Consider the following 230,686-nt stretch of genomic DNA (forward strand, 5'->3'; position numbering starts at 1 on the left):
TGTTGGGCAAGGCGGCGCGTTTGCCGTGTTCAACAGGTCCTGCCACGGCAAGGACAATGGCGTCTGCCGTGTGCGGTGAGCAGGGCAGAGAGGAGGCCGCAAGCTGTTCCAGCAGTTGTTCAAAGCTGGCTGCCTGCGTTGTGGAAAGCCACACGCTTGCCTCGCGCCTGAGTTCGCCGTCGCTGTGCGTAAAGGCGGCAAAGCGGCTGTTGGTGCCGCCGATATCGGCAACAAGTATGCGTTTCACGGAAGGCTCCTGCAAGCCGGATAATTCGCCATCCGGCCAAGATGCTCAGTCGTTATTCGGCTCTGGTCAGAATGACTTCCCACGTGGAGAGCAGTTGTCCCTCCATGAACAGGGCTCCCCTGTTTTCATAGGTGCCTTCATCCAGTTGGCGCAGGGTTTCTATGTTGGCTCCCTGCGGTGTGTTTGCGCTGGAAAGAATGGTGTTGCCCACAATGGCGAAGTTGCCGGAGATCCTTCCCATGGGCAGGGTTTCCGCAGTCCATGTGGTGGAATAGGTTTCCGGGTCAAGCGGGGTAATTTCATAGACGCATTCAATGTCCGTGACCGGCTGGGTATGAATCAGCATGGCCGACCTGTTATACCAGATCTTCCGTTCGTGCGTGATGATGCTTGAGCCGGTGACGGGATAGGCATTACCGTTGCTATCCTTGAAGAAACCCTTGGCCTGCCATGTTCCAGGTGAGACGAGGTACGTGTGTTTCATGCGCGTTCCGGAAAATGTGTTTGTGTGAAGACGGGGGCGTGTTCGTGTGCCCCCGTCCTGTGAAAACGTTATCTGCAGGATGTCATTTGGTTTCCCACAGCTTTTTCAGGCGCTGGTCGCGCCCGCAGTTATAGCGGTAGAATTTGTAGCGGACCGGATTCTTCTTGTAATAATCCTGATGATAGTCTTCTGCGGGCCAGAAGGTTGAAGCCTTGATGATCCGCGTATCCACAGGTCTGTCAAACCTGCCGGATTTGTTCAGGGCCTCCTTCGAGGCTTCCGCTGCCACCCGTTGTTCTTCGGAGTGGTAGAAAATGGCTGTACGATACTGTTCCCCCTTGTCGCAGAATTGGCCGTAGGGGTCCAGCGGATCAACGTTTTTCCAGAAGACGTCGAGCAGGGTTTCGTAGCTGACTTTTGCAGGGTCATACGTCACCTGCAGGGCTTCAAGATGACCGGTGATGCCGGAAGAGACTTCCTTGTATGCAGGATTATCCTTGTATCCGCCCGTATAACCGGAGGTTGTTTCCAGCACGCCGTCAAGGTTGTCGAAGGGCGGTTCCATGCACCAGAAGCAGCCGCCCGCGAAGGTGGCCACGGCCGTTTGGGCGGGCGAGTCTGCCGCGTGTGCAGGGGCGGGATTGCCAATGACGAGCAGGCTGCCTGCAATGAATGCTGCGCCAATGAGGGTCAGGGGTATGTTCATGCCTACCTCCCGTTTGAGATCATTCATGGAGATGACGCTGTTGCGCGTTTCCAGTGAATATAAGCCTTTCTTTCGGAAAAGGGGAGGGGGCAGAGTTTTTCTTCGTTACCCATAAGTGGCAGGGACAGACTGCACTATCTCAGGCGTTGGCCTCGCATGCCTCGCGCCAGCGTTGCTCAATGGTCTGTCCATGGCGGAGCAGGATGTGCATGTAGTCCAGTTCCATCTGGATCATTTCCTGATCGTCGCGGCGCAGCCATTCGGAGAGCCATGCAAAGCGCAGGGCGCATGTGAAGGGGAGCAGCCACGGCAGCGTTTTTTCATTGAGGATATGCTCTGCGCGGAGTTCGGTGACAAGGGCGGGTACAAGGCCCCTCACAAGCCAGTCGGGATGCTCGAAGCCAACACAACCTATGCAGTTTGCCGCATCATAGAGAACGGGTTTGCGTCCGGCGAACTCCCAGTCGATGACGCCGCGAATCTCGTTCGCCCCCCAGATGATGTTCAGCGGATGGCAGTCGCCGTGCGCGGCGGCTGTGGGCAGATGTGGCAGCATGGTGAACAGCGGCGTGAAGTGGGGCAGTATGTCCGCAATGCGGGCATGAATGCCGGGTTCGCGCTGCCTGATGGTTTCCGCCAGCGAGGCCACATAGGCGGGCAGGGCGGGCGTGTTGGCCTCCGGTATGTCGGGCAGGGCGGTTCCGGCCTTTTGCAGGCCCGCGATGAAGCGTCCGATGAGGCGGCCTCGCCATGCGTCATCGATGTATTCAGGGCGGGGCAGTTCTTCGCCGATGATGAACGGGCTGCATTGCCAGAAGCTTTTGTCGGCTTCAAGAATATGATGCCCTTCAGCCGTCTTTCTGGGGGCATGAATAAAGGGGGCGTTTTCGTGCGCCAGTCCGTCGAGCAGACCCGCCACGGTGGCGCGGCTGGCCGCCTGATTTCCGCCGAGTCGTTCCAGAAGCCACAGGCTGCCGTCGTCCGTTTCGATAACCGTGCGTGTTATGCAGCGTTCAGGGCTGCCGGGAATGGCCAGATCATGCCGGATATGCGAGAGTGTGAGGCCGAAACGGGAAAGAATTGTCTGCATGCGTGCTTCCTGTGGATTTTGGGAGTGGAGTGGCACTGTTTCACAGCGGCAACAGGATGTCCATACTTGGGTTGTTCTGTCGGATGAGGGATGTATTCAAGCGCCGGACATATTTCGGAGATTGCGTAAAAAGGCAGCAACGCATAGAATATGCGCTTCTGTGGAAGGTGGTGAATGGAGCGTGAAGAAGGGCTGCGTCATGATTGCAGCTTTGCACGGTCGCTCCGGAAGCAGGCTTGCATGCCGCCCTCCGCAGTGTGTTGCGGCGTCCTGTTCCCGAGAGACATGAATTCCGTCATGGAGTTGCGCAGGTGAGTTTCGCCCGGTTGTCTTTGCATCAGTCCCTGCTTGAGGCAGTGGAAGAGCAGGGGTTCATTGCCCCCACGCCCATTCAGGAACGAGCCATTCCTCCGGCCAAGGAAGGCAGAGATGTGCTCGGGCTGGCCCAGACCGGCACGGGAAAGACTGCAGCATTTGTCCTGCCCTTGCTGGACAGGCTGGTGGAAGGGCCGCGCAATGTTGTCCGTGCGCTCATCGTTGCCCCGACACGGGAGCTGGCCGGACAGATTCACGACGATATCCGCATGCTCGGCCGCAGGGCGCGGTTGCGCAGTGTGCCTGTTTTCGGCGGTGTGGGATTCCACGGACAGGTCATGCAGATGCGGGGGGGCGCGGAGATTCTGGTCGCCTGTCCCGGGCGTCTGCTCGACCATGTACGACAGGGGACGGTTGATCTTTCCGCCGTGGAAGTGCTGGTGCTCGATGAAGCGGACATGATGTTTGACATGGGCTTTCTGGATGATGTGCGCGAGATTCTGCGCCTGACATCCGGCAGGAATCAGACGCTGTTGTTTTCCGCCACCATGCCTGAGCCTGTGCGCGTGCTTGCGGATGAGTGTATGCGTGATCCCGTGCTGGTGGAAGTGGATATTTCCACTCCTGCCGAGACCGTTTCACATTCCCTGTATCCGGTGGCGCCGCATCTGAAGACTCCGTTGCTCAAGGCCATGCTGCGGACGCTGGGGTATGAATCCATGCTCGTGTTCACAAGAACCCGTCATGGCGCGCGGCGGCTCTGGCAGCAGTTGGGTAAGGTGGGGTTCAATGTCACCTGCCTGCAGGGTAATCTTTCCCAGCGCAGGCGGCAGGCGGCTCTGGATGGCTTCAAACGCGGCAAGTTCGCCATCATGGTCGCAACGGATATTGCGGCAAGAGGGCTTGATATTTCCTCCATTTCCCATGTCATCAACTACGATTTTCCCCCGTCAGTCGATACCTACATCCATCGCATCGGGCGCACCGGCAGGGCAAGCCGTACGGGTATGGCGTTGACCTTTGTCACGCCTGAGGATGAGGCTCTGGTGCGCACGTTGGAACGCGCCATGGAAGAAACGCTGGAACGCTGCTACTTGCCCCGTTTTGAATACAGCGAACAGCAGCGAAGCGCGGAAGCACGTCCGGCCAAACTCAGGCGCGTGCCGCGTCCCCGTCGTATGGCCCGTGCCTTCATGCCCACGCAGGTGGAAAAGGAACCGGCCGAACCGCTCAGAAACCAGCGCCCGCCGAGGCAGCCGGCTCCCAACCCCGCACAGGTGCGCGTCATATCGCGGCCGCAACCCAAGCCGCCGGTGCAGCCGGAAAAGCCGGAAATGCGTCCGGCATCGCGTGCCGTGGCCAAGCAGGCCCCGACTCCCCGCGGCCCTCGTCATACTGTGCAGGAAACCCGCGAAGCGCAGGAACAGGACGACTAGTCTTTCCGGAAGCTCCATTTCACTGCTCTTGCTGGCACGCGGGCTGTCTGGTACAACGCCGCGAACAATGACGATAACCGACATCCAATGGAGGAAGACATATGCCGTCCTTTGACGTCGTGAACAAAGTGGATTTGCAGGAAATGGACAACGCCGTGAACAACGTGAAGAAGGAAGTGGAAACCCGCTACGACTTCCGTGGTTCCAATACTGAGATTTCTCTGGATAAGGGAAACAAGCGCGTCAGCATTATCGCGGCTGACGAAATGAAGATGCGTGCCGTGGCAGAAATGCTGCAAGCTCACTGCATCAAGCGCAAACTTGATCCCAAGGTGCTGGAATTCAAGGATCCCGAGCCCACTTCCAAGGGGGCCGTGAAGCGTGATGTGTGCATCCGTGAAGGCATTAGCAAGGAGCAGGCCCAGAAGATCGTGAAGGACATCAAGGCCAGCAAGATCAAGGTACAGGCTGCCATTCAGGATGACCAGGTGCGTGTGACCGGTAAGAAGATCGACGATCTTCAGGAAGTCATTGCCTTGCTCAAGGGCGGCAACTATGACGTACCCTTCCAGTTCGTGAACATGAAGTCCTGATTTTTTCCTGCGATTCGAAATGATAAAGCCGGAAGGGGTGTCCCTTCCGGCTTTTCTATTGTCTTGCGGTGTTGGTTATTCGCCTTCTGCCAGCACCTTGACCGAGTCTATGAACGTTTCGAGGTCGTTCTTTTCTCCGGGCTTGTGGTCTTCCGGATACAGCAGGGCTGACATGTAGAAAACCGAGCCGATGCGTTTCGCTACGGAGGCACTCTGTGAAAAGCGCGACAGCCTGTCGCTTACGGTTCCCCGTTCGTGTTCCGGCAGGTGCGAGACGAGAGGGGCTGCTTCTTCGGCCAGATTGGCGAGCAGGGTGGCTTTTTCCAGCATGATCTGCCGGTATTTGTTCTGGTCCTGATCGTCATGCAGGACTTTTTCGGCTTTCGATTCAAGCGTGCGGATGGCCTGTGCGCGGCCCTCCAGCCAGTCTTTCAATGTGATGAACGCCTTGGTACCCATGGCGCGGCTCCTTGGTTTGTGCATACCATAGCGATTCTGGTTCGCAGACGCAACTGTCGTCCATTATTAACGTAAGGGACGGAGCGGGGAGAGAGTGGCCTTTGTTTCAAAGGCATTGTGGATGCTCTCTCTGTCATAATGGGTGCTCTTGAAGTAGTCGCACTTGGCGCAGTTGGCTATCTTCTTGGCAAAGGTTTCCTGAACCACGCCGCCACAGTATGTGCCGGTGACCGAGGCGCAACTGTAGCCGTGGTTTGGCCATGCGGGACATACGCCCATTTCCTTTTCCTTCTTGCCACCCTTTTCGCGGCCGCAATTCTTGTAGACCCAGCATGGAACAGTCTTGCCTTCTTCATCCGCTCCACAGCTGCCGGACTGCATGCGGGTGAGAAGGAGCTTCAGGTCACTGGCGCGTCCTGTCAGGCTGAATACGTCTGTTGCCGCCTTGTTCATGGTCTCCATTGTGTCGGTGGCAATATGGGTAATCTCGTCAACAGCGCCGTTGATCTGTTCTGACGTGGCGGACTGCTCTTCGGCTGCCGTTGCGATGGACTGCACCTGAGAGCTGGTCTCGTCCGCAAGGGAGACGATGGTATTGAGCGCCTCTCTCGATACATGGGCGCTGGAGGTTACCCGTTCCACTGCGGAAAGGGCCTGCTGCATCTCGCCGGATGCTGCTTTGGAGCTATCCTGAATGGAGCGGATGACGCCACCGACTTCGTTGGTGGCCTGCATGGTTTTTTCCGCCAGTTTACGCACTTCATCCGCTACCACGGCAAACCCGCGGCCAGCTTCGCCAGCTCGGGCGGCTTCAATGGCGGCGTTCAGGGCCAGCAGGTTGGTCTGGTCGGCAATGTCGTTGATCACGTTCATGACCTGACCGATGTCGACAGCCCGGGTGCCCAGGTCGGTAATGCGGTCACCCAGAGCGGCAATTACATTGCCGACGCTGGAAATTTCCTGTTCAAGGGTGGACATGCGTCCGGCCCCTTCCGAGGAATGCTCACGGGTGCGCGCGGCAAGTTCTGCGGCATCGCTTGCGCTGCGGGCCACTTCCATGACCGTGGCATTCATCTGTTCCATGGCTGTTGCCGTTTCCATGGTGCGGTTTTGCTGTCGGGTTGCGCCGGAGTTGGCGCTTTGAATACGTTCAGCAAGATGCTCGGATGCGTCATTCACCTGCTGTGCGGAGCTAAGCACTTTTTGGGTCAGGTCTGCGATGCGTACCTTCTCCTCCACAAGTTCCTTTTCCTGCATGCGGGATTCGGTAATGTCCTTCACTGCGAGGCAGATGCCGAGGAGGTTTTGCGTGCCTACATCCTGCATGGGCGTGACGGTAAAGATGAGAGTTCGCGGGGTGGAATCTCTGGTGATGACAATATCTTCCGATACACGGCTCCTGCTTTTCAGAGCGCGTTCAACAAGCGTAATCGCGTTGCTGTTTGTTTCAAGCAGGTTGCGAAGGTCGTTGCCAAGGTAGTCTTGGTGGCTTCCCTTCTGTCCAAGAGTTGGGAGGGCTGCTTCGTCAAGATATGTCACATTGCCGGAGTCGTCCGTAATAATGATGGAGCAGGCTTCAGCCAGGGCATCCAGAGCTTGATCGAAAACCTGACAGTGGTTGGCACGGTCTTTTCGTAGAACCATGATGGCTTCGGCTATTGCTTTCATGGAGCCGTGCAAGTTTTGTGAAGCACATCCGCCAGCTGCAACATTTGAAAGTTGTTCAAGGGGGGTGCCTATGAATATACGGCAGAGGAAAGCAATGGTGAGGCCAGTGGCTGCAACAGTGGCGATGGAGATGGAAATCATACTTGCAAGGTTTGATATGTTGTTCAGGTAGAGTCCTAAAGCGCTTGCAAGTCCCGCAATCAGAGCCGGAAAAATAATAATGGGATACTGAAAATGTGAATGTCTAGCCATGATTGTCCCTCAAATTGCCATATCTGATGGTGAAAGTAGGCACGTTATTGATTTGATGCAGTGTCTATAGGTATATCTTGCGTAGAAATGCAATGAGAATGTTGCGGCACTGTAAAAAAGTGTAGTCGTGTTGTGTGTGTAAGTGCTTGCTTGCGTTGTCTATCAGTGGAGCTCTGCACGCTCTATGCGCCCTTGCCGTTTCGGGTGGGTGCGGCTACAAGGGGACCCACATTCATGACGTATTCATTCAAGGACAGCATATATGGCAATGATTAGCATCCAAAACGCGAGTTTGACCTTGGGCGGCCCTCTGCTGCTTGATGACGTGACCCTGCAGATAGAGGAAGGGCAGCGCGTCTGTCTGCTCGGACGAAACGGCGCGGGCAAGTCTACCTTCTTGCGGGTAATGCATGGCGACGTTCCGCTGGACAAGGGCATTGTTGCCCGCCAGCAGGGGCTTCGCGTATCCATGCTGCCGCAGGATGTTCCTCAGGGCATCAGCGGACAGGTTTATGGGGTTATTGCCGAGGGGATGGGCGAGGCTGGCAAGGCTCTTGCCGAATATCATGCCGTGAGCGTTCTGCTGGAGGCGGGGGAGTCTTCACCGGAATTGTCGGCGCGATTGCAGAAAGCTCAGCAGGGCCTTGATATCGGCGACGGCTGGACTGCTCATCAGACCGTTCAGAGCGTCATCAATCACCTGAAGCTGGATGCCGAGGCAGAGTTTGCAAGCCTTTCCGGAGGGATGAAGCGTCGCGTGATGCTGGCCCGGGCCCTTGCCGCGGAACCCGATGTGCTGCTCCTTGACGAGCCCACCAACCATCTGGATGTGGATTCCATAGACTGGCTTGAAGAGTTTCTGCTCCGGCGGGTGCGCACGCTGGTGCTCATCACCCATGACCGTATGTTTCTGCGCAAGGTGGCAAACCGGATTATCGAACTGGACCGGGGGCATCTTGCAGACTGGTCCTGCGATTATGATACGTTTCTGGAGCGTAAGGACGGGCAGTTGCACGCGGAACAGCAGGAATGGGCCCGTCTCGACCAGAAGCTTGCCGAAGAGGAAGTCTGGATACGCAAGGGGATCAAGGCGCGCCGCACCCGTAACATGGGGCGCGTACGGGATCTCTACGCCTTGCGTGAGGAGCGCGCCAAACGTCGCGAACGGCTCGGCACCGTATCCATGCAGGTGCAGGAGGCGGAGCGCTCCGGCCAGCTCGTGGTGGAAGCCCGGAATCTGACCTACACCTATCCGGATGCCGATAAGCCCGTCATCAGCGATGCTTCCCTTGTCATCAGCCGTGGTGACAAGGTCGGCCTGCTCGGGCCAAACGGTGTGGGCAAGACCACCATGCTCAAACTGCTGCTAGGTCGTTTGCAACCGCAGTCCGGTACGGTGCGTCATGGCACGAGGCTGGAGATTGCCTATTTTGACCAGCTTCGGGCTGAGCTGGATGACAGCAAGTCCGTTCGGGACAACGTTGCAAACGGGAACGATACCGTGGAGATCAACGGAGCCAGAAAGCATGTCGTCGGCTATCTCAAGGAGTTCCTGTTTGATCCTCAGCGCATTCACATGCCTGTCAGCTGTCTTTCCGGCGGGGAGCGGAACCGTCTGCTGCTCGCCCGTCTCTTCACCAAGCCGTCCAACGTGCTTGTTTTCGACGAACCTACCAACGATCTGGATATGGAGACGCTGGATCTGCTGGAGGAACTGATTGCAGGCTATTCCGGTACGGTGCTTGTGGTCAGCCATGACAGGGCGTTTCTTAATAATGTGGTGACCTCCACCCTTGCTTTTGAGGGCAACGGCCGTGTCTGCGAATATGTGGGCGGCTATGATGACTGGTTGCGCCAGCGTCCGGAACCTGTTGCGCAGGCGGTTCCCCGTGAATCTGCGAAAAAGGCTGCGTCCAAGAGTGCCGAGGAGGGGGGAGCAGGACGCCAGAAGAAGCTCTCCTTTAATGAGCAGCGCGAACTGAGCGCTCTTCGAGAGGAGCTGGAGGCGTTGCCGGCCCGGGTCGCGGCTTTGGAAGAAGAGCAGCATACGTTGGAGGCGGATATGGCAGATCCCGGTTTCTACACGCGCGATCCGCAGGGCTTTGCTGCGGCAACGGACCGTCTTCAGGAGCTGGAGATGGAGCAGCTTGATTTGCTCGAACGCTGGGAGGCAGCCGAGCAGCGTGTGGCAGAGCTTGAGCAATTCAGGGAGTAGCGGGGCTTAGACTGGTTATTGTTGTAATATAGATGTTTCTGTAATTGTCGTACCATCTCATGAACCCTTTTATATAAGGAGTATGGTATGTGGCACGACAAGAATGGAAATCCTATCCTTACGAATGGTTATCAGTCTGGCCTTTCTTTGGGCTCTTCGTTTGCAGTCCCTTCGGCAGCGGAAGAGCGGTATGTTGCCAAGTTCAGGAACCTTCAGTTCGAAAGGGAATCCCTGCACAACAACCTCTGCTTCGTTCCCATCAGTCTTGGGCAGGATTACCACGAGGGCAACAAGCTCGACTCAATTATGCGGCTTGTGGAAAAGACCTTCCGCGAGTGCGTCATCATCGTTTCGGATATGCTGCACAGGCATACGTTGCGTATTGCCGATCCGGAACTTTCTGTGGAGCGGGCCTTCGTCAAGTCCGTCAATGTGGGCAAGCGGTGGGTTGAGGAAAATGCCGGAGCGTGGGCCGGCCTTTCCATTCCCTATCGCCTTGTCTATTGGAGCGACCTGCTCGGCATGGAAGCCTATCCGGACCACCGGAAGCAGCTTGATGCCTTTTGTGGGCGTGACAGTGCGGCAAGCAACCTCGTGGATACCATGGTGAGTCACTTTGTTGACTCCGCCTGCCGGGAAGAAACGCCTGAAGAGGAGCGCGCACGGGTTGCGGTATTGAGCAGGGAATACCTGCTTGAAGAACATGCCATCCAGTTGCGAATGCTTCCTGAGATGTTCCCTGATCATCATTTCATCTATCCGCACACCAATCGGCTTGATCCTCTCATGGATTTCTATGAGCGGATGACAGGCAATGTCTGCCGGTGGCTTCGCGTGCGTATTAGCAGAAAGGGGAAGAGCGTATAGCGGGAGAGATGTGGCTTTTTTTTGACTCGGACCTGACAATCTAACTGATTGCCCATCTTTCATGAAGTGTTGTACGTTGTAACATCTGAATGAAAGGTGGGCTTTTTTATGCGAAGACTGCTTCTGCTGTTGGCATTGGTGGTATTCTTCCCCGGGGGGGGATCTGCTGCCGGCATTGATAAGGTGATAGTCGTGGGACCTTCGTGGGACCGTTTCACCAATATGGACGGAACAGGGCTGTATCATGAGATATTGAACGAGGTGTTTGCCCTGCACGGCATAACTGTCGTTCGCGAATATGTACCTTCCGAGCGGGCCTACGATCTTGTCAGAGCTGGCAGGGCAGACATGATGACCTGTCATGACGTGGCGAAAGCCCCCTTGCAACTGGCAAAATATCCTATGTTTGCCGGGCCTTACCATGTATTTTACAATAAGGAACGCGTTGGGGAGTGGAAAGGGGAGGAAAGCCTTCGTGACAAGGTCGTAGCCTGGCGAATCGGCTATTACACGGTAAAGAATTTTCCTGTTCCCATACAGCCAAAGGAAGTGAAGACGGGGACTTCTGCCCTCGGCATGGTGCTTCTCGGCAGAGCAGATTTTTATGTGGATGATCTGTCTTTTATAGATACGTCCATTAAGGAAAACAAACTTCCGTTCGATAGGGCAGACTATGATGTCCGCATGGCCGGATACCGCACCTACCATCCGGTGTTGTTGGAGTCTGAGCGGGGAGAGCGGATCAAGACATTGTATGATCAGGGCATGGAGCAGCTCATCCATAACGGAAAGCTGCGTGAGATCTTTGCCAAGTGGGGGTTTGAGTACCCGCCTTATACCATTGAGTAGGGCTTGGGGTGTGGACCCAGGGGCTTTAATCGCTTGGTGATAGGGTGCGACTGTGTTTGATCATGCCGTGGTGGTTGCTTGGCAGAAATGATTATATGGATTTATTGCCTCCGGGGGATTCATGAAGCGGTACGTGCTTTCTTTACTTCTTGTCCTGCTTGTTTCTTCGTGGGGACATGCTGCCGACTTGGGTGAAATAGTTGTTGTAGGTCCTTCATGGAACAAATTCACCAATCATGACGGCACGGGTCTGTATCATGAGATCCTCAACAAGATTTTTACGGAGCAGGGGGTGCCTGTCCGCCGCATTTATGTCTCTTCTCAGCGGGGAAACGACCTTGTTGCCGCCGGCAAAGCGGATATGATGACGTGCAGGGACCGCGCCCCTTCTCCATTGTTTCTGGCTCGCTATGCCATGTATGAAGGTGAGTTTCATTGCTTCTTCAATCTCAAACGGCAGGGCGTCTGGCAGGGGCCGGAGAGCATGGCAGGCAAGTCTGTTGTCTTCCGGCTCGGTTACTATGCCCCGAAGAATTTTCCTGAAGGTACAATCCTCAAGGAAGTAAAAACGGCAGATGCCGCTCTGGGCATGGTTGTTCTGGGGCGGGCAGACTTCTACATTGACGATCTGAATTTTATCAATGAGTCCGTCAAAGCGAGTACTGTTCCGTTCAGCAAGGACGATTACGATATTCAGGTGGCCGGGAGACGTCAGTATTTTCCAGTTCTTAGAGACTCGCTTCGCGGCAGACAGATAGAAGAGATGTATGCAAAGGGAATTGAGAGGCTTCATGCTTCCGGAGAGTTACAATCGATTTTTGAAAAGTGGGGATTCCCCTATCCTCACTACGAGTTTTCTGAATAGTTCCGGAGCGCTGCATGGCCGAAGCTAAACGCAGTCCTTTTTTCGTACCTATCAAGAACTCGGTGGCAACCTTGCTGTTACGCAAGGTGTTTTTGCTGTACGTGCTGGTCACGTGCCTGCTTACGGCAGGGCAACTGATCAATGAATACATCTCCACCCATGACAAAGTGACCCGGTCGATTGCCTCTCTGGAAACTGTTGTTTCCGAGGGGTTGGCTGCGGCCATTTATAATGTGGATGACTTGCAGATCCGTACCATCGTGAACGGCATGCTTGAGACGCCGGAACTGGTGGGAGTGCGCGTTGAAACGGAGTTTCAGGGGGCATTTGAAGCCAATTCGCTTGAGAGGCCCCTGCCGTTTGCCGCTCCTGCATTCGGCGAGAATGGCATGTTGCTTAATGTCGAAGGAACAGGAGAACGGGACAGCCTTTTCTGGAACACCTTCCCGATCATGTACATGGAATCGGGCGGGCAGCCCTATGTAATTGGGGCGTTAACGCTGTTTTCCAGTGAGAATATTGTTCTCAGCGAAGTGTGGGAAGATCTCATCATCATTCTCGTCAATGCCCTTATCAAGGCTGTTGCCTTGTGGGTTATCTTCCTCTGGTTTGCCCGCAAGATACTTTCCCGTCCGCTCGAAAAATTGACCAGCGCCACAGCCATGGTCAGCATGGATAATCTTGAGAGTATTCAGGTTGCCATGGAGTCGGATAGCCGCAACGAACTGACGGTTCTTGCGGAAGCCTTCAATGCGATGCTGGCCAATCTGCTCGTCATGCGTAAGGAGTCGGAGCGGCTTGCCGTAAGCTTGCAGGATGCCAGCCGCCAGATTGAGGAGTACAGCTGGTCGCTTGAAGACAAGGTTGAAGAACGGACCCGTCAATTGGATGAGAAGAATGCCGAGCTGCAGGTTGCCATCGACAAATTGCAGAAGGCCAAGGAGCAGGCGGAGTCCGCCACGCGTTCCAAAAGCCAGTTCCTCGCCACTATGAGCCACGAAATCCGCACCCCCATGAATGTCATTCTCGGAATGGCGGAGGTGTTGACCGAGGCAGAGCTTTCAAGAGAGCAACAGGAAAATGTGAAGGTGCTGCGCCAGGCTGGTGAGGGACTTATGGAACTCATCAACGACATTCTGGATCTCTCCAAGGTCGAGTCCGGCCAGTTCATGCTGGAGCATATTGAATTCGATCTGCAGAAGGTGGTGGACAAGACGCTCAGATCTCTGGCTGTGCGGGCGCATGAGAAAGGACTGGAAATTGGATGGCGTCTGGCTCCACACGTGCCGCATCGGTTGAAGGGAGATCCCACGAGGCTGCGTCAGGTTCTGATCAATCTGATCGGCAACGCGGTCAAATTCACAGAGCGGGGCGAGGTCATTCTTGAGGTGAATGCCAATCCGGACAGTATGGATCCGGGCAACCTTCTTTTCACGGTCCGGGACTCGGGGATTGGTGTGCCTCCTTCCCTGCATGGCAGAATATTCGAGACCTTTTCGCAGGCTGATTCCTCGACGACGCGAAAGTTCGGTGGAACCGGACTTGGTCTGGCTATCTGCCGCCATCTTGTCAGTCTTATGGGCGGGCATATCGGGGTGGAAAGCGATGGGTTTTCCGGCTCCATTTTTTCTTTCACGGCCAACTTTGAAGTCTGCAGCAGGCAGCTTGCAAAGACCAAAGGGGCGAAGACCGTGGCCGGCAAACGTGTGCTTGTGGTAGAGCCCCACGTCTTTACCCGCAGCTTGCTGCATGAATATCTGGAAGATTTTGGTGCAGCCGTGGAAGTGCTGGGCAGTCTGGAGGGGGCGGCCGTATGCATTCGGGAACTTGCGGCACAAGGGCGCCCCGTCGAACTGGTTGTGACGGTTCTGCCAAATGAACGGGCAGAGGTGGGAGGGCAGAGCGTCGCTTCGTATCTGGGAGCACTGGTGGATGAAGGCGTACGGCGATCCGTGTTGCTTTGTACGCTTGGATGCGGGGTCGGAGCAGTTCCTGGCGGGCTTTACTATACTTCTTTGGTAAAGCCGATTGCTCCGCATTCGCTTGCCGAGGCGCTGGATGAGGTGCTGGCTTCAAAAGCGGAACCGGAAGAGCCTGCTTCGCATGCAATGGGGGATGGCCGCGCTCTGCGCATTCTGCTCGTGGACGATTCTCCCAATAACCGCATGGTGGTGGAACTGTTCCTGCGCCGAACTCCTCACGAGCTTGTCATGGCGGAGAATGGTCAGGATGGGGTGGACCGCTTTGCGAATGAATTCTTTGACGTGGTGCTCATGGATATTGAAATGCCGGTCATGGATGGTCTGACAGCAACATCACGTATCCGTGAATTGGAGCGGCAACGGGGAGGGGGGCAGGTGCCCGTCATCGCGCTTACTGCCCATGCCCTTGAGGAAGAGAAGAAAAGGGCTTTTGATGCCGGCTGTACCGGATTCTTGACCAAGCCAGTGCATAAGAATGTTTTGCTTACAGAATTGTCGCAGCTGTAACGGTTTGATATTTTTATTTTTTACAAAAAAAATGAAAAAAAATGCACTTGCCCCCTTTTCAAGGCGGAAAAGTGATTTATTATCCCGTCAGCGTTCGGGAAGCTTATTCCCGACGTTGATTTCTCCCGCTTTTTCAGCGGGTATTTTATGTACATAACTTGCGGTGCCCGTTCCGCTGTATGCGGAACCTGCCTTTGAAAAGACCATGTGTTGCAAGCGGGGGCAGGAAGGGGTATATATCCGCGCGGTATTGGCACTCGACTCGTTTGAGTGCTAACAGAAAAGTCGAATATGAAAAAATGTTGGAGGGTTATAGTATGAATCTGAAGCCTTTGAGCGATCGCGTTCTGGTTAAGCGTCTTGAAGCCGAAGAAAAGACCGCCGGTGGTCTTTACATTCCTGATACCGCCAAGGAAAAGCCCTCTCGTGGCGAAGTCGTTGCGGTAGGCCCCGGTAAGGTTGAAAACGGCAACACCATTGCCATGACCGTTGCTGTCGGCAATGTTGTTCTCTTCAACAAGTACGCTGGTACCGAGATCAAGATCGACGGTAACGACTTCCTCGTAATGCGCGAAGACGACATTCTCGCCATCATCGCCTAACTTACCTCATTTCGCTTATATTTCAGGAGGATTATACTCATGGCTAAAGAGATTCTTTTTGACGCAAAGGCACGTGAGCGCCTTTCCCGCGGTGTAGATAAGCTTGCCAACGCCGTTAAGGTTACCCTTGGACCCAAGGGCCGTAACGTTGTTATCGAAAAGTCCTTCGGCTCCCCCGTTATCACCAAGGACGGCGTTTCCGTAGCCAAGGAAATCGAACTGGAAGACAAGTTCGAAAACATGGGCGCCCAGATGGTTAAGGAAGTTGCCTCCAAGACTTCCGACATCGCTGGCGACGGTACCACCACCGCTACCATTCTTGCTCAGGCTGTTTACAAGGAAGGCGTGAAGCTCGTTGCTGCCGGCCGTAACCCAATGGCCATCAAGCGCGGCATCGACAAGGCTGTTGAAGCCCTCGTTGTCGAACTGAACGCTCTTGCTAAGCCCACCCGCGACCAGAAGGAAATCGCTCAGGTTGGCACCATTTCCGCCAACTCCGACACCACCATCGGCAACATCATTGCCGAAGCCATGAACAAGGTGGGCAAGGAAGGCGTTATCACCGTTGAAGAAGCCAAGGGCCTCGAGACCACTCTCGAAGTTGTTGAAGGTATGCAGTTTGACCGCGGCTACCTGTCCCCCTACTTCGTAACCAACGCTGACAAGATGATCGTGGAAATGGATTCTCCCCTGATCCTCATCTGCGAAAAGAAGATTTCCAACATGAAGGACATGCTCCCCGTTCTGGAGCAGGTCGCCAAGATGAGCAAGCCCCTCGTCATCATCGCTGAAGACGTAGACGGCGAAGCTCTTGCCGCTCTGGTTGTGAACAAGCTGCGCGGCACCCTGCAGGTTGCAGCCGTAAAGGCTCCCGGTTTCGGCGAACGCCGCAAGGCCATGCTGCAGGACATCGCCATCCTCACCGGTGGTCAGGTTGTTTCCGAAGAAATGGGCGTCAAGCTCGAGAACATCACCGTGGCTGACCTCGGTTCCGCCAAGCGCGTGGTTGTTGACAAGGAAAACACCACCATCGTTGACGGCGCCGGCAAGGGCGAGGACATCAAGGCTCGCGTGAAGATGATCCGCGCTCAGGTCGAAGAAACTTCTTCCGACTACGATCGTGAAAAGCTGCAGGAACGTCTGGCCAAGCTGGTTGGCGGCGTTGCCGTGATCAACGTTGGTGCAGCTACCGAAACCGAAATGAAGGAAAAGAAGGACCGCGTTGAAGACGCCCTGAACGCTACCCGCGCTGCCGTTGAAGAAGGCATCGTGCCTGGCGGCGGTACCGCTCTGGTTCGCGTGGCCGCAATCCTCGACGACATCAAGCCCGCTGACGACGACGAAGCTTCCGGCGTTGCCATCCTGCGTCGCGCCATCGAAGAGCCCCTGCGTCAGATCGCTGCCAACGCTGGTTTCGAAGGCTCCATCGTTGTGGAAAAGGTTCGCGACGGCAAGGACGGCTTCGGCTTCAACGCTGCTACCGGCGAATACGAAGACCTTATCAAGGCCGGCGTTATCGATCCCAAGAAGGTTACCCGCATTGCACTGCAGAATGCTGCTTCCGTAGCTTCCCTGCTGCTCACCACCGAGTGCGCCATTGCCGAGAAGCCTTCCGATAAGCCCGCTGCTCCGGCTATGCCCGGTGGCATGGGCGGCATGGGCGGCATGTACTAAATCGCCGTCTGGCAAATCTGCCTCTTTGGGCCGGAGTTTTCTCCGGCCCTTTTTTTTATCCAAAAACTGAGCTATGCATTGTTCTGTGTAAGGTGATTTGATGAAGACACACGTTTTTGGGGAATGGCAAAGGAGTCCTGAATGGTTTTGAACAGGCAGGGGGCGATGCGCATGTTGGGTATCGACCCGGAATCGTATGATGAGTTGCTAGCCATTATGCGCAGCGAGTTGTGCAATTGGTTGGACTATTTCAGTGAAACTGGGGGAAATGGGCTGGATGTCATGCGTTCGCGTGCGCATCGGCTCAAGAGTGATGCCGCCAATATCGGTGCGGAGAGGGTGCGGCATACTGCGCGGGCTTTGGAGCAATCCATCCGTGAAGGACAGGATGAGGGTTCGGTGGAACACTTCCGGCGCGTTCTGGTGCAGGATCTGCGCGACCTTCAGCGTGAGATCGGTCCATAGAAAGCGTCTCGGTTCAGCATAATACCGTCACCCCCTAAAGGGATGGGGGCATTTTGACGATGAGGGAGTGTAGGACTGCAGAAGACTGTCTTCTGCCGCGCCTTCCCGATAATCAGAATGGACCATGAGCAGGGGAACGGGCCATGAAATATATGCACTTCCGGCATAAGGCGCTTGCTGCCGCACGGCTGGCGGTGGTGCTTGCACTGGCTGTGTCGCTTTCGGCGTGCGCGCTGTATCGTTCGCAGCTGCCGGTCGCGACGACATATGAGGCGGAATCGCAATACAAGATGCAGTCGGCGGGGCACTGGCAGGTGCTTGCTTCAGACGTGGCAGACAGGATATTCAAGGCAATTGAGGATCGTGACGATCTGCTCATGAAACCCCTGTATATGGAGCCGCCCAACAGCAGGCCTTTCTCTCTGGGCTTTTACAAGCTGCTGACTTCCGAGCTTGTTTCGCGCGGCATACAGGTTTCTCTGGAACGTGAAAGCGATGTGGTGGATGTGGAGTACGACGTTCTTGCGGTTCTGCACAATGATCGCATGCAGCGTCCGCCCATTGGCACCTTCACGGCCATCAGTACGGGAGTGAGCGCTGCGCGTGCGCTGAACTCCATGGCGGAATGGATTCCTGCCGCCATAGGCGCTGGCGTACTTGCCGACTTTGCCAGCGGCGCCGTCACCTCCACTTCCAATCGCGAAGTTCTTATCTCCGTGTCCATGTCCTACAACAACAGGTATGTGGTGCACACCTCCTCAGTCTATTACATCAACGATCCTGACTATGAGCAGTTTGTGGACCCCATGGCCCGCGGGCACTACGTGCAGGAATTCAAGCCCCGCCCCGTGCGGGTTACGGCCCAGTAGGAGGAGAGCATGAAACGTCTTTCTCTGTTGTTGGTGCTGATTCTGCTCCTGCTGAGTGTTGTTGCCGCAATGGCCGGACCGGGCGCCATACCGAGACAGCCCGCGCAGATTGAAGCTTCGCTGGCGGCGTTTCCTCAGGGTTCGCTGTTGACCGGCACCAGTCAGATGGCTGCGGATGCGCTGCATCAGGTCATGGCGGGGCGTGTAAGCAAGGATAGTCCCGTTCTCGTTACTGCCATGGTGGAGCTTGATGATTTGCAGAAAAGCTCCACCTTTGGTCGTGTGGTGATGCAGCAGGTGGGGTCCCGGCTGAGTCAGTACGGGTATCGTCTTGTCGAATCCCGTTTGGGTCAGAATATGATCATCCGTCCCCGTGAAGGGGAGTTCATGCTGACCCGTGAGGTTGCCCGTCTGATGCAGACCCAGTATGCCGCACAGGCCGTACTGGTGGGCAGCTATGTTGAGACGCCTGTGACCGTGTACTGTTCGTTGCGCCTTATCCGGCTCGATGACGGAGCGGTTGTGGGAGCGTATGAGTATCAGCTGTCAAACAGCGGCGAGGTACGCAGTATGCTGCGTAAGGAGAAGAAGTCTCCTGTGGATGTGGATCCGGCGTGGAACGAGTTCTCGCGCAGGCAGGCAGCCTACACGCCCAACGGCGCGGCCTTGCCGCCCGTGCAGAACTTTGCGCCACAGCGTGCGGATGTCCCCGTTTTTCAGGGGAACACCTTCCAGGGGGGGGGAGCAGGGCGGCAGCCTGCCGGGCCGATGAATGCTCCGGTTATTACGCCGCCTCAGCGGGTGATCACGCCTACGCCTCCTTTAGGGGCAGCGGATGCTCCGACGCCGCTTGGTCCACCTGAGCCAGCCATTCGATGATACAGCCTCATGGTAAGCACCCCTTAAGGGGTGCTTTTTTATTTTGTTGCGCCGACCTGCTGTGCTAGAGGGATGTGAGCTTTTACTTTTACTATGGATTCAGTTTCATTTAGCTGGATGCTAACAACTAGGGGGTAGCCCATGTCTTTTATCCATTTCTTTTCTCGGCAGGCCCGCAGGCCCTCCGGGCTGTTCGGGAGGTTTGTCATGTCCCGCGTGTTCGACAGGGGGAATGCCGAGTTGAACGCCTTTGTCAGAGAACTGGTAGATCCGCAAGCCAATGATCATATTCTCGAGATTGGTTTCGGAACCGGCAGGCTGCTGCATGAGCTTGCAGCTACTGTAAAGGACGGGATAGTTGAGGGGGTGGATTTCTCGGAGGCCATGGTGCTGCAGGCGCAGAAGAACAATGCCCGCCTCATGTCAGATGGTCGTGTGTCCTTTAGACAGGGGGCTTTTGAAGACATGGTATGGACTGACAGTTCGTTTGATACCGTATGCAGTGTGAATACCGTATATTTCTGGAAGAATCCGCTGGATACGGCGCAAAAGATCAGACGTCTGCTCAAAGCGGGCGGCAAGCTGGTTCTGGGCTTCGGCGATAAGGCTGAACTAGGAAGAAAGCCCCTCAGCGCAGATGTCTTCAACCTGTATACGCCGGAGGAAGTGGTTTTCTTTTTGCGGCAGAGCGGCTTTTCGGGAGCTATTTATAATAGGAAGCGGCAGGGTAGCGCGCATATTCTTCACTGCGTAGTCGCGGAAAAGTAGAATGTCGTGCGTATGTTGCAGGCGCATCGCTACCGTAACATATGCTATGGCAGGCGTTCTTGCCATGGTGCTTTTCGGGAGGATAGCCGTCATGTTGAGGAAAAAACTGGCCTGCGCCATCTTTCCGCTTGTAATTATGGGTGAAACAGCCTATGGATTTTCCCGCGATACCGTTAGGCGGTCGGCTGTGACCGGCTTTATGCTGAGCTTTCCGGTGAATCGCGAGAACATTCCCCTTGTCATGCTTGACGCGGGCCGTTTTACACTGTAAAAAGGTCCGTTCATTTTTTTAAAGGAGTAACCCCATGAAGAGAACGTATCAGCCGAGCAAAGTCAGACGTGCCAGAGCTTGTGGCTTCCGCGCCCGCCTTAAGTCCGCTAGCGGCCGCGCAGTACTGAGCCGTCGTCGTGCGAAGGGGCGTAAGAGATTATCCGCTTAACGCATTCACGCGAGCATCGCTTGATCCGGCGGCCTGATTTTGTCAGCTGTTACAATGAAGGCCGCCGTTACTTTTCCAAGAATTTCATCCTGTTTGTGCTGCCTCGTTCCTCGGCTCTGCTGAGTTGGCGTATGGGCATGGCAGTGACGAAAAAAACAGGAACGGCAGTCGTGCGTAATCGCGTCAAGCGCGTGATTCGCGAGTTTTTCCGACTCAACCAGCGCGAGGTCTGCGACGGATTCGATGTCGTGGTAGTGCCCAAGCGCAGTCTCAACCCCGAGCGGGTAAGTCTCGAAATGGTTTCGCAGGAATTATCGCCGATAATTCATAACGTCTGCGGCCAGCTTGCCCAAGAGGCGGGAAACGAAGCGCCATGAAGTCATTTGCCCGAACCATACTGGTGCTGCCTATCCGCTTTTACCAGTTGTGCATTTCACCGCTTACGCCCCCTGCCTGCCGTTTCGTCCCCACGTGTTCGGAGTATGCGGCCGAGGCTATCTCTCGTCACGGCGTCCTGAAAGGCTCCGGCCTTGCCGTTTGGCGAATTCTCAGGTGTCATCCCTTCAGCCGCGGCGGCTACGATCCCGTTCCACCTTCCCGGCATCAATCCCCCCTCGGACAGGAGTAATTGAGGTCCAATCATGATGGATAATAAGCGTTTATTGATCGCTGTAGCGCTCTGTTTGGCAGTTACCGTAGGCTGGAATTTTCTGGCGCAGCATATGGGCTGGTTGCCCGAGCCGGTTGAGCAGCAGCAGGTAGCGGCAGCTCCCGAGGCCAATTCCGGAAACGCGCAGGCTCAGACCGCCCTTGGTGTGGATCAGCCTGCCGTTCCTGTTTTCCAGCCCTCCGAAGGGCGTGAAGTGACCGTTTCCACCCCCCTGTACAAGGCAGTTCTGCATAGTCAGGGTGGCGTAATGAAGAGCTTTTTCCTGAATGACTACAAGGTGAGCATCAATGCCGGTTCTCCTGCCGTTGACATGGTGGGTGGTGAAGCTTCTCAGCTTGGCGCTCTCGGTATCATGCTGGACGGCAAGCGTTCCTGGATTGACGGGCAATGGAGCTTTGCCGGAGACAATCTTTCCCTTGATGGCAACGCCAGCGGCTTGCTGGTGTTCACTGGTGAAGTGGATGGCATCCGCGTTGTTCGCGAAATGCACTTCTTTGCCGATACATATGTGGTGAAAGAGAAGGTTCGCCTTCTGAATTCTGGCGACGCTCCCCGCAGTGTACGTCTTGATTTCACCCTTGGTGCAGGCCACCTTGAATCTGCCGATAACCGTTACAATCCCACCAAGATTGCATGGTTCTCCGATTCCGAAGGTCTGGATTACGAAGCCGATCTGGAAGAGCTGGAAAAGGGCTTTGCCAAGAGCCTGCCCCTGCGTTGGGCCGGTGTAGAGAGCAACTACTTCCTCGCCGCTGTTGCGCCTGAAGGAACCGACGTTGCCCTCAAAGCAAAATTCCAGCATGGCGTCTATCGTGTTGCCATCGAGCGTGACGCCATCGGCCTTGCTCCCGGAGCCGAATTTGAAGTCGGCACCAATTACTACCTTGGCCCCAAGCTTGCCAAAGCTCTGGAAAACGCTCCCAACATGCTCGGAGCCTCCATTGACTTCGGCATGTTCAGCATTCTGGCCAAGCCCTTGTTGAAGATGATCAACTTCTTCCACGAGTATGTGGGGAACTACGGTGTAGCCATCATCATCTTGACCATTCTGATCAAGCTGCTGTTCTGGCCTCTTTCCCACAAGAGCTACAAGTCCATGGAGCAGATGAAGAAGCTGCAGCCCATGATGCAGAAGATTCGCGAAAAGTATGCTGACGACCGCGAACGGCAGAACCAGGAGGTCATGAACCTCTACAAGACCTACAAGGTCAACCCTGCCGGCGGCTGTCTGCCCATGCTCGTTCAGATTCCCGTGTTCTTCGGCCTGTATCAGGCTCTGCTGAACTCGATTGAACTGCGTCACGCTTCTTTTATCACACATCTGCCTTTTACGGACATGATCTGGCTGGCGGACCTTTCCGCCTCCGACCCCTTCTACATTACCCCCATTGTCATGGGGCTGACCATGCTGTTGCAGCAAATGATGACGCCCAGCACCGGCGACCCGGTACAGAAGAAGATGATGATGTTCATGCCCCTGGTGTTCACCTTCATGTTCCTGAACTTCCCCGCGGGCCTCGTCGTTTACTGGCTGGTTAACAACGTACTCTCCATCGCCCAGCAGTGGTTCATGCTCCGCAAGGCGTAATGCCTTGCCTTTTAATCGCGAGTACCTCTTGAGGTGAATGCATGGATGCATACAAGGAGTTCCAGGGTAAGACTCTGGACAGCGCGATCGAAGCAGCTTGCAGCTACTTCAATAGCGCACGGGAAAAACTTGAAATTGAGATAGTCAATGACGCCAAGACCGGTATTTTCGGTCTTGTCGGTGCCAAAAAGGCGAAGGTTCGCGCCCGCCGTATGCAGGTTGCGTTCGATAGCAATGTGTTGAACGGCAGCGCTCCTGCTGCTGAAACCTCCGGCCGTGACCGTAAGAAGGCTGCGGAAGGAAGGGAAGACAAGGGCCAGCGCGAAGAGCGCAGACAGCGCGATGACCGTAAGCCCAGAGAAAAGGGTGCCAAGGCCGAAGACGCACAGCGTCAGGCCGATGCAGCCCCTGCGCAGAAGGAACGCAAGGAAGGTCCCCGTTCCGGCCAGCGCGACCAGAAGCCTGCCCGTCGTGAAGCGCGCCGTGATGAGCGCACGGAAGAGGGCAAGGAAGAACGTAGCGAAGCCGGTGAACGTCGTCAGGAACGTCGCGGCGGTGAAAAAAGCCGCTCCGAAGGACGCTCTGACGCTCGACCCGAAGGCCGTGCAGAAAAGGGCAGAGGCAATCGCCAGCCCAAGCGGCCTAAGGATGCCGAAGCTTCTGCGGCATCTGCAGCGGAAGAGACCGAAACTGCTGAACGCCAGAGCTCTTCCTCCGAAGAAGGCCGTTCTTCCAGCCGTCGCAGCCGAGGCGGTCGCCGTCGCAGTCGTGGCGGTCGTGGACGCGGTCGCAAGGAAGAGGGCGCTGCTGCCGAGGGCCTGCCGGCAAAGGCAGACGCAGTGGTGGATCTGCCTGAAGGTGCCCAGGGTGATTTCGATACTTCGTTCGATGACGACATGATGGACGACATCTCCGCCGAGCCCATGCCCGAAGCGAATCTTGCCGAATTGGATCAGGATAAGCTTATCGAGGTTGTGAACGGCGTTGTAGGCAAGCTCATCACTCCTGTCATCGGTGAAACGCCTGTGGCTTCCGCCATTGAAGATAACCGCGTTAAGGTGACCATCTCCAGTGGCGACAACTCCGGCCTGCTGATCGGACGCGAAGGACAGACGCTGGCAGCATTCCAGTATCTTACCAACCGTATCGTGGCCAAGGAGATGGGCGTTGCCGTTCGTGTCCAGCTGGATACCGGCGACTACCGTGAACGTCAGGACGATAAGCTGCGTGAAATTGCTCTGCATCTTGCCGATAAGGCCAAGACCCTCGGCAAGCCCCAGTCCACGCGTCCTCTCAGTTCCTACCATCGCCGCATCGTGCATCTTGCACTGCAGGGTGATGAAGATATTCAGACCCGCAGCAAGGGCGATGGCCCGCTGAAGCGGGTTATTATCGGACGCAAGCGCAAGAGCGCCTAGCATCCAACCGGAAATGCATGCAAAAGGAGGCTCACCGAGCCTCCTTTTTTCTTGAATGCCACAGCAAACACCTTGCCCGTCTGCAGGGCCGGGGCTACATACTATCTATGCATCATTCAGATACCATCGCCGCCATCGCCACTCCTCTGGGACAGGGGGGTATAGGGATTATCAGAATCAGCGGACCAGACGCCGCCGCCATCCTGCAGCGCCTGTTCCGTTCTTCATCCGCATCCTTTGCAGGCTTCCGGCCGCGGGTGCTGCATCATGGACGCATTACGGATGCGATCGGCGAGCCCCTTGATGATGTGCTGGCTGTGCACATGCCCGGCCCTCGTACCTTTACCGGCGAAGATGTGGCTGAGGTCCACTGCCATGGCGGACCTGCCATTGTTTCTTCCGTGCTTGAGGCCGTGTTTGCCTGCGGAGCCCGTCCTGCCGATGCAGGCGAGTTCACCAAGCGCGCTTTCCTGAACGGAAGAATGGACCTGACGCAGGCCGAGGCCGTGGCCGAGATGATTGCCGCGCCGGTTAAAAGCGGCGTGCGTTTGGCTCAGGCCAAGCTTGACGGCATGTTGGGGCGTCGCATTGCCGAACTGCGAGGCCAGCTCGAGCTCGTGCGCATGAAGCTGTGCGTTGCTGTGGATTTTCCTGAGGAAGACATTGAATGCCTGAGCCCTGAGGAATTTCTGGATGATATTTCTTCCGTCCGTGAAGCCATAGGTGAACTGCTCCGCAACTATGAGCGGGCCCGTTGCTGGCGTGAAGGCGTGCTGGTGGTGCTGGCGGGACAGGTTAATGCGGGCAAGTCCAGCCTCATGAACGGCCTTCTGGGCCGTACCCGCGCCATCGTGACGGACATTCCCGGTACCACCCGTGATTTTCTGGAGGAGCAGCTCAGTTTTGAAGGGCTGCCCGTCAGGCTGGTGGATACCGCCGGTCTGCGCGAAACCGGCGATATCGTTGAGCAGGAAGGGGTACGGATCAGCCGCGACCTGGCCTCTCAGGCAGACCTTGTGTTGCTGGTTGTGGATGCCCGCAATGGCGTTGGGCATGCCGAAGAAGAACTCATTACCTCTGTGGGAGCAGACAGGGTTCTGGTGGTCTTGAACAAGGTGGACCTTGTTGAGACGTTGCCTATCGTGCCTGCAGGCTGTGCCCACGTGGCGGTTTCCGCCAAGCGGGGAGAGGGGCTTGATTCCCTTGTAGCCATGGCTCGCGGTCACGTGCTGTCCCGAAGAGACGGTGGGGAACCGCAGGCTGGCGACCTTGTTCCCAATCTGCGGCAGAGCAGGGCGCTGCGCGATGCTCTTGAAGAGCTTGATCTTCTGCAGCAGGATATCAGCCTGCAATTGCCTTATGATATCCTCGGAGTCAGGCTGGAAGCTGCGTGCACCATTCTTTCCGAGATTACCGGCGAGACTACGCCGGACGATATCCTGAACAGAATTTTCGAAAGCTTCTGTATCGGCAAGTGATGCGAATCCGGCTTTCGCAGGCCGTCTCATGAGATTGTTACGGACGGCCTTTTGGTATGCTCTACGTCAGTCTTTGAATCCTTTCGGCGGATGTGACATATGTCACGGACGCCGTTTTTTCTATTGGCTAGTTTGAAACCAACAAGGAGTTCCCATGTCCTCACCTGCAATCGCTCCCTACGAAATAACTGTCTGCCGCGGCATGCAGGCGCAGACGAACTGTCGCTTTGCCATGGAAGTGGGAGAGGGATTCGCCACACGGCTTGAACAGTGCGTGCAGGATAGCGGCTGGCCTGTATTTTTGCGAAATGCCATAACCGGCCCGTTGCTGCATCATCATGCCTTCCGAATTGCCGCCTCCGCTTGTCCCAACGGCTGCTCCCGCCCGCATGTGGCGGATATAGGCATTATCAGGGCTTGCGTGCCGTTGCTCGACCCGGAACCCTGTTCCTGCTGCGCCCTCTGTTACAAGGTATGTCCCGACAGAGCCATCGCCATGGACAGGCAGGGGCCGATGTTCGACTACGGCAAGTGCATGCAGTGCGGGATGTGTGTGGCCAAATGTCCGGAGCGGGCCTTGAGCTGCATGGAGAATGGGTATCGTGTGGTTCTCGGCGGCAAGTTGGGCAGGCATCCCCGCCTTGCCACGGAGCTTCGGGGAATTCATGACGAAGACGTTGTTCTCTCGATTGTATCGGGCTGTCTGGATATCTACATGCGTGAATACCGGAAGGGCCTGCGTTTCGGAGCTCTTGTTGATGAACTGGGTGACGCTCTGGACGAAGAACTGGAACTGCTGACAGGGAAGTAACAAGATGCATCAAGCCTCGGAATTGGAAGCGCGTAGCAATGGAGCCTGCGGGAAGCCGGCAGGACCTGTAATGGGTTGGGCTTTGTTGAGCGTGCCTATGCTGGGGCTGATTTTGCTTGGGGCTCATTCCCTGCGGGCCGGAACAATGTGGGATCTGTTTGCCGTGCTTGTGGTGGCAGGCCTCTGCCTGACAAGGCAGTCATGGGGGCGGCTCATAGCTGCGCTTGTTCTTCTGGGGGGATGCTTTGTCTGGGTGAGGACCGGCATGGGGTTTGTGCAGATGCGCATGATGCTGGGACAGGACTGGATGCGCCTTGCCTGCATCATGGGCGGGGTGACGGTGTTTTCCTTCGCCGGAGCGCTGGTTCTGCTCTCCGGCCGTGCAGACAGACGGTTTCATGCGCGAAAGAGTACAGCGCTGCCGCAGGCCTTCAGCTTTGCGCTGACGGCCGTGCTCCTATGGGTTTGCAGGGAGAAGGCGGCCCGTATCAATCTGCTTCTGGCGGATCGTTTCATTCCGGATAGCGGGGTGCTGGAAATAGCGCTTGTCGCGGTTTACGGGGCTGTTGTCTGCGGTCTTTTGCTGGACCGCAAGAAGGCCCGTAAGGTACGTCCATTTATCTGGGCCATGTTTTCGGCCGTGTTTTTCGGGCAATTGGCGCTGGGGCTGGCAGGCGTGGAACGTCTGCTCATGACCGGTGATCTGCATCTCCCCGTACCGGCTCTGATCGTTGCCGGTCCGCTTTTTCGCGGCGGCGGGTTCTTCATGCTCATTCTCTTTGCCGTTTCTGTATTGTTGGTCGGTCCGGCGTGGTGCAGCCATCTCTGTTACATCGGAGCATGGGATGACAGGCTGAGTCGTATGCAGCATGGCGCCCCCAAGCCGTTGCCCCGGTGGGCCACGTATTTTCGATGGGGGCTTGCCGCGGTCGTTCTCGGGGCCGCTTTGGCTATGAGGCTGGCCGGTGTGTCGGTTCTGGTTGCGGTGTGGCTTGCAGCACTGCTTGGATTGGCCGGCGTGACAGTCATGGTTGTTGTCAGCTCCCGTACAGGAACCATGGCGCATTGTTCCGCATACTGCCCCCTGGGGCTTGTAGGGAACGTGCTTGGCCGCATTTCCCTTTGGCGCTTACGGATTACAGATCGCTGTACGCGATGCGGTGCCTGTCAGCGTGTCTGCCGTTACAATGCGTTGCCGGATGATGCACTTGAACTGGGCAGGCCGTCCCTGAGCTGTTCTCTGTGTCGGGATTGTACGACGGTTTGCACCCATGGTGCCATGGAACTGCGATTTCCCGGCCTTTCGTCTGCCACATCCGAGCGGCTGTTTGTTACGATTGCGGCAACGCTGCATGCTGTATTTGTTGCCGTGGCCCGAATGTAGCCTGTATCAGGCAACCGGATTTACATCTGCAAAAAGCCTTTACGGTACTGGATGCTTGTTGTATTAATGGCGACCGTCCTTGGTGCCCTTTGTGGCATGTTAGTATGAACGCCAAAAAATGAATATGAGAAACATTCCAGAGCGATACAAACGAAAGATTACCAAGGATGAGATAAACGAGTTGCCCCTTCACAGATATGAGGGGCAGGTGGAACTGGTACGGACGGAAGAAGAACTTGCTGCAGCAGTGCAGCGTATGCGGCAGGAAGACCTGCTGGGCTTTGATACCGAAACGCGCCCCACTTTTCGGAAGGGCAAAATAAACCTGCCTTCGCTGGTGCAGTTTGCCTGTAGCGATATTGTCTATCTCATTCAGCTGAATTGGCTCCCCTTGACTGATTCAATCAAAGACCTGCTTGCCGATGCTTCGATAGTGAAAACGGGCGTGGCTGTGCGGGACGACATTAAGGACCTTCAAAAACTGTCCTATTTTGATGATGCCGGGGTGTTGGATTTGGGAGAGGTCGCCCGTTCCATCGGATTGGAAACACACGGGCTTCGCAATCTTGCAGCAAACCTTTTAGGGGTCCGGATTTCAAAAGGAGCACAATGCTCCAACTGGGCCAGCCGGGAACTGACCACGCAGCAGATACAATACGCTGCAACGGATGCGTGGATCAGCAGGGAGATTCATCTTTGCATGGTGTCTCTGGGATTTCTCGGCAACGAGTAGTACGTGTAACCTGCTTGTCACGTAACCTTTTCAAGGTGACAAAAAAGGCCGGAACAGTTTTGTTCCGGCCTTTTTTGTTTCCTTGTCACGCCATTTTGCTTTTTAACAACAAGAGGTAGTAATTAAAGGAAGTGTTGTGTATTTTGCAGAAAGGCTCTGCCAAATGTCACACATATGTAACGCAGTTTGCATATTTCCGTCACGGGTTACTGGTTTATCTGCTCTCGTACTACCGGAGGAAATTGAATGACCAAGGAAAAGATTCTCGTTGTCGAGGATGATGAAGATATTCTTCAGCTCCTGACGTTCACCTTCGAATCAGCCGGATTCGATGTGCGCACAGCCTCAACCGGACGCGATGGCGTGACCAAGGCCGTGAGCTTTCGTCCTGATCTTGTCCTGCTGGATCTTATGCTACCCGGCATGAGTGGTCTGGATGTCTGCAAGGAGCTGCGCAGGAATCCCGATCTGGCCTCGGTTCCGGTCATCATGCTTACCGCCCGTGGCGAAGAGGTGGACAGGATCGTCGGTCTCGAGCTTGGAGCTGACGACTACATCGTCAAGCCTTTCAGCCCCCGCGAGCTTGTCTTGCGTATCAATGCGGTGCTCAGAAGAACCAGGGGGCCGGAAGAGCCGGTGGTCCGTACGCATCTTGGGATAGACGGACTATCCATAGATATGGATGCCCACCGTGTCGAGATTGACGGCGAGGAAGCGCAACTCACCGCAACCGAATTCAAGCTGCTCACCGAGCTTCTGAAGAACAAGGGGCGGGTGCGTACCCGTGACCAGCTGCTGAATACGGTATGGGGGTACGAGTTCGAAGGGTATGCGCGTACGGTTGATACCCATGTGCGCAGACTGCGCCAGAAAATCGGATCGTATGCAGATTACATAGAAACCATTCGAGGAGTCGGCTACCGTTTCAAGGACTAGCCGCCTGTTTGTCAGAGCCTCACTCAATTGGACCAACGCATGAAAATGTATTCCAAAGACCTGAACTTCTACTACGGTGATTTTCAGGCGCTTCATGGCGTTAATCTGGAATTCGAGAAGAACCAGGTTACCGCCCTTATCGGGCCTTCCGGTTGTGGTAAATCCACCTACCTGCGCTGTCTTAACCGCATGAACGACCTTATTCCCATTTCGCGGGTGGAAGGCGAGATCATGCTGGAAGGCATGAATATTTACGATCCCAAGGTGGATGTAGTAGAGTTGCGCCGTCGTGTGGGCATGGTGTTCCAGAAGCCCAACCCCTTTCCGAAGACCATTTTCGAGAACGTGGCCTACGGCCTTCGCGTAAACGGCGTAAAGGACAAAACGTATCTTGCCGATAAAGTGGAAGAAAGCTTGCGGCACGCCGCGTTGTGGGAAGAAGTGAAGGACCGCCTGAATTCATCGGCGCTGGGGCTTTCCGGTGGGCAGCAGCAGCGTTTGTGCATTGCCCGCGCTCTTGCCGTTGAGCCGGAGGTGCTGCTTATGGACGAGCCTGCTTCGGCGCTTGACCCCATCGCCACTCAGAAGATTGAAGAACTGATTCATACGCTGAAGAAGAATTACACGATCATCATCGTGACACACAGTATGCAGCAGGCTGCGCGCGTTTCCGACGTGACGGCATTCTTCTACATGGGACGCCTCATTGAAGTGGGCGATACCGAGAAGATGTTCACGAGACCCGGTAACAAGCAGACGGAAGACTATATTACGGGCCGGTTCGGCTAGGAGATACAGTTATGGAAACGCATTTTCATGGCCAGCTTGAAAAGATGCGCATCAAAGCGCTCGAAATGGCGGCCCATGCACAGATAGCCATTGAAGACGCCTGCAAGGCGCTGTTGACCCGTGACGGCGATCTGGCGCAGAAAGTCATTGATGGCGACCTGCTCATCAACCAGCTTGAGTGTGAAATTGACGACATGAGCCTTCGTCTGCTTGCGCTTGATCAGCCCATGGCGGTTGACCTGCGTTCCATTGTCGGCATCATGCGGGTTTCCGTTAACCTTGAGCGTGTTGGCGACGAAGCCGTGAACATTGCCGAGAAGGCCATGTTCTTGTCTTCCCGGCCGCCCCTGCCGTTTCACGATCAGCTCAAGGCTCTGAGCGACACGGCGCTTGAAATGTTCCGTGCGGCCATCACCGCCTTTCGTGAAGGCAATCCGGACCTCGGCCGGGACATCTGCCGCTGGGACAGCCACTGTAATGCTCAGGATGTGCAGGTCATCAAGGATCTGGTGAACTACATGGGGACGGAGGCTCCCGCTGTGGAGCGTGCCGTGAACACTGTTCTCACCTCCCGTAGCCTTGAGCGCGTGGGCGATCTTTCCACGAACATTGCGGAGGCCGTGGTATTCATTGTGGAAGGCGTGAGCATAAAACACCGCATTTGCCGCTAGAAAGTAAGTTGATTGTTCTCATACGGCGCCCTCGCATGGGGGCGCCGTTTTTTTATTTTCGTCTCCCTCTATGCAAGCGGGGAGTGCTCGCGTATATTTGGGTACATTCATGAGAAGACCGTGCTTTGCGGTATGAAGGAGATGACAATGACCAAGACTGGTAAACGTAAAGTCGAGCTGCCCATCAAGCCTGAAGAAGTTCCCGCCATGCTGAAGCAGCTGGGCGAACAGGCTGAACAGGGTAAGCTTGTCCTTGGCAACAAGGAAATTGAAGTGGACGAGTATGACACCTTCTCCGTGTCGTTCCGTCAGACCAAGGCCGGTATGCGCCTTCGTGTGAAGGTGAAGTACGGCAAGGCCGAACAGGATGATGATTCCGACGATTAGTCGTCGCAGGATATATTCCTTTGAGAGAAGCGCCCCGCAAAAGCGGGGCGCTTTGTTTTGTGGTGCAGTAATTTGTGCAGGTTCCAACTGGCTAATTTATTTCTTTATAATAGACAGGTTAGGACTTTGTGATACGTTGTGTCAGATATAGAGGGCATTATTTGTTGAAAGGACTCTGGCCGTGAAGAAATGGTTGTATCTCTTTATTGCTGTATTCGTGGCAGCAGGATGTGTCTGCAGGACGGCATCTCCAGTATTGGCGATGCAGGTCTGTATTTCAGGGCGTGTGCCCTACGAGTATGTCACGGAATCAGGATATGCCGGTGTAAGCATGGAGATATTTGCAGAGATTCATCAGAGGATGGGGGAAGAAGAGCTTTGCCTTTCCCAGGTTCCGTGGAACAGGGGGCTTCGGTCAGTGGAAGAGGGACTCTGCGAGGTCTTGCTTTCCGGTGTATGGGATGAGGAGCGGGAAAAACGATGGAGCTTTCCGAAACAGCCCATTGGTAGCATAGCGTGGCAGTTCTTTGCCAGAGAGCCAGGGGTTGCGTTAAAAGGTTCGTGGGGAGGTGTGCGCGGTTTCTCTTACCCTTCTGCGTTATACTTGCAGGTGGAAGGTTTACGGCGTGATGTGGATGCCCCGACACAGGAGAGTTTGGTAGAGAAGCTGATCAACGGACGGACTGATCTTGTTGCCATTGAATTGGGGAGTGCACAGATCCTTGCAAAGGAGTTGGGAGTTACACTATACCCCGTCGGCAAGCGGATTTATGTGCCGCTGTTTGCTTTTTTCAATAAGAATGTGCCCCAGAGCGTGATTGATCATTTTGACGAAGTGACCAGCAGGTTGTGGGATGAAGGTTTTATTGCGCGGGTGTATGAGAAATACGGGTTGATCCGGCCCCATTTGGCATCTCGTGATATATTGATAATGGATGAGGAGTATCCTCCTGTTACTCCATAGAATCATAGTGCTTCCCAGAGTGTTGTTCATAAAAAAACGCCCCGCAATGCGGGGCGTTTCTATTTATCACCAGAGGCACGGGCTAGGCGTTGAGCAGTTCCTTCAGTTTGGCGAAGGCGGCATCAATGCCGGCAGGGTTATTGCCGCCAGCCTGGGCCATATCGGGGCGTCCGCCGCCCTTGCCGCCCACTTCGGCTGCAATGGCGCCGACGATGGCACCAGCCTTGAAGCGGTCGGTCAGGTCCTTGGTCACGGCCACGAGCAGGGTCACCTTGTTGTCTTCCTCAACGGAGGCAAGGCAGGCAATGCCGGAACCGATCTTGGAACGGACATCGTCCATCAGCGTGCGCAGGGCGTTCACGTTGGGGGCGTCCACCTTGGCAGCCAGCACCTTCACGCCGTTCACTTCTGCTACGTTGTCCATCAGGTCGCCGCCCTGACCGGAAGCCGCCTTGGCAGCCATGCGTTCCATCTCCTTGCGCTGGGTGCGCAGCTCCTGCTGCAGCGCCTGCACACGGGGAGCAACCTGACCGGGCTTGCCCTTGACGAGGCCTGCCACTTCCTGCAGTTCCGCGCGCTGATCCATGACCAGCTTGAGAGCGTTCCAGCCGGTGACGGCTTCGATACGACGGATACCTGCGGCAACGCCGCCTTCGGAGACGATGAAGAAGGAACCTGCCTGACCGGTGGCGCGCAGGTGCGTACCGCCACACAGTTCCACGGATTCGTTTTCCACGGATACGACGCGGACGTCTGCGGCATACTTCTCGCCGAAGAGAGCCATGGCACCCTTGGCGACAGCATCGTTGTAAGACATCTCTGCGGTGGCGAGCGGGACGTCGGCCATGATGGCGCGGTTCACGTCATTTTCGATGGCAACCAACTCTTCGGGCGTCAGCGCGGAAATGTGGGTAAAGTCGAAACGCAGGCGGTCGGGACCCACGAGGGAGCCGGACTGCTTGACGTGATCGCCCAGAATGCGGCGCAGGGAGGCGTGGAGCAGGTGTGTGCAGGTATGGTTGCGGGCGGAGGCGATGCGGTCGCCTTCAGCCACTTCCATGCTGACAGCCTGGTTTTCGAAGATTTCACCTTCTGCAATTTCAACTTCATGCACGGTGAGCTCGGCATTGGGCTTGAGCGTGTTGAGCACGTTGGCCTTGCCGGTTTCGCCGATGATGACGCCAAGGTCGCCCATCTGACCGCCGGATTCGCCGTAGAAAGGCGTGCGGTTGGTGACGATGTAACCCTTGGTGCCCTTGGGCAGCGTATCCACGGCTTCGGCTTCTGCATTCATGAGCACGGCAATGCGAGCCTCGCCCTTGAGGAAGTCGTAACCGATGAATTCGCTGCGCAGACCTTCTTCAAGCAGAGACTGGAAGCGGGCGGCGAGGGTTTCCTTGCCACCGGCCTTCCATGCGGCCTTGGCGCGCTGCTTCTGTTCCTGCATGCAGGCCTTGAAGCCATCTTCGTCCACGGTAAAGCCGCGCTTTTCAGCAACGTCGTTCACGATGTCGAGGGGGAAGCCAAAGGTGTCATACAGCTTGAAGGCGGTTTCGCCCTGCACTTCGGACTTGCCGGCAGCCTTGAGGGCGGCCAGTTCGTCTTCCAGCATGGCAAGGCCCTTGTCGAGGGTCTTGTTGAAGCGTTCTTCTTCTTCCGTCACCACGCGGGCCATGAAGTCGGCGTTTTCGCGCAGTTCGGGATAGTGCTCGCCCATGATGTCCACGATCTTGAGGGCGGTCTTGTAAAGATAGGTGCCGGTAAGGCCGATCATGCGGCCGAAGCGGTAGGCGCGGCGGATGAGGCGGCGCAGCACGTAGCCGCGGCCTTCGTTGGAGGGCAGAATGCCGTCTGCGATCATGAAGGCGATGGCACGGCTGTGGTCGGCGATAACGCGCAGGGCGGTATCCACGTCGTCATTCTGCTTGCGGTACTGCACACCGGCCAGTTCGGCGGTGTAGCCGATGATGGCCTGGAACAGGTCGGTATCATAGTTGGAGTTCACGCCCTGACATACGGCGGCAATGCGCTCAAGACCCATACCCGTGTCGATGGAGGGGTTGGGCAGGGGGGTGCGGGTGCCGTCTGCGGCCTGATCGAACTGCATGAACACGAGGTTCCAGATTTCGAGGAAGCGGTCGCAGTCGCAGGAGCCGATGCCGCAGTTGGGACCGCAGGTCATGTGCTCGCCCTGATCCACGTGGATTTCGGTGCAGGGACCGCAGGGGCCGGTATCGCCCATGGACCAGAAGTTGTCCTTCTCGCCGAGACGGAAGATGCGCTCTGCGGGCACTCCGGCTTCGGACTGCCACAGGGCGTGCGCTTCATCGTCATCATTGTAGATGGTGATGTAGAGATTTTCCTTGGGCAGCTTCAGGTCTTCGGTGATGAATTCCCATGCGAAGCGGATGGCGTCCTTCTTGAAATAGTCGCCGAAGCTGAAGTTGCCCAGCATTTCGAAGAAGGTGTGGTGGCGTGCGGTACGGCCCACGTTTTCAAGGTCGTTGTGCTTGCCGCCTACGCGCAGACACTTCTGGGACGTGGTGGCGCGAACATAGCCGCGCTTTTCCTGGCCGAGGAAGGTCTTCTTGAACTGCACCATGCCCGCGTTGGTAAAGAGCAGGGTGGGGTCGTCGTTGGGGATGAGTGCGGAAGAGGCGACGACTTCGTGTCCCTTCGACTTGAAATAGTTGAGGAATCTGGTGCGAATTTCGTTTGCGGTAATCACTGTTGGCTCCCTTGAAAAAACTCTATCTGGCATCGTCCCGGCATTTGGCGGAGTAGACGAACGCCGCCCATGGGCGGCGTTCGGTTTTTTCGTCTTGTGCCGGCGTGTTATTGCTATTCGGCAATTGCTTCTTCGGCGATCGGTTCCTTCACGCCGAAGTGGGTGAGTAGCTTGTCTTCAATCTGTTTGGCAAGCGCTTCATTCTCCTGCAGCAGCAGGCGAACGTTTTCCTTGCCCTGACCCAGACGTTCGGACCCGAAGGCGTACCACGCGCCGCTCTTGTCGATGATGTTGTTTTCAACACCAAGGTCGATCAGTTCGCCCAGCCGTGAGATGCCCTGACCGTACAGGATGTCGAAGTTGGCTTCGCGGAAAGGCGGTGCCACCTTGTTTTTCACGATCTTGGCGCGCACGCGGTTGCCGTATACCTCTTCCTTGTCCTTCAGGGACTGGATGCGGCGTACGTCTATGCGGATGGAGCAGTAGAACTTGAGCGCGTTACCACCGGTGGTGGTTTCGGGGTTGCCGTAACCCATCGTGCCGATCTTCATGCGGATCTGGTTGATGAAGATAACGCTGGCGCGGGACTTGTGGATGGTGCCGGTGAGCTTACGCATGGCGTGCGACATGAGGCGCGCCTGACTGCCTACCTGCGTTTCACCCATGTTGCCTTCCAGTTCCGACTGGGGAATCAGTGCGGCTACGGAGTCCACGACAATGACGTCAACGGCGCCTGAACGGACGAGCATGTCGGCCACGTCCAGAGCCTGTTCGCCGTAGTCGGGCTGCGAGATGAGCAGCTCTTCGGTGTTGACGCCGAGACGCTTGGCATAGGAAGGGTCAAGGGCGTGTTCTGCGTCGATGAAGGCTGCGGTGCCACCCTGCTTTTGGCATTCGGCAATGATGTGCAAGGCAAGGGTTGTCTTACCGGAAGATTCAGGGCCGAAGATCTCCGTAACACGGCCGCGCGGAATGCCGCCGACGCCCAGGGCAAGGTCCAGTCCGATGGAACCTGACGGGATGACGGGGATGCTGACATGCGCGCTGTCGTCAAGGCGCATGACCGAGCCTTGTCCGTATTTGCGTTCAATGGAGCTGAGTGCGGTATTCAGCGCGTCGCGGCGCAGGTCTTCGGGATTCTGAGCGGGTTTTTTTGCCATTGGCTATGGTCTCCGGTGCGGATGGATGTTCATTCTGAGCCCTGTTTCCATACCAGAAGGCAGCGCGCTGGGCAACTTCTCTTCCGCATGCCGTAGTGCGGGATTCCGCAAAATCATGTTTATAATTACCGTGTAAGTATGGCATGGTATGCTATGATTGAAAACGCAGCATAATCAATACGGGGAGAGATAATATGCGTAAGCTGATTGTGGCGTGCGTCTTGCTGCTAGTGACGAGCATCGGCGTGCAGGCTTCGGAAGAGGCGGCATCGTTGCGCTTTGTCACACAGGATTTCCCGCCCTTCAGCTATGCGGAAAACGGTAAGGCGGCTGGCCCTTTCAAGGATATAGCGGACGCCGTGTGCAAGGAAGCCGGACTGGAATGCCCTGTTGTCGTGCTGCCGTGGGGCAGGGCACAGGATCTTGTGAGAAAGGGGGGGGCTGATGTCCTGTTTCCCATAGGCTGGAACAAGGACAGGGGGGAATGGCTGCGTCCTTCTTCGGCTGTCGTCCGGACGGAATACGGCTTCTTTGCCAACGCGGGATCAGGGTACACCTACGCTGCCGAGGAGGATCTGATGGGCCGGAAAATCGGCGTGTATGGTCCTTCCAACACCTCGCATCTCCTGCATACTTTATGGAAGCGCTTGAAGTGGTTTACAATAGATATGCGGCCGGACAGCGAATCGGGCTTTTTCAAGCTTGGCAAACGTCGAGTCGACCTCGTATTTTCCAATGTTGATGTAGGCAAGGCAATTATTCGTCAAAACGGCATTCAGGACGTTGTTTACGCAGGAACCTACCAATCGGTTGAATATGTCTTTGGCTTCACGCTTGTCGATTCGAAGCAGGAATATATAAATAAGTTCCTTGTCGCCTTCGAGACGCTCAAGAAGCGGGGGGTGGTGAGCAAGGTTCTCCTGGGCTATGGCTTGCATCCGGCTCCCTGAGGTTGTTTGGGGGCTGGGAGGGATACGGCTTGCAACATCCGTCTTCGGGCCTTGGCGGTTGACCGGAGACAGGCTGGCGGCCTGCAGTCCGGTCTGCTGTCCCTGACGGGAATATGCGGTCCCGTGCATGTCAGTTCTTGCTTTTTGGCGTGATGCGCCTTATCTGCCTCGCATGCATTCGGATACCAACAACACCACAGCTGACTCCCGCTACGATGCGGTCGCCCTGCTTTCCGGCGGGCTGGACTCCATTTTGGCGGTCAAGGTCATTCAGGATCAGGGCTTGCGGGTCAAGTGCCTGCACTTTGTTGCGCCTTTTTTCGGCAAGCCTCATAAGCGCAAGCATTGGGAAGCCCTGTACGGCATAGATATCGAGAACGTCGATATCTCCGAAGAGTATGTCCGCCTGCTGACCGAGCGCCCTGTGTACGGGTTCGGAAAGGTGCTCAACCCTTGCGTTGACTGCAAGATTCTCATGATGCGTAAGGCCAGTGAGCTTATGCATCACTATGGCGCAAAGTTCATCATTTCCGGAGAAGTGCTGGGGCAGCGTCCCATGTCGCAACGTCAGGATACCCTGAACGTCATTCGTCGCGATGCGGAAGTGAAGGAAGTGCTCCTGCGTCCTTTGTGTGCCAAGCATCTTGATCCTACCGAGGTGGAGCTGAGCGGCCTTGTGGACCGCGAGCGCCTGCTCGGCATTAAGGGCAGGGGACGTTCTGAACAGCTGGCGCTGGCCAAACATTACGGTTTTGCAGAGATCCCCACTCCCGGTGGCGGCTGCAAGCTGGCTGAGAAGGAGAATGCCCGCCGGTATTGGCCCATTCTCAAGTTCTCGCCAAAGCCTTCCGTTCGCGACTTCAAGCTCTCCAATATCGGCCGCCAGTACTGGGCGGAAGATCGCTGGATGATTGTCGGTCGCAACCATATGGATAATTCGGCACTGCTCAAAGTTTGCGGGGATGCAGATCTTGTTTTCCGTTTGCGCGGGTTCCCCGGCCCCATTGCCGTGGGACGTCAGTTTGACGGAAAGCCGTGGACGCAGGATGAGATCGCCGATGCCGCTGCGCTTGCAGCATCGTTTTCTCCCAAGGCCGTACAGTCAGGCAAGCCTGTCATGGTGCGTGTTGTCGCTGCGGCCAATCTGCGCAGGCTGGCTGAACAGGGTGGCGAGCATGCTCCCGTGGAAGGTGAAGTGGTGTTTACGGTTGAGCCGAAGCGTGTGACCGACAAGGGCTGGAGCGAATCTGACTGGCCCACTGTGCGTGAGGAAATACGGGCCGACATGCGTGACAAACGCGCGTGAGAGCTTATATATATTATGCCTGGTAGACGCGTGAGACGCTGGCACGGAGGCAGAATCAATACGTTATAAGCCGGGCGACTCGCCGTCGTCACTATGGGGGATTGAGTTACTCCCGACGGCGGCTGCCTGAAACTTTGCAAAAGAGATTTTGCATGTGACTTCGCCCACGATCTCACCGGGTTATTAACAAGCCCTCCCGCTTCGGCGGGAGGGCTTGTTTTGTACTGACTGGCAAATAAGAAATTGGCGGTTATCTGTCTTGCGCATGTCCGACTTAAGGAGAGCAGGGCTTGCCGCTCGATCAGATCGGTAGAAAGTGGTTTGTGATGAATCGTTTGCGGTATTTGCGTTGAGCTTGCTAATGGTTTGCTGATTTTGTCAAATTCGGACAGTTTGTTGATTGATCTTGAAATCGTGAGGATAACAGTCTACAGGTGGCGCGGTGCTCTCGTTAAAGAGCAGGTGGCGTGTCCGGGATTTCAACAGAAATCATGGTCAGGGGGGGATTCTTCCTGCTGAATACAGGCATGCCGCTGGTGTGGGACCGCTTTGGCGTGAGCCCCATTGAGGAGGATCGGGAATGCGCGTTTTCGGGGAAAAGAAGCGCGCAAGAGGGATTGTTGCATCCCGCAAAGCCGCTTAAACCAAGGATGAATTCATGTCCGGTATCATTAACAAGCAGGAAGGGTTTGCCACGCGTCTCGGCGTGCTGACCGCTACGCTGGGTTCCGCCGTCGGACTCGGCAATATCTGGAAATTTCCTTACATGACGGGTGACGGCGGCGGCGCTGCCTTCCTTGTCGTTTACCTGCTGGCCACCTTCCTGGTGGGGCTGCCCGTCATGATCGGCGAGATCATGCTCGGTCGTGAAGCCAAGGCCAACGCCGTGGGTACGTGGAAGAAGCTTGCCCCCGGTACCCCCTGGTTCCTCGTGGGCGCAGCCGGCGTTCTGGCTGCTTTCCTCATCATGGCATTCTATACCGACGTCGTGGGCTGGGTGTTCTCCTTCATCGTCCGTGCGGCAACGGGAGAACTGAATGCTGTGGATCCCAAGGTCGGCGAAGCTGCTTTCGGGGCCATGGTTTCCAACCCCTGGCATTCCCTGTATTGGCAGTGGGGCGTGTTGGCTCTGGTGGGCCTGATTCTTGTGGGCGGCGTTTCCAAGGGTATTGAAAAGACCACCAAGGTTCTCATGCCCGTGCTCTTCATCATGCTTGTCGGCGTGTGCATTCGTTCTCTCATGCTGCCCAAGGCGCCTGAAGGTCTTGCCTTTCTGTTCCGTCCCGACTTTTCCAAAGTGACCGTGGACGTGGTGCTGAATGCCATGGGCCTTGCTTTCTTCAAGCTCTCCATCGGCATGGGCACCATGATGACCTATGGAAGCTACTTCCGTGATGATGCCGATATTCCGCTGACCACCATGCGCGTCATGCTGGCAGACCTGGTAGTATCCCTGCTGGCCGGTATCGCCATCTTCCCCGCCGTGTTCAACTACGGCTTCGAGCCCACTGCCGGCCCCGGCCTGCTTTTCATGACCATGCCTGCGGTCTTCAGTTCGCTTCCCTTCGGTCAGTTCTTCATGACTGTCTTCTTTGTTCTTACGGGTATTGCTACCATCGGCGCCATGATGTCCCTGTTTGAAGTGCCCGTGGCCCTGCTTTCCGGCAGCGGCTGGATGGGCCGCAAGCAGGCGGTTATCGCCACTGCGATCGGTCTTGCCCTGTTCGGTATTCCCGCAACCCTGTCCTTCAGCACCCTTGCCGATGTGACCATCTTCGGGAAGAACTTCTTTGACCTGTACGATTTCCTCAGCTCCAACATTATCCTGCCTCTCGGCGGCATTTGCATCTGCCTCTACTGCGGCTGGGTGTGGGGCATATCCCAGTCCCGCAAGGCGCTCAGCAACAGCGGTTCGCTTTCCAACAGCGGCCTGATCGACCTCTGGTTCATGCTGGTGCGTTACCTGACGCCCGTGCTGGTGGTGCTGGTGCTGCTCAAGGGCCTCAAGGTCTTCTAGCGCTCCATCCGGACTGGCTATCAATGCACATGGAAGGCTCCCGCAAGGGAGCCTTTTTTATGCGCTGGTATCGATAGCAAGGGGTATTGATAAGGGGAGTGAGGGCATGGCGCTAAAGCAGGGGACGAAGCAAAGGCTGCTCTGCTTTGACGAACACCACACTGAAGCTTGTCGTGCGTTGCGGCTGTGGGAGTTAACATGGCGAATGTCAGCCGCTCTGCGGGGGGCAGAGCGAGGTAGGCAGCCTGATGGTTTTACAGGGGGCTAAGCGGGTAGAGCTTGTCTCTTGGAGGGGGGCCTTTTGCTACTGGATATGTTTGCCAAAAAAAGAGGCTCCCACAGGGGAGCCTCTTTTGATGTTCGTCGTGCAGCGAAAGGCTAGCGCGCTTCCAGCGCCAACTCGTCAATGAGTTCCTTGAGCTGCTGGGCGAGAGCGGCGAGTTCGTTGACCGCGTCGGAGGACTGCTCCATGGCCTGTGCGGTTTCTCGGCTCAGGTTGTTGATCTCGTCTGTTGTGCGGGTGATCTCTTCAGAGGTGGCGGACTGTTCTTCGGCAGCCGTCGCAATGGAACGGACGCGGTCGGAAGTACCCAGAACCGTCTCTACGATGCTCTTGAGGGAATCGCCTGCCTTGTGGGTTTGTCCGGCGCTCTGGGAGACGAGCTTGGCCACATCCTTCATGTGCCCGAGGGTGCCCGTTGTGCTGGACTGGATGGCCTTGACTACGCCTTCCACTTCCTTGGTGGCGGTCATGGTCTTTTCGGCCAGCTTGCGTACTTCGTCGGCGACAACGGCAAAGCCGCGGCCGGCCTCACCGGCGCGGGCGGCCTCAATGGCGGCGTTCAGTGCCAGCAGGTTGGTCTGGTCCGCAATGTCGTTGATGACGCCGATGATCTGACCTATGCCTTCTGCCTGTGATCCCAGCTCCTTCAGTGTGCTTTCCATCTGTTGGGTATGCTTGTGCACCTCATCCGTGGAGCGGATGACGTCCTGCACAACCTGAGCGCCCTGATCGGCAATCTGCTGGGCTTCTTCCGCCTTTTCAGCAGCTTCGCCTGCGTTTTGTGCCACCTCAAGGGTGGTTGCGTTCATCTCTTCGATGGCTGCGGCCGATTCGCCGATGCGGTCGCTTTGCAGCGAGGAGGCCTGCGTTGCTTCGGATATCTGTTCTGCAAGTTGCCCTGCGGCATCGGATACCTGGTCGGCAATGTTGTTGGCGGTGGCTGCCGTCTGGGCGATCCGTTCATTCTGAGCCTTGATGCGCTGTTCGCTTTCCTTGACAGCGGTCAGATCGTACCAGAACGAGATGGAGCCGAGGATGTTTCCGTCGGGGTCATAGAAGGGGGTCGTACTGATATCAACGTGATATTTCTTGCCTGAAGGCGCAGTGTATTCGACTTCGCGGTTATATGCGGTTCGTTCTTTGATCGCCTTGTCGGAAAGGGTTTCCCGGTTGCGGTCATTCCAGAAGAATTCGCCGGACTGCATGCCTACATAGTCTTCGGGGGATTTGGTTTTTTCAAGCATGGTGCAGACCTGCTTGTTGGTCCAGAGCATCTTGAAATCCGGACCGACTATGCCGCAGGGAGTGGGAATACCGTTCAGAACCCCTTGAGCAAAGCCAAGCCTGTTCTTCAGTTCCCCCACCATGGCGGTGACGGAATGCACCGTTTCGCCGATGGCGTCATTGGCCGTGTACTCGCTGCGGGCGTTGAGATCGCCTTCGGCAATGCGCTTGGTAACGACGGAAAGGTCGTTCAGGGGGCGCAGCAACAGGCGGATAATGAAGGAGAACAGTACGATTGCGGCAAGGGCTCCGCCGATGATGATGGCAGACGAGGCAAACATCGCTTTGTCGTCGGCACCGAGGTACATCTTCTTTTCAGGCAGCGCAAAGCCGATGTGCCAGTCCCAGGGCTCGTAGTAGCGTTTGTAGGCGATGTGGTCGACGCCGTCCTTCATGAAATGCAGGAACCCTTCCTTGGAGTCGAGAAAAGCCTTGCCGTGATCCAGTTCGGTGATTGCGGCGTCTGTTTCAAGGTTCTTTCCGTAGACGTATTTGCCGTTGGAAAGGGTGATGACGGTTTCGCCTTCACCGTCATAGGAAAGCTTTTCAATGACGGACTTGAGTTCCGGAGTCATCATGTTACGTCCAACGTAAATGACGGCCACGATCTTGCCATCTTCATCCTTGATGGGCTTGTACGCCGTAACATACCAGTCGTTTACCACAAAGGCTTTGCCACGGAAGGTTTCGCCCTTCATGATGGTTTTGTAGACAGGGCTGTCTGCAGGGATATAGGTGCCCACTGCACGGGAGCCGTCCAGTTTCTTCACGTTGGTGGAAACGCGGAGCAGTTTGCCGGGAAGAACCTGGAAAATGGTGGCCGTGCCGCCAAGGGTCTTCTGAACCTGATCCACCAGCATGAAGTTGTTATTCATGGTGATGCCGGTAAGACCGTCCCCGATTTGCAGGGTGGGAATGGTGACCTCTTCTTTTTCCTTGGTCACCTGATTCACGATTGTCGTCGTTATGGTTTCATCTTCCGATATGAACAGGGAGCCGAGGGACTTGATGTCCCGCTCCATGACGACGAGGTCGGAATCAAGCTTTTCCTGCGTGATCTTGTTCTGCAATTCGATGGTGTCTTCCAGTTCTATGAGCAGGGAAGAGATGAAGCGTTGGCCGAGGATGTGAAGGGTGCTTTTGGAGGTCGCATAGAAGTACACGCCGGAAATCAGGAGCATGGCAACCACAGTCGCAACAATGCTGAGGAGGAGTTTTCTGTTGAAGTTGAGTTGCACGGAGACCTCCAGTATCGAATGTGTTTCGGCAAAGGTGAACGGACTGGGCTGGTGTAGCTCCTGTCCCGATTGACGCAATACGCAATGAACCCATCAGGCAATATGCAGCAAGAAATGGTTTGCCTGTTGCTACAACATGTTGTCAAGGCAGAGATTTTTTCCTTCGGCTCCACTGCGGAAGGGCCGATGAAAATACTACCATCCTTTTTTGCCGCCGAAATAGGGCTTGGCGTACCCCTCGTCGATAAGCAGGGTGGAAAGACTGATCTGCTGTATTACCACATCGGCGATCAGGCGGAAATATTTACCCCTTTTTACATCTTTGAGGCGAACTTTCTTTCCCTGCAGCAGAGTGGTTACGAAGGATTTAGCCTGTTGCGCGAGAGCCCGTTTTTCAGGGCGCTTGTCGTGAAGCTCCGGTGTATCGCATCCGGAAATGCGAATGCCGATATTCTTTCCGATCACTGGAGGAAGATCGGGAATATCCACAATGATGGTGTCACCATCCACCACCCGTACAACGACTGCCTCCATGTCCCCGTAGTTTGTCTCATGCGCCTTTGCAGCTGTAGGATAGACAAGCAGGCAGACCAGCAGGACGAGGGCAGGCAATCCGTTGGCTGAGGTGGTGGATTTGAGAAACATAAATATAGATAATTATATATTCACAACCATGTCAACGGACAGCGGGCAAGTTCTCTTTTCTTTCATAAGATGAATAAGGAATGCTATTTGCAAAAAGTCCTGAGTGCAGGCAAAAAAATGGCGCTGCCAATGATGACAGCGCCATTTGGGTCGCAGATTTTTGCAGGATGGGGTTACCCGAAGACTTCTTCCTTGGTGACGGCTTCGGCTTTGACGCGATCCAGCAGTTCAGCGAAGACTTCCTTGACGTTCTCGCGGATGTCGCCGGCAACAATGAGGAAGAGTAGATCGTCACCGGGTTGGAGTTCGCCTTCGTTGGCCTCGGCAACGATGCGGAAGATGCCTTCGCGTTGCTGCATCTCCTTGCATATGGCGGCGATTCTGTCATGATCGGGCTTAACACGCACTGCCACGACGTTGTTCTTGTCTTTGCGGGACCAGCTGCGGACAACCCCGTTGTGAATGAGCATCATGCCTACATGGTCTGCAAAGCCTGGCTCACGTTTCAGGTCTGCAAGGGCCTTGTTGATATCCATAAAACCTCCGCGATCGTAAGAATGGGATAGATAATGGCCAGATTGTCCTCACTGCTTAGCAAACTCCCGCAGTTCAAGGAAGCCCGAATGGTGGCGGCCGGTTATGGCCTTTGGACAAGCTGGGATGGTGATCTGAACCTTTCCATTACCCAGACTCTTCAGGATTACGGTGGGTTGCTACTTGCTAACGAACGCGATCAGGCCGTCTGGTTTTTCTTTTCCACAGATGTTTTTCTTGCGCTTGCCCGTCTGGAAATATGGGGGAAGTTCAATAAACTGCCCGTATTTGCACAGATATTTCCTGCCAAACTGCTTTTCAGCAGTAAGCGTGAAATTAATCTTTCCGTTGATACGGTGATATCGGCCCAGACCTCCATCGTACCGGAGGATCTGGAAATATGGGTTCATCCCAAGGCTCGAGAAGATGGCAAAGGTCTTCCCGGCTTTTCATTTGTGGAGACCAAGCCCTATACCGGCCTTGCTTCCCTTCACTGGTTCCTCTTCCACGCGGACCCGCGGTTGCCGTATCAGTCTCAACTGGGTTGGTATGGGGTGCTGAAGCCGCTGGGCAATCCTCTGGAAAAGGGATTTCAAGCTGGTTGGCGAGAATTCTTCAAGGAAATTGAAGAGATATTTCAGCGACTCAAGATCAAGTTCATGCTGTTTGAGAACTATGTGTTCTTTCAGCTTGAAAATTTGCGCACGCTCCGCTTGTGGTGCAAGGATTATCTGACCGCCATCGCCTCGTTGAAGGAATCAAACCCTGAGCGTTACTGGCCCTGTGTACAGGCATTGGTGGACCGCAAGGGGCTCAACTTCAATAACGAGCTGCACAAGAAAGTACGCCTTGACTGGGATCAGCTGGTGCCTGATTTCCCGCATATGAGTTACCGCAACGCCTATCTCATGGGCGAAGGTTTCGAGGTTCACGATACGCGTTTCAACGTGGAATCGAGCAGCGTGGACGACTGGTGCAATATCAACATGTCCACCCTGGGCGAGGATGCGGTGGGCATGCTGCCCGTTGTCATTTCCAACAGGCTTGTAGCCGGGGCGAACAACCACTGCTTCTACTGCGGCATGCGGACGCATGAACCTGCCGCCTGTCCCACGCGAAGGCTGGAAGAGTTGGACTTGGGGATTTGGCGGAAGGTTGCCGCCATGGATTTTGATACCTTCAATTCCGGCTTCAAGGGTATTGAAGATGCCCTTCAGGGCGACGTGCATGAAGGTATTGCAGCCATCATGGGACGGGATGGGTTGGATAGCCTGATTCTCAAGTCCGTTTTCGCTGTCACCGATACCTTTCAACTGCGTATGATGCGGCGCATGTGGCTTGCGCGCGGCAAGGATTATCCTGCCGGGATAGAAGATCAGGCCCCCCGCGACGAAAATCCTGTCTGGGGTGTGCTGAATACCCTGTTGGCGGGTGAGCATATCCATGCCGAAAAGGAACTGCAGCAGATTCAGATCCGCTATCCCAGAGACTTCCGGTCCCGTACCATCAACGGCTTCATCGCCATGGAGCGCGGTGACCTTGTCCGTGCCCAGCAGCTGTGGAAGGAGGCGGAATCCTTCTGCACTTCGCCGTTGCTGCAGGCCTATCACGTATTCCTGCAGGCGAGAAACCTCGAAATACAGGGGCGTTTTCAGCAGGCAAGCAACATGTACAAGCAGGTCATGCGTCTTTGTCCCATGTGGCTTGAGGCGTTGTATCGACAGGCCGTGTGTCAGGTGAAGATGGGCTTTGCCGATCAGGCTATGGGATTCCTGCTGGGGCTGATTGAAAAAGACCCCAACATGTTCAATCGCGTGTTACTGGATCCTGAAATGGAGCGTGGCCACATTCAGATTCTGTCTTCCCTTAATATTCCATGGACCGAAGCCGAAACACAGGCCGGAAGGATGCGTGAAGGGCTTGAGAAGCTGCGGCTGGATATTGCCATGTGGTTCCCTGAGGAGCACCCCTTTGCGGAGCAGGCATCGGCCCGTATAAGCCGTCTGCTGCAACTGGCGGAGGTGAAGAATTTTGTATCCTTCATGGGGCTGGTGCAGGGGCGTGAGCGCATTGATCGCGACTTGCAGATCCGCGTGAATCAGGAAGCCAGAGATCTGAAACAGAAGTTCAAATACTTCATGGACCGGCTTACGTACATACGCGACGAGGCCGCATGGTTCCCCTTCCCGAAGATCCTGATGGAATTCAACAAGCAGTACAACCTGTGCGCCGCCAACCTCAACTGGGCCCTGAAGACCCATTTTCAGGTGGCGGAAACCTTCAAGCGTGCGCAGAAGATGGCAGAGCAGGAGGAGGAACGGCTTGTTCTGCTCGAGGGCAGGCTGCGGTTCCTTCGTGTGGTGCGCGATGCCACGTTGTTCATGCTTATTTTGGGCAAGACGTTCTTCTGGCTGGAACTGGCCTTTCTGCTGCTCACTCTCGTTGGCTTGCCGCTGACCATTTACTACGGGCAGACCAGTGGCGCGGAATGGGCCACTGGCTTGCTTGTGAAGCAGAAATGGCAGATTCAGAAGGGGCTTATCATCATTCTTTCCGTGTTCGCTCTTGGCTTGGCCGCTTTGCGGACAGCCGTGGTGTTCGAGAAAACCCGTGAAAAGCTGTTCCGAAAGGCCAGAGGACAGGGCTAACGGTTCTGGCACCGATGGACGTACGGTTCAGGTGCCGCATCCTCTCCCTAATCTGCCCTTGTAATTGCCACTGCAGGTGAAGCCGTCTGGCTTTTCCCGTGGTCACTTATTCGGCGAACTCTGTCCGGCGTGTCCTGTTGTCAGGCTGCCGCCCAGATAGACCGTACTTCCTGAATAAGCGCGGCAATGAGAGGATCATCCTTTCTGGCCGTGAGGCAGGCTATGCTGAGCGGTACGCTGAGCGGTTCATCCCACGCCCCTGCCAGACCTTCCGTTTCCAGCAGTTCCGCCATGTCTCTCCGCAGGATGGACGCGCCTTTGCCATTGGCCACCATCTCCCTGACAATGGCTTCATCCAGAGCATCCGCAACGGGGTGGGGCTTTACACCGTGTTCGGCCATCCTGTCGGCAACAAGCTTGTGGAAAGGGCAGTCGCAGGTTGTCCAGAGCCACGGCAGTTCCGCCAGGGTTTTCCATGTGAAGTCGGACACCTTGTCCACCCGCTTGAGAAAGCGGGTGGGAATGACCACGGCCAGCGGCACGTCGGCCAGAAAGGTTTCCGAGATGCCTTCATCGCGGCTGATGCCGAAGCGGAAACCCGCATCCAGAACCCGTTCATGCAGCAGGCTGGTTGTAGCCAGCGTCTGCGAGGTGATGAACTCAAGCATGAGGGCGGGATAGAGCTTTTCCATCCGGGAATCGAGCGTTCGCATGCGCAGAAAGAGGGGGTCTGTGTTCAGCCCTATGGTTAGCGATCCGCTCAATTCCGTATTCAACCTGCCCGCCGCGACTTTCATGGAGTCTGCGGCATCCAGTATCATGCGTGCCTGACTGAGCAGTGTCTTGCCGTTTACGGTTAGCTGCATGCCCCGCGCCTTCCGTTCGAAAAGGATGACGCCGAGGGATTCTTCCAGTCCGCGAATCTGTGTGCTGAGCGCGGATTGGCTTATATGCAGCACCCGTGCCGCCTTTGTCAGATTCTGCTCCCGGGCGACACACACGAATGAACGAAGCTGATTGAGTTCCACGCAACCTCCCTTGGCGTTGCTTGAGCCCTCGGATCGGGGTTGGAGCTGAGTTGCATGCAGCGTTCTGCAGAACAGAATGCTGCCTTCGGATAATTCTGTTGGAAAGAATGCTCCTGACCGGGCCATACTGCAAAAACATCATGTATTGCAAGGAGTGGCGTTGTGAAGAATGGCAAACTGGGTCCTTTCATGCTGAGCGGATTGATGGTCGGTCCGGTGCTCGGTTCCGGCATATTCATTCTGCCGCCTCTGGTGCAGCAAGCGGCGGGAGAATGGGCCGTTCCCGCATGGCTGGTAACCGTGTTCCTGAACGCCGTGTTCGCCTTTGTATTCGGTTTTCTCTCCATTCAGTTTCCGGGCAACGGCGGGGTGGCAGATGCAATTGCCCATGTGTTCGGAGCCAGAGCCAAACGGCTTGCTTCGTATTATCTCATCTCCGCAGTCATATTCGGTCCTGCGGCGGTGTTGCTGACCATTGCGCAGTATCTGCCCCTGCCGTGGCTGGATACAGTTCCCGGAGGGCGCATGGGAGTGGCGCTTTGTCTGGTTCCTTTCGGCTTCATCCTGTTGCTGCAGCGTATCCGTGCCATAGGCACTATCGCACTTGTGGTTTCATCCGTATCGGCTGTGCTGCTCTTCGCAGGCAGTGTGCTGGTCGTGCTTACCTATGGAGAGGGCATGCCCCTTGTTCCGCGTCCGGCCAGCTTCGACGCGGGCGTTTTCGGTCACAGCTTGCTTATGCTGTTCTGGATCATCGTGGGGTGGGAGGTGGTGGGGAACTACAGCGGCGATGTTGATGGCCCGAAGCGGACCATCCCCCGTGCGGTCATGGGCAGCGTGGCGGCCGTTACAGCCGTTGAGCTGTGTGTTGCCTTTGCCATGCAGGCACAGGCGGTACCGCAGCAGGCGGGGTATGGCGTAGCGCGGATGCTGTATCCCATGTTCGGACCGTATGGTGGCCTTGTATGCTCTCTGCTTGTGACAGCCTTGTGCGTGACGACATACCTGATGTTTGTGGGTGGTGTGGCCCGTCTTATGGCCTCTCTTGCCGATGACGGTGCGCTGCCTGCGGCGTTCGGCAAAACAAGGGGCGGCGTGCCGGTTGTCTCTGTGGCCGCCCTGTGCCTGATGCAGGCAGGATCGCTGGTGGCTTGTCTGTCCGGTCTTGCCCGTCTGGAGTCGCTTGTGGCCATTGCCAGCGGCTTCTTTCTTGCCAATGCGCTGATAGGCATCGGCACTGGAATCGTCATGCTGTCACGCATGTGGAAGCGCGTCTGTGCAGCCTTGCTGGCAGTGGTGCTGCTTGTCGTGTTCGGGCAGTCGGAATGGTTTGTCCTGTTTGCAGTGGGCGTATTGGCCATCTGGTGTTTGAAGCCGGTTTCGCGTGTGGTTTCCGGTGAGGAATCCGTGACAGGCAGATAGATTTTTTCTGCAAGGAGAAGGACATTCCTCTCGTGAGGTTTACATCCTGACGGTGAGGTCTTACAGTGCCTTCGATCTGTGCCGGTTTGATCAAACGGTCAAATACGTGCGCAGTACAGCGCATGTTGAACAGGTTGCCCTCTGCGGTTGGTTTAGCAGCCGTATGCAGGGCAATGCTCCAAGTGAAAACGCCACTACCGACAGGAGTCACTGACAATGTCCAAGTCCATCAAGGGAACCCGTACGGAGCAGAACCTGCTGAAGTCCTTTGCAGGTGAATCTCAGGCCCGCAATCGTTACACCTACTTTGCCGCAATCGCCCGCAAGGAAGGCTATGTACAGATTTCTCATATCTTTGAAGAAACCGCTGACCACGAGAAGGAACACGCCAAGCGCATGTTCAAATTCCTTGAAGGCGGCGAGGTGGAGATTACCGCAACCTATCCCGCAGGCAAGCTCGGCACCACGCTGGAGTGCCTGAAGGCTGCTGCGGACGGTGAACACGAAGAGTTTGTTTCCCTGTATCCTGAATTTGCCCGCATTGCCGACGAAGAAGGCTTGCCCGACGTGGCGGAAATGTATCGCAGCATCTGCGTGGCAGAGGAATACCATGAAGAGCGCTACCGTGCGTTGATCAAGAATATCGAAACCGGTCACGTGTTCCGCAAGGACTCCGAAATCGTGTGGCGTTGCCGTAACTGCGGCTACAACCATAAGGGAAGCGAAGCACCTGTTCAGTGTCCGGCATGCGTGCATCCGCAGGCCCATTTTGAAGTCAAGGCGACCAACTGGTAGCAGCCTGTGTTGTGAAAAGGCGGAAACTCTGCCTATGGAATTGGAAAAGCCGGAAGCGTATGCTTCCGGCTTTTTGTTTCATGTAGCCTTGGGGATTGCTCGTCTTGCAGGATGAGGTTTCTGCCTGCCGAACTATTCTCCGCGCAGTTCGTTCAGATGCGTACGGGCGAATTCGATGGATGGATCGATGTCCAGTGCGGCCGTCAGGTATTCCTCGGCCTCGGCACGCTGGTCAAGGAACTTGCAGCACAGCCCGAGGTTGGCAAGGTCGATGGCCGAGCCCTTGTCCAGATCCTTGATGAGCGTGCGGAAGTCGTCCGCGGCTTCGGCGTACATGCCCAGTTTGAAGCGTGTGACGCCGCGGAAGTTGAAGTATTCCTTCATTTCGGGGCACAGCGCCACGGCGCGGTCCAGACCGGACAGGGCTGCTTGCCAGTCTTCTTTCAGCGTATGGCAATAGCCGCTGTAGAAGGCGGCCAGCCCCTGCGCATCGGCTTCGGGCTGCAGCGGTTCGGCCTGTTCGAAGAAGGTGCAGGCCTCGTCAAAGGCTTCTGCGCGCAGGGCGAGCATGCCCTTGAAGAAGGGCAGGAAGTGGGCGTTGGGATAGATGTCTTCCAGCGCAGACAGTCCTCGTGCTGCCGTGGGAGCGTCGCATTCTTCGCTGAGAATGCGGCCCACAAAGAGGCCGAGGCTGGCGTTCTTGTCGCGTTCGCGGAACTGGAAGCCGGGAACGATGTTGTAGTTGGCGGAAACGTTCAGTTCCGGATTGGTGGTCTGAATGGAGAAGAGGCTGTAGCCTTGCGTCTGCAGACCGCGAACGAGCGCCATGAGTTCTTCGTAGATGTCGCCGTTTTCCACCGTGGGCAGTTCATCAAGATTGACCTGCGGGCCATCCAGCAGCCAGCCCAGTTCCTCCGTGCGTGCGTACTTGGGCAGGCCGGAGGCTTCGTAGCAGGCTCCGGATTCAAAGTCGCCTGCAAGCTGGGCTACTTCTGTCAGGGCTCGTACGGCGGCCTTGACGGGGGAGGAGGCTGTGCCGGCGGTATAGACGATCTCCGACTGGTAGGGGAAGGTGGCCGGGTCCCATGCAATGGCAGCGACTGTGGGGACGGGCATGCCCTGCGAGAAGTCCTTGAGGATGACGACAATGCCGTTATCCGTGAACTTGCTGTAGAGATTCACCAGCACCGGATCGGTGAAGGAAGCGGGGCTGATGGTGGGCACGGGCTTGCCTGCGCGGTCTATGACGCAGCAGACATGGCGTTCCACCAGTTCGCAGGCTCCCTGAAAGATGGATTCCTCATCGGTGTTGCCCGCGGATGAGCCGTTGAATTCGCCCAGCTTGCGGAACCAGTCCAGCGGAATGATGCGCTCTTCGCCGGTGTGAACGTCCGTGGCGGGACAGAACCACCATTCGGTCAGATCCATCACGCGGGCGGCTTTATCATGAGGCAGCGATTCGGAGACGGACTGCAGAATAACGTCCATGCCGATCAGTTTGTCGCCAAAGCGCGTTGCCGCTTCCGTCCAGGTGCAGCGTACCATGTCTGGTTTGCGTTCCCAGAAGGTCCAGTAGCTGTAGCGCTCCATCAGCTCCATCAGGGCAGAGGCTTCGGCCTGCTCCACGGAAGCGCCTTTGCCCATCTGCTTGCGGGTGGGCATGAACTTGCGGGCGTCCGCACCGCATACGGAAAGAAAGACGGGGATATCAAGGCGACCCGTGTCGATACGGCGGGTTTCCGCCAGAATCTGTGTTTCCAGTTCGGCGAGGCGGGCTTTCACGCGGGCCACGGTCTCTCCGGGAGTCATGACCTTGTCCTGATCGGCGGTGTAGTGCTTGGGGCAACTTGAAAGTCGTATCATGCTATTTGGCTCGCAATCTGTGGATGGTAAACAGGGCGCGGTCTGCGCTGTCTTCGTTTCCTGCGGTGGTTTTGGCGCCTACGGTCTGTTCCTGCATGCGGAAATCACGCTCTGCAAGCTTGAAGAATTTCTTGGCCTTGCGGCGGTAGTCCTTAGCAAGGATCGCCTCCGCTTCGGGACGCTTTGCGAGGTGGTGGTTGATGAACTTGACCAGCGCACGGTGCAGGGGCTCAAGATACAGAATCTCGGCTCCCACGATGTAGTCGAAGCTGCGATCCATGCGGGTGGTCTGGATGTCTACCTTGCGGACGGAGACCCGGTCTTCCATGCCGTTCTGCAGTACGTTGATACGTGCAAAGAGCAGTGCGTCTTCGTTGATGTCCGAAATCACCACCTCGGAAAAGCCCTGTGTGGCGGCTATGAGGCCAGTTACGCCGCAGCCTGCGCCTATTTCCAGCAGGGATTTGTCTTTGGAGGGGGCATGGCGCAGAAAGTGGCCCAGCATGAAGGCGGCAGGCCATATCTTGGCCCAGAGTGGCAGAGCGCTCAAAGCGTCTTCCTTGATGGTGGGAACAAGGTTGTCGAGATATTCCTTCATGTTCTGCACCTGCAGAACCTCGATTTGGGCATCTCCCACGGCCAAAGGCTCGAACGCAACCTCAAAGCGTTGACGGGCCATATCAAGTAGTTCGTCCAGCGGTGCATCCAGACGGTATTGCATAGTGTTTCCTTGGCTATGTATAGGGGCCCGCAGCGGCAACCCCACGTCGCCGTTAGGCGGGCACACAGGGTTCATGCACTATGCGGAACGATTGTGCAAGGCACATGCTGGGAGAAGAAAGGGTAAACGGGTATGGGGTGCCTGGAGGGAGAACAGAATACTCTGGCAGGAGATGTTGCTGGCAGGGGGCTGACCTTGCTGCCTTTTTCTGATAGATGAAGTCATGGCGCCAGCCGCCGAAATGTAACAGCGAATTACGCAGGAGAACTCATGGAAAATCCGTACGTACTGCTCGAGACCACCTTGGGCGATATTCTCATAGAACTGCTGCCGGAAAGTGCGCCCAAGAGCGTAGCCAACTTCCTGCAGTATGTGGACGCCAAGCATTATGATTACACCATCTTTCACCGCGTTATCCGTGGTTTCATGATTCAGGGCGGAGGGTATGACAACCGCCTGCAGCGCAGAGAGGCACTGCCTCCTGTGGAGAACGAAGCCAAGGGCGGTCTTTCCAACCTGAAGGGTACCGTGGCTCTGGCCCGTGCCACGGAGAAGGACTCCGCCAGCGATGAATTTTTCATCAACGCGGAAGACAACCTCGACCTCGACCATATGGACGACACTGATGAGAACTACGGCTACACCGTGTTCGGTCGTGTTGTGGAAGGTATGGATGTCGTGAAGAAGATCAACTGGAAGGTTACCAAGCCCCGTAACGACTTTGACGACCTGCCGGTGGATGACATCGAGATCATTTCCGCACGTCGGTTCGAATAGAATCAAGAAGAATAAGTGATGTATTCAAGGCGGTCTTCGGGCCGCCTTTTTTTGTGCGTTGAGTGAGGCACCACCGCAGTTCGGGATAACGACGGGGGGCTGCAGCGTTCAGGCTAAAACGCAAAAGAAGAGGGCCGGTCATGGACCGGCCCTGAAATCTGGAGCGGGAAACGGGATTTGAACCCGCGACTTCAACCTTGGCAAGGTTGCACTCTACCACTGAGTTATTCCCGCTAAGGAATATATGTTTGCCTTTCGGCTGTCCGACGAGTGGAGCGGGAAACGGGACTTGAACCCGCGACCTTCAGCTTGGGAAGCTGACACTCTACCACTGAGTTACTCCCGCGCTCTATTAAGGTGCTCCAACCCCGTTCGGGGTAAAAGCTGGCGGGGTTACCGCCAGCCTTGATGTCTGGAGCGGGAAACGGGATTTGAACCCGCGACTTCAACCTTGGCAAGGTTGCACTCTACCACTGAGTTATTCCCGCGTTATGGAGGCGGCATCCAGATTTGAACTGGAGAATGGAGGTTTTGCAGACCTCTGCCTTACCACTTGGCTATGCCGCCTCATATTCGGCGATGTTTTGAACACAGTCCTTGCAGGCGCTGTATCCGTTTGGAATCAAGAGTGATTCCCTCTCGCCGGAGAGCCTTTTGCCTGAACCCGATTTGGATTGCAAGCTTTTTTTTCACTTTTTTTTCTCCGCCGATTTTCCTGCTCTGAAGAAGCGGTACTCGTCGTTGGGGAAGCAGGTAATTGCCATAGCTGGCGCAACTTGTCAATCGTTTGGGCCAGCTATTTCAGAAGTACCCGCAAGAGGTTCGGACCTTCTCATCTTATATGATGCAAAGGGGATGACACGTCGTTGCGAGGAGGGGGGGGCGTGTCATCCCCTTTGCCAGGGGCTGATGCATGCAGTGGACAGTTAGAACGAGTAGCTTACGCCCAGCGAAAATCCGGGAGCACCGTCAATGTCCAGTTTCTTGCGTTCATCGCCGTCGGAATCATAGACCTTCATGGTACGGGCGAAATGGTAATCCATTCCGCCGGAAAACGAGAGCTCGGGGGTTACGTCGTATTCGGCCCGCACTCCACCTTTCCAGCCGGAGAATTCAACAAATCCTTCGCGCTCAACCTTGCTGTCATCCGCAAGGCGATAGATGTCTCCTGTCCTGGTGACGTCGCCGACAAGACGGAACTCTTTGCTGAACGCGTAGCCGGCTTCCACGCCCTCCAGTCCGAGCGAGCCGAATGCCCCGAGGCCGTTTGTTCCTCTGCCGTCGTAGTCGATGGAAAGGACAGGGAAGAGGGCATTTTCGATCGAGTGGAAGGCGATGCCCGCACCAGCGGATATGCTGATGGTGTCAGTTATGGCATAGGTGAGTCCCCCTGTTGCCATGGCACCAAAGGAGTCGTTCATGTCCGATTCAAAGGCGCTGGAGATTCCGCCATGCACGAACCAGCCCCATGTATCGTTGATCCGGTCCGAATAGCCGCTCGAGAGGGCGAGCGTGTGCATTGTTTCCCACGGATCGTCTCCGTTCGTCCCCAGAGGCAGGCGAGAGGCTTTGCTCCAGTCGTATTTGTCCTGCGTGTAGCTGAAGTCCAGATAGGGAATGCTGAACCCGGTCGTGAATCCGGTAATTCCGAAAGAGCCCTCATTCGATTCCACATCGGCTTCGCCGATGTAGTGGCCTTCTGCGAATACAGAGTAGGGAGTGTCCTCGCCTGCAGCATAAGCCGGGGTGTACAGCGCGAGAACCATCAGAATGGAAAGTAGTCGTTTGGAAAAGAGCATGTGAACCTCGTTGGTGTTTATTTATGGCGGTGTAGCCGGCGGGGGGCATTGCATCCGGTTTTGAATGGGGGAGAAGGGATGCAGGTGATACCGGCTACACCGGGCAGACTTGCGAACCATATTGTCTATTCTGATAAAAAGTATGAGTGATGAGGTCAAAAACTGATAAATATCGTTAGAAATCGTAAAAATGTGTAAAAAAGAACTGAAGAAATAAACTCCCTTTTACTTGTGACCATTCATGTAGTAGGAGGTTTGACTATTGTAAGTCTTGCAGTGTTACTGCAAAAAAGGGGGCAGTAATGGAACCGCGGTATAAGGTTTTACTGTTTGATGACGATGTTAAGCTGCAGTCTTTGTTGACGGAATATCTGCAAGGGGCAGGCTTTGAGGTTCAGTGCAGGCAGAACGGCCTTGATGCCGTTGCCGCTCTTCGTTCTGTTCAGCCGTCCATAGTCATTCTGGATATCATGATGCCGGGCAAGGATGGCCTTGCCGTACTGCGCACCATTCGCGCCGAGTCACAGGTGCCCGTTATCATGCTTACTGCGCGTGGTGATGATGCCGACCGCATTGTCGGATTGGAACTGGGGGCGGATGATTATCTGGCCAAGCCCTTCAATCCCCGGGAGCTGCTGGCACGCATGCGCGCCGTGTTGCGGCGAGTGGATCTGGCCGTTCCCTGTGTCTCGACCAGTACGGTGGAATGCGCAGGCCTTGTGCTGAACACCGGTCGACAGGAACTTGTCATTGGTGAGACGGTTGCCGCTCTTTCTCCCACGGAGACCAAGCTTATGGCGGAGCTTATGCGCCAGCCCAATACCGAGTATTCCCGCGATGATCTCATGACCCGAGTGTGGGGCAGGGAGTTCAACGCCTATGACCGTTGTATAGACGTTCATATCTCCAAACTGCGTTCCGTGCTGAAGTCGCATCCCGAGCATTCCGAGCGGATTCGTACAGTATGGGGCAAGGGCTACATGTTTTTGGCATAAGAATGCGGATCAATAGTCTTTATACCAAGATTCTGCTGAGTTTCTTCACTGCGCTTGCGGTGGTTCTGGTATTCATTATCGTGCTGTTCATTGTCTTTGTGGAAGACAAGTTCGATGAGCATGTGGAGAATGAATTGCTTGCGGCTTTCCGGCTTACAAGCATGAGCATCAACTTGATAGCGAGCGATGACAGCTTGAGTGATGCCGATGCTCATGCCGATCTGCAGCGCTTTATTGATGATCTTGATGTCGCCTTTACAGGCATGGTCTGGCTTGAGAAGCCGGATGGCAGCCTGTTCATATCCTCCCGTCCTCAACCTGTCCCGAAATTTACCCTTGGTGAGACAAAGACCAAGGATAAGCTGCTGTATGCGCATGTCGACGATGTGCCCGGCGTCAATTTCTACTTTGCGTATCCCGTACGTTTTTTTGGCTACAACGGGACATTGGGCATGCTCTGCCGTGACGATATCTATAATAAGGACGCTGCTCCGGTTTTTCTGATGATCGTTGAAGTGGTGGGGGTAATAACCCTTCTTCTGGCTTTTCCCGTGGTTCGTCGCATAACCGTTCCCCTGCGTAAGCTGGAGGAGGGAGCGTTGCGCTGCGCCTCTGGCGACCTTTCATACCGCGTGGATATCAAACGGGGCGATGAGGTTGGCAGGGTAGCCCGTGCCTTCAATGTCATGGCGGACAGTGTGGAAAAGATGCTGCGTATGAAGCAGGAGCTTATGGCTAATGTTTCGCACGAAATGCGCAGTCCGCTGGCACGGATGCGCGTTGCGCTTGAGCTTGCCGAACTGCGCATGGGCGAGGGGCGGAATGATGAGGCAAGGCGTCATCTTCTGGCTATCAGCGATGAAGTGGAGGATCTTGATTCCGCTATCGGCGGTGTTATCGAGTTGAGCCGTTTTGACGCCGGTGCCGGCCAGAAGGTCTTTTCCAGATGCGACCTCGCAGAGATGATGCGCGGCATGCTGCAACGCTATGTTCCCGCAATCGAGATGAAGCAATTGGAGCTGGAGTGTGATTTGCCGGAGCAGATGGAGCTTGAGTGCCAGAAGGAGGCACTGAATGCTGTCATCAAGAACCTGCTGGAAAATGCCGTGAAGTTTACCGAGCAGAGCGGTTTCATACGGCTTGAGCTTTTTGAGGGATGGGGCGATGTGGTGTTCTCTGTGGCGAACAGCTACAGGCGCTTGTCGGAGAAGGAGCTGGGTATCATTTTTCAACCCTTCTCTCGTGCCGTGGGCGAAGATGTTCAAGGCACCGGACTAGGGTTGGCTCTTGTGGAACGGATTGTCACTGAACATGGGGGCAAGGTTGTGGCGCAGAACATTCGTGACGGCGTTCGGTTTGTTGTCCGTCTGCCCCGGGAGAGATGTAAGCATGAAGGGAGCTGTTGCACGGGCTAGTGTGCCGATTGGAGTGCGCCCTTTGATGTGTTGTGCTTTTCTGCTGATGCAGCAAAAGAAAAACCCCCGATAGAGGAATCGGGGGCTTTTTTGTATGTGTGCCATACACAGAGTCGTAAGGCCATGTATGGCTTAGTCGCATAAGTGGAGCGGGAAACGGGATTTGAACCCGCGACTTCAACCTTGGCAAGGTTGCACTCTACCACTGAGTTATTCCCGCTCGTTGTGGCCGGACTTGCCGTCCGACGAGGAGGGGTTATAGGCAAAGAGGGGCAGGTCGTCAAGAACATTTTGAGATTTTTTTGCTACGATAAAAACATTCATTGCTTTAATGTGTTATGCGTGTTTTGAGAATGAGTTTTATATGGCGATATCCAGGAAGAGACGGTATAACTAGCTGTAGATGCAGGAATCAGTCTGTACTTATATGCCTGAATGCTTATTCTAAGCATGATGCATAGGGCGGGATAGTCGCAATGTGTATACTCTTTTGTCTATCTTGTCGGTATGTTGGGGTTTTTGAGTCGAAATCAAGTAGTGCTTTACTTTTGTCCCAGCATTGGTATATGCCTGTGTGCTCAGTTATAAAAGGGCTGGCGACGTGGTTCTACCCAATTCTTTTTTTGCAGTTCACTGAGCCGTGAACCATGCCGAGGAGGATAGTATGGAACAGAAAGACCTGGATTATTTCCGTGAGCTCCTGCAAGACATGCTGGAAGAAGCCCAGCAGAAAGGGGATGCCACTCTCGATGAGCTGACCGACAGCAACGAAATGTTTGCTGATCCTGCTGATAGGGCTACTGCTGAATCCGATCGCGCGTTTACCCTGCGTATCCGTGACCGCGAGCGCAAGTTGATCAAGAAGATCCGTTCCGCCATCGGTCGTATGGAAGACGGAACCTTCGGCGTTTGCGACGAGTGTGGGGACGACATCGGTGTGCCGCGCCTCAAGGCCCGTCCTGTGACCAAGTTGTGTATCAACTGTAAGAGCAAGCAGGAAGAAGACGAACGCGAACGGGCTGACTAGCCTGCAGGCTTGAGTCTCCATGGATGCACACGTATTCCGACGCCTTGCCGCAGAATTGGCAATGGTGTTGACCGGGGCCAGAATAGAGCGCTTTTTCGCTCCGGCTCCGGATATAACGACATTAGTTCTTTATGCCGCCGGCCTGAAGCAGAACCTTTTGCTTCGGGCCGGTCGTCGTTTTCCCCTTCTTCTGCTTTCTGCGGAACGTCCTGAAAATCCGGATGCACCTCCGGCTCATGTCATGTGGCTACGCAAACATGCCGGTGGGCGGCGTGTGGGAACACCCGTTGTCGACTGGGTGAACCGTCGCATGGCCTTGCCTCTTTCCGGCACCCCTTTGCGCTGGCTCGTGCTGAGCCTGCGTGATGGCGTGACTGTAACGGATTCTCTGGAGGAGGGCTTTGGCGATGTGCCGGAATGGCCGGAACATGCGGATTTTGCTTCCATCCTTGAGCAGCGCGATGTCTGGGCAGCCTATCCGCAATATACACCTTTGCTTCGCGAGACACTTGCCCACCTGCTTACGGAAGACCCCATGGACGCCCGTGCGTTGCTTGCCGATCTTGAATACGGCCCCGGCGACTGTACCGGAGAAGTCTTTGTGTACAGCCGGGAGAGTGTGCCGGAGTTGGTTAGCGTGTGGCCTCTGCCCTCAGCCCAGCGAAAGGGACTGGAGGAGGTTGTTGCATCCTCGGCTTTGGAGGCAATGAATCTTCTTGGCGTGCAGTCTCTCTTCGGGGGGATGGTGCGTCAGAAGGCTGCTCAGGAAAAGGCGCCGGTCAATGCGGCTGTAAAGCGTCTTCGCAAGACGTTGAAGAAGCTTGATGCCGAAGAGCGGCGTTTGTCAGGCATGATCGCCGGACAAGCAGATGCCTTGGCCATTCAGGCCGAACTCTGGCGGTTGGGCGTGGACAGCAAGGCTGCCTCGGTGAACGTGTGCGGAGTTGACGGGACGGAACGGAGTATCGCCCTTGATCCTTTGCTGACGTTGCGGGAGAATATGGAGCGTATGTTCCATCAGGCCATGCGGGGTAAACGTGGCATCGGCATTCTTAACGAGCGCAGGGAGAAGCTGCGCCAGCAGATTGAAGAGTTTGAGCGGGGAGAGGGGGATCCTTCCTCCGTGTTGCCTGCCAAGGGAAGAACGACAGGGAAGAAAGGGCGCCCAGTGCCTGCGCCCCACCCGGACAGCAAGTTGTATCAGCGGTTCCGCAGCTCTGATGGGTTCCTCATGCTGCGTGGTCGAAATGCCAAGGGCAATCATGAGATACTGAACAAGGCCATGCCCCATGACCTGTGGTTTCATGCGGAAGATGGCCCCAGTGCCCATCTGGTACTGCGTCTTGAGTTTCCGGGACAGGAAGTTCCGGAGCGAAGCCTTGTGGAAGCTGCCCAGCTGGTCGGCGTGAAGAGCTGGCAGCGTGATGCCGGTCAGGCGCGGGTCATGTGTGCCATAGTCCGCCATGTTCGCAAGGTTAAAGGGGCTGCCGTTGGAGCCGTGCATGTGGGCAGGATGGAACGTTCTCTGCTGGTTGATCTTGTCGATGGTCTGGAAGATGGTCTGGCTCTGGATGCTGGGAAATCATGAAGGCGTATTGAGCGTGGGCTCAGGTCATAAAGTTGTTGTTGACTGAGGGGAGTGTGCGTGTATCCTGTATAGTATGGTAATATTGGTATCAGGCTAGCATTCGCGCGCGACAGAATTTCGTGGGCGCGGCGTTACGAGGGGTACATATGCTCAAACGGTTTCGCTCGCTATTCGACTTGCGGTCAAAAGACTCTTCCGGCGCGGACGAAGTTTCAGACTCGGCAGCGCAGGATACGCTTTCGCCGCAGGATTGCACGCATGCGACACTTGTTGCCCGGCAGCCCATATTTGACCGGGAGTCCCGCATCTGGGGATTTGAACTGCTGTTCCGTCGAGCTCCGGATACGAATCATTGTCCGGACGGTGTTGATTCCTCAATCGCTACCTCTTCCGTCATTTCAGACGGTTTTTCCATCGTTCAGCCTGTTCTGTTGCCGGATCAAAAGGTCTTAATCAACTTTTCAGAAGAGTTGCTTACCCAACAGATCCCCAAGGTACTGCCTGCCGCCCTGTGCGGTGTAGAAATTCTTGAAACAGTATTGCCGACCAGAGAGGTGCTGCAGTCTCTCATCCAACTCAAGAAGGACGGATACCTCCTTGCGGTTGACGACTATACGGGCCAGAAGGATTTACAGCTTTTCGTCAAGGTTGCAGATATTGTGAAGGTTGAGGTGCTCGGTCGCCCCTTGGCTGAAGTGTATGAGGATGTGAAGAAGTTGAAGGCCTTTCCCTGCAGGCTGCTGGCAGAGAAAGTTGAAGACAGAGATACCTTTCTGAAATGCCACAAGATGGGCTTTGACCTGTTTCAGGGGTTCTTTTTTGCGCGTCCTGAGATTATGCGGGGAAAAAAGCTTTCCGCTTCCCAGGCCGTGAAGATGCGTCTTCTGGCAAAACTGGCTGACGAAGATTTTCTGATTTCCGAGGTGAGCGAGATACTTCGCTCAGATGTTTCACTTGTCTACAAGTTCATGCGTTATCTGAACTCTGTGCATTTTGCCCTGCCCACCAAGATAAAGAGTGTGGAACACGGCATAACCCTTCTCGGTAGCCAGAAGCTTAAACAATGGCTTTGCGTGACCGTTCTTTCGGATCTTGAGTCCACTCCCATGTCCCGTCATATCGTTGCCCAGTCGGCAGAGCGTGGTAAGTTTCTTGAACTTTTGGGCAAGGATGCGCGCACTTCTGTGGACGTAAACAGCCTGTTCCTGTTGGGGCTGCTCTCTCTCATTGAGACGCTGTTGTCCATCTCTCTGGATTCGCTGCTTCAGGATATGCCTATCGATGAGGCTATGGTTGCGGCCTTGAAGGGGGAAGAAAGCGTTTATCTGCCGTGGATGCGCCTGGTGTCGCATTATGAACGTGCCGAATGGGACGAAGCCCTGCATGATATGACCATTCTTGGACTTGAAGAGGCACAGGTTGTTTCAGCCTATGAACAGTCCCTGTTGTGGGCAGCATCTTTTTTTGACTGATTTGGTTTGAGGCAGGGGGGCGGGGGCGCATGAGATTGGGCCCGCAAGGTTGCTTTGGGGAGCAGGGGGAATGGCTATTCCCAGTCCTCCATACCGTATTTTTTCAGAATGCTTGTCAGTCTGCCGCTTTTACGGAGCGCCGTGACGCCGTCATCCAGAGCCGTGGCAAATTTCCGTGAACGGGGGTCGACGGGGGAAAAGGCAATATACAGCCTGTCTTCTGCAGGGATTATCGGATCTTCACCCGCAAAACGGATGGTCTTTTCCAACCCCATTTCCTTTGCCTTGGCAAGAACGGCCGCTTTTTGGTCGACCACAACGTCTATCCTGCTGTACTGGAGTTTCAGCAGGTTCGTTTCAAGGGCGTTTTCACCCGGTGCCTCCTGCACGAGAGGGGTGTCCTTGTGCGCTTCTATCCAGGCATTCATTTTGGGGCCGTAATCATAGTCCCGTACAATACCCAAACGGACTTTGGATAGGGCGTCTTTGTCGGTGGGCTTCCAGCGAGAGGTCGTGAGCGTGAAGTAGGCGTTAGGCCCAAGGCCGAGCCACTTTTCAGGGAACACGAAATCCGGTACTTCTGCCATGGTGGCACCAACGAGTCCCTGTGCCCTGCCTTTCCTGACGCGATAGATTGCCCTGGTCCAGTTCATCTCTTCGTATGTTACGGAGTAGCCAGACAATGCAAATGCTTCTGTTGCAATCTCTATGAGGTAGCCCGGCGCACTGTTACCTTCATTGCAATTGTACGGGCACCATGAATCCGCCACCAGGATTATGGTTTCAGCGTTGCCCCGTAGAGGCAGGGCAAGGGTTGCAATGAGTAAAAGGGTAGATATGAGTGTGCGCATTTAAGCCTTCCTTGTTTCCTACTATATGCCACTTTTGCTGAATACCATAATGATTAATGCAATGGTACAGGTTGCATAAAAAAAGCCCTGCCGCAAGGCAGGGCTTTTGATTGCGGGAAGGAATGCTCCTACAGGGAGGCGCCGACCTTCTTGAGAAGACGAACGAGCTGGTGGGTGAAACCGGCTTCGTTATCGTACCAGATAATCAGCTTAACCATGGTGCCGTCAATGACGCTGGTGCACAGGCCGTCAACAACGCCGCCATGGGTGTCGCCGATGTAGTCCACGGAAACCAGGGGCACATCGCTGTAACCGAGGTTGCCCTTCATGGCGCCTTCAGAGGCTGCCTTGAGCGCCGCGTTCACTTCCTCAACCGTCGTGGGCTTTTCCACACGGCAGGTCAGGTCCACGATGGAACCGTCGGGAGTGGGAACACGGACAGCCATGCCGTCCAGCTTGCCCTTGAGTTCCGGGATAACCAGTCCCACGGCCTTGGCGGCACCGGTGGTGGTGGGAATCATGGACATGCAGGCAGCACGGGCGCGGCGCAGGTCCTTCTGGGAACCGTCCAGAATGCGCTGGCTCATGGTGTAGCTGTGAATGGTGGTCATCAGGCCGTGCATGATGCCAAAGGTGTCGTTCAGCACCTTGGCGGCGGGGGCCAGACAGTTGGTCGTGCATGAGGCGTTGGAGATGACATCGTGCTTTGCAGGATCGTAAATGCCATCGTTGACGCCCATGACTATGGTAGCGTCCACATCTTTGCCGGGGGCGGATATCACAGCCTTTTTCGCACCGCAGGCGATGTGTCCGGCAAGACCCTCGCGGTCCTTGATGGTGCCGGTGGTTTCGACGGCTATGTCAACTCCGTATTTAGCCCATTCCCATTCGTTCTGCTTGCAACGGGTTACGATAACCTGCTTGCCGTTGACCAGAAAACCCTGTTCATTGGCAACCACGTCACCCTTGAAGGTGCCGTGGACGGAATCGTACTTGAATAGGTGTGCAAGAGAGGCGTTATCCGCACGGGCATTGATAACGGCAATCTGCATATCGGCATCATCCGCGAGCAGTCTGAGCAAGTAGCGGCCGATACGGCCAAATCCATTGACACCGAGAGTTACAGCCATCGTTCGTCTCCTGACCTTCTAGATCTTGTTGGAACAGCCGAGCACGTTTTTGATTTTGTGCTGGACCATATTCTTAACAGCTTCGCGCGCGGGTTTCAGGTACTGGCGCGGATCGAAATGGGAGGGGTTCTCCGCAAGGTACTTGCGAATGACAGCAGTCATGGCAAGGCGGATGTCGGTGTCGATATTGATCTTGCAGACACCGAAGGTCGCAGCCTTGCGCAGCAGTTCTTCCGGCACGCCGGAAGCCGAACCGATATTGCCGCCGAACTCGTTGGCCATCTTCACGAACTCCTGCGGAACGGAGGAGGAGCCGTGCAGTACGATGGGGAAGTTGGGCAGCATGTTGGAAATCTTTTCAAGACGATCGAAGTCGAGTTTTGCTTCACCCGCGAACTTGTAAGCGCCGTGGCTGGTGCCGATGGCGATGGCAAGGGAGTCGCAGCCGGTGCGTTCGACGAATTCAACAGCCTGATCGGGGTCGGTGTAGATGGAGTGTTCGGAGGAAACATCGTCTTCCACACCGGCAAGGCGGCCCAGTTCGGCTTCAACATCCACGCCCTTGTCGTGGGCGTATTCGACAACACGCTTGGTCATGGCAATGTTTTCTTCGAAGCTGAGGTGGGAGCCGTCGATCATGACAGAGGAGAATCCGCCGTCGATGCAGGACTTGCAAATCTCGAAGTCCTGACCGTGATCAAGGTGCAGGGCGACCGGCAGGTCGTCTTCGATAAGTGCAGCCTCGATCAGCTTGCGGATGTATGCCTGACCGGCATACTTGCGGGCACCGGCGGAAACCTGAAGGATGAGCGGAGCACGTTCTTCCGTGGCAGCCGCCATGATTCCCTGAATGATTTCCATGTTGTTAACGTTGAACGCGCCAACAGCGTAGCCTTCCTTGTAGGCTCTCGCAAACATTTCCCTAGTGCCGGTAAGGGGCATACAAACCTCCAGAATGTGTAGGCGTTGCATTGCAGCGGGTGCGGCAATGTACCAAAAATAACGGCGCGTCCACTGTAATCGCGCCGGAAGTGGCTCTTGAGTGTGAGGGTGGGACTCTCTCCAAAGTATTGGGAGGCAGTCACCCTGTCAACAAAGGCACGAAGACTTTACACGGCAACGGGAAGAAAATCAAAGGGGATGAGGGTGGTTGAGGCGCTTTGCCACCAAGTTTATTAAGCAAGGGCGTGAATGCTGCATTGCAGGGGATGCAGTATTCCGACTTTGCGAATAGCAGGAGGCAGGCCGAGGCTGCTGCGGCAGGCCCGGGATACTGCGGCTATACCGGCTTGTACTTGGAATAGGCCCTCCTTCGTGCCGGGATTTGGTGCCTTGATGGTGCGCTGGTCGCGTCAGAGTCTTCTTAATGCATGGGCCTGCAGTTTCTGGCAGTATTCATCAATAGAGTGGTCGGCAGCGGCTGCTTTGCCTGATGTGGTGAGGATGCGTTGTAGGACGACATACGATCTCCATGCATAATTGGGGCTCTTTTTTACCTTCAGATCTTTGAAGGGAATGCCCTTATCATCGGTAAGGTTTTGCGGGGCATCCATGAAGATGAGGCTGCCCTCGTGCGTGTAGCCGGAGAATCGTCTCAGCCATTCCGACATTTCGAATCCCTTGATGGGGAATAGGCGTATGGCTGCCAGAGCAATGTTCAGTCCATAGCCAAATGGTACGCGGGGCACCGCATCTGCGGCGTTGACTACGCGATAGATGGGGGTCTTGATGGGAATGAAGAAATCGTCATCGGCGGCTCTGGGTGCTCCGAATGTGTATGTCGCTCCCGTACTGTCCGAGCCGAGATATCTGGTGGCGACTATGGCCAATGCTCCGCCCAATGAGTGGCCCGTAATGTAGAGCGGGAGGTCGGGGTGCTTCGCTAGTGTGTCCCTGATCTCCTTTTCCACAGACTGGAAGGCATTGAGAAAGCCTTTGTGCACCCGCCCGCCGCCGGGGGCCGGTACAAGCATGATCTGCATGTCTGTGGCCACGTCGCGGATGGAGGCTGTTCCTCTGAAGGCAAGAACGAGGAAGGAGTCAGTTCCGCCTTGGCTGAGTTTGGCCAGAAGGGCTTCCGTGTCATTTTGGACGAATGTGCCGAGCAGTTCGAAATTGGCATTACGCAGTTCCCGTTCCACCAGTTGGCAATCCTTGCCATTTAGTTCGTAGCATTTGGAGACCAGTCCTTCCAGCAGGTCTTCGTGCTTTCCCTCCCGTATTGCTTTGCGTAGCTCCTCTACATACTCCGCAACGGTTGTTTCACCGGGTAGCGGTTCGTATATCAACCGGGAAATTTCGGCCATCAGCCAAGCTGTCCTGTCTGAATAGGCTGCCCTGCGGATAGGGAGAGCCGAGAGCAATAGCGCATTGTCGAAATAGGTGTTCATGCTTTTTCTCCTTTGTACAAAAAAAAAATCGAACCTCCATTTAAATACATTGTCTTGCTATATATGTCAGCATGTTGATGGCGATAATTACCATAATCATAATAACTGGCTGTGCGGTAAAGAATGAACAGAGCCCCCATCCGGCGTGCGAATGGGGGCATGTATTTGAGAATGCTTCTGATTGGAGCAGGGTCGCGACAACTGCCTGAGACCCAAGGCCGGAGGCGCAATGTCTGTTCGGGGCTATTGATTGTCTGTATTCAGTACGGAAAGGGCTTGCAGGGCCGCATCGTCCGTGAATTCGAAACGCAGCGGGGTAAGGGTGATGTACCCTTCCGTAAGCAGGGCGCGGTCGGTGCCTCCGGCTACGGTTTCCGGCGGAATGACGCCGTTTAGCCACCAGTAGTCGGAGCCGCGCGGGTCTTTGCGGTGATCGTACCAGTCTTTCCAAACGGCGCTGGTCTGCGGGCAGACTCGAAGCCCTTTGGCATCCGGCATGGGGCAGGACGGAAAGTTGAGGTTAATTACGCAGCGGGGGGGCAGGCTCTTCCACGGCATGTTGCCGATGAGGTCGGCAGCGAAGGTCGCGTGGTCGCTGAGGTCGCCGGGACGAAAGTTGTCATAGGAGACGGCAATGGCGGGGAAGCCCATGTGCGCGCCTTCCGTGGCGGCGGAAACAGTGCCGGAATAGAGAATGTCCGGTCCTACATTGGCGCCTGCGTTGATGCCGGATACAACCACATCGGGCTTTACATCCATCAGGCAGGTGAGTCCGAGCTTCACGCAGTCTACGGGAGTGCCGTATACGCCCCTGCCTGTAAAACCGTGTTCCTTGAATTCCTTGACGCGCAGGGGCATGGCAAGGGTCACGGCGTGTCCCACGGCGCTTTGTTCGGTGACTGGTGCAATGCAATGCACGGTGTGGCCTGCCTGAATGAGGGCTGCGTACATGGCGCGCAGTCCCGGTGCCTGAATGCCGTCATCGTTGGTAAGGGCTATGATCATGGTTGGTCCCGAGGCAATAATACGTTATGCAAGTGTCCGGTTGCGTAGACAATCTAGGGATAGAAATTGACATCTCCGCCGAAAACATGGATCGGTAATGTGAAATTGACGGTCAGAGAAAGGGTGGTAGTGTTGCCCGTTTCCGACCGGCTTCAAAAGCATAAGACGGACATGCAGAAAACTCAATTCATTCGCGATATTTCGGCCAACGATGAGGTAGGGTCCATTTTTGCCGTCACCTTGGCGGCGCAGGGGCAGGCGCGTAACGGCCCGTTCTGGCGGCTTGAGCTGGCAGACGCCTCGGGTTCCGTAGGAGCCAAAGTGTGGAGCCCGCTTAGTCAGCAATTTGCAAATATTTCCGCCGGGATGATTGTTTCAGTGCGCGGGCGTGCTGCTACCTTCCGGGATCAACTCGATATCAATATCGATGCAATGCATATTCTGACGGACGAGGAATTGGCCACGCTTGATATGGCTGATTTCATGCCTGCTTCCGAGCGGCATCCTGATGATATGATGGCCGACCTGATGCAGTTGTGCCGCAGCACCTTCACGCATAAGCCGTGGCTGAAATTCATGAACGCCGTATTCAAGGATGAAGAGATCGTCCGGCGTTTCAAGACGGCCATCGGCGCAAAGAATGTGCACCATGCCTACGCCGGCGGTTTGCTGGAACATACGCTTTCGGTCAGCGAACTGTGCATGCGTCTGTGTGACCATTACCCCGAACTGGACCGGCAGGTACTGCTGGCTGGTGCCATTTTTCATGATATCGGCAAGGCATGGGAACTCTCTGGCGGCATTGCCAATGATTACACCGATGAAGGACGTCTTATAGGGCATATCAGCATCGGGTTGGAAAAGGCTGAACCCTATCTGCAGAAGTCCGGCCTGGAACCGGAGCTGGTCATGCACTTCAAGCATATCGTCCTGGGACACCATGGCACCAAGGAATGGGGGTCACCCGTGCTGCCTGCCACGCCGGAGGCAATGGTGCTGCACTATGCCGATAACATTGATGCAAAGCTGGCACAGGTACGGGGCTTGTTCGCCGATCTTTCCGATACCGCCACCGGTTGGACGCCTTATCAGACCACGTTGGGCAGGCATATGTACAAGCCCGCGCGCACGCCGGAGTCGGAACCCAAGCAGACCGTAAAACGCGAGGGGGCTCGCGAAATTCCCAAGGAAGACCAATGTTCATTACTTTAGAAGGAACCGAGGGCTCAGGTAAAAGCACCGTTCTCAATCGTCTCAGAGACTGGCTCATGGAAGAGGGGCACGGCGTGGTGCTCACCCGTGAACCCGGCGGCAGCCGTCTTGGCAGAACGTTGCGTTCCATCCTGCTGGACATTTCCAACACGGACCTGACAGGAGAGGCGGAACTGTTCCTCTATCTGGCAGACCGTGCCCAGCACGTGCGTCAGGTCATCAAACCTGCACTGGATGAGGGCATGGTGGTGCTGTGCGACCGCTATGCGGATTCCACCGTGGTGTATCAGGGGTATGGTCGTGGGCTGGACCCCAAGCTGCTGCATCAGTTCAACGAAGTTGCCGTGCAGGGGCTGTGGCCTGCGCTTACGTTGCTCTTGGATATCGATCCCGAAATCGGCCTCAAGCGTGCCATGTCGCGCAATCTGGCCGAAGGAATCTGTAATTCCGAAGGGCGGTTCGAGGCGGAATCCCTGCTGTTCCATCACCGCATCCGAGACGGATATCTGGCATGGGCCGCCGTCAACCGGCATCGTTTTGCCGTGATCGACGCATCCAAGTCGCCGGATGAGGTGTTCGAGCAGGTGAAGAACGCTGTGCTTGCGAAGATGAAGCCCGCCGCTTAAGGGGGCGAACTCACGCGAGCGGTGCAGGGGATGTGCCTGCGTGCGTCAGGCGAGTTGTGGTATTTGTTGCAGTCCGGAAATAAGGGGGCAGCATGTTGCAGGCCAAGAATTCATTGGGCGTCATCTTTTTTCCCGCGTTCGACTGGGCCATAAGCGCGACCCATCCCGAGCGGGAAGAGCGCCTTCTCTATACGCAGGATCAGCTGCGCGAAGAGGGGCTGTTCGATATCGAGGGCATCACCGAATACAAGCCGGAGATCGCCACCCGTGAGGACGTGGAACGCGTACACTTCTGCATCCCCGATGTCTCCACGGTATGCACCAAATCCCACCTCATTTCGGCGGGCGGTGCCATCAAGGCCGCTCAACTGGTGATGGAGAAGAAGAAGGACAAGGCCTTCGCGCTGGTTCGTCCTCCCGGGCACCACGCCATGAAGGTGGTTCACGGCAACCGTGGGTTCTGCAACATCAATATCGAAGCGGTGATGCTGGAACGCATCCGAGAGCAGTACGGGCCGTTGCGTGTCGCCATCATCGATACCGACTGCCACCACGGCGACGGTACGCAGGATATTTACTGGCACGACCGCAATACCCTGTTCATCTCCATCCATCAGGATGGCCGCACCCTGTATCCCGGCACCGGTTTCCCCATTGAACTTGGCGGGCCCAACGCGCTTGGCAAGACCCTGAACATTCCCCTGCCGCCCAATACGTCGGACAAGGGCTTCCTGCATGTCATAGACCATCTGGTGCTGCCCATTCTGGAAGACTTCAAGCCGGACCTGATCATCAATTCGGCAGGGCAGGACAATCATTTCTCCGACCCCATCACCAACATGAATTTCACGGCGCGCGGCTATGCGTTGCTGAACAAGAAGCTCAATCCCGACATTGCTGTGCTTGAAGGCGGCTACGCCATTCAGGGGGCGTTGCCCTATGTAAATCTGGGCATCTGCCTCGCCATGGCCGGGCTGGATTTCGATCATGTGATAGAGCCTGACCTTAATCCGGCAGCGATTGAACAGAGTCCGCAGGTCACCGAGTACATAGAGAAGCTGTCTGCAGAGCTGTTGAATCTCTATCGTAATCCGCCTGCTGTTCCCAAGCAGGGTGAGGTGAGCGGCGAGTTCTTTGTCCGGACCAAGGATATCTACTACGATACGGACGGCATCAGCGAGAGTCAGGTGGAATCCGTAGTCATGTGTCCGGATTGTTCCGGTACGCTCAAAATCGAAACCTGGTCCACGGTGAATCCGCTGAGCGTGGGGATTCAGATTCCCATAGACGCCTGCGACCGTTGCCTCGGACTTGGACAGCGAATGCTTGAAGAGGCCCATGTAAAGGGCAACTACCGTTATATTCAATGTATCAACCGTAAGGAAAAGCAGTACACGCATTATGGTTTTTAGCGCATCTGTTCCGCGCCCGAAGAGGTTTTTCGAGGGCTCTTCGGGAGTTGGCAATATCTTTTTGGGGTTACTGCTTCTTGTTGCTACGACTGTTTTTGCGACAGCCGCACAGGCGGAAGTACGACCCGATGTGAATCAGCTTGAGTCGCTTGCCGCAACAGCCCGGTGGGACAAGGTGAAGGCCGAAGCGCAAACAGCCATTCGTTCGGACATGCTGACTGATGCGGAGAAATCCGTTGCGCAGACCTATCTTGCTCTTGCCCATGTTCAGCAGGGGGAACCCGGTCCCGCTCTGGATGCCGCCGACAAGGCAGTGCAACTCGACGAGAGCAATGGCCGCAGCTGGCTCATGCGCGGTACGGCCTACATGATGCTGCGTCAGCTGGATGCCGCTGAAAAGGATTTCTCCAAGGCGTTGCAGAAGTCTCCCGGAATGTGGGAAGCCTGCCGCAACCTCGCCGAACTGGCGCAGGCACGGGGAGATTTTCCCACCGCGCTGGACTGGTTCGGCAAGGCAACGGCCCTTGCCCCGAAGAACATTGATCTCGGCATGGAATACGCTTTGCTGCTGCATTCCCTCGGCCTGCATGCAAAGGCCGATGATGCCATAACCAATGTGATTGTTGTGGCGCAGGATACGCCTGCGCTGTTCAATAACCGCGGGATGATCCGGCTGGCGCTGGACAGGTATGAGGAAGCCCTTTCTGATTTTTCCCGCGCCATCGCTATTGATCCCGCATTTGAGGAAGCTCTGGTAAATCGCGGCAACGTGTTGCGCGCCTTCAAACGCTATGATGAATCGTTGGCAGACTTCGCTTCGGGCATTGCGCTGCATCCCAAGTCCGTGAAATTGCTGGTTGGCAGGGCGTATACGCTTTCTGCCATGAGCCAGTACCACGCGGCAGCGGCGGATATGGCCGCCGCCTACAGTCAGGGCAATGTTGATCCATATATTCTTAATGAGTATGCATGGTTCCTTGCTACATGTCCTGATGCGGGCGTACGCGATGGAGCCCGCGCTGTGAAGATGGCAAAGGAAGCCATAGAGCTTTCCGCCGGTCCCATTCCGGGGTATTTTGATACGCTGGCGGCTGCCTTTGCCGAATCAGGCGAGTACATCAAGGCTGTTGAGGCGCAGAGACAGGCAATTTTCATCGGACAGCAGGCCGGATTGCCCAGGGCGCAGCTTGAAGAATGGGCGTCCCGTCTGGAAGGCTATTCTCAGGGCGTTCCCTACCGCAACAATCTGCCGTAATATTGCATTATTGATCAGTAAGACATAAGGATACTCTCATGGCTCGCAAAAAGACCCCCGCAGAAAATGTAGTAATAGACACCAAGGCCGTCACGCCTGCATCCAGGGAGCCCTGTTCTCCCATCGATACCTACTGGACCATGCGTCTTGAGGAATTGAAGGAGGCGTTGGAGGCCAATAATTTCGAGGTGTTCATTGCCGAGAACACCGAAGCGGCGGGCAAGGTGTTTCTGGAGACCATTCTTCCCACGCTGAAGGATGCCAAGACCGTTACCTTTGGCGGTTCCATGACACTCACGGCGACGGGCGTTGTGGATGCAGTTCGCGCCAACCCCGCCCTTGAGGTCATTGATACGTTTGACAAGTCCCTCACCCGGGAAGAGGTGCTGGCCCGCCGCAGGCTTTCTCTGCTTGCGGACGTGTTTCTCACCGGGACCAACGCCGTGACCGAATGCGGCAAGCTGGTGAATCTGGATATGATCGGAAACCGCGTGGGCGGCATCAACTACGGGCCCAACCACGTAGTGCTGTTCATCGGGCGCAACAAGATTGTTGATACCGTGCAGGATGCCATGACCCGCATCAAGGAATACGTTGCCCCCGTGAATGCCATGCGCCTGAACAAGAAGACCCCGTGCCGCCAGACATCGCGCTGCATGGACTGTTCAAGCCCTGATCGTATCTGCAATATATGGACGATAACGGAGAAGTCCTTCCCAAAGGGGCGCATCCGTATTGTACTGATAAATGAAGATGCTGGATTCTAGGAGCGTCTGAACGATCATACTGTAGCAAACATATCGGCAGTTCTTCTTACGGAGAGCTGCCGATTGTGTATGGTCTGTCGGGATGGTCCGGCGTGTGCTCTCAAGTACGCGACTGGACTCCAGGACGTCAGACGTTCAGCGGGAGAGAGACCTGCAGGCGCACCGGCTATGCCGCACCGCCCGCAGGAGAGTGTGCCCCGCCCTTTGCGTCCGTTTTCTCAGGGCGCAGGTTCGAGAATTGGAGGAAGAAACCGCACACAGCACACTGTAGCCAATCCAGCTCCGACGGCCCGGAACTTCGATGTAGCAACCATTCATCACCGGACGGAGAGATATGTTCCTGAACGAACACCTGAGCAAGATTTTGTTTGGCGAGGCTGGAATCAACGTACCCCAAGGGGTGCTCCTTACTCCTGACAGCGTGGAGGTGCCTGCCTCCATACCCGCGCCGTGGTACCTGAAGGCGCAGGTTCTTACTGGCGGGCGCGGCAAGGCGGGCGGCATTCTGCGTGCCGAAACGCCGGAAGCCTTCAAGGAATGCGCTGACAGGATATTCGGCATGACCATCAAGGGCCATCCCGTGCCTTTCATCCGTGTGGAACCTGCAACGGATATCCGCAAGGAATGCTATCTTTCCTTTGTTCTTTCCCGCGAGCGGAAGGATCTTCTGCTGACCACCAGCCGTGCAGGCGGCATGGAGGTCGAAAATGCCTCCGGGCAGGAAAAACCCCTCATTCAGCGTGTTTCCATCGACGCGGGCTTGCGCGATCATCATTTGCGGGCCGCGTTCTTTGAAATGGGTGTGGACAAGGCCTATTGGCCCGGCTTCCGCGATCTTGCCAACAAGCTCTACGCCGCGGTGCGCGACAACGGCCTGCTGCTGGCGGAAATCAATCCGCTGGTGCTGACCGGAGAAGGCGAATGGGTGGCGTTGGACGGCAAGGTGGAGCTTGATGACAACGTGGTGGAAATGCGCCCCGACACGCTGGAGCGCTTTTACACCCCCGAGCATTATTCCCGCGAGGAAACTCTCGCCCGTGAAGCAGGCCTCAGCTACGTGGAACTCAAAGGCTGGGTGGGCATTCTGGTGAACGGTGCAGGGCTTGCCATGGCCACCATGGACCTGCTCAATTTCAACGGCCTGACTGCCGCCAACTTCATGGACCTTGGGGGCGCCGCCAACCGCGAACGCATGCAACGGGCACTGGATCTTCTGTTCCAGAACACCAATGTGCGCTCCGTATTCATCAACCTGTTCGGCGGCATTGTTTCCTGTGCTGAAGTGGCCAGAGCGCTGCTTGCCGTGCTGGACGGGAATCGTTCGCCAAAGCCGCTTGTTGTCCGCATGGCCGGTTTCGAATCCGAGGAAGGCCGTCGCCTGCTCAAGGAAGCCGCGCATCCCGACATCTTTATCGCCACGGAAATGCATGAAGCCCTGGAGCACCTGCGTACCATCAAGCCGCAGGATGCCCCCACCTACGATTATCCGCTCATTGAAGAGGCTGCTCCCAAGCCGCCCGTGGGCCGCATTGAATCCGGTCGCAGCATCGGGCTTGGTCTTGGTGCCGGGTCCAACGTGCTGGTGCAGGGCATTACCGGCAAAGTTGCCCAGCGCCATGTGCAGCTGATGCAGGAGTTCGGCACCCGTATTGTTGCTGGCGTCACTCCCTTCAAGGGCGGTACCGAGGTACTCGGCGTGCCGGTGTATGACTCGGTGCACGAGGCATGCAGGCATCACAGGATTGATGCCTCCATTATCTTCGTACCCGCTCCCTTTGCGCCGGACGCCGTGCTGGAAGCAGCAGCGGAGGAGGTGCCGTGGGTGGTATGCATTACGGAAGGCATTGCCCAGTCGGCCATGCTTTCCGCACTCAAGAATATCCCCCCGTCCCGGACAAGGGTCATCGGGCCGAATACCCCCGGTGTCATTGTGCCCCGCCAGACCAAGATCGGCATCATGCCGGGATATGTGTTCGAACCCGGTCATGTGGCCGTATTCTCGCGTTCAGGCACGCTCACCTATGAGGCCTGTTCGCGCCTGTCTGCTGCAGGCATCGGCCAGTCCGTATCCGTGGGGATCGGCGGTGATTCTTTCATTGGTACCAACTTCATCGACCTGTGCGAAATCGTCCGCGATGACGACAATACGCATGCGGTGCTGGTGCTGGGTGAAGTGGGCGGCTCCGCGGAAGAAGAGCTGGCGCGTTATGTGCGTGAGACAGGATTCGAGAAGCCGATCATTTCCTTTATCGCTGCCCGCACTGCGCCTCCCGGCAAGCGTCTGGGGCATGCAGGAGCCATTCTGGATGAAAAGACCGGTGGTGTGGTAGGTAAGCTGCAGGCCATGCGTGATGCCGGATTCACCATCTGTCCCGACCTTGCCCGCCTGCCAGAACTGGTGAAGAAGGCCATGGGCTAGGGGGGGGAGACGGACGCAGGAGTCTCAGTTCTTTTAACCGCAAGACTCGGATGTTCGGCTGTCAGGTACAGGCCCTTTGACGTCCGCATTGATACTGTCGTTGCAGTCTCGGTAAGACTGAAGCGAGCAGAGCCCTGAATAGAAAAGAACAAGGGGCAACGCGAGCCCGGATTGCGTTGCCCCTTGTCTGCGTTCATCTGCTTTGTATGGGGTTTGGGTGGGGCTGTCGAGGAGCACAGTCCGATGCAAAGGCAGATGAAGCAAGGTGTCGGTTAGCCTGCGAATATGAAATCTGTTGCGCGAATCCTAGGCATGGTACCGGAGGTGGTGAGGGCATGTGGCGCGCGTTTGCGTGCACATGCTGCTGAGGCACAGATGCTGTTGCTGGTGGTACATGGGGCGGCATCTGTTTTTCCTGTCGCCGGTGCTGCACAGGGTGCGGCGGCGGAAGGAAAGCAGGTCTGAGGTGGCGCGCATGACCTTGACACAAGACGAGACAGCTAGCGCATAAAGAGCGGTTCCCACTACGATTTCCATAGTATTTCCCCCTACTGTTCTTGGTTGAAAGAACACTCAAAGATGCTCTGGAGTCGAATCTACGCTTATCATTCCTTTAATCAAGCATAATTTGATTGATCAATCTTATTGAAACAAGATGAAACGCTGCAACTATGAACTGCAAAATGCAATTTGCATGTTGTGAACTTCAGTTCTTGTAATGTTTGTGTTGTGCTGCTTGAGTGTCTTGCTGTGTTGCGACAGATTTTTTCCATAATTGTACTTTTCAGAAAGTGACGTATTGCATGTGTGCATGTCTGTAGGGAGATGGATTCTGGTGGGCGAAGCATATTGGGGACGTGGCTTGCGGGAAGAGAAGAACGTCTCGCGTTCGGAAATCAGTGCGGTAATGCGCCATGTAAGGGTGAGTCTTTACTGGGGAGCCAGCAAACAAATAAGGCCGGAAGCATGACGCTTCCGGCCTTGTTCAGGTTTTGGCAATGGGTATTATTCCATATCCGGCGGGGCTGCCAGCTCTGGTGTCGAGCGGCGGATGGCCAGCAGGTATTCGTTGCTGGGCTTGGGATCCACCAGCATCTGGCGATGCACTATCTGCATGCCTTCCGGCTTGTTGGGCCATTCTTCCCAGTGTTTCTGGCGTATGGCCACAACGACATCGGGGTGTTCTTGCACGAAGGTGTCCAGTTCAGCCCAGTCGTTCGTTTCGAAGATGTTTGACTTGGCATAGTAGGAGTACGTGCCGGAGTAAATGCGGTAGCTGGCCGGTGCAAAGCCGTTGAGCAGGTAGCTGCGCATGATCGTCGCCTGTGCCTTGGGACTCATGATGGCATCAAGCGAAGGTGCTGTTATGGTGCCGAGAGGCAGTATGAAGGCTGTGACGCAGGCTGCGAGCAGCAGCAGGCCGCCTTCGCCTCGGCGGGGGGCCGCAATCCACAGGGTGGCGGCACAGACACCGGCAATGGCGGCAAGGTAGTCCCAACCGGCAAGCTGCACATGGAAGGGGTTGTTGAAGAATTCAAGATAGACAAGGCCGCCGGCAACGCCTGCAAAAAGCAGGGCGAACAGGCGGAACATCATGCGGCAACGTCCGGGCGTGAGGCGCATCAAGCCGCGCGCGCTCAGAATGGCGAGCAGCGGGAAAAGGGGCATCAGGTACACCGGCAGCTTGATGCTGATGGCGGACAGCAGGCCAAAACCGGAAAGCAGGGAAATCCAGACATAGGCAAGGCCCATGCGTTCGGGTTGACGGGTGGCCCAGAGGTTCTTGTAGAACTGGACACCGAAGAGGCGCTCCCACGGTACGGTGATGAGCAGGAAGGTCCACGGCACCATTACGCCTGACAAGGTGGCGAAGTAGAACCACCAGGGCTGTCCGTGGTGCCAGGTGTCCGTGGCGCGCTTGATGATCTGCTGCTGGAAGATGTTGCGCAGGTAATCGGGATCTTCAGTGAAGTAGGCCGCGCTGACCCACGTAAGACATACGGCGGTCATGACGCCGAACCCGATGGCGACGTCCCAGCCGAGCAGGCGCTTGAAGCGGAATCGCCAGATGGTGAACAGAATGATGGAGATAATGGGGAAGGCAAGACCCAGCGGGCCCTTGGTAAGCGTTGCAATACCTGCGAAGAAGAAGCCGAGCACTATCCAGCCGAAGGCGCTTTCCTTCTGCCAGCCCTTGAAGAGGCAGAGATGGGAGAGCGTGATAAGCGTGGCAAAGAGCAGGTCCATGCGGGAGTAGTGCATCATGCCCACCGTGAAGAAGGTGGAGAGCAGTATCAGGCCGGCCGCAAAAGCGGTCTTCTTGTCTTCGCCGAGAGCCCGCGCAAAAAGGTAGGTAACCCACGTGAACAGCAGGCCGGAAACTGCAGCGCCAAGCATGAAGAGCTTGGGCGATGCTTCACCTACGAACGGGTAGAGTGCCTTGAGCAGCCAGAAGTAGACCGGCGGCTTGTCTGGATAGGGGATACCGTTCAGGTACAGTACGATCCATTTTTTGGCATTGATGACGTGTTCGAAGACGTTGGCATAGCGGATTTCATCCGAGAACCACAGGGCGCGGCTGTCCAGCGTGAACCATGTCTGCAGCGCCACGATGGCAAACAGGGTGAGCATGGGCAGATAGGACAGCGCGTCGAAGCAGTGATCCAGCAGGCCCTTGGGGACCGGCACAGGCTGGGGGGCTGGCTGCGTGTCTTCCTCTGCTGCGGCAGGGGCAGCTTTGGTATCGCCCTGCGACTCGGCATCGGCTTCGCCGCTGGCGGGGATATGTTCGGCGGATGCGGAATCCGTTTGCACAGATTCTATCCGGGGCGTCGTTTCTGCGCTTCCGGCTTCCGGGCTGCCTGCCTGTTCATTCTTTTCGGACGTGTCGGAAGAGTCGGGCATGGGCCAGTCGTTAGATTTGGGGCGCTCGGGGGAATCGGTCATCTCAATCCCTGTTCCAGATGGTGTGTATGACATAGGCAGAGAAACTGCCTAACAGTATGCCGAAGAAAATGTCGCTGGTGTGATGCATTTCAAGATATACGCGGGAAAAGCCGATGGCGGCTGCGTAGCATCCCAGCAGCAGAGGGACTATGTGGTTCTTGAAAAAGTAGGTCAGTGGTATGGTGCTGCCAATTATTTCCGCCGTATGGCCCGAAGGCAGTGAGTTGTGGGCGGAGTCGAAGGACCACGGAACATACAGGCCGTCCACACCGGGGCGGGGTCTGCCGATGGCGATCTTGAAGAAGCGCACCAGCAGGAAGGAGACGGCCAGCTGTACGAGTATGTAGGCGATGACAAAGCGGGTGAGCTTGGCGTCGCGATGTTTGCGGGCTGCGAGCAGTATGCCTGCGTAGATCACATAATAGGCAGGGTTGCCCAAGTCGGTCAGCAAGGTCATATAGTAGGTGACCTCAGGGTGTGCGGCGCGGAAGGTCCGGAAAAAAGGGATAACTTCGGCCGAGGTTCCGATGGTCACGGTAATGACGAGCAACAGCAGACAAAGCGGCAGAATGCTCAGAATATGTTGTGTAATGGGGTAGCTGTAACGCATGGGGCCTTATACGGCGAAACCGTCCGCAAGTGAAGGAAAAGCTGGGCGGTGTGGGAAATGCAAAAATATGTAACGGTCTATTGACGATAATATTTTCCGCGTGTAGGCCCTTCAGCTACTTTGAGTATTCCCCGTTCTTTTCACGTTCTAGCACATTCCCGTTCCGGGAGGATTACCTATGTTCAGCGCATTGCGAAAACGATGGCACGAACCCGCAGGATATAGAGATGTTCTGCAGGTCGGTCTGCCCCTTGTGGTCAGCCTTGGCTCGACCACGCTCATGGAATTCACCGACCGTGTGTTTCTCAGCCACTATTCCGCGGATGCCATAGCCGCTTCCATGCCTGCGGCCATGGCTAACCTGACTTTTCTGCTCTTCTTCATCGGGGTGGGCAGCTACTCCAATGTCTTTATCGCCCAGTACAGCGGTGCGGCGCAGCGTTCCCGCGTAGGTGCCGCTCTCTGGCAGGCCATATATTTTTCCATTTTCGGTGCTGTGGTGCTGGCTTCCATGTCCCTTATTGCAGAGCCTCTGTTCAGGCTTGCCGGGCATAGCGAATCCGTATTCCGGCAGGAGGTGACATACTTCCGCATTCTGTCCGTGGGCAGCGGCCTTGCGCTGGCGGCCAGTTGCGTAGGCTGTTTCTTTTCCGGCCGCGGCATCACCAAGCCGAACATGGTGGTCAACCTTATTGCCACGGCTATCAACATTCCGTTGGATTACATGCTGATTTTCGGGGTTGGTCCTTTTCCCGAGATGGGCATTGCCGGTGCAGGCATCGCCACGGCCTCTTCATGGGGCATGCAACTGGTCATGTACTGCTGGCTTGTATTCACCAAAGAGAACGATTGCGACTTCGCCGTATGGCGGGCGCGGGCCTTTGATCCGGTCCTGTTCCGACGCATGATGCGCTTCGGTCTGCCCAGTGGAGTGAACAGCTTTTTCGAGCTCTTTGCCGTGGGCTTCTTCATCTTCATCGTGGGCAGGCTCGGCAGGGCAGAGCTGGCCGCATCCAATATCGTGTTCTCGTTGGATACGGTGGCCTTTCTGCCCATGATCGGGCTCAACATCGCCATATCCACGCTGGTGGGGCAAGCGCTGGGAAGCGGCAGGCCAGATCATGCTGTGCGGGCTACCTCCAGCACGCTGCACATCGCCATGCTCTGGATGGGCGGTATGGCCGTACTCTTTGTTGTTGTGCCGGAGTGGCTGCTGGATGTGTTTCGTCCGCAGGATATGAGCGCGGCATGGTTTGCCGTGGTGCAGGACAAGGGCGTTGTCTTGTTGCGCTTTGTGGCCTGCTACAGCCTGCTCAGCTCCTCGGCCCTTATCTATTTCGGTGCAGTCAGAGGCGCAGGCGACACGCATTATGTCATGTGGGCCATGGCCTTCAGTGCCATTGTGCTGCTGGCGGTGCCGCTCTATTTCGTGCAGCAGGTCCTTAATGTGGGTCTGAACGGGCTGTGGGCCGTGTTCACGTTCTATGTGGTTGCCCTGTCCGCCATTGCCTACCGGCGTTTCCATTACGGACCGTGGAAGACCATGCTGGTCATCGAGACATCGCAGCAGGCGGCGGAACCGGTTCGTGAGGATCCGGAACGCAAGTGCGTATCTCTGGAGTAGGTATTACTCCACGGCGGCAACCTTGGAGAGCATGCCGTATTCACGCCCCTTGCGGGCGTCGATCTTGAGAGTCATGTAGATGCGGTCACAGTCTGTTTCCAGCGCCCTGTAGCAGTCGCTCACGGCAGCCATGACGCTGTCCCAGTCGCCTTCGATGACTGTGCCCATGGGGTTGAGCTGGTACATGAGGCCGCTGGACCGCAGCACATTGAGGGCCCTTTTGACATAGGGGCTGACACTGTCGCCCTTGTCCATGGGAAAGATGGAAAGCTCGGCAATGACGGACATGGAATTGCTCCTGAAAGATGCTGGTGTGAGCGAAGTTGCCCGGATACGTTCAGCGGGTTGTATCCTGTTCCCTGAAACATGAAAAGGCGGGAGTGAACAACAAGTTCGCTCCCGCCTGTTTTTTTGGCTGATCTGAGATTATGCCGCCCTGTGTGCTTTCAGCGACCGGCTTCCGAGCACGTAGTCCATGAATTCCACCTTCTCCATGACCTTCTTGGAAACGGCCTTGAAACGTTGGATTTCCTTGGCCGTATAACGGGTCACGCCGTCCCGCAGCCCTGCAATGTCCATGATCTCATTGTAGAGGTAGGGCAGGTAGATGGGGTCCTGCCGCAGGAACATATGAAGGCTGCCGAACAGGGAGCGGATTTCTTCATGGTTGCGGTCCGCTTTCTTGAAGAGCTTTTCCATGCGCTTGTGGGCATGGCGGAGCGACGTGCGCCAGCTCGGGCCACGCTCTTCAAAAACGGGCTGTTCACATGCGGTGCGGGCCTGCATCATGCGCAGGCGGTAAAGTTCCAGCGCAGGACCTTCCGAGGTCAGGAACCCTTCTTCCGCAGCCTGTTCAAGGGAACTGTTGGAGGCAGTTGTAATGACATAGCCGCCGCCGTAAATATTGCGCACATTGAGAGCAAGTTGCTTGATATCCTGTTCCATCTCGCGGGCGGAGGTCAGGTACTGCATACTGGTGCGGATGGGATTGCCTTCCAAGTCCTTGAGTTCGATGTACTGCGAAGTATTGCGCGAACTATGGTGGCCTGCCGCGTGGGTGGTTTCCCGCCAGGCGAAGTCCTGTCCTACGAGAGTGATATCCTTGACGCCCATCCAGTGCAGGAATCGCATAAGCGCCACGGAAACGTTGCCCGCCGCGTCCAGCACGAGATCGTCCGTTCCCGCGATGAAGGTGGCAAGGCCACCCACGGTCCACAGCGGAATGGTGGGGCCGGGGTACTGGTTCACCACTTCCTGCTTGGTCTTGGTGGAGTATATGAGCGGAATGTCACGGACGAACTCCGGATCGAGTTGCTTGAAGACATTCAACATGCTGTCACTGAAGTCGATGGACATGCAGAAGTGCGGTTTGATGCCGACTCGCTGGGCGGCTGTCAGGGTCTGCAGGGCCGTGACGATGAGCGCGGAATGCTGCATCTTCGCCAGCGCCGGACCATTTGCGGCCAGCGAAGGGCCCGCACCTACGATGACGGCCTTGAGGTTTTTACCCGCATCGCGAAGCGGGTTTACGGTGCCGTCGGAAAGCGCACGGCGGAAGTTGTTCAGTTCGTTCCCCACCATGATGTCCTGCGCACGACGCAGGGTGCCCATTTCCACACTCAGATGCTCCAGCATCTCCTTGCATTCCCGGGTCCAGTAGGCATAGTCCGGCCCGATTTGCTGGCTTGGCATGTCTGCCCGCATGTATATCTTGCCGAACAGGAACTGGGTGTCGCAGTTGCGCACGGTCTGCAGCAGCAGATTGCGGTCCGGCGGCAGGAAGACCAACTTGCCCATCTGTATGAAGGGGCGGTAGTCCGTCTGCCCTAGACATACGGCGAGGATCTCGGGGTCAGGCTCCAGTACATACACCTTGTGGGTGTCGCGGGTGTTGGAAAGCAACTGGTTGATGCCGTACCCAAGATTGCTGCCGATGACGAAGGTCGCATCCAGAGGCGTCTGCTCGCGTGGAATCCACCCCTGATAGAACGGGCCTGGAGGCATGGACTCGAAAATGGTTCGCCCGTCTTTCAGGCGGAAGTCCAGAATCTCCCAGCGGTTCAATCCGATGCGGGTGTCGATGTCCGCAAGATCGGGCTGTTGCGCTTTGAGCCACGCGGCAGCTGGCTGCTGCAGTGTGGCCATGGCCCCAAGGTTCAGTGTGTAGAATGGCGAGTACTTCATGCGCGCGATAATGCAAGAAGATTGCCAGAACGTTGGAGCTCCTGATCTGCAAGGAAATCAGGCTGCCGTGTATGCGGGAATAAGGCCATTCTGGGCTGTTGTGTCAGGTTGCCGACACACGGGGAGGGGCTTGCTGGAAGCCGGAAGGGGAAAAGAAAAGGAGGCAAGGAATGCTGTCTCCTTGCCTCCTGTATTTCGGACGGGATCAGTAGTTGTTCTTCGGGGGCAGGGGCAGTTCGTTGCCGATAAGAATGGCTCTGGTTTGCCATGGGGCAATGTCCAGTGTCACTTTTCTGCCTTCCAGCGACAAGGGGAGGGCGGAATCGTCCTCGACAAGCAGGTCGAGCGCCGTGGACTTGGAGTTGAGTTTGCCCCATGCCTTTTTGACGGAAAGCTTTTCCGTAACCGTCTCTTTGCCGAAGTTGGTGGCAACAAGCAGCAACGCGTCTTCTGCATCCTTTTGGGGGAGGCGGAAGAGTTGTACCAGGCTGCAGGTGTTTGCTGTCGGCAAAACGGCGAGTGGCGTTGCTGTCTGGATGCCGTAGTGTTCCCGGACCTGCAGGATGCGGTTCAGGTTCCAGACAAAGGAATAGGGCGTGAGTGACTGTTCCGGAATGGACCCGAACACGGTTTGCGCCTTGGGCATGCCGAGGGGCGTGATAAGCGTTTGCCGCGAACTGTTGAGCAGGTCATACGCGCCCATCATGTTCTGGCGCAGGGCCTCGTCTTCGTTGCGGGCGGGAACAAGCCCTTGTCGCAGCGGCAATGTGCCGGCCATTTCCTTGCCGGAGATCATGAATATTCCCGGCTGCATGGCGTGGTAGGCAGCCAGTGCCGTCATGCCCTTGTTCATCACGTCTGTCTGTTCAGCCGTCATGTGCTGCATGTCGCGTATGCCAGCCGCCATTCCGACGACTCCTGCCGGGGTGCTGTGCAGCACGCCGTTCTTGATCAGAATATCTCCTCCCGCGGCGGTGATGGTTTTCACCATTGTCTTTTCATACTGTTCCCGCATGGGGGGGATGCTGGTGTCGGCTGTGCCGTAGAGATGACAGAGGGAGAGGTCTACGCCTTCAGCAGGCTGAATTGCATGAACAAGGCGTTTGCGATCAATGCCCAGTGACTGCGTAAGTTCCAGCGTCTTGCGAAGGATGGTGGCATCGCCCGTGAGCAGCGCTGCCTGAGCGCTGACGGAACCGGCGTGGTCAATGGCTACGTCCGGTCCTTCCTGCATGAGCAGGCCCTGCATGGGAAGCGGCAGGGAATCCTGCAGGAAGCTCCAGCCCCCGTAGCGGCGCACTTCCTGCGCTATGGTGGCGGCAGCTTTGCGGGCACTTTCCGTGGCAATGGCAATGTCGCCCCGCCCGGCAGGGGTTGCCGGTTCAATGCCGACATAGGGGGCGACACTCACGCCGGAGAAGGCCACGCCGAGTGTACCGACCTGCTGGATGATGGAACCGGAGACAATGCGGCGGGCCGCTGCCGTGGGGTCCGTCCAGTTGAGAACAGGGCGGTCAGGCGACCCGTAGTAGAGATAGGCGTAGCGTCTGCTGGTGCCGTCCAGTCCCCGCACCTTGCCCGTGGCGGCCCAACCGTAGGGGATAAAAGGTATATCCAGAGTTTCGCGCAAGCGTACAGGAGGCAGAATGCGTTGTTCGCGGAGCGCCTTGAGTCCTTCGGCCGAAATCGGTTCCGCCTGCCATTGTTCAGGTACTTCGGGCAGCAGAGGCCAGCTTTCGGCGGGTAACTCGATCATGCTGTATATGCCCAGATACTCGGGCTTGGCGCGGGCGGAAAGAAAGAAGTCCGCTCCCATGCCGGTGGCGGCGGGCAGCAACGTGTCGCCCATGACGGCTCCGGCCATGTTGGCGGCGCGGGTCAGGCGGCGGTATTCATCCTGTGTGCCTGCGTACTTGCTGAATTCATACTGCACCGTGTCCGCACCGAGAAATTGTGTGCCGGAGATGTCGTATCCCCATATGCCGCCAGATTCGCGCAGGGGTGAAAGCAGCAGGCCGCGTATGCCCAGCTTCTGGGTTTGCCGCCAGAACTCCGGGTGCAACAGGGCCTTGAACAGGGATTCGTTGTCCGCAGTGAGGACTGAGGCCGGATGCAGCGACAGCCACACCGGAGCTTCCTTGATCAGAGTCTCCGGCCTTGGGGCGACGTAGGGTGAAAGCCACTGGATATTCGTGTTGGAGACGATGCGGGAAAGATCCTGCGAAGAGCGCAGCATGGCCTGCTTTTCGAGCCATTGCACATAGCCGGGGTCGGCCCGCAGCTCTGTTGGAGTGGGGGCCTTGGGCAGATTCTTGGTGCTTCGCTTGGCGTTGCAGCCTGTCAGGGCAATGGCAATGCACAGGGCGATAACTATATAATGCAGCCGGATGGCGTGCCGCATGTATGGTCCTCCATATCTTTCGTACGATCAATCTAGCAGGGTTCTATACTGCATGTTGCTTTGCATGAAAAGAAATGAGGTTGCCGTGAACCGGAAAAAGGACGGGACGCTCAAGGCAGATGTGCTCCTGTACGGCATTGACCCGAGCGCTGTGTCAGGATATTGGCAGCAGAAACAAGATAATAACCACGCCTGTGTCGTTGACCGAGCGGGCGATACGCAGCCGGAGTAACTATGTCCAAGTTTTCCACGGAATCGTTCATCAAGGAAAAGGTTGAAGTCGAAGACGCCAATAGGAATCTGGTGTTCGGCAAGTCCAAAAAACTGGACAGCTTCGACCCTGCCACAGGGCGCATCATCTTCATCGGCATGCCCGGAAGCGGGCGTCTCGAACTGGCACAGCGCGTTGCCGAGAGACTGAACATGCGGGTCGTCGCGCCCGAGGTCGTCGACTCCGTCGAAGCGTTGGACGCCGCCTGCGCCGATACGGGGATCATTTTCATCCTGCCCTGCGAGGCCTTGCGCGATGAGGCTATCCGCGCTGCCGTGCGCGAAAAGGGCAAGGTGTTCTACCTCATGGCAGAAGTGCTGCGCATGGCGTACCGCCTGAACCAGACCTCCATCCCCGAGCAGGAAGCCATCTCCGCATTGTTTGTGGAAATGGAGCCCCTGTGCATGATGACCCTGCACTACATTCTTCAGGCATGGAAGGAGCCTGAGGAAATTGTGGACAACGTGCTGGAAATGCTGGCGCTTCCCTGCTAGTCCACTAACGGAATTACCGTAAAAAGCCCTCCTTTCGGAGGGCTTTTTTTATGCGTATTGGTGCAGGTAGTTCGCGAACAGGCGCTGGCTGATCCGGCTGAAGGTATCAAAGTCCGCCGTCAGTTCCAGTCCGGGGATGAACGCCTTGACCACGGGGAATTGCAGATCCTTGCGCTGTAGCTCCACATAGACTGGGCGCCTGTTGTTGGCGATGAGGGTGCGTTCCATGAGCTGCAGATTGCGGATGGGGTCTTCCATGCTGAAGTCCGGCAGTTCATCGTGTCTGCGTATGGGCAGGTCTCTGAGCGGCGGAGCCGACTGCGGTCCCTGCGGATAGGGGTAAGGCGTTTCGGTGAGAGCGGAAATAACGGCGCGCTGGCCGTTGAGTCCTGCGCCCGTGCCGCGGATGACTTCGCCCTTGCGGGTCATGACAAAAGCCTTGTAGCAGGGAATGCCGAACTCCGTGGTGATGTCCTGTAACATTACGTGCACGCCGCGGGCTTCATAATCCGCCAGCAGCATCTTCACTTTTTCGTCTTCGCTGACAAGACGGAAGCAGTCTGCCTTGATGAAGGGTTTGGTGGCTTCCGCATCGCGTTCGATGATTTCAGTCAGTGCGGCCACCTTGGCTTCTTCAATGATGTTGCCCGAAGCAAGACCGGTGGAACCCTGAGCCGAGAAGAGGGCAATCTCGTCCAGATTGCAGAACATGTAGACCATCTGCACGGGCACCATGATGGGCTCCGGTCCATGTGCTCCAGGAGTGTGCCCCTGCATCCAGTGCAGAGGTTCGTCTTGATAGGGCACTTCCAGCGGGACGCTGTTGGGGTCCATGGCGGTAACGCCTTTGGCCGTGAGCTCTGAAAGGCGGGCAACCATGATGGGATGGTTCCTGGCCGTTTCGAGAACGGAAGAAGGGCCGATGGAAGCGAAGGATGAGCCGCGTTCCACCATCTCCATGGAGTAGCCTGCGCGGGTGTCGGCAAGAGAGAGTCCTCGGCCGTATGAAGTGGCGATTCCCTGCAGGGTCAGATTGTGCCTGCCGCATTCCACAGCAATATCAAGGTGCCAGCGGCGCAGGAGCGCGATGGGCGAGAGTGAGGCGATGTGGCGCATTTCCACGTCTGCGACAAAGCCGTACTCCACAAGGCGTTCCAGCGCGAGCATGGCGGTCTGTTCAGGAGCGGGGCGCTGCCAGGGCGCTCCGTAGGATTCCGCTGCAAGCTTTTCCCGCATTTCCGCCACGGAAACGGTCTTGGGCTGCTCCTCTTTATTGAAGAGCATGGGCAGATCAAAGTCGTCCATGTCTTCAGGCAGGGGGAGTATCCGGTGGTCCTGCATATTGGACTTGAATTTGGCGCTCCAGAGTTTGTGAGCCTCGCGATCATCCTGCATCCACCATTTCAGGTAGATGAGCGGGGTGTGATTGCGCAGTTCCGCCAGTGCGTTTTCGGGGAACCGGTTCAGAAGGCTGCCGTGAGCGGGGTGAAGAAGGCACGACTCCAGCAGCAATGCCGCCAGAACCGGACGAACGATGCTGCCGTCCTCCAGAGCGATGTCTAGCAGTTTTTCAATGCGTGCCGTGTCGAATTCCTTGGTCTGCTCAAGCAGGTATTTATGCATGAACTCGTCATAGGGATGCGCTTCCTGATAGGCCAGTGCATCGTCAAAGGAAATTGGATCTGACGGGTTGCAGGCAACGTAGCCGACGGTTCCTTTGGTGTCGGTGAGAGTAAATGAATAACGCATGATCTGGCTGTTCGGCATGAGCTCTCCGTGGCGGTTGAAAGTGATCTTGGGACCCTATAGCCCAGTCTGGCGGGTGATTCAATCTTGGGAATGGTATGTGAATGTTTACAGCGGAGTCGACGCCTCATCGCCTGCCGTATGCGTCGAAGCGAAAGGGGGATAGGTGGAGGGGGGATAGAAATAATCAACCTCCGGCATCGCGCGCAGAGTTAGCTGTGCGTAACGCCGGAGGTATCCGGGGGCGTGGGAGGAAGTGTAGCTATGGTGTTTAGAACGTTATCTTGACCGGCTGTGTAGAGGCTTCCGCATTGCGCTTCATGGCGGTGAAAGCCGTTGAAAATTTCTCTATGATCTTTCTGGTGAGGTTGGTCGGGGTCGTATACGTGCGCTTGCTTTCATAGATACAACCGTCGTTGCTGGTAATGACAAGCTGGAAATTTACCTGACCTTGGTCTGTAAAGGCAGCCTGCTTGGGGTAGCAGTTCAGGTACAACGTGCTCGACTTGAACATCTTGTGATATGATTTTAGATAGGTGTGTATGGTTTCAATATCCGATTCGGAAAGCGAATTGTCCGATTTGTCCTCCGGATAAATGACCTCTAGTGCAATATTGGGGGAAGAGTAGGCAACGGTTGGCTGTGTGGCGAACTGGAAATAACCGTAAATGAGTCCCATGGTGCTTCCCGCCGCGAGCACCGCCAATAATAGCCACTTCATGCATCTCTCCCCAAACCGGTTGTTTTTGCGAATTAGAAACTGACTATAGTATGCTTGCGGGGAAGATACATATGGGGGAAACCCCTTATTTTTAAGGTAGGGTTTGAATGCCTGACCAGAAATAAAAAAGGCCGCTCCATGGGGGCGGCCTTTTGATTATCTTTGGATGTGCGGCTATTGTGCGGCGGCAGCCTTGGCAGCTTCTTCGGCAGCCTTGGTTGCGGCTTCTGCAGCGGCAGCGGCGGCCTTGGCAGCTTCTGCAGCCTTGGCGGCGAGTTCCTTCAGTTCTTCAGCAGTCAGGGGCCTGGCAGCTTCAACCTGTTCTTCCTTGGCAGGTTCTGCAGTTGCTTCCGCCTGATGGCCCGCTTCATTTGCAGGCTCCTGATGCTCAGGGGCTACGGCTTCCTTGTGGTCTTCAGCAGCGGTTTCTTCGGCATGGCCGCCTGCCATGGCTTCCATGGCGCGGGCGGGGTTGGCTTCAACTTCAGCAAGGATGGCCATGGGCTTGTCTTCCTTCAGCCACTTCACGCGGCCGGTGGCAACGTCGTAAATGGCACCGACCACCTGCACCTTGCCGCTCTTGACCAGTTCGCGCGTGCTGGGGCTGACCATGAACAGGTCATGAACGGACTGCCATACGTTCTGTTCGATGGCCACGGGGATGACGTCTGCACCGTGCTTGCCGGTGTGCTTGATGGATTTTTCCACTGCAGGGGCAATGGGGGCCACCAGGCCGGGGATGTTGCGCTCAAGGGCATGTCCATGGCCTTCAATGGCGTTGGTGACGGCAGTCACGGCACCGCACTGGGTATGGCCGAGTACGACCAGCAGGGGGGTGTTCACATGAGCAAGGCCGTATTCGATGGAACCGGCTTCATCGCCCTGAACCACGTTGCCTGCAACGCGAATCACGAAGATGTCCATGACGCCTGCGTCAAAGATGCGTTCAACGGGCACGCGGGAGTCGGAGCAGCCGAGCACGGTGGCGAATGCATGGTCGCCCTGGCTTTCCATACCTGCCTGTTCAAGACGGAAGTTGTCCGTACGGGGATGCAGGGAATCGCCATTCACGAAACGTTCGTTGCCTTCCTGCAGCAGCTGCAGGGAAAGGGCGGGGGTGCGCTGGTCTTTGGTCTTCAGTTCCGAACCGTCGTCGTCGCCCATGGTCACGAAGAACAGGACAGCGAGGAACAGTGCCGCAATAATAATTATGTTCTTTTTGGAAACGGTGGACATGCGTAACTCCTCTTGAATCGTTTTCACCAGATAGACAATATGGCAACTGTAGCACGAAAACCCGACCGTAACCAGACGGACGGGTTATTATCATGAAGCGTTACGTGATATTATTCACAAGAAAGGACCAGTTAGCAATCACTAATTGGTGAGGGAGGTTGCCCTAGTCCTCTTCGGAAAAGATCTGCCTGTCTGTGCCCAGATAGGATTCCACGGCGTGGTAGAACGTTTCCATGAGGCGCGTGCGGTACTTGTCGCGGTGCATGACCGCGTAGAAGTGGCGGGTGAGCCGCAAGTCTTTCAAGGGCACTCTGAAGAGTTCGCCAAGCTCCAGTTCGCGTTGGATGGCAAAGGGCGAAAGGCAGCTCAGTGTATCCGGGTTCTGCAATACGCGTTTAATGGATACGGTGTGGTGCATTTCCATGACAATGCGCATGTTTTTCATGTGCTCTGCCATGTAATAGTTGAAGGTATCGCGTGATCCGGCGCCGGGTTCGCGCAGAACCCACTTTTTGTTCAGCAGCTCCTCAATGGAATACGGCCCATTCTTGGCGAAAGCCTCGTCGCTTGATACGACGAACAGTTCATCCCGGCACAGGCGGGTGAACTCCAGGTCTGAACTTTCAATATCGGTTTCAATGAGTCCGATGTCTATGCTGCCCTGTTCAAGACCTTCCGCAATGTCATGGGGGTTGGTGAAGACCGTCTCAATGGTGACATTGGGATATCTGTCCTCAAACTCAAACATGATCTGGGGCAGAATGTAGTCCGCAATGGTCGAAGATGCGCCTACCACTAGTACACCGGTCATGTTGTCCCCTTCAAACGTGCGCAGCACTTCGTTGAGGTTGTGCATGGCCGGTTCAAGGTTTCGCAGAAACGTGCGTCCATGGGGGTTCAGCGCCAGCCTACGGTTCAGGCGGTCGAAAAGCTGCACCCCGAGGTCCTGTTCAAGGCCTTTGAGTGCAACGGAAACAGCTGACTGGGTCAGGAAGCTTTCTTTGGCTACCTGTGAAATATTGGGATTTTTCGCAAGGGAGATGAATAGCTCCAGCTGGCGAAGGTTCATAAAGCCTCCGGCTCGGTTGTCTTCAGGGTTGTATCTATGGGCATATAAAACAAATTAATGAAGACGACAACGGGTAATGAATTTTGTGAATATAGTAACGAGATCGGGAAGCAAAAGCAGGACGCCGTTACGGGCAAGCGTAACGGCGTCCGGAAAGAAGGGAGGAGTTGTGACCCCTTCTGTGTGGCAGGAAAGACTAGTTGTGCATGAAGTAGTTGAAGAAGCCCTTGGAACGCTTTTCAGCAGTTTCCTGCTTGTATTCCTTGTACAGGAAGGCGATGCCGAGAAGAGCGGTTGCAAACACTACAGCACCAAAAACGAAACGCTGACCGAAGTCGTAGCTGCCGACGGCGAGATCCTGAACGGTGAAGGTGATGATCATCAGCAGCGGAATCAAAGCAAAAGACATGGTTCTTTCTCCAAAGAGTGTATGTTTTTTTCGGCGCAGCCTGCGGAGCAGGGGGCACTACGCCTTAATTTGAAAGCATATTGAATGCGGAATTGTTCAGCTACCGTATTGCTGCTTGTATCATTAAGAGTAACTTGCAGTTTACGGAGTGTTATTACTCGTGGTCAGATCTTCTTTCGAGATATTGTGAAATAATGATCAAGTTTCGAGTCTTTTGCATGTCGTATTGTGGACGTGCAGGGCAAGGAGTCTGTAGCGGCACTTCGTGAAATAAGGCACATTGCGAATTGTTCATGCAATGCGTTGGCCTTCACGAAAACATGTCGATAGCCAAGAAACAGGATATCGAGCGAAGAGTAACAGCACAACACGGTGCTGATGCATGCAGTCATTGCGTGAGATCAAAATACGCATGTTTAAGAATTGCGCAAACGAAAAAAATTTATGTCGATAAGAAGAAAAATTGATTAACTGACCAGTTCCCGGAAGGCGCGGGGGGAGGTGCTCGTGCGATCCGGAGCAGAGTCTGGCGTTGCTTTGTCTTGATTTTATTGACTGAATGCCCAGTTTGCGGAGTTTCCGAGCCGGTGGAGTATGAAAGCGGGAGGCCCGAATCGTTGCTCAGTCTGAACATGAGGTGAGGGAGGCTGGCCGGAAGGCGGTTGAACGCTTGACGCTTTTCCCCCTTGAGTCTAGTTTGGCGCAGCCTGAAAGGGGTGGCTTTGCGCTGGCTCCGCCTTCACGCAATCCCCTGCATCTCTGTAGATGTCGTATGCGGTTGCGAAAGGCTTTCAGGTTCAAATTTTGAACTATCCTGCAAATATTGATTGGGGGCACTATGTCCATAGAAGATGAAATTCTGGATCTGCGTGATGATCTTGCCGATGCCGTCATAGAAGCGTTGCTCGAGTCGGGGTATCGGGATCTGAAGGCGGAAGGGTATGAAGACTTTCCCATTCCCGCCCCGGTCGGCGGGCATATTCCGGACATCACCGCAAAGAACAAGAAGGGTATCACCTTCATATTTGAAGTGGTGACCAAGGAATTCTTTGCCGAGCAGGAAGTGGCGGACCGTATCAAGGCCTTTGCCGAATTCGGGAACGAGAAAGACGCCCAGTTTGTGGTTATTGTTCCCGAAGGTGAAGAAGGATTTGCCAGCGCGTTCATCGAGGATCTCGAAATCTCCGAAGACAGCGTGGAAATCTGGGAAGCCTGATAACATTCCCCATTTCATTCTTTCAGCACACGGCGTTGCAGCCGTGTGCCTTTTCTGTTGCAGTTGACGATCAGGAGTCTCAGGTACATGCCTACACGTATTGGAATTAACGGGTTTGGGCGCATTGGGCGTTATCTGGCCCGCCTGCTGGGAGATCCTGCCCTTGCCGGAACAGCAGGGGAAGGCTCTCTGCGCCTGACGACGGTCAACGACATCATGTCGATTGAAGAGGCTCGTCACCTGCTCCAGTACGATTCGGTGCACCGTCGATTCGATGGTGTTCAGCCCTGTGATGGTGGATTCCTGCTCAACGGGCAGCCGGTTCGTTATACCTCGGTCCAGCCTGCGGGGTGGAACTGGGAAGACGTGGATATTCTGGTGGAGGCCGCAGGCCCCTTTGCCGACAGAACCAGCACCGAGAAGCATCTTGCCGCAGGGGCAAAGCGTGTCGTGGTGGCCTGTCCGGCTCCGGATGCGGACATTACGGTTATTCCCGGAGTGAATGAAAAGGCTCTCGGGCTGGAGCACCGTATCGTGTCCTGCGCTTCCTGCACCACCAATTGTCTGGCGCTTCCCGTTCAGCACATCCAGCGGGAATTCGGCATCCGTAACGGGCACATGACGACCATTCATCCCTATACATTCCGTCAGCGTTTGCTGGACGGAACTCATTCCGACTGGCGCAGGGCAAGAGCCTGCGGGATGAACATGCTGCCGACGGCTGTAGGGGCCACGTGCACCGTGGCCAAGGTGCTTCCGGAGCTTGAGGGAAAACTGCAGGGGCTTGCCTTCCGTGTTCCCACGGCCAGCGTTTCGTTGATTGATCTTGTCTGCGAGCTTGAACGTCCGGTTACCGTCAGCGAGGTGAACGACCTGCTGCGCGGCCATGCTGACGAGCATATGGGCTACACGGAAGAGCCGCTGGTCTCGGTGGACTACACCGGCTGCACGTACGGCAGTGTCGTGGATGGCGCTCTCACTTCAGTCATGGACGGCACCATGCTGCGCATCGTGGCGTGGTACGACAACGAGGCCAGTTTTACGAACCAGCTGTTACGGCTGGTGCATCACGTTCGCAAGGTTGCCGGGCTGTAAGTTACGCCCCCGTGGCGTTACGGATGGCGTGAAGAAAGCGTGAGCGCAGAGCGTCGCTCATCAGTGCCTTCTTCACGGGAGAAAGCTTCAGGAATCCTCCCGCCAGTCCCCGCATGAATTCCTGTGTGCGGCTGTTGGGATTGTCGAAGATGAGATTCTGGAACGTGCCGCGTTCCAGACATTGCAGAATGACGCGTTCAAAGGTGTCTTCCGGATGGAAGACCTTTTGGGCGCGTTTTTTCAGTTGCAGCGCTTTCTGTTTGCATTTGAGGGCGCAGACGCCACAGCCCAGACAGATGGAGGTATCCACTACCGCCGTGCGAAGCTTGCGTGGTTTGCCGCCGGTTCCGAGGTCTCCCGTCAGTTCTTCACGGATATGTATGGCGTCAATGGGGCAGGCCTTGGCACACAGGCCGCAGCCGTTGCATCCTGATTTCTCGCACTCTGCAATAAAGCTTGAAGAGACCAGCACCCCCGCATAGCCGGATTGCTTGATGCCGTGCATGAGGTTGCAGCAGCAGCCGCAGCAATGGCAGATGAAGCCTGCTCCTTGGCGGACGTTGTCCGTGGAAAGGGTGAACCCCATGTCGCGGGAGCGGGCCAGAATATCCACCATCTCGGCCTTGTCGATACGGCGGGCAAAGTTGTTGCGAATGAGGAATTCCGCTCCATCTCCCATGGAGGTGCAGGTCTCCAGCGTTACGTCGCATCCCTGCGTTCCCAGATGGTGTTTCTCGTGGCGGCAGGAACAAAGTCCCACGGCGAAGATGCTGTTTTCCGCCACCAGTGCTGAGGCTTTCTCGTAATCCAGAATCTCCACATGGTCGGTGTCGGCCACGGTTTCCTCATAGGGCAGCGCCCGCATCACGGAAATGATCTGGCCATCGCCGAAATTGGCATCCAGAAAGTCCCTGTCGCCGAACATGTACCGCTGGAACAGTTCTGCCCAGAGCTTGGGGGACAATTCGCCCTTGGTGCGCATCATCGTGAATTCGAAAAAGCCGATCACGAAAGGGCTGATCATGTACAGATACTGCTCGTTTTCCCAGATGTCGCACACCAGTCCCTTGCTGCAGAGCGACTCCAGCCGCGGGCGCAGGGAAGCCGCAGGAAGGCCGGTAATCTGCGACACGCGCTCCAGCGTGGAGGGGCGGTAGGGCATTCTGATGATCAGTTCCGCATCTTCGGGCGTATACAGGCTGCAGAGGAGATCGCGGAAGGCAGGGGTCCATGGAGTACGGACCGAGGTCTGGTCAATCTTTTCACCCAGTTTGCGGTAAACGTCTTTGGCTGCGATGTGTCCCATGGCTGTTCCTGTTGTGCTTGGTATGGTGCGGGTAGGCGGCGGGAAAGCCCTCCTACCGGTCGCGCACCATACATGAAGGTGCTCGCATGGTACAGGAGGAACAGGAGGAACGGGGTGGACGGGGAATCAGTATGTGCCCAGTATTATGGTGCCCTGTCCGACGACTTTGTGGGTGCCGGAGTTAATGGCAAGGATGCGGGTCTGATAAGTGTTGCCCGTTCCGCCGGAGCAGGGGGGCAGATAGGCACCGTTTTCCACTCCTTCGATTTTGCCGCCGGAGATAGTTACCAGAGTGATGCCTTTTGGAAGCGCGGTCGTTTCGGCAGGAATGGACGGGACGGTATAAGACGTAGTGCCCTGAGGTATGTCCATGCGGAAGGCTCCGTGGCCTCCTCCCGAGGCAAGGGCTGAGCGGCTCAGGTTATTGAATGCGATGATGAGAATGTCTGTGTTCTGAGGGATGTGGCTGACGATGAAGCTCGGAGATGTTGGCGTACCGATTGTGTTGTATTTCGAACAGATTTGCGAAAGAGGGATGTTCTTTCCTGTCCATCTGCTGTCGGCAAAGGATATGAGCAGATTTGCGGTGTCAGAGGTGTCATAGCCGAACCGGGTGCTGCCGCAAGCCGTGAGGAGCATGGTCAGCAACAGTGCTATGGTTAGGGAAAGAAATCGTTTCACGGAACCCCTCCTGGCATTGGAATGGCGGTCAAGAGTGTTGCCTATGGATATACCCATGGTGGGAAGATTGCTACAGGAAAGTCTGCGGGTATTAGAGAGACAACAAAAAAGGCCGGAATGATCCGGCCTTTCAATCGTCTGAACGTGTTCTCGGTTACACGCCGAGCTGGTAGGTTACCGCAATCATCTGGGCTGCTGCGGCAAGCATGGCCAGCGGCAGGGCAGCGATCATGGATATCTTGTGGCGCATGGGGGTTTCGCTCCGCATTACGCGCAGCCAGAGGCCGCTTGCCAGCAGGGGCATTACAGCCGCGGTGAGCCAGCACCACATGGTGATGTTGTCTGTAGCGGGAGTGCCCAGCGTGGGCTGCAGCATGAAGAAGAGCCATGCGGCGGGCACAAGCTGCATCAGGGTGGGGATGAGTGCCCACTTGGCAGCGGAAGGTGCGGCAAACTTGTAGTAGTCGCGGCCGAAATCGTCACGGTTGCGGCGAAGCAGCAGATAGCACTGGGTAAACATGCCGGAAGCGCCCAAACCGCCGAGCAGGCTCTGTACGAACAGCGGCCACATGGCGGAAGCGGGAGATACCGTGTAGATAGTTGTGAAGATTTCCAGCTGTCCGGCACCGGCAGGCACTACATGGCCTTCACGCAGCATGCTGTTGGCGAGGCCGTAAATGAGGAACAGGGCGGAAATCATGGAAATGGCGGCAAAGAGGCCGATGAGCATGTGCAGGCTCTTGCTCTGGCGCATGGTCTTCCACAGCAGGGTGTATGCCATGAGCAGGGCGAAGGAGAAGGTGACAGCGCCAAGGCTGACCATCAGCGGCAGTCTGAACGGCCCCTGAAAAATCTCCGGATTCTGAACGGCAATATGCACGGAACCGGCAGCAATACCGGTGAAGAAAAGGCAGCCGAGGGTGGTTGCCATGGATGCGATCTGTTTGGCGAGCTTGTCGTGAAAGCTCTTCTTGTGCAGAACGGCAAGTTGCTGGTTGGCAACGGTGATAATCGGGCTTGCCGCGATGGCGAGCAATACCAGTCCGATGCAGCCTGCAATGAGAGCGGTTGCCGCTTGCGCCGGAGAGATGAGCATTGGGGTCATGCTGCTGGGCTCCTTTGATACTATTGGAGACAGGGCTGGATTCAGGCGTTATGAATGCCGGTTTTCCGCGCAAATGCGAATACCGGCCCCGTCCTGTCGGCAACGGTCTTGTGCCTGAAAAACGCCTGATGCGCAAGGCTGCGATACGCGGCCGGAGGAGAAACAAGGGAACTAACGCGCATTGTTCCTTGAAAAAAATCTGCGTCTCGCCTATTCATGTGAGGCATGGTGTAACTGGCGGGTATTGTGCGCAGGAAGGTTGTTGCGGCACGTCGGTTTCTATCATGAAGGGGTGGATTTCGTTTTCGCAAGATAGGGCCTGACCTGTTTCGGGGCGGTTACTGTGATGAAAACGCAGACATTGCCGGAGGCAAATATGGGTTGTCGTGTTGACCGGATGGTTGGTTGTATTCTGATTGCATTGTGCACTGCATGTGCGCCGCAGCAGGGGTCGCAGAACAAGGCGGCCAGTGACGAGTGGCGCTTGCAGAATATTGAAGCGCGTTTTCTGGAGTTTCAGGAAACCCAGAAGGAGCGCGAGGCGCAACTGCAGACCAGAGTGCAGGAGCTGGATGGTCAGCTTTCCACGGTGCGTCAGGAACTGGATGACACCAAGACCAAAGCCGGAGAGCTGCAGGCAGAGACTGCTGCTCTGAAGGAAGCCTTGCGCGCCCGTATGGTGGCAGCCGGAGAAGCTCCCCTTGCCGAAGCCCCAGTCTCACCCAAGTCTGAAAAGTCCGCCAAGACAGCAAAGAAAACAGCCGAGTCTTCCAAGCCGAAAGTGAAATCGGATGTAAAGTCGGACGTGAAGCCGGAAATGACGTCAGACGCGAGCGTCGGTGCCAAGCCTGCGCCCGCAACTCAAGCCCAGGCACAGGAAACTCCTGCCGGTGAAAAAGCCATGGTGGGCGATGCCTCCGGCGGTCCCGAGAAGCTGTATGAAGAGGGGCTTACGCTTGTCCGTGCCGGCGAAGTGGAAAAGGGCCGCAAACTGCTGGATCAGTTTATCGGCGATAACCCGAACCACAGCCTTGTCCCCAACGCTCTCTACTGGATGGGTGAGACCTACTATCATGAAAAGCGTTATGCGCAGGCTGTGCTTACCTTCAAGGAAGTTGTGCGTCGTTTCCCCAAGCATGACAAGGCTGCCGCTTCCATGCTGAAGACCGGTTTCTCCTACGAACAACTGGGCGACAAGAGCAACGCACGTTTCTACCTCCAGACCCTGATAGAAGATTATCCCTCCTCGTCGCCTGCGGAGATGGCCCGCAAGCGTTTAGCTTCGCTATAGGCCATCGGAGTTTCATGCAGCCGAAGGATTCCTCCGCCGCATTCAGTCTCGGTGGAATGAACGACGCACAACGTACCGAATTCTGGGCTTCGCTTGCCTTGCGGCACACGGCGCGTCTGGGCTCGCGTACGTGGAAGAAGCTACTCGACGTCTATCCCTCTCCGTATTCTGCGGTTCTTGATGTGGACAACTGGGTGGCCCGTGCCGGAGTTGCTGCCCGCATGGTTTCCGAATTTCGTTCCGAACGCTGGCGCGGACCTGCCAAAGAGGAATGGAGTGCCGCAGGCAAGGCGGGCTGGCGCATCCTGCTCTGGACCGATCCCCGGTATCCGCAGCGTCTCAAGGAAATAACCGATCCTCCCATATTCATGTATTACATGGGCGATGCCAGCCTGCTTTCCAATCCCGGAGTGGGGGTGGTGGGGTCGCGTTTGTGTTCGCGGGACGGCATTGCGACAACGCTTGAATTATGCCGCCGTCTTTCGGCATCCGGTGTGACGACCGTTTCGGGGCTTGCCCGGGGCATAGACAGCGAGGCGCATAAGGCCGCACTGGAAAGCTGGGGCAGCACCATTGCCGTGCTCGGTACCGGTCCGGACTGTATCTATCCGCCGGAAAATGCGGATTTGCATGCTCGCATTTGTGAAAAGGGACTGGTGCTTTCCGAATTTCCTCCCGGTACCATGCCTGAAGCCAAAAATTTTCCCATGCGTAACCGCATCATCAGCGGGCTTTCTCTCGGCGTGCTGGTTGTGGAGGCGGCCAAGCGCAGCGGCAGTCTGATTACCGCACGCCACGCCCTTGAACAGGGACGTGAAGTGTTTGCCGTGCCCGGAAGGGTGCAGGCGCGAACTTCGTCCGGATGTCACGATCTGATCCGGCAGGGAGCCAAGGCCGTGTTTTCCTGCGATGACGTGCTGGTCGAGATCGCGCCGCTCATCGGTATTCATGCCCATGAATGGAAGACGCCGGAAGAGGTGGCTCCCCGCCCGCGCGGGAGGGCTGAAGAGGCCTCCCGTAACGTGTCGGGCCGTACGACTGCCAGAAAGCCTTCGGGCTCTGCGCCGATCAGCCGCACTGGTATGCCCAGCGATGCGGAGCAACTCCGGGCCGATCAGGACGAAGCCGGAAGGGGTGGCGATGGAGATGTGCTGCCACTGTGTTCCGGTCTGCAACGCAACGGAGCCACTGTGCGCGCTGCTGTGGCTGCAGATCCCACAGACGGCATGACGCCTGATGAGCTTGAGTTGTACAAGGCCCTTGCCGGTCGGGAGTCGGTACAAATAGACGACTTATGCCGGGCTCTGGACTGGCAGGCATCCAGAACCAGTGCGGTACTCCTCATGCTGGAAGTGCAAGGGGCTGTTCGTCAGTTGCCAGGTATGCACTACAGCGCTATCGTGTAATCCGGCGTGTTCATGACAGCTTAACGAGATGGTTTTCATCATAAGATAGATCATGCAGAAGATACCCGTAAAATTGGCTGCCCCGGGCATGACGCTTGCCAAGGCCGTGGTCCGCGAAGACGGCATCACCCTTGTGGGTGAAGGCGTGGAGCTGTCGGAATCTCTAATTGCCCGCTTTGAACAGTCGGGTATCAGCAACATCACCGTGAAAGGGAATCCCGTGCAACTGGACGGGCTACCGGGGAGCACGGACTATGGCAAGCGCGCCGAGCGTATGGATCATTTGTTCCGCAAGCATTCCGACGACAACTTCATGATGACGCTTAAGAAGGTGCTGACACAGTATTTTCGCCTCAAGGCTGCCGCTCTGGCGGCTATTGCTGCTGAGGCCGCCGAAGCGGAAGCGGCACATGAGGGGAGGGAGGGCGCCGAAGCCGAAGGCGCGCCACAGGCAGACGGTGTTCACGACGTAGCCGGCAAGCCCAAACAGGGGAAGAACGGCATCAGTGCACTGCTTTCGAGGAAGGTGAAGCCATGACGCAGGACATGCGCACCCAGTACAAAGGTCGAGTGCTGGCGGTGAAAAATCTGCCCACCCTGCCCAAAGTGCTGGAAGAGGTGACGCGTCTCATGGAAGACCCCAACACCTCCACAGAACAGATTGCCAAGCTCATCACGTTCGATCAGGTGCTTTCCGCCAAGGTGCTAAAGATGGTCAATTCGCCCATCTACGGCTTCCCCGGGCGCATCAGCTCCATTCAGCATGCCCTAGTGTTGCTGGGCTTCAACGTCATACGTGGCCTTATCATCTCAACTTCCGTCTTTGACGACATGAACAAAGCCATGGTCGGGCTTTGGGAACACAGTGTGGGCTGCGCCCTTGCCTCCGGCGAGGTTGCCAAGACACTCGGCCTGAAGGATCCCGAGGAATATGCCGTTGCCGGTCTGCTGCATGACCTTGGCAAGGTGGTTTCCGCTGTGCAGCTGCCGGAGATCAAGCCAGAGCTGGAGAATCTGGTCAAGACGAAGGACATCACCTTCCTTCAGGCGGAGAAGGAGTTGCTCGGATTCGGGCATGACCGTGTGAATGCATGGCTTGCGGAACACTGGAACCTGCCGCCGAACATTTCCGAAGCCATTTCGTACCACCACAAGCCGTTGAGTGCGCAGCACTACACCAAGTATGCCTGCGTGGTACACATCGGCAACTTCCTGACCCGTGTGTTTGAATACGGGAACGGCGGTGATGACAACGTGCCCGTGTTGCAGCCCCACACCATGAAGCTGCTCGGTTTGAACCAGCGCATGCTGGAGTCCATTCTTGATAAACTTTCGGACGCCTTTCTTGAAGTCTCCGATCTCGGTTTCAGTTAGGGCGGCGTAGCGTTCATGCATCCATCCATGACGGAACAGGGCCCCCTGCAGGCTTTTCTCATATCTGCGGACGATTGTTTCGTGCGTCAGGTGCAGGGAATTTGGCCGACGCAGGAAATTCAGTGGACCATTTTTTCGCGTGCCGGGGCAGCGGTAGAACAGTTGCTGACCGATCCGCCCGCCCTGCTTGTTACAGACGCCGTTTTGCCGGACATGTCCGGAGAGACGCTGGTTACGCTGGTGAAGAGTGAGAATGTCTATCGTCAGGTGCCCACCGTGCTCTGCATGCCCCGCAAGGTTCTGTATGGCGAAACGGACTGGTCGCAGATGGAGGCGGACGATATCATCCTTGCCCCGTTCGAGGATCAGGAGTTCAAGGCCCGTGTCGAATTGACCCTGAACCGCATGTCCCGCTCCCTTGACGCCAATCCGCTTACCCGCCTGCCCGGGAACACCACCATCATCCAGTTCATCAAGGACAACATCGCAAGAAAGCGCGATTTTGCTCTCGGGTATGCTGATCTCGACAACTTCAAGGCCTTTAACGACAAGTACGGCTTTTCGCGGGGGGATGAGGCGCTCATGATGGCGGCGCGCATCATCGTGAATACTGTTCGTTCCTTCCCCGGCCCGTTGTCTTTTGTGGGACATGTGGGTGGTGATGATTTTGTGTTCGCCTTGCCGCTGGAAACGGTTGAACCCGCCTGCAAGCGGCTGGTGGCAGCCTTTGATGCCATTGTGCCCAGCTTCTACGATGAAGAAGACCGCGAGCGCGGCAGCATTGTTTCCAAGGACAGAAAGGGGCAGACCCAGACCTTTCCGCTTATGGCCATATCCATTGCCGTGGTCTGCAACCGCAATGGCAGTCTCAATCACTACGCCCAGGCATCGGCCATTGCCATGCAATTGAAGAAAAAAGCCAAGGAAGACCCGCGGAGCAATTATGTCATCGATCAAAGGAAGGCGTAGAGCCCGCGGGGGAGACGTTGATGTCTCCAGCTTTTCCGCCTTGTCACAGGCTGAAGGTGCCGGATCGGGCGGTCTTCCGGAATTGCCTGACATGGCTGAGATGTTCATAGGGCATCTTGCGGTGGAAAAGGGCTATTCCGATGCCACGGTAGCTGCCTACGCACGGGACCTGCACCAGTTTGAATCCTATGTGCAGCAGCATGGCGGCACCCTTGATGCGCCGCAGGCGATAACCCGCCAGACGGTGCAGGGATTCCTTGCAGACCTGCACCGCCAGCGCATGAACAAGACTTCCATGGGCCGCAAGCTCTCGGCCTTGCGGGGATTCTTTCGATATCTTGCCAAGAAGAAGTTCATTGCCGTCATTCCCACGGACGGCGTGCGCAACCCCAAGACCGATACCCGGCATCCCAAAGCCTTGAACGTGGACCAGACATTTGCCGTGCTGGATGAACGCAAACAGCAGACTGCCGAGGCAACGCGGCATCGGGGCAACGCCCGCGAGCAGTTGACGCGCGATCTCGCCCTGGCTGAATTGCTCTATGGTTCCGGCCTGCGTATTTCTGAGGCGCTCGGTCTGAATCTGTCAGACATTGATCCGTCCTCCGGCATTGTGCGTGTCATGGGTAAGGGCAGCAAGGAGCGCATGGTGCCGCTTTCTGATACGGCCAAGACAGCCCTGCAGACATGGCTGCGGCAACGGGAGGCGCTTGATGCTTCCGGCCGTGAGCCGGCCCTGTTTCTCGGTGCCCGTGGCGGCAGGCTGAACCGCCGGCAGGCGGCACGCATCATAGAAGACCTTTGCAAACGCGTGGGGCTTCCGCAGGCTGTTTCGCCGCACGGACTCCGTCATTCCTTCGCCACACATTTGTTGGAGGCCGGAGCAGACATGCGCAGTGTGCAGGAACTGCTTGGTCATGCGCGGCTTACCACCACGCAGCGATATACGCATCTCAACCTTGCCCGCCTTGTGGAAGTGTATGACAAGGCGCATCCCAAGTCCGGCAACACCGGGGCAAAGAAAAAGCCCTGATCGTTGTCAGGGCTTTTAGCATTCCGTCAGGGAATGGGTGATTCTTCTATGCCTACCTTGCACACTCCGTCCAAGCTTCGCAGCTTTTCATAAAGCTCCACCCATCCGGCATTCTCGCGACCTACGAGCCGGAATTTGTAGGTGGTGACTGAAGAGCAGGCATCCACTTCAAAGCCTACCGTGTGCGATGAGAACGATTTGCACTCTTCAATGATCTTGAGAAGCTCATTGTGCATCTGCACGTTCTTGCGGAAGACAACGGTCAGAATGACAAGGATGTTCTTGGGCGGCATGCGGCGCATGACCACGGGCAGCAGAAACAAGACGGCCATGATGATGGCCGTGGCCATGATGGCAGGCAGAATAAGCCCTGCACCTACCGCAAGGCCGATACCTGTAACAAGCCACAGACCGGCTGCCGTGGTTAATCCGCGGACACTGCCTTTACCTTTGATGATGGCACCGCCGCCCACAAAGCCGATACTCGCGATGGCGTAGGAGGCAATGCGGCCGGGGTCGAGCCGGACAACGGCCTGTGCGTCAAGGTGGCGGAACAGTTCTTCCATGTACAGCGAAAGCTGCATCATGAGGCAGGCGCCGATGGCGACCAGAATGTTGGTGCGGAATCCCGCTGCCTGCCCGCGGCGTTCGCGTTCAAAGCCTATGCAGCCGCCGAGGAAACCGGCGATGAGCAGTCTGGCGAGATGTTCCAGATGAATATGATGGGGTAGTGATTCAAACATGTGACCTCCGCGGCGCTTGCCGCTGTCACACGATTGTCACATTGGTTGGAAATGTCAATTGCTTGGTTCCGGCGATACGTAGAAATTCTGGCTGGTTGAGAGTGGTGCTTTAGTTTTGTGCATGCTTGAAGAACATTTCGTACAGCGTGAGCATAATCTCAACAGCAATGAGAAGCGTGATGTACCATTCAACCCTGTACGAACTCAGATAATCCAGAATGTCCGTATTGTAGCGGACCGTATCCGTGATGACTTTGAGTCTGCCTTCCAGCACCCGCTGGCGTTCCTTGATCTCGTATTCGCTGCTCATGAGCGAAAAGAGTTTTTCCAGTTCCGGCATATCCCAGAGTTGTTCCGGCTTGTCATCCACCATGATGCGGCTGACCATGGCGTTCTGGATGGCGAGTGAATTGCCCAGAGTTTTGATGAGTTTTTTGCGGCCGCCATGAATTTTGCCGTGCCGCATGTTTTCTGCAATGGGTTCTATGGTGTCCAGCATCTCCAGAATCATGTTTTCGTAACGGCTGAGCACCACGCTTTTGGAAAGCACATCCGCAATGATGTAGAGCTGGTCACGTGTCGGCGTCTCCAGTTTGATCTTGCCGTTGTATACGGAAAACGGAGTCTCGCCCGCAATGATCTCGACGGATTCGGTATCGGAAATACCGTCCAGCATGTCGGCGTGAGGGGCAATTTCTGCACGGATGAAAGGCAGGTCTTCCTCCCGTGCGCCGAAGTGGACCAGCGCGCCGTATTTGTAGACCAGAACAAAACAGCCCTCTCCCAAGTCCTTGATGGCGATGGAATGGGACAGGCGGGGATAGTCGAGCGTCCGCAGATTGATGCTCTTGGCAATGCATTCGGCGATGATGCGCATGATGGGCTCGTTTTCAGCTAGAGGTGCCATGCCGCGTGGAGCGGTGGACACCTGTCTCTTTGACAGGTGTCCATGATGAAAATGTAAGTGGATGCGGTGGGATATGGCAAGCGCTTTTTGCCGGAGGCTTTGCTAGCCTTCGGAAAGGGCTCTGTTCAGCGCAGCCTGGACATGCAGATGGGTGGTGTCGAGCAGGGGGAGAGGGGAACAGCCGGAATCGACCAGAATGCAGATTTCCGTGCAGCCCAGAATGACGGCTTGCGCGCCTTGCTGTTCCATGCCGTTGATGATGCGTATGTATTCTTCGCGGGAGTTGGTACAGACCTGGCCGCAGCAGAGCTCCTTGAAGATGACCTTATGCACGAGCGAACGGTCGGATGTGTCCGGTGTCAGCACCTTCAGGCCGTGCTTCTGCTCCAGTCGTCCCTTGTAGAAGTCCTGCTCCATGGTGAAGGCCGTGCCCAGCAGGCCAACCGTATGCATGCCCATTGCCTTGGCGTATTCCGCCGTGGCGTCGACAATGTGCAGTACGGGCACGCCGGTTTCCGCTTCCAGCCGTTCCGCGAACTTGTGCATGGTGTTGGTGGCTATGACCAGAAAGTCCGCTCCGCCTTTGCGGACAGAGTGGGCTCCGTCCACAAGATGGGACGCTACGGTCTCCCAGTCTCCGGCTGCCATGGCTTCTTCGACGGGATGAAAATTGACGCTGTGCATGACAATACGGGCGCTGTTCAACCCGCCAAGCCGTTCACGTACCCCTTCATTCAGCCATTTGTAGTAGAGCAGGGTCGATTCCCAGCTCATGCCGCCTAATATGCCTATGGTCTTCATCGGTTCCTCCTGTTGCGGCGCATTACAGCACAGAGCCTGAATGGTTGGCAGGCACAGAATATGGCAAAAACTACAGGCACAGTGGAAGACAGCCCGCTGTTGCAGCCGCCGGATCGTACGTCAGGCAGGGAAGGGGAGCAGGTTGTCATCCGGACCGAAGTGCATGGCTTCTGCCTGTGCAAAGTGTGTTGCGGAAAGAGGCAGCTCTTCGAACAAGGCAGGGGAGACGTATATGTTTTCCAGATGCAGCGTGTCGGCAATGCGGACAATTCTGACTGTCTCCGGCTGCCAGTCTCCCAGCGAATGCAGCGCAGCCTGCAGGGCCTGTCTGTCCGTTGGGTAGTGGATGGGAATGGCTGCCTTTTCGGGACTTATGCCCGTCAGGGCGTTGGTTACGGTCTTGCCGTAATCCATGGCATTCACAAGGCGATCCGTGGTGAAGTCGGCAAAGCCGATGCCGAGGGCGTTGCCTTCGGATTCCGGCGTAAGGTCGCGTACGAAGATGCGGCTGATTCTTGGGGTGGATGTGAAGTCGCCCAGAATATCGCGGTTTCGGCCTGTCACGTTCACGTCCATGCCGGTTCCGGAGATGTTCTTGCCGATGGCATCGACAATGAGGAGATCGACGGCGGCAAAGGGAAGCTTGGGGGAAAGCTGCTTGCAGAGCATGAGCAGCTTTTCTTCTTCCGCTTCAACATTACGAGCAGCAATGGCTTTGATGGTATGCAGCTTGCCGTGAGCGTTTTCCACCAGCCCGAGTCCGAACAGAATGGGAGCCTTGGCCAATGTCAATCGGCCGGCTTCCCTGATTACGCGGGCAAACCCGTGGCGGACGGCAAGCTTGTGATACAGGGCCGCTCCGGTGTGCTTGCCCAGCCCGATGCAGGCCATCTTGAACAGCCCGCTTTCTATGGGGGCTTTGAACTTGGTGTGGGATTTGATGCGGTTGGCAATAATGATGTGGTCTGCCTGCATGGCAAGAGAGTCCATGAACACGGGAATGCCGTCTTCTGTTTCCCCGAGCCGGACCACATCCATGGAAGAGCGGATGGGGGCTCCGATGCTGGCTTCGGTTATGCCCAGCGAAGCCAGAACCTTGACCTGTCCCTCTGCCGTGGCACCACCGTGGCTGCCCATGGAAGGAACGATGTAGGGATCAAGTCCCATGTCGCGGCAGATGGCGACCAACGCGGCGGTTACTTCCGCTATGCGGTCAATGCCTCGGCTGCCTGCGGTAATGGCTACGGTTTGGCCTGCCGTTACCGCTTTGAGCTTGCCGGAGGCGAACAGCTGCGCAACCGTATCACGTACGGCGGCTTCGACGTTCTGCACCGACTGCGCATCAAAACGTTGGCGGACGGGAGCCAGCATGGGCCAGCGGGTGATATCCGGCGTCCACATGCACGGTTACTCCGGCGAAAGCAGCTCAAGATTGAAGGCGGGATCAAGCTTGCGTACCATGCCGGAATCCACGATTTCCATAATAACCACTTCGGCGATCTTCCAGACGTCTATACCCTGACGGATGCAGCCCGTAAGGGTATCGTCTCCGCGCCCGAGGGTAGTATGCATGTGCAATTTGGGATTGCCCTTGGAGTCGGCAAACAGGGTGCCCAGCGCTGCGGCCTCGTGGGCGGCTTTGAAAACCCGGGTCACGGGGGTGATGATTTCTGCGTCGCCGTCTTCCGGTCCCACGACCAGCGTGCCGGAGCCTATGCCACCCACCAGTGAGACAAGACCGCCCTGAATGGCGTTCTCCGCCGCGAATTGTTCAATGCAGTCCGGCAGTCTGTCGCCGTCTTCAAGTCGCAGGACGAAAACGCGCCCCATGGATCCCTGTGCTGCTTTCATGGTAATGTCCTTTGCAGGTTATGATTCCGGTCGTGTGAAACCGGATACCTTATTCGTTGTTGGCGGGCAATGATGATTGCCTTTCCTTTTATGTTGTCCGCTCCCACCGAAATGGAGAACGCATGAAGCGAAAGCATGAACAATCAGCGGGGCGCAGGGAGCAGATGGCCGAGGCCGTGCTGAAGATTCTATGTTCGGAAGGCATGTCGGGGTTGACTGCCGCCAATGTGGCCCGTGCGGTAGGGGGGAGATCTTTGCCGTGTACAGGCATTATGGTGGCAAGCTGTCCATGCTGGAAGCTGGAGTGGACTTGAGGTAGGGGTTGGCCATTTGTGGATATGCCTCGCCAGACTGCAATGCGTATTGTCCGGCCGTTGCAGTGTTTATTTGCTGGACACTCTGCTGGTTAGTGTGCTTCTCTGGTTAATGTTGTAATGTTTCTACTGTCATGTTTGGTTTTAATAAAAGATGATGCGTCTTTTCATCCAACGCGGGGGGAGTGAATGGGTACTACTGAATCTCCTTCATCTTCCAGAGGCAAGGAAGCTCTCTGGGTGCGTTATTTCCTTTGCCTGTGCGTGGCCGTAGGCATTGTTCTTGCCTCCCTGCTTGCCACATTTCTTCATCACGACAAAGAGATCATGGCCCGTGAACTGGTTGTACGGGCTCGCATGCACTTTCACAGTATTCTCATCATGCGTCGATGGAACGCCGATTACGGCGGCGTTTTTGTTGAAAAAAAGCCTGGAGTAGAGTCCAACCCCTATCTCATCAATCCGGATATTGCGACCTCCAACGGGACTGTGCTTACCAAGCGTAATCCTGCTCTCATGACCCGTGAGATATCCCGTATTTTTGATGAAGCAGGACTGCTGCGTTTCAGGATCACAAGTCTTAATCCACTGAATCCCGATAACAAGGCCAACTCATTCGAGCAGCGTGCCCTGCGGAGCTTTGCGCTTGGTGAAACCATTGAACTCTTTGAGGAGTATGAGGAAAAGGGCAGGAAGCGTTTCCGGTATATGGCTCCATTGTACACAGAGGAATCATGTCTTACGTGCCACGGAAAGCAAGGATACTCGGTGGGAGATGTCCGTGGCGGCATAAGCGTTGCGTACGATATTACCGAGTTGCGACAGGAAGAAGCTGCAAAACATGTTCAGCTGCTGGTGATTGCCGCGGGAGTGCTGGCTTTGCTGCTTGGCACCCTTTATGCCATTACCCGCATCATGCAACTGAAACTGCAGAAGGCGCAGCAGGCCATTGAGACAATGGCCATAACGGACGAGCTGACCGGATTGTACAATCGTCGTTATGCCTTCCAGAAGCTTGCGAACGAGTTGAAGTTGGCAAGCAGGCATGGAACGCTATTTACTTGTCTGATGCTTGATATCGACTATTTCAAGGATGTGAATGATACGTATGGACATCCCTCCGGCGACAAGGTGTTGCAGGACCTTGCCGGTATCCTCCGCACCAATTCACGTGCGACGGATACAGTTGCCCGCTTCGGGGGCGAGGAGTTCATGATCATTCTGCCTCTTACGGACTCGGAGGGTGCTTGTTCTGCAGCAGAGAAGATTCGAAAAGCTGTTCTTGAGCATGTGTTTAAAATGGATACGGATATTGAACTGCACCTGACTGTGAGCGTGGGATGCTCAACGGTCCGTTTCGGAGGCGATGGCATCATTTCGGTAAAGGATGTTGTCGCCATGGCGGATAAGGCATTGTACAGGGCGAAGCGCGCAGGCAAAAACCGCGTGGAGAGTTTGCCGCTGGTGGCCGGAACAGTTGGAGACGTTTCCGTTGGAAACCCCGAAGGGGTGTAACAACAAGCTGGTCTTTCCCTGCCGTTGTTCATGAAAAAAAGCCGGAACACATATGTGTTCCGGCTTTTCCATTTCAGATTTGCGTAGTGTTACGCCTTGGCGTTCGCCGCGTCGTATTCTGCGGCAAGGGAGTTCATAAGCTCCTTCACCGACATGATGCGGTCAACACGGTGCACATTGGAGCCGGAGAAGGCAAAACCGCGATCAAGGTTGCCCTTCTTTGCGTTGAGCAGGGCAGAGGCGATGCAGTAAGGGCTGTCTTCCTTCTTGCAGTTGTGGATGCATTCGAAAATGCACTTGAAGGGCTTCTTGAGGCCCGCTCGGGCGTCTTCCACGAATTTGCCGATGATGGCACGGCCGGGCATGCCCACGGGGCTCTGGATGATGGTTACATCCTCTTCCCTGGCGTCGATGTAAGACTGCTTGAAACGGTCGTCGGCATCGCATTCGTGGGTGGCCACGAAACGGGTGCCCATCTGTACGCCGGAAGCGCCCATGTCGAGGAACTTCTTGATGTCCTCGCCGGTGTATACGCCGCCTGCGGCAATGACGGGAATCTTCTTGCCATGCTTTTCTTCAAAGACTTTCACGGCTTCAACGACCTGAGGAATGACCACTTCCAGCGAGTGGGCAGGATCATCCAGTTCTTCGCGGCTGAAGCCGAGGTGGCCACCGGCCTTGGGGCCTTCGACAACAAAGGCGTCGGGCAGGTAGTCGAACTTGGAGAGCCACTTTTTGCAGAGAATGGTGGCGGCACGGGCGGAAGACACGATGGGAACGAGCTTGGTGTGCGCCTGTTCCTTCTTCTCATCGTAGTATTCCTTGAGATACTTGGGCATATCCAGCGGCAGGCCTGCGCCGGAAAAAATGACGTCCACCTTCTCTTCGATGGATGTCTTTACGAGGTCGGCAAAGTTGGTCAGGGCGACCATGATGTTTACGCCGAGCACGCCGTCGCTCAGTTCACGGGCCTTGCGAATTTCCTTGCGCATGGCGCGGATGTTCGCTTCGTGGGGGTTCTTGCCCACGTCAGGCTCGCTCATGCCGATCATGGCACCTGCGATAACACCGATGCCACCCTCATTGGCAACAGCACTGGCAAGGCCGGACAGGGAAATTCCCACACCCATGCCGCCCTGCACGATGGGCATACGGGCGACGATGTCGCCTATTTTCAAAGACGGAAATGACATGATTCAGTCCTCCAAATTGCGGTGCTTCACGCCGCATTGGTAATGAAATGTCGTGTCAGTAAAAACACGACAGCGGGAGCAACGCGCCGGAATCCGGACGCACCACTCCCAATGGTCCCTCACGGGCGGTTCTTACACAGAACAGCAATTAGCGCAAGTGCACCATGCGCAGTGTTTTCCGCGGTTGGGACGGTAGAAGGGGACTGTTTCCATGTGCCGGAATAGGAATTCCATCAGAAGGGGAATCTGTTGCCCTATGACTGCCTCGCGCACGTCTTCTTCCGTGCCGGGGCCAAATAGCAATACTTCCTTGCCGTTGCTGCGCAATTCAACCCATCCGGCATCCCCTACGGGGAGCGGAGCCCCCTGCCGGACGCCTCTGGGATAAATGTACAGGTAGGCCGGAAGCTGCACGCTGGGCAGTTTTCCCGCAAGCAGGGCAAGGGTGTCGTCGTCTTCGCCCTGCCAGCAGCGCAGGCGGCTCCAGAGCATGTCGTCGCCCCAGATGTCGGGATTGGGACGGCTCACCTTGCCGGTCTTGTAGTCCAGAATGACGGTTTGGCCTTCGCGTTCATCCACGCGGTCCATGCGACCGGCAAGCCGTCTGGTCTTGCCGTCAACCGCAACTTCGGCCTCATAGCGTTGCTCCAGAGCCACGACCCAGGTTTCCGGCTGGTGATCGATGAAGCTTGCAAGCCGTTTGCGACCCGCCGCCTCAAGCATGAGGAAGGAATCGAAGGGCAGGCTGTCCTTGAGTTCGCTCTGGTGTAGCTTGTGTGAAAAGAGGTCCTGCAGGCGCAGGGCATCGTCTTCTTCAAAGCGGACCATCCGTTTGAGGTAGGGTGTGTAGAAGTCTTCCAGCACACTGTGGAGCAGGTCGCCGATACCGGCGTAGTCGTCTCCCTCGTTCACCTCATCAACGCTGCCCACGCCGCAGAGCCGTTCATGGAAGAAGCGGACCGGGCAGGTGAGATAGGTGTCCAGTGCGGACGGGGAGAGCGGCCGTTGCAAGTACTCGTTCAGACGCGCCGAGACTTCCGGCGTGCGTTCCACGGACTTGTCCATTCGCGTGATGGCAGGCATGGGATAGGATATGGCGTGCAGGGGCGGTGTGCCGGCGGTGATGAGCGTGCCGCGCTTCTTTTCTTCCTGCCACAGCAGCTCTTCCACAAAGCGGGAGCGCGCGCGTTTTTCTTCGAAAAGGCCGGAACGTTCCACGCCCGACTGGTAGTAGATGGTTATATTCTCGGCCCCCTGCAGCAGGCGGTGGAAGTTGTAGGCGGAAACCAGCTCCCGGTGGCGGGAATCCGGCAGTCCCAGCATGCCGCGCAAGGAGTCGGGCAGGAGCGGATCGTTGGCCGGTGCGCCCGGGAGCTTGTCTTCGGTCGCATCAATGACGTGCACGGTATTGAACCGCAGCAGACGCGTTTCCAGCATACCCATGACCTGCACGCCGGTGAGCGGGTCTGCCTCGAAGGGAACGCGCTCCTGCCGGATTGTTTCGCGGAGGATGGTGAACAGCACGTCCCTGGGGAAGGCCTGCGTTGCCAGCGAGCATTCGCGCAGCATGGGGATGACGCGGTGCATGAGACGGAAGATGGACTCCGCATCTATGGGGAAGCGGTCCCACAGGTCTCCGCCGTGGGTGAGCAGCAGAGTGCACAGATCGGCCAGCGTGTCCGCCATGTCCTGCGGCGTGGCAAGGTCTTCCCAGCGTGTCACGGTGAGGTCAAGAACGGCGGCAAGCAGGGTGCGGACATCGGCCTCCGGCAGGCGCCCCTGCTCATCAAGGTCCGGATGCAGTGCCCTCGGGTCCGTATAGCGTCTGCCCGTCCGCACGGATGCCTCCATGTGATGCAGGGGTACGCCGAGCGGGCGCTCTTCTGCGATGGTGAGCATTTTCAGATACGGGTGTCTCAGAAGGCCGATGACTTCCTTCCAGTGGTAAGATTTTGCGTTGGCGGTTTCCTGCAGGCGCATCACTGTTTCCAGCAGGCGAAACAGGGTGGAGCGGCCCAGCGGATAGCCCATGGAAATGTTCACGTCCTTGCGCGGCAAATGGTGCAGCACGGGCATGAGCAGGCCTGTGTCGGGCAGCACCACGGCGGAGTCTATGGTTGCCGGCGCATTGTCGGATGAGGCGTCTGTTTTGCTCTCCGGGGCGTATTCCGAGAGGGTGCGCTCCAGCACGTCGAGCTGGGAGTGCAGGTCGAATCCTTCGTGAAACACGGTTTCTCGTTTGCGGGATTCCGGTTCCTCGATGCAGACCGCCTTGGAATTCCAGCGGGAGAGCCAGCGCGTGTGTTCGCGGCAGGCCCAGTGCGCCCTGGAAGGGGCATCAGCAAGCCGGACATCGGAATGGAGCACGATATGCGCCCCGTGTTCTTCACTCAGATGGCGGAAGATCGCCTCTTCCACCCCGGTGAGACCGTAGAATCCGGCAACGAAGATGTGCTTGCCGCGCAGGCAGGCGAATTCCGGCGCAGCTCCCTCCCTCCGTTGTGCTTCGATGTATCGCAGCACGCGGAATGCGTCGTATCCGGGAGTGGTCCACCCCCGTGCATCCAGTTCTGCCGTATAGGCTCTGTGTATGCGGCCCAGCGAACCGAGCAGCCCGGCGGCAAAGTCCACCACCTGCCCTTCCATGTAGGTCACGTCTTCCGGTTCGATATTCTGGTTGTAGAAGTCCTCAAGCAGGTTGGCAAGGCGCACGCCCCACGGAAAAAAGCGGTTGGTGTCGCCCGTGGGCAGGGGCAGGGCGTCATGCGAGTCCTGTGTTTCTTGCTCAAGGCAGCGAAGCAGAAGGCCCACGCGGTCCAGCATTTCGATCTGGTCCGGCGGGTTGTTCTCAATCTCGGAGCGCAGGGTGCCGAAGAGCTCGCTCACGGTCAGCATCTGCGACAGCGCGAAGGGCTTGGGCAGTTCCGGCATGGCGTGGAGTGTGTCTGCAAAGTAACGGCGCGGGCGGCTGTGCGGTACGATGATGCAGGCCCGTGCGGGGTTGCCGTTCGTCTCGGTCAGCACAAGGCGCGCAAGGCCTGCGAGGAAGTCGTTTTCCCACGGAATGATGATGAAGGGGTGGGCGCGCATGCTACAGCTCCGTCGTTGTTTCGGAATAAGAGGTGATGCGGGGATGTTCCGTCATGATGCATTGGCGGGCATCCAGATAGACCAGCGCGCTGTGCAGGCTGTGCCCGCTGTATGCGGGAATGGCCGCCAGCAGGTTAACGTAACGAGAAACCTGCTGCTTGTGGGCGGAAGAGGGCTGGCCTGTCTTGTATTCCACAACAGTGAGCGTCGTGCCGTCATCCACCAGCAGGTCGGTGCGGTGCTGGTTGCCGTGGCTGTCCATGATGGACTGCTCCGGCGTGCCATGATGTTGCCAGTGCGGGAAGTCCGGCAGGGTAGCAAGCCAGTGCAGCATGTCCTGCAGTTCCGCCTGCGTGGTATCCCTGTCCGGTATGGGCAGCGGGGCGGTGCGCATGCCGTGGCGCACGGCGCGCTGCACGTCCTGCATGACGGATGCAGGCGTTGCGGGCAGGGTGAGTCGGAGGCGTTCCAGGCAGGCGTGCACCAGCGTGCCGCGTCTTCGTTCGTCGAACACCAGTTCCTTGAGCGGGTTACGGAAAATCTTGAGGCGCGGCAGCCATTGCATGGGCTTCCAGTCGCCTGTGGGCAGGCTTTCTTCGGAGGAATATGCCGTGGGCACCGCTGAAGCGGCAGTTTCATCGCCAGCTTCGTCACCAGTCTTGCCAGTTGCTATGGATTGTCCCATGGCTGCTTCCGCAGGAAGTGCATGTTCCTTCTGCATTGCCCGGGACTGGGCTGCAATTCGCGGAGCAGGCCGTTTTCCTGCCGGGGGCGTGCCGAACGAAGCCTCCGGCTCCCGATCCTCTCTGTTCACTCCCATGCCATGCTCGTCCAGAAGGAGGCGTAATGCCACAAGGGTCGGGGACTGCGACTCATGATGGGGCGTGGTGGTGATGAAGGCGTGCAGTTCGTCTACGGGACGGGTCCACGCCACGTAGAGCAGATGAAGCTGTTCGCGCGCTTCCGCCGCAAGGGCCGCATAATACGGCTCCCCCAGTTCCTTGCAGCGGGGGACCATGATTTCTTGCCCCAGCACATTTATCCGTTCAGGGGTATCGCTGCGGCGCATGGTGTGGTGGTGGAAGGGAATGACCGCCACGGGGAACTCCAGCCCCTTGGATTTGTGCATGGTCATGATGCGCACGGCGTCCACGTTTTCAGGCATGGGCACCTTCTCTTCACCGCCGCTTTCGGTCCACTGGTCAAGGAAGGACGACAGGGAGCGCATGCCGCGTTCTTCTGCCGCAAAGACCACCTCAAGGAAGCGTCGCAGGAAGATGCCTTCATCCTTGAATCGCTCGAAGGCGTTGGTGCGGGCATAGAGTTCGCGCACGGTGTCGTAGGCGCTCATCAGGCCCGCCTGCGAATAGAAGGGCGCTATCCACTTTCGCCACGCCTCGGGAAAGGCTTTTCGGAATGCCGAGAAAAGCCGTCCTTCGCGTGGGGCGGCCAGCCAGTTGTCCAGATCAGTGGCCGAGAGGCCCGCAAGGTCGGCAAAGAGTCCCCTGCCGGAGACAAATTCCCAGAAGGCCATGTCGTCCGGCGGGTAATCAAGAAAACGCATAAAGGCCACGGTCTGCGTGACAAGCGGATGGTCGGCCAGCTTCAGGCTGTTTTCCGTGATGACCGGCAGATTCAGGTTTACGAGCCATTCGGCCACCAGCGCTGCTTCATCATTGGTCCGCACCAGCACGGCAATGTCGCCGCAAGGTCTGCGCGGAATCAGCTCGTCGCGGAACAGGGTCGTCAGGCGTTCTTCGACCTGTGCGAGCAGATCGTCCTTGCTCTCGGCGGAGATGTCGTAGAGGTGGACATATCCGCCGCTGTTTTTCTTGTGTTCGGGCACTTCCTGCGCTGCTCTGCTGAAGCCTTGAACTATATCGTCCACGGTAGCGTTCACGATCCGGTCCGGTGCTCCGGAAAGGATTGCGGAGGCAAAGGCGCGGGCAACTTCCGGCTCTGCAAGCTGTGAGAAAATGCCGTTGTTGAATTCCACGATCTGCGCACGGCTGCGCCAGTTGTTGGGCAGCGGGGTGCGTTTGGGGTTCGGGGCGATGGCCCGCAGTTCCGGATCGTTCAGGATGGATTCGAACAGGGCGGAGTCGCCGCCGCGCCAGCCGTAGATGGCCTGCTTCACGTCGCCCACATAGGTGAGGGTGCCGTTCTTGGCGAGACATTCCACGGCAAGGGGCTGAATGGCCTCCCATTGCGGTACGGAGGTGTCCTGAAATTCGTCGATGAGCAGGTGTGTGAGCCGTGTTCCCATGCGGCAGAAGGCTTCCGAGGCACCGGTCTCGCCGGAAAGCACGTCGCGGGCATAGCTGGGCCACAGGGATGCAGGTACCTTGCCTTCGGTCTGCTGCATTTCGTGCACCATGCGGGAGAGCGGCTCTGCCAGCCGCACAAAGGGAACAAGGACGAGCGCTTTGCGCACCAGATGACCGGGGCCCGTCAGTGCTGCGTGAGCTTCGCGCAGGTCGCCGTATGCTGCGTCAAGGTCATCGGAAGCCTTGCCTTTGGAAGCCTTGAGCAGGCAGTCGTCGATGTGTGCCTTGGCAGTGTATGCCGAATCCGCCGGAGGCCTGAACGGATTGGAGGCAAGCGCCTTGTCGAGGTACTTGAGAAAGTTGGCCTGCGGGCCGAGTTTTTCCGCCTCCATCATGGCTTTTACGGCATTGGCGGCCGTAAGGTAGTCGCCGTGCATATTCACGAGCCAGCCGCGCAGAATATCGCCATCCGCATCGGGCAGGGAACCTTCCTGCAGGCTGCGGGTCATGAGTGCGAAGAGGCGGGTGCGCAGTGTTTCGCCCGGCACAAAGCCTTCCTTGTCCGTGAGCATAAGCAGGGACCGGCAGGCATCTGCAAGCAGTTCGCGTTCGGGGCCACCGGCGCGGGCGGTATCCAGAAGCCTGTCGTAGAGCGGCTCGAACAATTCCCTTTCGTCGAAAACGGGTTCGAAGTCCGGCGGCAGCCCAAGCTCAAGTGCGGAAAGCCGCACCAGCATGTTCAGCAGGCTGTCTATGGTGCGCACGTTCAGCGAGGAGTAACGGCGCAGCAGAATGTCCACCCAGCGGGCCGCAGTGTCGGGGGCCCAGTCGGATGCGGCGTTGCGCGGTTCGATGTTCAGCGCGCGTTCCTTGAGGGAACGCACGATACGTTCGCGCATTTCCGTGGCGGCCTTGTTGGTGAAGGTGACCGCAAGAATCTCCGGCCAGCTGTGGCCGGTCTCTTCGTCGTTGTCCGCATGGCGTATGGCGCAGGCGGGGCGGGCGTCTTCCACGGCTTCCTTGAGCAGCGTAAGAAATTGCCGGGTCAGGGTATATGTTTTCCCGGACCCGGCAGAGGCTTTGATCTGTTGCAGCATGAATTACAGTTCGCAGTAGTTGTCGGGCACCATGCCGCGCAGGGCGGATTGGCCTGTTGATTCGAGAACGGCACGCCAGTAGTCCGAATGAATGTTCAGCGTGCGACGCTTGAGTGTGACGAGGTCGAGCGGAATGTGCACGTAGCGGTCCATGAGCTTGGATACCACCATGGAGGTCTTGCCCGCCATGGCGGCATGCACCGCGCTTTGTCCCAGCAGCCCGCAGTAGATGCGGTCGTTGGCGTTGGCCGGGATGGAGCGGATAATGTAGCTCGGGTCAATATACTTCAGCGTGTAGGGCATGCCGATGTTGTTCAGGTATTCCTTGATGCGGTCCCGCAGCAGGGTGGTGAAGTCGCCCAGAACAGGGTTGCCGGAGATGTCCGTTGCCTTGCTGGTGGACATGAGGTGCTGGCCTGCGCCTTCGGCCACCACGATAACGGCGTGTCTGCGTCTTTTCAGGCGGTCTGCCAGTGCGGGCAGCAGGCCGTTTTCCCCTTCCAGCTCAAACTGGGTTTCGGGAATGAGTACAAAGTTCACTTCCTTGATGGAGAAGGTCGCCTGCGCGGCAATGAAACCGGATTCGCGTCCCATCAGTTTGACAAGGCCGATGCCGTTCATGGCGCCCTGCGCTTCGGTATGGGCGCAGCTGATGGCCTCCGTGGCCTTGTCTACGGCCGTTTCAAAGCCGAATGACTGGGGAATGAAGCTGATGTCGTTATCAATGGTCTTGGGAATGCCGATGACGGCAATCTTGAGATTGCGCTTGGTGACTTCCGCCACAATGGATTTCACGGCCTTCATGGTGCCGTCGCCGCCGATCATGAACAGGCAGTTCACGTTCATGCGTTCAAGGGCGTCCACAATGTCTTCCGGATTCTGGGGCCCGCGGGAGGAGCCGAGCACCGTGCCGCCGAACTGGTGAATGCTGGATACGGAATCCGGTGTAAGCTCCACTATCTCATGGCCATACTTGGGGATGAAGCCTTCAAGCCCGTATTTGATGCCCATGACGCCCGCCACGCTGTAGTTGTGGTAGGCTTCCATGACGATGGCGCGGATGACGTCGTTGATGCCGGGGCACAGGCCGCCGCATGTGACGATGGCACACTTGGTTTTGGCCGTGTCGAAGAACAGATGGCGGCGTGGTCCGGCGCTTTCAAAACGGATGGGAATGGGCGGCCCATCGCCGATTTCTTCAAGGAATTCCTTGTCGAGAAAGACGTTAAGCCCCTTTTTGTCATCCTCGAACCGGCAGAAGGATATGGGCGAAGGAATCTTGGCATTCCCCAGCGTGAGGATAGTCGTATCAAGAGATAGGCTATCCTGGTCGGTTTTGCGTTTCGGCATGAAAGACTCCTGATGGCTCGTGACGGACGAACGCATCGTTCGTCCTTTCGGTTCGGGGTTTTCAAACAATACAGGCTTATTACCACAGGGTTCGCTGCAACGCCAGAGCGCGTTGCGGGCTGCGGGCAAAATATCACGAACCGCGGGGCGCGGTTTCTCTTTACACCCCTTGCAAAACTGCATAGGTTCGTCGGATAGAAATGAAATACAACAGGTTGTGTGGTGAAATTGTGACGATGAAACCCCTACTCGTAACACTGGGCGATCCGAACGGGCTGGGCCCCGAACTGGCCTGCCGTCTTTTCGGGCTTGGCGGCAGCGGTTCCCTGCCGCTGGTGCCGCTTATTCTCGTGGGGCCGGAAGCGGCTCTGGAAATGCATGCGCGTCTGCTCGGTATTGCGCCTTTCTGGACGCGAATCGAAGATCCTGCACGGGTGAGCGGTGAAGAGCCGGGAATTTTCCTGTTTGAACCCATCGGGCTTGAAGGGCTCAGGCTGGACATGGGACAGGCCACCCCGCAGGGCGGCAAGGGGGCAGGGTACTCGCTTGAAGCTGCCTGCAAGCTCATCCGGTCCGGCGTGGCGGACGGTGTGGTCACCTTGCCGTTGCACAAGGCCATGCTTCAGGAAGCAGGTTTCAATTTCCCCGGGCACACGGAGTTTCTGGCGCGTTTTGCCGGATTACGGGACGAAGACGTGTGCATGCACCTGTGCGGCAGCAAGTTGCGGGTGAGCCTTGTCACCACGCACCCTCCGCTGCGTGAAGTGCCCGACCTCATCAGCCGCGAGCGTATCAAACGCTGTCTGGCCCTGACTGTGGACTTTGTCCGCAAGCTCGGCGTGAAGACTCCCGTTGCCGTGTGCGGTTTGAACCCGCATGCCGGGGAATCCGGCAAGATCGGGCATGAGGATTTGGAAATCGTGGCGCCTGCAGTGGAGGACGCTCGTAAGGCCGGTCTTAACGTTGTAGGCCCGCTGCCTGCGGATACGCTTTTCTACCGCGCTGCCAAGGGCGAATTTTCCGCAGTGCTGGCCATGTACCACGATCAGGGGCTGCCGCCTCTCAAATTGATGCATTTTTCCCGGGCCGTGAACGTGACGCTTGGTCTGCCTTTTGTGCGGACCTCGGTGGACCACGGAACTGGTTTTGATATTACGGGCAAGGGCGTTGCCGATACCGGCAGCTTTGAAGAGGCCCTTACGCTTGCCGCCCGCTTGATCGAATTCTAGCAGGGCTGTTGCGGAGTGTGACGGCTGCCGTTTCCGGCTGTGATTAACGGGAGGATAGTGTGCGTATCGGCATTGACGTAGGGGGAACCCATACTGACGCGGTGGTGGTGGATGGCGGCAGGGTTGTCGCTTCGGCCAAGGTCGTGACCGATCACCATAACCTGCTGTCGTCCGTACAGAGTGCGCTGCAAGGTGTGCTGAAGGATATCGATCCCAAGGCGGTGTCGCGCCTGAACCTTTCCACCACCCTGTCTACGAACGCCATTGTGGAAGGCAGGACTGAGGATGTGGGGGTGCTCGTTTCCGCCGGCCCCGGCATTGATCCCGACGATTATCAGGTGGGGCCGTACTACTACACCGTCAGCGGTTCCATCGATCACAGGGGTGAGGAAATTGCACCCCCTGATGTGCAGGAGGTGGATAGCCTCGCACGCAATTGTTGCGAGACGGGCCTCAAGGTCTACGCCGTGGTGGGCAAGTTTTCCACCCGTAACCCCGCCCACGAAATCATGCTGACGCAAGGGCTCATGGCCTGTGCCGACTTCGTCTCGCAGGGGCACCGTCTGTCCGGACAGCTCAATTTCCCCCGCCGTATTGCAACCGCCTATTACAATTCCGCGGTCTGGCGCATCTACAACAAGTTTGCGGATGCCATCGAGGAGAGCGTGCGCGAGTACGGCATTTATGCCCCCGTGCATATTCTCAAGGCGGACGGCGGTACCATGCCTCTGGCCACTTCCCGCGAGCACCCCGTGGAATCCATTCTTTCCGGTCCTGCTGCGAGCGTCATGGGTATTATTGCCCTGTGCGACATTCAGCAAGACTCCATCATTCTCGATATTGGCGGCACCACCACGGACATCGCCATATTTGCCTCCGGTTCGCCGGTTATCGAGAATGACGGCATCGAGGTGGGCAGTTATCCGACGCTTGTTCGGGCTCTGCGTACCCGGTCCATCGGCATCGGCGGCGATTCGCGTCTGCACGTGCAGGCCGGAGCTGTGCGTGTGGGACCGGAACGCGTGGGACCATGCATGGCTGCGGGCGGCAAACAGCCTACACTCATTGATGCCCTCATCTACAAGGGGCTGGCAGAATTCGGTGACGTGGAAACTAGCAAGGCAGGTATCCGCAACCTTGCGTCCCTGTGGGACATGTTCCCGGATGCCCTTGCGGACGCCGCCATCGATGCCGCCGTCAACAGCATTGCCTCAGCCGTGGAAGGGCTGCTGGATGAGGTGAACTCCCGTCCCGTATACACCATCATGGAATTGATCGAAGGGGCGAAGCTGGAACCGAGCCGCGTGTATGTCATGGGCGGGCCCGCAAAGGCCTTCAGCGGCCTGCTGACCAAAGCCTTGCAGCGCAGGGTGGAGGTGCCGGAGGAGCACGCCATAGCCAATGCCATCGGTGCTGCGTTGACCCGCACAACCTTTGAACTGGAATTGTTTGCGGATACTGAAAAGGGCGTTCGTTTCATTCCCACGTTGGGCATCCGTGATGTGGTGCAGCGCGGATACGTGCTGGAACATGCGCAGAAGGATGCCGTGAGCCTGCTCCTTGAGCATCTGGGCGAGCAGGGCGTGGCGGTGCATGAACGCGATGTGGATATTCTGGAGGCGAACAGTTTCAACATGGTGGGCGATTACGGCACGGTGGGACGCAATATCCGTGTGAAGTGTCAGGTGCGTCCCGGCGTTGCGGAGGCGTTTCGTCATGATTAAGCGGTTGATCGCCTTTGTCTTGTTCTTTCTAGCGGCGGGGGCTTCTCCCGCCGTTTCTACGTGGGCACATGCGGCAGGCAAGGCTTCGCTGCATGATATGGCGGGACAGATGCTGCTGGTCGGTTTTCGCGGCATGGACGTTACGCCGGAAAGCCCGATCATACGCGACATCATGCAGTTCAACGTGGGCGGTGTGATCCTCTTTGACTACGATGTGGCTCTCAAGAGCAAGGGGCGGAACATCCGTGACCGCGCGCAGGTCAAGGCGCTGACGGACTCCCTGCAGCAGGCGGCGCGCATGCCGCTGTTCATTGCCATTGATCAGGAAGGGGGGCGTGTCGCCCGTTTGAAGCCGGAATACGGCTTTGCATCAACGCCGTCTGCCGCTGTTCTGGGCAACGGCACTGTGGACGAAACCCGCAAGGCGGGCGAGACGGTGGGGCGCATGTTGGCCGACGTGGGGGTGAACTGGGACTATGCCCCCGTGCTGGATGTGAACGTGAACCCTGAATGTCCTGTCATCGGCAAGCTGGGCCGCAGTTTTTCATCCGATCCTGATGTGGTTGCCAAGCACGGAGCCGCATTTGCCGAAGGCCTGAACAGGTACGGCGTCATAGCCTGTCTCAAGCATTTTCCGGGGCATGGCAGCGCTACGGCGGACTCGCACCTTGGCGTGACCGACATCACGGCCACATGGTCTCTCAAGGAATTGGCCCCGTTCAGAACGGTGCTGGAGCAAGGACCACGCAGCGGCCTGCGCACGGCGGTCATGACGGGGCACTTGTTCAATGCCCGGTTGGATGCCGAGTATCCGGCCACGCTGTCCCGCAGCACCATAACCGGTCTTCTTCGCGAGCAGTTGCGCTATGACGGGCTGGTCATCACCGACGATATGCAGATGAAGGCCATTGCCGATGTCTACGGGTTGAAAGAGGCCGTGGAACGGGCCATAAACGCCGGTGCGGACATGCTGCTTTTCGGCAACAACATCAGCTACGATCCTGACATCGTTCCAAAGGCGACGCGGATCATCATGAAGCTGGTGGAATCGAAACGGATTTCGCGTCAGCGGGTTGAACGTTCCTACCAGCGCATTCAGGCTTTGAAAGCGGGAATACGAAAGAGGGACGGACAGAAGTAACCTGATTGAAAGGAAAAGGCGGTGCAGGGCACCGTCTTTTTTGTTTATGTGTGCATCACATGGACATTTTGTAAGGCCGTAAGATAATGTGGTATTGATTTGGCAAAGCGTAACCATCGGCAATTATTGCCTGAAATGCCTGCCAGGAAGCGGTCGTGCAACGTGGCGGATTGAGGCGACCTTTCTTGAAGAAGCGCGGGGAGCCTGCAACCATGCACCATTTTCACTGTTTGTAATCTCATGAAAAAAGGTATAGTCGCTAAGTTCTGGAAAATGTCATTGTACGGAGTTCGTGATGCGAATCGGCTTACGGCTTTTTATCGGATTTAGTTTCATGCTTCTCCTGCTGGCGGCAATGGTTGCCGTGGGGTGGGAAGGGCAGAGAAGAATGACAATTGCGCAGGGCGTGCTGGAGCGCAGGGCAATGCTTGAGGCGGAGTTGCGCACCATGCAGGCCGGAGCGTTGCAGTTCATGCTGGAGCCCAAACCAGGAGCTCTGGATGCTGTGCTTTCCCGCAGCGGTCAACTGGACCAGTCTTTCTCCGCCTTCAAGATGGCGGTGGAGCACGATGTTGCCGTGCGGCTTGATAAGGCCATGCGTGCGAATATTGAGTTTCGTGGTGCGCTGGAGCGTTGGCAGTCCGTGTCTGATGGCAGGGCTACCCGCTTGCAGGAAGCCGAGAATGCCGCAGGGCAGTTTCTGACGTTGTTCGACGAGTTGGCAGGCAAGAAGCGCGATGCCGCTTTTCTGCATCCTGACGGATATGCCAGCGCGGATGTCGTGAATAACCGTCTTGCGGAACTGCGGTTGGTGAATGATGTGCAGCGGGAATTTTACGAAGCCCGCATGCTTTCCCGTGAGTGGATGCGTTCCGGTGATGCCAAGGTGCTGGAAGAAGTGCGTACCCGTATGGGCAACGTGCTGACCCTGTTGGGAGATCTGAAGGGCACCATGACGGCGCTGGCTGACAAGGATTTTGCTGATACCCTGCTGGCGCACGGGCGCGACTACCTCGCCTCCCTGAGTGACCTTGAAGACTCCACGGGGCTCATGAACGATGTGCGATCCACACTGGCCTCTGCCGTGGCGGATATGCGCGACCCCATGAAGGTGCTGGCCGACAAGTACGAGGCAGATCTCGACTATGTCCACGACATCGGCACGTTGACCGTTGGCGGTATTGTGGCTCTTGCGGTTTTTGTGGCGCTTATCTTTACACTCATAATCAGTTCAGGTGTGCGCAAGCGGCTGGCCAGAGCGCAGAAGGCTCTTGATGCGTTGGCAGCCGGGGAATGTCCTGTCCGTGATCCCAAGGATTCTGTGGAGGACATGGGCCTGCTGACAGACGCCATGCAACGTCTTGCCTTAAGCAGTACGGACATGGCCGAATGTGTTCAGGCCATGGCCCGGGGCGAGTGGGACGTGCAGGTTCCCGTGCGTTCCGAAAAGGACGTACTCGGAAATGCTCTGAGGCAACTGGCAGAGAATGGGCTGGTGGTTCGCAAGGTTCTGCAGCGTGGAGCCAACGGCGATTTCAATCAATCGATTCCCCCTCAATCCAAGGGCGATGCTGCGGTCGCAGCTCTGGACGGTTTACAGCAGTTTGTAAACGTCAAGGTCGGAACTGCCCGCAATGCGACTCTGGCTGTGCGGGATGCCGCAGGCAGGGCCATGGAGGCCCTGAAAAGCCTTGAATCGCGCATTGCGGAGAAAGGTGCAAGGCCTGAATCTTCCGGCGCGTTGAGCGATATGCTTCCCCGGCTCGAGTCTGTGAATGCGGCTCTGAAGGGCAACGCAGCAAGCCTGAAGGATGCCGACAAGGGCACAGACAGGCTGGCAGGAGCGGTGAAGCGGCTTGATGCGGAATTTCGCACCCTCATGGGTAAGGCCTCGTTTGCAGAAGATGTGGCCAGACAGATCGAAACACTGGCCATCAACGTGAATATCGAAATGGGCAGGGTCGGTGACAACGCCGGAGGTCTGGCCGCCATCGTTACGGAACTCAAGGCAGTTGTAGACAGGTGCCGTGAGCATTCTGCAGCCATGAATGACTCCTTGTATGCGGGCCGCAGGGCTTCTGATGATACGGCAGCCCTGATCCGTGACGTGCAGGAAGCCTTGGGTCACAGCGTTCAGGTTGTAGTAGCCGGAGCCGCTGTGCTTGAAGATGAAATGGCAGCATTGAGGACCATGGCTTCCTCCCGTGCCGCTCATGCCCGTGCGGGTGAGCGCGATGATGAATTGCGTGCGTTTGCTTCGCTCATGGGCAAGTCTTTCAGTGGTCTTGTCATGGAATTGAATACGTTGCGTTCGGCTCTTGATGCGTTCCGGATCGCAGGGGATCAGGGGCAGGCTGTACCGGCTCAAGGTGCGACAGGGCGTTTCCTTGCCGAAGACGGGAAAGGAAAGCCTCGAGATGCGCAGCTAAGCCAGGGGCAGCGACCTTCTGTCCGCTCCATGCCTCCTTTGCGATTGGGTAAGGGTAAGGAAGACTTTGCCGAGCTGGAAGGAGAAGATCTGTAATTGAAAAGCCGCCTGAAAAGGCGGCTTTTTTGTTTTGATGTCTGTGAACTTACTGTTCCGCCTCGTGGCCTTCGCTATCGCTTTGGCTTCCGACGGGGCTGCGCCGGTCCACCACATACACATTGCCGGGAATGGATTTGGCAAAGTGTTTCATCTGTGCGGCCCGTTCCCCGATCTCCTGCAGGGAGCAACTGCCCTGGCAATCGATGACTGCCAGTGACACCGATACAAGGGGGAACTCCCTCTCGACTCCGTCCCGTCCGCGGGCCAGAATCCAGCCTTTCTCGCGGTCATGCGGACTGTAACAATTGCGCACCAGCCGTTTGAAACAGCGTGTTACAGCTCTGCAGATGCGTTCTGCCTTGTTGCGGTCGAGCACGCAAACGAAGTCGTCGCCGCCTATGTGGGCGGTAATATCGCCCCGGATGCCGTGTCTGCGGATGGCCCATGTCAGGATGTCTGCCAGCAGCAGTATTATCCGGTCTCCGTTTTTGAATCCGTAAGTATCGTTGTAGGCTTTGAAGTTATCCAGATCTGCGTAGATGAGTGCGAATCTGGCCTCACTTCTGAGGCGGCATTCGATTTCATTCTCCAGCGCGACATTGCCGGGAAGACCGGTCAGCGGGTTTGTTCCCTTGGCAAGCTCAACCTGCGCCTGTGCGAGCACGTTGAGCAGTGTCTGCACCGTGACCAGTCCGAGAAGTTTGCCTTTTTTGGTGATGATCACATCGTCGTATGCCTGCAGTTGGCTTCGCTGCATGGCCATCTGGGCGGTGGCCTCAACGGGGGTGTTTTCATCCACGATCAGGGGGGAGGCATCCATGACGGATTTTGCAGGCCGTTTGTAGTAGAGAGCAAGGCCGTACTGGGCAGAAAGCTGCCTGTTGAGATGATATTCCATGATCAGTCCGACAGGTTCGTCGTTGGCCGTCACGGCAATGCTGCTGTTAAGGTTGTTCTCTTCGAAATATTCTCGGATTTCACTGACCAGCGTGTCCGGTGAGACAATGTTTACCGGTTTGGCGTAGCTGCCCACCGGAACGGAGTACCCCGTGCTTCGGAGCGCGATGGGCTGGTTTGCAGGACGGATGGCGGAGAGATCTATGGTTGTCTGCTGCTTTGGGTAAGTGGGCCTGCCAAGATAGTATCCCTGCCCGAAATGTGTGCCTATCTGCAGCAGGGTGGAGGCTTCTTCCTGCGTCTCGATTCCTTCGGCAATGACCTTGGAGTCAATCTTGTCGGCAAAGGCGACGATGGTTTCCAGCAAGGCGCGGCGCACGGGATCTCGGTCTATGTTACGGATCAGCGACATGTCTATCTTGATGAAGTTGGGCTTCAGTTCGGCGATGGTGGAAAGGCCGGAATAGCCTGTTCCCGCGTCGTCAATGGCCACTTGGAAGCCTTGCCCCCGGTAATGATCGAGGGTTTTGTAGAACAGGCTGAAGTCCCTGATGGAGTGGCGTTCCGTAATTTCCAGAACGATGTTTTCCGGCTTCAATCCAACCTTTTCGATGATTTCCCGGGTACTGCCGGGAGTGAATCCGGGGTCGGTGAGGGTGCGTGGATGGATGTTCAGAAACAGTTTCTGGTTTTCTGCAAGAGCATCCGCACGGACGATGGCGTTTTCACGGCATACCCGTTCAAGGGCAAAGAGCATGCCCATTTCTTCTGCAAGGTCGAAGAGGATGTCCGGGGACCGGAAAGGGGATTGCTCCGGGCCCCGGCTCAAAGCTTCCCACGCCATGATATCGCCGGAAGGAAAGCTGACAATGGGTTGGTACAAGGTTTGGATGCTGCGTGTCTGCAATACGGATTTGAACTCACGTGACAGGCGAAGGGTGTCCAGATCGAACCCCTTGCGGGCCAGTATGCGGCATTCGCGCATGGCAAGCATGAAGTCGTTTCCCTGTGTGCCGTCCTGCTTGTGACGATAGGTGGCGCAACCGACATTCAGATGTGGCTCTCTGCCTGTCAGGCGGAGCATTTCACGTTTCAGGTGTTGTTGCACGCGCAGCTTCATGGTGAAGGCGACATCGGCAAGACGGTATTGCCGTGGACCGGCATCCGGCCATGTCAGCAGATATTCTCCGGCTTCCAGTGGAAAGAGCGTGTTGTTTGATAGCTCGGGAACCGTAAGCTCCCTCAGGGCGGCCTCAATGCCCTGTCGCAGCTGGGTGTTCAGGTTGGTGGCAACGTCATCCCCGTACAGCTCCCGCATGAGAATGTGATCACTGATCTTGAAGACAATGAGGTTGAGGCTGGTATGCCTTTGGAGTGATTCTCGAAGCTGGGTAGTATTGATTGGCATGGTGCTGGTGCCATGCAGGAATGGTGTGGCGTTGATGGAGCTGTCCGGCATGCTGGATTCCCTTCTGTTAGCCTGCGCTGTGGCGAATTGTGTCAGTGAGTAACCGAGCCCTGAGGGAACTGCTTCCGTTCTGTGACATTGCAGGTTGCCGTCAGGATGGCAAATGATCTCGGTGTGTCCGTATGATTACGTACTCCCTTTGCGCGGACCAAGGTTACGGGGGGGTGACAATTAAGCGGAAAATGCGTGGTGGGTGATCCGCTGTGGGCTCATAACGACTGGCGCAATCGGCTGCCGGTATGTAGAATGCGTACCGTCGGACTGAACGGGCGTTGCATTGAAGGCTACATGTTATTAGAGAATACCGTGGCTGGGAGATGTCCTTCTTGAAACTTCAGTCCATAGAGAGTATCTCCGCCATCTCGCGCACGGGTGCTCCTTGCGCAATGACTGCGAAACACAAGAGACAATTTTTGGGGCAGGAACAAGAATTGACCAAAGAACTACCGGATCACTGGCTGGTGATACGCCTCAGTGCGTTGGGCGATGTCGCTCTGACGACCGGCGTGCTTTCGCGCTGGCATCGGGAACGCGGCTGGCGTTTCACCTTTCTCACTCTGGAGCAGTGGGCTCCGGTGCTCAAGCATCATCCGGCCATTGACCGTGTTATCGGTATCCGGCGTGAGGACGTGCGTGCGGCGAACATGATCCGGTTATTCAGGTCTCTTTCACGGGAGATGGCAGGCTGCGGCCTGCTGGATCTTCACGGCACCTTGCGTTCGGGAATGCTCGGCGCGTTCTGGAAGGGCCCCAAGGTCAGGTATCCCAAGTTCAGCCTTGAGCGCCGGATGTTCTTGCGGAGCAATGGGAGAATCTTTCGTGACCGTCTGCTGGAATACAACGTGCCACAGCGTTATGCGCTGGCCATTGAACAGACGGCGCCACCCAGACGCGAGTTGCTGCCGGAGATTCATCTGCTTGCCGAAGAGAAAGCACAGGCAGCCGAGAGCATTGCCTCCCTGCAGATGGGACCGGGCAAGCTCGTTGCCCTGCACCCCTATTCAACACATATCAACAAGGCATGGCGGGCAGACTATTGGCAATCACTTGCAGCATCTCTTGTGGCCGCAGGGCACTCCGTTCTTGTTCTCGGGCGCGGAGAGAAGCTGGGATATCCCATGCCCGCAGGCGTACATGATTTGACCAATGCCACTTCGTTGCGGGAAACATGCGCGCTGCTGGTCCAATGTGACATGCTGGTAACGGGCGATTCGGGCCCCATGCATCTCGCAGGTGCTGTCGGTACGCCGGTGGTCGCCCTGTTCGGGCCGACCCATGCCGTATGGGGTTTCTATCCTGAGGGTGAGCACGACATTATTCTTGAAGCGGATGAAGCCTGTCGTCCATGTTCATTGCATGGAAGCAAGCCATGCCAGCACGATCAGGCATGCATGGCCTCCCTGTCTCCCGAGAGGGTGATGCAGGCAGTTGAGCGTATGCCGGTCAAGCAGAGGGCGTGATAGGTTGAGGCGAAAGTCTCTTTGCAGATCCTGATACAAAAGAACCCCTGCTTCCGTTGGCCGAGTGGTCCGGAGCAGGGGATTTTTCGTGGGAGGGGCGTTTAGAAGATGCGGGCTTCAATCTCTTTCAATATTGCTTTGGCTTCCTTCATGTTCGGGTCTGCGGAGATGGCGCGCTTGGCATAATCATACGCCTGATCCAGTTTGCGCCAGCGCCTGTAGAGTTCGGCCATGTTGAACAATGTTTTGGGGTGCGCACCGAATTGCTTAAGTGCCTTGAGGTATACCTGCTCACATCTTTCGAATTCCTGCAGTTCCTTGTAGCAGCGAACGGCTCCGCCGTAAGCCTTGCTGTCGGAGGGAAACTGATCAATGACTGACTCAAACAGCTCAACTGCTTCAAAATACAGCTGGTGTTCCAGAAAGAGCATGGCAATTTCGGTTGTCAGGCCCTCTTCGTGTCCCCAGCCGTCTACAACCCTGCGGAGCACGCCTTTGCCTCGGGGGTAATCCTTCGCCTGCATGAGCGCCCTGCCTTTTTCCAGCAGTTCTTCCTTTTTGCAAACTTGCTTCTGCTCGCGGGCGATGTGCTTGCTTTGCTGTTCGTCCTTCATGCTGTGCAGAATGGACTCCAGCCGATCCAGCAGTTCTCTTTCCTGTCCACGTTGATATCGGACAAAGGGGGTGGCGTGGATTTTTCTTTTCTGAAAGAACTTTATAATGTCAGGGTGCTTGTTCAGTTCGGTTATGTATTCATGCACCAGCACTTCAACTTCATAACGGGCCTGACCTATGAGTCTGGAACCGAGAATGTCGCTTATGCCGCTGCATATGGCCTCGAGTGAACGGGGAATGTCGTTGCGGCGCAGATATGAGCGGGCGCGTGAAAGGTTTTCGCGTGTGAGTTTGGGAACAGTGAAATTCATCATGTTTTACGGGGCTCCGGTACGGGTCAAAGGTCTTGCACCGCTCATCCTATCTGTAGAGACTTGGGGAGTAAAGTCTTCAGAAATGTAAGGTCAGAATTGTGATGATGATGATTAAACTTGATTTATAGACCAGATGAGTTATTAAGGTTACTTATTTTGTGCTAGGGGGACGCAGGATGGTCAGTTCAACATCAGACGCGAAGCATTCCGGGGGGGACGCAGCGTTGGCTTATAGTGACGGAGCAGGCGAGGAATACTCTTCGTCGTCTCGAGTTCTCGTTATTGAAGATGGCGTCGTTTCTGCCAAGGCCCTGTGTCTGCAATTGACCCGTCTCGGCTATGTCGTTGTGGGGGTCTTTGCCAGTGGGGAGGAAGCGTTGGGGCAGGTCTGTGACCTTGCTCCGGACGTGGTTGTCATGGATATCGGCCTTGCCGGTAAAATGGATGGTGTGGATACCGCCGAAGAGATTCACCGGCTTTATGATGTGCCGGTAGTGTATCTTACTTCAGCCACAGACGACGCGACCTTTCACAGAGCCAAACTGACCAATCCTCTTGCGTGGCTTGAGAAGCCTGTTTCCCTTGAAACGCTGCATCGCGGCTTGCGCATGGCTTTGTACAAGCGGGATTTGTACCGGAAGCTTCAGGTCAGCGAAGCCAAATATCGGCGCATCGTGGAAACCATGTCCGAAGGGTTGGTCATTCTGGACCCGCAATACCGTATCGTCTTTGCCAATTCCAGTTTTCAGCAATTGATATGCTGTGGCGAAAACGGTTGCAACAACGAGTCATTCCCCGCACTGCTAACCTCCAGAACCGTAGAGGCCCTTTTCGGTATGATTGATCGATTGGGCGATTCTGGCAAAATCGTTGCGGAAGGGCATATTGTTTCCCTGAAGGGAAGGGAGGTGCCGGTCCGCTTGTCCGTTGCGTCATGGTGGGGGAGTGGTGACGTCTCGTTTGGTGACCTGGGCGACGGGCGCGGCTATATTTGTGTTGTTAATGACATGACTGAGCAATTGGCTTCGGAACAGGCCCGTCGAGAAGCGGAGGACAGGTTCCGCACCCTGTTCGAGAACGTGCTGGACGGTGTGTACCAGAGCCTGCCCGATGGTCGCTTTATTGAAGTCAATCCGGCCATGGCTGCCATCTTCGGGTATGAATCCCCATCTTCCATGATTCGTGAGATCGTTGATATTAACAGCGATCTGTACGTCGACTCGAGCGACCGTAAACGGTTTCTTGAGGCTTTGCGCATCAATGACCGTGTGAACAGATATCAGGTTCGGATGAAGAGAAAGGGAGGCGACATCCTCTGGGTTGAACTGTCGGCCCGGGCTGTCCGGGATGATTCCGGTGAGATTCTGTCAATTGAAGGAATGCTTTTCGACATCACAGAAAGAAAGCTGACTGAGCAGGACCTGCGTCGCCGGGCCTCCAGGGATGACCTGACGGGACTGTATAACAGGGTGTACTTCCGCGAGTGGTTTGACGGTGCCTTGGCCTTGGCTTCCCGAAATGCCAACAGGCTCGGCCTGCTGTATGTTGACCTCAATGATTTCAAGAAGGTGAACGACATGCACGGGCATATGGCCGGTGATAAGGTGCTGCGGGAAATTGCCGGAAGACTGCGTGGTTGTGTGCGCGAATGTGACATGGTGGCCCGCATTGGGGGCGATGAGTTCTGCGTGGTTCTCGAAGGGCTCCACTCATCTGATGATGCCGTGCGGGTGGCTCGGGAGATTGGCAATGTCCTCTCCGATCCTTTGGTGTTGGCTGAGTTGGTGGTCAGTGTTGGAGTGAGTCTTGGTATTGCCATTTATCCGGATGACGGCAGCTATGCGGAAGAACTGCTCGGCAGGGCTGACGCCGCCATGTATCGGGCCAAGCAGGAGGGAAGTGGTGTGGTCTTCTGGCATACCTTGCAGGAGCGGAAGGCGGGCTAGCCGGAAATGGTGATAGCCTGATTGAATCCCCCCCTGTCAGCCGCGGCTCCAGCATGCTGTTATTGTTTCGCGATGCTCCAGCATGATGTCAAGAACAGCCCGCGGGACAAGATAGGTGACGTTTCTTCCGGCCAGCCAGCGTTCGCGTACCAGTGTTGCGCTGATATCCAGCCGCGGTTGCGGAAGGAAATGAATTTTATGCCCCGAAGGCAGCCGGTATACGGCAGCCAGAGGGGCTTTTTCTTGCTCTTTAACTGCATCGGGCCAGCTGTCGCGAATGACGCTGTGGACCGTTTCCACATCTCTGCCGGAACGGGGGAGGACCACAAGATCGGCAAGGTTGGGAATCTGCATGCCCTTGTGCCAGTCCGGCAGGGTGACGAGGTCTCCGGCTCCGAGGATGAAGAACAGGCTGCAGCCCGGATTGGATGCATGGTAAGCCGTCAGTGTATCATACGTGTACGAAGGGCCCGGGCGTTCGTTTTCTATGTGGCTGATCTGAAGATAGGGGAAGGGGGCCGCTGCGGCTGCCAGCATCTTGGCGCGCAGTTCAAAGGGCAGCAGATTGCTTTCTGCCTTGTGGGGTGGGGATGCGCATGGAATGAGATCGATGCGGTCGGGCTGCAAGGCTTCGAAAACCTCCACGGCAGGGCGTATGTGGCCAATGTGTACCGGATTGAATGTACCGCCCAGAATGCCGATGCGCTGCATTTGATTCCCGAATGGCGTGAGTTTTTCTCACGGCTGACAGATGCTGCAGGGCCTGACCATGGCTGCAGTTCATCTTGGGTTGAATGGAAAACGGCAGGGGAGGGGGGCTCCCCTGCCGACATGACCTTATGGTCGGTGCCTGAAGCCTGAATAATGAAGGTTGATCAGACTCTGACCTGCCCTTTGCCGAAGACCACGAACTTGGTGGTCGTCAGTTCTTTCACGCCCATGACGCCGTAGGAGTGCAGCTTGGACGTGCTGATGCCGATTTCAGCCCCAAGGCCCAGCTGTCCGCCGTCATTGAAACGGGATGAGGCGTTCACGGCCACCATGGAGGCATCCACCTCGCGGACAAAGCGCATGGCGCGGTCAAGGTCGCGCGTGCAGATCACTTCCGTATGATTGGAGCCGTATGCGGCAATGTAGTCCTGAGCCTCAAGCATGGAGTCCACAACCTTCACCAGCAGGATGAGGGCGTGATATTCGGTGCCGGGGTCGCTGTCATTCATGGCGACGGCGGTTTTGCCAAGCAGAGGCAGAGAACGGTGGCAGGCGCGGAACTCCACACCGGCAGCGCCGAGCTTTTCCGCCACCATGGGCAGAAAGGCTGCCGCTTCATCCTTATGGACCAGCAGCCCTTCAAGGGCGTTGCAGACGCCGGGGCGATGGGTCTTGGAGTTGAATACGACTGTCAGGGCTTCATCCAGATCGGCGCCGTTGTCGACGTAAGCATGGCAAACCCCCTCGTAGTGCTTGAGTACGGGCATGGTCGCCAGTTCCACAACCTTGCGGATGAGTGTTTCCCCTCCACGGGGAATGATGACGTCAATGTATTCTTCAAGCTTGCACAGGGCGTTGATGGCCTCGCGGTCCGTGGTGCTGACGACCTGTACTGCGTTGCGGGGCAAACCGGCGGCTTCCAATGCTTCATGCACAAGCGCAGCAAGCGCAAGGTTGGAGTGGATGGCCTCGCTGCCTCCGCGCAGGATGACCGCATTGCCCGCTTTGAGGCAGAGAATGCCGGAATCCACGGTAACATTGGGGCGGGATTCATAAATCATGGCGATGACACCGAGGGGGATGCGCATTTTGCCCACCAGCAGTCCGTTGGGACGCTGCCACTGGGTTTCAATGGCGCCGATGGGGTCGGGCATTTCCGCAACCTGTCGGCAGGCATCGGACATTTCCCTGATGATTGCAGGCGTCAGGGTCAGTCGGTCCATCCGGGGGCCATCCAGACCGCGTTGGCGGGCCTCTTCAAGGTCCTTGCGGTTCGCTTCGGTGATGGCTTCTTCTTTCTGCAGCAGCAGGTTCGCCAGACGCACCAGTGCGTCAGCCTTGGCGGCAGGGCTCGCTGCACTGAGGATGCGGGCGGCCTCCTTGGCCTTTGCGCCCATGCTCTGCATTTCGGCTGTAATATTCATGGAGCCTCCACCTTTGAGTGAGAATTGCGTAATCTGTTAAGAATATACATTTGGAGAGGGCTTCGCAAGTGCGGCACCGTGTTGCAAAGACAGGGTGGTTTTATGCGTAAATCATCGCAGGTCATTGTGTTGCAGAATGTCACAATACACGAAAACCCTTTTGACATTTTCGTAATGCGAGCTTACAACGAGGTGCGTTTTTGCGCTGACTTTCGGCGTATTCCCATCTGGTACTCGACGCAATAGGAGAAAAGACTGCATGTCGGAAAAAAGAGAAACTGAACACCAGGTTGATGCCGCGAATATTGGAATCGTGGGTGAACTGCAACACGGCATTTCCGAAGAAGCCCAGCCGCTTCTCAAGTTTCTTGTGAACAATTTCAGAGCCATTCTGATCGGCCTTGGCGCCATTCTGGTGGTCATAGGCGGTTACGGCATCTATGACTACAGCACCAAGAAGGCTCTTGCCTCGGCGCGCATGGAGCTGGGCGATATCCTCATCAACAAGGATGGCGCAGATCAGGTATCGACCCTTGAGGCGTTTATTGCCAAGGCGCCCGAGAAGCTTCGCCCCGCGGCCCTGTTTGAGCTGGCCCGCCTGAGCCTTGAGAAAAAGGACTATGATAAGGCCGCCGGCGCCTGGGCATCGCTTGCCGGTATGACAGACGGCGAAATGGGCTTTGTTGCCCGCTTGGGCAAGGCACAGGCTCTCGCAGCTTCCGGCAAGATGGAAGAGGCATTCTCCGAACTGGAAACCGCTGAATCTGTGGCACCCGATGCCTTCAAGAATATCACCAAACTGCAGTTTGCCGTTGTTGCGGAACAGGCCGGCAAGCTCGACCGCGCCCTGGCAGCGTATGAAGCGCTTCAGGGTGAAGGCAACAATACGGATAAGGAACTCTTTGCGCACAAGATCAGCCAGCTCAAGGCCCGTCTGGGCAGCAAGGGCTAGATCGCTCGCTACTTTTCCCGCTCAACTGTTTTGTAGTGCCGGTTTTATCCGGTCTTTTCAGGAGAATTATTCAACATGGCGCATCCTATTCTGGCCGGAGCCCCCGGCGAAAAGCACCTGTTGCTCGGTAACGAGGCAATAGTGCGTGGCGCGCTGGAAGCAGGCATCAACGTTGTCACCTGCTACCCCGGCACACCGTCGTCCGAGGTTCCCGATACCTTCCACCGTCTCAAGGACGGCTCCTACTACTTCGAATACTCCGTTAACGAAAAGGTTGCCATGGAAGTGGCTGCCGGTGCAGCCCTTGGCGGTGCCCTGACGCTTGTGACCATGAAGCACGTCGGCGTGAACGTGGCTGCAGACCCGCTGCTGACCATGACCTACACCGGTCTGCCCGGTGGTCTTGTACTGCTGTCTGCTGACGACCCCGGCTGTCATTCCAGCCAGAACGAGCAGGACAACCGCTACTATGCGCGTCTTGCCGGCATGCCCTGCTTTGAGCCCGCTTCCGCGCAGGAAGCCAAGGACATGACCCGCGAAGCACTGCTGCTTGCCCGTAAAACCGAACAGCCCGTCATGCTGCGCACGACCACCCGCGTGAACCACCTGCGTGGTCCCGTTGCTTTTGACGTGCGTCCCGAGCCCGCAAAGATCGTTGACTTCAATCGCGATCCCCGTCGCTTCGTTCCCGTACCTGCGGTTGCCCGTGTGCGTCACGGTGAATTGCTCAAGTCCCTTGAAGCGATCCGTGAAGTGGCGGAAAACTCCCAGTGGAACGTGGTGCGCGGCGAAGGCAAGGTCGGCATCATCGCTTCCGGTATCGCCCGTTCCTACCTCTCCGACGTGCTGGCCGAACAGGGCTGGGCGGACAAGGTTTCCGTTCTCGAACTGGGAATGAGCTGGCCCCTGCCGGTGAAGCTCATCGGCGATTTCCTCAAGAGCGTGGAAAAGGTCATCGTTATCGAAGAGCTTGAGCCCATTCTTGAAAAGGAAGTCCGCGCCATGGTGCAGGAGATGGGGCTGAACGTGCCGGTGTTCGGCAAGTGCGAATACCTGACCGTGCAGGGTGAATACACCACCACCTCCATCCAGATGGCTCTTGCAGGGCATCTGGGCGCCAACGCCGCTTCTCCCGTGTGCTTTGAAGGTGAAGAGGGCCTGCCGGTTCGCCCGCCGAACCTCTGTGCCGGTTGTTCGCACCGTGCCGTGTATTACACCGTGCGTCAGCTCTTTGGTGACGACGCATACTACTCCAGCGACATCGGTTGCTACACGCTGGGCATTCTGCCTCCGCTGAAGATGGCCGACTTCCTCTTCTGCATGGGGTCTTCCGTATCTTCCGGCTGCGGTTTCTCCCGTTCTTCCGGCAAGGATGTGCTGGCCTTCATCGGCGATTCCACCTTCTTCCACTCCGGCATAACCGGCCTTGTGAACGCCGTGTTCAACAAGCACGACGTATTGCTGGTGGTTCTGGATAACGGTACCACCGCCATGACCGGTCATCAGCTGAACCCCGGCGTTGACGCCAATGTGCTGGGCGATGCCTGCGTGCATCTGGATATCGAATCCATCGTGCGTGGCTGTGGCGTGAGCGAAGTTGCCAAGGTGAAGCCTTTCAACCTCAAGGCAACCCTGAAGACCTTCGAGGAAATGAAGGCCAAATCAGGCGTTCGCGTCATTATTGCAGAAGAGCCCTGCATACTGTATGCACGTCGCGCGTTGAAGTTGAATCGCCCCCAGACTGCCTATGTGGCTGAGCAGGGGCCCGAAACCGACCGTGTTCTCAACGAATTCGCCTGTCCCGCATTCTACCGTGACGAAGCCGGCGTGCAGGTTGACGAATCCCTGTGTTCCGGTTGCATGGTGTGCATGCAGATCAGCAAGAACTTCAAAGCCCGCAAAAGGAGCGCCTAGATGGAACGTATTCGCATCTATATGACCGGCGTGGGCGGGCAGGGTACTCTTACCGCCACCACCCTTCTGGCCCGCACCGCCCTTGATCAGGGACTGGATGTCGTATCCGGCGAGATTCACGGTATGGCACAACGCGGCGGCGTGGTGGAATCCACCGTGCTGCTCGGCGGTTGGAAGAGCCCCAAAATCAGTCATGGCGAAGCCGATATCGTACTCGGTTTCGAACCGTTGGAAACGCTGCGCGGCCTGCCGTATCTGGCAAAGGGCGGCAGTGTCATCAGTAACACGGAACCGTTGCCTCCCGTTGGCGTTTCCTGTGGCCGCGATACCTATCCCGCCATGGAACACATCACGGAGCGGGTGAAGGGATGTTCCGCCAAGTGCTGGTTCCTGCCCTGCAGAACGCTGGGGCTGGAAGCCGGTTCCGTACAGGCGGGGAATATCGTGCTGCTCGGCGCGCTGTGCGCGTCCGGTCTGCTTCCCTTCGGCCCGGAGGCTCTGGAATCCGCAATCAGGAAATATCTGAAGCCCACGCTGGTTGATATGAACCTCAAGGCCGTTGCGCTAGGGGTTTCCAAGCTGGCGGGCTAGGAAAACACAAATCCTATGAGTGTAACCAACCTACAAGACGAGAGTCTACAGCCGTATCTGGGAACGCTTCAGCGCATCGTGTCTGAGATGGGACCCCAGCGTCCCTTCCAGTCCACGCTGAAGTCTCTGCTCAAGACACTGGCGGAGAATCATGACTTCCAGCGGCCTCATCTGGTCATCTTCGACCCCGAGACCCGCACGCTCAAGCTCAGCCTTGCGCATACGCCGACAAAGGCGGCGCATGTGGAATATGAGCCCGGCGTCGGTGTGACGGGGCAGGTGTTCTCCAGCGGGCAGCCTGTCATCGTGCCTCGCATGAAGGATCATCCAGCCTTCCTCAACCGCGCTTTCGGGCGTACCGAGGAAGAACTGATGAGTCTTGCCTTCATCTGCGTGCCGGTGCTCGGCCCCGGTGAAGATGATGAAGGGCGCGAAGTCATCGGCACCCTCAGCGTGGATACGCCCACGAGCGATATGTCCAAGCTGCTGGGACAGTCGAAGTTCCTTGCCGTTGTTGCGGGCATGATTGCCAACCAGGCTGCATACTTGCAGGAGGAAATGGCACGGCAGAAGCACCTGATGTCGCAGGGGCTCATTGCCGGAGACAATGTGGAGACGGGATTCATCCCCCCCAACATTGTCGCCGCTTCCAAATCCATGCGTCTTGTATTGAATCAGGCTGCTCAGGTCGGTCCCAGCCGTGCCACCGCGCTGCTGCGCGGCGAATCCGGTACGGGTAAGGAGCTGCTGGCGGAAGCCATCCATCAGGCCAGCCCCCGCCGCGAGCAACCCCTGATCAAGCTTAACTGCGCCGCGCTTCCTTCCGAACTGGTGGAGAGCGAACTCTTCGGTTACCAGAAGGGTGCTTTTACCGGTGCGGTGCAGGACAAGAAAGGCCTTTTCGAACTGGCGAACAAGGGTACCTTGTTCCTTGATGAGGTGGGCGAACTCAGCCCCACGGCGCAGGCCAAGGTGCTGCGCGCCATTCAGGAGCAGGAGATTCAGCGCCTCGGCAGCGAAAAGACCATTACCGTTGATGTGCGTCTTATCTGTGCCACGCATCAGCCTCTGGAAGAGCTGGTGGAAAAGGGGCACTTCCGTGAAGACCTCTATTACCGCATCAACGTGTTCCCCGTATTCATTCCGCCGCTGCGCGAGCGTCGGGAAGACATTCTGCCTCTGGCGGAACACTTCCTCAGTCTGTATGCGGAAGAATACACTCGTGACATCAAGCGTATCTCCACGCCCGCGATTGACCTGCTCACGCAGTATCACTGGCCCGGGAACATACGTGAACTGAAGAACTGCATTGAGCGTGCGGTGCTGGTGTGTGACGAGCACGTTATCCGTACCTACCATCTGCCGCCTTCGCTGCAGACGGCGGAAAGTACCGCAACCGATTCCAACCTTTCGTTCTGCGAAGCCGTGGCCAAGTTCGAACAGGAGCTGCTGGTGGACGCGCTCAAGAAGGCCCGCGGCAATATGCTGCAGGCAGCGCGCGATCTGCGGGTGAGCTACCGTATCGTGAACTACAAGGTGAAGAAATACGGTTTGGACGCCAAGAAATTCGCCGTGGCGAAGGGGCGTCCGCGTTAACAGCGCAGTTGTCATGTAATGATGAAGGCGGCTTCCGAAAGGGAGCCGCCTTTTTGCTGTATGCCAGACTTCCGGCGGGACTGATGGACTACTTTGGGAAAGAATGGGGCTGCGGAGCGCAAGATACATGCGCCCGCTTGCTGCAAAGGCCTATTGCACGATGCCGCGAACCTTGTAGTTGAATTCGTAGCTCAGTGCCCCGCCCCAGTCGGAGAGCAGCGCATCGCGGAAGCGGGTGCCGTCTTCAGGTCCCACCGGTTTGCCATAGGTGTAGTACCAGTTGAGAATGGGATCCCCCGTGTAACCGAGTCCTATCCAGTATCGGCCTGGCTTCAGGATGGTCTCCTTGGGGTTGAAGGGGAAGCGTTCCCAGCGGTAGCCCGGACGCAGAGAAATTTGGGCAACGGGCATGAAGTCGCTGGTGGCTATGAGCTCTCCCGGTTTGCCCCCTGCATCCTCCATAAGGTCGATCCAGACCGATCCCCCGCCGCCATAGCGGTGCAGGGCAAGGCTGATATCTCTGACAGCTACAGGACGGGACAGCTCAAAGACCTGTGCATACTGCCTGAGGTGCGTGGTGACGTATTCGGCTGTTTCCACCATGAACGAGCGGGTCATGGTGACAACCCCGCCTTCTGTTTCCGGTTCCTCCGAGTAGGTGGAGAAGTCTATGTTTTCGGGGAAATCCAGATTGCCGAAGCTGTATGTCGCGCCCTTTTTCAACTTGGGAGCAGGGGGCTTGGCGGTCGCCACCGGTTTGGTTTTGGTCGGGGGCTTTGCGGCAGGCGTCGTCTTGGGTTGCGGTTTGATTTTCACCGGTTTTTGGGCGTCTTTGGGAGGCTGGACTGCGGGCATTTTCTGATCTGGCTTGGCGACAGCGGCTGTTTCAACCACAGGCAGCATCAGTCGTTTAAGCGGGCCGTCGGCAGCTTCCTTGCCGGCGAGCGAAACCGCGTCCCTGCCGAAATTGGAGACGAAAAGCTCCTGTACGCTTGGCCTGCGTGTGCTGCCCTTGCGCGGAATCCATTTTACCTTGCTGTCGTTTACTGTCTCCCTGTTATCCAGCCCCACCTCCACCCTGATGAACCGGTTGGCGATGAACATGGCTGTGCTTTGTGGATTGTAGGGAGTCCATCCGAGATCCGGAAACCAGACTTCAATCCATGAATGCCTGCCCAGACCCATGCGTGAGCGCACCACGTCGCCTGAAAGGGTTATGTCGAAGGGTTCATCAAGCGTGATGCCGTTAACGACGCGGACGGGAATGCCTGCGGAACGCATGATGGCCGCAGCAAGATGGGAATAGTTCTGGCAGTTGCCGGTACCGGTATCAATCGAGAAGAGGGCGTCAAAGCGTTGCGGCGGGTTCACGTAGCGCACATTGTCCACTACCCATTCGGAAATGCGTTGTACCGCCTCATACTGTGTGGAAGCTCCGGCCGTAAGCGTTTGGGCAAGTTCGCGTATGCGTGGGTCATCCAGTTGCACCTGTTCAGTCCCTAGAAGGTATTCGGCCTCTTCGCGGGGGATGGCCCGCATGGGGAAGGGAGCCGTGGAGCGTAACGTGGTCAATTCCGTGGTGTTGGCAGCCTTGAAGCTGACCTGCGCGACTACGGCTGAGGGCGGGCTGTTCCAGCGGCCTTCTATGACCTCGTTGCCGCGTTTATCCGTGAAGGTTCTGCGGTCGTCGGGTTGGGGATTGAACCGCAGATTGAAGTCGCTGACGACCTGACTGAAGGTGGGGGAATTGTATGTCTTGGGTACGACAAAGCTCAGATAGAATGTGTTCGTGGAATCCACGTCGGTAACAGTTTTGGAGACCTCGAAGCTGATCAGCGAGTCCATATTGCCGCGAACACGCACGTTGCGGGCCCAGACATCGGGCGACAGCATGCAGAAGGTGCTCAGAAGCAGAATTGTCAGCAGTGTTGTCCTGAAGGATATGCCGGGCGTATGCAGGATCATGTGGCACCTCCGTGGCCGTATGCCGAAGCATCATGCATCATAGCAGCTTCAGGCGGGGCGAGACAATACCGCAGGTTCATAGGTAAGTTGTCCTGAGCAATCTGAAGCATCTGTCCGTTTCATATGCCAAAAGCGCAGCCGTCAGCGCGGGCATCGCTGCCTGCGGCATAGAACCCTTCTTCCATACGAAGGATGATCTGGCCTCTGCCGAAAAGCTTGCGGTCATGGCCCGAGCAGACGGAAACGGGGTGTCGCAGGGCGGTAAGTGCTTCGATTGTTTCTTCGGGCATGCCTTCTTCCAGTGCTACCGAACCGTCAGGGTTGATGCAGAAACGCAGCCTGTCCAGCGCGCTTTGCGGGTCGCAGCCGTCATCCAGCATGGCGCTGATGACCTGTACATGGCCCTGCGGCTGCATGAAGCCGCCCATGACACCCATGGCCGAGTGGAGCGTTCCATCCGGCATGGTGGTCATGCAGGGGATGATGGTGTGGTATGGACGTTTCGAGGGGCCTATGCAGTTGGGGTGCCCTTCAACGAGTGTGAAATTGCAGCCGCGGTTTTGCAGGACGAAGCCAAGGCCTTCCGGCACGATGCCGCTACCGAAATTCATGTATACGGAATTGACCATGGAGATGGCGTTGCCGTTGCGGTCTGCCACGCAGAATTGCACGGTGTCGCTGCAGCTCTCCGGTGTGCCGTGCATCATGGCGGCATTACGTCTGTCCGGCTGAATGCGTTTGGCGCGCAGGGCGGTGTAGTCTGCTGAAAGCAATTCGCTGTAATCCAGTTCGGCATGTGCCGGATCACAGACATAGCGGCGGGCATCTGCAAACGACAGCCTCAGCGCTTCGATTTGCCGGTGCAGGCGTTCCGGAGAGAGTGGGGCGTGGTCAGCGTGGTCGGTATGGCTGAGGATGCCCAGAGCGCCAAGGGCCACAATGCCTTGCCCGTTGGGCGGGCATTCATGGACGCGGATGCCCCGATACTTTGTCGAGAGTGGCGTTACCCAGTCAGCTGAGCAGGCTGCAAAGTCCTTCACCGTTAGCACGCCTCCCGCAGCCTGAACCGCCGTTGCCATGCGCTGGGCCATGGCCCCTTCATAGAACGCCGATTTGCCGTGGGATGCCACCGCAGAAAGCACTTCGGCCAGTTGCGGATTGGTGATGCGTTCTCCCGGTAGCGGCGCTCTGCCATGGGGAAGCAGGGGAGAGCTGATTGTATGTTTGCGCAGGGCTTCTGCATGGGACCACAGCTCGCTGGTTACAGGGCCGATGCAGAAGCCGTTTTGAGCGAGACGGATGGCAGGGGCGAGAACCTGTTCAAGCTCCAGTGAGCCGAATCTTTCATGCAGTGCGCACCATGCGGCGCAGGCACCGGGAACAGTGACGGATATGCCGTGGAATTTCGGCATGTCTTCCACGCCGAGAGCGGCAACCGCTTCAGGTGTCAGACCTGCACCGCTTTTACCGGAACCGTTCAGGGCGTGCACGGTGGACGTTGCTGCAACGTAGCACAGGGCGAAGGCGTCGCCGCCTATTCCGGTGGAGCAGGGCTCAACCACGGCCAGAACCGCAGCTACGGCAACGGCGGCGTCTGCCGCAGTGCCTCCGGCCCGCAGCATGTCCAGTCCTGCTGCTACTGCCAAGGGTTGTGACGCCGCAACCATACCGTGTTCTGCAAAGACGGGAGAGCGACGGGAATGGAAACCGAAGGGAGGAACGCTGAAACTGGTGCAGGAGTGACTAAGCATTGACGCCTCATGATATTGTTCAATCGCACAACAATGGGAATTTTTTGCAAAAATTCTCTGTTTGGGGTTGCGGGGCTGGTGCTCTCATTGTAACAGGGTAACCAGAGAACCTGCAGGCCCCAATGTCGACAGTTGACATTGGAAGTTACTATTTACCTACGGCAGCTCGCTGCCACAAGCAACAGGTATCCGGTACGGTAATGCCAAAGAAAAAGAAAGGGCAGACACTGGTTTGTGTGTACCCGGATTGGTGTAAGGGATGCGGCATCTGCGTCGCGTTCTGTCCGGGGAAAGTGCTGGAAATGAGCGCATTGGGCAAGGCGGAGCCCGTGCGTCCGGAAGACTGCATTAACTGTGGCTTCTGTGAACTGCACTGTCCAGATTTCGCAATCTCCATCCGGCCACGGGAAGACGGCGCAAGCTGCCCCACATTCCCTTCCGGCCCTCCAACCAACGGTGAGGCTTGCTGATCATGGCTACAATCAGAAAGAAACGGAAAAAGGTCGAGGTGTTTGCGCAGGGCAACGAGGCCATAGCCGAAGGCGCTCTGCTTGCCGGATGTTCTTTTTTTGGCGGCTATCCCATCACGCCGTCCACTGAAATCATGGAAGTGATGTCTCATCGTCTGCCGAAGACCGAAGACGGCGTCTTCATCCAGATGGAAGACGAAATCGCCAGCATGGGCGCCATCATCGGCGCTTCTCTTGCCGGCCGCAAGTCCATGACCGCAACATCCGGTCCGGGGTTTTCGCTCATGCAGGAGCACATCGGTTATGCCTGCATGGTTGAAGCGCCGCTGGTAGTGGTTAACGTCATGCGCGGCGGTCCCAGCACCGGTCTTCCGACCAGCCCTGCACAAGGCGATGTGCAGATGGCCCGCTGGGGTACGCATGGCGATCATTCCATCATCGTGCTTTCTGCCTCCACCGTGCAGGAATGCCTTGAAATGACCGTGATTGCCTTTAACATGGCGGAAAAGTATCGCACGCCCGTCATCCTGTTGGTGGATGAAGTAACCGCGCACACCCGTGAAAAGATTTCCATTCCCGATCCTGATGATCTGGAAATCCTTTCCCGTATGACGCCTACCGTGCCGCCGGAATGGTTCAAGCCTTATGCCGAGGCAACCCGCGCGGTGCCTGCCATGGCCCCCATCGGTTCCGGCTACCGCATTCATGTTACCGGTCTTACCCACGACAACATGGGCTTCCCCACTTCTCGTCCCGACGAAGTGAATGAAGCCATGAAGCGCATGTTCCGCAAGATTGACCAGTTCTACGGCGACATCATGATGGTGGACGAATTCATGTGCGACGACGCCGAAGTGGCCGTTGTTGCCTATGGCAGCGTGGCCCGTTCCGCCCATTATGCCGTTGAGCAGGCTCGTGAGCGTGGCGTGAAGGCAGGTCTTCTTACCCTGAAGACCCTGTTCCCCTTCGCCCGCCCGGCTGTTGAAAAGCTCTGCCGCCGTTGCCGGCATATTCTGGTTCCCGAAATGAACATGGGGCAGATTTCCCGCGAAGTGAAGCGCGTGAACAACGGCATTACCCGCGTGCGTACGCTGAACCGTGTGGACGGCCAGATCATTACACCTTCCGAAATCCTCAAAGCAATACTGTAGGTGTGCCATGGCAGAAGTAACACAACTTATCCACGACTACCTGCGGCATAACAAGAAATTCCCGCACGTGTTCTGTCCCGGTTGCGGGCACGGCATTGTTCTCGGTTCCCTTATCCGCAGTGTGCATGCATTGCAGTTGCCCAAGGATGACGTTGTCATCGTCGCCGGTATCGGCTGTTCCGGCCGCATGGCCGTGTATGTCGATTTCAACACCGTGCACACCACCCACGGCCGTGCATTGACCTTTGCAACGGGCATCAAGATGGCCAACCCCAAGCTCAAGGTCATCTGTGTCATGGGTGACGGTGATGCGCTGTCCATCGGCGGCAACCACCTCATTCATGCCGCCCGCCGCAACGTGGGCGTCACTGCGCTTATTCTGAATAACTACATTTACGGTATGACCGGCGGACAGTGTTCACCGGCAACGCCTTTCGGCGATACCTCCATGACCACGCCGCACGGCTCTCTGGAGCAGCCTTTTGATACGGTTGACCTAGTGACTGCGGCAGGGGCCAACTATGTTGCGCGCGGCACCTCGTTCCACGCCAATATGCTGGATACCCTGATCAAGGATGCCATCATGCACCCCGGGTTCTCCGTGGTGGAGGCCCTTTCTCCCTGTCCCACCCAGTATGGGCGCAAGAACAAGTTCAAGGGCGCAGTGAGCATGTATGAGTGGCTCAAGAAGAACACGGTGAAGGTTGAAAACCGCAAGGAAGGGGACACCCGCATTCCCATCGGCGTGTTTCGCGATGTGGACCAGCCCGGCCTTGAGGATCGCTATGCCGCTCTGAAGGCCCAGATTGCGAAGAAAGACCTTCCGGCTCCCAAGGAAGCACCGGTTCCTGCCGGAGAGTGTGCTCCTTTGGAAGTCCCCGTAGAAAAGGCTGAGACAAAGGAGCAGGCATAATGAAGAAGCTCCAGCATATTGAACGGTTTGAAATGCGCCTTTCCGGCACCGGTGGTCAGGGGCTTATCACCCTTGGCAGAATGCTCGGCTATGCCCTTGCCATCGGGCACGGGTACTACGCCACCCAGACGCAGAGCTATGGTCCTGAAGCGCGGGGCGGCTCCAGCCGTGCAGACGTGGTGGTGAGTAGCAAGCCCATCAGCTATCCCAAGACCGAGAACCTGGACCTGCTTGTGGCGCTGTCGCAGCAGGCATGTAACTCCTATTACCATTACATGAAGCGTTCCGGTATTCTGCTTGTGGATTCGCAACTGGTGCAGCAGCCACCCACGAACGTCTATCTCGGGCTTCCGTTCACGGAAATGGCGACCAAGAAGATCGGCAATCCCATGACGCTGAACACCATTGTACTTGGGGCTGTTACGCACCTTCTGCCTTTTGCTGATGTAAAGGCAATGCGCACCGCGTTGCTTGAGAACCTGCCCAAGAAGATTCATGAGGTGAACCTCAAGGCCTTCAACCTCGGACTGAAGCAGGCCAAGCAGAAGTTCGGCGATGCTCCTAATCTGTGGCAGAGCGCCGAGGCCGGTGCAGAAGCTGAAGCGGATTTCTCCGACTAGAGGCTCAGTATACAGATAGCGTGACAAGGCGGGAGCGTTCTGGCTCCCGCCTTTTTCTTTGGGAAAAATGAGTGGATTTCACGACTTGCCATGCAGGGAAGGGCGTAGTACCTGTGACCGGACGCCGTAATCGAGCTGGGGAACGTTGGCTTTGTCGGGTTTGGAATGTCCGGGGGGCGAGGCCGGTAACCCGAATAGGCATTCTATCATGTCGCAAAGCCTTGCGTTTTACTATTTCTGGATTGACGGCATGACACAATACACGCACGAGGGATGTTATGAGTACGACTGTTGACGAACTTACCGTTGATTATGAGGAAGACGGCCACCTTGTCGTCAAGGAACTGGATAAGGCTATTCTTTCCAAGGGGGCATGGGCAACGGTCATGTTCCGCTACAAGCAGTGGGACAACAAGCTTGAGGATTACGGTCCGGACAAGTACATCATTCGTCGTTACCAGAAGGTTTCAGGCGAGTACCGTGCCAAGTCCAAGTTCAATATTTCCAGTGCCGATCAGGCCAGGAAGATTGTGGATACCCTGCAGCAGTGGCTTGCAGAAGTAGAATAGCCTTGGCTTCGCAAGAAAAAGGAAAGCCCCCGTCAGGGGGCTTTTTCATTGCATTGGGGGGGGTCAGATATTCATGTTGGTGAACAGGCCAAGCAGATAGTCTGGGAGCTGTGTTTGTGCTTCTGCAGTCATCACCTTGGTGGGATACTGCTCCGTGATTCGCAGGGACATGAAGTACTGCATGAGAATATCGTCCGTCACCGTGATGCGTCGTCCGGTACGAATCTGCTGGGCGAATGCCTCCTGCAGCATGCGCCGCCCTTCAAATTTGATAAGGTCTGATCGGATGATAGCCATGTCTTGCTCCTCATCAGTATAGTCTTACTGTAAGACGTTGGAGGAGAAAAGGAAACCCGCAAGGGTAAATATTATTTCCGGACGGAGCGGGCGGATATGGCTATGCAGAACAGGTTGTATCGATCATCGTAGGACGGTTCGATATTGTAGTTGTACACGGGGTTCAGGTCCAGAACAACGCGCAGCTTTTTGCTTTCGGCATTATATCCGGTTCTGACCTGTTTGATCATTGCTCCCTTGATATCATACGACTTCTGCCCTTTCCATTCCTTTACCTCGATGACATCAAAGAACAGACGTGGTTTTTTCTCGTCATCAATGGTTTCAAGGTCCGGAATGCGCGGGTCGCTGAAATCCAGGCAGAAAAGCTCTGCATCTCCGTCTTTGGTTACCCCCATGTTCTTGATGACCGCGGGAGCGAGTTTGCCTTCCTTTTTTGTCTTATCGGCATGGGCGGGCAAAACCATCAGGGTGCATATCATGACAAGGGCTGCAATAAACTTGTTACACATTCTCCGTGCACTCTCCATCTGTTGTGTTGCATGCACTATGAAGCAAAATGCCGGAAAATGCAAAGATGTATGGCAGATGAGCAAGCATGTCCGCAGTCATTCCCCTTGCTGCGTGGTTGCAGGTCCCGCTGTTGGCTAGGCTTCCTTAACCTTCGGTGACATGAGCATGGATACGGCGCATGCGCCGGGCCCGCTATGGCAGCCGAGAACCGGAGATGCCTGCATGATGTAGAGCGGGGCAACGCCGAGTTCTTTTTCCATGCGTTTGGCGTAGCGTTCCGCCACCTTGGGCACGTTGACGTGGGTGATGGCAAACTGCAGGTCACAGTCACCCTTGGCCTGCATGTCGCGGGCAAGCATGGCGAAGAGTTTGTCTTCACTGCGCTGTGTGCCAAGCGCTTTGGCCACCACATTAACCTTGCCCTGTTCACGGGAATTGAATTCAAGCACGGGCTTGATGCGCAGCAGGCGGGCAAGCATGCCTTGGCTGCGAGTCATGCGGCCGCCACGGACGGCGAAATCCAGCGTGTCCATGGAAACGAACACCCGCACGTTCTGGCTCTCTTCTTCCGCAATGCGGACGATGTCTGCGGCGGTCATGCCTTCTCTGGCCCGTTGGGCTGCCCTGAGCACGACAAGGCCCAGGCCGCCTGTCAGGGTATTGGTATCCAGCATGGTCAGATTGTCGTTCCAGACCATCGAGCCCACAGCCTTGGAAGACTGCATGGTGCCGCTGTAGCGGGCCATGACGTGCAGCGCCGCCACTTCCTGATAATGATCCTGCATTTCCTCGTAAAGGCGCTTGAAGTCGCCGGGGGCGGGCTGCGAGGTGCGGGCCGAAGTGGAAGAGGCCAGTCGGGAGTTGAAATCTTCCGTGGAGATGGTGATCTTGTCTACGAACTCTTCATCGTTGAGGAAAAGACGCAACGGGGCCACCCGAATACCGTATTCATTCAGAAGCTGTTCGGGCAGGTCGCAGGTGGAGTCAGTGATGATGCCGGTCTGCTGCTGTACGTCTGCCAGCAGTCTTCTGTGCTGTTCCAGCATGTTTTCCGCCTTCTGCGCGGAAACTGTGCCGAACGTGGCGGCTATGGCAAACGCGGTCTCCGGTTCGTTGGTATGAACGTGCACGCGGACTTTTTCGGGCGTGCCGGCAACGATGAGGCTGTCGCCAAGGGGGGAAAGTTGCTTGCGCAGGGCATTTGCGTCTATGGCTTGGCCTGTTACGAGACACTCGGTGCAGTAGAGGAACTCCAGCGAATCAACGCTGACCCGATCCTGTACCGGAGAATAGGAGTTCACCACAACGTAGTCTTCGGCATTGTCCCGCAATGAGCCACGTTCGGTGAATTCTACTATGCCTTCAAGCAGGTAGACGAAACCCAGTCCGCCGGCATCCACGACGTCGGCTTTTTTCAGCGAGGCCAGCTTGTCCGTGGTGGAGCGTACGGAGAGCTTGGCTTGCTCAAGCGAATCGTGCAGCAGTTCGTGGAAGTTCTGGTAGTTGTGGCAGTTGGCTTTCAGATGATCTGCCCAGTCGTTGATAACCGTGAGAATGGTGCCTTCGCGCGGGTCAGAGATGGACTCCATGGCGCGGCGTGCCGCAGTTGAGGCGGCGTTGGAAAAATCTGACGGCGTGATGCGCTTGAGACCCTTTACCCCTTCTGAAAAACCGCAAAGGAACTGGGCAAGAATGACGCCGGAATTTCCCCGTGCGCTCATTAGGGCCGATTCGGCAATGACGTTGCTCATCTTGCCGATGGAGCGTTCAATGCTCTTGGTGGAAGTGGTGACGATATTGCGCATGGTGCCGGCCATGTTGCTGCCGGTGTCACCGTCTGGAACAGGGAACACGTTTATGTCATTGAGGTGTCCGTGTTTTTCTACCAGCCGCTTGGTTGCCGCCTGTATCACACGCATGAAGCGCGTTCCGTCAAGGTATTGGATTTTATTGGGGGTATTCTTCAAGTGTGGCGTCCTTGTCTGGGGCTTGGAATGCGTGCGATGCGGGTGCAAAGCGGCTTTGCCGCGCTTGCGCGGCAGAGAACATATAAAGAAGAAGACGCCGTAGTGCAAGGCGCTGTTTTGTGGAGTGGGAGTGCGGTTTGTGGAGTGATTAGTGGTGAAGCGTGGAGCTTACCCTTGCAAGGGTGATGTAGAGCATGAATGCTGAAAGAGCTGCACCGGCATAATACACGGCACTCAGGTCTCCGATCCAGAATACGAGCGTGAAGAACATGGGCGAGATGGTTTGGGCCAGCCGGAGTACGGTGCCATTTACTGCCATGACGGCAGCCCGTTGTTCAATGGGGGCGAGGCTGGTGAGCAGGGTGGTCAGGTTGGGGAAGTTGAACCCTTGCGCGAGGCCGAAGGTGCAGATGGGGATGAACATCCACCAGTAGTGAGGGGTGAGGGGGATGAGGATCATGGAGATGATGTACAGAACATGCCCAACGCACAGCATGGTGCGTTCGCTGAACCAGCGTGAAAGCTTGCCGATGAGGGCAGAGGCAAGGGCCGTAGCCAGTGAAGAGGCGCCGAAAAGTCCGCCGATGGCTGAAGGGGGAACATCAAAGGATGTATCCGCAAGTACGGGGAAAAAGGTGACTATAGGGCCGTACAGGATGAAGAATGTAAGCAGGGTGACAGCAAAGAGGGCAACAGCCTGTTTGCTCTGAACAATCTCTTTTGCTGATTTGAAGTAGCTCTTGAGATCCTGTTTTGATTCAGGTTCAGGCAGGTTCAGATGTTTGAGAACGGCATAGCACAACGGCAGGGCAACCAGTGGGAGGAAGAAGGGCCAGTGCCAGCCAAGCTCGCCGAGCAGTCCCCCAAGGGCGGGGAATATGGCGGTGCCCATGCCGAGCACGCCCGCATTGAGTCCCATGATGCGGGTGCGTTCCTTGCCTTTGTACAGGTCCCCGATGATGGTGGTGTAGAGCACGCCCAGAGGTGCTGCGCCGATGCCCTGAATGAAGCGGAGTATGAGCAGGTCAGACAGGGTTTGTGCCAGCCCGCATGCTGCACCTGCAAGGCCGAAAATGATAAGGCTGGGGATGAGTACTTTCTTTCTGCCGTAGCGGTCTGCCAGAATGCCCGCTACCGGAGCGAGAAAAATGCCCGGAAGAGTGAAGCCTGTCAGCACAAGGCCTATGGTTTCCACAGGGGCTTGAAGCTCCCGCGCCAGAAGCGGCAGCACCGGCATGATGCTGGATACCCCCATGACGACCATGAGTGTCAGGCCGAAGATGATGGGGAGGTTTGAATTTTGGGGCGTGGATGACAATGCGGGCTCGCTGGCAAATAATTTAAAGCACTTCCGGTCTACTAGTTCCGTGCGCCGTGAACGTCAAGCCGCCTGGAGACCAATTCGTGCGTCATGATACGGTTGCCATTGTGGTGGCTACAGGCTATGTTCAAGAGTATTGCTGCTGACAACAAGTCGAAATGAAACGTTTCTTTCACTATAGAGCTCTACCGCGTCCGGAGATATTATGACTGATGAAAAGAGAATTCGGTGTCCATATTGCCAGAAGGTGTTCAAGCTGAAAGTGAAGCCCATGCGGGATGATCAGAAGACCGTAAACCTACAGTGTCCTTACTGTAAGGAGAGTCTGGCGTTGACCAGAGAGATGATTTATTCGTCGCAGTCCTGATTGCCGGCCTGACCGGAGTTGAACGTGTCCAGATTAGCCTCTTCGTAACCGGAGAGGCTTTTTTATTACAGGGGCACGCCTGAACGGTTGGAGTAGAGGGCGCTCAGTTTTTCAATGTCGTTTATGAGTTCGCTCCAGTTTTCCTGCTCAAGGTGCAGCTCCATTGCCGTTGAGATGGGGGAGGATTCTGCCGCGATGGCTGATGGCAGGCTCCGCAGCATGGCAGGAAGCATGCGTTTTACAGATGCCTGTTTTTTCAGGGTTGAGGCTCGCCGCAACAACTCGAGCCGACCAGCAAGCGGGTTGAACTGCTGAGTGCTGTTTTGTTTCTGCGTGTCAGATTTCGAGATGGCGCATGCCATGACAGATGAAAGGGAGCTGTTGCTCTGCGCGTTACGAATGGTTGTTTCAAGCTTCGTGGCTGTAACGGGTTTCGTGATCATCCCCTGAATTCCGGCCTCGCGACATGGTTTTTCCACTTGTTCTCTGGGGTGCAGGGAGATTGCGATGATGGGGGGAGGCGGGATTGCCCTTCCTGCCAATTCGCTTCTGATTCTTCTGGCTACCATGAAGCCGTTTGTTACTTGCATCTCCAGATCAAGGAAGATGATTTCCGGCCGGAGGGTTCGGGCGCTGGCGATGGCGTCCTCGACTATGGAAAAAGTCAGGCACTCCATGGAAAGCTGGTTCAGCAGCAGGCCCATCAAGCGTGCATCGTTTGGATCAGGGCATAGGGCGATGGCTCTGCGGGTTGCCTGTTCGTAGTTGTGTTGAGCGTCATTCTCAGGCGTGGAAGGTTGTAGTTGATCATGGTGAATGCGATGATCTCTGCTGCCGTCAAAGGTGATGGTGTCGATACGTCCGGTGCCTGTCCCGTGCTTATTATCGCGTGTCTGGTTGTCGTTTCCGGGTAAGCTTCGGGGGAGGCGGTGTGTATGAAATGGGATGATGAATGAAGTTATGCCGCACGATGGAGAAGCCAGGGAGACTATGTTGCCCTGGAAGAGGTTAATCAGAGAGGAGAAAAATTGGCGTTGCACACCTGAATAGTCCAGGTCCGCAGAGTCGGTCGGCGGCAGGGCCAGGCGTTTATCGTTACCGGAGTCCGTAAACGAGAAGAGCAGGTGTAGGGTGGCATCCTCTGTTCCGAGTGCCTGATTAAGAATGTCTGACTCCGTCGGGGGGGCGGCGGAAGTGACTGATAAATGGATTGCCGTGCTTGCGTTGTGCTGCAGGTGGACTTTGGCTGCCATTTGCAGCAGTTGTCTTAAGCGGTTCTGGTCTGTGGTTACAATTACAGGGAGTTCCGGAGCTATCTCGTGCGTGATGGTGGAGCTGTTCTCCTGTTCGTGCGCAAGAGCTTCCGAGGCGATCTGAATGGCCTTGCGGATATCGTAAAGTCCCTCATGCAGGTACATCCTGCCCGATTCGGCTCGCGCAAAGTCAAGAAGACAGCTGGAGAAGTGCTGTATCTTGTGGCAGGCATGTTTGATTTTTAGAGCGATATTCTGTCTTGAGGTTTCGGGTTCTGCGCTTGCAATACTTTTGCATGCCAAGATTATTTCACTGCAGGGGGGCATCATGGCAGAGCCGACTTCTTCAAGCAGGGCCGTTCTGGAAAGGCGGGTTCTGTTTTCCGCTTCCTTGTCACATTCCTGCTGTATTTTGCATTTCTGGTCGTCAATATTGATGATGCAACCTTCAAAGAGCAAGCCGCCGTCGGTGTCGGTTACGCAACGAACCGACACAAGTCCCCAGAATGTACTTCTGTCCTTCTTCCGGAATTCAGCTTCAAAGTTCCGCACCTGTCCGTAGGTGGAAAGGAGCTGCTTCAGCTCGTCCCGTCTGGCCGGGTCCACATAGGCACCAGTGTCGACGGTGAGCTTGGTGTCCAGAATGTCTTCCATGTTGTAGTAACCGAACATGCTGATGAGGGCTGGGTTGGCATCGAGGAGCTGGCCCTCTGGTGAGGTGACAAAGATGCCTTCCAGCGCGTTTTCGAAGATGCTCTGATACTTGCGTTTGATGGTAATTGATTCCTGTTCGTGTTTGTTGAACCTCTCTGTCATCTCGTCGTATTCTTTCATAATTAATGGGGGAATGTCTGCTGATGCGCTGCTTGCATCGCGTAGCCTGAGTGGTGAGAAGTTTCGTAATAGTTGGGCAATGGCAATATGCCTGGCCTTGAGGCGCAGGTCCTGCTTTCGTGTGATGTGGAGGTTGTATCCGGCGAAAATAGCCAGCAGCAATATGAAGAGGGCGAATGAATTCAGGCTCAGGTTTATCAGTGGGGCTGAGCTGATTACTGCACCTAGTGCTGCTACGACATTCCCCATTTTGTCCCTTATGAAGGTGTATTCTGCCAGATAGTATGTTTCGTCGGATAGTATGAATCTGGGGAATATGGATGGGGTACCGGATGATTGGGCATAGGTCCATTCTTCCGTGGTCGAAAGCGAGATGCTCGCGTTGAGTGATGATGCGGTTTGTGTCGGGGTTCCCCAGATAAGCAGCAGTTCAGTATCCTCGTGCTTGTTCAGCTTATGAAGCAACGCTGAGTCTATTGGCGTGCTGACGATGATTTTGCCAACCGGGGCGTTGTTGTTGCGGACGATGTCTGCAGCATACAGGTAGAGCACCCCGTCTGCGACCATGATGTCGGAGGAAGGGGAGGGCTTGATGGTGGCTTGCATGAGGATGCGTTTGCGCAACGACGCGGGCAATGGGGGGGAGGTGGCGGAGGAGGGCAATATGGCTACCCTTACGTTGTCATTGTCGAATACCTCGATTGTTCGCCATGGTAAGGGGGTGATGCCGGGGATGTTGTTGTCTGTCTCTGAAGTGGATTCATTCTGGAGTTGCAGAAAATGCAGCAGCTGTGCGGACATGCAGAGAGCAGCTGCCTGATTTTGCAAGGCCTGCTGCATGGCCAGCAGCTCTATTCTGGTTTCCTTGAGATTCTTTGAGATGATGATGTTCAGGTGATGCCATTCCCTGTAGATGACCATGCTCATGAAAATGGTCAGGCACAAGGCAAAGGGGATGAGCGGAGTCCAAAACCGTCTCCATGTTGAGGGGGGGGGTAGGCGATGAGACATGCGGCTCTCCTCCGAAAAGAGTCAGAGAAGAGACTATAGACGCTCTTTGAGGCTTTGGAAATTATTCTGTCTTACTTCATGGAATACATTGAGTTGGTGCGATGGCTTACGATCTCATTCTCGGGACAACTGGACGACTCGGAAACAAGGAGGTGAACTTCCATGGTACGTTTGCCGAAGTGGAGTGCGCGTTCCGTGTCAAACATGAATATGTCGATCTGGTTTCTTTTTGATTCAGCCATCAGATCATCAATGGTGAATATGCCCATCTGTTTGATGTAGATTTTTCGTCCGAAAACCCACCCTTGATCGAACAGGTCGCGGGAAACGGCCACGATACCGTGACGTACCTTGCGGTTTGAGGCGGTGGTGAACGGCGTGTTGTCGGTTTCGTCTTCTCGTGGGCTGTACGCCGTAACCCGCACAGTTTTTTTGCGTTGTATAGCCTGTATGCTTCCCTTGTTTGCCATAGTCATTTTCAAGGCGAGGAGGCTTCTGACGTATCCTGCCGTGATATCAGACTGAATCTCTGTAATATCTTTCTGTTGCGCTCTCAATTGTTCTGAAAGGGCAATAATGTCCTGGTTTTGAACAAAAATGACTGCTGTAAGAGCAATGAATATTGTAATACATATTGCGTTTTTCATGTTATACCGCAATGGTTGTTGTTGTAGAGTGTTGGTGTGGTGATTTTTGCTATGCTATGGTTAAGATCGTATTGATTTTTGTTCAATGATAAGTTTGTTGCACGGTATTATGTGCATGTAGTGTGGATTTTTGCTGTGTTGTAACATTGTTGTAACCTGTTTTCATAAGAATATCTGAGGCCGCACAACTGTCGATAATCCTTAACGCAATCGTAACAGCAGATAGCCATAACTCGGTGCTGAAGCTGGTCGCCATGTCGGTTGACCGGAATATGATTGTAATGAGGAAGTTATGTTGCTGCGCACAAAAATATTGGCATTTTGTTTGGTTATCGGGCTGGTTCCTTTGTTCGTGATGGGTGTTTACAGTGTGCAGACCGCATCGACGAGTCTGAAGAATTCGGCTTTCGATCAGCTGCGGGCCGTCAGCGACGTGCAGCAGGACAGCCTGCAGGGGCTGATGGATCAGTGGAAGCATGCCACGGTCATCTATTCGCAGGTCAAGGAGGTTTACAATGCCATTGGCATGATACGGGACACCCTTTATGGCAAAGCCAAAGAGGGCGAGAAGATGCCCCTTGATGAGGAATATGAAGGCATTTACGACTTCGTGAAGGCGGCGTTCGTCCCGTTTGTGAAGGAGTTCGGATTCGAGGATGCCCTGCTGTTGGATGACTACGGCAGGGTTGTTTTTTCCGTGGCCCGGGGCAATGACCTTGGAGAGGATTTTGTCAACGGACCCTATCGCAATACGAATCTCGCCCGCGCCTGGCAAAAGGCGGTCAAGGGCGAGTTCGCATTTGTGGATGTAGAGGCGTATGCCCCGCTCGGCGGCAAGCCTGCTGCCTTCATGGCTGCGCCGGTGTACAGTTACACCGGAGACATTCTGGGGGTTGCCGCGCTCAGGCTGCCTCTTGAGCATGTCAAACACATCGTATCCCAGCGCGCCGGCATGGGAGAAACCGGCGAGTCATATCTTGTCAATCAGGACAAGGTGATACGCTCCGATTCCCGAAGGGATTTGAAGAGGCATTCGCTTGCCGCCGCTGTTGCAGACCCGAAGGGTGGCATGGCGGATACGGATGCCGTGAACCGGGCTCTTGCAGGGGAGCGGGGCGTGATGGTCGGCGCAAGCTATGACGGTGCGGAATATCTGACAGCATTCGCTCCGGTTGAACTGGGAAATGTATCCTGGGTGCTTGTTACGGAAATAACCACGGAAGAGGCATTCAGGCCGGTTACCCGTCTGCGAATGGTAACATTGGGGCTGGGGGTGGCGACAGCCCTGCTGGTGATGGGAGGAACGTGGTGGTTCCTGCGGCGTTCCATTGCGGATCCTTTCAGGCGTATCATTGCCTATGTTCAGGCCGTGGCGGGGGGCAACCTCCATGCCGCGCCCGAAGGAGTCTTCAAGGGCGAGATTGGGCAGGTAACGGACGCGGTGGCTCTGATGGTCGGCCAACTCAAGGTAAAGCTGGGCTTCTCGGAGGGGATTCTCACCGGTATGACTATGCCTGCTGTGGTGGTGGATGAGAATAACAATGTATCTTTTGTTAACCGCTATTTTCTCGACATGATGGAGTTTGACGGCAGTCCCGATATCTATTTCGGCAAACCCGCCGCCCTTCTTCTGCAGCATCAGGAGGGAGGCAGGGGCTCAACGTCGCTGGCCATGCGCGAGCAGAAGGCGGTCTTCAATGTCGAACGGCACTGGACAACGGACAAGGGGAATGCGCGCACCGTGCGGATTGATTGCGCGCCTCTCTATGATCTGGACAAACAGCTTATCGGGGCCATCGCTCTGGTGACCGACCTGACGGATATTCGTATCAAGGAGGCACAGATCAGCGAGCAGAACTCCATGATGCTGGAGGTAGCGGAGCAGGCTGAAGTGATTGCCGAGAATCTTTCAACGGAGGCGGAGGAACTTTCCCGGCAGGTGGAGCATGTGGGGGAAGGTGCCCGTATGCAGGTAGACAAGCTGGGACAGACTGCCGCCATTATCGAGGAGATGAATCAGGAGCTTCAGGAGGCTGCCCGGTATGCGGAAGCTGCCGTAACGGATGCTGATTCCGCCATGCGCAAGGCTGAAGAGGGGACCGAGGTCATGGGCCGGACAACGGCTGCCATGAACCGTGTGCAGGCGCTTTCGGAGAATCTGCGGGAGAGCATGCATCATCTCGGAGCGCAGGCAGATGCCATTGGCGGCATATTGGAAGTAATCAGCGACATTGCCGACCAGACCAATCTGCTTGCCCTGAACGCTGCCATTGAGGCTGCGCGGGCTGGTGAGGCGGGGAGAGGGTTTGCCGTGGTTGCGGACGAAGTGCGCAAGCTGGCCGAACGAACCATGGCGGCAACCGGTGAAGTGAACAAGAGTGTCCGGAGCATTCAGAACACGGCCCACGAGAATATCAAACACACGGACGCCGCCGTTGCGGCCGTATCGGAAGGCAACGAGCTCGTCGTTGCGTCTGAACGTTCATTAAACGAGATCGCGCAGCTTTCCGTTTCCATGGGCGAGCAGATTCAACGTATTGCGGAACTCTCCCGCGAGCATTCGGATCAGCATGGTTCCATCATCAAGGCTGTTGAGGATATCCGGACCATTGCAACAGAGACCGGCACGGGCATGACGGAGTCGGAGCAGGTGGTCAACGGGCTGGCAGGCAACGCGCATGAACTGAATGATCTGATCGGCAGGCTGAAGCAGTAGGCCTGTGAAGTAGCTTTAAGGGACGGGAGAGGGGGTTCCTCTCCCGGATGGCGCAATGGACGGAAGAGAATCAGGCGGTGGCAAGTGCTGCAAGGGCGCTTGCCGCCGCTTTTTCCGTGAGGTCGAACATCTCTTCGCTGTGGTCGTAGCCTGCCAGATGGAGCGTGCCATGGGCAATGAGCCGTAAGGCATGCTCCGTCACATCCTGATGGTAGAGCAGGGCTTCGCGTATTGTCGTGTCCAGCGAGAGGGCAAGCCAGCCCATGTGCCAGCCTGCGGGCATGTCCGAAATGGAGTCCGCATCGGTGGACGGAAATGAGAGTATGTTCGTGGGGCCGTCGCAGCCCAGAAACGTCCTGTTCAGTTCGGCAACCTCAGCGTCGCTTACGAGGTTCAGGTCCAGCGAGGCGCCTTCGTGTCCGATGGCGGTGCAGATGGTTTCCACGCACAGGCGCAGCTCGGAGCGGGTCAGGGGCAGCAGCCACGAGATGCCTTCAGCTTTCTTGATCTGTATCATGCAGCGTTATTGCAGCGGGTTTGATGTTTTCTTGTCCGAACCGGAAGCCGAAAGGCTGTCCTTGGCTTCGGAAGAGGAGGCAGCAGGAGTTTCCTTGGTGTCCTTGGTGTCTTTGGAATCCTTGGAATCCTTGCTTGCGCCGTTCTTCTGTCCCTGCTTTGTTTCCTGTTTGTCTTCGCCCTTCTTGGCGGAGCCGCTTTTGTCTTTCTTGTCGTCAGGATATTCAATGCGGCGATGGAATATGCCTGTCAGGATGCGGTGGAAGCTGTCACTCAGGGTGTGCAGGTCCCGCAGGGTGAGTTCGGACTCGTCAAGCTGACCTTCGGCAAAGATGGTCTTGATGATGGTGTCTATATGACCACGTATTCTGCTGGGAGTGGGGTCGGCAAGCACGCGGCTGGATGCCTCCACGGCGTCTGCCAGCATGACGATGGCGGCCTCGCGGGTTTGCGGTTTAGGGCCGGGATAGCTGTAATCCTCTTCCCGCGGATTGTCGCCGGCCTCCTTGGCCTTGTTGAAGAAATAGCGGATGAGGGAGGTGCCATGGTGCTGTTCGATGATGTCCGCAATTTCGTCGCCCAACCTGTGCTGGCGGGCCATTTCCACACCGCGTTTCACATGGGTGCTGATGACCAGCGTGCTCATGGACGGGGCAATCTTGTCGTGCGGATTCTTGGCGCGTCCCTGATTTTCTATGAAGTATTCCGGTTTGGAGAGCTTGCCCATGTCATGGTACAGGGCGGCAACCTTGCAGAGCAGGCTGTTTGCGCCGATGGATTTGGCCCCGGCTTCCACCATGTTCGCCACGATAAGCGAGTGATGATAGGTGCCCGGTGCCTCCAGCATCAGTTCCTGCAGCATGGGCTGTTCCAGATTCATGAGCTCCATGAGGCGGAAGCGTGTGGTGTAGCTGAACACCATTTCAATGAGCGGACTCACGGCGAACTGCACGAGAAGTGAAAGCAGGCCGTTGCCGAGCACGTAGAGGCAGCCCAGCCAAATCTGTGAGGCCTCGAACCGCTGGAACATGGCCACGCCCATCCACGTGAATATCAGGCCGGCAATGTGCGGGAAGATACTGAGAGCGATGTCGCTTCTCGTCTGGGCGCGTTTCACCAGCAGTACATAGAGCATGGAGCCGATGAAATAGAACAGGAAGAGCCACATGCCGCCGCCCGTCATCACTGCGCACATGAAGGAAAGGATGAGGGAGGTGACGCTGCAGCGTTTGAAGCCGAAGATCATAGCCACAAGCCCCATGCCGCCGGAAACGGGGAACAGCAGGGGGAGCAGCTCGCCCCGCATCTCAGTGGGGGCCTGATCGATGAGGGAGCCGTTTGCCAGCATGAGCATCTTCGCACCGATGCCGAAGAGCAGAAGCAGCAGGCCGGTAAAATAGAGGTCCTTGTTCTTCACGTCAGAGATGCGTCTGCCGGGTTTGGCAAAGGCCAGACCGCCGCCAAGCATGAGGGATACAATGAAGAGGCCGGCAATGCGCATGGGGAAGACTGTCTGCCGCTTGTGGCTGAGCAGGGTCTGCAGCTGCATCTGATCTTCTTCCGTTACCCGTTCGCCCTGACGTACAATGATTTCGCCCTTCTTGATGTGATTGTAGACGGGATCTATCGATTCCGTGGCCATCTTGATGCGCTGGTTGGTCGCCTCTCTGTTCAGCGTCAGCGTGGGTGACAGAAGGGGGGTGAGCAGCGCTGTGATGGAGCGGCGCATATGCAGGGGGAGCTTGAGGGGGCCCTTGATGTAGTTGGCAAGGTCAAGGCGCAGATCCTTGATGTCGGGAATGCCTTCCAGTTCGAGTCTGATGGTTTCGGTTTCCGTGGTCAGGTCGCGGATGACGATGCCATGGCGGTATTGCAACAGCAGGGTCTTGTCCGCGGTAACCCCGGAGATAAGGCGTTCGACAAGCCATGGCAGCACATCTTCCCGCATGGTTTTGCGGAAAATGCCCTGCTGCCAGTCCTTGACCGTGGTGGCCGAGATTTCGGTGTTGAGGGCCTCGGATATCTGCCAGCGCAGTTGATCCGGGTCCGAGTTGTCGCTTTCAGGCGCATCAATGGTGGTGAAGATTTCGGCCACACGGGACTGAAGGTGTTCTATGGGCGTGAGGCTCAGGTCGAAAACGGGCGGTTGCAACTCGGCGACCTGTTTTCGCTTCGCAAGAGTGGAGACTGTGTCTTCCACAAGAAGATTCTGATCCGCCGTGACATCCTGAGTCGCAATCTCTCCGGCTACGAAGAGTATTGTCTGCGGACGGAACTGCACACCGCCCAGAACTGAAAGCGCGGCAAGGACGAAAATGAAGAACGCCAGGCCGTATACGGGGCGGCTGGAGTGCTTTTTCGGCTTGCGCGGCTTGAACAGTGACGGCAGAAAGCGGCTTGTGCCGTTAGTCTTTTTTCCTGAAATCAGTTGTTTGGCTGCGTTCATAGGCTTGTACTATCCGTCCCACCAGGGGGTGACGGATAACGTCATCTTCATGGAATGAGAGGAAGCGGATTCCCTTGACGCCGTCGAGGATGCGTTGAGCATCCACCAGTCCCGAACGGGGGAGGCTTCTTCCCCTGTCTCCGGCCGGCAGGTCGATCTGGGTGATATCACCCGTGATCACTGCACGTGAACCGAAACCGAGACGGGTCAGAAACATCTTCATCTGCTCGGGAGTTGTGTTCTGCGCTTCATCCAGAATGATGAATGCGTCGTTGAGTGTCCTTCCGCGCATGAATGCGAGCGGAGCGATCTCTATGACACCGGTTTCCAGCATTTCGGAAACTTTTTCGAAATCAAGCATATCATGCAGAGCATCATACAGTGGGCGGAGGTAGGGATTGACCTTTTCCACCATGTCGCCGGGAAGGAAGCCGAGTTTTTCTCCTGCTTCCACGGCAGGACGGGTCAGGATGATGCGTTTGACCTGTTTGGAGAGCAGTTTGGAAAGCGCCATGGCAACGGCGAGATAGGTCTTGCCGGTGCCTGCGGGGCCCACGGCGAATACCATGTCGTTTTCGCGCAGGGCGGCAACGTAATCACGCTGGCTCAGGGTCTTGGGGGTGATGGTCTTCTTGGGGGAAGCCACGAAAACGGCTTCCTTGAAGATGGTTTTGAGGTCTGTTGCGGGTTCTCTGGCAATCATGCCGTACGCATAGACCACATCGCGGGGGAACAAGGGGCTGCCTGATTTCAGCAGTCCATAGAGCTGTGTCATCAGGTTGAGAACGGTGTGCAGTTCCTTCTCGTCTTCCGAAGAGGCAAGAAGGGTTGCACCGCGTGTGTTCAGTGTGACGCCGCTTTTTTCCGCTATAAGGGCCAGGTTGCTGTTCTGCGGGCCGAACAGCTCGTTGGCGAGGCGGGCATCATCGAACTCAAGCGCTCGTGTAGTAGGTTGTGCTGACATAATCTGGCAGTGCCTGGCGGCGGTACCATTACTCCTCAATGAATCAGGATTTGGCAGAAACTACCTTTTTTTGTCCCCAGCGTCCAACACTTTGCGGTATGTACAACGTCCTGTCAATATTAGTGAAAGTCTAGAAAATGACAGTATCGGTGTATGCGTGGATGTATAGGGTATTTGGTATGATTCCTGCTAGATAGAAGGCAGGCGGCATTCCTTGCCGCAAGGAACTGACAGGCAGGAGACGAGCGAATGTACACTTCAAGCATAGATAGAGTTGATGGTCTTTCCTATACCGGATTGCGTACGGATACCCGCGCCGCCGAGAATAATTCTGCGCAGGAAACCGAAAAGCCCCGTGCGCAGCTTCGCAGAGCGAGCATGTATACGGGCAATAATACCATGTCCGGTATTGCCCGCGAGGTGGAAGCGGCTCTTGCGGGAGTTGAGCCGGATGCCAACGGCCGTATCACCTTCAAGCAGCTGGAGGAGCACAAGAAGACCAAGGAAGCGGAGTTCGCCGAGAAGGTGAAGTCCGACCTGCGTGCACTGGGAGTGGATGAGAAGATTGAGTTTCGTCTCGTTTCCGATAACAACGGCGGCGTCTCCGTTATTTCCGATCATAAGGAAGCAGCGCTTATCGAGCGGTATTTCAAGGCTAATCCGAAGATGGTGGAAGAGTTCAACAAGATTCAGATGATCGGCAACTTTGACCGTGCCCGCCAGTTTCAGGACAGGCCCATTACCGACATGCGCAAGGAAATTCAGATGCAGGGGGCTGCGCTGTTCATGAGTTCTGCAATGACAAACGGCATGTCTCTGGCGTCTGAACTCATGGATTTCAGCGAAGCTGGGTTCACCGCAGGTATGTACGGTCTGAGCAGGACGATCTAGAGCGCGCCCACAGGAATTGGTTCATTTCCGGGTATGCAGAAAGGGCCTTTTCTTCCTGCAATGAGATAGGACCAATTAGGATGACGTGCAATACAGGCAGCCATACCGGCTGCCTTTTTCATTTTGTGAAGTGTTAAGCTGCAGCGCTCCGGATTTACACATGGCGGCTTGTTTTTTGGGTTGGTTGCTGTCATGAATTCCCCCATGCGAACTCTTCAGATAATCAACGTGCGCTGGTTCAATGCCACGGCATGGTATGGCCTGTACCTCGGAACGCTGCTGCAGCGAGCCGGTCATGAGACCCGCATCATTGTCCTGCAGAACACGCCTGGGGCGACAAAGACCCGCGAGTGGGGCATGCAGGGCATTCATATGGACCTCAACACGGCCCAGCCCGTCAGGCTGCTGCGCACCTACGGCCAGATGCACCGTCTGGTGACCGGCTTCAAGCCGGACATCGTGAACTGTCATCGGGGCGAAGGGTTCATGCTCTGGGGGTTGCTCAAGAAGCAGCTCGCGGGCGGCCCCAATGCCTTCAAGCTTGTTCGCACGCGCGGTGACCAACGCCTGCCGAAGAACAACGCCATAAACCGCTGGCTGCATACCGATGTGGCCGATGCCGTGGTGGCGACGAACTCCGTCATGGCGCGTCATTTCACCGATGTGTTGCATGTGCCGGCGTCCAAGGTGCACACCATCTTCGGCGGGGTGGATGCCGAACGCTTCACCTTTGAAGCTGATGGTCGAGCCCGCGTGCGAGCCGAGTTCGGTTACCGCGAGGACGATTTTGTCGTTGGCCTGCTGGGCCGTTTTGACGAGGTCAAGGGCCAGCGGGAAACCATTGAAGCCGTTGCGTCTTTGCGCAGGCAGGGCATGACCAATATCCGGCTGATGCTGCTCGGGTTTGACAGTGCAACGCCGCAAAAGGTGGTGCAGGACTGGATACGCGAAAACGGCGTTGAGGATATCTCCGTCATCACCGGAAAGCGCGATGATGTGGTTGCCTGCCTCTCTGCGCTTGATGCTGGCGTCATTGCATCCAAGTGGTCCGAGACCATAGCCCGTGCCGCGCTGGAAATCATGGCCTGCGAACGTCCTCTTATCTCCACGGATGTGGGGGTTATGCCCGACCTGCTGGAGCCCGACGCCCTGTTCCGTCCTGCCGATGTCGAGGCGCTTGCCGCGGCCATCCGCCGCGTGGCTACGGACGCGGACTATCGACGCACGTTGCTTGAACAGCAGCAGCTCCGCATTCGTTCCCTCAGCGGGCAGCATTTTCTCGATCAGACGCTCTCCCTCTACAACGCTCTTTTGCAGAAATAAGGTGCCACGTGATAAATTTTGCCAGTGATAACGCCTCGGGCGTTCATCCCCGTGTTCTTGCGGCCCTTGGCCGTGCCAATGAAGGTTTTGCCCGTGCCTACGGAGACGACAGACATACCGCAGAGGCGGATGCAGTCTTCAAGACCCTGTTCGGCGACGATATTGCCGTGTTCTATGCGATCAACGGCACCGGTGCCAACGTGCTGGGGCTGAAGAGCCTTGTACGCTCCTACCATGCGGTGATCTGTTCGCAGATGGCGCATATCAATGTGGATGAGACCGGAGCACCTGAAGCATCCATCGGGTGCAAGCTGCTCACCCTGCCTTCACCCAACGGCAAGATTACGCCTGAGCAGGTGAAGCCTCTGCTGGCTGCGCAGGGCGTTGTGCATCATAGCCAGCCCAAGGCCATTTCCATTACGCAGGCCACGGAGTTCGGTGAAGTGTATACGCCTGATGAAGTGCGGGCTCTTGCCGATCTTGCCCATGCACACGGCATGTTCCTCCATATGGACGGTGCCCGCATCGCCAACGCTGCCGCATTTCTTGGTGTGGATGTGAACGCGTTTACCCGCGACGCAGGAGTGGACGTCCTCTCCTTCGGCGGCACAAAGAACGGCATGATGTTCGGTGAAGCGGTGGTGTTTTTCAACGTATCCGCCAATCCGGTTCCGAGCTCGGATTTTCCCTATCTGCGCAAGCAGAACCTGCAGTTGCTTTCCAAGATGCGCTACGTTTCCTGCCAGTTTGCGGAAATGCTTCGGGACGGCCTGTGGTTGGAGAGCGCCCGTCATGCCAATGCCATGGCGCAGCGCCTTGCACGCGGGCTTGAGGCCGTTTCCGGCATGACCGTGGTGAACAGGGTGGAGGCGAATGAAGTATTCGTCGCAATGTCCCCCGAGCGTATTGATGTCTTGCAGGAGCAGTTCTATTTCTATGTGTGGGATGCATCCCTGCATCAGGCGCGTCTGGTCTGTTCCTTTAACACCACAGAGGCAGAAGTGGACGCTTTTATCGCGGCTGCCGCCACGGCATAGACGGAAATACGCACGGAGCGGAGCGTTCCGATCTTTTAATCCGGAAAAGAGTCAGAAGGCCGGGAACCAACAGGTTCCCGGCCTTCTTGTTTGTGTTTGCTATAGAGAGAGGATTTCGGGGCTGAATGTTTGCAGTGTCGTTCGGGTCAGTGATGCAAGTGTATGGTAGAACGGTGTGGCGGCACTTTCCTGTACAGCTGTGCAGAATGGGTCGATCCATCGTGCCGGATGGTTGTTCACGAAAGCCGTCAGTTGCGAACGGCATCGGGCTGAGCCTTGCATGTCGTTCTGAACCCGGGCCTGCATTTCCTTGTGCAGCAGGTAGTACATGAACTCCAGTTCTGCCGAGAGGTGGTCGGGTGGATTGCCGAAATCCGCGCTGACCTCAAGCCCCGCAGCCTGATAGTGGTGCAGGGCATCATAGGTTGTTTCACCCATGATGCGTCTGCCTTCTTCCAGATAGACTGAACCGAAGGGCGCGGCGAACAGTTCGAACGGGCCTATGAAAAGACGGGCATAGTCCCGCAGCAGCTCGGCGGGCTCTGTGTCGGTCAGGCTTTGGTGCAGAGGGGCGGGTACTGTTTGGGATATTGCCAGCGCGTTCAATGATTCATCCAGCATGGTTACGTAGGCAGGGAACGAGTCGCCCGGCTCCCTGTAACAATGCGCCAAGGCGAACAGGGCGTTACACCATGCTGCAATTCTGCTTTCACTTCCGCTTTTCATATGAGTCTCCACAGGCGGCAGGGGCTGGTATGTCCGGCCCCTGCCTGTAGCTTGCAGTTAGGAAGCATTATCAAGTCTGAGTTTGCTCTCTCCCCATGTGTACAGGAGCAGCATGACACATACTGCGAAGTCGACCACAAGCAGTTCCCAGAGGTTGGGGGTGTAGCTGAGCAGGGCTGGAAGTCCTTCGCCCTTGGGACCTACAGGCTGCAGTTGGCCGGAGAGTATGACCTGAAACAGGATGGAGAAAGCGCCCGCCAGCGCCGTTGCCGGTGCAAATATCCGGGCCCACGAAGTCTGGCGCAGGTTTGATTCCGCCATCAAGGCAAATGGAACGGCGAGCCATATTGCTGAACCAATGCCGATAGAGTTGGTTAGTGCAGGCACGGTGGCGGCTGATTCCAGAAGTATTTTCAGAACGAGCAGCAACAGGGCTGCGCCGGAAGAGAGGTACAGCAGCCTGCCGAGATAGTTCATGCTGCTGGTGACGGCTGCGGAAGGCCTGCCGGATGAGATGGATTGGAGAATGGATTGATGGAAGAGAATGGCTGAGACGCCGCCCATGAAGGCAAGGGAGAGGAAGAGCACGGAGATGAAGGGGCCGAAGTAGGTCGGGCGTGCTTCCGTGAGTCCGAAAACCGCGCCGAGCATCAGAGCTGCAAAAAGGCTGCAGAACATGGAAAGAAGGCTGAGCAGCTTGCCTGAACCATCAGCGGTGCCCTTGGTTCGCATCTGGGCGAATTTGATGATGAGCAGAACAAGCTCGAGGCTGTAAAGCGCACCCATGTACCAGATGGGGGATGACAGGTTGGGGGAAAGAAGAAGCTGATACATGTGCCCCAGAGAACCCAGTTCAAGGCCGATGGCTATGAAGGCGGCCGCAAGGGTGGCTATGGCAAGAAATGTCAGCCTCTTGGCCTGCGGCATCAATTCCTTGACGCCGAAGACCAGCGGCATGGATGCCACAAGAGCCAGCCCTGTGCTGGTAAGGGCAAAGAACACGTATGCCACAAGCGGCAATGTCCAGACGATGACATCGTTGGCCTTGAACAGAGCGTGCCCTTCGCTGAACAACTGGGCCGCCGTATAGAGGCCAGTCAGGACGCCTGCTCCGAGAAGAGCAAGCCACGGAACTCGCAAGGTGTTTGCCAAACTCATTTGAGGCCTCCTTTCGTCTGGATATACGTGCCGGGGTTGAAACTGCGGATGTAAAAGATCTTGGGCTCCGTACCCAGTTCTTCTTTCAACCGGTACGGACGGTATTTCCCGAGCAGTTTGCTTACTTCGCTTTCCGGATCGTCCAGATCGCCGAAGATGCGTGCATCGGCAGGGCACGCCTCTACGCAGTAAGGCAGTTGCCCCTTCTTGAGCCGGTGGTCGCAGAAGGTGCATTTTTCGACGACGCCTCTGGGCCTTAACCCGGGCAGAGTCGCATCCCGGTCAGGATTTAAGAAAGGCGTTCCCTGGGTTTTCAGTTTTGCCAGATCCGCTGCAGGCGACGAGGTGCAGTTCGGTATCAGCTCGCCCTGCTTGTTCTGCTGGCTGAACGGGTCTCGCCAGTTGAAGTAGATGACCCCATAGGGGCAGTTGAACATGCAGTATTTGCATCCTATGCACTTATCCGGATCGTGCATGGTTATGCCGCCCTCTGCCTTGTGCATGGCCTGTGTCGGGCAGCCCTGCACGCAGGGGGCGTTCTCACAGTGGTTGCAGAGCGTGGGGGTGTAGTGGAAGCGTACATTTGGGAAGGTTCCCACAGTCTCGGTGATCTTGTTGGACCATGAGATGCCTTCCGGCGTGTTGTTCTCGTTTTTGCAAGCTATGATGCAGCCGCCGCATCCAACGCACCGTTGGTGATCGATAACCATCGCGTATCTTGTCATGTCATCTACCTCCTTACGCCTTCACTATCTTGACGCGCACGGTGCTGTAGTAGGCGGTGGAACCGCTGAGCCGTTCAAAGTCCGCAGGAATGATCATGTTGTTATTCCCGCCGCGGGGCTCCTTGCCGAATACCTTTGATGCCAGCCTGCCATAGACCCAATGACCTTGCCCGTAGCATTTGGCCACGGTGCCGGGGCGGACGCCTTCCCAGAGTTTTGCGGTGCAGGAAAGTTCTCCGGTCGGAGAGACCAGCTTGATGGCATCGCCGTTTTTGATGCCCATGGCTTCGGCGTCCACGGGATTGATCTTGGCGACGTCGTCATATTTTTCATCGCCGGGATCCAGATCCTTCAACTCATAGTACCAGGCGCAGTTCGCGGAACGTCCTTCGCGGTTCAGGCGGGACTTGTGGTCGACGAAGACGAAGGGGTGGTCAGTCGGATTGCCATGCACGAAGGGTTCTTCAAAATGTGGCACAAAGGCTCTTTCACCGCGCGCAAGATATTTGCTGGCTTCAAGCACGGCATCCACGTCCGTTTCATGCTTTTCGGCGTGGGCTCCCAGCGCTTTCTTCAGTGTCTCACTGTAGAACTCGAACTTCTTGGTATCGGTCTTCATCTCAGACCAGCGTTTTTTGTACGGGTAGGGATCGGAGTTCCATACGCCTATTTTGCGGAAGTGCTCCCAGCCCTCAAACTTGTCGCCCCCCTTGTGCAGGGCGGGATCCCACAGAGGTTGGGTTGCATACTTCAACGCGTAGAGTGCGAATTCCTTTTCATTGGAAGGGGGAACGCCGGTTTCCGGATCCTTGTATTCGGTGCGGAAGTAGTCGAGCAGGTTGGTGAAACCTCGCTGTGCAAGCTTTTCTGCCAGCAGCCAGGGGATTTCAGTTTCGTCGATCTTGTAATCCCAGAGAGGTTCGATAACGGGCTGCATGATGGTGACATGCCTGTAGCCGTTACCTATGGACTTCACGTATCCCCACTTTTCGAAGAGATGGTGCGTGTCCGGCAGAAGGATGTCCGAGAACCATGAGAATTCGGACGCATTGGTGGTGATGTGGGTGATGAAGGGAATTTTGCTCAGTGCTTCTTCCCAGCGCTGACCTTGCGGAGCGGAGAAGGGGAAGTTGTTCATGTAGGCAATGACGACCTTGATATCATAGGGGTCTTCATTGATAACGCCGGTAGGAACGTTGTTTGTGATGACGGCACTGCCCGGTTTGCCGGCGTTGATGGCCGGAAACTCCAGTCTTCCGCGTTGATCGATCTTCTCGTGCTTCTTGCCCTTCTTGGCGATGTCATCGAAATAGTGATCCGGCTTCGGGAACTTGTTGGTATATTCCTTGTTGGCAACAAGCGTACCGCCTACGTTGTCGCAGGCGCCCACCAGACCGTTGAGCGCGTGGCAGGCCATGCTGGTATAGCCGCCGCGTACCTGCATGACGGGGCCGCCGCCGACCCACGACATGACGTGGGGAGCCAGAGAGCCGAACTCGGTGGCAACGCGCCGTATCTGTTCGGCTGAAACGCCTGCAAGCTCCGCTGCCCATTCCGGCGTCTTGTCTTTGAGTTCCAGGTTCCACCAGCGCACGAGTCCGTGCGTGTGCACCTCTGCAAACGTGGTTTCATCCACTTCCTGTCCGACGACGAATCTGTTTACGCCATCCGTAAAGTCGCCGACGAACTCCTTGCTCCACAAGCCCGAGGTGAGAATGACGTGTGCCATGGCAACGGCGATGGCCCCATCGTAACCGGGCTTTGCTGCAATCCATTCATCAGCCTTGGCAGCCGTGGCGGAGAGTCTGGGTTCAACAATCGCCACCTTGGCGTTGCCTATGGCTTCGCCCCATGCCTTGGAGTAGTAGGATACCTGTCGGTTTGCAGCCAGCGGATCGGCTCCCCAGAGAAGAATGTAGCGCGTGTTCAGCACATCGTACTGACGGTAGTCCCAGTAGCCTTCCGTGTAGTATGGGCCGAACTTTTCCGCTTCCGCACACAGTGCGCTGTGGGAGATGTTGTTGGGCGACCCGATGATCTTCGTTGTAAAGTCATAGAGAATGTCGCGCATATAGGTGTATCTGCCACGCAGAAGCATGTACTTATGCGTTTCATGTGCGTTGCGCAGTTCCATTATCTTGTCGGCAATGGTGTCCAGCGCTTCATCCCATGTAATGGGGACAAAGCCGGGGTCCTCATTTCTGCCTTTCTTGGGATTGGTGCGTTTCATGGGGGTCTTGATCCGGTCGGGATCATACACCTGCTGCAGACCCATGTGGCCCCTTGGACAAGAAGCGCCCAAGTTGACCTTGGAATGGGGATTGCCGCGAACTTTTACCGCACGCCCTTCAACAACGTAGACTTGTTTGGAACACCATGAAGTGCAGCCTTGGCATGTGGAGGCCAGCCATTCTCCCTGCGGCGTTTCACGTACTGCCGCTTTGGCCTCAGTGAGTGCACTCAGCGCAGGCTTGGTAAAAACGCCTCCAGACAGTGCGGCGCATGTAATAGCTGCGCCTTTAACAAAGTTACGCCTGGATTGGTTCTGGTTCTTCCTTCGGGCACTTTGCGTTTTGGGCGACATACAACCTCCGGATTGCTTCTAGCTGTAAGAAAAAACACAATGAGATAGTTTGTGTTGTATAGTAGCAGAAAGAGCGATGATTGCCGTTATATATTGAGAACCATGCAGGTTGTCTTTTGGCGTCGTGGAGCGGCTTGCTGTTGAAGGGCAAGGGGACGTGGTGAGTGAGGTGATAACAAGATAAAGGCGCCCCGGTTGGGAGGCGCCTTTCGTGTTGCAATGGGTATTGCGGTGAGGATGAAGCTGGGCAGCTACCTCTACGGCAGCTTGGGAGGTGGGCTAGCCTACAGGCGTATGGACGAATACAGGTTGGCAAGCCACGGGCGGGAGTAAATCTGCAGCCGCATCATCATCCATGAGGCAGGTTTGTCCTTTGCTTTGAAGCGGTGCACGTGATCAGCGCAGCCGCCGGGGTTTGCGCCCATGTTCGTGGTAAAGAAACACTGGTACCCCAAGTCCTTGCCTATGGACAAGGCGTCGGGAGAGAACGCGCCCCACGGCCAGCACAGCGAACGTTCGGGCCTTCCGAGTTTCTGTTCTACGGTCGCCTTGGCTTCAGCCAGTTCCTGCCGAAGAGCGCCTTGCATGGCCATGTCGTCTTCATATGTGCCCAGTTCTTCCTTGGAGAAGCCTTCAACCAGCGTCTTCAGCCTTTCCACGTTGTCCGCCTCGGCGAAAAAGGCGTAGGCGGCTTCTTTCTCCTGCGGCACCAGATCGCGGATGGCGTCCATCAGGCGGGAGGAGGGAATGAATGCACGATTGGAAAGACGCGGACGATTCTTGAAGCGGGGAAGCCCCCATATGACTTCGGCATCCACACGGTCGAAGGTGCGGCTGCGTTTGCCGGGCTGGAAGAATCCGTCATATTCGGGACTCACGAAAACGGTCTTGTGCCATGCGGAGTGAGATGATACCCGCACCACGCCGCTTTTTTCCATGAGCCTTGCCTCTTCCCAGCTTATGAAGTGATCCGTGCGTTCGTCAAAGCCGAGCGCATGCGGTACATAGGGCTGGTCAACACGGGGCAGGGCATCGGCGGAGCATTCGTTGTTCCACACCTGCTTAAGGGTATTACGGGGCGTTTCGCCGGTTTCAATCTTGCCGGTTACGGCAAAGATCGTCCCCTTGTGCCCGTATTTTTCAAGAATGGGAAAGGCATAGACGTAGTTGTCCAGAAAGCCGTCGTCAAAGGTGATGAGCACGGATTTATCCGGCAGCGGCTTGCCCTGAATGAAAAAGTCTTCCGCCTCGTCCAGCCCGATGCCGCGCCACCCCTTGCGGGCCATTGTTGCGCAGTGTTCTTCGAATAGTTCGGGGGAGACGGCAATGGGGTTTTTCCAGCGTGATATATAGTGGTACATAAGTACCGGAACGGATCTGGTCATGATGCTTTGAAGGGGAGTGCGGTTGACTATGAATTATGGTGCGTTATGTTAGCATTCGAAAATGCAGAACGCTCGTCTGCATTGCAAACGGCGGGATTCCGCCAGTCGTCTTACTGAGGAGAGCTATACGAGATGGGAGTTGAATACAAGGATTATTATAAATTGTTGGGCGTATCCAGAAGCTCATCAAAAGACGATATCGCAAAAGCATTCAAGAAGCTGGCGCGTCAGTATCATCCTGACCTCAATCCGAACAACAAGGACGCGGAAGCCAAGTTCAAGGAGATAAACGAGGCGTACGAGGTGCTCAAGGATGACGAAAAGCGCAAGCTGTATGACCAGCTTGGGCCAAACTGGCAGCATGGCCAGAACTTCCAGCGCCCCCCCGGATTTGAGAATATGAATTTCGGAGGTTTTCAGGGCGGTGGGGATTTCAGCGATTTCTTTGAAACCATTTTTGGTGGCGGAGGGTTCCGACGTTCCGGTGGCGGCTTCGGTGCTGATCCCTTCGGCAATTATTCCAACAGGCCGCGTCGCGGGCGTGATGTGGAGGCGACCCTCGGCCTGACGCTGGAAGAAGCCTATCATGGAGGCCGCAAGGCCGTGACCATTCAGGATGCCGGTGCCAGCAAGACCCTTGAAGTGAACATTCCCGCCGGCGTCAAGGACGGGGCGAAGATCCGTCTCTCCGGTCAGGGAGACCGGGGGATGGCGGGCGGCCCCAGCGGGGATCTGTATCTCAAGGTGGTTATCAAGCCCCACAACCGCTTCCAGCTGGATGGCGTGAACGTGGTGCTCGATCTGCCGCTCGCCCCGTGGGAGGCCGTTCTTGGTGCCACGGTGCGTGTTCCCACATTGGATGGCGATATTGAGCTCAATATACCTGCCGGAACGGGTAGCGGCCGGAAGCTGCGCCTGCGCGGCAAGGGCCTTGGCAGCGCATCGGCACGTGGCGATCAGTTCGTCCGTGTCATGGTCAGGGTACCGGATTCGTTGACCGAAAAGGAACGGGGCCTGTGGGAGAGCTTGCGTGAAGTTTCCGGCTTTTCGCCCCGGGATTTCTAGTTCCGTTCCGGAAATTAGCGAAAGGGATACGTGCATTCATATAGGTATCTGAGGGCAGGAGCCGCCGGCTCCTGCCTCCTGAAACCGGAAAGCACAACAGCAACAAACTGCACATGAAACACGCCTGCGGAGGCCATGATGGATATGTATCGTTATGACGAAGACCTGCCCATTCAGTCCGACTACATCGCATGGGCGGAGTTTATCGAACTTGCCGCGGTGCACCCCACGCGGCTTGGCGAACTGCTGGAACTGGGGTGGCTGCATCCTGCGCGCACCGCACAGGAAGAATATCTTTTCACGCGCAAAGACGTATACCGCATCCGTAAGCTTGAGCGCATTTGCGCCGATTTCAATCTGAACGCGCTCGGCGGTTCCATCATTGTGGATCTGCTGGATCGTATCGATCAACTGGAGCGCAAGGTGCAGGAACTGGAACTGCTGATACGCGACTGATAATTCTCATTCATACTGCTTATTGCGGGAGAGATGACGCATGAATCTGAACCAATTCACCGAAAAATCACAACTTGCCATCAGCGAGGCGCAGAACGTTGCCATCCGTCTGGGACACCAGCAGGTGGACGTTGAGCATCTTGTGCAGGCGCTGGTGGAGCAGGAAAACGGACTTGTGAGCCGTTTGCTGGAACAGATGGGGCACAAGCCCAAGGCGTATCTTGAGGCTCTGGGCAAGGAATTGCGCAGACGGCCTTCCGTGAGCGGTCCCGGTGTGGGACCCGATTCCATCTATGTTACCCCGCGGCTTAATCGTATGCTGGTGCGGGCGCAGGATTTTGCCAAGCGTCTGCAGGACGAATACGTGAGTGTGGAACACCTGTTCTGTGCGGCGCTGGATGAGCCTGCCTCGTCCGAAGTGGGGCGTGTTAACAAGGAGTTCGGTCTCAATCAGGATAAGGTGCTCGCCGCATTGACCCACGTGCGAGGTGCGCAGCGTGTTACCTCGCCCAATCCCGAAGACACCTACGAGGCGCTCAGGAAATACGGGCGCGATCTCGTTGAGGAAGCCCGCAAGGGCAAGCTGGACCCCGTGATCGGACGCGATGCGGAGATACGTCGTACCATCCGTATCCTTTCCCGTCGCACCAAGAACAACCCCGTGCTCATCGGCGAGGCTGGCGTGGGCAAGACCGCCATCGTGGAGGGCCTTGCGCACCGCATTCTCAACGGGGATGTACCGGAAAGCCTGAAGGACAAAAGTCTCTTTGCGCTGGATATGGGGGCGCTCATTGCCGGTGCCAAGTACCGCGGCGAGTTCGAGGAACGCCTGAAGGCTGTGCTCAAGGAAGTGGAGAAGGCCGAAGGCCGCATCCTCATGTTCATTGACGAACTGCACATCATTGTGGGGGCGGGCAAGACGGACGGCGCCATGGATGCGAGCAACCTGCTCAAGCCCATGCTGGCCCGTGGCGAACTGCACTGCATAGGCGCGACGACGCTGGATGAGTACCGCAAGTACATAGAAAAGGACCCTGCGTTCGAGCGCCGGTTCCAGCCCATCGTGGTGGAGGAACCCACCGTTGAGGATACGATTTCCATTCTGCGTGGTCTGAAGGAACGTTTTGAAGTGCATCATGGCGTGCGCATCAGCGACTCCTCCATCGTGGAGGCCGTGACCCTTTCGGACAGGTACATTTCCGACAGGCAATTGCCGGACAAGGCCATTGACCTGATCGATGAAGCTGCCGCCATGATCCGCACGGAGATTGACTCCCTGCCGTCGGAACTGGATGAAGCCAACCGCAAGATCATGCAGCTTGAGATTGAACGCGAAGCTCTGCGCCGCGAAAGCGACGAAGGTTCCCGCGAACGTCTGCGCAAGCTTGAAAACGAGCTTGCGGGGCTGCGTGAGAATCAGGCCACCCTCATGTCCCAGTGGGAACGTGAAAAGGGCACCATCAACTCCGAGCGCAATCTCAAGGAAGAGATTGAGCGTACCCGCCGCGCCATTGAGGAGGCGGAACGCAACTATGATCTTAATCGCGCGGCGGAACTCAAGTATTCCACACTGCTCAATCTGGAAAAACAACTGGCCGAGTATCAGGCCGGTGAAGACAAGGATGGCAGGCTCCTCAAGGAGGAAGTGCATCCCGACGACATCGCCGAGATAGTGGCGCGCTGGACGGGCATTCCCGTATCCAAGCTGCTGGAAGCCGAACGGGAGAAACTGCTGCGTCTGGGTGAAGAGCTGCACAAGCGTGTTGTCGGGCAGGATGAGGCCGTGAATGCCGTGGCGGAAGCGGTGTTGCGCTCCCGCGCGGGGCTTTCAGACCCCAACCGGCCTATCGGGTCCTTCATCTTCCTCGGCCCCACCGGGGTGGGCAAGACCGAGCTGTGCAAGACGTTGGCTGCCGCGCTGTTTGATTCGGAAGAGAACATCGTTCGTCTGGACATGAGCGAGTACATGGAAAAGCACACCGTGGCGCGACTCATCGGTGCGCCTCCCGGCTACGTGGGGTACGACGAGGGCGGTCAGCTGACCGAGGCCGTGCGCCGCAAGCAATACAGCGTGGTGCTCTTTGACGAGATCGAAAAGGCGCATCCCGACGTGTTCAACGCCCTGCTCCAGATTCTGGACGACGGGCGGCTCACGGACAGTCATGGACGTACCGTGAACTTCAAGAATACCATCATCATCATGACCTCCAACGTCGGGGCTCCGCTCATGCTTGAGGGCATTACCGATGATGGAGAGTTCAAGCCCGGTGTGCGTGGTTCCGTCATGCGGGAGCTGAGGAACAACTTCAGGCCCGAGTTCCTGAACCGTGTGGACGAAACGGTGCTGTTCAGGCCGCTGATGCTTGATCAGATCAAGCAAATAGTGGGCCTGCTCATGCAACGGCTGCAGGCGCGCCTTGATGAGCGTTCCATTACTGTTGAGCTTGATGAGGCCGCTGCCGACCACATTGCACGGGTTGCGTACAACCCCGTATATGGTGCCCGTCCGCTCCGCCGGTACCTGCAACAGCATGTGGAGACGCCCCTTGCCCGCATGATCATTGGCGGGGAGCTGCAGGATGGCAGGCAGGTACGCATAGGCTTGGAGCAGGAAAAGCTGGTTTTTGAAATATTGTAGATAATTGCGTAAAATAGCTTGAGAAGCGCGCTTTCCGTCATGGGAGGCGCGCTTTTTTCATGTATTCACCATTGTTTGTGGGGGTGTGGTGGTGTATGAGCGCAAGTGGTCTCCTTGACGACTCCATTGGGGCTGTGACAACACTTCTTCGGTTGAACGAAATTGTTATTGTCATGATAATGTCAGGTCTTACGCGGTATTAAGGAGTTTGTATGAGAGAGTTGTCCGGATGGATGCGCCGAATGGTGTATGTGTATATTGTTCTGATCGGTGTGTTCCACCTGTATACCGCTGTGTTCGGAGCCTTTGAGGCTTACCTGCAACGTATCGCCCATCTGAGTCTGGTGTTTCCGCTGGCGTTCTGGCTGTATCCGGCCACTAAGCGTTCTCCCAAAGACAGGGTGACAGTGCCAGACTGGATTCTGTCTCTGCTTTCAGTCATACCGGGCCTGTATGCCGCATGGCAGCATGACGCCATTACCGCACGTATAGTCAGCGTTGACCCTTTGACCACGGTTCAGCTTGTTCTCGGCATTTTGCTTGTGTTCATGCTTATGGAAGCGACCCGGCGGGTGGTGGGGCTGCCGCTCATGCTCGTATCAGCCTTCTTTGCAGGCTACATGTATTTCGGACATTATTTCCCCGGGCCCATGCGCGGGTTATCCTTTTCGCCTGAAGAGATTGTGGAGCACCTGTTCCTGACGGATGAGGGAGTGTTCTCCATACCGCTGGGGGTATCCGCCACCTTCGTCATGGTGTTTCTGATATTCGGCGGTTTTCTTGATAAGAGCGGCATCGGCGAATACTTCATGAAGTTTGCCCAATCCATGGCGGGCACAACCGCTGGCGGTCCCGCCAAGATTGCCGTGCTCTGTTCGTGCCTGTTCGGCTCCATTTCCGGTTCTGCCGTGGCAAACGTCTACGGAACCGGCACCTTTACCATTCCGCTGATGAAGCGTCTGGGGTATTCGGGGCTGTTTGCCGGAGCCGTTGAAGCCGTGGCAAGTTCCGGTGGTCAGATCATGCCGCCCATTATGGGGGCAGGGGCCTTCATCATGGCCTCGTTGCTCGGGCTGCCGTACCGCGACATCATCATCGCGGCACTGCTGCCTGCTCTCATGTATTATGGAGCCCTGTTCCTCATGGTGCATCTGCGGGCCAAAAAGCGTGGACTGCGCAGTCTGACACGCGAAGAATTGCCCCCGCGCCGCGAGGTGCTCTCCAAACTTTGGATGCTTGCTCCCATTGTGGTGCTGGTAACGCTGCTGCTTTCCGGTTTTACCGCCATGCTTGCAGCGGTGGTGGGTATTGTGGGGGCGTGGGGTGTGGCTTTGCCGGATGCGCGCTACCGCATGGGGCCCAAGCGTATATGTGACGCCATTTACTGCGGTGCCAAGAATATTCCCGTGGTCGCCATTGCCTGTGCCAGTGCCGGTATCATCGTCGGGGCCGTTTCCCTGACCGGTATCGGCTTCAAGTTTGTCACCATGGTCTCATCCCTCGCCAACGGCGTGGGGTTCATAGCCCTTGTGCTCATCATGATTGTGGCGCTTGTTCTCGGCATGGGGCTGCCTACCGTCGGGGCCTATATCCTTGCTGCGGCCTTGGGCGTTCCGGTGCTGGTCAAGCTGGGCTTTGCACCTCTTGCGGCACACCTTTTCGTTTTCTACTTCGCTATTGTATCGGCCATTACTCCCCCCGTGGCGCTGGCGGCCTATGCGGCAAGTTCGCTATCGGGGGCGTCTCCCAATGCGACCGGTTTTCAGGCCATGCAGCTGGGAATTCTGGCCTTTATCGTGCCCTTTGCCTTCTGTTATGATCCCGGCATTATTCTCAGCGGATCGTTGTTCCTGAACTGTGCGGCGATCATCGGAGGTATTGCTGCAGTCTTCGCCTTCGGTCATGCGGTAGAAGGCTATGCTGCGGGACCTCTTGCCTTGTGGCAGAAGTTTGCTTTGGTGGCGGGCGGAGGGCTCAGCCTTACACCGCATCTTTACGGCAAGGCAGCAGGGGTACTGGTTGTAACCGGCCTGCTGTTCACTTGGTACAAGGCTGCTCAATTCAAGGAAACTGCCTGCGAGCAGGCGTAATATTTTATACGTCATACTGAACCTGAGGAGGTAAGAGCGTGAAACGGATTATTCTGATGTTTGTCCTGTGTGTAATGACAGTGATTGGTTCTGCAACTGCCGGTACGGCCGGTGACAATGTGGATAAGAGCCAGTGGCCTGATCAGCTCAGATTCATGGCGGGCCCTCCCGGCGGAACGTGGTTTGCTTTGGGCGGTGTGGTTTCCGAAATGTGGACGCGTGAAGTGGCTCCCGCGACCAGCGGCACGGGCGGCGGCGTTTCCAACATCGTCAACGTGGACCGCATGAAGGGAGACATGGGGCTTACTGTGGCCTCGGTGCTCGGTGCCGCACGTGCTGGCGAGGAGCCTTTCAAGTCCCAGATGCAGAATGCTGTGCTGCTTGCAAACCTGTATCGCCAGTATACCTACTTCATCGTGCGCAAGGATTACGCCGAGAAGAACGGCATTACCTCCGTGGGCGATATCGTGCGTAAAAAGCTGCCCATCCGTATGGCTACTCTCAAGCCCGGCACCTCTTCCGAGTTTGTGATCCGTTCCATCTTTGAAAAGGGCTTCCATTCCGGTTGGGATGCCGTGAAGTCCTGGGGCGGCAGTGTGGAATTTGCCTCCTACAGCGACGGTGCAAACCTGCTGGCGGACAACCACATTGACATGTTCGCCTTTGCCGTGGGCCGCAAGGCTTCCATCGTCATGAAGATTGAATCCCAGACTGATGTGGTCATTCTGCCTGTTGATGAAGAAGCCCGCGTTGCCATGAGCAAGGCGCTGGGCACCACTACCTTCACGATCGACAAGGAAGTCTACTCCTCCGTAACCGGTGATGTGCCCGTTGTCGGCGACTACACCTGCATCGTCATGCGCGGTGACCTGCCTGAGTCTCTTGCCGGTGCCCTTGCCAAGTCCCTGTGGGACAAGCGTGAGGAGCTTGGTGCTGCCGTGAGCGACCTGAAGGAAATGACTGCAGCAGAAGCCGTTTCCGAAGGTATTCCCGCACATCCGGGTGCTGCCGCTTTCTGGAAAACCGTTTCCGGCAAGTAGCTTTGGGCCGCTTGGCGGTTTGACCAATTCTAATGAACGCGCACCTGATTTCGGGTGCGCGTTATTATTTGGTAATCATTACAGAAATGGTGTATGGGATGTTTGCGCGATGCGCGGAGGCGGACTGCGCAATGTTGTTAAGGCGGGGCGTGGTTGATCATACGCATAACTTTTGGTACAGCACTGTTCGCCTTGGAATAGGCTGCGTACCGCTAACAGGGAGTGTATCTCATGCGGATTTTTTGGATGTGCGTTCTCGCACTTGCTCTTATAACCGTGACTGCCGGCTCCGCGCTGGCTCAAGGGGGACATCCCGTGATCAAGCTTGAAACCTCCATGGGTGATATTGTGCTGGAACTGGACGCTGAAAAGGCTCCCAAGACTGCTGCCAACTTCGTGCAGTATGTTGAGGAAGGCCACTACGATGGCACCATTTTCCATCGCGTTATCGACGGTTTCATGGTTCAGGGTGGCGGTTTTGATGCACAGATGGTGCAGAAGCCCACCCGTGAAGAAATCGAGAACGAGGCGGACAACGGCCTTCAGAACCTCAAGTACACCATCGCCATGGCCCGTACCATGGCTCCCCATTCCGCAAGCTCCCAGTTCTTCATCAACGTGAACGATAACCACTTCCTCAACCATTCCGGCAAGACCATGCAGGGCTGGGGATACTGTGTATTCGGCAAGGTTGTTGAAGGAACTGAAGTTGTGGACAAGATCAAGGGCGTTGCCACCGGCACCTACGGCTTCCATGAGAATGTTCCCACTGAACCCGTGGTGATCGTGAAGGCCTCTGTGATCAAGTAATTCCATTCCGTTCAGGGATGAGTATGGAAACCCCGCCCCAACGGCGGGGTTTCGTTTTGCAAAACAACGCCGTATTCAGTAAAAGGTGTTATGTCGGGGGGAGTAACGTTTAGCTATTGAGGATGCAGCATGAATATGTGGACCCGTCTTGTTTCCCTTGTCGTGTGTTTGGCCATGGTTGTGCAGCTCACGGCATGCGGCATGATTCTGTACCCCGAGCGTAAAGGCCAGAGAGCAGGCAGGATTGATCCCGGTGTGGCCATTCTTGACGGTATCGGGCTGTTCTTCTTCATCATTCCGGGAGTAATCGCCTTTGCTGTGGATTTTGGTACCGGCGCTATCTACCTGCCGGGAACCCGTAGTGCTGACGCCGGATTGCAGCCGGAAACCACGGTTGTGCAGGTCGACCCCATGCTGCTCAATGAAGACTACATTGAGGCCGTGGTGACAAGTCATACCGGCAAGCAGGTTGACCTCGGTGCAGAAGGTGTGGTGATGCGTGAACTGCGCTCACCGGTAGCACTGGCTGTTGCCATGCGCTGATTGCGATTTGTATAAAAGAAAGAAGGCCCCGTTGCAAAACGGGGCCTTCTTTTTGTTTCCAACATTATCGCAGCAGATCCATGACGTGGTGGTTGGCGTCGCTGACTCTTTGCGAGAGCAGGTTGACGACAAAACGGTGCAGGGCAGAGGTGAGCAGCGGTTCCTTGAGCTGCAGTTGATCAAGCGTAGTCCGTGAGAGCCGGTAGAGTACGCACGTACCTTCGGCAACAGCGGAGGCGGAGCGTGGGGCGTTCGTGTATATGCCCATTTCGCCGAACACGGTTCCGGGCCCCATCTTTTTGACGCGGGTGGTTTTTCTGCCGTCCAGTTCCAGTTGAATGGTTATCATGCCCTGTTCGATGAAATACATGGCGTCAGCCGTGTCTCCCTGTCTGAAGATGTGCTCCTTGCTCGTGAAGCTCATCTTCTCCAGATAGGACATCAGCAGGGGCAGCTTGTCGGGGTCGGGAAAGACCGGGGAGAGCATGTCTTCAAGTCCCTTGTCGGCAAGGGCGTTGGCTCCGGCTTCCTTCAGGATGCTGTCCTCACACCATTCCAGTGCGTAGTCCATCTCGACAAAGGACATCGAGGTCCCGTCCGGCTCGTTAAGCGTGAAGCCGTTTTCCTCAAGCTGCTGTTCCACTTCAAAGGGGACGTTGGTGAATAGTAGTGTGAATCCGCTCTTGCGGGCGAGGGTCTTGAACTGCGTGAAGCTGATGGCCACCTGTGAGGCAAGTCCGCTGACGCGGGAGAAGTCGATGATCATGTATCTGAGGGGGGGCTCGTTTTCATTCCTCAGCCGATTGCGTATGGCGGCCAGAATCGGCGTGGTGGACCCGAGGAATATGAAACCCTGCAGGCGCATCATGAATATCTGGTTGCCGTGCGTTCTCAGTATGGCAAGGTGCTCGGCTCCTCTGTCTACACGGCTCCGGTTTGTGGAGCCGTTCAGTAAGTGCTTGATGACGGTTACTTTGCTATAGCGGTTTGCGAGAACCAGAATGGAAAACAGGAAGCCTGCAGCCATGCCGGCGAGAATGCCGAAGGCGACGGATATGAGGAAAACGAGCACGAGAAGGACGTAGTCATCTATTCGCGTAAAGCCGCGTTTTGCATCCACAAGCCATTTGCGCAGAATTGAAAGCCCGAAAAAGACCAGCAGCCCTGCGGGAACGAAGCGTGGCAGGTAGCCGAGCAGGGGGCCGAGCCAGAAAATTGCTGAACCGCAGACAAGGCCCGCGGTTATTCCTGCGATGGGACCCGTTTTACTGCCAAAGCCGGATCCTATGCTGCGGGTGAGGGATATGGAACCCGGAAGGCCGCCCGCAAAGGCACTTAAGGTGTTGGCTGTGGCCAAGTTCTTGAGCAGACCGTTCAGATCAACTTCATCTTCAATCAACAGCTCCAGAGCATAGACTTTCTGGGCAAGAGAAAAGGTGACGAGAATTGTTATCGCAATGAGGTATGGTGCGCCTTTCAGCAGAATATCCCAGCGGATACTCGTCAACATCTCCATGCTGGTGCTCTGCCATGGAAGGGGCACAAGGGCCGGTTGCAGGAGCAGGTTCATATTCTGGGCTTCTGCAATGGAGAACCCCCAGTATCTGAGCAGTGCATGGCTTACCGCCGCTGACAGAAGGATAAGCGCAATGTTCAACAGGGCATTCTTGGAGCGATAGAGAACAAGCGTGAGCAGCAGGCCGAAGGATGCGGCCGGAATCCATTTCAGGCACGGTTCTACGCCAAGAGCAGGCAAAAGAGCCTTGATACAGAAGGGATCAAGTGCACTGAGCTGGAGAGCGCCGTTGATGAGCAGAACTCCCACCATGGCCAGAATGCCGCCGATCACGGGTTGCGGGATGAATCGAAGAATGCTGCCGGCGTCCATTGTGGCGGCAAACTGAGAGACCAGACCGGTGAACAGGGCGCATAGGACCAGACCTGCCAGCAGAGTGACGCCGGTTGCCTCTATGGTCATGTTGGGGGACTGGCTTTGTATGAAGGTGGCAAAGAGATACAGCAGGCCGCAAACCACGGTTTCCGGGCCTGCGGCGACAACAGGAAGTCTGCCCCGAAGTGACATGGTGATGCAGAACACCGTGCTGGAAATGAGCCCCATGCTGAGTATCATGCCATATGAGGCTGAGCTGGGGGCAGCCTCCTGAATAAGCGTGGCAATGGTAATGCAGAAGAACAGCAGCAGCAGACCGCCTTCCAGCCCGGCCTTGAGGTTGGATAACAGGCCGCCGTGCATGAAAGAACGCTTTTCTGCCGTTTGGGTGGAGTTTATTTCCACAGACTGCGACGGCCGTTGGGGGGTAGCCGGATCCTGCTGCCTGCCCGTGGGAGATGTGGTCGCTTTGTCCGGCATTCCGGCTGGTGCGGGGAAGGTGTCCTTTCGTGCTGCTTCATGCAACGGAGCATCGGCGTCGGCGTTGGCCGAAATGGTTACAGCCTGTTTGCATGAAGGACAGCGGACCGGCTTGCCTGTAAAGGTATCCGGGACTTCTTTCTGGATGCCGCATTGTTTGCAGTGAAAAAACGCCACGTGCACACCTCTGTTGGCCGTTTGTTCGTGGTGACGCATGCATCGGGGGGGATGTTGCAGTGCGTAGAAACATGCTTGCGTCATCCCGAGTGCTGGTGCGCCGGACAGCTTTATGCCGCATGCTGCGGAGCCGATGCAGAAAAGGAGCTGTTAACCCTTTGTATAGCATGAATATCGTCGGGCGGGCAACAACTGGTTGACGGGTTGCTTTTTGTTGCCGACATAGTATGAGTAACAGACCTGACAAAACAGTTATGCATCACAGATTCTCGGAGGAAGTATGGACTACCGTTTGGAGCATGACAGTCTCGGCGAACACAAGGTACCGAATACTGCCTATTATGGCGTGCAGACACTTCGGGCGCTGGAGAATTTTGATATTTCCGGTATCCCGATTTTCCGCTTTGAAAGGATGATCCAGTCGTTGGCCGAAGTGAAAAAGGCCGCCTGCCTTGCCAACATGGAACTTGATCTTTTGCCGGATTCCATTGGTGAAGTCATTGTGCAGGCCTGCCGTGACGTTCGCAGCGGTATGCTTGATTCCCAGTTTGTGGTGGACGTGGTGCAGGGCGGGGCGGGTACCTCGGTGAATATGAATGCCAATGAGGTCATCTGCAACAGAGCCCTTGAAATTGCAGGCCATAACAAAGGGGATTACCACGTCATTCATCCCCTCAACCATGTGAACCTTTCGCAGTCCACGAATGATGTGTACCCCACGGCGTTCCGCATTGCGTTGGTGCGCTACATAGATGATCTCATCAGGGCCATTCGTGAACTCCGCGAAGGGCTGGATGCCAAGGGCGTCGAGTTTGCCCGCGTGATCAAGATGGCTCGCACGCAGTTGCAGGATGCCGTTCCCATTACGCTGGGTGCGGAGTTTGCCGCATGGGGCGTGACCGTGGGAGAGGATATCCAGCGCCTTGAGGAGATGCGTCTGTTGCTCTGCGAGGTGAACATGGGGGCAACCGCCGTGGGAACGGGCATCAACTCGGTCGTCGGCTATGCCGATCTGGTAGTCGAGAAGCTTGCGGATATAACCGGTCTGCCTATCCGGCGCGCAGAGAATCTTATCGAGGCCACCAGCGATGCCGGTGCCTATGTCATGCTTTCCGGTATGCTGAAGCGAATATCCGTCAAAATTTCAAAGATATGCAATGACCTCAGGCTGCTTTCGTCCGGTCCCTTCACGGGGCTGCGCGAGATCAACCTGCCTCCGGTTCAGCCTGGTTCGTCCATCATGCCGGGCAAGGTGAATCCCGTCATACCGGAGATGGTTAATCAGGTCGCCTATCAGGTGGTCGGCAACGACATGACCGTGACCATGGCGGCTGAATCCGGCCAATTGCAGTTGAACGTGTTTCTTCCCATCATTGCATTCAATCTCTTTCAGGGGCTCGAAATGCTTTCACGGGCTTTCGTCACCCTTCGCCGCCGCTGTATTGACGGCATTACCGCCAACCCCGAACGCTGCCTGCAACTGGTCAAGGGCTCACTCGGTGTCGTCACCGCGCTTGCTCCGGTCATCGGTTATGAAGAGGCGGCAAGTCTGGTCAAGCAGGCGCAGGAGTCCGGTAAGGATGTCTGTGGAATCGTCAGGGAATCTGGCCTCCCCAATGCGGAAGATATATGCAGCCTGCTGGACCCCGAGATGATGCTTGCTCCCAGAGAGCGCATGAAGAAATGATGTTGAATGATTTGTTATATACAGGGGTGGTGGACTGCTCTCACCCCATTTCTCCGGAGATGCCTCATTGGCCCGGTGACCCGGTGACAGGGTTTTCGGCGTGCGCATCTCCGGAGGCGGACGGTTTCTACCTGCGCTCTTTTGCCATGAGTGAACATGCGGGCACCCACTGCAATGCGCCCAATACCTTTTATCCGGATGGAAAGGATATTGCGGCCATACTGACACCGCCGCCGGTATTGCCGGTTGCCGTCGCAGATTTTTCAGGTGTGGCTGCCCAGAATGATCTGGCCTGTTTCATGCCGGAACACCTGCAGAATTGGGAGCTGCAGTTCGGCAGAGTGCCGGAGGGATGTCTTTTTCTGCTGAATACGGGCTGGGGTTCCAAGTGGAAGGAACCGGCAGTTTTTCTCGGACTGCACGACGAACGGGGAGACAGGCTGACAGGGTGTTCCGCGCTCCCTTCCGGCTGGGCAATGCGTTTTCCTGCCTTTTCACCGGAAGTCGCCGAGTTGCTTGTTTCAAAGAGACGCGTTGCAGGAATCGGAATAGATACCCACGGCGCGGATAGCCCTGCTGACGACACCTTTTCCGTGAACAGGTGCGTCCTGAGGGCGGACAGGCTGGTGCTGGAGTGTCTTGCCAATCTGGACAAACTGCCGCCCCTAGGCGCTGTCGCCGCTGTCGGGGGCCTGAAATTGGCAGGAGGGACAGGATGCCCAGTTGCCGTAACGGTTTTTCTGCCTCCTATCCCTCCGGTTGCATGATCAACTGCTGACAACGGCTCCGTGCACGGTCAGGTCAAACTGACTCTGACCATCCGTTATCTGCAGGAACTGGGTAAATGTGGTCCCGCTGTTGGCAATGGCCCGTTCTGAGTCGCCATTGTGCTTGAGTTTTGCGAAGTATTGTCCCACCAGAACGCAGCCTTCGCTGTCTCCGATAAAGTTTCCTTTGTGAATCAGAATGTTGCTTCGGCCCGGGACTCCGGTAATCTCGAAGGTATTACCTTTACTGGGGGATTGCACTCGTTTGCAAATATAGTCACCCGGCGGAATGCTGCTTACATTCTGCTGGTTGTCGACCCACGGCCGCTCAAGTGTGACGCAGAATGCGGAACCATCCACAATAAGTACGCCGAAGGTCCCCGCCTCAGACCTCTCCACCCTTACGATGTCCATCTTCATGGGTTGTCTCCTTTGCTGACAATACATGTGTAAGTATTACCGTAATTATAGATGTATCTATTTTATTGGTATGATTCTTTCCGTTTGCGATGGGGAGGGGGTGCCGTTATTTCAGCAAAATATTGAGTATTAGGTGTTTGTTCTTTGCTTTTGAACTAGTTGGCGGCATAGAGAAAATAATATATATAAATGCGTATATGTTTAGTGTTGTACCTGAGGCGCTTCGTTGAGTGGGGACTCTGCGGAGTAATTCGGATGTAGATGTCCGGATAACGCTGTTTGTGTCACCCGCTGGCCCCGCTGTGCGGCGGCCTAACATTAACCCTTAGGAGTCGTTATGCCACTAGGTGATGAATTCAGAGGACTTCCGATGGAAGATCTGATCGGTACGCCCCTTTCTGCAGCGTGCACGGCCAATCTTCGTCTGGCGCAGGCTACCGCCGACTATATTCAGGCGGTCGGTTTTCAGATTGATGATTCCACAGGCAAACCGGGCAAGGATATTCGTACGGCAGAATTCCGCTACAGCATCCCGGGGGCAGATAACAAGCCGGTGGAATATTGCATTGCCACTCCCTTGCTTGCCATTGTGCCCATCCCGAGTCTGAAGGTGAACAATGTGGATATTTCCTTCGATATGGAAGTACGGAGCAGCGAATCCAGCAAGGAATCGACAGACAAGCAGGGCTCGTTTGAAGGCAGCGGGTCTGTCGGCTGGGGGCCTTTCAAGCTGAGCGTCAAGGTTGCCGGTTCCGTTTCTGCCCATAAGGAGAACACCCGTTCCACGGATAAATCCGCCAAGTATCATGTGCAGGTAACAGCCTTGGACAGCGGTATCTCCGAAGGTCTGGCCCGAGTTCTTGATATCATGAACAAAAGCGTTGTGCCTGTTCCTGTTACTCAGGGATAGCCATCATCCGTAAATAGGTCCGGCAGGAGCGCAGAGGCCGTCTTCTGCCGGACTTCACTGAAACGGAGTTGCCATGAAGAACGATTTTGCCCTGTCGGACGTGCGCTATGTCAGAAAGATCACGGTAGGGTCTACCAATCCCAATGTGCAGACTTCTGAACAGGAAAAAGAGCAACAGCTTGTGGTGCTTAATGAATTTCTCAACGGCTACCCCAAAGGCAGGATTATCGGTAAAGATGTGAACTTCGGTGTGTTTGCCGTTGGTGAGCATCAGGTTGTCATGCAGTCCACCATGTATCATATTGGATTTATGCGTCCTTTGATTGACGAACCGGCAAGTGAGGTATTCGATGGCGATCAAGCTTGATGATATGTTGCGGGCCATGCACAACTCCGTTGTGAAGGCGCAGGAGATTTCGGAACAGCAGCATATGCGTATGCTGAAGCGGTACTTCAACTACGATGATGAGAATGCCACCTATGACGATCTGGATAAGGGCAAACCGAAAGTGACCACGGTGCAATTACCGTATCTTTCCGGCGGCAATGTGGCCTACCGGAGTGTCGAGGTGCCCTTGATTGTGCTTACCCCGCCGTCTTCATTGGTGATTGATGAAGTGAAGATCAATTTTAAGGCGAATCTGACTGGTTTTGAAGAGGCTAAAGAGAGTAAGAAAGGTTTTGATTTTCGGAGCATGGTTCGTTCTTTTGTGGGGGGAAAGGATCATCCCGAGATTGAGATGCCAAACGCATCCTTGAAGCCGGATCTGCACAGGGGCGCACCTGTAATGGATATGAACGCCAAGAATCAGGCAGCACTGGCGGATATTGAAATCAAATTCAAGAACGGTGATCCCCCGGAGACCATTGCCCGTATCGGTGATCAGATTATCAAGATGCTGCCGCTTTAGGAAACGGAAAACCGCTTCGTCTCTCTGGGAAACGAAGCGGTTTTTTCATGCTCATCCGTATGAGGAAAGATCTTATTGTTCGAGGAAGAAGTCGACGCTGGTTACGACTCGCAGTACCTTGATTTCGGGTGAATACGGGTCGCGTTGCTCAATGGAGAACACGCCCTGCCGTGCCTGCCGTATGGAGCCGACCCGGTTGCCGGAATCGGCGGCAAACTGGTTAGCGGCTTCTCGGGCATTCTTGGTTGCAGCGGCTATCATCTCCGGCTTGACCTCATTAAGGCGTGTGAAGTCGAACTTGGGCTGATAGTCGTAGGAATAGACAAGCATCACCCCTTTTGCCAGCAGGGCACCGGTTGCCGTCATGGCTTCCTTGACGGCCTGGATCTTGTTGCTGCGGATGGTCAGCACTGCTTCTGCGGAATACCGGTGAGGCGGACGCTGGTCGGGGTTGCCGCCATATGCGTAGTGGTCGGTTATGCGGGGCGTGGAGCGCGTTGTCTGCGAATCGCCGAGGCTTTGCGTTGCGAGGAATTCGCGAATGGACTGTTCAGACTCCTCAATGCGTTTCTGCAGTGCAGGCAGATCGTTGCCCGTTACGGTGAAGCTTATGGGCCATATGACGCTGTCGGCGGGATACTCGCGTTCGGCAAGGCCTTTTACGGAAACGTAGCGATCATATGCCTTGAATTCTCCCATGGCATCGCCGAGGACAATGCTGGCAATGACAATGCTTGCGGCAAGAGCTAGTGCAGCCGTGATAAGACCTGCGTTACCGAAGGGAAGCTGCTGTGATTTAAAATCCATGTTGGTTCTCCTGATTGATCCGGCAAACTGCTGGCCGGTGGATAGAAGGACTATATTGCTTATGGCATAAAATGCAATTGTAGACAGCGATCATCTTTGTAAAATTCACTGTTACAAATTGAAGCAGCCCCGGTTCATTTCTGATCCGGGGCTGTTTTGTGGTGATGCTAAAATGCGTTGAGGCGTTGTATCAGATGGTTGAGGCTTTGTATCAACTCGTTGAGGCGGTGGATTGCTTCCGAAGCCCGGACCGTGTTGTCGCTTGTCTTCATGGCGATATTGCTGATCTCTTCCGTCGAACGGGTGATCTGTTCGCTTGCCGCAGACTGCTCTTCGGCAGCCGTGGCAATGGAGCGCATCTGATCTGCTGTGGAGTTGGTGATACTCACTATGGAGGTGAGGGAGTCTCCCGCCGTTTTGGTCAGTTCAGTACTCTTGCGGACAACCTCTGAGGCCTCGTGCATGGCTTTGATGTTGGTCTTTGTTCCTTCCTGAATACCCAGAATGGCACTGCGCACTTCACCCGTGGCGTTCATGGTTTTCTCGGCAAGCTTTCGCACCTCATCTGCAACCACGGCAAAGCCTCTGCCTGCTTCGCCCGCGCGTGCGGCTTCGATGGCGGCGTTCAGGGCAAGCAGGTTGGTCTGGTCTGCTATGTCGGTGATTACGCCCATGATCTGGCCGATAGCCTCGGCACGTTCACCAAGCTCATCCAAGGATGTGGTCAGGGCCACGGACTGCGAGTGAGCTTCCGTAGTGGCCTTTATGACATCATTAACAATGGATGCACCGGATTCAGCATGCTTCAGCGCTTCTTCAGCACCGCCTGCAGCGTGCGAGGCATGGTTGGATACTTCCAGAACAGTGGCATTCATCTGTTCCATGGCTGTAGCAACTTCTTCGGTCTGGCGTTTCTGTATTTCTGAACCGTCGTTGATGATTCTTGCCTGTGATGAAAGCTCGTCAGATGCGGATGTCAATTCCAGGGCGATGGAAGCGGCCTGAGAGGCAACGTCCTTCATGGTTTCAAGCAGAGTGGAGGCGTGCTCCTTTTCCCTGTGTGCTTCTTCCGTGGCAATGTTGGCTTTGCGGGATTCTTCAAGAGCGTCCTGTTCTTTTTGTGCCGCGCGCTCCATATTGTTTTTCAGCTCTCCAACCATGTCGACAATGTCCTGCCGCAAGGATTCCAGTTCGCCGGTGAAGGAAATCTTCGAACAGGCGTCATAGTGTCCTTCTGCAACCATGCGGGAGGCTTGTTGCAACGAACTGACATTGCTGACAATGGAGCGGATGACCCAGAAGATGAGCAAGGCGAGGACAAGGCCTGTGGCAAGCTCTACAACCGTGGTGATTCTGGCAATATCATGGCTTCGTTTGTCGAGGAGAAGCAGAACTGTTTCAACGAGTTGTTCGAGTTCCGGTTCAACTTTTCGAACCGTTTCCCGCAAGCCTTCAATACTTGCCGCTACGTTATTAGCCGTTTCTGCGTAAGCGTTGAACGCTGTCAGATAAGTATCAAGATTGGTACGAATATCGGCTTTGGTCTGTTCAGAGTATGTTTCGGACGCGTTGAGCGTGTCCAGCATCTGGGCATGGCTGCGCGTGAAACGTTCAATGTACTTGGTGTCACCACGCAGCATGAAGTCCTTTTCATGTCTGCGCAGGGTGAGCATGAGCGAGAGAAGTTCAGTATCCTGCTGTGCTGTTATGATGCCTTCGGCTTTGTGGATGGCTTCGCGGAGAGTGCCGCTCAACCCTTTGTCTTCCGTAAGGCCAAGCTCGACGACATAATCGGAAAGCGTTGTGAACTGGTCTCTGTATTGCTCAATAAGGGAAATAACGTGATCAAGCTCTTTTGCAAGGCCGGGTTCGTCCTTGGCAACGGTATTAAGGTCTTGAATACATTGTTTAACAACGGTTTCGAGCTTTGCTTTGTATCCAAGATCCTTTCGGGCAAGAAAGTCCTTTTCGTTTCTGCGTGCTTGCAGCAGGTGCACTTCCGACAGTTGGATCATGTGGGCTGTATCGAAGGCGGCATTGATTTTCTGCGATCCGAACAGGTTAATGCCGAAAATGATACCCAAGCCGGTCAGGGCTACAATACCTATAAGGTATAATTTAATTTTGATACTCATTGTTTTGCTCGCTTCATATTTTTGAGCCTGCCTAAAGATGATTAGTAAAATTGTAAAGTCTAAATACTATACAGTATCAAGGAGTGTTCGGGATTATATATTTCATTCATGAAAATAGCCCCTGAGCTGCGGGCTCAGGGGCTTGAGAAGCTTAAGTCTGACGAATGTTACTTTTCGGTGAAGGAGAGGGCATGCGTGGTACAGGCAGTTACGCATGCCGGCTTGAGCCCCGCATCCACGCGATCCATGCAGAAGTCGCATTTGAGGACCGTGTTCGTCTCCTTGTTGAAGGTGGGGATGTGCCATGGGCACGCCTCAATGCAGGCTTCGCAGCCGATGCACTCGTCCTGGATGACATAGACGATGCCGTCGGATTCGCGCCGTTTCATGGCTTCGGTGGGGCAGACGTCCACGCAGGCAGGGTCTTCGCAGTGGTAGCAACACTGGTAGGACGCCTTCATGAACGGCTTGCCATCCTTCATGACGGGCAGGGATGAGGTGTGTACGCCCAGCTTGATACCTATGGGGGTATTGTTCTTGGACTTGCAATGCACTTCGCAGGCCTTGCAGTGTATGCAGCGGTTTTTATCCAGTTTCAGTCTGTAATTGCTCATGATGTTCTCCTGAAAGCTGCTATGCCTTGCGGATGGCTACAAAGTGTTCCTGAAGGGAAAGGCCACCGCCGGAGCGGTCCCATACTTCCAGTCCTCCAGCCATGAGCTCCTGATCCGCAACGCCCTTGCCAATGGCGCGGGACTCAACTGGCAGCTTGTGGCCGAAACCGTGAACCATGAAAAGAGCCTCGGGATGGATGCACTCGGTCACAAATGCCCGCATGGTGCCGGCGGGTTTTCCGCCAGAGAGCACTTCAACGAGATCGCCGTCTGCTATACCCAGCTCCTCGGCACGGGAAGTGTTAATCCACGCCACGTTTTCAGGCATCTGTTCGTGCAGCAGCGGGTTGTTCACGGTGTGGCCCTGCGTGTGAACCCCCACACGGCCGAAAGCGATGCGGAACATGCCTTGCTGGGGTTTGGCAGGTGATACGTAGGGCTTCAAGGTATCAATGCCAGCCTTGCCCCACTTGCCGCTGTCCATCTCCAGCTTGCCGGAAGGAGTGGGGAAGCTTTCCACCTCACGCACCACGGGGGCTTCCACCAGTTCCACAAAACCCTTTGCCGCGAAGTCCTGCATGGTCAGGCCGGTATTCTGCAACTGGTAATCCCAGATTTCTTCAATGGACTTGAAGGCCAGTCTTTCCATGCCGGGGTGACTGCCAGCCAGTCGCGCTGCAAGGCCGCAGAGGATTTCCCAGTCAGCCTTGGTGTTCAGGGTGGGCTGCATGGCGCGATGGCGCACAAAGAACTGCGGCTTTGGGCCGGACTTGGACGCAAGGATGCTTTCGCGGGAAAGGTATGTGGACATGGGCAGCACTACGTCAGAATGCCACGCCGTATCAGACCAGCTGAAGGTGATGCTGACGAGCAGATCAAGGTTTTCCCATTTCTTCTTCTGCGCCTCGGGGTCCGGCATGGCCATGAGCGGGTCATGGCGGAAGCAGAGATATGCCTTGATGGGATACGGATCGCCGGTGGCAATGGCATCATAGGCAAGGTTTACCAAACCCGGGCCGCCATCGAACTGGGGGTGCTTCCAGCCGACGCCATCGGCGCGCTTTTCTTCGGGCTTGGGGAAGAGGTCAACCAGTTTGGTGAGTCCCTTCTTGCCTACGTCCTTGGGAGTGTTCACAAGGGGCAGGCCGCCCTTGACGCCCACGGAACCGAGCAGGGCGTTGATGATGTATGCCGTGCGGCAGACATTGAAAGAATCGTTGTAGCGGGCAACCATCCAGCCGGGATGCCAGATGACGTTGGGAGCGGCTTCTGCAAGCTCCTGCGCAAATGCCACGATGCGTTCTGCGGGAATGCCGGTTTCTTCAGCCGCCCACGCAGCCGTGTAGGGGGCGATGAAGGCGGTCAGCTCTTCCATACCGCCGACATACTTTTCTACGTACGCAGCCTGATACAGTTTCTTGGTGACCAGTTCATTGATCACGGCAAGGTTGAACGCGTAATCCGTACCGGGGCGAACCATGAAGAAGTTGTCTGCCTTGCTGGCGCTGACATTTGCCCGGATATCAATGACGGAGAGCTTGCATCCCTTGCCCAGTGCGTCCATCACGGCGTTACATTCGGCCACGTTGATGGCTTCAAGAATATTGCGGGTCTGCAGGATGATGTGTTTGGCGTTACGGAAGTCGTACGAAACCATCTTGCGGCCCATGCCGAGAACGGACTGGGCGGCATGCTGCACATTTCTGGCGCAGGAGGCGTCGTGGTTGCAGTAGTTGGGTGAGCCGATGCCACGCATGAATGCCTGATGCAGATCCACAAAGGGGCCGCCTCGGTCAGACCAGAGAACGCTACGGTTGCCGTGTTCCGCAGTGATTGCTTTGAGCTTGTCTGCAACGTAATCAAGCGCTTCATCCCAGCTGGCTTCACGCCACTTGCCTTCGCCTCTGGCACCCACTCGGATCAGCGGGGTGGCGGGGCGTTCGGGATCTTTTTCAAGGGCTATACCTGCCGCTCCGCGTGCACAGAGCCCCCCCTTGAGAGCAGAGTGGGGATTACCCTGTATCCATGCAGCCTCGCCATCACGTTTTTCCACTAAAATGGGGCAACGCACGCTGCACATGCCGCAAACACTGTATACGGATTTATCAGTTGCCATGCTTCCTCCTACGTCTGAATGACCGGATTACACGCTATTGAAATACGGTTGTTGTCTTGATTGTGTAAAAATATCGGAAAACTATCCGTAATTATTGAAGAAGTATTGTTGATTATGGATGCCTGTGGGGGATTTTCCGTACTGTCGGATATCCCGGTGCCAATAACCCATTCTCCTTATCATATGAATGCAATCTAAAAAAAGTATGTGAAAATGATAACAAGCTATTCATCGCGCACTCAAACATAATGATTAAATGCATTCGAGATTGCCATATCATACCTGGTGAGCTTAGATTACAATAGGATTCTAATACAAAAAAATACGTTTATTAATTGTGCTGTGAGGGGCTGCTGCCTGGTGCATCCGCGTGCCTCAGCATTATAACCAGCCGGAATGGATGGTGGGACTATGGCACCCAAAACGACCGATAACAGACAACGCATGAAATGGCTTGCAGTGCAGGTTTGTGTCTTTACGGCCTGTTTACTGGTTACGTTGTTTGCAGCGAACTCTGTGCAAGCAGATCACCCTCTGAAATTATTGCATTACTGGACAGGTTCTCTGTCAGGCGGCATAGATGATATGGTTGCTGAATATAATGCGAACTCCCCAGCCTCTCCCATTGTGGCGGAGGGGATGGATCATGAGTCATTCAAGTCTGGTATAAAGGGGCTGCTGGCATCCGGTCAGCGCCCTCAGTTTTTCAGCTATTGGGCCGGTGCAAGAACGCAGGCCATGGTCGATTCCGGCTATCTGGCTCCCATTGATGAAGCGTGGCAGGCCGCCCGTCTTGACGAGGTCTTTCCGAAGGCTATTGCAGACGGATGCATTTACAATGGGAAAAAATATGCCCTTCCCGTTACCCAACATCTCGTCGGTTTTTTCTATGACAAAATGTTGTTTGAACGTTTGGGGCTGTTGCCTCCGAGAACATGGGATGATTTTCTGGTTGTCTGTAAAGAATTGAAGGCCGCAGGAGTCGTTCCCATCGCCCTCGGAAACCGCGAACGTTGGCCGGCACAGTTCTGGTTTGATTATCTTCTGCTTCGCACGGCAGGGCCGGCCTATCGGGACAGGCTTATGCTGGGGCATGCTTCTTATCTTGATCCTGAAGTGAAGCGGGTGTTTGCTCTTTGGCAGACTCTGATCTCCAATGGATATATTGCGAAGACAACGGCTCTCAAAGATTGGTCCGGAGCTGCCGATGAGGTGCGGCAGGGGAAGGCCGCCATGACTCTTATGGGAACCTGGATCATTGGGTACTATGAGGAGCAGCAAGGCTGGAAGCAGCTTGAGGATTATGATTTTTTTGAGTTCCCTCTTGTTTCGTCTGAAGTGCCTACGGTTTCTCTGGGGCCTATAGACGTGCTGGTTATGACAAAGGACACAGGACACCCGCATGGTCTGAACGAAGTCATTGCCTTTTTTGCCGGAGTTAAATCGCAGGAAGTGATGAGCGTCGGATCCGGCGCCCTTGCCCCCAGCAGCAAGGTGCCGCACGAATTCTACTCGCCGCTTAAACGTCGTCTTGTCGATGTGGTGCAACACTCAGAAGCGTGGCGGTATAATTATGATCTGGCAGTCCCGCCAGCGGCGGCGGAAGTGGGATTGGGCTTATTTGCCGCCTTCCTGCGTCAGAATCAGAATCTGCCTGCACTGCTCAAAAGTGTGCAACAGCGTATGGAGGTGATTTACAGTCAGCGATAGGACGGATTCTTTAGCGATAGTCTTTTCGGGGCCAGTGCCGCATTGATTCATCGGCATGTGGCCCTTTCTCTTTGGAAACAACGTGGGAGAAGTGCGCAGGGTGGTGTTTGCGCCATAAGGCTGCCGTGTCTGAAGTGGGGGGACTATTGTGCCGGTGGGGTGGCAGAACTGGCGGCGCTGGGCAATTGTATGCAAAATCTCGCTCCTGAGCGGAACTCGGTGTCGAGCCAGATCTTGCCATTATGGTTTCTTGTGATGATGAAGTACGAAACAGAAAGCCCGAGCCCCGTACCATCACCCGGTTGCTTGGTGGTGAAGAACGGTTCGAATATCTGGCGCTTGTGGGTATCGCTGATGCCGGGGCCGTTATCCTCCACTTCAATGACTGCCCAGTCGTCCTCTTTTCGAAGGCGGACAATGATCTGCGGGGGGGCTTTCTGCTCGAAGGCGGAGTTGAGGGCATATGCCGCGTTCTTCAGCAGATTGAGCATGACCTGTTCGAGCTCTTGGGGGGAGCAGAGAATCTCGGGTGTTTCGGGAGAGTATTCCCTGATGATTCTTATCTGTTTGAAGTCGTACTTCTTCTTCAGGTCATAATCGGTTGATGCGAGGTCTATGCACTTGTCCATCAAGTCATCAAGCCGTGTTACCATATGGTGACTTTGGCTTTGTCGTGCAAAGCTCAGCATGTTGCTGACGATTTTCGCAGCACGTTCTCCGGAGTCCCGTATGCCGTACAGCAGGGGGCGTATTCCCCGGGCATCAAGGTACCTGCTGACGCAGTCGAGGTCACATCCGGTTTCAGTGGCAAGCTTTCTGTTGCTCTGCATGTCCGGGGAGAAACGCCGGATAATGTTCTGAACTCCGAGCAGAATTCCAGCCAGCGGATTGTTGATTTCATGGGCCATACCTGCGGCCAGCCCGCCTACGGACATCATTTTTTCAGTCTGAAGGATGAGTTCTTCCATCTTTGCCTGGTCGGTCACATCGTCAATGCGAATGACCGCACCTTGCAGTTCGCCGCTGTAAACCGGGAATGCAAGAATGGATTCAAGTCGGGTGGCTCCATCTGTTTCGTGAGGCTGGTTGGTGAGCAAAACGGTTTTACGTTCCTGCAGGGCAGAGATTATGGCAGGCTCATGCGGAATCATGCGCGGCAAGGCGTCTGCCAGTTTCATTCCGAGCAGTCGTCTGGCGTCAAGGCCGGTTTCATTCTGTGCCTTTTTATTGCAGTGGGTGATTGTTGTCTGGTTATCTACTCCGATCACGACGGAAGGCATCGAATCCAGTATCTCCTGAATAAAGGCATGTGCTTCACGAACTTTGCGCTCAGCAAAGAAGCGTTCTGTCATGTCATGAAGGATGCCATCTATGTATTCCTGCTGATCGTCTGTTTCACGTATGGTACGCAGGCCGAGAGCTCCAACCCGTTCTTCGCCATCTGTTTTTTTGAATGAGATAATGTAGTTTGAAACTTGTTCGGTTTCGTCCAGCCGTGCCATCAGCAGGTCATATACCGTACCATCCTTGAAAACCTGATTCTTCAGGCTGGTAACGTTGCGCACGGCTTCTTCCGGTGCGTTGTAGCCCAGAATGTTTGCAAAAGCGGCATTGGCGGTCAGGATCTGTCCCGAAGATGACATGCGGAAGATGCCTGCAAGGGCGTTTTCGTAAAGATCCCTGTAGCGGGTTTCCGTACTGCGCAGTTTTCTTTGTGATTCGGCAAGAGCGTCATATTGCTGTTGCAGCCTTTCGACCATCACGACAATGGAATCCCTCAGGCTGTTCATTTCAAGAAGAAAGGCGTCTCTCGGTCGTGTTGTGGTCAGAGACCCTTGCATACTGATTTCCCGAGCAAAGTTCTCAATAAGTTTGAGGGGGGCGTCTATGTGGCGCTTGAGCACGATGTTAAGCAGTATATACAGTACAATATTCAGTGTTGCGATTGTAAGGGCTATGCGTTGAAGGGCTTTCTGCGCAAGCGTCTGAATATTCCTGGTGGTTCCCTGAAGAGTGATCTTGCCGATCACTCTGTCGGCAAGAACTATCGGTCGCTCTGCAATTATCTGGTCAGCAACGCCAGCAATGCTGTCAGTAGCAGCAATGGCGTTACCTTCAATGCGCATGCGGCCGGCGACAACCCTGTCTGACAGGGCGTCGTGAACCAGAACGGCGGAGATATCTTTATTGAGAAAAGCATTTTCTATTATCTTGATGGCTTGATCGTCCTGAAAATTCCATATGGGCAGGGCAAGACTTGCTGCCAGCTCTTCCGTTGTCTGTTCTATGACACGGTTCAACTCAGCGTAATAGCTATTCTTTTCACGAAGGTAATCGGTAAAGCCGAAAACGAGCAGCACAATGGTCGTCACCAGAAGAAGGGTGAGGTTGATGAATGCTCTGGTCGTCGGTCGATGCTTTGTCATGACTCATTCTCGTAACAAGGAGGCCGCTGGCTGGATCGAGATATATACTATTTTCCCTATCTCTTAATACGACACTTTTACTTGATAGGGAAGTCTTCTGCCCCTGACCGCGGTTTGGCTTCAGGCAAGGTTGATCATATTCAAAGGGTGGGGCGGAAATGTGGGGATGATGGTATGTGTTGATGTTAGTATACCCCGTATGGGTAAAAAATATAATGCCCGATCAATATAATCATTCCTGCAGGATAAATATAAAATTAGCCTAATGAGGCCGACAATTGCGATGTGGCGTGTTGACACCCATACCCCCTATAGGTATTTATAGGTTGTGAGCCGAGTCTGGTTGTCAGGCTTTGGTCTGCTTGCAGATGGTGCTGATACTTTTTCTTTATATCTGGAGGAAATATGCAACGTAAGATAGTGATCGCCTTTGTGACCGGTCTGTTCATTGCCGCAGCCTTCGGCATGGCCTTTGCCGAGGGGGGGAATGCTCGAAAGGGCAAGTTTCTGTATCGTAAGCATTGCCGCAGTTGCCACGGCGTTTCTGCTTCCGATCTTTCTCCCGCCACCAAGACCCAGAAGGAATGGAAGGCTATTTTCAGCGATACTTCCAAGATTCCCTGCAATGCAAAATGGCCTGCCATGCCCGAGAGCGATGTAAATGACATTTTTACCTACCTGCATGACTTTGCGAAGGATTCTCCGTCCCCGGCAAAGTGCAGTTAGTATTGCGCGGGGCGTCGGCAGCGGTGCAGGCGTCCCCGTATGACATGTTCGAGCAATGCAAGGTTGGCGACTTGCCCCTTGGCCGGTTGTCGGATCGATTCTGTACCGCAGGGAGCGTTGTATGTCAGAGAGAAAAGAACTGAAGCTTTCCCGAAGGAATTTTTTCAAGGCCACAGGTCTTGCGGCTGCAGCCAGTCTTTCCGGCGGCAGCGTGCTGGGAGGGTTGGCTCCCAAGGCTCAGGCAGCTACAGCCGCACCGGCATGGAAGTCTTGCTTCTCCGCCTGTGATATGTGTTTCAACAAGTGCGGGCTTATTGCACGGGTCGAAAACGGTCGGGTGGTCAAGCTGGACCCGAACCCGAAGTTTTCAAAATCTCGCGGTATGTTGTGTGCCAGAGGTAATGCCGGTGTAGCTCAGCTTTATGATCCCGATCGCCTCAAGTATCCGCTGCTTCGTGCCGGAAAACGCGGTGAAGGCAAATGGAAGCGCATTCCATGGGATGAAGCGCTCGCCATGACAGCTGAGAAAATGCAGGAAGTGCGCAAAAAGTATACTCCGTGCGGGTATCTCTTCAGTGCCGGTTCCGACATGCAGTCTGGCTTCGTTTCCCGCTTTGCGGAAGTGTTCGGTTCGTTCAACATTACTTCGCATGAGTCCCTGTGCCTCATTTCCGGCAATCGCGCTTTTCTTGATACCTTCGGCGAGGTTCCCTTTCCGGACGTCATCAACTCCAAGTACATTCTCATGGCAGGTGCCAACCGCTTTGAGGCGTTGGTGACGCCTGACTCCATGGACCTGATGACGGCCATGCGCGAGAAAGGCTGCAAGCTGGTGGTGCTGGACCCGCGCTACACCAAGACTGCGGCGCTGGCGGACGAGTGGTATCCCATTCGCCCGGGGACGGACATGGCTTTCATGCTGGCGGTTATGCACGTCATAACTTCCGAGAACCTTTATGATGCACAGTGGATAGCCGAGAGGACCTTCGGTGTTGAGCAGCTTTCTGAACACGTGCGCCAATACACGCCTGCGTGGGCAGCGGCAGAATGCGGTATTCCGGCTGAGGATATCGTTCGTGTTGCCCGCGAGATGGCTGCAGCTGCTCCGCAGTCAATGATCTATCCCGGTCGGCGGACATCGGATTACGAGGATTCCACGCAGATACGTCGCAGCTTTGCCATAGCCAATGCGCTGCTCGGCAACTGGGACAGACCCGGCGGCCTGCTTGCAGCCCGCGCCGTGGGTTTGAAAGGCGTTCCCTTCGATCCGCCGTGGTACGACGATAACCCCTCTGACCGCGTGGATGCCGGTATCGTTCCCATGATGTTCGATCACGAGGGTTCCTTTGTGCTGACGCGCGATGCCGTGCTCAAGGGTGAGCCTTATCCCGTCAAGGGCTGGTTCGTGTATAAGACCAACCCTATGGCTACCGCTCCCAACAGGGCCAAAACCATGGCTATGGCCGAACAGATGGATTTTTCAGTGGTAGTGGATATCGCCATGACCGATACGGCCCATATGGCGGATCTGGTGCTTCCGGCTCCAAGCTATCTCGAACGTCTTGATCCTGCGTCCGGACTTCAGGGCTCAAGCGCCTGTGCCTGTGTGGTGGTACGTGATCCGGTGGTTGAGGCGCTTTACGAGTCCCGTCCCGTCTTCGACATCCTCAAGGACATCGCAGGCCGACTTGATCTCGGTGAGTATTTCGATTTCACCATTGAGGAATACCGCAAGAAGCAGTTTGCGGACCTGCCGGATGCCATGGAGGTGCTGCAGCGTGATGGCGTCTATTACAATCCTTCCAAGGTGTACGGGTTGTATGAGGGCAAGGCGCACAAGACGCTCAGTCAGAAGATAGAGCTCTTCAACCAGCGCTATGCCGATATGGGACTCGACCCTATGCCGGTGTATACTCCACCGGCAAAAATGCCCCGTAATCAGTTCCGTCTGGTGGTGGGGCGCAATGCCTACTTCACCCACGGCTCGACGCAGAACAATGCGCTGCTCAACGAACTGGTGCCGGAAAACACGCTTTCCATGCATCCTGATGCAGCTCAGGCCCTTGGGATTGCCGATGGCGACCGCGTGGAAGTTGCGTCCTCCGCAGGCAGGGGCGAACTCAAGGTGGCCCTTACCAAGGGCATCCGGTCCGATACCGTGTACATGCTCACGGGATTCGGCGCCATTTCTCCGGGGCTTAGCCGGGTTCATGGAGTGGGGGCGAGCATTTCTGCGTTGCTGGTGGACAAGGTGGATGCCATTTCCGGCAATGCCGCCCTGCATGAAACGTTTGTGACCGTAACCCGGAAGGTGGCGTCATGAGAAAAGCCCAATACGCCATGGTGATTGATTCCTCCAAGTGCATAGACTGCAAGGCTTGTGTGGTTGCCTGCAAGGTTGCCAACAAGACGCCGGAGGGCTTTTCCCGGAACTGGATCAGGGCTTCGGAGCCTGATTTTGCCGCAGCCAAGCCGAAGACCCACTTCCAACCCGCTGCCTGTATGCATTGCGAAGCACCAACCTGTGTGGATGCCTGCCCGACCGGCGCTACGTTCAAGGACGCGGACGGCATTGTCGTTATCGATGAGACGCTTTGCATCGGCTGCGGCAACTGCATCCCGGCCTGTCCGTATGGCGCCCGGTTCCGTAACCCGCAGAAGCGCACGGCAGACAAGTGCAATTATTGCCCGGAACGCCGTGCCGCAGGGTTGCCACCGGCATGTGTGGATACCTGCCCGACCAAGGCGCGGACCTTCGGAGACATCATGGACCCAACTTCCGATGCCGCGCGTCTGCTGGATAAACACAAGGATCATGTGGTGCAGGTGGTGAACCAGAAGAGCAACACGGCTCCCCATATGTACTATGTCGGTTCGACCGCTCCCGTGGATTGGACGCGTGAGGCGGTCATGCCCGTTTCTATGGCGACCATGACAGGCGTGGTGGACCCCGTTGTGAAAACGCTGGTCGGTCTGTCCGGTATTGGCGTGCTTGCCATGCTGGGCCGCCAGCTGCTTTCCGGCGATGATTCGCACAAGACGGATCAGGACAAGGAATAGGAGGGCGATATGCGCATGTACAAACGACATGACCGTTCGGATATCTTCATCCATTGGTTTAACGCCGCTTGCTGGCTCCTGTTACTTGTGACCGGAGTGGGGCTCATCCGCAATCCGGCCCTCAACCCCTTTGGTGACACATTTCCCGAAGCCTTGCGGGCCATGGTGGGCGGTGGCGGCAATCTGCTGCTGGTGCATGAGATCATCGGTGTTGCATGGATCTTCGGATTTGTGGGCTATCTGCTGGTTAATCTCCGCGGGGCGGTCTACTTCCTTCGAGAGGTCTTCTCCGTCAGCCCTGATAGGGACATGCCCTGGATGTTCCGCAAAATGATGCTCATGACGCTGGGCGAAAAGGCTCTGCGTGCCATGGGGCAACCTGCGCATCTGCCCCCTCAGGGCTATTATAACATGGGACAGAAGGGGTTCGGACAGGTTTCGGTACTTGGCGGTATGGTGATTGCCGTTACCGGCCTGATCATGCTCCTTTCGGATGTGTATTTCACGGCGGACGCCACCGTGACGGTGAGCTGGGCGGTGACCCTGCATTACCTCGCCGTGGGTGTCGTTTTTGCCGGACTGCTTGTGCACATCTATATGGCAGCCATATCACCCGAGGAAAAGCCGGGTTTCCGTTCCATGTTCACCGGCTCCGTGCCGGAAGACTATGCAAAGCATCATCACCAACTGTGGTACGAGCGTGAGAACGCTCGGACTGCAGATGGAAAATAGTCAGGGAATTCGCGCGATAGGGCGCAGTGTGGGTAATGATCATGGCCCGTAAGGGCAGAGGAGTGTTTATGAAGATGACCGCAAGACGGTATGGGGCAGAGGTTGCCATTGCCAAGAATCGTATGGCTTACGTTCTTTCTTTGCTGGCGATGATGCTGATGCTCATTCCTGCCGGCGTGTTTGCAGCGGAAACGCCTATTCCGGCAGAAATGCAGTTCCACACCATTGTGGATACCGCTTTCGTGCAGCAGTACGTGAAGATTCCCAAACCGGCAGACGTGATGATCATCGACTCCCGTCCGGCCAACAAGTTCGGCGAAGGCTATATTCCTACCGCCGTCAGCATTCCTGATTCCCAGTTCGAGAAGATGGCATCGCAGCTTCCCGAAAACAAGAATGCGCTGCTCATTTTCTACTGCGGCGGCCTGCATTGTCCCCTCAGCCACAAGTCCGCAAAGAAGGCTGAGGCTCTGGGCTACAAGAACGTTAAAGTATTTGCCGAAGGCATGCCCGGCTGGAAGAAGGCCGGAAATGCCCCCGCCATCAGCGTGGAAATGATCGCCACCATGATGAACAGCGGCGACAATTACATGCTGGTAGACTCCCGTCCCACCAAGAAGTTCCTTGAAGGTTCCATTCCGTCCGCCATTTCCCTTCCTGATTCCAAGTTCATGGACAAGCTTGTCATGCTGCCCGCAGGCAAGGACGTTCCCCTGATCTTCTTCTGCGGCGGTTATGCCTGCCCTCTGAGCCACAAGTCTGCCGCCAAGGCCAAGCTGCTCGGCTACTCCAAGATCATGATCGCCGAAGCCGGCTACCCCGGCTGGAAAGAGCAGTTTGGTGCGGCCGCCGCTGTGGCAGTCAAGGCCGGTGCTCAGGAAGGCTCCGTAGACATCCCCTGGTTTGAAAAGACCATGAAGGAGAATCCTGCAGCCATCCTGCTGGTGGATGTGCGTGATGCCGCCGAGTTTGCTCAGGGACATATGAAGAATGCCGTGAACATTCCCGTGGATGCCCTTGAAAAGAACATTGCCTCCCTGTCCGCCGACAAGCCCATCGTGTTTGTCTGCGCCTCCGGTGCCCGTAGCGGTGAGGCTTATTACATGGTTCGCGACATGCGTCCCGAGATCAAGGACGTGTTCTATCTTGAAGCCGAAACCACGTATAACGCAGACGGCACTTTCGAAATCAAAACTCACAAGTAGCAGTGGCCAAGGGCCGGAGTATGCCTCCGGCCCTTTTCTGTTCCTTGCTTGATGCATGTTGCAGAAGGGAACGCCCATGGCGGATTCAGCTCACACCGTATCCCGAAGAGATGAAGGTACATGGCGTCTGAGAATGGCGTTGCGGCGCTATCTCTTCCCATTTGTTTTCTCTTTTGTCCTGCTGCTGGTCGTGACCTTGTCTTCTGTATGGGCAGAACAGATTCAACGGCCGGTGTGGTGGGCTGATATGCAGGCAGAAGCCGAAAGCGAGGGCTACTACCTGCTGGAGGGCGATGTGGCGTCAGCCGGTGCTGATGTGCTTGTTCTGGATGTGCGGCCTGACTATGAGTTCAGGGCAGGCCATGTTGTCTCTGCGCGGAATGTGGAATTCCCGCCGACAGATACTGCGGGTGACGAGCAGCTTGTGGCCTCTGCGGTGGCTGCGGTGGCTGCCCTTGCACATGGAGACCGTACGCGCCGTATCGCCGTTTATTGTCGCAGTTTCAGGTGAACGCGCAGCGCGGTAGCGGCACGCCAGTTGGCGCGCGCAGGATTCACTCAAATTTTCAGGTACCCGCAAGGCTACATGGGATGGCTTGAGGTGCATCCCGAGGTCGTAAGAAAGACCGCCCACTCTCTCGCAGAAGGATCTCATATTCAGGATGTACGTCTTGCCGTTCTCGGCGGCGATGCGGATCGCCGGTATCTGGGGCTGCCTGATGGCGCTACACATATGACTTATTCCGCCATTGCTTCCAGATTCATTCTCGTCCAGTTTTTTAATTGTCTTTGTGCCGAATGCCTCAGGGATATCAGCGAGATGGACGCCTTGCGTGCGGAGCTTGAACTGGTGGGTACAGACAAGGCTGAAAACGCATCAGAGTCGATTCGTTTTATCGGGATCGCGGTGCATGACGAGGCGCGGAGAGTGGCGGCGTTTCGCAGAGAGCAGAAGACTGGCTTTCCTCTGTTCGTCGACAGAAGCGGAGGCATACTTGAAAGCATGGGGCTGGGAGTGCCACCCGCAGTGTGTCTGCTTGAGCGCATGCCGGAAGGAGTGGTGCTGCAGGCTATGGCCCGTAACTCCCTTCAGGAGAGAAGGGAGTTCATGGCAATGCTGCGCAAGCGCTTCGGAAGAACGATGAAGGATTAGGCGGCGATATGTCTGAGCAGGGCTGTCAGTATAGTCGCAGTGCCTGAGAAGAAGCCGCTGCCGTCGTGTCTGGACAGTCGGCAGGCGAGTTCCTGCGTCCACGGAAGCATCTCGTTTCTGACAAATTCCGTTGCATGGTCGCGTGCGATCTTATCGTCGTCGCGCCACCCTGTGGAAAGGAGAAAGTAGAGATATTCCAGCTGGATTGAGATGTGATCCGGAGGTTCGTTGCTTCCGCCTGCAGGTTCAAGTCCCGCTTCGGCAAGACGTTCGTGCATGCTTATGGCCGGAGCCGCCATAACCTGTCTCTGTTCTTCGTAACAGGAGGCATAGAGCGGTGCCGGAATGCCATCATGGTTGGAGACGAACAGCCGGACGTATTCCGTGGCGCAACGTTCGCAGAATGCTGTGCGGTCATCTGAGTGGCTGTCACAGAGTTGTTCCAAAGAGGCTATGCCTTCACACAGGTCTGCAAGAGCACCCTTGTCTGCCTTGTACAAGGGGTGCAGGTCCGCGAGGCCGTCTTCACACAGGGTCAGGCAGTCGTTTGTAGACATGCCCCTGAACACGGCGGTTGCGAGTTCGATGGTACACAGGAGGAACAAGCGTGATGTCTCATCGGAAAACATGGAGTCGTTCATCAATACCTCTTGCAAAAGTGACCAGAAGGCGTGTGGATCAACGCCATTCCGGGGTGGCAAAGCATGAAGAGACAGAGCCGGAAGAAGCGGCAGGCGTACCGCATTGTCCCCCATGTGCCGCCGGGCAGTCTCTGGCCGCGGAAGCGGGGGAGACCGTCTTGGCTGCGGGAGTGGGACAGGGCTTTGACTCCTCTGCTGATACCGGAACTATCATGGACCGGATGGATAGGGAACAGGAACGGCTCAGAAAAAATGTTCTCGCTCGTATGCGCCGGATTGAAGGGCAGATTCGGGGCATTCAGCGAATGATCGAAAACGGCGAGGAATGCGGTGACATTCTCATGCAGGTGCGCGCTGCCCGTTCGGCGCTGCATGCTGCCAGCAAGCAGGTCATGAAGCGGTATATGGTCCGCTGCCATCTGGATGCCATACAGAACTGCGAGAACCCTGATGAGCCTATCGAAAAGATGATAGATCTGCTGACGGGGTATCTGGACTGAGAATACAAGCAAGGGGCGCCGGAATACGGCGCCCCTTTTCTGTTCGTCTGTCCTGGCTGAGTCGGCAGGTATGCTCCGGCTGGGATTATTAGCTGCCGATGAGAAAGTCCGCCAGTTCGGCAAAGCCGGAACCGCCGCGCCCTGTGGTGATCCATGTGGGGGCAGCCTCCAGTTCATCCCGGAAATCCAGCACGTTGGCGACTCCAACGGAGTGCGGGAAGTAGCCGAACATGGGGGCGTCATTGGGCGAGTCGCCTGAAAAAACGACCTGCTCGCGGATGTCTGCCAGCTCAAGGCCGAACTGTTCACGGAACAGGATTTCGGTCATGGAAAGCTTGTCGTAGTCACCGAACCAGCCGTTCACATGAATGGAACTGATCTTTGCATGTGCACCGGCTTCTTCGAAGATGCGTTTGATGGCGAGAATGTCTTCCTTGGGCAGCGGCGGCACGTCTTCGCAGAAATCCACGGCCAGATCTGCCTCACGGAAGGGCTGGTCAGCGGAAATGGCTGCCCCGGGCACTGCCTGCAGGATGGTCTTGCGCAGCGTTGCCAGCTTTTGACGATCCTCCGCACGTTCCACATCTGTTTTGCAGTAGCGGCGGATCATGCGGCGGCCTTGGGTATCGTACAGATAGAAGAAGGCCCCGTTTTCGCCGACAACTCCATCAACGGGCCACATGCGGGCGATCTGGTCGCACCAGCCCGCAGGACGTCCGGTAATGGGAATGACCTTGAGGCCGTGCCCCTGCAGGCGTTCCATGGCCTGATAGGCATCAGCGCGCAGGCGTCCTTCCGAGGTAAGCGTGTCGTCTATGTCGGTGAGCACAAAGCGGATTGCCTTGCGGGCTGATTCCGGCATTTCCTTCAGTGGGCGCATAATGACTCCGGTATGGAAAACGGGCGTAACCGATTTCGGAAACGCCCGTTTAATGGTGTAGTTATTGTGACGGTCTAGATTATCTTCTGGCGAATCTTGGTGACGAGCACTTCCGCGATGATGACTACTGTGAAAATGCACAGCAGAATCAGCGAAACCTGCTGCCAGCGGAACAGGTTGAGCGCCGTATCAAGGGCTACGCCGATGCCGCCTGCGCCTACAAGGCCGATAACCGATGACTCGCGGACGTTGATGTCCCAGCGGAACAGGGCAATGCCCCAGAATGCCGGGGCAACCTGAGGCCAGTACCCCTTGATCAGGATGCTGGGCCAGGGAGCGCCTGCGGCCTTGAGCGCCTCAATGGGGCCTTCGTTCACTTCTTCAAGCGCTTCAGCCAGCAGCTTGCCGCAGAAACCGATGGAGCGGAAGCCGATGGCAATGGTGCCCGCAAGAGCACCGGGGCCGAAGATGGCAACGAAGAGAATGGCCCATACCAGTGAGTTGACGGTACGGGAAGACACCAGGATGAATGTCCCGAACCAGTTCAGGACAGGGATCTTGGTGATGTTCTTTGCGGCCATGAGGCCAACGGGCACAGCCATGAAAAGGGACAGGACCGTTCCCAGTGTCGCAATGTTCAGTGTTTCCACCAGTGCCTGATGGATGCCTTCGCTATGATAGGCTGCATAATCCACCGGCCACATGCGCGCAAAGAGGTCCTGCAGCTGTTCGGGAGCGTCGTAAAGAAACTCGGGAATAATCTCAACGGTCTTCAGCGAGACAACGAAGAGCGATACGGCCCCGAGATAGACGGCGAACCGGGCAAGCTTTTGCGCCGGTGTGAATCGTTCCCAGGTTGCATTATCAGTCATTGAAGATCGCCTTTATTTTCAGAGAGATGTATTCGCTGACCATGATCAGGGCTATGATGGCGATGAGAATGGCCGCCAAAAAGTCGTAATCGAAACGCTGGAATGCAGCGAAGAGCGTGCCGCCGATACCGCCGGCACCAACGATTCCGACCATGGTCGAGTTGCGCAGGTTTGCGTCGAACTGGTAGGTGGCAAAGCCGATGAAGCGGTTGAACACCTGAGGCAGTACGCCGAAAACGAGTACGCTCATGAATGGTGCACCGGCAGCCTTCATGGCTTCCACGGGCTTGAGGGATATTTCTTCAATGGCTTCGCAGAAGAGTTTTCCGATGAAGCCGATGGAAAGGAATATCAGGGTCAAAATACCTGCCAGAGGACCAAAGCCTACAGCTTTAACAAACAGGATGGCGAAGATGACCGGGTGAAACGAACGGCAGATCGCAATGAGCGTTCTGGCCGGCCAGGTCATCCATTCAGGCATCAGGTTGCGCGCTCCGCAAAGCCCTATGGGCAGCGAGGCCGCAATGCCGAAAGCAGAGGCAATGACTGCAATCTCAACGGTTTCAATCAGGTTGCTGACCAGCAACCGCCAGCGGTCAAAGTTGGGCGGAACCATTTCGCCCAGAAACTTTGCGCCGTTCGCCAAACCTTCGATAAACCGTGCCCAGGTGAAATCAAGGGAGCTACCGGCGTACACACAGTATGCCAGCACTCCGAGCCACCCCAGCCTTGCCAGCCAGTTGGGCTTGAAAGGCGTTCTGGTTTCGGTTCGGGTTGTCATGCCAGCCAATCCTCCCCGCCGTAAATCTCCTTGAGATGATCGGTGGTCAGTTCCGCGGGGGTGCCGTCAAAGACGATGTGGCCCTTGGACATGCCGATGATTCTGTCACAGAAGCGCTGGGCAAGGTTTACGTCATGGATGTTGATGAGAACGGGGATGTGCTGGGTGCTGGAAACCTGCTTCAGGAGTTCCATGATTTCCACAGAGGTCTTGGGGTCGAGCGAGCTGGTGGGCTCATCCGCCATGATGATGTCAGGGCTCTGCATCATTGCGCGGGCAATGCCCACACGCTGGCGCTGACCACCGGAAAGGCTGTCTGCGCGTTGGGTGGCAAAGTCTCCCAGACCGACCTGGTCGATGAGTTCGAAGGCGCGGTTGATGTCTGCCTGAGGGAACTTGCGCAGCCATGCGCGCCATGAGGGAATGTAGCCCAGCCTGCCGCAAAGCACGTTTTCGATCACGGACAGGCGTTCAACAAGGTTGAACTCCTGAAACACCATGCCGATATGACGACGTGCAAGGCGCAGACTGGTGCCGTTAAGAGACGTGATGTCCTTGCCGGCAACGGTGATGCGTCCGCTGGTGGGTTCGATGAGACGGTTGATGCAGCGGAGCAGGGTGCTTTTGCCCGTACCGGAGGGACCAATGATCCCTACAGTCGTTTCCCCATGCACTTCAAAGGTCAATCCCTTAAGAATGAGGTTGCCCTTGGTGTAAGCCTTTTCCAGATTTTCCACAAAAAGGGAACGGGGGCTGGCCCCGTTCCCGTTATGGTTCTTGTTTATTGCGTGAGACACTATTTCTCCAATACCCGATTATTACTTCTTTGCTTTGGCGGCTTCTTTTTCAGCCATCTGCTTCAGGCCTTCAGCATTGTAGCTGGTGCCGGTGGCTTCAGCGATGTCACGAATAACCTGCCAGTCCTTCTGGAAGGTGATGGGGTAGAAGCGGTCGGCACCCTTGAAGGTTTCCTGCATGGTGGCGGGGAAACGGTAGGAACGGAAAGCTTCTTCGATCTTTTCGGCCAGAGGTGCACAAAGCTGGTTGGAGTAACCGAAGGAAGAAGTGGGGAACTTGGGGCTGCGGTAGATGATGCGCAGGTCGTCGCCATTGATGCGGCCGGCGGCAACCATACGGTCGTATACGTCGGAGGCAACGGGGGCGGCATCGTAGTCGCCATGAGCTACGCCCATGACGGACTGGTCATGCTTGCCGGAATACACAACGGTGTAGTCCTGATCGGGAACGATGCCCAGCTTGGGGAAGAGTGCGCGGGGCGCAAGGTTGCCGGAGTTGGAAGAAGCGGAGGTGTGGGCCACTTTCTTACCCTTCAGGTCTTCCATGGTCTTGATGGGGCTGTCCTTCTTGGTGACAACGATCAGGTTGTAGCCCTGCATGTCGTCGGCATAGCCCTTGACGGCGATCGGAACGTAACCGGCGAGGTTAACGGCGAAGCCGGTGGGGCCGGTGGAGAAGCCTGCAATGTGCAGACGGCCGGAACGCATGGCTTCCACTTCGGCAGCGTTGGACTGCACGGTGTAGTAAATAACGCGCTTGCCGGTAGCCTTTTCAAGGTATGCCTGGAAGTCGGCAAAGGCATCCTTGTAAACGGCGGGATCTTCAACGGGGGTGTAGGTGAACACCAGCGTGCTGGGATCCTTGCACATGTTTGCAGGGGCGAGGTCGGCAACAAGGTCGCCGTTGGCATCGCAGTACATGGAATCGAGCTGGCCACGGTTCGGGCAGTCATCAGCAAAAGCAGGAATGGCGGTCAGAGCGAACGCCAACACCAGGAACAGTAAACACCTCTTCAACATAAGCTGACTCCTCAAATTGGGTTTGATTGCGTCCGGCAAGACAGCCGGACTGTGCGCGAGCTCGCTCAATCTATAAATCATACCCCAACATGAGCGAGCTTTCACGTTAATCTACGGTACTTGTAACATAATCGAAGCGGTTATGGTCACGTCTTATGAAAAACTTTTTCAATATTTTCGCAAAAGATGATTATGTTTTCGAATGTGAACATATTCGTGTTGTGGCGAAGGTGTGGAGTTTGTTTGTGTATAGTAGTAAAATAGTTTGGTTTATTTTCCTTTGTGTTGCAGGTGTGGTGCGTGTGGAGGGGTGTTGGGTTGTGTTGCAACGCAAGTAGCATATGTAGAAAAGTGAAAACGGATCAGGCTGAGTGAAGGCGTTTTTGGGTCATGTACGGTTATTTCGACGACGCTTGTCACTGGAAGGGGTGGTGAAAATGTAGAGAAGGGGCCGGTTAGTACACCATACTGCGACAAGGCGGTAAGACGGTGTGCCTTTGCTTTGAACACCTTGTTTTTGCGAGTCTTTTGAGAAGTGCTTCCGGCGGGGCTGGATCAACCATTTGCAGGTTCAGTGGAGAGTGGGCGTTGCGGAGGGCTCTCAATGGGTAAGCCAGCACCTCAAGGGGAGGCATCTGCCGATGCCAACGTAATCGTCAGTTCATGTTTCGGTTTTTCAGTAATGACGGTTTGGGCAAGGAATTCAGGCGCGCTCCTCCATGAGGATTTCGACAATGTTTTTTCCTGCCTCGCGTTTGTATGAAAGGTGCCTCGCAAGGCGGCGGATGAGCATGATGCCCAGACCTCCGACCATTCTGTCTTCCATGGGCGACGTTGTATCCGGTTCTTCCGCTTCGAGAAGATTGAACGGCTTACCCCGGTCTTCAATGCGGATGCGGATTTCTCCTGACGTGGCCTTGAGTTCAACGAAGACAGGCCCGCCGCCTTCTCCGTAAGCATGATGGAAGATGTTCGTGAGAATCTCTTCCAGAACGAGTTGCAGGTTGAGTATTCCTTTTGGGGAAAAGCCTGCAGCTTCGGCTTCGTGCGATGCGGCTTCCTGAAATACCCGCAGACTCTCGATTACTGCCGGCAGCTCTATGGATAGCATGGTTCAGTCTCCAAGGTGCGCCAGTGCGTCCTGTCGCGTTTCCAGAACGGTAAACATGGTGCTGAAGCCGGATACGTCGAACACGTCCTTGACCATGCCGCCAAGCCCGAACAGGGCCAGAGCACCCGACTTGCCTGCAACCATCTTTCCGCCCATGAGGATGCTGCGTAGTCCTGCGCTGGAGATGTATTCAAGACCGGAAAAATCAACGGCAATTTTCACGGTTCCCTCACGCAGCAGGGCGTCGATGGCTGCCTGGTATTCTCCTGCGTTTACTGCGTCCATCCTGCCTTGCAGATTGATGACTGCAAGCCCGTTTTCGATGATTGTGGATATGTTCATGGTTCCTCTCTTTATGATTTGCCGGATGTTTTTGTTCGTCCGTGCCAATGCAGGGCCAGAAGTGTGATGTCGTCGGACTGAGGACATTCCTGTGCATGAGCATGCAGGGCCACGGAAATGTGTTCAGTAAGAGCCTGAGCGGACATGCCCTTGTATTCGGACGCTGCCACGCGCAGACGATCCGCCGAGTACAGCTCGCCGTCTGGCGACATGGCCTCCGTCACGCCGTCGGTATAGAGCAGGAGCCTGTCGTCCGGGGCCAGTGTCATTTGGCGGCACTGGTATGGGGCACCGGACATGGCGCCAAGCACCAGACCGGGCGGCATGTCCAGGGCGGTGACGGGAGCGCCTGCCCGCAGAAGGAGCGGAGCGTCGTGCCCCGCGTTGGAGTAAGTGAACTCACCTGTTTGCAGGTTCAGCAGGCCGCAGAACAGCGTGACGAACATGCAGTTGTCGTTGTCTGAGGCCAGTTCCTCGTTGACGCGTTGCAGGATCGCAGCGGGGTCACGCTCGTGTTCCGCAATGCCCTTCATGAGGGTCTTGGTGACGGCCATGAACAGGGCGGCAGGTACTCCCTTGTCGGAGACGTCGCCAACGGACACAAACAGGAACCGGTCGTCGAGGAGGAAAAAGTCGTACAGGTCGCCGCCGACCTCGCGCGCGGGCGTCAGGGTGGCGAAAATGTCAAATTCCTCTCTGTCCGGGAAGGGAGGAAACCGTTTGGGCAGGAAGCTCATCTGGATGTTGCGGGCGATCTTGAGTTCGCTTTCGATCCGCTCCTTGGCTGCCGTGGTATTGGTGAGGTCGGCTATGTAATCCTTGAGTGCCGTGCGCATTTCGTCGAAGGAGGTCGTGAGTCTGCCTATTTCATCCATGCGTGCGGCAGGCGGCAGTGCTATGTCCAAATGGCCTTGTGCGATTTCAACAGCGTTGCCGGAAAGTATGCGCAACGGGCGCGTAGCGTTATGCGCTACTACCCACACCAGAACGGAGATGCCTAAAATGCCTGCAAGCGCCAGAGCGGCAACGGTAACGCTCTGGCTCTGGAGGCTGCTGAACAGTTCATCCTGCGGAATGACAAGTCCGAGGCTCCACCCGACAGTTTTGAGCGGGGTATAGATGACCTCAACAGGCTTCTGGAGGTTGGGAACTACGAGGGGCATGACGCCTGTCTTGCCTTCCGTCATCCTGTATCCCAGCGTGGTGAGCTGAGGGATGTCGGTCTCGACAGCCAGTTCGTAAATGGACTGGTCCGCTTTCATGATGAGCCGCTTGTCCGGATGGACCACGAAGAAGCCGTTCTGGGTGAGGATGAAGGCGTGCCCGCTTTCATAAATATGAATATCGCTGACGAGCTTTTGCAGCCAGTCAATGGCGATGTCCGCGGTGATGACGGCATAGAACTCCTTCCTGCCGTTGCGCTCGCGGTAAACGGGGACGGAAAAGGTCGTCATCATGACGTTGCCTCCGCCCTCGTCAAAATAGGGCTCGCTCCAGATGGCCTTGCCTGCCTGACGTGGGAGCCTGAACCAATCCTGATACCAGTACTGGTAGTTGTCGTTGGCGAGTTGCACCATGCGGAGTCCGTCTGTGCTACGGTAGCAGTATGGAGCATAGTACTTGCCTGCAGCCGGTACGGCATTCGGGGCGAAGGCTATTGTCGAACCATAGATGTCGGGGGTTGAGGCGACAAACTCCCTGAGTAAGGTTTCGACCTCTTCCGAAGTCATGTCCTGATCAACCAGCCTGACGGCAAGAAAGCGCGGAACCTGTTCGACCCGCTGCAGCACGCGTTCGATTCTGCCTACGGTGCCGGTGGCGAGGTTGAAAGCATTCTCCCGGGTGAGCTCAAGAATGGAGCGCTCTGTGCGGATGTAATTGTAGCCGAACGTACATAGAAAAACCGTCCCCGTTGTAATGAGGATGTATAGCGTCAGGCGCGCTGTGAAGCTCATGCGGGACACGGCTGCTCCTTGGTACTTGGGCGGTGTGGAAGCCGAAAGTGTTTTCCGGCGACGGGGGGCCTGTAGATATCCATACAATTTTTCAAGCGATCCGTCGATACGGTACGTTGTTCATGTTATCTATCGCATGAATGCTCTCTTTCTTGTCTTAAACATGCGGGTTGCCGGTGCTGTAATAAGCAGGAGAATTACAATCAATTCTTGAGTTGCCGCCCAAGCTCACGTAAGCATTATGGAAAAAAGCAGGTTATGTCATGCATGGACCCGATAGACCCGTTTCGTTGCGGCTGCATGCCCATGCCGGTCTGATTCCCCTTCTACAGGCTGTCGTCGAACAGGGGGCCGGCGCATTCGGTTTGGAATACGACAAGACTCTCAGGCTGACCATGGCAGCTGAGGAGTTGTTGTCTCATCTGGTGGAAACGGCTCCCGGAACCGAAATCAACCTTACGTTGGAACCCGGGGGCTGGTGCGTGCGGGCTGACATGGCGTTTGTGTCGGACCCTTCGGAGCTTTGGGCCATGAATCTGGTTGCCGGAGAAGACGTGGGAGGCGACAGGGATATGGCCCGGCTGGGGCTCCTGCTGGCTTCGCGTATGGTGGATGATTTTACCGTACGTCTTGAAGGCAGGGTCGTTCATCTGGCGCTGCATCAGAACCGCAATTATCCCGTTATTGAGGCGGGGCAGGGAAGACGCGTTCCGGCCAGAGGAACAGTAACCGTGGTGGAAAACCCGGAACCGGCCCTCATAAAGGAGGCCTGTGCTCGGGCCTGCGGTCTGTATCCTTTGCATTCGGTGCACCCTGCCTTCTCAACCCCCGGCAAGGTGGTGGACATGGCGGCGCGTGGCGATCTGGTCACGGTAGTGGCTGTGGACGAGACCAGTGCGCCTGTGGGCTTGCTGTGCCGCCGCAGTCCTTCAGAAAAAAGCGTTGCTTTCTACGGCCCATACTTATTGGCCGAGGGAGGGAGCGTTGCCGAAGTGCTGGAGGACCATCTTCTGCATTCCGTGGCTCGCACCGGTGCGGTGGGCCTGTTCAGTGACTTGGCCACGGATGACCTGACAATCCGTAATTATGAGTCGCTGGGGCGGCTTCACTATCTTGGCCCAGACGGGGAAATGGCGGAGCGCGATGTCTGGTACCGGCATCTTCGTGAAGATATGGGGACGACTGTCTGGGCGCATCCACGCATGGTACCTTTCATTGAGGAAGCCTGCGAACGGCTTGTTCTCATGCGCGATGTACGGCAGACCGACGGCGTTGGTGAAACCCTTCCCGCACGGTCCGTGTTTTCTTCAAGGCTGCGCCCTGATCTGCACGAGGCTACGCTTACCCCCATGGTGACAGGGGCCGACGTTGCGGAAGCCGTGGCCCGGCATGTTGAGGTGTTGCGGCGTGAGGACTATCGCATCATATCTTTCCGGCTGGATCTGGCTTACGGCCGTGAGGCTGCAGTGGGCGGTGCGCTGATGGACAACGGTTTCGTCCCCAGACTGTTGCTCCCCTATGCAGGAAAATCAGACGTGGTGGTGTTCCAGCATGTCGCGTCCTGATTTCCGGCAACTTGTCCCGGCATACGTCCAGTCCTTCGAGGCGTACTACCCGAGCAGGCCTGATCCCGAGCTCATGCGGATGTACGGCGTGGACCACCTGCACAGGCTGAACAACAACGAAAACGCGATGGGGCCACCGCCGGAAGTGCATGAAATCGTTTCCGGATTTCCGCCGGATAACGTTCCGGTGTATCCCAATGGCGACAGTTTCTACCTGCGGCTCAAGCTTGCCGAGAAGTTCGGCAAGAGCGATGACCAGTTCCTTGTGGGCAACGGTTCCTGCGAAGTTATAAGCAGCGTCATCAAGGCCTTCTGCGAAGAAGGGGACAACATTGTCACGGCGGACAAGACCTTTGCCGTGTATGAGTGGGTGGCGGAATTTTCCGGCATCCGCGCGCAACTCATCCCGTTGAAGGATAACGGGTTCGACCCCGAAGGCATGCTTGCCGCCATGGATGAACGCACCAAGATTCTGTTCGTCTGCAATCCCAACAATCCCACGGGCACCTACTGGAGCAGGGAAACCATGATCCGTTTTCTGGACGCGGTGAACGGGCGTGCCGTGGTGGTCATGGACGAAGCCTATTTCGAATACGTGGAGCGGGATGATTATCCCGACGGTATGGAGTTGCTGGAGACCTATCCCAACCTCATCGTATTCCGTACCTTCTCCAAGATGTATGCGTTGGCGGCGCTGCGGATCGGCTATTTGTGCGGTTCGCCTGAAATTGTGGACGTGGTGCGGCGTACTCACGTTGTCTATTCCGTTAACACGCTTGCCCAGAGGGCCGCTGCGGCTGCGCTTTCCAATGACGGTTCATTCATTCAGGCCACGAGGCAGACAGTGCGCGAGGCGAAGGAATTGCTTTGCCCGATGTTTGACGAGTTGGGGTTGGAATACCTTTGCAATGAGGGCAACTATGCGATGGTCAAGGTGCCCATGTCGGATACGCTCATGTACCGGAAGCTGATGAAGAAAGGGGTTATGGTGCGGACCATGACCGGTTTCCGCTTCCCGAACTGGATTCGCGTCAGTCTTGTCGGGCGGCCGGTGATGGAAGATTTCTGCCAGGCTTTCCGTGAAGTGCTGGGCCATGGCCGATGATGCCTTTGGGCGTCGTTGATCCATCGCTCCGGTCTGTGCCGCTTATCAGGAGAACAAACCATGTTGCATGACTTTCTGCATCGGGCACGGCCCATATTTACCGAAGAAGGGCTTGCGGCTCTCGGGAGAAAAACGGTTGCCTTCGCCGGTTTGGGCGGCGTGGGCGGCGGTGCATTTCTGGCCTTGGTCCGTTGTGGCGTTTCGCGTTTCCGGCTTGCTGAAAACGGAATGTTCGACCCGCCGGATATGAATAGGCAGGCTGCGGCCTTTGGAACCACGATGGGGCGTTCCAAGCTTGATGTCTATGTTGAGTTGGCTAGATCAATAAATCCGGACATCCGGTTGGAACTGTTTCCCCAAGGGATTGTTCAGGACAATTTAGAAAGTTTTCTTGATGGCGCAGACGCGTACGTGGGCGTCATTGATGTGGAAAAGGGGGCGGAGGTCAAGGCTGCAACTCCGGCGTTGCTGAAGAAGTTCAACATCCCCATGTTTACCTGCGGGGCGATCGGCTTCGGTGCGTTGCTGGTGGCGCACGAACCGGAAGGCATGATGCCGGATGAGTTCTGGAAGCTTGTAACGCAAAAATCCGGAGATGGCGGGGTGCTGCCTTCCTACTTGAGCAGCTTCTTCGATAGTGCGGTCATGGAGCGTATTGGTGAAGGTTTTGCGGCAGGAATTCTTCCGACCACAGCCATCGGCGGTCTGGCGAGCAACACTCTGCTGGCCTGCGAAGTGCTCGCGTACTTGCTGCAGGACGATGGGCCGGAAGTGCGCAAGCCGGTGTTCGCTCCCCGATTCACGGCGGTGGACTTTCTCGGGCTGCAAATGGTTGTGGGCGATGTGACGCGGGACTGAGGTTGCACTACAACATGGCGGAAAGCATATGACCAGAAACGGCGTGGACATGGGAGAGGGCAAAGTGCTCTCTGTGCTTCTCAGGCTTGGCGGACCGGCCATGGCGTCCATGTTTTTCCAGAATTTGTATGCATTGGTCGACACCGCCTTCGTAGCTCGGTTAGGCACGGTTCCTCTGGCGGCCATGGCGTTGGCCGTTCCGATACTGTATCTTTCCATTGCGCTCTGCAAGGGGCTTGCCGTGGGAGCTACGGCGCTCATGAGCCATGCCCGTGGCGCAGGCGATCCATCAAAAGCGGCAGGTGTCGCAACCGCCGCGTTACCCTTGGCGCTGCTTGTGCTGTGTCCCTTCTGTCTGTTGGCCTTTCCTGTTGTTAATCAGCCGATTTTTGCCCTGTTCGGTGCAGAGGGAGACGTGGTGGCAGAGGCAGACCGCTATGTGTTCTGGGTGGCGTGGACGTTTCCCGTGATGGGGGCGACCATGCTCTGCGAGGGGATTCTCCTGAGCTGCGGCGATTCCAAAACCCCCATGAAGGCCATGATTGCAGGGAATGTTTTGAATATCATTCTCGACCCCTTGCTGATTTTTACCTGCGGGTTGGACGTGGCTGGCGCATCTCTGGCTTCACTCATCGGTTGGGCCTTGTCCGGGGGGCTCATGTATGGTGCCCTGCTGCGACGGGGGGGCGATCTGCCGCATATGTTCTGCAGCAAGGATTCCATGCGGCATTGGGGAGACATTCTGAAGCAGGGGGTGCCGGTGGCCGTGTCCATGCTGGTTATCCCCGTATCGCTGTCACTGTTCAATTACGTGCTGGCGGGGTTTGGCCCTGCCTATGTTGGAGCATGGGCACTCTCGGCGCGTCTTGAGCAGATGTTGTTCCTGCCTCTCTACGGGCTGACCTGTGCACTCATTCCCTTTGCCGGATTCAATATGGGCAGGGGCAATGCAGCGCGCATTCGCGAGGCTACCAGATTGTCCGTTGCTGCCTGTTATACGCTTATTCTGCCTGCTGCCGCTGTCCTCTGGATGAATGCGGAGTTCGTGGTGGGTCTTTTCAAACCCGAACCGGCGGTGTTGCAGGCTGCCGTGTTTGCCCTGCGTACGGCTATTCTCGGGTATTGGTTCGGGCCGTTCGAACTGGTTGCAGTGAGTCTCGCGCAGGGGCTTAAGCGTTCCGGCTATACGCTGTGCATCAATGCGGGCAGGGTGCTCTTTTTACGCGTACCGCTGGCCTTTTTGTTCGGCGGTTTGTGGGGCGGTACGGGCGTCTACGTCAGTCACCCCACAGCCCTGATGGTGACAGGCCTGATAAGTATCTTCCTGCTGCGTCATCTGCTTGAGCTTACAAACAGATCGTGCATGCCGTTGACTGCTTGCGAGGAAGCGGCCTGATATGGAGAGTTACATGCCATACCTTCTGTTGGTGGTCTTGATTCTTGTGCTGGTGGAAGTAAAGACGCGGAGGCGTTATTGGGAGGAACACGGTGTTCCGTTCCAGATCAAGCGCGTTGGCGAATATCCTTACAATGAGTTTATTCGGGAGTGCGGGCCGCCGCTGCATTGGACGTTGAAGCCCGATTACGCCAGCAGGCAGGTGCACATAAACACCCTTGGACAGCGAGGGCCTGAACCTGAAACTGGCAGGAGAAAAATCTGGGTTGTCGGTGAATCCGAGTTGTTTGGCGCCAAGCTTTCGGATGAAAACCGCATCTGGTTCAGAAGACTGCAACGCGCTCTGGATGACGGGGGATACGATTATCAGGTCATGAACGCATCCGTCATCGGGTATAATGCATTGCAGACGGCGGAATCTTTCATGTCGCTTCCCTTGGAGCGTGGCGACTTGGTGCTTGTGCGGCCCAACATGAATGAACTGTCCCTTGCCTATATGCAGGGTGCGGAGTGGCAGGCCGGAACCCCTTGGCCCATCGCCTTTATCCATAAGCTGCAAAGGAGCAGGCCGTGGTACCATAAGCTGCTGGATTGCAGTTGCCTTGCAACGCTTGTGCGGCGGCGGATAAGCGCAGATGATGAGAGGGCCAGAGTGTTCACTGCCAAGCCGGGATTTCAGCGGGACCGGTTGGTCGGATTTGTCATCGAACAGTTGGAGCGGATGGTCGCGTATGCCGAAGGGCGCGGGGCAACTGTGGCCTTGTTCGATGCTATATTCAGTTACGACCGTGAGGTGCAGGCAGAGGATGAGGCCAAGCTGGCAGCCATTCAGAGCAATTGGCGGCATTTTGTTGAAGGGTGGAGCAGCGAGCAGTATGACCTGATGGATCAGGCCGTTGCGCAGGTGGCTGCTCCCAAGGGGTTGCCTGTGTTACGGACCGCTCCGCATGTTTGGAGGCATCCGCTACGATATCGGTTGTATCTCGATCTTGTGCACTTCAACGCAGAGGGGCATGAGGTGCTTGGCGATGCGTTTTTCAACGAACTGTGTTCTCATGGTTTGCTTCAAAAGGGGGATCAATGAGCCGAGAACGTCTTATCGCCAACCTGCGTGCAGTCCGGTCCGAGATTGAGCCGGGTCAGGAGGTTGAGGTCGGCTTGTTCCGTGAAGAGGATGCGCAAGGCATTGCGCTCGCATATCTGGAAATTTACGGGGACTCCTTCCCTATTGAACATGTCTACGATCCCGCCGAGATTACTCGCCGAAACGCTTCTGACGATCAGTACACCATAGTTGCCCGCACCATGAGTGGAGATGTTGTGGGGTTGGCAGGGTTGTTCCGTCACGCCCCGAATCCGGACGTGTATGAAGCCGGTCAGCTCATGGTGCTTAAAACGTATCGCAGCAGCCATGTCGCAGCGGAAATTGCCCGGAATACATTAGGCATTCAGGCCCGCAACCTTGGACTTCCGGTCGTTTTCGGCGAGGCGGTTTGCAATCATCCCGTGTCGCAACGGTTGGCTCATCAGGAAGGGATGCTCGTTACCGGTCTTGAACTGGAGTGCATGCCGGCCGCAGCCTATGCCAAGGAAGGCGGCGTGTTCCGTAACGTTTCGTTGCTGCTTATGTTCAGCGTCTACAAACGACAGCGCTGTACCGTGTATCTTCCGTCCCAGTATGAGGACTTCCTGAAATCGCTGTATACCGGTATGGGGCTGGTAAGGGATCACGCAGGTGCAGAACCCCTTTCTGGCGGAACAGAGAGCAGTGAATTCCTCTTGCCGGATGCGGGCTTGTTGCGTCTGACCATAAGCCGCGCCGGTGAGGATTTTCAGTCTGTTGTTGCTGATGCAGAGCACAAGGTAGGCGAATGTGGCTTGGTGCAGTGCTACCTGAACCTTGGAGATCCCGCAGCGCCGGATGCCATAACCATGCTGAGAGAACGGGGGTACTTCTTCGGCGGTTTGTTGCCCCACTGGTTCGGGCCTGACGGGGTGGTAATGCAGAAACTGCCCGAGCAGCCCGATTGGGATGCCTTGCGTCTTTATGGCAAAGAAGCGAAAGCGATGTGTGATTACATAAGACAGGATTATGAAAGAACACTCGTCCAAGGGTGACCGGCAGATCTTCGGCTGGGCCATGTACGACTGGGCCAACTCGGCCTACATCCTGACCGTGGGCACTGCCGTGTTTCCCGCATACTACGCTGCCGCCGTCATTCCCGCGGAAGGATTGCCCGTGTTCGGCACGCACCTGAGCGCCACGTCCATGTGGGGCTACATGCTCAGCCTGTCCTCCGTGCTGGTGTTTCTCTGTGCACCTGTCCTTGGTGCAGTGGCGGACTTCACAGCCTCCAAAAAACGGTTTCTCGCCCTGTTCTGCTATGCTGGCAGCGCGGCTACGCTGCTGCTAGGGCTTCTGCCCGCGCACGAGGTGTGGCTGCTCAGCGCGCTGTTCGTGGTCGCCCATGCCTGTTTCGCCGCAGGTAACGTCTTTTACGACGCTTTTTTGCCCGGCATCAGTCCGCCTGGCAAAGAGGACTGGGTGTCCGGAAAGGGATACGCCTACGGCTATGTCGGCGGCGGATTGCAGCTTGCCTTGTCCTTGTGCGTCATTTCGCAGCACGACTGGTTCGGGCTGACTGAGGCCGCGGCTGCGCGGCTGTCGCTCGTGTCTGCGGCGTTGTGGTGGGGCGGGTTCAGTCTCGTGACGTTTGCGTTGGTTCGGGAGCCCCGTCTGCCGTCACAGAGTGGTGCGACTGCAAAAGAGGGCATTCTCTTCTTCCTTCGGACGGGAGTAAGACAGGTAGGGACCACGCTGAAGAATGCGCCAAGGCAGCGCAACATCTTCTTTTTCCTTTGCGCGTTTCTTATCTACAACGACGGCGTGCAAACCGTTATCGCCATGGCTACCATGTACGGCAAGGAGGAGTTGGGGCTGCCCACCTCCATGCTTATGGTCACGTTGCTTGCCATACAGTTCGTGGCGGTTCCCGGCGCGTTGTTTTTCAGCCGCCTCGGGGAACGGATCGGCGCGAAGCGCGCGCTCATGATCAGCCTCGTGGTCTGGTCCGGTTTGGCCATCTATGGCTACTTCATCCAGACAGCCGTGCAGTACTTTATCCTCGGCATGGTCGCCGGATTGGTGCTGGGTGCGGTTCAGTCGCTCAGCCGTTCCATGTATGCGGTGCTCATCCCCAGGGAAAATGCGGCGGAGTATTACGGGTTCTACTCCGTGTTCGAAAAACTGTCGGTCGTCTTCGGTCCGGTGGTGTTCGCGGTGATCAATCAGGTTACCGGCACCTCGCGGCTTGCCATCGTGTCGATTGTCGTGTTCTTCGTGGGTGGGCTGGTGCTTCTTGTGCCCGTACAGTGGCCCCGGAAGGATGCCTCATGACCCTTTGATTCTGGCCCGCGTCGCAGCATTTCGCTACGCTTCAATTGCCTTTCGGCTTACCCTCGCCCTTAGCTTCGTCCGGCACTTCCCAGATCCGGATCTCCGCAATGCCTCAGTATGAACTCGCGTGCGATGTTTCGCAGTTCTACCGCTGTATTCCATGAAGCGCCATCTGCTTCTGGCCCTGTTGGTTGAACTTCGATGGGCTTGCCGATGGTGACGGTGATCGACCCTCGGCGGGGAAACCACGAATCCGCACGGAGCATGGAACGGGTGCCCCTGATGGCTATGGGAACCACAGGTGCGCCGCTTTCAGCGGCGGCGATGAAGGCCCCCATGTGGAAGGGACGCAGCCCCGGAGCGCGGGTGAACGTGCCTTCAGCGAAATACATCAGGATGCGGCCAGCCTTGGCCTGTCTTGAAATGCGGCGGGCGTCCTCAATTCCCTTCTGCATATCAAAACGTTCGACGAATTCGGTATGAACGCGCTGCATGAGAAACCGGAGTGCGGCATTGGCGGCAAGCTCGGCTTTTGCAACGAAGCTCACGGGATGCGGCAGAGTTGCGGCAAGCACGTAGCCGTCGAGATAGCTGGCGTGGTTGGCGACTATGACGCAGGGACGATCCGTGGGCAGGTTTTCAAGCCCGCGTACCATGAGGCGTGTGCCTGTGCTCAGACCGAGCAGCCGTGCAAGGGTGTGCAGGGCAGTCCAGCGCCACGAGAGCGCGGGCAGGGCAATGATGGAAAGAATGCCCAGCGTGGCAAGGATGACATAGAGGCTCCACGCCCGGAAGGCGAATAGGCTGTCCGAAAGGGCGCGGCGGGCACGGCGTAGCTGTTGGGGCATGGACGAGAGGATCTGCCTGGCAAGGATAAGCCACAGCGCCCCTGCGGGTCTGCCGAGCCTGCCTTGTTCGTACCGTTCCTTGCTCGCCGCCCTGCGTACCTTGCCACTGGATGTCTTGAGCACAGTGCCGGGGGGCACAAGCAGCACCTCATCAGCAGGCGTACCCGCGAGGTCTACGGCGAGGCTGTTGATTTCTGCGATGATCTGTTCCCGTGTTTCGGGAGAGGATTCCCGTGTCTCTGCCAGCACGACGAGGCGTTCCGTCCCCATGTCGGACGTGGCGTCCGCTTCGGGGGGTGTCCCGGGAGCCGGGCTTGAATCCGGCCCTCGCGTATGGCTGCCGAAGACGGCCACGCAGCTCTTGCGGATTCCCTGCACCTTTCCTATCGCTTCTTCAAGCTCCTCTGGCGTTATGTTGCGTCCGGCACGAATGATGATGTCCTTGATGCGGCCGGTGATGAACACGTCGCCGCAGACCATGTAGGCAAGGTCGCCTGAATCCAGCCAGCCGTCGCGGAACAGTTTGCCTGTCTGTTCAGGGTTGCGGAAATACCCGCTGGTGGCGGAAGGACCGCGGAAGTGAAGCTGGCCTACTCTGCGTTCGGGGAGTTCGCGTCCGGCGTCATCCACAATGCGGACTTCGTGACCGGTCAGAGGGCTGCCGGAAGAAACAAACTGCAATGCATTGTCATCGTCAGCATCTGCCGGAAGGGCGAGTCCGTCGCGCTGAAAGGTTTCGCGTTGGACCCGGTCGATGAGCGGCCCCCGGTCCGTCGGCGGGAATGTGAGCCCCACAGAGCATTCCGCCAGTCCATATACCGGCATCACGGCTTCCTGTTTCAAGCCGCAGACGGAGAAGCGTTCGATTAATCGGCGGACGGTTTCCGCGCTTACAGGTTCGGCTCCATTACACACGGCGCGCAGGGAAGAGAGGTCGAGCTCCCTGAGGTCTTCTTCTGTCACTTTGCGCAGGCAGAGTTCAAAGCCGAAATTGGGCGAGGCAGTGATGCTTCCCCGGTAACGATGTACAGCCTGGAACCAGCGTAGCGGCCGCGTGAGAAAGCCGATGGGCGACATGATGACCAACTGTGAGCCGAAATACAGGCTGCCGAGCCACGCGCCGATGAGCCCCATGTCGTGGTAGAGCGGCAGCCAGCTGACAAAGACATCGTTGGGGGTTGCCTGCACGTTCTGCCCCATGGCGCGAATGTTGGCGAGCAGGTTGGCGTGGCTGAGCACTACCCCTTTGGGGTTGCCGGTGCTGCCGGAAGTGTATTGCAGAAAGGCGGTGTCCTGCGGATTGACCTGCGGCGTCCAGAAGGCCCCGGAATCGGAGGAAAGCTCCTCCACGGTTACGATGCGATGCAGCGATTCCACCTGCGACTTGAGCAGGCGCGCGAAGGGCTTGGCCTCCGGCATGGAAACGAGCGTTGAGGCGGCGCAGTTCTGCAGAATGCTCCTGTGTCGCCGCAGGTGGTCTTCCAGTCGGGCCTGACGGACAGGAGGGTACAGCGGTACGGGAATGCCGCCGGCAAGCAGTATGCCGAGAAAGGTGAAGAAGTAGTCCGGCCCGGTGGGGAGCATGATCGCCACCGGCTCAGCGGGCTTGATGTCCAGATGTTGCAGCCCACGCGCCACTGCATCCGCGCCTTCCTTCAACTGGTGGAAGGAGAGGGTGTCGCCTTCTTCCTTGTCCTTGTAAAAACGGATGTGCAGCCGGTCGGGATGGTGTGTTACGTGCCATTCGATCACGTCGACCAGCGTACGGGCGTTGTGTGGAACGGCATCGGGGCGTTCCGTTTCCTCTGGCTTCTTGGCAGGAACGAGTGAATCGCCGGCAGGTTGGTCTGCAGCGTGGGCCGGAGTTGCGGCTGTGCGGAGCCGGGATATCGCCCGCAACAGATCGCGGGGGGACTCGGCATCGGTGAATGTCCGTTCGGGCAGTGTTACGCCGAAGGCGTTTTCGACGCGTGTGAGCAGTTCCATGCGCGCGAGGCTGTCAAGCCCAAGATCCCGATCAATCGAGTGGTCAAGGTGAACGGGGCGGTCTGCCGCCTTAGGGTGCAGTTCAGCGACAAGCTCCCGGACAAGACGCAACAGGAGGTCCTCGACATGTTCGGGCGTGCCGTTTGTCGAAGCCGGAGTCTCTTGCCCCGTCTTCCGGGCCTGCACCTGCTCAGCTTCCCGAACCGCCGTGTTCGCTTCGCGCCCGGCATCGTCGTTGCGGTGAAACGCCATGCGCCCCTCCTTGCATTGCGGTCGTCATCGGTCCTTCTCCGATCAGATCAGTATGCGGGAGGTTGGCTGTGCGGGCAATTACAATTCTTGTTTGGGGTATTACGTCGGAGTGTGGGGCGAGAGAGGTTGCCGAGGCTAGGGGGGGCAGGTGCTATTTTCGCCCGTGTTGTGGAATCGAAAGGATGTTGCGTGATCCTTTGGTTCTTTCGTTGTTGCGCCTTCTGCCGGAAAAGTGGCGTGTATTGCATGAATCTTGGCGCGGTCTGCGATACTCATGTCGCGATTTGTTTTCTATCTTCCAATCAACGACGGCAGGAAGCCGTAACAATACAGATTAGCTCGGAGGATAGATACATGGTGGATAATACCAATAAAGTCGCATTGGTGACTGGTGCTTCGTCTGGCATGGGCATGGATTTTGTCGAGAGCCTGCTTAAAGAAGGGATGATCGTTTATGCGGCAGCAAGACGTATGGAGCGCATGGACAAACTCCGTGAAATGGGCGCACATGTCCTCAAAATGGATATCACCAAGGATACGGATGTCCGTGCTGCTATAACTTCCATTGAGGTAAAGCATGGTGGCGTTGATGTGCTGGTGAACAATGCTGGTTTTGGTTTGTATGGTTCCATGGAGGAAACATCCATGGAAGATGCCCGCTATCAGTTTGAAGTGAATTTTTTTGGTCTAGCTCGTCTCACGCAACTCGTGTTGCCGTATATGCGCAAGCAGCGTTCGGGCAAGATCATCAACATTTCTTCTGTCGGTGGTAAGATTTATACACCTCTCGGTAGCTGGTATCATGCAACCAAGCATGCATTGGAGGGATGGTCTGATTGCCTGCGTCTCGAAGTGTCACAATTCGGCATTGATGTGGTCATTATTGAGCCGGGCGGTATTGCCACAGAGTTTGCGGATGTCATGAGTGAGAATATGACTAAGCGTTCTGGCGACGGGCCCTATAGCCATATGGTGAAAGGCTATTTGAAGATGTTTGAATCATTTGGGAGCAAGATGCTTTCCAAGCCGAAGGTCATCACCGAATTGATCCTCAAGGCTGTTCGCTCCGGTCGACCCAAGACGCGTTACTATGCAGGTAGGGGGGCGTTTACGTTGTTTTTTTTGCGCAGGCTGCTTTGTGATCGACTTTTCGACCGTGTCGCAATGTCCTTGGTTAGATAGGAGCACTGCATGGGGTATGCCTGTTTCGCGGCCGAGCGTCAGGGGGCATGCCGGGGGTGGTCATCAATGTTCTTCACCCCCATGGCCTTGCGCCATACCACGTGGGGGTGGCGCGTGTGCCTGTCAGCGCGCCGCCCTCATGTATGGTTCTATACCTACTGCCGGGCTTATTCCTGAGCCTTCTCGTTGTGCGGGCTTGTCTGAGGGCAGTCCTAAAGGATACAAGTGTTGGCATGAAACAAGCGACTCGGTTTACTGTCGACAGCAGCTGGAAGATGTTGCTGGCTGACCTGGGTATCGGCGAAACAGCTCTGCTGCGGCTTGCCGGTCTGCCTGTGGACCTTTTTTCCCGACAAGGGGCTACGCTGGAGGTGGATGATTATTTCTCCTTCTGGCGGGGGTTGGAGCAGTTCGCGGGAGAGAAAGAACTTGCTCTGCTTATTGGGCAGGCCATTTCTCCCGAGATGTTCAACCCGGCATTGTTTGCCAGTTTTTGCAGCCCGGACTTGAATACGGCTATGAAGCGGATGCAGCAATACAAGCCGCTGTGCGGTCCCATGAATCTCACTTTGGAGATCGACGAGGTTGCCACCAGCGTGACAGTGGATTGCGCAGGTTACTGCAAGAGAATTCCTGCATCTCTCGGGGCCATGGACGCTGTTTTCTTTACGCAGCTGGCTCGGATGGGAACTCGTCACCGGATAACGCCCACTGAGGTTGTATTTGCTCATACTCCTGCTGACCGAAAGGCGTATGAAGAATTCTTCGGTGTCCCCGTGACCGTTGGCGATGTCTATCGGACGACTTTCAGTGCAGAAGACGCCTCAATGCCGTTCTTGTCTGAAAACCATGGCATGTGGGAGTTCTTTGAGCCAGCCTTGAACAAGCGGCTTTCTGAGCTGGAAGAGGGCGCCTCCACCAGCGCGCGGGTTCGGTCTTTGTTGTTGGAGATGTTGCCGCGTGGCGAGTCGTCCGTGGATGACGCCGCCGGGTATCTCGCCATGTCAAAGCGGACATTGCAGCGTAAGCTGACAGACGAAAGGCAGTCTTTTCAGGGTATCCTTAAAGCGACTCGCAAGGATTTGGCTGAATACTACCTTTCAAACTCGACAATTCCGCAAGGGGAGATATCCTTTCTGCTCGGCTTTCAGGATACCAACTCATTTACCCGCGCCTTTTCCAATTGGACTGGGCAAACTCCCGGCCAGTATCGGCTTACAACGATTCAATAGCTCGTTTTCAAAGCAGACCGTTGTCAAAGGTCAGGCGAATCAACTTGTCTGTGGTCTTACAGCCCACATTGCTCAAGAGGATGTGTCGGCAATTTACGCTTGCTAATCAGAACTCTGGCAGAAAGGCTCTCCCCAACACAATCATTGCTCCCATCCCTTCAGTGCTTATGCTTACTATTGGAGAGTCCCGTTTCATCGTGAGCACAATGACCGCATGGACCGGCCGGATTGTAGCCGTGACGCAGGCTGGTGGGACATGCATTTGGGAGGGAGCCATGAAGATCGCCGTCAAATTGACCTTTTTCGGTGAAGAGATCACGAAGCTTGTGGATTATCCTGGCAGGCCGACGAGTCAGGGAGAGGTGGTCCAGTGGCTCATGAGCCAGACGGATATACAGTGGACCGATTATGACAGCGCCTCGCAGGAGGACAAAATTCTTTACCATTATGATGAGGGTACCGTGCAGTAACCGTGCGGTAAACTCATGCTGAATATATGTGAATGCCTGTCCGTTTTGCGGGCGGGCGTTTTCAATTTTGGTGAGTGTTTGCCGGTCAACGCAGGCAGAGAAAGAGTTCCTGCGTATCCGTCAGGCCCAGATAGTGGCGACAACCCGTATCCGCCAAAGTGGCCATGGCGGTCTCCACTCTGTAGCGGGGCAGAGCGCGGTTGCCGCTCAGTTCGGGCAGCATGGCCTGCGGAATGCACATCTCGCTGCAGCAGTGCGACAGGGCGTGCAGCCAGCGCAGCAGGCCGTCTGCGGCTAGAGCTCCGCGATCTCGTATCTTCATGTCCAGACGCGGAATGACGTTCAGGCTTTCCAGCAACATGGGGTGCACAGCCACAAGACAGAGGTCGTCTTCCCTGTTGATCATGACCTGCTGCAGGAAGGAAAACATGAATTCGTAACGGGCATTGCTGATGTGCAGTGTGCCTGCCTCCAGCCTGCGCAGGCTCGCCCGCACCCGGGATTGCACTGCCTTGCTTGCAGAGCGCGAGACCTTTTGTGCCAGTTCCCGAAGGGGGATTCTGACCATGCCCTTCACGGGTGCTTCCCGCTGCGTGCGGCGAAGGCAGGCCAGCAGAACGTCCAGATCGAACTGATCCAGACGCTCGCCCGTGAACAGGCTTGTGAACTGCGGCAGGGCGCTGATGAGGGGATAGCGGCTGACGTGCTGGCGTTTGCGGGCGTAGATGGCCTGAAAACAGTCTGAGGCGAACAACAGTTCGGGAGGCAGGAGCATGAACTGCCGCTCTGCAGGGGTAATGGATGCGTTGTCCGTGGTGCCGTAACGCCAGCCGATCTGCATGGGTTCCCTGTCGTGCAGGAAGGCATCGTCATAAAGCATGCTAGCTCCCTTTACGGAATGTTGTGTGCAGAATCCGGAAAGGAGCGAGAAACAACGCACGGAGGACGTGGCGCGCCGTATGCCCGAAGCGTAACGCTCCTTTCCGGAGAGGCGGCCGGAATCCTTTCGGCATTCCGGCCGTATATACCGTGAGTGCGTTCAGGCGCAGGCCTGACAGCACTGCTAGAAGTTGTACACGGAATCCAGTTCGGCATCCGGCACGTCAAACACAACCCCGTGAGGGGCAAGCGGTTCGCGCTTGAAATAGCGCGGCAGACGGTCATGTGCGGGTCCAAATCCGGCGGCCTTGTTGAATTCGCGCTCCATGCGCAGGATTTCCTGACCGAGGGCCACCACATCGCCGCCGTTCATCTTCAGGTTGTACATGGCGTTAATGCTCTCCACCATGGCATCGAAGGTCTCGGACTGGTCAAGGATGGCAAATGCGATGAACAGGCAATAGCCGGTCGCGTCCAGTGCGGCGGTGGCCACCTGCAGGTTGCGGGAAAGCTCGGCCTGCCCTTCGGAAGAAAGGGGGTTCACGTGGCCACCCACGCTCAGAATGTTGGTGGCAACGGCGTAGCCTGCGGTGTGGTCGGCACCCTGCGTGGTGGTGGCATAGGTAACACCAATGCCCTTGACCGCGCGCGGGTCATACGCAGGCAGAGCCTGATTCTTAACAACGGGAGCGCGTTCCAGTCCGTAGCACTTGGCCGTGACCGCCGTGCCCGCACCGAGAATGCGGCCCAGAGGCGTGCCCTTGCCGACCTGATGGATAAGGTCGATGGCTCCGTCCTTGTCGCCGAAGGGAATAACGCCAGCCTCCATGGCAACGCCGATCGTGGCACCCATCTCAATGGTATCCAGCCCGTAGTCGTCATCAAGGCGGTCCATCAACGCAATGGCGTCCAGATCGTCAATGCCACAGTTGCCGCCATGCGACCACACGGTTTCATATTCCGGCTGCTTGGTAAGGAAGTTTCCTTCCTTGTCTACATAGATGCCCGAACACTTGATTACGCACCCCTTGTGGCAGCCATGGGTAGGATTACCACCACGCACTCGTTCCAGTTCAGCCTGCGCCTCGCCGGAAATGTTGCTCGCGTTATCATAACGTCCTGTGGAGAAGTTGCGGGTGGGATAGCCACCGGCTTCGTTCAGGATGTTGGTCAGAATGTTGGTGCCATATGCGGGTAGGCCGGTACCTGTAACGGGATGGCCTTTCAAGCCTTCCACGAATTTCTTGTTGGCGGCTTTGAAGGCATCCGGCAGAGCGGGCTTGCGGATGGAGGCCTTTTCCGCATTCACGACAATGCACTTGAAGCCCTTGGAACCCATAACAGCACCAACACCGCCGCGACCGGCATGGCGGGTTGGACGGAATTCGGGATCTGTGACCGCAATGGTGGAGTTGGCCATGCGCATTTCGCCGGCCGTGCCAATGCTGATCATCGTGACCTTGTCGCCGAATTCTTCCTGCACTTTGTCACGCAGGGCGTAGTTGGGAAGCATGCGATAGGAATCTGCCGGTTCCACCTTGGCCCCGTTTTCGTCGATGACGAGGCGGTAGAGGGCATCGCCCTTTGCTTCGCCTTCAAAGATAATGGCGGCGTAGCCCAGTTTGGCAAGCGCCTGAGCCGCCGTGCCGCCGGCGTTGGCTTCCTTGATGGTTCCGGTGAGGGGACTTTTGCAACCTACGGATAGGCGACCTGAGGTGGCGGCTGCCGTGCCGCTCATGAGGCCGGGGGCGAAAACCAGTTTGTTTTCGGGCCCAAGCGGATGGCAGTCCGGGGGGACTTCCGTATAGATCACCTTGGTGGTCATGGCTCTGCCGCCCAGACCGGCGTAGGTGCCGACAGGGTGCGTGGTCAGGGTCGGTGCTTCGGAGCCGTTGCACTGCACGCGTAAAATGGTTTCCATGGACTCTCCTTCCTTACTCTTGCCGCGCGTTAAGATCAAAGCTGCCCTGCAATGATCCTTTCCTGGCTGCGGCTGCGCAGCGGACCGCCAGCCGGGAACATCCTTCGCAGGGGCGGCACCGCGCCGCCCCCACGAAAGAATGGAGGTTCGGAATATCTACATCTCGTTGGGGAGTTGTTTGAGTTGTGCCAGCGTATACACGGGCCCGTCCTTGCAGACGTAGCTTGTGCCCATGTTGCAGCGACCGCAGATGCCCACACCACATTTCATGCGTTTCTCCAGTGTGGTGACAACCTGCTCGTCGTCAAAGCCCAGCTCCTGCAGCGCCTGCACCGTGAACTTGATCATGATGGGCGGGCCGCAGGTCACGGCAACGGTATTTTCGGGGCTGGGATTGATTTCACGTAGAATGTTGGGAATGAGGCCTACCTTGTGCTTCCACTCCGGCGTGCCGTTGTCCACGGTCAGCACGGTGCGCATGTCCTTGCGTTGCAGCCACTCTTCCACTTCATAGCCGTAGGCCATGTCTCGGGGGCTGCGGGCTCCGTAGAGCAGGGTGATATCACCGTAATCCGCACGGTTATCCAGCATGAAAAGCAGCAGCGTGCGCAGCGGAGCCATACCGATGCCGCCGCCGATGAACACGATGTTTTTGCCTTTCATGGATTCGTAGGGAAAGGCATTGCCCAGCGGAGCCCGTACGCCGATCTGGTCTCCAGCTTTGAGGCGATGCAGTCGACTGGTCAGTTCGCCCACCTTCATGACGCTGAACTGAAGGTAGTCCTTTCTGGTGGGCGGTGAATTGATGACAAAGGTGGATTCACCAACGCCGAGAACGGAGAGTTGGCCCACCTGGCCGGGTTCGAAGTTGAAAGCCTGCATTCTCTCTTCGCTGTTCAGGACCACGCGAAAGGTTTTGATGGCAGGAGTTTCCTGCACCACCTCCACAATGGTGGCCATATCCGGCAGATACACATTGGGCGGATTGCTAGTCATGGGCTTGCTCCTGAATGGCTCCGGCCTGTTGTATGGCGCAGGCGACGGCATTGCGAATATCGAATGAAACCGGACAATTGGAAACGCATCTGCCGCATCCCACGCAGGCCAGCGTTTTGTCGTGTAGCTGCGGGTAATAGCTGAACTTGTGGCCTATGCGATTGCGCATGCGGTGCGCCTTTGATGGCCGCGGGTTATGACCGCTGCCTTCAAGGGTGAACTGGCTGGACATGCAGTTATCCCACGTGCGTATCCGCCTGCCGGATTCTCCGCGTGTTTCGTCCGTGATATTAAAGCAGTAACAGGTGGGACACAGATAGGTGCAGGCCCCGCAACTCAGACAGGCTTCCGCCGTCTTGTCCCAGAACCCCAGATCGCCGAACAGGGAGAGCAGGTTGCGCTCCATATCAAGGAAGGAGCTGCGCTCGGGCACCTGCTCCAATATTCTGTTGCGGGAGTTGAGCGCCTCCTGCCGCAGGCCTTCAGCCTTCATGAAGCTTGTGCTTTTGAGCAACTTCTCACCTTTGGGAGTAAGTGCTTCAGCCACGTAGCCCGCTTTAAGGGGGGTGAGCAGAATGTCTGAACCAGTGGCGTCCACAGGGCTGCCTCCCACCCTGTCGCAGAAACAGGCTTCTTCCTGTTCCGAGCAGGCAAGGGTAACTATGGTGGCATTGTCGCGACGTGCTGTGTAGTAGGGATCCTTGACCTGATCACCGTTGTATACGCGGTCGAATATCTGCATGGCCCGGGCATCACAGGGGCGAGCACCAAAGACCACGCTCTTTCCCTCAGGCAGAGTAGGCTTGAGCTCAATGCTTGTCTTATAGGGCGGCTCAAGCGTTTTGGTCGTTTCATACTCAAAGAGCGTTTCACAGGGAGGCAGCAGTGCTCTTTTGGCGGGCGTGGTGGAGAGCTGTGAAAGCTCGATGCCGCGTGCGGGATCGAATTCGCGGAATACAATGGAGCTGCCGTGCTGTGCCGGTGCTAGCACGGTGAAATCTCGGCTTAACTCTTCCAGCCACGGGGCGATGTCTCGGGCCTTGAGAAAACGTACGGTACTCATCGTGCATCCCTCTCCTTGATGTGTTCTTCCTGCTGGCGGAACATGAAGAGCGGAGGAGTGTTCTCCATATCCATGCCGGCCTCATAATCAAACAAATGCTTGATCCGCCGGTTCAGGGCTTGCTTCATGGCGAGAATCGGAATGCCCATAGGGCAGGCGCGCTCGCATTCCCCGCATTCGGTACAACGTCCTGCAGTGTGCAGGGCGTGTATGGCCTGAAACATCAGCTTTTCACGGGGATTGTCGGACAGATCAACCCAGTGAGGGTCGCGGCTTTGCGCCACGCAGCTATCCTTGCAGA

Annotated in this window: 191 protein-coding genes, 5 tRNA genes and 1 pseudogene (2 of these 197 cut by a window edge); 107 read left to right on the forward strand and 90 right to left on the reverse strand. The window is 56.2% G+C overall.

Annotated features, from left to right (window positions below; genetic code table 11):
- The 4 genes from N1030_RS02930 to N1030_RS02945 form a co-directional block, all read right to left on the reverse strand.
- Positions 1-247, reverse strand: the 5' portion of a protein-coding gene (locus tag N1030_RS02930; protein WP_265827558.1) for a glucokinase. 710 nt of this gene lie to the left of the window's left edge; 247 of the gene's 957 nt are visible here — the first part of the coding sequence; its start codon is at positions 245-247; its stop codon lies beyond the left edge, outside the window.
- Positions 248-299: 52 nt separating this feature from the next.
- The gene (locus N1030_RS02935) at positions 300-731 is read right to left on the reverse strand and encodes a hypothetical protein (protein ID WP_265827559.1); all 432 of its coding nucleotides are present in this window, start codon (positions 729-731) and stop codon (positions 300-302) included.
- Between the two features lie 82 nt (positions 732-813).
- Positions 814-1,437, reverse strand: coding sequence for a peptide-methionine (S)-S-oxide reductase MsrA (msrA, locus tag N1030_RS02940; protein WP_265827561.1), 624 nt, complete (start codon positions 1,435-1,437; stop codon positions 814-816).
- A 139-nt stretch (positions 1,438-1,576) separates the two neighbouring features.
- Positions 1,577-2,527, reverse strand: coding sequence for a phosphotransferase enzyme family protein (locus tag N1030_RS02945; protein WP_265827562.1), 951 nt, complete (start codon positions 2,525-2,527; stop codon positions 1,577-1,579).
- Between the two features lie 311 nt (positions 2,528-2,838).
- On the opposite strand from N1030_RS02945, the gene N1030_RS02950 reads away from it, so the two are divergent.
- Entirely contained in the window at positions 2,839-4,278 is a 1,440-nt protein-coding gene (locus tag N1030_RS02950) for a DEAD/DEAH box helicase (protein WP_265827564.1), read from the forward strand.
- A 101-nt stretch (positions 4,279-4,379) separates the two neighbouring features.
- A complete protein-coding gene (locus N1030_RS02955) occupies positions 4,380-4,871 on the forward strand; it encodes a YajQ family cyclic di-GMP-binding protein (RefSeq protein ID WP_265827565.1) in 492 nt (163 codons plus the stop codon).
- 75 nt (positions 4,872-4,946) lie between these two features.
- Here N1030_RS02955 and N1030_RS02960 read toward each other — a convergent pair whose 3' ends face one another.
- Positions 4,947-5,330: a hypothetical protein gene (locus N1030_RS02960; protein ID WP_265827566.1), complete on the reverse strand. Its 384-nt coding sequence runs from the start codon at positions 5,328-5,330 to the stop codon at positions 4,947-4,949.
- 66 nt (positions 5,331-5,396) lie between these two features.
- Positions 5,397-6,998, reverse strand: a complete 1,602-nt coding sequence (locus tag N1030_RS02965) for a methyl-accepting chemotaxis protein (protein WP_265827567.1) — start codon at positions 6,996-6,998, stop codon at positions 5,397-5,399.
- A 514-nt stretch (positions 6,999-7,512) separates the two neighbouring features.
- Between N1030_RS02965 and N1030_RS02970 the strand changes: the two genes are divergently transcribed.
- From N1030_RS02970 to N1030_RS03095, 26 genes are all read left to right on the forward strand, one after another.
- Positions 7,513-9,465 (forward strand): ATP-binding cassette domain-containing protein, encoded by a 1,953-nt coding sequence (locus N1030_RS02970; protein WP_265827568.1) that lies wholly within the window; start codon positions 7,513-7,515, stop codon positions 9,463-9,465.
- An 87-nt stretch (positions 9,466-9,552) separates the two neighbouring features.
- Positions 9,553-10,332 (forward strand): hypothetical protein, encoded by a 780-nt coding sequence (locus tag N1030_RS02975; protein WP_265827569.1) that lies wholly within the window; start codon positions 9,553-9,555, stop codon positions 10,330-10,332.
- A gap of 108 nt (positions 10,333-10,440) precedes the next feature.
- Positions 10,441-11,181 (forward strand): substrate-binding periplasmic protein, encoded by a 741-nt coding sequence (locus N1030_RS02980; protein WP_265827570.1) that lies wholly within the window; start codon positions 10,441-10,443, stop codon positions 11,179-11,181.
- A 121-nt stretch (positions 11,182-11,302) separates the two neighbouring features.
- Entirely contained in the window at positions 11,303-12,046 is a 744-nt protein-coding gene (locus tag N1030_RS02985) for a substrate-binding periplasmic protein (RefSeq protein ID WP_265827571.1), read from the forward strand.
- A gap of 14 nt (positions 12,047-12,060) precedes the next feature.
- Positions 12,061-14,535 (forward strand): hybrid sensor histidine kinase/response regulator, encoded by a 2,475-nt coding sequence (locus N1030_RS02990; protein ID WP_265827573.1) that lies wholly within the window; start codon positions 12,061-12,063, stop codon positions 14,533-14,535.
- 317 nt (positions 14,536-14,852) lie between these two features.
- On the forward strand, positions 14,853-15,137 hold the full coding sequence (groES, locus tag N1030_RS02995) for a co-chaperone GroES (RefSeq protein WP_265827574.1): 285 nt from the start codon (positions 14,853-14,855) through the stop codon (positions 15,135-15,137).
- Positions 15,138-15,176: 39 nt separating this feature from the next.
- Positions 15,177-16,811 carry a chaperonin GroEL gene (groL, locus tag N1030_RS03000; RefSeq protein ID WP_265827575.1) on the forward strand — a complete coding sequence of 545 codons (1,635 nt, stop codon included), beginning with the start codon at positions 15,177-15,179 and terminating at the stop codon, positions 16,809-16,811.
- A 141-nt stretch (positions 16,812-16,952) separates the two neighbouring features.
- Entirely contained in the window at positions 16,953-17,276 is a 324-nt protein-coding gene (locus tag N1030_RS03005) for an Hpt domain-containing protein (RefSeq protein WP_265827576.1), read from the forward strand.
- 143 nt (positions 17,277-17,419) lie between these two features.
- Complete coding sequence (locus tag N1030_RS03010; protein WP_265827578.1) at positions 17,420-18,145, forward strand: hypothetical protein; 726 nt, start codon at positions 17,420-17,422, stop codon at positions 18,143-18,145.
- 9 nt (positions 18,146-18,154) lie between these two features.
- Positions 18,155-19,024 (forward strand): FlgO family outer membrane protein, encoded by an 870-nt coding sequence (locus tag N1030_RS03015; protein WP_265827579.1) that lies wholly within the window; start codon positions 18,155-18,157, stop codon positions 19,022-19,024.
- A 207-nt stretch (positions 19,025-19,231) separates the two neighbouring features.
- Positions 19,232-19,792, forward strand: coding sequence for a class I SAM-dependent methyltransferase (locus tag N1030_RS03020; protein ID WP_265827580.1), 561 nt, complete (start codon positions 19,232-19,234; stop codon positions 19,790-19,792).
- 91 nt (positions 19,793-19,883) lie between these two features.
- The gene (locus tag N1030_RS03025; protein WP_265827581.1) at positions 19,884-20,063 is read left to right on the forward strand and encodes a hypothetical protein; all 180 of its coding nucleotides are present in this window, start codon (positions 19,884-19,886) and stop codon (positions 20,061-20,063) included.
- Between the two features lie 34 nt (positions 20,064-20,097).
- Positions 20,098-20,232 carry a 50S ribosomal protein L34 gene (rpmH, locus tag N1030_RS03030; protein WP_265827583.1) on the forward strand — a complete coding sequence of 45 codons (135 nt, stop codon included), beginning with the start codon at positions 20,098-20,100 and terminating at the stop codon, positions 20,230-20,232.
- Positions 20,233-20,252: 20 nt separating this feature from the next.
- The gene (gene rnpA / locus N1030_RS03035; protein WP_265827584.1) at positions 20,253-20,609 is read left to right on the forward strand and encodes a ribonuclease P protein component; all 357 of its coding nucleotides are present in this window, start codon (positions 20,253-20,255) and stop codon (positions 20,607-20,609) included.
- Positions 20,606-20,860, forward strand: a complete 255-nt coding sequence (gene yidD, locus N1030_RS03040; protein ID WP_265827585.1) for a membrane protein insertion efficiency factor YidD — start codon at positions 20,606-20,608, stop codon at positions 20,858-20,860. The genes rnpA and yidD overlap by 4 nt, the downstream gene beginning before the upstream one ends.
- A gap of 16 nt (positions 20,861-20,876) precedes the next feature.
- A complete protein-coding gene (gene yidC / locus N1030_RS03045) occupies positions 20,877-22,490 on the forward strand; it encodes a membrane protein insertase YidC (protein ID WP_265829005.1) in 1,614 nt (537 codons plus the stop codon).
- Positions 22,491-22,531: 41 nt separating this feature from the next.
- The gene (locus N1030_RS03050; RefSeq protein WP_265827586.1) at positions 22,532-23,908 is read left to right on the forward strand and encodes a Jag family protein; all 1,377 of its coding nucleotides are present in this window, start codon (positions 22,532-22,534) and stop codon (positions 23,906-23,908) included.
- A 107-nt stretch (positions 23,909-24,015) separates the two neighbouring features.
- Positions 24,016-25,386 (forward strand): tRNA uridine-5-carboxymethylaminomethyl(34) synthesis GTPase MnmE, encoded by a 1,371-nt coding sequence (mnmE, locus tag N1030_RS03055; protein ID WP_265827587.1) that lies wholly within the window; start codon positions 24,016-24,018, stop codon positions 25,384-25,386.
- Positions 25,387-25,540: 154 nt separating this feature from the next.
- Positions 25,541-26,197: a 4Fe-4S dicluster domain-containing protein gene (locus tag N1030_RS03060; protein ID WP_265827588.1), complete on the forward strand. Its 657-nt coding sequence runs from the start codon at positions 25,541-25,543 to the stop codon at positions 26,195-26,197.
- A gap of 97 nt (positions 26,198-26,294) precedes the next feature.
- Positions 26,295-27,581 carry a 4Fe-4S binding protein gene (locus tag N1030_RS03065; RefSeq protein ID WP_265827590.1) on the forward strand — a complete coding sequence of 429 codons (1,287 nt, stop codon included), beginning with the start codon at positions 26,295-26,297 and terminating at the stop codon, positions 27,579-27,581.
- A 124-nt stretch (positions 27,582-27,705) separates the two neighbouring features.
- Positions 27,706-28,314, forward strand: a complete 609-nt coding sequence (locus N1030_RS03070; protein ID WP_265827591.1) for a 3'-5' exonuclease — start codon at positions 27,706-27,708, stop codon at positions 28,312-28,314.
- Between the two features lie 246 nt (positions 28,315-28,560).
- Entirely contained in the window at positions 28,561-29,250 is a 690-nt protein-coding gene (locus N1030_RS03075; protein ID WP_265827594.1) for a response regulator, read from the forward strand.
- Positions 29,251-29,289: 39 nt separating this feature from the next.
- Complete coding sequence (gene pstB / locus N1030_RS03080; RefSeq protein ID WP_265827595.1) at positions 29,290-30,039, forward strand: phosphate ABC transporter ATP-binding protein PstB; 750 nt, start codon at positions 29,290-29,292, stop codon at positions 30,037-30,039.
- An 11-nt stretch (positions 30,040-30,050) separates the two neighbouring features.
- A complete protein-coding gene (gene phoU / locus N1030_RS03085) occupies positions 30,051-30,710 on the forward strand; it encodes a phosphate signaling complex protein PhoU (protein WP_265827597.1) in 660 nt (219 codons plus the stop codon).
- 147 nt (positions 30,711-30,857) lie between these two features.
- Entirely contained in the window at positions 30,858-31,097 is a 240-nt protein-coding gene (locus N1030_RS03090) for a hypothetical protein (RefSeq protein ID WP_265827599.1), read from the forward strand.
- Positions 31,098-31,278: 181 nt separating this feature from the next.
- A complete protein-coding gene (locus tag N1030_RS03095; protein WP_265827600.1) occupies positions 31,279-32,061 on the forward strand; it encodes a substrate-binding periplasmic protein in 783 nt (260 codons plus the stop codon).
- Positions 32,062-32,143: 82 nt separating this feature from the next.
- On the opposite strand, the gene alaS is transcribed toward N1030_RS03095, so the two are convergent.
- Positions 32,144-34,789, reverse strand: a complete 2,646-nt coding sequence (gene alaS, locus N1030_RS03100; RefSeq protein ID WP_265827601.1) for an alanine--tRNA ligase — start codon at positions 34,787-34,789, stop codon at positions 32,144-32,146.
- A 113-nt stretch (positions 34,790-34,902) separates the two neighbouring features.
- Complete coding sequence (gene recA, locus N1030_RS03105; RefSeq protein ID WP_265827602.1) at positions 34,903-35,949, reverse strand: recombinase RecA; 1,047 nt, start codon at positions 35,947-35,949, stop codon at positions 34,903-34,905.
- Positions 35,950-36,143: 194 nt separating this feature from the next.
- On the opposite strand from recA, the gene N1030_RS03110 reads away from it, so the two are divergent.
- From N1030_RS03110 to N1030_RS03120, 3 genes are all read left to right on the forward strand, one after another.
- Positions 36,144-36,899 (forward strand): substrate-binding periplasmic protein, encoded by a 756-nt coding sequence (locus tag N1030_RS03110; RefSeq protein ID WP_265827603.1) that lies wholly within the window; start codon positions 36,144-36,146, stop codon positions 36,897-36,899.
- Positions 36,900-37,071: 172 nt separating this feature from the next.
- Positions 37,072-38,205, forward strand: coding sequence for an adenine nucleotide alpha hydrolase family protein (locus tag N1030_RS03115; RefSeq protein ID WP_265827604.1), 1,134 nt, complete (start codon positions 37,072-37,074; stop codon positions 38,203-38,205).
- 658 nt (positions 38,206-38,863) lie between these two features.
- Positions 38,864-40,222: a sodium-dependent transporter gene (locus tag N1030_RS03120; RefSeq protein WP_265827605.1), complete on the forward strand. Its 1,359-nt coding sequence runs from the start codon at positions 38,864-38,866 to the stop codon at positions 40,220-40,222.
- A 378-nt stretch (positions 40,223-40,600) separates the two neighbouring features.
- Here the strand turns inward: N1030_RS03120 and N1030_RS17685 are convergent, their stop codons facing one another.
- The 4 genes and pseudogenes from N1030_RS17685 to N1030_RS03135 all read right to left on the reverse strand — a co-directional run bounded on the left by N1030_RS17685 (position 40,601) and on the right by N1030_RS03135 (position 44,208).
- Entirely contained in the window at positions 40,601-41,314 is a 714-nt protein-coding gene (locus tag N1030_RS17685; protein ID WP_420842838.1) for a methyl-accepting chemotaxis protein, read from the reverse strand.
- A 195-nt stretch (positions 41,315-41,509) separates the two neighbouring features.
- Positions 41,510-42,970 (reverse strand): annotated as a pseudogene (locus N1030_RS17690) (Cache 3/Cache 2 fusion domain-containing protein); the annotation flags it as partial.
- A 252-nt stretch (positions 42,971-43,222) separates the two neighbouring features.
- Positions 43,223-43,672, reverse strand: a complete 450-nt coding sequence (locus N1030_RS03130; protein WP_265827608.1) for a thermonuclease family protein — start codon at positions 43,670-43,672, stop codon at positions 43,223-43,225.
- 173 nt (positions 43,673-43,845) lie between these two features.
- Positions 43,846-44,208 carry a molybdenum cofactor biosynthesis protein MoaE gene (locus N1030_RS03135; RefSeq protein ID WP_265827609.1) on the reverse strand — a complete coding sequence of 121 codons (363 nt, stop codon included), beginning with the start codon at positions 44,206-44,208 and terminating at the stop codon, positions 43,846-43,848.
- 33 nt (positions 44,209-44,241) lie between these two features.
- Between N1030_RS03135 and N1030_RS03140 the strand changes: the two genes are divergently transcribed.
- Positions 44,242-46,854, forward strand: a complete 2,613-nt coding sequence (locus tag N1030_RS03140) for a tetratricopeptide repeat protein (protein ID WP_265827610.1) — start codon at positions 44,242-44,244, stop codon at positions 46,852-46,854.
- A gap of 140 nt (positions 46,855-46,994) precedes the next feature.
- Here N1030_RS03140 and N1030_RS03145 read toward each other — a convergent pair whose 3' ends face one another.
- Positions 46,995-47,882: a LysR family transcriptional regulator gene (locus tag N1030_RS03145; RefSeq protein ID WP_265827611.1), complete on the reverse strand. Its 888-nt coding sequence runs from the start codon at positions 47,880-47,882 to the stop codon at positions 46,995-46,997.
- Between the two features lie 162 nt (positions 47,883-48,044).
- Here N1030_RS03145 and N1030_RS03150 point away from each other — a divergent pair, with 162 nt between their 5' ends.
- Together N1030_RS03150 and rbr are read left to right on the forward strand one after the other, a co-directional pair.
- Complete coding sequence (locus N1030_RS03150) at positions 48,045-49,304, forward strand: APC family permease (RefSeq protein ID WP_265827613.1); 1,260 nt, start codon at positions 48,045-48,047, stop codon at positions 49,302-49,304.
- 216 nt (positions 49,305-49,520) lie between these two features.
- Positions 49,521-50,099, forward strand: coding sequence for a rubrerythrin (rbr, locus tag N1030_RS03155; RefSeq protein WP_265827614.1), 579 nt, complete (start codon positions 49,521-49,523; stop codon positions 50,097-50,099).
- A gap of 132 nt (positions 50,100-50,231) precedes the next feature.
- On the opposite strand, the gene N1030_RS03160 is transcribed toward rbr, so the two are convergent.
- Together N1030_RS03160 and N1030_RS03165 are read right to left on the reverse strand one after the other, a co-directional pair.
- Positions 50,232-51,962: a YcaO-like family protein gene (locus N1030_RS03160; protein ID WP_265827615.1), complete on the reverse strand. Its 1,731-nt coding sequence runs from the start codon at positions 51,960-51,962 to the stop codon at positions 50,232-50,234.
- Between the two features lies 1 nt (position 51,963).
- A complete protein-coding gene (locus N1030_RS03165) occupies positions 51,964-52,683 on the reverse strand; it encodes a class I SAM-dependent methyltransferase (protein ID WP_265827617.1) in 720 nt (239 codons plus the stop codon).
- A gap of 270 nt (positions 52,684-52,953) precedes the next feature.
- Here N1030_RS03165 and N1030_RS03170 point away from each other — a divergent pair, with 270 nt between their 5' ends.
- Positions 52,954-53,460: a peptidylprolyl isomerase gene (locus tag N1030_RS03170; protein WP_265827618.1), complete on the forward strand. Its 507-nt coding sequence runs from the start codon at positions 52,954-52,956 to the stop codon at positions 53,458-53,460.
- Positions 53,461-53,619: 159 nt separating this feature from the next.
- Here N1030_RS03170 and N1030_RS03175 read toward each other — a convergent pair.
- The 5 genes from N1030_RS03175 to N1030_RS03195 all read right to left on the reverse strand — a co-directional run bounded on the left by N1030_RS03175 (position 53,620) and on the right by N1030_RS03195 (position 55,259).
- Positions 53,620-53,694: transfer RNA gene (locus tag N1030_RS03175), tRNA-Gly, on the reverse strand.
- Positions 53,695-53,731: 37 nt separating this feature from the next.
- A tRNA-Gly gene (locus N1030_RS03180) sits at positions 53,732-53,806 on the reverse strand.
- A 67-nt stretch (positions 53,807-53,873) separates the two neighbouring features.
- A tRNA-Gly gene (locus N1030_RS03185) sits at positions 53,874-53,948 on the reverse strand.
- Positions 53,949-53,952: 4 nt separating this feature from the next.
- A tRNA-Cys gene (locus tag N1030_RS03190) sits at positions 53,953-54,027 on the reverse strand.
- Positions 54,028-54,386: 359 nt separating this feature from the next.
- A complete protein-coding gene (locus N1030_RS03195; protein ID WP_265827619.1) occupies positions 54,387-55,259 on the reverse strand; it encodes a hypothetical protein in 873 nt (290 codons plus the stop codon).
- 302 nt (positions 55,260-55,561) lie between these two features.
- On the opposite strand from N1030_RS03195, the gene N1030_RS03200 reads away from it, so the two are divergent.
- Complete coding sequence (locus tag N1030_RS03200; protein WP_265827620.1) at positions 55,562-56,254, forward strand: response regulator; 693 nt, start codon at positions 55,562-55,564, stop codon at positions 56,252-56,254.
- A gap of 2 nt (positions 56,255-56,256) precedes the next feature.
- Entirely contained in the window at positions 56,257-57,669 is a 1,413-nt protein-coding gene (locus N1030_RS03205) for a HAMP domain-containing sensor histidine kinase (RefSeq protein ID WP_265827621.1), read from the forward strand.
- A 145-nt stretch (positions 57,670-57,814) separates the two neighbouring features.
- Here N1030_RS03205 and N1030_RS03210 read toward each other — a convergent pair.
- Positions 57,815-57,889, reverse strand: a tRNA-Gly gene (locus N1030_RS03210).
- A gap of 444 nt (positions 57,890-58,333) precedes the next feature.
- On the opposite strand from N1030_RS03210, the gene dksA reads away from it, so the two are divergent.
- The 3 genes from dksA to N1030_RS03225 all read left to right on the forward strand — a co-directional run bounded on the left by dksA (position 58,334) and on the right by N1030_RS03225 (position 61,756).
- Positions 58,334-58,696 carry an RNA polymerase-binding protein DksA gene (dksA, locus tag N1030_RS03215; RefSeq protein WP_265827622.1) on the forward strand — a complete coding sequence of 121 codons (363 nt, stop codon included), beginning with the start codon at positions 58,334-58,336 and terminating at the stop codon, positions 58,694-58,696.
- Between the two features lie 19 nt (positions 58,697-58,715).
- On the forward strand, positions 58,716-60,284 hold the full coding sequence (locus tag N1030_RS03220; RefSeq protein WP_265827624.1) for an NFACT RNA binding domain-containing protein: 1,569 nt from the start codon (positions 58,716-58,718) through the stop codon (positions 60,282-60,284).
- A 146-nt stretch (positions 60,285-60,430) separates the two neighbouring features.
- Positions 60,431-61,756: an EAL and HDOD domain-containing protein gene (locus N1030_RS03225; RefSeq protein ID WP_265827625.1), complete on the forward strand. Its 1,326-nt coding sequence runs from the start codon at positions 60,431-60,433 to the stop codon at positions 61,754-61,756.
- A gap of 74 nt (positions 61,757-61,830) precedes the next feature.
- On the opposite strand, the gene N1030_RS03230 is transcribed toward N1030_RS03225, so the two are convergent.
- From N1030_RS03230 to surE, 5 genes are all read right to left on the reverse strand, one after another.
- On the reverse strand, positions 61,831-62,607 hold the full coding sequence (locus tag N1030_RS03230) for a substrate-binding periplasmic protein (RefSeq protein ID WP_265827626.1): 777 nt from the start codon (positions 62,605-62,607) through the stop codon (positions 61,831-61,833).
- A gap of 128 nt (positions 62,608-62,735) precedes the next feature.
- Positions 62,736-63,737, reverse strand: a complete 1,002-nt coding sequence (gene gap / locus N1030_RS03235) for a type I glyceraldehyde-3-phosphate dehydrogenase (RefSeq protein ID WP_265827628.1) — start codon at positions 63,735-63,737, stop codon at positions 62,736-62,738.
- An 18-nt stretch (positions 63,738-63,755) separates the two neighbouring features.
- On the reverse strand, positions 63,756-64,679 hold the full coding sequence (gene fba, locus N1030_RS03240) for a class II fructose-1,6-bisphosphate aldolase (RefSeq protein WP_265827630.1): 924 nt from the start codon (positions 64,677-64,679) through the stop codon (positions 63,756-63,758).
- Positions 64,680-65,089: 410 nt separating this feature from the next.
- Positions 65,090-66,127: a lipase family protein gene (locus tag N1030_RS03245; protein WP_265827632.1), complete on the reverse strand. Its 1,038-nt coding sequence runs from the start codon at positions 66,125-66,127 to the stop codon at positions 65,090-65,092.
- 243 nt (positions 66,128-66,370) lie between these two features.
- Positions 66,371-67,132 (reverse strand): 5'/3'-nucleotidase SurE, encoded by a 762-nt coding sequence (gene surE, locus N1030_RS03250; protein ID WP_265827633.1) that lies wholly within the window; start codon positions 67,130-67,132, stop codon positions 66,371-66,373.
- A 171-nt stretch (positions 67,133-67,303) separates the two neighbouring features.
- On the opposite strand from surE, the gene N1030_RS03255 reads away from it, so the two are divergent.
- The 6 genes from N1030_RS03255 (at position 67,304) to sucD (ending at position 74,823) form a co-directional block, all read left to right on the forward strand.
- Positions 67,304-68,344, forward strand: a complete 1,041-nt coding sequence (locus tag N1030_RS03255) for a 3'-5' exoribonuclease YhaM family protein (protein ID WP_265827635.1) — start codon at positions 67,304-67,306, stop codon at positions 68,342-68,344.
- Positions 68,329-68,970, forward strand: coding sequence for a dTMP kinase (gene tmk / locus N1030_RS03260; RefSeq protein ID WP_265827636.1), 642 nt, complete (start codon positions 68,329-68,331; stop codon positions 68,968-68,970). Before N1030_RS03255 ends, tmk begins: the two co-directional genes overlap by 16 nt.
- Before the next feature lie 92 nt (positions 68,971-69,062).
- Positions 69,063-70,382, forward strand: coding sequence for a histone deacetylase family protein (locus N1030_RS03265; RefSeq protein WP_265827638.1), 1,320 nt, complete (start codon positions 69,063-69,065; stop codon positions 70,380-70,382).
- Between the two features lie 130 nt (positions 70,383-70,512).
- Positions 70,513-71,637, forward strand: a complete 1,125-nt coding sequence (locus tag N1030_RS03270; RefSeq protein WP_265827639.1) for a tetratricopeptide repeat protein — start codon at positions 70,513-70,515, stop codon at positions 71,635-71,637.
- Between the two features lie 38 nt (positions 71,638-71,675).
- Positions 71,676-72,404, forward strand: a complete 729-nt coding sequence (locus N1030_RS03275) for a lactate utilization protein (RefSeq protein WP_265827641.1) — start codon at positions 71,676-71,678, stop codon at positions 72,402-72,404.
- 334 nt (positions 72,405-72,738) lie between these two features.
- Positions 72,739-74,823, forward strand: a complete 2,085-nt coding sequence (gene sucD, locus N1030_RS03280; protein ID WP_265827643.1) for a succinate--CoA ligase subunit alpha — start codon at positions 72,739-72,741, stop codon at positions 74,821-74,823.
- Between the two features lie 1,005 nt (positions 74,824-75,828).
- Here the strand turns inward: sucD and N1030_RS03285 are convergent.
- Positions 75,829-77,769, reverse strand: a complete 1,941-nt coding sequence (locus tag N1030_RS03285) for an ArnT family glycosyltransferase (RefSeq protein WP_265827645.1) — start codon at positions 77,767-77,769, stop codon at positions 75,829-75,831.
- A gap of 1 nt (position 77,770) precedes the next feature.
- Complete coding sequence (locus N1030_RS03290; protein WP_265827647.1) at positions 77,771-78,379, reverse strand: phosphatase PAP2 family protein; 609 nt, start codon at positions 78,377-78,379, stop codon at positions 77,771-77,773.
- A gap of 178 nt (positions 78,380-78,557) precedes the next feature.
- On the opposite strand from N1030_RS03290, the gene N1030_RS03295 reads away from it, so the two are divergent.
- Complete coding sequence (locus N1030_RS03295; RefSeq protein ID WP_265827649.1) at positions 78,558-80,003, forward strand: MATE family efflux transporter; 1,446 nt, start codon at positions 78,558-78,560, stop codon at positions 80,001-80,003.
- 3 nt (positions 80,004-80,006) lie between these two features.
- Here N1030_RS03295 and N1030_RS03300 read toward each other — a convergent pair whose 3' ends face one another.
- The 3 genes from N1030_RS03300 to N1030_RS03310 all read right to left on the reverse strand — a co-directional run bounded on the left by N1030_RS03300 (position 80,007) and on the right by N1030_RS03310 (position 84,588).
- A complete protein-coding gene (locus N1030_RS03300) occupies positions 80,007-80,291 on the reverse strand; it encodes an MTH1187 family thiamine-binding protein (RefSeq protein ID WP_265827651.1) in 285 nt (94 codons plus the stop codon).
- Positions 80,292-80,429: 138 nt separating this feature from the next.
- A complete protein-coding gene (locus N1030_RS03305; RefSeq protein WP_265827653.1) occupies positions 80,430-82,187 on the reverse strand; it encodes a motility associated factor glycosyltransferase family protein in 1,758 nt (585 codons plus the stop codon).
- 205 nt (positions 82,188-82,392) lie between these two features.
- Positions 82,393-84,588, reverse strand: coding sequence for a hypothetical protein (locus N1030_RS03310; RefSeq protein WP_265827655.1), 2,196 nt, complete (start codon positions 84,586-84,588; stop codon positions 82,393-82,395).
- A 234-nt stretch (positions 84,589-84,822) separates the two neighbouring features.
- Between N1030_RS03310 and N1030_RS03315 the strand changes: the two genes are divergently transcribed.
- A complete protein-coding gene (locus N1030_RS03315; protein WP_265827657.1) occupies positions 84,823-85,353 on the forward strand; it encodes a hypothetical protein in 531 nt (176 codons plus the stop codon).
- A 48-nt stretch (positions 85,354-85,401) separates the two neighbouring features.
- On the opposite strand, the gene N1030_RS03320 is transcribed toward N1030_RS03315, so the two are convergent.
- The 5 genes from N1030_RS03320 to N1030_RS03340 all read right to left on the reverse strand — a co-directional run bounded on the left by N1030_RS03320 (position 85,402) and on the right by N1030_RS03340 (position 90,534).
- Positions 85,402-87,120, reverse strand: coding sequence for a YcaO-like family protein (locus N1030_RS03320; protein ID WP_265827659.1), 1,719 nt, complete (start codon positions 87,118-87,120; stop codon positions 85,402-85,404).
- A 250-nt stretch (positions 87,121-87,370) separates the two neighbouring features.
- A complete protein-coding gene (locus N1030_RS03325) occupies positions 87,371-87,820 on the reverse strand; it encodes a hypothetical protein (RefSeq protein WP_265827660.1) in 450 nt (149 codons plus the stop codon).
- A 174-nt stretch (positions 87,821-87,994) separates the two neighbouring features.
- A complete protein-coding gene (locus N1030_RS03330; RefSeq protein ID WP_265827662.1) occupies positions 87,995-89,056 on the reverse strand; it encodes a carbonic anhydrase in 1,062 nt (353 codons plus the stop codon).
- A gap of 163 nt (positions 89,057-89,219) precedes the next feature.
- Positions 89,220-90,125 (reverse strand): LysR substrate-binding domain-containing protein, encoded by a 906-nt coding sequence (locus N1030_RS03335; RefSeq protein ID WP_265827664.1) that lies wholly within the window; start codon positions 90,123-90,125, stop codon positions 89,220-89,222.
- Between the two features lie 196 nt (positions 90,126-90,321).
- Positions 90,322-90,534, reverse strand: a complete 213-nt coding sequence (locus N1030_RS03340; RefSeq protein WP_265827665.1) for a hypothetical protein — start codon at positions 90,532-90,534, stop codon at positions 90,322-90,324.
- Positions 90,535-91,372: 838 nt separating this feature from the next.
- Between N1030_RS03340 and N1030_RS03345 the strand changes: the two genes are divergently transcribed.
- Positions 91,373-91,750, forward strand: a complete 378-nt coding sequence (locus N1030_RS03345) for a hypothetical protein (RefSeq protein ID WP_265827667.1) — start codon at positions 91,373-91,375, stop codon at positions 91,748-91,750.
- Positions 91,751-91,837: 87 nt separating this feature from the next.
- Positions 91,838-92,845, forward strand: coding sequence for a type I glyceraldehyde-3-phosphate dehydrogenase (locus N1030_RS03350; RefSeq protein WP_265827668.1), 1,008 nt, complete (start codon positions 91,838-91,840; stop codon positions 92,843-92,845).
- A gap of 1 nt (position 92,846) precedes the next feature.
- Here the strand turns inward: N1030_RS03350 and N1030_RS03355 are convergent, their stop codons facing one another.
- The 3 genes from N1030_RS03355 to N1030_RS03365 all read right to left on the reverse strand — a co-directional run bounded on the left by N1030_RS03355 (position 92,847) and on the right by N1030_RS03365 (position 95,937).
- Positions 92,847-94,151, reverse strand: coding sequence for an ATP-binding protein (locus N1030_RS03355; protein WP_265827670.1), 1,305 nt, complete (start codon positions 94,149-94,151; stop codon positions 92,847-92,849).
- 126 nt (positions 94,152-94,277) lie between these two features.
- Positions 94,278-94,832 carry a hypothetical protein gene (locus tag N1030_RS03360; protein WP_265827671.1) on the reverse strand — a complete coding sequence of 185 codons (555 nt, stop codon included), beginning with the start codon at positions 94,830-94,832 and terminating at the stop codon, positions 94,278-94,280.
- Positions 94,833-94,986: 154 nt separating this feature from the next.
- A complete protein-coding gene (locus N1030_RS03365; RefSeq protein WP_265827673.1) occupies positions 94,987-95,937 on the reverse strand; it encodes a hypothetical protein in 951 nt (316 codons plus the stop codon).
- Positions 95,938-96,313: 376 nt separating this feature from the next.
- Here N1030_RS03365 and ybgF point away from each other — a divergent pair, with 376 nt between their 5' ends.
- The 6 genes from ybgF to N1030_RS03395 all read left to right on the forward strand — a co-directional run bounded on the left by ybgF (position 96,314) and on the right by N1030_RS03395 (position 102,010).
- Positions 96,314-97,228 (forward strand): tol-pal system protein YbgF, encoded by a 915-nt coding sequence (ybgF, locus tag N1030_RS03370; RefSeq protein WP_265827674.1) that lies wholly within the window; start codon positions 96,314-96,316, stop codon positions 97,226-97,228.
- Positions 97,229-97,242: 14 nt separating this feature from the next.
- The gene (dprA, locus tag N1030_RS03375; RefSeq protein WP_265827676.1) at positions 97,243-98,634 is read left to right on the forward strand and encodes a DNA-processing protein DprA; all 1,392 of its coding nucleotides are present in this window, start codon (positions 97,243-97,245) and stop codon (positions 98,632-98,634) included.
- Positions 98,635-98,686: 52 nt separating this feature from the next.
- On the forward strand, positions 98,687-99,172 hold the full coding sequence (locus N1030_RS03380; RefSeq protein WP_265827678.1) for a hypothetical protein: 486 nt from the start codon (positions 98,687-98,689) through the stop codon (positions 99,170-99,172).
- Positions 99,169-100,008 (forward strand): HDOD domain-containing protein, encoded by an 840-nt coding sequence (locus N1030_RS03385; protein WP_265827680.1) that lies wholly within the window; start codon positions 99,169-99,171, stop codon positions 100,006-100,008. The genes N1030_RS03380 and N1030_RS03385 overlap by 4 nt, the downstream gene beginning before the upstream one ends.
- Positions 100,009-100,023: 15 nt before the next feature.
- The gene (locus N1030_RS03390) at positions 100,024-100,977 is read left to right on the forward strand and encodes a diguanylate cyclase (protein WP_265827682.1); all 954 of its coding nucleotides are present in this window, start codon (positions 100,024-100,026) and stop codon (positions 100,975-100,977) included.
- 91 nt (positions 100,978-101,068) lie between these two features.
- Complete coding sequence (locus N1030_RS03395; RefSeq protein ID WP_265829007.1) at positions 101,069-102,010, forward strand: tyrosine recombinase XerC; 942 nt, start codon at positions 101,069-101,071, stop codon at positions 102,008-102,010.
- A gap of 26 nt (positions 102,011-102,036) precedes the next feature.
- Here the strand turns inward: N1030_RS03395 and N1030_RS03400 are convergent, their stop codons facing one another.
- The 5 genes from N1030_RS03400 to N1030_RS03420 all read right to left on the reverse strand — a co-directional run bounded on the left by N1030_RS03400 (position 102,037) and on the right by N1030_RS03420 (position 106,312).
- The gene (locus N1030_RS03400; RefSeq protein WP_265827684.1) at positions 102,037-102,753 is read right to left on the reverse strand and encodes an MgtC/SapB family protein; all 717 of its coding nucleotides are present in this window, start codon (positions 102,751-102,753) and stop codon (positions 102,037-102,039) included.
- A gap of 109 nt (positions 102,754-102,862) precedes the next feature.
- Positions 102,863-103,681 carry an RMD1 family protein gene (locus tag N1030_RS03405; protein WP_265827686.1) on the reverse strand — a complete coding sequence of 273 codons (819 nt, stop codon included), beginning with the start codon at positions 103,679-103,681 and terminating at the stop codon, positions 102,863-102,865.
- An 81-nt stretch (positions 103,682-103,762) separates the two neighbouring features.
- Complete coding sequence (locus N1030_RS03410) at positions 103,763-104,461, reverse strand: aspartate/glutamate racemase family protein (RefSeq protein ID WP_265827688.1); 699 nt, start codon at positions 104,459-104,461, stop codon at positions 103,763-103,765.
- A 120-nt stretch (positions 104,462-104,581) separates the two neighbouring features.
- Complete coding sequence (locus N1030_RS03415) at positions 104,582-105,862, reverse strand: nickel pincer cofactor-dependent isomerase, group 22 (protein ID WP_265827690.1); 1,281 nt, start codon at positions 105,860-105,862, stop codon at positions 104,582-104,584.
- A gap of 6 nt (positions 105,863-105,868) precedes the next feature.
- Entirely contained in the window at positions 105,869-106,312 is a 444-nt protein-coding gene (locus N1030_RS03420) for a PPC domain-containing DNA-binding protein (RefSeq protein ID WP_265827692.1), read from the reverse strand.
- Between the two features lie 503 nt (positions 106,313-106,815).
- On the opposite strand from N1030_RS03420, the gene N1030_RS03425 reads away from it, so the two are divergent.
- Positions 106,816-108,141: a diguanylate cyclase gene (locus tag N1030_RS03425; protein WP_265827693.1), complete on the forward strand. Its 1,326-nt coding sequence runs from the start codon at positions 106,816-106,818 to the stop codon at positions 108,139-108,141.
- Between the two features lie 89 nt (positions 108,142-108,230).
- Here the strand turns inward: N1030_RS03425 and N1030_RS03430 are convergent, their stop codons facing one another.
- The 4 genes from N1030_RS03430 to N1030_RS03445 form a co-directional block, all read right to left on the reverse strand.
- Entirely contained in the window at positions 108,231-109,334 is a 1,104-nt protein-coding gene (locus tag N1030_RS03430) for an NAD(P)H-dependent flavin oxidoreductase (RefSeq protein WP_265827694.1), read from the reverse strand.
- Positions 109,335-109,466: 132 nt separating this feature from the next.
- Positions 109,467-112,424: a PD-(D/E)XK nuclease family protein gene (locus N1030_RS03435; RefSeq protein ID WP_265827696.1), complete on the reverse strand. Its 2,958-nt coding sequence runs from the start codon at positions 112,422-112,424 to the stop codon at positions 109,467-109,469.
- Position 112,425: 1 nt separating this feature from the next.
- Positions 112,426-115,788, reverse strand: a complete 3,363-nt coding sequence (locus tag N1030_RS03440; protein WP_265827698.1) for a UvrD-helicase domain-containing protein — start codon at positions 115,786-115,788, stop codon at positions 112,426-112,428.
- Positions 115,789-115,791: 3 nt separating this feature from the next.
- Positions 115,792-117,138, reverse strand: a complete 1,347-nt coding sequence (locus tag N1030_RS03445; RefSeq protein WP_265827699.1) for an ATP-dependent 6-phosphofructokinase — start codon at positions 117,136-117,138, stop codon at positions 115,792-115,794.
- Between the two features lie 236 nt (positions 117,139-117,374).
- On the opposite strand from N1030_RS03445, the gene pdxA reads away from it, so the two are divergent.
- The 4 genes from pdxA to N1030_RS03465 all read left to right on the forward strand — a co-directional run bounded on the left by pdxA (position 117,375) and on the right by N1030_RS03465 (position 123,756).
- A complete protein-coding gene (gene pdxA / locus N1030_RS03450; RefSeq protein ID WP_265827702.1) occupies positions 117,375-118,367 on the forward strand; it encodes a 4-hydroxythreonine-4-phosphate dehydrogenase PdxA in 993 nt (330 codons plus the stop codon).
- Between the two features lie 59 nt (positions 118,368-118,426).
- Positions 118,427-120,091, forward strand: coding sequence for a hydantoinase/oxoprolinase family protein (locus N1030_RS03455; protein ID WP_265827704.1), 1,665 nt, complete (start codon positions 118,427-118,429; stop codon positions 120,089-120,091).
- Positions 120,084-121,232: a glycoside hydrolase family 3 protein gene (locus N1030_RS03460; protein WP_265827705.1), complete on the forward strand. Its 1,149-nt coding sequence runs from the start codon at positions 120,084-120,086 to the stop codon at positions 121,230-121,232. Before N1030_RS03455 ends, N1030_RS03460 begins: the two co-directional genes overlap by 8 nt.
- 334 nt (positions 121,233-121,566) lie before the next feature.
- A complete protein-coding gene (locus N1030_RS03465) occupies positions 121,567-123,756 on the forward strand; it encodes a hypothetical protein (protein WP_265827706.1) in 2,190 nt (729 codons plus the stop codon).
- Between the two features lie 49 nt (positions 123,757-123,805).
- On the opposite strand, the gene N1030_RS03470 is transcribed toward N1030_RS03465, so the two are convergent.
- Positions 123,806-126,115 (reverse strand): GGDEF domain-containing protein, encoded by a 2,310-nt coding sequence (locus N1030_RS03470; protein ID WP_265827707.1) that lies wholly within the window; start codon positions 126,113-126,115, stop codon positions 123,806-123,808.
- 440 nt (positions 126,116-126,555) lie between these two features.
- On the opposite strand from N1030_RS03470, the gene N1030_RS03475 reads away from it, so the two are divergent.
- A complete protein-coding gene (locus N1030_RS03475) occupies positions 126,556-127,584 on the forward strand; it encodes a glycosyltransferase family 9 protein (protein WP_265827708.1) in 1,029 nt (342 codons plus the stop codon).
- 101 nt (positions 127,585-127,685) lie between these two features.
- Here the strand turns inward: N1030_RS03475 and N1030_RS03480 are convergent, their stop codons facing one another.
- Positions 127,686-128,513, reverse strand: a complete 828-nt coding sequence (locus N1030_RS03480) for a tetratricopeptide repeat protein (RefSeq protein ID WP_265827709.1) — start codon at positions 128,511-128,513, stop codon at positions 127,686-127,688.
- Positions 128,514-128,737: 224 nt separating this feature from the next.
- On the opposite strand from N1030_RS03480, the gene N1030_RS03485 reads away from it, so the two are divergent.
- A complete protein-coding gene (locus tag N1030_RS03485) occupies positions 128,738-130,459 on the forward strand; it encodes a diguanylate cyclase (protein WP_265827710.1) in 1,722 nt (573 codons plus the stop codon).
- A 36-nt stretch (positions 130,460-130,495) separates the two neighbouring features.
- On the opposite strand, the gene nadD is transcribed toward N1030_RS03485, so the two are convergent.
- Both nadD and N1030_RS03495 read right to left on the reverse strand, forming a co-directional pair.
- On the reverse strand, positions 130,496-131,170 hold the full coding sequence (gene nadD / locus N1030_RS03490) for a nicotinate (nicotinamide) nucleotide adenylyltransferase (protein WP_265827711.1): 675 nt from the start codon (positions 131,168-131,170) through the stop codon (positions 130,496-130,498).
- 164 nt (positions 131,171-131,334) lie between these two features.
- Entirely contained in the window at positions 131,335-132,594 is a 1,260-nt protein-coding gene (locus N1030_RS03495) for a glutamate-5-semialdehyde dehydrogenase (RefSeq protein WP_265827712.1), read from the reverse strand.
- Positions 132,595-132,853: 259 nt separating this feature from the next.
- On the opposite strand from N1030_RS03495, the gene N1030_RS03500 reads away from it, so the two are divergent.
- The 4 genes from N1030_RS03500 to N1030_RS03515 all read left to right on the forward strand — a co-directional run bounded on the left by N1030_RS03500 (position 132,854) and on the right by N1030_RS03515 (position 137,647).
- Positions 132,854-133,546: a tetratricopeptide repeat protein gene (locus tag N1030_RS03500; RefSeq protein WP_265827713.1), complete on the forward strand. Its 693-nt coding sequence runs from the start codon at positions 132,854-132,856 to the stop codon at positions 133,544-133,546.
- Positions 133,547-133,621: 75 nt separating this feature from the next.
- Positions 133,622-135,460, forward strand: coding sequence for an indolepyruvate ferredoxin oxidoreductase subunit alpha (gene iorA, locus N1030_RS03505; protein WP_265827714.1), 1,839 nt, complete (start codon positions 133,622-133,624; stop codon positions 135,458-135,460).
- Positions 135,461-136,051, forward strand: coding sequence for an indolepyruvate oxidoreductase subunit beta (locus N1030_RS03510; RefSeq protein WP_265827715.1), 591 nt, complete (start codon positions 135,461-135,463; stop codon positions 136,049-136,051). It begins immediately after the preceding gene.
- A gap of 15 nt (positions 136,052-136,066) precedes the next feature.
- Positions 136,067-137,647 carry a sigma-54-dependent Fis family transcriptional regulator gene (locus tag N1030_RS03515; protein WP_265827717.1) on the forward strand — a complete coding sequence of 527 codons (1,581 nt, stop codon included), beginning with the start codon at positions 136,067-136,069 and terminating at the stop codon, positions 137,645-137,647.
- A 150-nt stretch (positions 137,648-137,797) separates the two neighbouring features.
- On the opposite strand, the gene N1030_RS03520 is transcribed toward N1030_RS03515, so the two are convergent.
- Positions 137,798-139,612 (reverse strand): transglutaminase domain-containing protein, encoded by a 1,815-nt coding sequence (locus N1030_RS03520; RefSeq protein WP_265827718.1) that lies wholly within the window; start codon positions 139,610-139,612, stop codon positions 137,798-137,800.
- 119 nt (positions 139,613-139,731) lie between these two features.
- Positions 139,732-141,363, reverse strand: coding sequence for a gamma-glutamyltransferase family protein (locus N1030_RS03525; RefSeq protein WP_265827719.1), 1,632 nt, complete (start codon positions 141,361-141,363; stop codon positions 139,732-139,734).
- Between the two features lie 200 nt (positions 141,364-141,563).
- On the opposite strand from N1030_RS03525, the gene N1030_RS03530 reads away from it, so the two are divergent.
- From N1030_RS03530 to N1030_RS03550, 5 genes are all read left to right on the forward strand, one after another.
- Positions 141,564-141,833, forward strand: a complete 270-nt coding sequence (locus N1030_RS03530; protein WP_265829008.1) for a 4Fe-4S dicluster domain-containing protein — start codon at positions 141,564-141,566, stop codon at positions 141,831-141,833.
- A 2-nt stretch (positions 141,834-141,835) separates the two neighbouring features.
- Entirely contained in the window at positions 141,836-142,984 is a 1,149-nt protein-coding gene (locus tag N1030_RS03535; RefSeq protein WP_265827720.1) for a 2-oxoacid:acceptor oxidoreductase subunit alpha, read from the forward strand.
- Between the two features lie 7 nt (positions 142,985-142,991).
- On the forward strand, positions 142,992-143,897 hold the full coding sequence (locus N1030_RS03540) for a 2-oxoacid:ferredoxin oxidoreductase subunit beta (protein WP_265827721.1): 906 nt from the start codon (positions 142,992-142,994) through the stop codon (positions 143,895-143,897).
- Positions 143,897-144,517 carry a 2-oxoacid:acceptor oxidoreductase family protein gene (locus N1030_RS03545; RefSeq protein ID WP_265827722.1) on the forward strand — a complete coding sequence of 207 codons (621 nt, stop codon included), beginning with the start codon at positions 143,897-143,899 and terminating at the stop codon, positions 144,515-144,517. Before N1030_RS03540 ends, N1030_RS03545 begins: the two co-directional genes overlap by 1 nt.
- Positions 144,518-144,795: 278 nt before the next feature.
- Positions 144,796-145,086 carry a hypothetical protein gene (locus N1030_RS03550; protein WP_265827723.1) on the forward strand — a complete coding sequence of 97 codons (291 nt, stop codon included), beginning with the start codon at positions 144,796-144,798 and terminating at the stop codon, positions 145,084-145,086.
- A 63-nt stretch (positions 145,087-145,149) separates the two neighbouring features.
- Here N1030_RS03550 and N1030_RS03555 read toward each other — a convergent pair whose 3' ends face one another.
- The 6 genes from N1030_RS03555 to N1030_RS03580 all read right to left on the reverse strand — a co-directional run bounded on the left by N1030_RS03555 (position 145,150) and on the right by N1030_RS03580 (position 153,296).
- On the reverse strand, positions 145,150-145,383 hold the full coding sequence (locus tag N1030_RS03555) for a hypothetical protein (protein WP_265827725.1): 234 nt from the start codon (positions 145,381-145,383) through the stop codon (positions 145,150-145,152).
- 71 nt (positions 145,384-145,454) lie between these two features.
- Positions 145,455-145,895: an AMIN domain-containing protein gene (locus N1030_RS03560; protein WP_265827726.1), complete on the reverse strand. Its 441-nt coding sequence runs from the start codon at positions 145,893-145,895 to the stop codon at positions 145,455-145,457.
- A gap of 135 nt (positions 145,896-146,030) precedes the next feature.
- Positions 146,031-147,815, reverse strand: a complete 1,785-nt coding sequence (locus N1030_RS03565) for a DAK2 domain-containing protein (RefSeq protein WP_265827728.1) — start codon at positions 147,813-147,815, stop codon at positions 146,031-146,033.
- Positions 147,816-148,011: 196 nt separating this feature from the next.
- Positions 148,012-149,181 (reverse strand): MFS transporter, encoded by a 1,170-nt coding sequence (locus N1030_RS03570; RefSeq protein WP_265827729.1) that lies wholly within the window; start codon positions 149,179-149,181, stop codon positions 148,012-148,014.
- 435 nt (positions 149,182-149,616) lie between these two features.
- A complete protein-coding gene (locus tag N1030_RS03575; RefSeq protein ID WP_265827730.1) occupies positions 149,617-152,649 on the reverse strand; it encodes a response regulator in 3,033 nt (1,010 codons plus the stop codon).
- Positions 152,650-152,720: 71 nt separating this feature from the next.
- Positions 152,721-153,296 carry a 3D domain-containing protein gene (locus N1030_RS03580; RefSeq protein WP_265827731.1) on the reverse strand — a complete coding sequence of 192 codons (576 nt, stop codon included), beginning with the start codon at positions 153,294-153,296 and terminating at the stop codon, positions 152,721-152,723.
- 370 nt (positions 153,297-153,666) lie between these two features.
- Here N1030_RS03580 and N1030_RS03585 point away from each other — a divergent pair, with 370 nt between their 5' ends.
- The gene (locus N1030_RS03585) at positions 153,667-156,012 is read left to right on the forward strand and encodes a methyl-accepting chemotaxis protein (RefSeq protein ID WP_265827732.1); all 2,346 of its coding nucleotides are present in this window, start codon (positions 153,667-153,669) and stop codon (positions 156,010-156,012) included.
- A gap of 70 nt (positions 156,013-156,082) precedes the next feature.
- On the opposite strand, the gene ybeY is transcribed toward N1030_RS03585, so the two are convergent.
- From ybeY to N1030_RS03600, 3 genes are read right to left on the reverse strand one after another with little or no spacing between them, the layout of a single operon-like run.
- On the reverse strand, positions 156,083-156,529 hold the full coding sequence (gene ybeY / locus N1030_RS03590; RefSeq protein WP_265827733.1) for an rRNA maturation RNase YbeY: 447 nt from the start codon (positions 156,527-156,529) through the stop codon (positions 156,083-156,085).
- 6 nt (positions 156,530-156,535) lie between these two features.
- Positions 156,536-158,974: an HDIG domain-containing metalloprotein gene (locus N1030_RS03595; RefSeq protein ID WP_265827734.1), complete on the reverse strand. Its 2,439-nt coding sequence runs from the start codon at positions 158,972-158,974 to the stop codon at positions 156,536-156,538.
- Complete coding sequence (locus N1030_RS03600; RefSeq protein WP_265827735.1) at positions 158,934-159,938, reverse strand: PhoH family protein; 1,005 nt, start codon at positions 159,936-159,938, stop codon at positions 158,934-158,936. The genes N1030_RS03595 and N1030_RS03600 overlap by 41 nt, the downstream gene beginning before the upstream one ends.
- Before the next feature lie 249 nt (positions 159,939-160,187).
- On the opposite strand from N1030_RS03600, the gene N1030_RS03605 reads away from it, so the two are divergent.
- From N1030_RS03605 to N1030_RS03615, 3 genes are all read left to right on the forward strand, one after another.
- Entirely contained in the window at positions 160,188-160,829 is a 642-nt protein-coding gene (locus tag N1030_RS03605) for a hypothetical protein (RefSeq protein WP_265827736.1), read from the forward strand.
- A gap of 204 nt (positions 160,830-161,033) precedes the next feature.
- Positions 161,034-162,152 (forward strand): glycosyltransferase, encoded by a 1,119-nt coding sequence (locus tag N1030_RS03610; RefSeq protein WP_265827737.1) that lies wholly within the window; start codon positions 161,034-161,036, stop codon positions 162,150-162,152.
- Positions 162,153-162,160: 8 nt separating this feature from the next.
- On the forward strand, positions 162,161-163,189 hold the full coding sequence (locus tag N1030_RS03615; protein ID WP_265827738.1) for a threonine aldolase family protein: 1,029 nt from the start codon (positions 162,161-162,163) through the stop codon (positions 163,187-163,189).
- 99 nt (positions 163,190-163,288) lie between these two features.
- Here the strand turns inward: N1030_RS03615 and N1030_RS03620 are convergent, their stop codons facing one another.
- From N1030_RS03620 to N1030_RS03640, 5 genes are all read right to left on the reverse strand, one after another.
- On the reverse strand, positions 163,289-163,915 hold the full coding sequence (locus tag N1030_RS03620; RefSeq protein WP_265827739.1) for a TorD/DmsD family molecular chaperone: 627 nt from the start codon (positions 163,913-163,915) through the stop codon (positions 163,289-163,291).
- Positions 163,916-163,972: 57 nt separating this feature from the next.
- Positions 163,973-165,073 carry an NrfD/PsrC family molybdoenzyme membrane anchor subunit gene (gene nrfD, locus N1030_RS03625; protein WP_265827740.1) on the reverse strand — a complete coding sequence of 367 codons (1,101 nt, stop codon included), beginning with the start codon at positions 165,071-165,073 and terminating at the stop codon, positions 163,973-163,975.
- Positions 165,070-165,798 carry a 4Fe-4S dicluster domain-containing protein gene (locus N1030_RS03630; RefSeq protein ID WP_265827742.1) on the reverse strand — a complete coding sequence of 243 codons (729 nt, stop codon included), beginning with the start codon at positions 165,796-165,798 and terminating at the stop codon, positions 165,070-165,072. Before N1030_RS03630 ends, nrfD begins: the two co-directional genes overlap by 4 nt.
- 13 nt (positions 165,799-165,811) lie before the next feature.
- Positions 165,812-168,382 carry a molybdopterin-dependent oxidoreductase gene (locus N1030_RS03635; RefSeq protein ID WP_265827743.1) on the reverse strand — a complete coding sequence of 857 codons (2,571 nt, stop codon included), beginning with the start codon at positions 168,380-168,382 and terminating at the stop codon, positions 165,812-165,814.
- Positions 168,383-168,666: 284 nt separating this feature from the next.
- Entirely contained in the window at positions 168,667-169,767 is a 1,101-nt protein-coding gene (locus tag N1030_RS03640; protein ID WP_265827744.1) for a polysaccharide deacetylase family protein, read from the reverse strand.
- 132 nt (positions 169,768-169,899) lie between these two features.
- Between N1030_RS03640 and N1030_RS03645 the strand changes: the two genes are divergently transcribed.
- The 7 genes from N1030_RS03645 to N1030_RS03675 all read left to right on the forward strand — a co-directional run bounded on the left by N1030_RS03645 (position 169,900) and on the right by N1030_RS03675 (position 178,409).
- Positions 169,900-170,832 (forward strand): DnaJ C-terminal domain-containing protein, encoded by a 933-nt coding sequence (locus N1030_RS03645; protein ID WP_265827746.1) that lies wholly within the window; start codon positions 169,900-169,902, stop codon positions 170,830-170,832.
- Between the two features lie 138 nt (positions 170,833-170,970).
- On the forward strand, positions 170,971-171,288 hold the full coding sequence (locus N1030_RS03650) for a chaperone modulator CbpM (RefSeq protein WP_265829009.1): 318 nt from the start codon (positions 170,971-170,973) through the stop codon (positions 171,286-171,288).
- Positions 171,289-171,328: 40 nt separating this feature from the next.
- A complete protein-coding gene (gene clpB / locus N1030_RS03655) occupies positions 171,329-173,926 on the forward strand; it encodes an ATP-dependent chaperone ClpB (protein WP_265827747.1) in 2,598 nt (865 codons plus the stop codon).
- Between the two features lie 212 nt (positions 173,927-174,138).
- A complete protein-coding gene (locus N1030_RS03660; protein WP_265827749.1) occupies positions 174,139-176,016 on the forward strand; it encodes a TRAP transporter permease in 1,878 nt (625 codons plus the stop codon).
- Positions 176,017-176,054: 38 nt separating this feature from the next.
- Positions 176,055-177,056: a TAXI family TRAP transporter solute-binding subunit gene (locus tag N1030_RS03665; RefSeq protein ID WP_265827751.1), complete on the forward strand. Its 1,002-nt coding sequence runs from the start codon at positions 176,055-176,057 to the stop codon at positions 177,054-177,056.
- 231 nt (positions 177,057-177,287) lie between these two features.
- Positions 177,288-177,866 (forward strand): peptidylprolyl isomerase, encoded by a 579-nt coding sequence (locus N1030_RS03670; RefSeq protein WP_265827752.1) that lies wholly within the window; start codon positions 177,288-177,290, stop codon positions 177,864-177,866.
- A gap of 129 nt (positions 177,867-177,995) precedes the next feature.
- Positions 177,996-178,409, forward strand: coding sequence for a hypothetical protein (locus N1030_RS03675; protein ID WP_265827753.1), 414 nt, complete (start codon positions 177,996-177,998; stop codon positions 178,407-178,409).
- A 64-nt stretch (positions 178,410-178,473) separates the two neighbouring features.
- On the opposite strand, the gene N1030_RS03680 is transcribed toward N1030_RS03675, so the two are convergent.
- On the reverse strand, positions 178,474-180,957 hold the full coding sequence (locus N1030_RS03680; RefSeq protein WP_265827754.1) for an SLC26A/SulP transporter family protein: 2,484 nt from the start codon (positions 180,955-180,957) through the stop codon (positions 178,474-178,476).
- Between the two features lie 280 nt (positions 180,958-181,237).
- Here N1030_RS03680 and N1030_RS03685 point away from each other — a divergent pair, with 280 nt between their 5' ends.
- On the forward strand, positions 181,238-182,644 hold the full coding sequence (locus tag N1030_RS03685; protein WP_265827755.1) for an aspartate ammonia-lyase: 1,407 nt from the start codon (positions 181,238-181,240) through the stop codon (positions 182,642-182,644).
- On the forward strand, positions 182,644-183,411 hold the full coding sequence (locus tag N1030_RS03690; RefSeq protein ID WP_265829010.1) for a cyclase family protein: 768 nt from the start codon (positions 182,644-182,646) through the stop codon (positions 183,409-183,411). The genes N1030_RS03685 and N1030_RS03690 overlap by 1 nt, the downstream gene beginning before the upstream one ends.
- Here the strand turns inward: N1030_RS03690 and N1030_RS03695 are convergent, their stop codons facing one another.
- On the reverse strand, positions 183,412-183,831 hold the full coding sequence (locus N1030_RS03695; RefSeq protein ID WP_265827756.1) for a DUF5675 family protein: 420 nt from the start codon (positions 183,829-183,831) through the stop codon (positions 183,412-183,414).
- A 370-nt stretch (positions 183,832-184,201) separates the two neighbouring features.
- On the opposite strand from N1030_RS03695, the gene N1030_RS03700 reads away from it, so the two are divergent.
- The 3 genes from N1030_RS03700 (at position 184,202) to N1030_RS03710 (ending at position 185,652) form a co-directional block, all read left to right on the forward strand.
- Positions 184,202-184,741, forward strand: a complete 540-nt coding sequence (locus N1030_RS03700; RefSeq protein WP_265827757.1) for a DUF2589 domain-containing protein — start codon at positions 184,202-184,204, stop codon at positions 184,739-184,741.
- 73 nt (positions 184,742-184,814) lie between these two features.
- Positions 184,815-185,108 carry a hypothetical protein gene (locus tag N1030_RS03705; RefSeq protein ID WP_265827759.1) on the forward strand — a complete coding sequence of 98 codons (294 nt, stop codon included), beginning with the start codon at positions 184,815-184,817 and terminating at the stop codon, positions 185,106-185,108.
- Positions 185,092-185,652 carry a DUF2589 domain-containing protein gene (locus N1030_RS03710; RefSeq protein ID WP_265827760.1) on the forward strand — a complete coding sequence of 187 codons (561 nt, stop codon included), beginning with the start codon at positions 185,092-185,094 and terminating at the stop codon, positions 185,650-185,652. The genes N1030_RS03705 and N1030_RS03710 overlap by 17 nt, the downstream gene beginning before the upstream one ends.
- 72 nt (positions 185,653-185,724) lie before the next feature.
- Here the strand turns inward: N1030_RS03710 and N1030_RS03715 are convergent, their stop codons facing one another.
- The 4 genes from N1030_RS03715 to N1030_RS03730 form a co-directional block, all read right to left on the reverse strand.
- Positions 185,725-186,459, reverse strand: coding sequence for an SIMPL domain-containing protein (locus tag N1030_RS03715; protein WP_265827761.1), 735 nt, complete (start codon positions 186,457-186,459; stop codon positions 185,725-185,727).
- 167 nt (positions 186,460-186,626) lie between these two features.
- The gene (locus tag N1030_RS03720; RefSeq protein WP_265827762.1) at positions 186,627-188,594 is read right to left on the reverse strand and encodes a methyl-accepting chemotaxis protein; all 1,968 of its coding nucleotides are present in this window, start codon (positions 188,592-188,594) and stop codon (positions 186,627-186,629) included.
- Between the two features lie 167 nt (positions 188,595-188,761).
- Positions 188,762-189,208, reverse strand: coding sequence for a 4Fe-4S dicluster domain-containing protein (locus N1030_RS03725; RefSeq protein ID WP_265827763.1), 447 nt, complete (start codon positions 189,206-189,208; stop codon positions 188,762-188,764).
- A 19-nt stretch (positions 189,209-189,227) separates the two neighbouring features.
- Positions 189,228-191,324: a molybdopterin-dependent oxidoreductase gene (locus N1030_RS03730; protein WP_265827764.1), complete on the reverse strand. Its 2,097-nt coding sequence runs from the start codon at positions 191,322-191,324 to the stop codon at positions 189,228-189,230.
- A 411-nt stretch (positions 191,325-191,735) separates the two neighbouring features.
- On the opposite strand from N1030_RS03730, the gene N1030_RS03735 reads away from it, so the two are divergent.
- Positions 191,736-193,034, forward strand: a complete 1,299-nt coding sequence (locus tag N1030_RS03735) for an ABC transporter substrate-binding protein (protein ID WP_265827765.1) — start codon at positions 191,736-191,738, stop codon at positions 193,032-193,034.
- A 143-nt stretch (positions 193,035-193,177) separates the two neighbouring features.
- Here the strand turns inward: N1030_RS03735 and N1030_RS03740 are convergent, their stop codons facing one another.
- A complete protein-coding gene (locus N1030_RS03740) occupies positions 193,178-195,460 on the reverse strand; it encodes a PAS domain-containing sensor histidine kinase (protein ID WP_265827766.1) in 2,283 nt (760 codons plus the stop codon).
- Positions 195,461-195,865: 405 nt separating this feature from the next.
- Between N1030_RS03740 and N1030_RS03745 the strand changes: the two genes are divergently transcribed.
- The 7 genes from N1030_RS03745 to N1030_RS03775 all read left to right on the forward strand — a co-directional run bounded on the left by N1030_RS03745 (position 195,866) and on the right by N1030_RS03775 (position 202,336).
- Positions 195,866-196,186: a c-type cytochrome gene (locus N1030_RS03745; RefSeq protein ID WP_265827767.1), complete on the forward strand. Its 321-nt coding sequence runs from the start codon at positions 195,866-195,868 to the stop codon at positions 196,184-196,186.
- A 121-nt stretch (positions 196,187-196,307) separates the two neighbouring features.
- Positions 196,308-198,509, forward strand: coding sequence for a molybdopterin-containing oxidoreductase family protein (locus N1030_RS03750; RefSeq protein WP_265827769.1), 2,202 nt, complete (start codon positions 196,308-196,310; stop codon positions 198,507-198,509).
- Entirely contained in the window at positions 198,506-199,246 is a 741-nt protein-coding gene (locus N1030_RS03755; protein WP_265827770.1) for a 4Fe-4S dicluster domain-containing protein, read from the forward strand. Before N1030_RS03750 ends, N1030_RS03755 begins: the two co-directional genes overlap by 4 nt.
- A 9-nt stretch (positions 199,247-199,255) precedes the next feature.
- A complete protein-coding gene (locus N1030_RS03760) occupies positions 199,256-199,978 on the forward strand; it encodes a formate dehydrogenase subunit gamma (protein ID WP_265827771.1) in 723 nt (240 codons plus the stop codon).
- 68 nt (positions 199,979-200,046) lie between these two features.
- A complete protein-coding gene (locus N1030_RS03765) occupies positions 200,047-201,183 on the forward strand; it encodes a rhodanese-like domain-containing protein (RefSeq protein ID WP_265827772.1) in 1,137 nt (378 codons plus the stop codon).
- Between the two features lie 76 nt (positions 201,184-201,259).
- Positions 201,260-201,694 (forward strand): rhodanese-like domain-containing protein, encoded by a 435-nt coding sequence (locus N1030_RS03770; RefSeq protein ID WP_265827773.1) that lies wholly within the window; start codon positions 201,260-201,262, stop codon positions 201,692-201,694.
- Positions 201,695-201,769: 75 nt separating this feature from the next.
- Positions 201,770-202,336, forward strand: coding sequence for a thioredoxin domain-containing protein (locus tag N1030_RS03775; RefSeq protein WP_265827775.1), 567 nt, complete (start codon positions 201,770-201,772; stop codon positions 202,334-202,336).
- Here the strand turns inward: N1030_RS03775 and N1030_RS03780 are convergent.
- Entirely contained in the window at positions 202,333-202,977 is a 645-nt protein-coding gene (locus tag N1030_RS03780) for a TorD/DmsD family molecular chaperone (protein ID WP_265827776.1), read from the reverse strand. The two genes, N1030_RS03775 and N1030_RS03780, sit on opposite strands and share 4 nt — an antisense overlap.
- A gap of 32 nt (positions 202,978-203,009) precedes the next feature.
- Here N1030_RS03780 and N1030_RS17665 point away from each other — a divergent pair, with 32 nt between their 5' ends.
- Positions 203,010-203,477, forward strand: coding sequence for a metal-sensitive transcriptional regulator (locus N1030_RS17665; protein ID WP_338033322.1), 468 nt, complete (start codon positions 203,010-203,012; stop codon positions 203,475-203,477).
- An 88-nt stretch (positions 203,478-203,565) separates the two neighbouring features.
- On the opposite strand, the gene N1030_RS03790 is transcribed toward N1030_RS17665, so the two are convergent.
- From N1030_RS03790 to N1030_RS03825, 8 genes are all read right to left on the reverse strand, one after another.
- On the reverse strand, positions 203,566-204,357 hold the full coding sequence (locus N1030_RS03790) for an HAD family hydrolase (protein ID WP_265827778.1): 792 nt from the start codon (positions 204,355-204,357) through the stop codon (positions 203,566-203,568).
- A gap of 74 nt (positions 204,358-204,431) precedes the next feature.
- A complete protein-coding gene (gene phnE / locus N1030_RS03795; protein ID WP_265827779.1) occupies positions 204,432-205,229 on the reverse strand; it encodes a phosphonate ABC transporter, permease protein PhnE in 798 nt (265 codons plus the stop codon).
- The gene (gene phnE / locus N1030_RS03800) at positions 205,222-206,010 is read right to left on the reverse strand and encodes a phosphonate ABC transporter, permease protein PhnE (protein WP_265827780.1); all 789 of its coding nucleotides are present in this window, start codon (positions 206,008-206,010) and stop codon (positions 205,222-205,224) included. Before phnE (N1030_RS03800) ends, phnE (N1030_RS03795) begins: the two co-directional genes overlap by 8 nt.
- The gene (gene phnC, locus N1030_RS03805) at positions 206,007-206,807 is read right to left on the reverse strand and encodes a phosphonate ABC transporter ATP-binding protein (RefSeq protein ID WP_420842821.1); all 801 of its coding nucleotides are present in this window, start codon (positions 206,805-206,807) and stop codon (positions 206,007-206,009) included. The genes phnE (N1030_RS03800) and phnC overlap by 4 nt, the downstream gene beginning before the upstream one ends.
- 21 nt (positions 206,808-206,828) lie before the next feature.
- The gene (phnD, locus tag N1030_RS03810; RefSeq protein ID WP_265827781.1) at positions 206,829-207,827 is read right to left on the reverse strand and encodes a phosphate/phosphite/phosphonate ABC transporter substrate-binding protein; all 999 of its coding nucleotides are present in this window, start codon (positions 207,825-207,827) and stop codon (positions 206,829-206,831) included.
- A gap of 703 nt (positions 207,828-208,530) precedes the next feature.
- Positions 208,531-208,938 carry an ATP-binding protein gene (locus tag N1030_RS03815; protein ID WP_265827782.1) on the reverse strand — a complete coding sequence of 136 codons (408 nt, stop codon included), beginning with the start codon at positions 208,936-208,938 and terminating at the stop codon, positions 208,531-208,533.
- A 3-nt stretch (positions 208,939-208,941) separates the two neighbouring features.
- Entirely contained in the window at positions 208,942-209,280 is a 339-nt protein-coding gene (locus N1030_RS03820; RefSeq protein WP_265827783.1) for an STAS domain-containing protein, read from the reverse strand.
- Positions 209,281-209,291: 11 nt separating this feature from the next.
- A complete protein-coding gene (locus N1030_RS03825; protein WP_265827784.1) occupies positions 209,292-211,235 on the reverse strand; it encodes a SpoIIE family protein phosphatase in 1,944 nt (647 codons plus the stop codon).
- Between the two features lie 263 nt (positions 211,236-211,498).
- On the opposite strand from N1030_RS03825, the gene N1030_RS03830 reads away from it, so the two are divergent.
- The 7 genes from N1030_RS03830 to N1030_RS03860 are packed head-to-tail and all read left to right on the forward strand — an operon-like array spanning position 211,499 to position 219,556.
- Positions 211,499-212,800, forward strand: a complete 1,302-nt coding sequence (locus N1030_RS03830) for a hypothetical protein (protein WP_265827785.1) — start codon at positions 211,499-211,501, stop codon at positions 212,798-212,800.
- Positions 212,787-213,905, forward strand: coding sequence for a histidinol-phosphate transaminase (gene hisC, locus N1030_RS03835; RefSeq protein WP_265827786.1), 1,119 nt, complete (start codon positions 212,787-212,789; stop codon positions 213,903-213,905). The genes N1030_RS03830 and hisC overlap by 14 nt, the downstream gene beginning before the upstream one ends.
- A gap of 60 nt (positions 213,906-213,965) precedes the next feature.
- A complete protein-coding gene (locus N1030_RS03840; protein ID WP_265827787.1) occupies positions 213,966-214,763 on the forward strand; it encodes a ThiF family adenylyltransferase in 798 nt (265 codons plus the stop codon).
- A gap of 28 nt (positions 214,764-214,791) precedes the next feature.
- Complete coding sequence (locus N1030_RS03845; RefSeq protein ID WP_265827788.1) at positions 214,792-216,159, forward strand: MATE family efflux transporter; 1,368 nt, start codon at positions 214,792-214,794, stop codon at positions 216,157-216,159.
- A gap of 13 nt (positions 216,160-216,172) precedes the next feature.
- A complete protein-coding gene (locus tag N1030_RS03850) occupies positions 216,173-217,243 on the forward strand; it encodes an SGNH/GDSL hydrolase family protein (protein WP_265827789.1) in 1,071 nt (356 codons plus the stop codon).
- On the forward strand, positions 217,240-218,277 hold the full coding sequence (locus tag N1030_RS03855; protein WP_265827790.1) for a GNAT family protein: 1,038 nt from the start codon (positions 217,240-217,242) through the stop codon (positions 218,275-218,277). Before N1030_RS03850 ends, N1030_RS03855 begins: the two co-directional genes overlap by 4 nt.
- Positions 218,252-219,556 carry an MFS transporter gene (locus tag N1030_RS03860; protein WP_265827791.1) on the forward strand — a complete coding sequence of 435 codons (1,305 nt, stop codon included), beginning with the start codon at positions 218,252-218,254 and terminating at the stop codon, positions 219,554-219,556. Before N1030_RS03855 ends, N1030_RS03860 begins: the two co-directional genes overlap by 26 nt.
- Positions 219,557-219,624: 68 nt before the next feature.
- Here the strand turns inward: N1030_RS03860 and N1030_RS03865 are convergent, their stop codons facing one another.
- Entirely contained in the window at positions 219,625-222,642 is a 3,018-nt protein-coding gene (locus N1030_RS03865) for an AMP-binding protein (RefSeq protein WP_265827793.1), read from the reverse strand.
- Positions 222,643-222,996: 354 nt separating this feature from the next.
- On the opposite strand from N1030_RS03865, the gene N1030_RS03870 reads away from it, so the two are divergent.
- From N1030_RS03870 to N1030_RS03880, 3 genes are all read left to right on the forward strand, one after another.
- Positions 222,997-223,824: an oxidoreductase gene (locus N1030_RS03870; protein WP_265827794.1), complete on the forward strand. Its 828-nt coding sequence runs from the start codon at positions 222,997-222,999 to the stop codon at positions 223,822-223,824.
- Between the two features lie 233 nt (positions 223,825-224,057).
- On the forward strand, positions 224,058-225,056 hold the full coding sequence (locus N1030_RS03875) for an AraC family transcriptional regulator (RefSeq protein ID WP_265827795.1): 999 nt from the start codon (positions 224,058-224,060) through the stop codon (positions 225,054-225,056).
- A 275-nt stretch (positions 225,057-225,331) separates the two neighbouring features.
- Entirely contained in the window at positions 225,332-225,526 is a 195-nt protein-coding gene (locus tag N1030_RS03880; protein WP_265827796.1) for a hypothetical protein, read from the forward strand.
- An 85-nt stretch (positions 225,527-225,611) separates the two neighbouring features.
- Here the strand turns inward: N1030_RS03880 and N1030_RS03885 are convergent, their stop codons facing one another.
- The 5 genes from N1030_RS03885 to N1030_RS03905 form a co-directional block, all read right to left on the reverse strand.
- Positions 225,612-226,406 carry a hypothetical protein gene (locus tag N1030_RS03885; protein ID WP_265827797.1) on the reverse strand — a complete coding sequence of 265 codons (795 nt, stop codon included), beginning with the start codon at positions 226,404-226,406 and terminating at the stop codon, positions 225,612-225,614.
- Positions 226,407-226,589: 183 nt separating this feature from the next.
- Entirely contained in the window at positions 226,590-228,326 is a 1,737-nt protein-coding gene (locus N1030_RS03890) for an aldehyde ferredoxin oxidoreductase family protein (RefSeq protein WP_265827798.1), read from the reverse strand.
- Positions 228,327-228,482: 156 nt separating this feature from the next.
- A complete protein-coding gene (locus N1030_RS03895; protein ID WP_265827799.1) occupies positions 228,483-229,322 on the reverse strand; it encodes an FAD/NAD(P)-binding protein in 840 nt (279 codons plus the stop codon).
- A complete protein-coding gene (locus N1030_RS03900) occupies positions 229,315-230,385 on the reverse strand; it encodes a 4Fe-4S dicluster domain-containing protein (RefSeq protein ID WP_265827800.1) in 1,071 nt (356 codons plus the stop codon). The genes N1030_RS03895 and N1030_RS03900 overlap by 8 nt, the downstream gene beginning before the upstream one ends.
- On the reverse strand, positions 230,382-230,686 hold the 3' portion of the coding sequence (locus tag N1030_RS03905) for a 4Fe-4S dicluster domain-containing protein (RefSeq protein ID WP_265827801.1). It continues 658 nt past the right edge of the window; 305 of the gene's 963 nt are visible here — the last part of the coding sequence; its start codon lies off the right edge, out of view — the gene reads right to left on this strand; its stop codon occupies positions 230,382-230,384. Before N1030_RS03905 ends, N1030_RS03900 begins: the two co-directional genes overlap by 4 nt.

Origin of the sequence: Desulfovibrio mangrovi, from assembly GCF_026230175.1 — a bacterium.
GTDB lineage: Bacteria > Desulfobacterota > Desulfovibrionia > Desulfovibrionales > Desulfovibrionaceae > Halodesulfovibrio > Halodesulfovibrio mangrovi.

Excerpts from the sequence above, each read along its gene's own strand:
- phnD (WP_265827781.1), bottom strand. The coding sequence starts at position 207,827 with ATGTTGAAGAGGTGTTTACTGTTCCTGGTGTTGGCGTTCGCTCTGACC.
- surE (WP_265827633.1), bottom strand. The coding sequence starts at position 67,132 with ATGATCATAGCCCTTACCAACGATGACGGCATTCAGGCACCGGGACTG.
- N1030_RS03735 (WP_265827765.1), top strand. The coding sequence starts at position 191,736 with ATGGCACCCAAAACGACCGATAACAGACAACGCATGAAATGGCTTGCA.
- N1030_RS03445 (WP_265827699.1), bottom strand. The coding sequence starts at position 117,138 with ATGCCGAAACGCAAAACCGACCAGGATAGCCTATCTCTTGATACGACT.
- phnE (WP_265827779.1), bottom strand. The coding sequence starts at position 205,229 with ATGACTGATAATGCAACCTGGGAACGATTCACACCGGCGCAAAAGCTT.
- N1030_RS03110 (WP_265827603.1), top strand. The coding sequence starts at position 36,144 with ATGCGTAAGCTGATTGTGGCGTGCGTCTTGCTGCTAGTGACGAGCATC.
- N1030_RS03670 (WP_265827752.1), top strand. The coding sequence starts at position 177,288 with ATGCGGATTTTTTGGATGTGCGTTCTCGCACTTGCTCTTATAACCGTG.
- nrfD (WP_265827740.1), bottom strand. The coding sequence starts at position 165,073 with ATGAGTTTGGCAAACACCTTGCGAGTTCCGTGGCTTGCTCTTCTCGGA.
- N1030_RS03430 (WP_265827694.1), bottom strand. The coding sequence starts at position 109,334 with ATGTCATTTCCGTCTTTGAAAATAGGCGACATCGTCGCCCGTATGCCC.
- groL (WP_265827575.1), top strand. The coding sequence starts at position 15,177 with ATGGCTAAAGAGATTCTTTTTGACGCAAAGGCACGTGAGCGCCTTTCC.
- N1030_RS03255 (WP_265827635.1), top strand. The coding sequence starts at position 67,304 with ATGCAGAAAACTCAATTCATTCGCGATATTTCGGCCAACGATGAGGTA.
- pstB (WP_265827595.1), top strand. The coding sequence starts at position 29,290 with ATGAAAATGTATTCCAAAGACCTGAACTTCTACTACGGTGATTTTCAG.
- N1030_RS03305 (WP_265827653.1), bottom strand. The coding sequence starts at position 82,187 with ATGAAGTACTCGCCATTCTACACACTGAACCTTGGGGCCATGGCCACA.
- N1030_RS03865 (WP_265827793.1), bottom strand. The coding sequence starts at position 222,642 with ATGGCGTTTCACCGCAACGACGATGCCGGGCGCGAAGCGAACACGGCG.
- dprA (WP_265827676.1), top strand. The coding sequence starts at position 97,243 with ATGCAGCCGAAGGATTCCTCCGCCGCATTCAGTCTCGGTGGAATGAAC.
- N1030_RS03090 (WP_265827599.1), top strand. The coding sequence starts at position 30,858 with ATGACCAAGACTGGTAAACGTAAAGTCGAGCTGCCCATCAAGCCTGAA.
- N1030_RS03070 (WP_265827591.1), top strand. The coding sequence starts at position 27,706 with ATGAGAAACATTCCAGAGCGATACAAACGAAAGATTACCAAGGATGAG.
- N1030_RS03140 (WP_265827610.1), top strand. The coding sequence starts at position 44,242 with ATGGCCAGATTGTCCTCACTGCTTAGCAAACTCCCGCAGTTCAAGGAA.
- N1030_RS03790 (WP_265827778.1), bottom strand. The coding sequence starts at position 204,357 with ATGCGCCCACTGAAGGAAATGCCGGAATCAGCCCGCAAGGCAATCCGC.
- N1030_RS03300 (WP_265827651.1), bottom strand. The coding sequence starts at position 80,291 with ATGTCCGTCATTGCCGAGCTTTCCATCTTTCCCATGGACAAGGGCGAC.
- N1030_RS02980 (WP_265827570.1), top strand. The coding sequence starts at position 10,441 with ATGCGAAGACTGCTTCTGCTGTTGGCATTGGTGGTATTCTTCCCCGGG.
- N1030_RS03695 (WP_265827756.1), bottom strand. The coding sequence starts at position 183,831 with ATGAAGATGGACATCGTAAGGGTGGAGAGGTCTGAGGCGGGGACCTTC.
- N1030_RS02970 (WP_265827568.1), top strand. The coding sequence starts at position 7,513 with ATGGCAATGATTAGCATCCAAAACGCGAGTTTGACCTTGGGCGGCCCT.
- N1030_RS03605 (WP_265827736.1), top strand. The coding sequence starts at position 160,188 with ATGTACACTTCAAGCATAGATAGAGTTGATGGTCTTTCCTATACCGGA.
- N1030_RS03380 (WP_265827678.1), top strand. The coding sequence starts at position 98,687 with ATGCAGAAGATACCCGTAAAATTGGCTGCCCCGGGCATGACGCTTGCC.
- yidD (WP_265827585.1), top strand. The coding sequence starts at position 20,606 with ATGAAGTCATTTGCCCGAACCATACTGGTGCTGCCTATCCGCTTTTAC.
- N1030_RS03885 (WP_265827797.1), bottom strand. The coding sequence starts at position 226,406 with ATGCTTTATGACGATGCCTTCCTGCACGACAGGGAACCCATGCAGATC.
- N1030_RS02975 (WP_265827569.1), top strand. The coding sequence starts at position 9,553 with ATGTGGCACGACAAGAATGGAAATCCTATCCTTACGAATGGTTATCAG.
- N1030_RS03720 (WP_265827762.1), bottom strand. The coding sequence starts at position 188,594 with ATGAGTATCAAAATTAAATTATACCTTATAGGTATTGTAGCCCTGACC.
- N1030_RS03875 (WP_265827795.1), top strand. The coding sequence starts at position 224,058 with ATGAAACAAGCGACTCGGTTTACTGTCGACAGCAGCTGGAAGATGTTG.
- N1030_RS03010 (WP_265827578.1), top strand. The coding sequence starts at position 17,420 with ATGAAATATATGCACTTCCGGCATAAGGCGCTTGCTGCCGCACGGCTG.
- N1030_RS03470 (WP_265827707.1), bottom strand. The coding sequence starts at position 126,115 with ATGCCGGACAGCTCCATCAACGCCACACCATTCCTGCATGGCACCAGC.
- N1030_RS03775 (WP_265827775.1), top strand. The coding sequence starts at position 201,770 with ATGGGATGGCTTGAGGTGCATCCCGAGGTCGTAAGAAAGACCGCCCAC.
- N1030_RS03415 (WP_265827690.1), bottom strand. The coding sequence starts at position 105,862 with ATGTGGACGCCGGATATCACCCGCTGGCCCATGCTGGCTCCCGTCCGC.
- N1030_RS03500 (WP_265827713.1), top strand. The coding sequence starts at position 132,854 with ATGTCGGAAAAAAGAGAAACTGAACACCAGGTTGATGCCGCGAATATT.
- N1030_RS03020 (WP_265827580.1), top strand. The coding sequence starts at position 19,232 with ATGTCCCGCGTGTTCGACAGGGGGAATGCCGAGTTGAACGCCTTTGTC.
- N1030_RS03435 (WP_265827696.1), bottom strand. The coding sequence starts at position 112,424 with ATGCGCGCCCACCCCTTCATCATCATTCCGTGGGAAAACGACTTCCTC.
- N1030_RS03335 (WP_265827664.1), bottom strand. The coding sequence starts at position 90,125 with ATGAACCTTCGCCAGCTGGAGCTATTCATCTCCCTTGCGAAAAATCCC.
- N1030_RS03015 (WP_265827579.1), top strand. The coding sequence starts at position 18,155 with ATGAAACGTCTTTCTCTGTTGTTGGTGCTGATTCTGCTCCTGCTGAGT.
- N1030_RS03530 (WP_265829008.1), top strand. The coding sequence starts at position 141,564 with ATGCCAAAGAAAAAGAAAGGGCAGACACTGGTTTGTGTGTACCCGGAT.
- N1030_RS03060 (WP_265827588.1), top strand. The coding sequence starts at position 25,541 with ATGTCCTCACCTGCAATCGCTCCCTACGAAATAACTGTCTGCCGCGGC.
- msrA (WP_265827561.1), bottom strand. The coding sequence starts at position 1,437 with ATGAACATACCCCTGACCCTCATTGGCGCAGCATTCATTGCAGGCAGC.
- N1030_RS03820 (WP_265827783.1), bottom strand. The coding sequence starts at position 209,280 with ATGAACATATCCACAATCATCGAAAACGGGCTTGCAGTCATCAATCTG.
- N1030_RS03710 (WP_265827760.1), top strand. The coding sequence starts at position 185,092 with ATGGCGATCAAGCTTGATGATATGTTGCGGGCCATGCACAACTCCGTT.
- N1030_RS03465 (WP_265827706.1), top strand. The coding sequence starts at position 121,567 with ATGCTTCTCCTGCTGGCGGCAATGGTTGCCGTGGGGTGGGAAGGGCAG.
- N1030_RS03135 (WP_265827609.1), bottom strand. The coding sequence starts at position 44,208 with ATGGATATCAACAAGGCCCTTGCAGACCTGAAACGTGAGCCAGGCTTT.
- N1030_RS03285 (WP_265827645.1), bottom strand. The coding sequence starts at position 77,769 with ATGACCGATTCCCCCGAGCGCCCCAAATCTAACGACTGGCCCATGCCC.
- N1030_RS03815 (WP_265827782.1), bottom strand. The coding sequence starts at position 208,938 with ATGCTATCCATAGAGCTGCCGGCAGTAATCGAGAGTCTGCGGGTATTT.
- N1030_RS02935 (WP_265827559.1), bottom strand. The coding sequence starts at position 731 with ATGAAACACACGTACCTCGTCTCACCTGGAACATGGCAGGCCAAGGGT.
- N1030_RS03755 (WP_265827770.1), top strand. The coding sequence starts at position 198,506 with ATGAGAAAAGCCCAATACGCCATGGTGATTGATTCCTCCAAGTGCATA.
- N1030_RS03630 (WP_265827742.1), bottom strand. The coding sequence starts at position 165,798 with ATGACAAGATACGCGATGGTTATCGATCACCAACGGTGCGTTGGATGC.
- N1030_RS03220 (WP_265827624.1), top strand. The coding sequence starts at position 58,716 with ATGGATGCACACGTATTCCGACGCCTTGCCGCAGAATTGGCAATGGTG.
- N1030_RS03395 (WP_265829007.1), top strand. The coding sequence starts at position 101,069 with ATGGCTGAGATGTTCATAGGGCATCTTGCGGTGGAAAAGGGCTATTCC.
- N1030_RS03715 (WP_265827761.1), bottom strand. The coding sequence starts at position 186,459 with ATGGATTTTAAATCACAGCAGCTTCCCTTCGGTAACGCAGGTCTTATC.
- N1030_RS03075 (WP_265827594.1), top strand. The coding sequence starts at position 28,561 with ATGACCAAGGAAAAGATTCTCGTTGTCGAGGATGATGAAGATATTCTT.
- N1030_RS03840 (WP_265827787.1), top strand. The coding sequence starts at position 213,966 with ATGTTGCATGACTTTCTGCATCGGGCACGGCCCATATTTACCGAAGAA.
- N1030_RS03170 (WP_265827618.1), top strand. The coding sequence starts at position 52,954 with ATGGAAAATCCGTACGTACTGCTCGAGACCACCTTGGGCGATATTCTC.
- N1030_RS03225 (WP_265827625.1), top strand. The coding sequence starts at position 60,431 with ATGCTCAAACGGTTTCGCTCGCTATTCGACTTGCGGTCAAAAGACTCT.
- N1030_RS03200 (WP_265827620.1), top strand. The coding sequence starts at position 55,562 with ATGGAACCGCGGTATAAGGTTTTACTGTTTGATGACGATGTTAAGCTG.
- N1030_RS03560 (WP_265827726.1), bottom strand. The coding sequence starts at position 145,895 with ATGTGTAACAAGTTTATTGCAGCCCTTGTCATGATATGCACCCTGATG.
- N1030_RS03385 (WP_265827680.1), top strand. The coding sequence starts at position 99,169 with ATGACGCAGGACATGCGCACCCAGTACAAAGGTCGAGTGCTGGCGGTG.
- N1030_RS03765 (WP_265827772.1), top strand. The coding sequence starts at position 200,047 with ATGAAGATGACCGCAAGACGGTATGGGGCAGAGGTTGCCATTGCCAAG.
- mnmE (WP_265827587.1), top strand. The coding sequence starts at position 24,016 with ATGCATCATTCAGATACCATCGCCGCCATCGCCACTCCTCTGGGACAG.
- N1030_RS03895 (WP_265827799.1), bottom strand. The coding sequence starts at position 229,322 with ATGACTAGCAATCCGCCCAATGTGTATCTGCCGGATATGGCCACCATT.
- N1030_RS02945 (WP_265827562.1), bottom strand. The coding sequence starts at position 2,527 with ATGCAGACAATTCTTTCCCGTTTCGGCCTCACACTCTCGCATATCCGG.
- N1030_RS03315 (WP_265827657.1), top strand. The coding sequence starts at position 84,823 with ATGTCCAAGTTTTCCACGGAATCGTTCATCAAGGAAAAGGTTGAAGTC.
- N1030_RS03265 (WP_265827638.1), top strand. The coding sequence starts at position 69,063 with ATGTTGCAGGCCAAGAATTCATTGGGCGTCATCTTTTTTCCCGCGTTC.
- N1030_RS03230 (WP_265827626.1), bottom strand. The coding sequence starts at position 62,607 with ATGCGCACACTCATATCTACCCTTTTACTCATTGCAACCCTTGCCCTG.
- N1030_RS03050 (WP_265827586.1), top strand. The coding sequence starts at position 22,532 with ATGGATGCATACAAGGAGTTCCAGGGTAAGACTCTGGACAGCGCGATC.
- N1030_RS03295 (WP_265827649.1), top strand. The coding sequence starts at position 78,558 with ATGTTCAGCGCATTGCGAAAACGATGGCACGAACCCGCAGGATATAGA.
- ybgF (WP_265827674.1), top strand. The coding sequence starts at position 96,314 with ATGGGTTGTCGTGTTGACCGGATGGTTGGTTGTATTCTGATTGCATTG.
- N1030_RS03890 (WP_265827798.1), bottom strand. The coding sequence starts at position 228,326 with ATGGAAACCATTTTACGCGTGCAGTGCAACGGCTCCGAAGCACCGACC.
- N1030_RS03825 (WP_265827784.1), bottom strand. The coding sequence starts at position 211,235 with ATGAGCTTCACAGCGCGCCTGACGCTATACATCCTCATTACAACGGGG.
- N1030_RS03310 (WP_265827655.1), bottom strand. The coding sequence starts at position 84,588 with ATGCGGCACGCCATCCGGCTGCATTATATAGTTATCGCCCTGTGCATT.
- N1030_RS03340 (WP_265827665.1), bottom strand. The coding sequence starts at position 90,534 with ATGTCTTTTGCTTTGATTCCGCTGCTGATGATCATCACCTTCACCGTT.
- N1030_RS03725 (WP_265827763.1), bottom strand. The coding sequence starts at position 189,208 with ATGAGCAATTACAGACTGAAACTGGATAAAAACCGCTGCATACACTGC.
- N1030_RS03550 (WP_265827723.1), top strand. The coding sequence starts at position 144,796 with ATGAGTACGACTGTTGACGAACTTACCGTTGATTATGAGGAAGACGGC.
- N1030_RS03620 (WP_265827739.1), bottom strand. The coding sequence starts at position 163,915 with ATGAAAAGCGGAAGTGAAAGCAGAATTGCAGCATGGTGTAACGCCCTG.
- N1030_RS02985 (WP_265827571.1), top strand. The coding sequence starts at position 11,303 with ATGAAGCGGTACGTGCTTTCTTTACTTCTTGTCCTGCTTGTTTCTTCG.
- N1030_RS03410 (WP_265827688.1), bottom strand. The coding sequence starts at position 104,461 with ATGAAGACCATAGGCATATTAGGCGGCATGAGCTGGGAATCGACCCTG.
- iorA (WP_265827714.1), top strand. The coding sequence starts at position 133,622 with ATGGCGCATCCTATTCTGGCCGGAGCCCCCGGCGAAAAGCACCTGTTG.
- N1030_RS03160 (WP_265827615.1), bottom strand. The coding sequence starts at position 51,962 with ATGATACGACTTTCAAGTTGCCCCAAGCACTACACCGCCGATCAGGAC.
- N1030_RS03845 (WP_265827788.1), top strand. The coding sequence starts at position 214,792 with ATGACCAGAAACGGCGTGGACATGGGAGAGGGCAAAGTGCTCTCTGTG.
- phoU (WP_265827597.1), top strand. The coding sequence starts at position 30,051 with ATGGAAACGCATTTTCATGGCCAGCTTGAAAAGATGCGCATCAAAGCG.
- N1030_RS03345 (WP_265827667.1), top strand. The coding sequence starts at position 91,373 with ATGTCCATAGAAGATGAAATTCTGGATCTGCGTGATGATCTTGCCGAT.
- N1030_RS03700 (WP_265827757.1), top strand. The coding sequence starts at position 184,202 with ATGGAAGATCTGATCGGTACGCCCCTTTCTGCAGCGTGCACGGCCAAT.
- N1030_RS03510 (WP_265827715.1), top strand. The coding sequence starts at position 135,461 with ATGGAACGTATTCGCATCTATATGACCGGCGTGGGCGGGCAGGGTACT.
- gap (WP_265827628.1), bottom strand. The coding sequence starts at position 63,737 with ATGGCTGTAACTCTCGGTGTCAATGGATTTGGCCGTATCGGCCGCTAC.
- N1030_RS03770 (WP_265827773.1), top strand. The coding sequence starts at position 201,260 with ATGGCGGATTCAGCTCACACCGTATCCCGAAGAGATGAAGGTACATGG.
- clpB (WP_265827747.1), top strand. The coding sequence starts at position 171,329 with ATGAATCTGAACCAATTCACCGAAAAATCACAACTTGCCATCAGCGAG.
- N1030_RS03120 (WP_265827605.1), top strand. The coding sequence starts at position 38,864 with ATGTCCGGTATCATTAACAAGCAGGAAGGGTTTGCCACGCGTCTCGGC.
- N1030_RS03515 (WP_265827717.1), top strand. The coding sequence starts at position 136,067 with ATGAGTGTAACCAACCTACAAGACGAGAGTCTACAGCCGTATCTGGGA.
- N1030_RS03005 (WP_265827576.1), top strand. The coding sequence starts at position 16,953 with ATGGTTTTGAACAGGCAGGGGGCGATGCGCATGTTGGGTATCGACCCG.
- N1030_RS03660 (WP_265827749.1), top strand. The coding sequence starts at position 174,139 with ATGAGAGAGTTGTCCGGATGGATGCGCCGAATGGTGTATGTGTATATT.
- N1030_RS03675 (WP_265827753.1), top strand. The coding sequence starts at position 177,996 with ATGAATATGTGGACCCGTCTTGTTTCCCTTGTCGTGTGTTTGGCCATG.
- N1030_RS17685 (WP_420842838.1), bottom strand. The coding sequence starts at position 41,314 with ATGAACGCAACCACCCTTGAGGTGGCACAAAACGCAGGCGAAGCTGCT.
- N1030_RS03535 (WP_265827720.1), top strand. The coding sequence starts at position 141,836 with ATGGCTACAATCAGAAAGAAACGGAAAAAGGTCGAGGTGTTTGCGCAG.
- N1030_RS03290 (WP_265827647.1), bottom strand. The coding sequence starts at position 78,379 with ATGCGTTACAGCTACCCCATTACACAACATATTCTGAGCATTCTGCCG.
- N1030_RS03750 (WP_265827769.1), top strand. The coding sequence starts at position 196,308 with ATGTCAGAGAGAAAAGAACTGAAGCTTTCCCGAAGGAATTTTTTCAAG.
- dksA (WP_265827622.1), top strand. The coding sequence starts at position 58,334 with ATGGAACAGAAAGACCTGGATTATTTCCGTGAGCTCCTGCAAGACATG.
- N1030_RS03540 (WP_265827721.1), top strand. The coding sequence starts at position 142,992 with ATGGCAGAAGTAACACAACTTATCCACGACTACCTGCGGCATAACAAG.
- N1030_RS03555 (WP_265827725.1), bottom strand. The coding sequence starts at position 145,383 with ATGGCTATCATCCGATCAGACCTTATCAAATTTGAAGGGCGGCGCATG.
- N1030_RS03830 (WP_265827785.1), top strand. The coding sequence starts at position 211,499 with ATGCATGGACCCGATAGACCCGTTTCGTTGCGGCTGCATGCCCATGCC.
- groES (WP_265827574.1), top strand. The coding sequence starts at position 14,853 with ATGAATCTGAAGCCTTTGAGCGATCGCGTTCTGGTTAAGCGTCTTGAA.
- N1030_RS03390 (WP_265827682.1), top strand. The coding sequence starts at position 100,024 with ATGCATCCATCCATGACGGAACAGGGCCCCCTGCAGGCTTTTCTCATA.
- N1030_RS03580 (WP_265827731.1), bottom strand. The coding sequence starts at position 153,296 with ATGAAAAACGCAATATGTATTACAATATTCATTGCTCTTACAGCAGTC.
- N1030_RS03115 (WP_265827604.1), top strand. The coding sequence starts at position 37,072 with ATGCATTCGGATACCAACAACACCACAGCTGACTCCCGCTACGATGCG.
- N1030_RS03330 (WP_265827662.1), bottom strand. The coding sequence starts at position 89,056 with ATGTCCACCGTTTCCAAAAAGAACATAATTATTATTGCGGCACTGTTC.
- yidC (WP_265829005.1), top strand. The coding sequence starts at position 20,877 with ATGGATAATAAGCGTTTATTGATCGCTGTAGCGCTCTGTTTGGCAGTT.
- N1030_RS03275 (WP_265827641.1), top strand. The coding sequence starts at position 71,676 with ATGGCTCGCAAAAAGACCCCCGCAGAAAATGTAGTAATAGACACCAAG.
- N1030_RS03650 (WP_265829009.1), top strand. The coding sequence starts at position 170,971 with ATGGATATGTATCGTTATGACGAAGACCTGCCCATTCAGTCCGACTAC.
- N1030_RS03425 (WP_265827693.1), top strand. The coding sequence starts at position 106,816 with ATGGGTACTACTGAATCTCCTTCATCTTCCAGAGGCAAGGAAGCTCTC.
- ybeY (WP_265827733.1), bottom strand. The coding sequence starts at position 156,529 with ATGATACAGATCAAGAAAGCTGAAGGCATCTCGTGGCTGCTGCCCCTG.
- N1030_RS02960 (WP_265827566.1), bottom strand. The coding sequence starts at position 5,330 with ATGGGTACCAAGGCGTTCATCACATTGAAAGACTGGCTGGAGGGCCGC.
- N1030_RS03610 (WP_265827737.1), top strand. The coding sequence starts at position 161,034 with ATGCGAACTCTTCAGATAATCAACGTGCGCTGGTTCAATGCCACGGCA.
- nadD (WP_265827711.1), bottom strand. The coding sequence starts at position 131,170 with ATGCAGCGCATCGGCATTCTGGGCGGTACATTCAATCCGGTACACATT.
- N1030_RS03645 (WP_265827746.1), top strand. The coding sequence starts at position 169,900 with ATGGGAGTTGAATACAAGGATTATTATAAATTGTTGGGCGTATCCAGA.
- rbr (WP_265827614.1), top strand. The coding sequence starts at position 49,521 with ATGTCCAAGTCCATCAAGGGAACCCGTACGGAGCAGAACCTGCTGAAG.
- N1030_RS03440 (WP_265827698.1), bottom strand. The coding sequence starts at position 115,788 with ATGCTGCAACAGATCAAAGCCTCTGCCGGGTCCGGGAAAACATATACC.
- tmk (WP_265827636.1), top strand. The coding sequence starts at position 68,329 with ATGTTCATTACTTTAGAAGGAACCGAGGGCTCAGGTAAAAGCACCGTT.
- N1030_RS03400 (WP_265827684.1), bottom strand. The coding sequence starts at position 102,753 with ATGTTTGAATCACTACCCCATCATATTCATCTGGAACATCTCGCCAGA.
- N1030_RS03365 (WP_265827673.1), bottom strand. The coding sequence starts at position 95,937 with ATGACCCCAATGCTCATCTCTCCGGCGCAAGCGGCAACCGCTCTCATT.
- N1030_RS02955 (WP_265827565.1), top strand. The coding sequence starts at position 4,380 with ATGCCGTCCTTTGACGTCGTGAACAAAGTGGATTTGCAGGAAATGGAC.
- pdxA (WP_265827702.1), top strand. The coding sequence starts at position 117,375 with ATGAAACCCCTACTCGTAACACTGGGCGATCCGAACGGGCTGGGCCCC.
- N1030_RS02990 (WP_265827573.1), top strand. The coding sequence starts at position 12,061 with ATGGCCGAAGCTAAACGCAGTCCTTTTTTCGTACCTATCAAGAACTCG.
- N1030_RS03850 (WP_265827789.1), top strand. The coding sequence starts at position 216,173 with ATGCCATACCTTCTGTTGGTGGTCTTGATTCTTGTGCTGGTGGAAGTA.
- sucD (WP_265827643.1), top strand. The coding sequence starts at position 72,739 with ATGTTCCTGAACGAACACCTGAGCAAGATTTTGTTTGGCGAGGCTGGA.
- N1030_RS03565 (WP_265827728.1), bottom strand. The coding sequence starts at position 147,815 with ATGCGTGTGATACAGGCGGCAACCAAGCGGCTGGTAGAAAAACACGGA.
- N1030_RS03350 (WP_265827668.1), top strand. The coding sequence starts at position 91,838 with ATGCCTACACGTATTGGAATTAACGGGTTTGGGCGCATTGGGCGTTAT.
- N1030_RS03520 (WP_265827718.1), bottom strand. The coding sequence starts at position 139,612 with ATGATCCTGCATACGCCCGGCATATCCTTCAGGACAACACTGCTGACA.
- N1030_RS03320 (WP_265827659.1), bottom strand. The coding sequence starts at position 87,120 with ATGCCGAACAGCCAGATCATGCGTTATTCATTTACTCTCACCGACACC.
- rpmH (WP_265827583.1), top strand. The coding sequence starts at position 20,098 with ATGAAGAGAACGTATCAGCCGAGCAAAGTCAGACGTGCCAGAGCTTGT.
- fba (WP_265827630.1), bottom strand. The coding sequence starts at position 64,679 with ATGCCCCTTACCGGCACTAGGGAAATGTTTGCGAGAGCCTACAAGGAA.
- N1030_RS03575 (WP_265827730.1), bottom strand. The coding sequence starts at position 152,649 with ATGTCTCATCGCCTACCCCCCCCCTCAACATGGAGACGGTTTTGGACT.
- N1030_RS03900 (WP_265827800.1), bottom strand. The coding sequence starts at position 230,385 with ATGAGTACCGTACGTTTTCTCAAGGCCCGAGACATCGCCCCGTGGCTG.
- N1030_RS03880 (WP_265827796.1), top strand. The coding sequence starts at position 225,332 with ATGAAGATCGCCGTCAAATTGACCTTTTTCGGTGAAGAGATCACGAAG.
- N1030_RS03690 (WP_265829010.1), top strand. The coding sequence starts at position 182,644 with ATGTTGAATGATTTGTTATATACAGGGGTGGTGGACTGCTCTCACCCC.
- N1030_RS03245 (WP_265827632.1), bottom strand. The coding sequence starts at position 66,127 with ATGAACACCTATTTCGACAATGCGCTATTGCTCTCGGCTCTCCCTATC.
- N1030_RS03130 (WP_265827608.1), bottom strand. The coding sequence starts at position 43,672 with ATGTTTCTCAAATCCACCACCTCAGCCAACGGATTGCCTGCCCTCGTC.
- N1030_RS03545 (WP_265827722.1), top strand. The coding sequence starts at position 143,897 with ATGAAGAAGCTCCAGCATATTGAACGGTTTGAAATGCGCCTTTCCGGC.
- N1030_RS03025 (WP_265827581.1), top strand. The coding sequence starts at position 19,884 with ATGTTGAGGAAAAAACTGGCCTGCGCCATCTTTCCGCTTGTAATTATG.
- N1030_RS03065 (WP_265827590.1), top strand. The coding sequence starts at position 26,295 with ATGCTGGGGCTGATTTTGCTTGGGGCTCATTCCCTGCGGGCCGGAACA.
- N1030_RS03740 (WP_265827766.1), bottom strand. The coding sequence starts at position 195,460 with ATGACAAAGCATCGACCGACGACCAGAGCATTCATCAACCTCACCCTT.
- N1030_RS03325 (WP_265827660.1), bottom strand. The coding sequence starts at position 87,820 with ATGAAGTGGCTATTATTGGCGGTGCTCGCGGCGGGAAGCACCATGGGA.
- N1030_RS03760 (WP_265827771.1), top strand. The coding sequence starts at position 199,256 with ATGCGCATGTACAAACGACATGACCGTTCGGATATCTTCATCCATTGG.
- N1030_RS03780 (WP_265827776.1), bottom strand. The coding sequence starts at position 202,977 with ATGAACGACTCCATGTTTTCCGATGAGACATCACGCTTGTTCCTCCTG.
- N1030_RS03460 (WP_265827705.1), top strand. The coding sequence starts at position 120,084 with ATGATTAAGCGGTTGATCGCCTTTGTCTTGTTCTTTCTAGCGGCGGGG.
- N1030_RS03195 (WP_265827619.1), bottom strand. The coding sequence starts at position 55,259 with ATGCTCTTTTCCAAACGACTACTTTCCATTCTGATGGTTCTCGCGCTG.
- N1030_RS03420 (WP_265827692.1), bottom strand. The coding sequence starts at position 106,312 with ATGAAAGCAGCACAGGGATCCATGGGGCGCGTTTTCGTCCTGCGACTT.
- N1030_RS03205 (WP_265827621.1), top strand. The coding sequence starts at position 56,257 with ATGCGGATCAATAGTCTTTATACCAAGATTCTGCTGAGTTTCTTCACT.
- N1030_RS03495 (WP_265827712.1), bottom strand. The coding sequence starts at position 132,594 with ATGAATATTACAGCCGAAATGCAGAGCATGGGCGCAAAGGCCAAGGAG.
- N1030_RS03730 (WP_265827764.1), bottom strand. The coding sequence starts at position 191,324 with ATGGCAACTGATAAATCCGTATACAGTGTTTGCGGCATGTGCAGCGTG.
- phnE (WP_265827780.1), bottom strand. The coding sequence starts at position 206,010 with ATGACAACCCGAACCGAAACCAGAACGCCTTTCAAGCCCAACTGGCTG.
- N1030_RS03705 (WP_265827759.1), top strand. The coding sequence starts at position 184,815 with ATGAAGAACGATTTTGCCCTGTCGGACGTGCGCTATGTCAGAAAGATC.
- N1030_RS03525 (WP_265827719.1), bottom strand. The coding sequence starts at position 141,363 with ATGCTTAGTCACTCCTGCACCAGTTTCAGCGTTCCTCCCTTCGGTTTC.
- N1030_RS03860 (WP_265827791.1), top strand. The coding sequence starts at position 218,252 with ATGAAAGAACACTCGTCCAAGGGTGACCGGCAGATCTTCGGCTGGGCC.
- N1030_RS02965 (WP_265827567.1), bottom strand. The coding sequence starts at position 6,998 with ATGAAAGCAATAGCCGAAGCCATCATGGTTCTACGAAAAGACCGTGCC.
- N1030_RS03165 (WP_265827617.1), bottom strand. The coding sequence starts at position 52,683 with ATGCAATACCGTCTGGATGCACCGCTGGACGAACTACTTGATATGGCC.
- N1030_RS03685 (WP_265827755.1), top strand. The coding sequence starts at position 181,238 with ATGGACTACCGTTTGGAGCATGACAGTCTCGGCGAACACAAGGTACCG.
- N1030_RS03355 (WP_265827670.1), bottom strand. The coding sequence starts at position 94,151 with ATGGGACACATCGCAGCCAAAGACGTTTACCGCAAACTGGGTGAAAAG.
- hisC (WP_265827786.1), top strand. The coding sequence starts at position 212,787 with ATGTCGCGTCCTGATTTCCGGCAACTTGTCCCGGCATACGTCCAGTCC.
- N1030_RS03855 (WP_265827790.1), top strand. The coding sequence starts at position 217,240 with ATGAGCCGAGAACGTCTTATCGCCAACCTGCGTGCAGTCCGGTCCGAG.
- N1030_RS03600 (WP_265827735.1), bottom strand. The coding sequence starts at position 159,938 with ATGTCAGCACAACCTACTACACGAGCGCTTGAGTTCGATGATGCCCGC.
- N1030_RS03480 (WP_265827709.1), bottom strand. The coding sequence starts at position 128,513 with ATGATGAATTTCACTGTTCCCAAACTCACACGCGAAAACCTTTCACGC.
- N1030_RS03870 (WP_265827794.1), top strand. The coding sequence starts at position 222,997 with ATGGTGGATAATACCAATAAAGTCGCATTGGTGACTGGTGCTTCGTCT.
- N1030_RS03640 (WP_265827744.1), bottom strand. The coding sequence starts at position 169,767 with ATGACCAGATCCGTTCCGGTACTTATGTACCACTATATATCACGCTGG.
- N1030_RS03595 (WP_265827734.1), bottom strand. The coding sequence starts at position 158,974 with ATGAACGCAGCCAAACAACTGATTTCAGGAAAAAAGACTAACGGCACA.
- N1030_RS03635 (WP_265827743.1), bottom strand. The coding sequence starts at position 168,382 with ATGTCGCCCAAAACGCAAAGTGCCCGAAGGAAGAACCAGAACCAATCC.
- N1030_RS03745 (WP_265827767.1), top strand. The coding sequence starts at position 195,866 with ATGCAACGTAAGATAGTGATCGCCTTTGTGACCGGTCTGTTCATTGCC.
- recA (WP_265827602.1), bottom strand. The coding sequence starts at position 35,949 with ATGGCAAAAAAACCCGCTCAGAATCCCGAAGACCTGCGCCGCGACGCG.